Annotated in this window: 220 protein-coding genes (1 of these 220 cut by a window edge); 96 read left to right on the top strand and 124 right to left on the bottom strand. The window is 37.8% G+C overall.

What is annotated here, in order from left to right; translation table 11 throughout:
* From EHR01_RS07690 to EHR01_RS07645, 10 genes are all read right to left on the bottom strand, one after another.
* Window positions 1-88: the 5' end (the start) of an isoprenyl transferase gene (locus EHR01_RS07690; RefSeq protein ID WP_135694103.1), read on the bottom strand. Its footprint begins 626 nt before the window's first position; the window shows 88 of its 714 coding nt (coding positions 1-88); its start codon is at window positions 86-88; the stop codon falls past the left edge of the window.
* A 6-nt stretch (window positions 89-94) separates the two neighbouring features.
* Window positions 95-646: a ribosome recycling factor gene (gene frr, locus EHR01_RS07685; RefSeq protein ID WP_135694102.1), complete on the bottom strand. Its 552-nt coding sequence runs from the start codon at window positions 644-646 to the stop codon at window positions 95-97.
* Window positions 636-1,382 (bottom strand): UMP kinase, encoded by a 747-nt coding sequence (gene pyrH, locus EHR01_RS07680; RefSeq protein ID WP_004786252.1) that lies wholly within the window; start codon window positions 1,380-1,382, stop codon window positions 636-638. The genes frr and pyrH overlap by 11 nt, the downstream gene beginning before the upstream one ends.
* Window positions 1,372-1,968, bottom strand: a complete 597-nt coding sequence (tsf, locus tag EHR01_RS07675; protein WP_004787415.1) for a translation elongation factor Ts — start codon at window positions 1,966-1,968, stop codon at window positions 1,372-1,374. The genes pyrH and tsf overlap by 11 nt, the downstream gene beginning before the upstream one ends.
* A 5-nt stretch (window positions 1,969-1,973) precedes the next feature.
* Window positions 1,974-2,861 carry a 30S ribosomal protein S2 gene (gene rpsB, locus EHR01_RS07670; RefSeq protein ID WP_081581531.1) on the bottom strand — a complete coding sequence of 296 codons (888 nt, stop codon included), beginning with the start codon at window positions 2,859-2,861 and terminating at the stop codon, window positions 1,974-1,976.
* A 2-nt stretch (window positions 2,862-2,863) separates the two neighbouring features.
* On the bottom strand, window positions 2,864-3,097 hold the full coding sequence (locus EHR01_RS07665; RefSeq protein ID WP_015679594.1) for a hypothetical protein: 234 nt from the start codon (window positions 3,095-3,097) through the stop codon (window positions 2,864-2,866).
* Window positions 3,098-3,374: 277 nt separating this feature from the next.
* Entirely contained in the window at window positions 3,375-3,545 is a 171-nt protein-coding gene (locus EHR01_RS19445; protein ID WP_135694196.1) for an energy transducer TonB, read from the bottom strand.
* Complete coding sequence (locus EHR01_RS19440; RefSeq protein ID WP_425269979.1) at window positions 3,538-3,723, bottom strand: ankyrin repeat domain-containing protein; 186 nt, start codon at window positions 3,721-3,723, stop codon at window positions 3,538-3,540. Before EHR01_RS19440 ends, EHR01_RS19445 begins: the two co-directional genes overlap by 8 nt.
* A 22-nt stretch (window positions 3,724-3,745) precedes the next feature.
* The gene (locus tag EHR01_RS07650; RefSeq protein WP_135694101.1) at window positions 3,746-4,510 is read right to left on the bottom strand and encodes a TPM domain-containing protein; all 765 of its coding nucleotides are present in this window, start codon (window positions 4,508-4,510) and stop codon (window positions 3,746-3,748) included.
* A 118-nt stretch (window positions 4,511-4,628) separates the two neighbouring features.
* Entirely contained in the window at window positions 4,629-5,123 is a 495-nt protein-coding gene (locus EHR01_RS07645; RefSeq protein WP_135694100.1) for a hypothetical protein, read from the bottom strand.
* Between the two features lie 188 nt (window positions 5,124-5,311).
* Here EHR01_RS07645 and EHR01_RS07640 point away from each other — a divergent pair, with 188 nt between their 5' ends.
* The gene (locus EHR01_RS07640; RefSeq protein ID WP_135694099.1) at window positions 5,312-5,653 is read left to right on the top strand and encodes a hypothetical protein; all 342 of its coding nucleotides are present in this window, start codon (window positions 5,312-5,314) and stop codon (window positions 5,651-5,653) included.
* A gap of 122 nt (window positions 5,654-5,775) precedes the next feature.
* Window positions 5,776-6,705 carry a hypothetical protein gene (locus EHR01_RS07635; protein WP_244310021.1) on the top strand — a complete coding sequence of 310 codons (930 nt, stop codon included), beginning with the start codon at window positions 5,776-5,778 and terminating at the stop codon, window positions 6,703-6,705.
* A gap of 26 nt (window positions 6,706-6,731) precedes the next feature.
* Here EHR01_RS07635 and EHR01_RS07630 read toward each other — a convergent pair whose 3' ends face one another.
* On the bottom strand, window positions 6,732-7,595 hold the full coding sequence (locus EHR01_RS07630) for a DUF6544 family protein (RefSeq protein WP_135694098.1): 864 nt from the start codon (window positions 7,593-7,595) through the stop codon (window positions 6,732-6,734).
* Between the two features lie 220 nt (window positions 7,596-7,815).
* On the opposite strand from EHR01_RS07630, the gene EHR01_RS07625 reads away from it, so the two are divergent.
* Together EHR01_RS07625 and EHR01_RS07620 are read left to right on the top strand one after the other, a co-directional pair.
* Window positions 7,816-8,214: a VOC family protein gene (locus tag EHR01_RS07625; RefSeq protein ID WP_135694097.1), complete on the top strand. Its 399-nt coding sequence runs from the start codon at window positions 7,816-7,818 to the stop codon at window positions 8,212-8,214.
* Window positions 8,215-8,271: 57 nt separating this feature from the next.
* Window positions 8,272-9,135 carry an AraC family transcriptional regulator gene (locus tag EHR01_RS07620; RefSeq protein WP_135694096.1) on the top strand — a complete coding sequence of 288 codons (864 nt, stop codon included), beginning with the start codon at window positions 8,272-8,274 and terminating at the stop codon, window positions 9,133-9,135.
* A 33-nt stretch (window positions 9,136-9,168) separates the two neighbouring features.
* Here the strand turns inward: EHR01_RS07620 and EHR01_RS07615 are convergent, their stop codons facing one another.
* Together EHR01_RS07615 and EHR01_RS07610 are read right to left on the bottom strand one after the other, a co-directional pair.
* On the bottom strand, window positions 9,169-9,633 hold the full coding sequence (locus EHR01_RS07615) for a hypothetical protein (protein WP_135694095.1): 465 nt from the start codon (window positions 9,631-9,633) through the stop codon (window positions 9,169-9,171).
* 230 nt (window positions 9,634-9,863) lie between these two features.
* The gene (locus tag EHR01_RS07610; RefSeq protein WP_135694094.1) at window positions 9,864-10,334 is read right to left on the bottom strand and encodes a nuclear transport factor 2 family protein; all 471 of its coding nucleotides are present in this window, start codon (window positions 10,332-10,334) and stop codon (window positions 9,864-9,866) included.
* Window positions 10,335-10,452: 118 nt separating this feature from the next.
* On the opposite strand from EHR01_RS07610, the gene EHR01_RS07605 reads away from it, so the two are divergent.
* Complete coding sequence (locus tag EHR01_RS07605; RefSeq protein ID WP_244310020.1) at window positions 10,453-11,034, top strand: TetR/AcrR family transcriptional regulator; 582 nt, start codon at window positions 10,453-10,455, stop codon at window positions 11,032-11,034.
* 89 nt (window positions 11,035-11,123) lie between these two features.
* Here the strand turns inward: EHR01_RS07605 and EHR01_RS07600 are convergent, their stop codons facing one another.
* Window positions 11,124-12,089, bottom strand: coding sequence for a hypothetical protein (locus EHR01_RS07600; protein ID WP_135694092.1), 966 nt, complete (start codon window positions 12,087-12,089; stop codon window positions 11,124-11,126).
* Window positions 12,090-12,227: 138 nt separating this feature from the next.
* On the opposite strand from EHR01_RS07600, the gene EHR01_RS07595 reads away from it, so the two are divergent.
* The 3 genes from EHR01_RS07595 to EHR01_RS07585 all read left to right on the top strand — a co-directional run bounded on the left by EHR01_RS07595 (window position 12,228) and on the right by EHR01_RS07585 (window position 16,168).
* Window positions 12,228-13,067 carry an SGNH/GDSL hydrolase family protein gene (locus EHR01_RS07595; protein WP_135694091.1) on the top strand — a complete coding sequence of 280 codons (840 nt, stop codon included), beginning with the start codon at window positions 12,228-12,230 and terminating at the stop codon, window positions 13,065-13,067.
* Between the two features lie 208 nt (window positions 13,068-13,275).
* Window positions 13,276-14,856, top strand: coding sequence for a methyl-accepting chemotaxis protein (locus tag EHR01_RS07590; protein WP_135694090.1), 1,581 nt, complete (start codon window positions 13,276-13,278; stop codon window positions 14,854-14,856).
* A 115-nt stretch (window positions 14,857-14,971) separates the two neighbouring features.
* The gene (locus EHR01_RS07585; RefSeq protein WP_135694089.1) at window positions 14,972-16,168 is read left to right on the top strand and encodes a diguanylate cyclase; all 1,197 of its coding nucleotides are present in this window, start codon (window positions 14,972-14,974) and stop codon (window positions 16,166-16,168) included.
* A gap of 17 nt (window positions 16,169-16,185) precedes the next feature.
* On the opposite strand, the gene EHR01_RS07580 is transcribed toward EHR01_RS07585, so the two are convergent.
* Window positions 16,186-16,530 (bottom strand): rhodanese-like domain-containing protein, encoded by a 345-nt coding sequence (locus EHR01_RS07580; RefSeq protein WP_135694088.1) that lies wholly within the window; start codon window positions 16,528-16,530, stop codon window positions 16,186-16,188.
* Between the two features lie 146 nt (window positions 16,531-16,676).
* Here EHR01_RS07580 and EHR01_RS07575 point away from each other — a divergent pair, with 146 nt between their 5' ends.
* From EHR01_RS07575 to msrA, 4 genes are all read left to right on the top strand, one after another.
* Window positions 16,677-17,390, top strand: a complete 714-nt coding sequence (locus tag EHR01_RS07575; protein WP_135694087.1) for an MBL fold metallo-hydrolase — start codon at window positions 16,677-16,679, stop codon at window positions 17,388-17,390.
* On the top strand, window positions 17,387-17,752 hold the full coding sequence (locus tag EHR01_RS07570) for a TSUP family transporter (RefSeq protein WP_135694086.1): 366 nt from the start codon (window positions 17,387-17,389) through the stop codon (window positions 17,750-17,752). The genes EHR01_RS07575 and EHR01_RS07570 overlap by 4 nt, the downstream gene beginning before the upstream one ends.
* 219 nt (window positions 17,753-17,971) lie before the next feature.
* Entirely contained in the window at window positions 17,972-18,334 is a 363-nt protein-coding gene (locus EHR01_RS07565; protein ID WP_244310019.1) for a hypothetical protein, read from the top strand.
* A gap of 48 nt (window positions 18,335-18,382) precedes the next feature.
* Window positions 18,383-19,075, top strand: a complete 693-nt coding sequence (gene msrA, locus EHR01_RS07560; RefSeq protein WP_135694084.1) for a peptide-methionine (S)-S-oxide reductase MsrA — start codon at window positions 18,383-18,385, stop codon at window positions 19,073-19,075.
* A gap of 11 nt (window positions 19,076-19,086) precedes the next feature.
* Here the strand turns inward: msrA and EHR01_RS07555 are convergent, their stop codons facing one another.
* Window positions 19,087-20,607: an HDOD domain-containing protein gene (locus tag EHR01_RS07555; protein WP_135694083.1), complete on the bottom strand. Its 1,521-nt coding sequence runs from the start codon at window positions 20,605-20,607 to the stop codon at window positions 19,087-19,089.
* Between the two features lie 197 nt (window positions 20,608-20,804).
* Window positions 20,805-21,431 (bottom strand): trimeric intracellular cation channel family protein, encoded by a 627-nt coding sequence (locus EHR01_RS07550; RefSeq protein ID WP_135694082.1) that lies wholly within the window; start codon window positions 21,429-21,431, stop codon window positions 20,805-20,807.
* Window positions 21,432-21,517: 86 nt separating this feature from the next.
* On the opposite strand from EHR01_RS07550, the gene EHR01_RS07545 reads away from it, so the two are divergent.
* Window positions 21,518-24,619, top strand: coding sequence for a right-handed parallel beta-helix repeat-containing protein (locus EHR01_RS07545; RefSeq protein ID WP_135694193.1), 3,102 nt, complete (start codon window positions 21,518-21,520; stop codon window positions 24,617-24,619).
* A gap of 7 nt (window positions 24,620-24,626) precedes the next feature.
* On the opposite strand, the gene EHR01_RS07540 is transcribed toward EHR01_RS07545, so the two are convergent.
* The 17 genes from EHR01_RS07540 to EHR01_RS07460 all read right to left on the bottom strand — a co-directional run bounded on the left by EHR01_RS07540 (window position 24,627) and on the right by EHR01_RS07460 (window position 44,145).
* Window positions 24,627-25,667 (bottom strand): SMP-30/gluconolactonase/LRE family protein, encoded by a 1,041-nt coding sequence (locus EHR01_RS07540; protein ID WP_135694081.1) that lies wholly within the window; start codon window positions 25,665-25,667, stop codon window positions 24,627-24,629.
* Window positions 25,664-26,542: an acetyltransferase gene (locus tag EHR01_RS07535; RefSeq protein ID WP_135694080.1), complete on the bottom strand. Its 879-nt coding sequence runs from the start codon at window positions 26,540-26,542 to the stop codon at window positions 25,664-25,666. The genes EHR01_RS07540 and EHR01_RS07535 overlap by 4 nt, the downstream gene beginning before the upstream one ends.
* A 13-nt stretch (window positions 26,543-26,555) precedes the next feature.
* Window positions 26,556-27,788 (bottom strand): PP2C family protein-serine/threonine phosphatase, encoded by a 1,233-nt coding sequence (locus EHR01_RS07530; protein ID WP_135694079.1) that lies wholly within the window; start codon window positions 27,786-27,788, stop codon window positions 26,556-26,558.
* Window positions 27,789-27,801: 13 nt separating this feature from the next.
* Window positions 27,802-28,167, bottom strand: a complete 366-nt coding sequence (locus EHR01_RS07525) for a cupin domain-containing protein (RefSeq protein WP_135694078.1) — start codon at window positions 28,165-28,167, stop codon at window positions 27,802-27,804.
* Between the two features lie 3 nt (window positions 28,168-28,170).
* Window positions 28,171-29,028 (bottom strand): SDR family oxidoreductase, encoded by an 858-nt coding sequence (locus EHR01_RS07520; RefSeq protein ID WP_135694077.1) that lies wholly within the window; start codon window positions 29,026-29,028, stop codon window positions 28,171-28,173.
* Complete coding sequence (locus EHR01_RS07515) at window positions 29,025-30,806, bottom strand: sensor histidine kinase (protein WP_135694076.1); 1,782 nt, start codon at window positions 30,804-30,806, stop codon at window positions 29,025-29,027. The genes EHR01_RS07520 and EHR01_RS07515 overlap by 4 nt, the downstream gene beginning before the upstream one ends.
* A 1-nt stretch (window position 30,807) precedes the next feature.
* On the bottom strand, window positions 30,808-31,176 hold the full coding sequence (locus tag EHR01_RS07510) for a bactofilin family protein (RefSeq protein ID WP_135694075.1): 369 nt from the start codon (window positions 31,174-31,176) through the stop codon (window positions 30,808-30,810).
* A 5-nt stretch (window positions 31,177-31,181) separates the two neighbouring features.
* Window positions 31,182-31,403, bottom strand: a complete 222-nt coding sequence (locus tag EHR01_RS07505) for a tetratricopeptide repeat protein (RefSeq protein ID WP_035983357.1) — start codon at window positions 31,401-31,403, stop codon at window positions 31,182-31,184.
* A complete protein-coding gene (acpS, locus tag EHR01_RS07500; RefSeq protein WP_135694074.1) occupies window positions 31,403-31,786 on the bottom strand; it encodes a holo-ACP synthase in 384 nt (127 codons plus the stop codon). The genes EHR01_RS07505 and acpS overlap by 1 nt, the downstream gene beginning before the upstream one ends.
* An 8-nt stretch (window positions 31,787-31,794) precedes the next feature.
* Window positions 31,795-37,509 carry a protein kinase domain-containing protein gene (locus EHR01_RS07495; RefSeq protein ID WP_135694073.1) on the bottom strand — a complete coding sequence of 1,905 codons (5,715 nt, stop codon included), beginning with the start codon at window positions 37,507-37,509 and terminating at the stop codon, window positions 31,795-31,797.
* Window positions 37,510-37,518: 9 nt separating this feature from the next.
* Entirely contained in the window at window positions 37,519-38,283 is a 765-nt protein-coding gene (locus EHR01_RS07490) for an SDR family NAD(P)-dependent oxidoreductase (RefSeq protein WP_135694072.1), read from the bottom strand.
* Window positions 38,280-39,539 (bottom strand): AfsA-related hotdog domain-containing protein, encoded by a 1,260-nt coding sequence (locus EHR01_RS07485; protein ID WP_135694071.1) that lies wholly within the window; start codon window positions 39,537-39,539, stop codon window positions 38,280-38,282. Before EHR01_RS07485 ends, EHR01_RS07490 begins: the two co-directional genes overlap by 4 nt.
* 102 nt (window positions 39,540-39,641) lie before the next feature.
* A complete protein-coding gene (locus EHR01_RS07480) occupies window positions 39,642-40,073 on the bottom strand; it encodes a universal stress protein (RefSeq protein ID WP_135694070.1) in 432 nt (143 codons plus the stop codon).
* Between the two features lie 120 nt (window positions 40,074-40,193).
* Window positions 40,194-40,997 carry an ABC transporter permease gene (locus EHR01_RS07475; RefSeq protein ID WP_135694069.1) on the bottom strand — a complete coding sequence of 268 codons (804 nt, stop codon included), beginning with the start codon at window positions 40,995-40,997 and terminating at the stop codon, window positions 40,194-40,196.
* The gene (locus tag EHR01_RS07470; protein WP_135694068.1) at window positions 40,987-41,904 is read right to left on the bottom strand and encodes an ABC transporter permease; all 918 of its coding nucleotides are present in this window, start codon (window positions 41,902-41,904) and stop codon (window positions 40,987-40,989) included. Before EHR01_RS07470 ends, EHR01_RS07475 begins: the two co-directional genes overlap by 11 nt.
* A gap of 10 nt (window positions 41,905-41,914) precedes the next feature.
* The gene (locus EHR01_RS07465) at window positions 41,915-42,940 is read right to left on the bottom strand and encodes an ABC transporter ATP-binding protein (RefSeq protein WP_135694067.1); all 1,026 of its coding nucleotides are present in this window, start codon (window positions 42,938-42,940) and stop codon (window positions 41,915-41,917) included.
* Between the two features lie 35 nt (window positions 42,941-42,975).
* Complete coding sequence (locus EHR01_RS07460) at window positions 42,976-44,145, bottom strand: ABC transporter substrate-binding protein (RefSeq protein ID WP_135694066.1); 1,170 nt, start codon at window positions 44,143-44,145, stop codon at window positions 42,976-42,978.
* Window positions 44,146-44,283: 138 nt separating this feature from the next.
* Between EHR01_RS07460 and EHR01_RS07455 the strand changes: the two genes are divergently transcribed.
* From EHR01_RS07455 to EHR01_RS07445, 3 genes are read left to right on the top strand one after another with little or no spacing between them, the layout of a single operon-like run.
* Complete coding sequence (locus tag EHR01_RS07455) at window positions 44,284-45,741, top strand: NAD-dependent succinate-semialdehyde dehydrogenase (protein ID WP_135694065.1); 1,458 nt, start codon at window positions 44,284-44,286, stop codon at window positions 45,739-45,741.
* Complete coding sequence (gene gabT, locus EHR01_RS07450; RefSeq protein ID WP_135694064.1) at window positions 45,738-47,027, top strand: 4-aminobutyrate--2-oxoglutarate transaminase; 1,290 nt, start codon at window positions 45,738-45,740, stop codon at window positions 47,025-47,027. The genes EHR01_RS07455 and gabT overlap by 4 nt, the downstream gene beginning before the upstream one ends.
* A gap of 7 nt (window positions 47,028-47,034) precedes the next feature.
* Window positions 47,035-48,480, top strand: coding sequence for a gamma-aminobutyraldehyde dehydrogenase (locus tag EHR01_RS07445; protein WP_135694063.1), 1,446 nt, complete (start codon window positions 47,035-47,037; stop codon window positions 48,478-48,480).
* Between the two features lie 191 nt (window positions 48,481-48,671).
* Here the strand turns inward: EHR01_RS07445 and EHR01_RS07440 are convergent, their stop codons facing one another.
* Window positions 48,672-49,319, bottom strand: a complete 648-nt coding sequence (locus tag EHR01_RS07440) for an LIC_11490 family protein (RefSeq protein ID WP_135694062.1) — start codon at window positions 49,317-49,319, stop codon at window positions 48,672-48,674.
* 85 nt (window positions 49,320-49,404) lie between these two features.
* Between EHR01_RS07440 and EHR01_RS07435 the strand changes: the two genes are divergently transcribed.
* Together EHR01_RS07435 and EHR01_RS07430 are read left to right on the top strand one after the other, a co-directional pair.
* Window positions 49,405-50,646, top strand: coding sequence for a hypothetical protein (locus EHR01_RS07435; RefSeq protein ID WP_135694061.1), 1,242 nt, complete (start codon window positions 49,405-49,407; stop codon window positions 50,644-50,646).
* Window positions 50,647-51,111, top strand: a complete 465-nt coding sequence (locus EHR01_RS07430; protein WP_002974575.1) for a chemotaxis protein CheX — start codon at window positions 50,647-50,649, stop codon at window positions 51,109-51,111.
* Window positions 51,112-51,120: 9 nt separating this feature from the next.
* Here EHR01_RS07430 and EHR01_RS07425 read toward each other — a convergent pair whose 3' ends face one another.
* The 3 genes from EHR01_RS07425 to EHR01_RS07415 are packed head-to-tail and all read right to left on the bottom strand — an operon-like array spanning window position 51,121 to window position 54,701.
* Window positions 51,121-52,095 (bottom strand): tetratricopeptide repeat protein, encoded by a 975-nt coding sequence (locus tag EHR01_RS07425; protein WP_135694060.1) that lies wholly within the window; start codon window positions 52,093-52,095, stop codon window positions 51,121-51,123.
* An 11-nt stretch (window positions 52,096-52,106) separates the two neighbouring features.
* Window positions 52,107-52,841 carry an LIC_11485 family protein gene (locus EHR01_RS07420; RefSeq protein ID WP_135694059.1) on the bottom strand — a complete coding sequence of 245 codons (735 nt, stop codon included), beginning with the start codon at window positions 52,839-52,841 and terminating at the stop codon, window positions 52,107-52,109.
* Between the two features lie 3 nt (window positions 52,842-52,844).
* Complete coding sequence (locus EHR01_RS07415; RefSeq protein WP_135694058.1) at window positions 52,845-54,701, bottom strand: OmpA family protein; 1,857 nt, start codon at window positions 54,699-54,701, stop codon at window positions 52,845-52,847.
* A gap of 50 nt (window positions 54,702-54,751) precedes the next feature.
* Here EHR01_RS07415 and EHR01_RS07410 point away from each other — a divergent pair, with 50 nt between their 5' ends.
* Window positions 54,752-56,392, top strand: a complete 1,641-nt coding sequence (locus EHR01_RS07410; protein ID WP_135694057.1) for an ATP-binding cassette domain-containing protein — start codon at window positions 54,752-54,754, stop codon at window positions 56,390-56,392.
* Here the strand turns inward: EHR01_RS07410 and EHR01_RS07405 are convergent.
* Genes EHR01_RS07405 through ompL47 form a run of 5 tightly spaced genes read right to left on the bottom strand, consistent with a single transcriptional unit; the run spans window position 56,389 to window position 60,214 of the window.
* Window positions 56,389-57,417 (bottom strand): Lsa36 family surface (lipo)protein, encoded by a 1,029-nt coding sequence (locus EHR01_RS07405; RefSeq protein WP_135694056.1) that lies wholly within the window; start codon window positions 57,415-57,417, stop codon window positions 56,389-56,391. The two genes, EHR01_RS07410 and EHR01_RS07405, sit on opposite strands and share 4 nt — an antisense overlap.
* A gap of 40 nt (window positions 57,418-57,457) precedes the next feature.
* Window positions 57,458-58,054 carry an RdgB/HAM1 family non-canonical purine NTP pyrophosphatase gene (rdgB, locus tag EHR01_RS07400; protein WP_135694055.1) on the bottom strand — a complete coding sequence of 199 codons (597 nt, stop codon included), beginning with the start codon at window positions 58,052-58,054 and terminating at the stop codon, window positions 57,458-57,460.
* Window positions 58,051-58,401, bottom strand: coding sequence for an STAS domain-containing protein (locus EHR01_RS07395; RefSeq protein ID WP_004785977.1), 351 nt, complete (start codon window positions 58,399-58,401; stop codon window positions 58,051-58,053). The genes rdgB and EHR01_RS07395 overlap by 4 nt, the downstream gene beginning before the upstream one ends.
* Window positions 58,402-58,406: 5 nt before the next feature.
* Window positions 58,407-59,084 carry a ComF family protein gene (locus EHR01_RS07390; protein ID WP_135694054.1) on the bottom strand — a complete coding sequence of 226 codons (678 nt, stop codon included), beginning with the start codon at window positions 59,082-59,084 and terminating at the stop codon, window positions 58,407-58,409.
* A 53-nt stretch (window positions 59,085-59,137) separates the two neighbouring features.
* Window positions 59,138-60,214: a multi-beta-barrel domain surface protein OmpL47 gene (ompL47, locus tag EHR01_RS07385; protein WP_135694053.1), complete on the bottom strand. Its 1,077-nt coding sequence runs from the start codon at window positions 60,212-60,214 to the stop codon at window positions 59,138-59,140.
* A gap of 64 nt (window positions 60,215-60,278) precedes the next feature.
* On the opposite strand from ompL47, the gene EHR01_RS07380 reads away from it, so the two are divergent.
* Window positions 60,279-60,920, top strand: coding sequence for a flagellar assembly protein FlaA (locus EHR01_RS07380; protein WP_135694052.1), 642 nt, complete (start codon window positions 60,279-60,281; stop codon window positions 60,918-60,920).
* Window positions 60,921-61,002: 82 nt separating this feature from the next.
* A complete protein-coding gene (locus EHR01_RS07375) occupies window positions 61,003-61,452 on the top strand; it encodes a hypothetical protein (protein ID WP_244310016.1) in 450 nt (149 codons plus the stop codon).
* An 88-nt stretch (window positions 61,453-61,540) separates the two neighbouring features.
* Here the strand turns inward: EHR01_RS07375 and EHR01_RS07370 are convergent, their stop codons facing one another.
* From EHR01_RS07370 to EHR01_RS07350, 5 genes are all read right to left on the bottom strand, one after another.
* Window positions 61,541-63,088 (bottom strand): hypothetical protein, encoded by a 1,548-nt coding sequence (locus tag EHR01_RS07370; RefSeq protein WP_135694050.1) that lies wholly within the window; start codon window positions 63,086-63,088, stop codon window positions 61,541-61,543.
* Window positions 63,069-64,832 carry an apolipoprotein N-acyltransferase gene (locus EHR01_RS07365; RefSeq protein WP_135694049.1) on the bottom strand — a complete coding sequence of 588 codons (1,764 nt, stop codon included), beginning with the start codon at window positions 64,830-64,832 and terminating at the stop codon, window positions 63,069-63,071. Before EHR01_RS07365 ends, EHR01_RS07370 begins: the two co-directional genes overlap by 20 nt.
* 24 nt (window positions 64,833-64,856) lie before the next feature.
* Window positions 64,857-65,894 carry a PIN/TRAM domain-containing protein gene (locus tag EHR01_RS07360; protein WP_135694048.1) on the bottom strand — a complete coding sequence of 346 codons (1,038 nt, stop codon included), beginning with the start codon at window positions 65,892-65,894 and terminating at the stop codon, window positions 64,857-64,859.
* A gap of 39 nt (window positions 65,895-65,933) precedes the next feature.
* On the bottom strand, window positions 65,934-66,515 hold the full coding sequence (locus tag EHR01_RS07355; RefSeq protein ID WP_004785733.1) for a CarD family transcriptional regulator: 582 nt from the start codon (window positions 66,513-66,515) through the stop codon (window positions 65,934-65,936).
* An 83-nt stretch (window positions 66,516-66,598) separates the two neighbouring features.
* Window positions 66,599-67,213 carry a hypothetical protein gene (locus tag EHR01_RS07350; RefSeq protein WP_135694047.1) on the bottom strand — a complete coding sequence of 205 codons (615 nt, stop codon included), beginning with the start codon at window positions 67,211-67,213 and terminating at the stop codon, window positions 66,599-66,601.
* A gap of 240 nt (window positions 67,214-67,453) precedes the next feature.
* Between EHR01_RS07350 and EHR01_RS07345 the strand changes: the two genes are divergently transcribed.
* Together EHR01_RS07345 and EHR01_RS07340 are read left to right on the top strand one after the other, a co-directional pair.
* A complete protein-coding gene (locus EHR01_RS07345) occupies window positions 67,454-67,987 on the top strand; it encodes a class I SAM-dependent methyltransferase (protein ID WP_135694046.1) in 534 nt (177 codons plus the stop codon).
* Between the two features lie 118 nt (window positions 67,988-68,105).
* Window positions 68,106-68,390: a 7TM diverse intracellular signaling domain-containing protein gene (locus EHR01_RS07340; protein WP_425269978.1), complete on the top strand. Its 285-nt coding sequence runs from the start codon at window positions 68,106-68,108 to the stop codon at window positions 68,388-68,390.
* Between the two features lie 24 nt (window positions 68,391-68,414).
* Here the strand turns inward: EHR01_RS07340 and EHR01_RS07335 are convergent, their stop codons facing one another.
* The 6 genes from EHR01_RS07335 to EHR01_RS07310 form a co-directional block, all read right to left on the bottom strand.
* On the bottom strand, window positions 68,415-70,367 hold the full coding sequence (locus tag EHR01_RS07335; RefSeq protein WP_135694045.1) for a SpoIIE family protein phosphatase: 1,953 nt from the start codon (window positions 70,365-70,367) through the stop codon (window positions 68,415-68,417).
* A 68-nt stretch (window positions 70,368-70,435) separates the two neighbouring features.
* Window positions 70,436-71,032: a cytochrome C oxidase subunit IV family protein gene (locus tag EHR01_RS07330; protein ID WP_135694044.1), complete on the bottom strand. Its 597-nt coding sequence runs from the start codon at window positions 71,030-71,032 to the stop codon at window positions 70,436-70,438.
* A gap of 13 nt (window positions 71,033-71,045) precedes the next feature.
* The gene (locus EHR01_RS07325) at window positions 71,046-71,819 is read right to left on the bottom strand and encodes a cytochrome c oxidase subunit 3 family protein (RefSeq protein WP_135694043.1); all 774 of its coding nucleotides are present in this window, start codon (window positions 71,817-71,819) and stop codon (window positions 71,046-71,048) included.
* Window positions 71,806-73,419, bottom strand: a complete 1,614-nt coding sequence (locus EHR01_RS07320; protein WP_135694042.1) for a cytochrome c oxidase subunit I — start codon at window positions 73,417-73,419, stop codon at window positions 71,806-71,808. The genes EHR01_RS07325 and EHR01_RS07320 overlap by 14 nt, the downstream gene beginning before the upstream one ends.
* Window positions 73,420-73,428: 9 nt before the next feature.
* Window positions 73,429-74,391, bottom strand: coding sequence for a cytochrome c oxidase subunit II (coxB, locus tag EHR01_RS07315; protein ID WP_135694041.1), 963 nt, complete (start codon window positions 74,389-74,391; stop codon window positions 73,429-73,431).
* The gene (locus EHR01_RS07310) at window positions 74,392-75,225 is read right to left on the bottom strand and encodes an SCO family protein (RefSeq protein WP_135694040.1); all 834 of its coding nucleotides are present in this window, start codon (window positions 75,223-75,225) and stop codon (window positions 74,392-74,394) included.
* Window positions 75,226-75,520: 295 nt separating this feature from the next.
* Here EHR01_RS07310 and EHR01_RS07305 point away from each other — a divergent pair, with 295 nt between their 5' ends.
* From EHR01_RS07305 to EHR01_RS07290, 4 genes are read left to right on the top strand one after another with little or no spacing between them, the layout of a single operon-like run.
* Window positions 75,521-76,402: a COX15/CtaA family protein gene (locus tag EHR01_RS07305; protein WP_135694039.1), complete on the top strand. Its 882-nt coding sequence runs from the start codon at window positions 75,521-75,523 to the stop codon at window positions 76,400-76,402.
* Entirely contained in the window at window positions 76,402-77,256 is an 855-nt protein-coding gene (locus EHR01_RS07300; protein ID WP_135694038.1) for a heme o synthase, read from the top strand. Before EHR01_RS07305 ends, EHR01_RS07300 begins: the two co-directional genes overlap by 1 nt.
* A gap of 46 nt (window positions 77,257-77,302) precedes the next feature.
* On the top strand, window positions 77,303-77,968 hold the full coding sequence (locus EHR01_RS07295) for a TPM domain-containing protein (protein WP_244310015.1): 666 nt from the start codon (window positions 77,303-77,305) through the stop codon (window positions 77,966-77,968).
* On the top strand, window positions 77,968-78,885 hold the full coding sequence (locus tag EHR01_RS07290; RefSeq protein ID WP_135694192.1) for a TPM domain-containing protein: 918 nt from the start codon (window positions 77,968-77,970) through the stop codon (window positions 78,883-78,885). Before EHR01_RS07295 ends, EHR01_RS07290 begins: the two co-directional genes overlap by 1 nt.
* Before the next feature lie 66 nt (window positions 78,886-78,951).
* On the opposite strand, the gene EHR01_RS07285 is transcribed toward EHR01_RS07290, so the two are convergent.
* The 6 genes from EHR01_RS07285 to EHR01_RS07260 form a co-directional block, all read right to left on the bottom strand.
* Complete coding sequence (locus EHR01_RS07285; RefSeq protein ID WP_135694036.1) at window positions 78,952-80,979, bottom strand: SpoIIE family protein phosphatase; 2,028 nt, start codon at window positions 80,977-80,979, stop codon at window positions 78,952-78,954.
* 73 nt (window positions 80,980-81,052) lie between these two features.
* Complete coding sequence (locus EHR01_RS07280; RefSeq protein WP_135694035.1) at window positions 81,053-82,333, bottom strand: citrate/2-methylcitrate synthase; 1,281 nt, start codon at window positions 82,331-82,333, stop codon at window positions 81,053-81,055.
* Window positions 82,334-82,389: 56 nt separating this feature from the next.
* Window positions 82,390-82,740 (bottom strand): STAS domain-containing protein, encoded by a 351-nt coding sequence (locus tag EHR01_RS07275; protein WP_165779520.1) that lies wholly within the window; start codon window positions 82,738-82,740, stop codon window positions 82,390-82,392.
* A 42-nt stretch (window positions 82,741-82,782) separates the two neighbouring features.
* On the bottom strand, window positions 82,783-83,004 hold the full coding sequence (locus tag EHR01_RS07270; RefSeq protein WP_004786941.1) for a hypothetical protein: 222 nt from the start codon (window positions 83,002-83,004) through the stop codon (window positions 82,783-82,785).
* Between the two features lie 51 nt (window positions 83,005-83,055).
* Entirely contained in the window at window positions 83,056-83,460 is a 405-nt protein-coding gene (locus EHR01_RS07265; protein ID WP_004787200.1) for a c-type cytochrome, read from the bottom strand.
* Between the two features lie 63 nt (window positions 83,461-83,523).
* Window positions 83,524-84,438: a TIGR01777 family oxidoreductase gene (locus tag EHR01_RS07260; RefSeq protein WP_135694034.1), complete on the bottom strand. Its 915-nt coding sequence runs from the start codon at window positions 84,436-84,438 to the stop codon at window positions 83,524-83,526.
* A gap of 74 nt (window positions 84,439-84,512) precedes the next feature.
* Here EHR01_RS07260 and EHR01_RS07255 point away from each other — a divergent pair, with 74 nt between their 5' ends.
* A complete protein-coding gene (locus EHR01_RS07255) occupies window positions 84,513-85,094 on the top strand; it encodes a hypothetical protein (protein WP_135694191.1) in 582 nt (193 codons plus the stop codon).
* Window positions 85,095-85,111: 17 nt separating this feature from the next.
* Here the strand turns inward: EHR01_RS07255 and EHR01_RS07250 are convergent, their stop codons facing one another.
* A complete protein-coding gene (locus EHR01_RS07250; RefSeq protein ID WP_135694033.1) occupies window positions 85,112-85,369 on the bottom strand; it encodes a hypothetical protein in 258 nt (85 codons plus the stop codon).
* A 6-nt stretch (window positions 85,370-85,375) separates the two neighbouring features.
* Window positions 85,376-86,137 (bottom strand): lipid A Kdo2 1-phosphate O-methyltransferase, encoded by a 762-nt coding sequence (lmtA, locus tag EHR01_RS07245; RefSeq protein WP_135694032.1) that lies wholly within the window; start codon window positions 86,135-86,137, stop codon window positions 85,376-85,378.
* A 47-nt stretch (window positions 86,138-86,184) separates the two neighbouring features.
* On the opposite strand from lmtA, the gene EHR01_RS07240 reads away from it, so the two are divergent.
* The 10 genes from EHR01_RS07240 to thiE all read left to right on the top strand — a co-directional run bounded on the left by EHR01_RS07240 (window position 86,185) and on the right by thiE (window position 95,085).
* A complete protein-coding gene (locus tag EHR01_RS07240) occupies window positions 86,185-87,441 on the top strand; it encodes a lysophospholipid acyltransferase family protein (RefSeq protein WP_135694031.1) in 1,257 nt (418 codons plus the stop codon).
* Window positions 87,441-88,088, top strand: a complete 648-nt coding sequence (locus tag EHR01_RS07235) for a hypothetical protein (protein ID WP_135694030.1) — start codon at window positions 87,441-87,443, stop codon at window positions 88,086-88,088. Before EHR01_RS07240 ends, EHR01_RS07235 begins: the two co-directional genes overlap by 1 nt.
* 31 nt (window positions 88,089-88,119) lie before the next feature.
* Window positions 88,120-88,755, top strand: a complete 636-nt coding sequence (locus EHR01_RS07230) for a rubrerythrin (RefSeq protein ID WP_135694029.1) — start codon at window positions 88,120-88,122, stop codon at window positions 88,753-88,755.
* 83 nt (window positions 88,756-88,838) lie between these two features.
* On the top strand, window positions 88,839-92,069 hold the full coding sequence (locus tag EHR01_RS07225; protein ID WP_135694028.1) for a SpiroCoCo family coiled-coil protein: 3,231 nt from the start codon (window positions 88,839-88,841) through the stop codon (window positions 92,067-92,069).
* An 11-nt stretch (window positions 92,070-92,080) separates the two neighbouring features.
* Window positions 92,081-92,284, top strand: coding sequence for a hypothetical protein (locus EHR01_RS07220; RefSeq protein ID WP_100744290.1), 204 nt, complete (start codon window positions 92,081-92,083; stop codon window positions 92,282-92,284).
* A 3-nt stretch (window positions 92,285-92,287) separates the two neighbouring features.
* Complete coding sequence (gene map / locus EHR01_RS07215) at window positions 92,288-93,043, top strand: type I methionyl aminopeptidase (protein ID WP_135694027.1); 756 nt, start codon at window positions 92,288-92,290, stop codon at window positions 93,041-93,043.
* A 59-nt stretch (window positions 93,044-93,102) separates the two neighbouring features.
* A complete protein-coding gene (locus EHR01_RS19390) occupies window positions 93,103-93,234 on the top strand; it encodes a hypothetical protein (protein WP_265352285.1) in 132 nt (43 codons plus the stop codon).
* Window positions 93,235-93,239: 5 nt separating this feature from the next.
* Complete coding sequence (locus tag EHR01_RS07210) at window positions 93,240-93,635, top strand: response regulator (protein WP_002974709.1); 396 nt, start codon at window positions 93,240-93,242, stop codon at window positions 93,633-93,635.
* A gap of 21 nt (window positions 93,636-93,656) precedes the next feature.
* On the top strand, window positions 93,657-94,460 hold the full coding sequence (gene thiM, locus EHR01_RS07205) for a hydroxyethylthiazole kinase (protein ID WP_135694026.1): 804 nt from the start codon (window positions 93,657-93,659) through the stop codon (window positions 94,458-94,460).
* Window positions 94,450-95,085, top strand: coding sequence for a thiamine phosphate synthase (thiE, locus tag EHR01_RS07200; RefSeq protein ID WP_135694025.1), 636 nt, complete (start codon window positions 94,450-94,452; stop codon window positions 95,083-95,085). Before thiM ends, thiE begins: the two co-directional genes overlap by 11 nt.
* Before the next feature lie 106 nt (window positions 95,086-95,191).
* On the opposite strand, the gene queG is transcribed toward thiE, so the two are convergent.
* Window positions 95,192-96,175, bottom strand: coding sequence for a tRNA epoxyqueuosine(34) reductase QueG (gene queG, locus EHR01_RS07195; protein ID WP_135694024.1), 984 nt, complete (start codon window positions 96,173-96,175; stop codon window positions 95,192-95,194).
* Between queG and EHR01_RS07190 the strand changes: the two genes are divergently transcribed.
* Window positions 96,174-96,560, top strand: coding sequence for an LIC_11502 family protein (locus EHR01_RS07190; RefSeq protein ID WP_135694023.1), 387 nt, complete (start codon window positions 96,174-96,176; stop codon window positions 96,558-96,560). The two genes, queG and EHR01_RS07190, sit on opposite strands and share 2 nt — an antisense overlap.
* Window position 96,561: 1 nt before the next feature.
* Here the strand turns inward: EHR01_RS07190 and EHR01_RS07185 are convergent, their stop codons facing one another.
* The gene (locus EHR01_RS07185) at window positions 96,562-96,957 is read right to left on the bottom strand and encodes an acyl-CoA thioesterase (protein WP_135694022.1); all 396 of its coding nucleotides are present in this window, start codon (window positions 96,955-96,957) and stop codon (window positions 96,562-96,564) included.
* A 43-nt stretch (window positions 96,958-97,000) separates the two neighbouring features.
* Window positions 97,001-97,318, bottom strand: coding sequence for a hypothetical protein (locus tag EHR01_RS07180; protein WP_244310014.1), 318 nt, complete (start codon window positions 97,316-97,318; stop codon window positions 97,001-97,003).
* 252 nt (window positions 97,319-97,570) lie between these two features.
* On the opposite strand from EHR01_RS07180, the gene EHR01_RS07175 reads away from it, so the two are divergent.
* Entirely contained in the window at window positions 97,571-99,844 is a 2,274-nt protein-coding gene (locus EHR01_RS07175) for a hypothetical protein (protein ID WP_425269977.1), read from the top strand.
* A 71-nt stretch (window positions 99,845-99,915) separates the two neighbouring features.
* On the opposite strand, the gene EHR01_RS07170 is transcribed toward EHR01_RS07175, so the two are convergent.
* A complete protein-coding gene (locus EHR01_RS07170) occupies window positions 99,916-100,860 on the bottom strand; it encodes a patatin-like phospholipase family protein (protein WP_135694019.1) in 945 nt (314 codons plus the stop codon).
* A 178-nt stretch (window positions 100,861-101,038) separates the two neighbouring features.
* On the opposite strand from EHR01_RS07170, the gene EHR01_RS07165 reads away from it, so the two are divergent.
* Together EHR01_RS07165 and EHR01_RS07160 are read left to right on the top strand one after the other, a co-directional pair.
* Entirely contained in the window at window positions 101,039-101,599 is a 561-nt protein-coding gene (locus EHR01_RS07165) for a hypothetical protein (protein ID WP_135694018.1), read from the top strand.
* Between the two features lie 109 nt (window positions 101,600-101,708).
* Window positions 101,709-102,833, top strand: a complete 1,125-nt coding sequence (locus tag EHR01_RS07160) for a DUF1577 domain-containing protein (RefSeq protein WP_244310013.1) — start codon at window positions 101,709-101,711, stop codon at window positions 102,831-102,833.
* Between the two features lies 1 nt (window position 102,834).
* Here the strand turns inward: EHR01_RS07160 and EHR01_RS07155 are convergent, their stop codons facing one another.
* On the bottom strand, window positions 102,835-103,149 hold the full coding sequence (locus tag EHR01_RS07155) for a ribonuclease HepT family protein (RefSeq protein WP_135694016.1): 315 nt from the start codon (window positions 103,147-103,149) through the stop codon (window positions 102,835-102,837).
* An 83-nt stretch (window positions 103,150-103,232) separates the two neighbouring features.
* Between EHR01_RS07155 and EHR01_RS07150 the strand changes: the two genes are divergently transcribed.
* The 4 genes from EHR01_RS07150 (at window position 103,233) to EHR01_RS07135 (ending at window position 105,941) form a co-directional block, all read left to right on the top strand.
* Window positions 103,233-103,622, top strand: coding sequence for an FKBP-type peptidyl-prolyl cis-trans isomerase (locus EHR01_RS07150; RefSeq protein ID WP_135694015.1), 390 nt, complete (start codon window positions 103,233-103,235; stop codon window positions 103,620-103,622).
* A gap of 96 nt (window positions 103,623-103,718) precedes the next feature.
* Complete coding sequence (locus EHR01_RS07145; protein WP_135694190.1) at window positions 103,719-104,633, top strand: YHYH protein; 915 nt, start codon at window positions 103,719-103,721, stop codon at window positions 104,631-104,633.
* A 76-nt stretch (window positions 104,634-104,709) separates the two neighbouring features.
* Window positions 104,710-105,204: a toxin-antitoxin system YwqK family antitoxin gene (locus tag EHR01_RS07140; RefSeq protein WP_208721748.1), complete on the top strand. Its 495-nt coding sequence runs from the start codon at window positions 104,710-104,712 to the stop codon at window positions 105,202-105,204.
* The gene (locus tag EHR01_RS07135) at window positions 105,201-105,941 is read left to right on the top strand and encodes an SCO family protein (RefSeq protein WP_135694013.1); all 741 of its coding nucleotides are present in this window, start codon (window positions 105,201-105,203) and stop codon (window positions 105,939-105,941) included. Before EHR01_RS07140 ends, EHR01_RS07135 begins: the two co-directional genes overlap by 4 nt.
* 74 nt (window positions 105,942-106,015) lie before the next feature.
* Here EHR01_RS07135 and EHR01_RS07130 read toward each other — a convergent pair whose 3' ends face one another.
* The 3 genes from EHR01_RS07130 to EHR01_RS07120 are packed head-to-tail and all read right to left on the bottom strand — an operon-like array spanning window position 106,016 to window position 109,193.
* Window positions 106,016-106,777 (bottom strand): ABC transporter permease, encoded by a 762-nt coding sequence (locus EHR01_RS07130; protein WP_135694012.1) that lies wholly within the window; start codon window positions 106,775-106,777, stop codon window positions 106,016-106,018.
* Window positions 106,774-107,700 (bottom strand): ABC transporter ATP-binding protein, encoded by a 927-nt coding sequence (locus tag EHR01_RS07125; protein ID WP_135694011.1) that lies wholly within the window; start codon window positions 107,698-107,700, stop codon window positions 106,774-106,776. Before EHR01_RS07125 ends, EHR01_RS07130 begins: the two co-directional genes overlap by 4 nt.
* Entirely contained in the window at window positions 107,697-109,193 is a 1,497-nt protein-coding gene (locus tag EHR01_RS07120) for an ABC-F family ATP-binding cassette domain-containing protein (protein WP_135694010.1), read from the bottom strand. Before EHR01_RS07120 ends, EHR01_RS07125 begins: the two co-directional genes overlap by 4 nt.
* Window positions 109,194-109,380: 187 nt before the next feature.
* Between EHR01_RS07120 and EHR01_RS07115 the strand changes: the two genes are divergently transcribed.
* A complete protein-coding gene (locus EHR01_RS07115) occupies window positions 109,381-110,121 on the top strand; it encodes an adhesin OmpL37 family surface protein (RefSeq protein ID WP_135694009.1) in 741 nt (246 codons plus the stop codon).
* Between the two features lie 68 nt (window positions 110,122-110,189).
* Here the strand turns inward: EHR01_RS07115 and purT are convergent, their stop codons facing one another.
* The 6 genes from purT to EHR01_RS07085 form a co-directional block, all read right to left on the bottom strand.
* Window positions 110,190-111,362, bottom strand: a complete 1,173-nt coding sequence (gene purT, locus EHR01_RS07110; RefSeq protein ID WP_135694189.1) for a formate-dependent phosphoribosylglycinamide formyltransferase — start codon at window positions 111,360-111,362, stop codon at window positions 110,190-110,192.
* Window positions 111,363-111,438: 76 nt separating this feature from the next.
* The gene (locus tag EHR01_RS07105) at window positions 111,439-111,909 is read right to left on the bottom strand and encodes an ankyrin repeat domain-containing protein (RefSeq protein WP_135694008.1); all 471 of its coding nucleotides are present in this window, start codon (window positions 111,907-111,909) and stop codon (window positions 111,439-111,441) included.
* Window positions 111,906-112,733 carry a helix-turn-helix domain-containing protein gene (locus EHR01_RS07100; protein WP_135694007.1) on the bottom strand — a complete coding sequence of 276 codons (828 nt, stop codon included), beginning with the start codon at window positions 112,731-112,733 and terminating at the stop codon, window positions 111,906-111,908. Before EHR01_RS07100 ends, EHR01_RS07105 begins: the two co-directional genes overlap by 4 nt.
* 26 nt (window positions 112,734-112,759) lie before the next feature.
* Window positions 112,760-114,964, bottom strand: a complete 2,205-nt coding sequence (locus EHR01_RS07095) for a heavy metal translocating P-type ATPase (RefSeq protein WP_135694006.1) — start codon at window positions 114,962-114,964, stop codon at window positions 112,760-112,762.
* A complete protein-coding gene (locus EHR01_RS07090; RefSeq protein WP_135694005.1) occupies window positions 114,948-115,151 on the bottom strand; it encodes a heavy-metal-associated domain-containing protein in 204 nt (67 codons plus the stop codon). Before EHR01_RS07090 ends, EHR01_RS07095 begins: the two co-directional genes overlap by 17 nt.
* Window positions 115,144-115,578, bottom strand: coding sequence for a hypothetical protein (locus tag EHR01_RS07085; protein WP_135694004.1), 435 nt, complete (start codon window positions 115,576-115,578; stop codon window positions 115,144-115,146). Before EHR01_RS07085 ends, EHR01_RS07090 begins: the two co-directional genes overlap by 8 nt.
* Window positions 115,579-115,688: 110 nt before the next feature.
* On the opposite strand from EHR01_RS07085, the gene cueR reads away from it, so the two are divergent.
* Complete coding sequence (cueR, locus tag EHR01_RS07080; protein ID WP_135694003.1) at window positions 115,689-116,078, top strand: Cu(I)-responsive transcriptional regulator; 390 nt, start codon at window positions 115,689-115,691, stop codon at window positions 116,076-116,078.
* Between the two features lie 16 nt (window positions 116,079-116,094).
* Here cueR and EHR01_RS07075 read toward each other — a convergent pair whose 3' ends face one another.
* Window positions 116,095-117,201: an SGNH/GDSL hydrolase family protein gene (locus tag EHR01_RS07075; RefSeq protein ID WP_135694002.1), complete on the bottom strand. Its 1,107-nt coding sequence runs from the start codon at window positions 117,199-117,201 to the stop codon at window positions 116,095-116,097.
* Between the two features lie 47 nt (window positions 117,202-117,248).
* On the opposite strand from EHR01_RS07075, the gene EHR01_RS07070 reads away from it, so the two are divergent.
* Window positions 117,249-118,679, top strand: coding sequence for an LA_3751/LA_3752 family putative glycosyltransferase (locus EHR01_RS07070; protein ID WP_244310012.1), 1,431 nt, complete (start codon window positions 117,249-117,251; stop codon window positions 118,677-118,679).
* Entirely contained in the window at window positions 118,676-119,590 is a 915-nt protein-coding gene (locus EHR01_RS07065; protein WP_135694000.1) for an FxLYD domain-containing protein, read from the top strand. Before EHR01_RS07070 ends, EHR01_RS07065 begins: the two co-directional genes overlap by 4 nt.
* A 6-nt stretch (window positions 119,591-119,596) precedes the next feature.
* On the opposite strand, the gene EHR01_RS07060 is transcribed toward EHR01_RS07065, so the two are convergent.
* Window positions 119,597-119,902: a hypothetical protein gene (locus tag EHR01_RS07060; protein WP_135693999.1), complete on the bottom strand. Its 306-nt coding sequence runs from the start codon at window positions 119,900-119,902 to the stop codon at window positions 119,597-119,599.
* A gap of 186 nt (window positions 119,903-120,088) precedes the next feature.
* Between EHR01_RS07060 and EHR01_RS19205 the strand changes: the two genes are divergently transcribed.
* A complete protein-coding gene (locus EHR01_RS19205; protein ID WP_167482935.1) occupies window positions 120,089-120,301 on the top strand; it encodes an STAS domain-containing protein in 213 nt (70 codons plus the stop codon).
* Between the two features lie 73 nt (window positions 120,302-120,374).
* Complete coding sequence (locus EHR01_RS07050; RefSeq protein WP_135693997.1) at window positions 120,375-121,490, top strand: hypothetical protein; 1,116 nt, start codon at window positions 120,375-120,377, stop codon at window positions 121,488-121,490.
* On the opposite strand, the gene EHR01_RS07045 is transcribed toward EHR01_RS07050, so the two are convergent.
* The 5 genes from EHR01_RS07045 to EHR01_RS07025 all read right to left on the bottom strand — a co-directional run bounded on the left by EHR01_RS07045 (window position 121,480) and on the right by EHR01_RS07025 (window position 128,753).
* Window positions 121,480-122,937 carry a PAS domain-containing sensor histidine kinase gene (locus tag EHR01_RS07045; protein WP_135693996.1) on the bottom strand — a complete coding sequence of 486 codons (1,458 nt, stop codon included), beginning with the start codon at window positions 122,935-122,937 and terminating at the stop codon, window positions 121,480-121,482. The two genes, EHR01_RS07050 and EHR01_RS07045, sit on opposite strands and share 11 nt — an antisense overlap.
* Before the next feature lie 4 nt (window positions 122,938-122,941).
* A complete protein-coding gene (locus EHR01_RS07040; protein WP_135693995.1) occupies window positions 122,942-124,183 on the bottom strand; it encodes a response regulator in 1,242 nt (413 codons plus the stop codon).
* A gap of 144 nt (window positions 124,184-124,327) precedes the next feature.
* Entirely contained in the window at window positions 124,328-127,447 is a 3,120-nt protein-coding gene (locus EHR01_RS07035) for an HAD-IC family P-type ATPase (protein WP_135693994.1), read from the bottom strand.
* A gap of 67 nt (window positions 127,448-127,514) precedes the next feature.
* Window positions 127,515-127,934 (bottom strand): hypothetical protein, encoded by a 420-nt coding sequence (locus tag EHR01_RS07030; protein WP_135693993.1) that lies wholly within the window; start codon window positions 127,932-127,934, stop codon window positions 127,515-127,517.
* A 15-nt stretch (window positions 127,935-127,949) separates the two neighbouring features.
* Complete coding sequence (locus tag EHR01_RS07025; RefSeq protein ID WP_135693992.1) at window positions 127,950-128,753, bottom strand: SDR family NAD(P)-dependent oxidoreductase; 804 nt, start codon at window positions 128,751-128,753, stop codon at window positions 127,950-127,952.
* A 268-nt stretch (window positions 128,754-129,021) separates the two neighbouring features.
* Here EHR01_RS07025 and EHR01_RS07020 point away from each other — a divergent pair, with 268 nt between their 5' ends.
* The gene (locus EHR01_RS07020) at window positions 129,022-130,326 is read left to right on the top strand and encodes a lactonase family protein (RefSeq protein ID WP_135693991.1); all 1,305 of its coding nucleotides are present in this window, start codon (window positions 129,022-129,024) and stop codon (window positions 130,324-130,326) included.
* A gap of 18 nt (window positions 130,327-130,344) precedes the next feature.
* Window positions 130,345-131,787 (top strand): hypothetical protein, encoded by a 1,443-nt coding sequence (locus EHR01_RS07015; protein WP_167482938.1) that lies wholly within the window; start codon window positions 130,345-130,347, stop codon window positions 131,785-131,787.
* Here EHR01_RS07015 and EHR01_RS07010 read toward each other — a convergent pair.
* Both EHR01_RS07010 and EHR01_RS07005 read right to left on the bottom strand, forming a co-directional pair.
* Window positions 131,691-133,946 carry a hypothetical protein gene (locus EHR01_RS07010; RefSeq protein ID WP_244310011.1) on the bottom strand — a complete coding sequence of 752 codons (2,256 nt, stop codon included), beginning with the start codon at window positions 133,944-133,946 and terminating at the stop codon, window positions 131,691-131,693. The genes EHR01_RS07015 and EHR01_RS07010 overlap by 97 nt on opposite strands.
* Window positions 133,947-134,099: 153 nt before the next feature.
* Window positions 134,100-136,112: a neutral/alkaline non-lysosomal ceramidase N-terminal domain-containing protein gene (locus EHR01_RS07005; RefSeq protein ID WP_135693988.1), complete on the bottom strand. Its 2,013-nt coding sequence runs from the start codon at window positions 136,110-136,112 to the stop codon at window positions 134,100-134,102.
* A 226-nt stretch (window positions 136,113-136,338) separates the two neighbouring features.
* On the opposite strand from EHR01_RS07005, the gene EHR01_RS07000 reads away from it, so the two are divergent.
* The 6 genes from EHR01_RS07000 to EHR01_RS06975 all read left to right on the top strand — a co-directional run bounded on the left by EHR01_RS07000 (window position 136,339) and on the right by EHR01_RS06975 (window position 145,324).
* Window positions 136,339-136,656, top strand: coding sequence for a DUF3817 domain-containing protein (locus tag EHR01_RS07000; RefSeq protein ID WP_135693987.1), 318 nt, complete (start codon window positions 136,339-136,341; stop codon window positions 136,654-136,656).
* Window positions 136,657-136,769: 113 nt separating this feature from the next.
* Window positions 136,770-139,445: a beta strand repeat-containing protein gene (locus tag EHR01_RS06995; RefSeq protein WP_135693986.1), complete on the top strand. Its 2,676-nt coding sequence runs from the start codon at window positions 136,770-136,772 to the stop codon at window positions 139,443-139,445.
* 69 nt (window positions 139,446-139,514) lie between these two features.
* Window positions 139,515-141,038: a lipid A deacylase LpxR family protein gene (locus EHR01_RS06990; RefSeq protein WP_135693985.1), complete on the top strand. Its 1,524-nt coding sequence runs from the start codon at window positions 139,515-139,517 to the stop codon at window positions 141,036-141,038.
* Window positions 141,039-141,131: 93 nt separating this feature from the next.
* Complete coding sequence (locus EHR01_RS06985; protein WP_135693984.1) at window positions 141,132-142,463, top strand: MFS transporter; 1,332 nt, start codon at window positions 141,132-141,134, stop codon at window positions 142,461-142,463.
* Entirely contained in the window at window positions 142,460-144,151 is a 1,692-nt protein-coding gene (locus EHR01_RS06980; RefSeq protein ID WP_135693983.1) for a glycoside hydrolase family 2 protein, read from the top strand. Before EHR01_RS06985 ends, EHR01_RS06980 begins: the two co-directional genes overlap by 4 nt.
* A 210-nt stretch (window positions 144,152-144,361) precedes the next feature.
* Window positions 144,362-145,324, top strand: coding sequence for a YheT family hydrolase (locus EHR01_RS06975; RefSeq protein WP_269155475.1), 963 nt, complete (start codon window positions 144,362-144,364; stop codon window positions 145,322-145,324).
* A 1-nt stretch (window position 145,325) separates the two neighbouring features.
* Here EHR01_RS06975 and EHR01_RS06970 read toward each other — a convergent pair whose 3' ends face one another.
* Window positions 145,326-146,465, bottom strand: coding sequence for an AraC family transcriptional regulator (locus tag EHR01_RS06970; protein ID WP_135693982.1), 1,140 nt, complete (start codon window positions 146,463-146,465; stop codon window positions 145,326-145,328).
* Window positions 146,466-146,675: 210 nt separating this feature from the next.
* Here EHR01_RS06970 and EHR01_RS06965 point away from each other — a divergent pair, with 210 nt between their 5' ends.
* A complete protein-coding gene (locus tag EHR01_RS06965) occupies window positions 146,676-147,722 on the top strand; it encodes a DJ-1/PfpI family protein (protein WP_135694187.1) in 1,047 nt (348 codons plus the stop codon).
* A gap of 118 nt (window positions 147,723-147,840) precedes the next feature.
* Window positions 147,841-149,532 carry a methyl-accepting chemotaxis protein gene (locus EHR01_RS06960; protein WP_135693981.1) on the top strand — a complete coding sequence of 564 codons (1,692 nt, stop codon included), beginning with the start codon at window positions 147,841-147,843 and terminating at the stop codon, window positions 149,530-149,532.
* Between the two features lie 53 nt (window positions 149,533-149,585).
* On the opposite strand, the gene EHR01_RS06955 is transcribed toward EHR01_RS06960, so the two are convergent.
* The 3 genes from EHR01_RS06955 to EHR01_RS06945 all read right to left on the bottom strand — a co-directional run bounded on the left by EHR01_RS06955 (window position 149,586) and on the right by EHR01_RS06945 (window position 152,145).
* Window positions 149,586-150,131, bottom strand: a complete 546-nt coding sequence (locus tag EHR01_RS06955) for a DUF4334 domain-containing protein (RefSeq protein WP_135693980.1) — start codon at window positions 150,129-150,131, stop codon at window positions 149,586-149,588.
* 85 nt (window positions 150,132-150,216) lie between these two features.
* Complete coding sequence (locus tag EHR01_RS06950) at window positions 150,217-150,939, bottom strand: flagellin family protein (protein ID WP_135693979.1); 723 nt, start codon at window positions 150,937-150,939, stop codon at window positions 150,217-150,219.
* A 15-nt stretch (window positions 150,940-150,954) separates the two neighbouring features.
* Complete coding sequence (locus EHR01_RS06945) at window positions 150,955-152,145, bottom strand: hypothetical protein (RefSeq protein WP_244310009.1); 1,191 nt, start codon at window positions 152,143-152,145, stop codon at window positions 150,955-150,957.
* 89 nt (window positions 152,146-152,234) lie between these two features.
* Here EHR01_RS06945 and EHR01_RS06940 point away from each other — a divergent pair, with 89 nt between their 5' ends.
* Window positions 152,235-152,645 (top strand): CoA-binding protein, encoded by a 411-nt coding sequence (locus tag EHR01_RS06940; RefSeq protein WP_135693978.1) that lies wholly within the window; start codon window positions 152,235-152,237, stop codon window positions 152,643-152,645.
* Window positions 152,646-152,711: 66 nt separating this feature from the next.
* Here EHR01_RS06940 and EHR01_RS06935 read toward each other — a convergent pair whose 3' ends face one another.
* Window positions 152,712-153,143, bottom strand: a complete 432-nt coding sequence (locus EHR01_RS06935) for a DoxX family protein (protein WP_135693977.1) — start codon at window positions 153,141-153,143, stop codon at window positions 152,712-152,714.
* Between the two features lie 130 nt (window positions 153,144-153,273).
* Here EHR01_RS06935 and EHR01_RS06930 point away from each other — a divergent pair, with 130 nt between their 5' ends.
* Window positions 153,274-155,673, top strand: coding sequence for a TonB-dependent receptor (locus tag EHR01_RS06930; RefSeq protein WP_135693976.1), 2,400 nt, complete (start codon window positions 153,274-153,276; stop codon window positions 155,671-155,673).
* A 16-nt stretch (window positions 155,674-155,689) separates the two neighbouring features.
* Window positions 155,690-156,253: an LIC_11695 family lipoprotein gene (locus EHR01_RS06925; RefSeq protein WP_135693975.1), complete on the top strand. Its 564-nt coding sequence runs from the start codon at window positions 155,690-155,692 to the stop codon at window positions 156,251-156,253.
* 8 nt (window positions 156,254-156,261) lie between these two features.
* Here the strand turns inward: EHR01_RS06925 and EHR01_RS06920 are convergent, their stop codons facing one another.
* Together EHR01_RS06920 and EHR01_RS06915 are read right to left on the bottom strand one after the other, a co-directional pair.
* A complete protein-coding gene (locus EHR01_RS06920) occupies window positions 156,262-157,383 on the bottom strand; it encodes a PepSY-associated TM helix domain-containing protein (protein WP_244310008.1) in 1,122 nt (373 codons plus the stop codon).
* Between the two features lie 127 nt (window positions 157,384-157,510).
* A complete protein-coding gene (locus EHR01_RS06915) occupies window positions 157,511-161,032 on the bottom strand; it encodes a nitrate reductase (RefSeq protein ID WP_135694184.1) in 3,522 nt (1,173 codons plus the stop codon).
* A gap of 431 nt (window positions 161,033-161,463) precedes the next feature.
* Here EHR01_RS06915 and nirB point away from each other — a divergent pair, with 431 nt between their 5' ends.
* From nirB to EHR01_RS06880, 7 genes are all read left to right on the top strand, one after another.
* Complete coding sequence (nirB, locus tag EHR01_RS06910) at window positions 161,464-163,986, top strand: nitrite reductase large subunit NirB (protein ID WP_135693974.1); 2,523 nt, start codon at window positions 161,464-161,466, stop codon at window positions 163,984-163,986.
* A 10-nt stretch (window positions 163,987-163,996) separates the two neighbouring features.
* Window positions 163,997-164,365 (top strand): nitrite reductase small subunit NirD, encoded by a 369-nt coding sequence (gene nirD / locus EHR01_RS06905; protein ID WP_135693973.1) that lies wholly within the window; start codon window positions 163,997-163,999, stop codon window positions 164,363-164,365.
* An 11-nt stretch (window positions 164,366-164,376) separates the two neighbouring features.
* Window positions 164,377-165,168 (top strand): uroporphyrinogen-III C-methyltransferase, encoded by a 792-nt coding sequence (gene cobA, locus EHR01_RS06900; RefSeq protein ID WP_135693972.1) that lies wholly within the window; start codon window positions 164,377-164,379, stop codon window positions 165,166-165,168.
* Between the two features lie 9 nt (window positions 165,169-165,177).
* Window positions 165,178-166,092 carry a bifunctional molybdenum cofactor biosynthesis protein MoaC/MoaB gene (moaCB, locus tag EHR01_RS06895; RefSeq protein ID WP_135693971.1) on the top strand — a complete coding sequence of 305 codons (915 nt, stop codon included), beginning with the start codon at window positions 165,178-165,180 and terminating at the stop codon, window positions 166,090-166,092.
* Window positions 166,089-167,279: a molybdopterin molybdotransferase MoeA gene (locus EHR01_RS06890; RefSeq protein ID WP_135693970.1), complete on the top strand. Its 1,191-nt coding sequence runs from the start codon at window positions 166,089-166,091 to the stop codon at window positions 167,277-167,279. Before moaCB ends, EHR01_RS06890 begins: the two co-directional genes overlap by 4 nt.
* 207 nt (window positions 167,280-167,486) lie before the next feature.
* Window positions 167,487-168,842 carry an MFS transporter gene (locus EHR01_RS06885; RefSeq protein WP_208721746.1) on the top strand — a complete coding sequence of 452 codons (1,356 nt, stop codon included), beginning with the start codon at window positions 167,487-167,489 and terminating at the stop codon, window positions 168,840-168,842.
* A gap of 93 nt (window positions 168,843-168,935) precedes the next feature.
* On the top strand, window positions 168,936-171,092 hold the full coding sequence (locus EHR01_RS06880; RefSeq protein WP_135693969.1) for a molybdopterin-dependent oxidoreductase: 2,157 nt from the start codon (window positions 168,936-168,938) through the stop codon (window positions 171,090-171,092).
* On the opposite strand, the gene EHR01_RS06875 is transcribed toward EHR01_RS06880, so the two are convergent.
* On the bottom strand, window positions 171,093-172,163 hold the full coding sequence (locus EHR01_RS06875) for a HesA/MoeB/ThiF family protein (RefSeq protein WP_135693968.1): 1,071 nt from the start codon (window positions 172,161-172,163) through the stop codon (window positions 171,093-171,095).
* 131 nt (window positions 172,164-172,294) lie between these two features.
* On the opposite strand from EHR01_RS06875, the gene EHR01_RS06870 reads away from it, so the two are divergent.
* The 6 genes from EHR01_RS06870 (at window position 172,295) to EHR01_RS06845 (ending at window position 176,504) form a co-directional block, all read left to right on the top strand.
* Window positions 172,295-173,236, top strand: coding sequence for a radical SAM protein (locus tag EHR01_RS06870; protein ID WP_135693967.1), 942 nt, complete (start codon window positions 172,295-172,297; stop codon window positions 173,234-173,236).
* A complete protein-coding gene (locus EHR01_RS06865) occupies window positions 173,237-173,479 on the top strand; it encodes a MoaD/ThiS family protein (protein WP_135693966.1) in 243 nt (80 codons plus the stop codon). It abuts the gene before it with no gap.
* Between the two features lie 11 nt (window positions 173,480-173,490).
* Complete coding sequence (locus EHR01_RS06860) at window positions 173,491-173,922, top strand: molybdenum cofactor biosynthesis protein MoaE (RefSeq protein WP_135693965.1); 432 nt, start codon at window positions 173,491-173,493, stop codon at window positions 173,920-173,922.
* The gene (locus tag EHR01_RS06855; RefSeq protein ID WP_341866994.1) at window positions 173,870-174,523 is read left to right on the top strand and encodes a molybdenum cofactor guanylyltransferase; all 654 of its coding nucleotides are present in this window, start codon (window positions 173,870-173,872) and stop codon (window positions 174,521-174,523) included. Before EHR01_RS06860 ends, EHR01_RS06855 begins: the two co-directional genes overlap by 53 nt.
* A 41-nt stretch (window positions 174,524-174,564) precedes the next feature.
* On the top strand, window positions 174,565-175,116 hold the full coding sequence (locus EHR01_RS06850; protein ID WP_244310006.1) for an HAD family hydrolase: 552 nt from the start codon (window positions 174,565-174,567) through the stop codon (window positions 175,114-175,116).
* Window positions 175,117-175,316: 200 nt separating this feature from the next.
* Window positions 175,317-176,504, top strand: coding sequence for a hypothetical protein (locus EHR01_RS06845; RefSeq protein ID WP_135693962.1), 1,188 nt, complete (start codon window positions 175,317-175,319; stop codon window positions 176,502-176,504).
* A 15-nt stretch (window positions 176,505-176,519) separates the two neighbouring features.
* On the opposite strand, the gene EHR01_RS06840 is transcribed toward EHR01_RS06845, so the two are convergent.
* Together EHR01_RS06840 and EHR01_RS06835 are read right to left on the bottom strand one after the other, a co-directional pair.
* Window positions 176,520-177,461, bottom strand: a complete 942-nt coding sequence (locus EHR01_RS06840; protein WP_135693961.1) for a sensor histidine kinase — start codon at window positions 177,459-177,461, stop codon at window positions 176,520-176,522.
* Window position 177,462: 1 nt separating this feature from the next.
* Window positions 177,463-177,729, bottom strand: a complete 267-nt coding sequence (locus EHR01_RS06835; protein WP_135693960.1) for a hypothetical protein — start codon at window positions 177,727-177,729, stop codon at window positions 177,463-177,465.
* Between the two features lie 180 nt (window positions 177,730-177,909).
* Here EHR01_RS06835 and EHR01_RS06830 point away from each other — a divergent pair, with 180 nt between their 5' ends.
* Complete coding sequence (locus EHR01_RS06830) at window positions 177,910-178,416, top strand: YdeI/OmpD-associated family protein (RefSeq protein WP_135693959.1); 507 nt, start codon at window positions 177,910-177,912, stop codon at window positions 178,414-178,416.
* Window positions 178,417-178,435: 19 nt separating this feature from the next.
* Here EHR01_RS06830 and EHR01_RS06825 read toward each other — a convergent pair whose 3' ends face one another.
* Window positions 178,436-179,422 carry a M14 family zinc carboxypeptidase gene (locus EHR01_RS06825; protein WP_135694182.1) on the bottom strand — a complete coding sequence of 329 codons (987 nt, stop codon included), beginning with the start codon at window positions 179,420-179,422 and terminating at the stop codon, window positions 178,436-178,438.
* Between the two features lie 247 nt (window positions 179,423-179,669).
* Between EHR01_RS06825 and EHR01_RS06820 the strand changes: the two genes are divergently transcribed.
* Together EHR01_RS06820 and EHR01_RS06815 are read left to right on the top strand one after the other, a co-directional pair.
* Window positions 179,670-180,623, top strand: coding sequence for an alpha/beta hydrolase (locus tag EHR01_RS06820; protein ID WP_135693958.1), 954 nt, complete (start codon window positions 179,670-179,672; stop codon window positions 180,621-180,623).
* A 150-nt stretch (window positions 180,624-180,773) separates the two neighbouring features.
* Window positions 180,774-181,394: a DNA-3-methyladenine glycosylase I gene (locus EHR01_RS06815; protein ID WP_135694180.1), complete on the top strand. Its 621-nt coding sequence runs from the start codon at window positions 180,774-180,776 to the stop codon at window positions 181,392-181,394.
* Here the strand turns inward: EHR01_RS06815 and EHR01_RS06810 are convergent.
* The 5 genes from EHR01_RS06810 to EHR01_RS06790 form a co-directional block, all read right to left on the bottom strand.
* The gene (locus EHR01_RS06810; protein ID WP_238838707.1) at window positions 181,366-181,941 is read right to left on the bottom strand and encodes a TetR/AcrR family transcriptional regulator; all 576 of its coding nucleotides are present in this window, start codon (window positions 181,939-181,941) and stop codon (window positions 181,366-181,368) included. The genes EHR01_RS06815 and EHR01_RS06810 overlap by 29 nt on opposite strands.
* 11 nt (window positions 181,942-181,952) lie before the next feature.
* The gene (locus EHR01_RS06805) at window positions 181,953-185,015 is read right to left on the bottom strand and encodes an efflux RND transporter permease subunit (RefSeq protein ID WP_135693957.1); all 3,063 of its coding nucleotides are present in this window, start codon (window positions 185,013-185,015) and stop codon (window positions 181,953-181,955) included.
* Window positions 185,012-186,583 (bottom strand): TolC family protein, encoded by a 1,572-nt coding sequence (locus EHR01_RS06800; protein ID WP_135693956.1) that lies wholly within the window; start codon window positions 186,581-186,583, stop codon window positions 185,012-185,014. The genes EHR01_RS06805 and EHR01_RS06800 overlap by 4 nt, the downstream gene beginning before the upstream one ends.
* Window positions 186,584-186,847: 264 nt before the next feature.
* Entirely contained in the window at window positions 186,848-187,231 is a 384-nt protein-coding gene (locus tag EHR01_RS06795; protein WP_167482937.1) for a nuclear transport factor 2 family protein, read from the bottom strand.
* Between the two features lie 96 nt (window positions 187,232-187,327).
* Complete coding sequence (locus EHR01_RS06790) at window positions 187,328-187,765, bottom strand: MarR family winged helix-turn-helix transcriptional regulator (protein ID WP_135693954.1); 438 nt, start codon at window positions 187,763-187,765, stop codon at window positions 187,328-187,330.
* Between the two features lie 149 nt (window positions 187,766-187,914).
* Between EHR01_RS06790 and rnk the strand changes: the two genes are divergently transcribed.
* Window positions 187,915-188,331 (top strand): nucleoside diphosphate kinase regulator, encoded by a 417-nt coding sequence (gene rnk / locus EHR01_RS06785; RefSeq protein ID WP_135693953.1) that lies wholly within the window; start codon window positions 187,915-187,917, stop codon window positions 188,329-188,331.
* Window positions 188,332-188,486: 155 nt separating this feature from the next.
* Here rnk and EHR01_RS06780 read toward each other — a convergent pair whose 3' ends face one another.
* From EHR01_RS06780 to EHR01_RS06735, 11 genes are all read right to left on the bottom strand, one after another.
* On the bottom strand, window positions 188,487-188,846 hold the full coding sequence (locus EHR01_RS06780; protein WP_135693952.1) for a cysteine rich repeat-containing protein: 360 nt from the start codon (window positions 188,844-188,846) through the stop codon (window positions 188,487-188,489).
* Window positions 188,847-189,051: 205 nt separating this feature from the next.
* Window positions 189,052-189,672 carry a hypothetical protein gene (locus tag EHR01_RS06775; protein WP_135693951.1) on the bottom strand — a complete coding sequence of 207 codons (621 nt, stop codon included), beginning with the start codon at window positions 189,670-189,672 and terminating at the stop codon, window positions 189,052-189,054.
* Window positions 189,673-189,794: 122 nt separating this feature from the next.
* Complete coding sequence (locus EHR01_RS06770; RefSeq protein ID WP_244310005.1) at window positions 189,795-190,991, bottom strand: hypothetical protein; 1,197 nt, start codon at window positions 190,989-190,991, stop codon at window positions 189,795-189,797.
* 228 nt (window positions 190,992-191,219) lie between these two features.
* Window positions 191,220-192,395: a thiolase family protein gene (locus EHR01_RS06765; RefSeq protein ID WP_135693949.1), complete on the bottom strand. Its 1,176-nt coding sequence runs from the start codon at window positions 192,393-192,395 to the stop codon at window positions 191,220-191,222.
* 73 nt (window positions 192,396-192,468) lie between these two features.
* Entirely contained in the window at window positions 192,469-192,936 is a 468-nt protein-coding gene (locus EHR01_RS06760) for a MarR family winged helix-turn-helix transcriptional regulator (protein WP_135693948.1), read from the bottom strand.
* Window positions 192,937-193,051: 115 nt separating this feature from the next.
* Window positions 193,052-193,681, bottom strand: a complete 630-nt coding sequence (locus EHR01_RS06755; protein WP_135693947.1) for a DUF2306 domain-containing protein — start codon at window positions 193,679-193,681, stop codon at window positions 193,052-193,054.
* A 139-nt stretch (window positions 193,682-193,820) separates the two neighbouring features.
* The gene (locus EHR01_RS06750; protein ID WP_135693946.1) at window positions 193,821-194,387 is read right to left on the bottom strand and encodes a hypothetical protein; all 567 of its coding nucleotides are present in this window, start codon (window positions 194,385-194,387) and stop codon (window positions 193,821-193,823) included.
* 119 nt (window positions 194,388-194,506) lie between these two features.
* Window positions 194,507-194,701 carry a hypothetical protein gene (locus EHR01_RS06745; RefSeq protein ID WP_135693945.1) on the bottom strand — a complete coding sequence of 65 codons (195 nt, stop codon included), beginning with the start codon at window positions 194,699-194,701 and terminating at the stop codon, window positions 194,507-194,509.
* A 12-nt stretch (window positions 194,702-194,713) separates the two neighbouring features.
* The gene (locus EHR01_RS19385) at window positions 194,714-194,956 is read right to left on the bottom strand and encodes a hypothetical protein (protein WP_279638585.1); all 243 of its coding nucleotides are present in this window, start codon (window positions 194,954-194,956) and stop codon (window positions 194,714-194,716) included.
* Window positions 194,957-194,962: 6 nt separating this feature from the next.
* Window positions 194,963-196,171, bottom strand: coding sequence for an NAD(P)/FAD-dependent oxidoreductase (locus EHR01_RS06740; protein WP_279638584.1), 1,209 nt, complete (start codon window positions 196,169-196,171; stop codon window positions 194,963-194,965).
* Window positions 196,172-196,401: 230 nt separating this feature from the next.
* Window positions 196,402-196,641: a hypothetical protein gene (locus tag EHR01_RS06735; RefSeq protein WP_135693944.1), complete on the bottom strand. Its 240-nt coding sequence runs from the start codon at window positions 196,639-196,641 to the stop codon at window positions 196,402-196,404.
* 271 nt (window positions 196,642-196,912) lie between these two features.
* On the opposite strand from EHR01_RS06735, the gene EHR01_RS06730 reads away from it, so the two are divergent.
* The 5 genes from EHR01_RS06730 to EHR01_RS06710 all read left to right on the top strand — a co-directional run bounded on the left by EHR01_RS06730 (window position 196,913) and on the right by EHR01_RS06710 (window position 203,756).
* Entirely contained in the window at window positions 196,913-197,305 is a 393-nt protein-coding gene (locus EHR01_RS06730; protein ID WP_135693943.1) for an STAS/SEC14 domain-containing protein, read from the top strand.
* Between the two features lie 9 nt (window positions 197,306-197,314).
* The gene (locus tag EHR01_RS06725) at window positions 197,315-198,580 is read left to right on the top strand and encodes a methyl-accepting chemotaxis protein (RefSeq protein WP_135693942.1); all 1,266 of its coding nucleotides are present in this window, start codon (window positions 197,315-197,317) and stop codon (window positions 198,578-198,580) included.
* A gap of 257 nt (window positions 198,581-198,837) precedes the next feature.
* Window positions 198,838-201,348 carry an ATP-binding protein gene (locus EHR01_RS06720; protein WP_135693941.1) on the top strand — a complete coding sequence of 837 codons (2,511 nt, stop codon included), beginning with the start codon at window positions 198,838-198,840 and terminating at the stop codon, window positions 201,346-201,348.
* A 28-nt stretch (window positions 201,349-201,376) separates the two neighbouring features.
* Complete coding sequence (locus tag EHR01_RS06715) at window positions 201,377-202,579, top strand: EAL domain-containing response regulator (RefSeq protein WP_135693940.1); 1,203 nt, start codon at window positions 201,377-201,379, stop codon at window positions 202,577-202,579.
* A 115-nt stretch (window positions 202,580-202,694) separates the two neighbouring features.
* Window positions 202,695-203,756, top strand: a complete 1,062-nt coding sequence (locus EHR01_RS06710; protein WP_135693939.1) for a methyltransferase domain-containing protein — start codon at window positions 202,695-202,697, stop codon at window positions 203,754-203,756.
* Between the two features lie 69 nt (window positions 203,757-203,825).
* Here the strand turns inward: EHR01_RS06710 and EHR01_RS06705 are convergent, their stop codons facing one another.
* Entirely contained in the window at window positions 203,826-204,161 is a 336-nt protein-coding gene (locus tag EHR01_RS06705; protein ID WP_135694179.1) for a hypothetical protein, read from the bottom strand.
* A gap of 22 nt (window positions 204,162-204,183) precedes the next feature.
* Window positions 204,184-204,453: a hypothetical protein gene (locus tag EHR01_RS06700; protein ID WP_135693938.1), complete on the bottom strand. Its 270-nt coding sequence runs from the start codon at window positions 204,451-204,453 to the stop codon at window positions 204,184-204,186.
* Window positions 204,454-204,821: 368 nt separating this feature from the next.
* On the opposite strand from EHR01_RS06700, the gene EHR01_RS06695 reads away from it, so the two are divergent.
* Together EHR01_RS06695 and EHR01_RS06690 are read left to right on the top strand one after the other, a co-directional pair.
* A complete protein-coding gene (locus tag EHR01_RS06695) occupies window positions 204,822-205,772 on the top strand; it encodes a hypothetical protein (protein ID WP_135693937.1) in 951 nt (316 codons plus the stop codon).
* 273 nt (window positions 205,773-206,045) lie between these two features.
* Complete coding sequence (locus EHR01_RS06690) at window positions 206,046-209,981, top strand: fibronectin type III domain-containing protein (RefSeq protein ID WP_135693936.1); 3,936 nt, start codon at window positions 206,046-206,048, stop codon at window positions 209,979-209,981.
* 108 nt (window positions 209,982-210,089) lie between these two features.
* Here EHR01_RS06690 and lsa20 read toward each other — a convergent pair whose 3' ends face one another.
* The 4 genes from lsa20 to EHR01_RS06670 all read right to left on the bottom strand — a co-directional run bounded on the left by lsa20 (window position 210,090) and on the right by EHR01_RS06670 (window position 213,954).
* Entirely contained in the window at window positions 210,090-210,707 is a 618-nt protein-coding gene (lsa20, locus tag EHR01_RS06685; protein ID WP_135693935.1) for an LIC11469 family lipoprotein adhesin Lsa20, read from the bottom strand.
* 1 nt (window position 210,708) lies between these two features.
* On the bottom strand, window positions 210,709-212,178 hold the full coding sequence (locus tag EHR01_RS06680; protein ID WP_208721745.1) for an NADase-type glycan-binding domain-containing protein: 1,470 nt from the start codon (window positions 212,176-212,178) through the stop codon (window positions 210,709-210,711).
* A 62-nt stretch (window positions 212,179-212,240) separates the two neighbouring features.
* Window positions 212,241-213,131, bottom strand: a complete 891-nt coding sequence (locus EHR01_RS06675) for a thioredoxin domain-containing protein (protein ID WP_135694177.1) — start codon at window positions 213,129-213,131, stop codon at window positions 212,241-212,243.
* A gap of 154 nt (window positions 213,132-213,285) precedes the next feature.
* Complete coding sequence (locus tag EHR01_RS06670; protein WP_135693934.1) at window positions 213,286-213,954, bottom strand: DUF2461 domain-containing protein; 669 nt, start codon at window positions 213,952-213,954, stop codon at window positions 213,286-213,288.
* A gap of 255 nt (window positions 213,955-214,209) precedes the next feature.
* On the opposite strand from EHR01_RS06670, the gene EHR01_RS06665 reads away from it, so the two are divergent.
* Window positions 214,210-214,596: a hypothetical protein gene (locus EHR01_RS06665; protein WP_135693933.1), complete on the top strand. Its 387-nt coding sequence runs from the start codon at window positions 214,210-214,212 to the stop codon at window positions 214,594-214,596.
* 86 nt (window positions 214,597-214,682) lie between these two features.
* Here EHR01_RS06665 and EHR01_RS06660 read toward each other — a convergent pair whose 3' ends face one another.
* Window positions 214,683-215,981 (bottom strand): glycoside hydrolase family 1 protein, encoded by a 1,299-nt coding sequence (locus EHR01_RS06660; RefSeq protein WP_135693932.1) that lies wholly within the window; start codon window positions 215,979-215,981, stop codon window positions 214,683-214,685.
* Between the two features lie 44 nt (window positions 215,982-216,025).
* Window positions 216,026-216,838, bottom strand: a complete 813-nt coding sequence (locus tag EHR01_RS06655) for a hypothetical protein (protein WP_135693931.1) — start codon at window positions 216,836-216,838, stop codon at window positions 216,026-216,028.
* Between the two features lie 154 nt (window positions 216,839-216,992).
* Here EHR01_RS06655 and EHR01_RS06650 point away from each other — a divergent pair, with 154 nt between their 5' ends.
* The 4 genes from EHR01_RS06650 (at window position 216,993) to EHR01_RS06635 (ending at window position 222,391) form a co-directional block, all read left to right on the top strand.
* Complete coding sequence (locus tag EHR01_RS06650; RefSeq protein WP_135693930.1) at window positions 216,993-217,667, top strand: TMEM175 family protein; 675 nt, start codon at window positions 216,993-216,995, stop codon at window positions 217,665-217,667.
* A 347-nt stretch (window positions 217,668-218,014) separates the two neighbouring features.
* Window positions 218,015-218,740, top strand: a complete 726-nt coding sequence (locus EHR01_RS06645; protein ID WP_135693929.1) for a siderophore-interacting protein — start codon at window positions 218,015-218,017, stop codon at window positions 218,738-218,740.
* A gap of 182 nt (window positions 218,741-218,922) precedes the next feature.
* The gene (locus EHR01_RS06640; RefSeq protein WP_135693928.1) at window positions 218,923-219,627 is read left to right on the top strand and encodes a tetratricopeptide repeat protein; all 705 of its coding nucleotides are present in this window, start codon (window positions 218,923-218,925) and stop codon (window positions 219,625-219,627) included.
* Window positions 219,628-219,847: 220 nt separating this feature from the next.
* A complete protein-coding gene (locus tag EHR01_RS06635) occupies window positions 219,848-222,391 on the top strand; it encodes an ATP-binding protein (RefSeq protein ID WP_135693927.1) in 2,544 nt (847 codons plus the stop codon).
* A 151-nt stretch (window positions 222,392-222,542) separates the two neighbouring features.
* On the opposite strand, the gene EHR01_RS06630 is transcribed toward EHR01_RS06635, so the two are convergent.
* From EHR01_RS06630 to EHR01_RS06615, 4 genes are read right to left on the bottom strand one after another with little or no spacing between them, the layout of a single operon-like run.
* Entirely contained in the window at window positions 222,543-225,527 is a 2,985-nt protein-coding gene (locus EHR01_RS06630) for a type I restriction endonuclease subunit R (RefSeq protein ID WP_135693926.1), read from the bottom strand.
* A 57-nt stretch (window positions 225,528-225,584) separates the two neighbouring features.
* A complete protein-coding gene (locus EHR01_RS06625) occupies window positions 225,585-226,406 on the bottom strand; it encodes a DUF6602 domain-containing protein (RefSeq protein ID WP_135693925.1) in 822 nt (273 codons plus the stop codon).
* A 59-nt stretch (window positions 226,407-226,465) separates the two neighbouring features.
* Window positions 226,466-227,752, bottom strand: coding sequence for a restriction endonuclease subunit S (locus tag EHR01_RS06620; RefSeq protein WP_167482936.1), 1,287 nt, complete (start codon window positions 227,750-227,752; stop codon window positions 226,466-226,468).
* A gap of 29 nt (window positions 227,753-227,781) precedes the next feature.
* Window positions 227,782-229,593: a type I restriction-modification system subunit M gene (locus EHR01_RS06615; protein WP_244310003.1), complete on the bottom strand. Its 1,812-nt coding sequence runs from the start codon at window positions 229,591-229,593 to the stop codon at window positions 227,782-227,784.
* A 241-nt stretch (window positions 229,594-229,834) separates the two neighbouring features.
* On the opposite strand from EHR01_RS06615, the gene EHR01_RS06610 reads away from it, so the two are divergent.
* Together EHR01_RS06610 and EHR01_RS06605 are read left to right on the top strand one after the other, a co-directional pair.
* Entirely contained in the window at window positions 229,835-230,023 is a 189-nt protein-coding gene (locus tag EHR01_RS06610) for a hypothetical protein (RefSeq protein WP_100744199.1), read from the top strand.
* 4 nt (window positions 230,024-230,027) lie between these two features.
* Window positions 230,028-230,468, top strand: a complete 441-nt coding sequence (locus EHR01_RS06605) for a hypothetical protein (protein ID WP_135693923.1) — start codon at window positions 230,028-230,030, stop codon at window positions 230,466-230,468.
* The last annotated feature ends 218 nt before the right edge of the window (window positions 230,469-230,686 follow it).

Raw genomic sequence — 230,686 nt, 5'->3', positions numbered from 1 at the left:
CGGTTCTTTTTTTCCCTTGGCTTTCGGCCCACCTTCCATTTCCGTCCATGATGACAGCAATGTGGGCAGGAATTGTGTTTAACTTCATAGGAAATTAAAGAGTGGTGATCTCTTTTTCTTTTTCCTTTTCTAAATCTCCCAATTTAGCAATATAAGAATCCGTAATTTTTTGGATTTTATCTTGGTGGCCTTTGAGTTCATCTTGGGACATTTCTGCCTGGTGTTTTTTTAATTCATCATTGGCATCACGACGGATATTACGAATGGCAACTTTTTTTTCTTCGGCCTTTTGTTTGACCACTTTTGCAAGTTCTTTCCGTCTTTCCCCTGTTAGCTCAGGAATATTAATACGAATACTATTTCCATCATTGTTAGGTGTGAGTCCAAGACTTGCAGCAAAAATAGCTTTTTCAATGTCCTTCAACATTCCTTTTTCAAAAGGAGTGATGAGAATCATTCGAGGTTCCGGACAAGCAATTTTACCAAGTTGGTTGAGAGGTGTGAGAGTTCCATAATAGTCAACTCTAACATCTTCTACCATCATAGGACTTGCTTTTCCCGTACGAATGGTACCGAAGTCTTTTTTCAAAGCCTCAACCGTTTTGTCCATTTTGGACTGCATGGATTTTATAATTTCATCTACCATCTAAAATCACTTCCTCTGAATTGGAGATTAGCGTACCAATTGGTTCCCCATCGATTAATTTTCTTAAATTTCCTGCTTTAAAAATATCAAACACGATAATGGGCATATTATTGTCCATACAGAGACTGAGAGCAGTTGAATCCATTACCTTTAAGCGGTGTTTGATAGATTCCATAAAAGAAACTTCTAAGTAACGTTTTGCACTTGGATCTTTTTTTGGATCCGCAGTGTACACTCCGTCCACTTTTGTGGCCTTTAAGATGACTTCACATCCTACTTCCACTGCACGTAGTGACGCAGTTGTATCCGTCGTAAAATAAGGATTCCCTGTTCCACCGGCAAAAATAATGACACGATTTTTTTCTAAATGGCGAACTGCACGCCTACGTATATAAGGTTCTGCAACGGATTTCATTTCGATGGCGGAGAGAACTCGGGTAAACATCCCTTGTTTTTCGCATGCATCTTGTAAGGCGAGACCATTCATAATGGTGCCAAGCATTCCCATGTAGTCTGCAGTAGCTCTGTCCATTCCAGACTTTGCTAACGTTTCTCCACGGATCATATTTCCCCCACCGACAACCACGGCAACTTCGAGACCTAAGTCATGAACTTCCTTAATTTGGCCGGCAAGTGAAAACGTTTTATTGGTATCAATACCAAGTTCACCCTCACCGGCAAGAGCCTCGCCGGAGAGTTTGATTAAAATTCTTTTGAAACGCGGACTAGTTCCCACCTACTTGGAACCTCGAGAACCTACCAACAGTAATGTTCTCTCCAAACTTCGCAATGGCTTCTTGGAGAAGGTCATTGATGGTTTTGGAGTTGTCACGAATCGATTTTTGGTGGATGAGACAAATCTCTTCAAAGTATTTTTTCATTTTACCAGGAAGGATTTTTTCGATTTGGTCTGCTTTTTTCCCTTCTTTTTCAAGAAGAGCTTTTTGCACACTCATCTCATTGTCAATTTCTGACTGAGGAATGGATTCCTCGTTTACGTAAAGTGGGTTCATCGCAGTGATTTGAAGTGCGATCTCTTTGCCAAGAGCTTCAAACGCTTCATTGTTTGCAACGAAGTCAGTTTCACAGTTGAGTTCGACAAGAACTCCTGTTTTTCCTGTTCCGTGAATGTAAGCGATGACTTTTCCTTCACCAGTTTCACGACCAGCACGTTTTGCTGCCTTCGCTAAACCTTTTTCTCTTAAGTATGTAACCGCTTTTTCAATATCGCCACCCTTTTCTTCGAGGGCTTTTTTGCAGTCCATCATCCCCGCGCCAGTACGTTCGCGGAGATCTTTGATTTGTTCGGAGCTAACTGCCATTCGTATTATCCTTCTGTAGTAGGTTTTACTTCTGCTGCTGTTTCCGCTGCTTTTTTAGCAGCTTCTGCATCAACAGGGATGTCTTTTGCAACTGGAGGAAGTTCATCGTCCATAATGAATTTTCCAGACTCATCATACTCACCTTGGTATTCAAGAGCAAGTTGTTCTGCGTCCATATCTTCAGCAAAATTAGTTTGGATGACTTCTCCACCTGTTCCTTCGAGTACAGCATTTGCCATAGTATCAAGGAATAAAGAAATTGCACGGATTGCATCATCGTTACCTGGAATTGGGTAATCGATTGGTTCTGGATCACAGTTTGTATCAATCACTGCGAACACTTTCAAACCAAGTTTTTTAGCTTCTTTCACAGCAATTTCTTCTTTTTTAGGATCGATCACAAAAAGAATTTCTGGCACAACTGCCATATCTTTAATTCCACCAAGTGTTTGGCGGAGTTTTTCTAGCTCACGTTTGAGTGAAAGTGCTTCTTTTTTAGTTCTAGCTTCTTGTTCGAAAGAGTTGTTCTCTTCCATTTGCTCTAGTCTTTTCAAACGAGCAATTGACTTCTTCACTGTGTTCCAGTTAGTCAAAAGTCCACCTAACCAACGGTTAGATACATAGTACATACTGCACGCTTGTGCGGCTCTTTCAATCGCGCCACGAGCTTGTTTTTTAGTTCCTACAAATAGAACCTTCTTACCTTGACCGGTAAGTTTTTTCAAAGCGTCGTAAGCTTCTTTTGTTTTTTGAACAGTCTTTTGAAGGTCGATGATATGAATTCCGTTACGAGCCGTATAAACATAAGGACTCATTTTTGGATTCCAACGACGTGTTTGGTGACCGAAGTGTACGCCTGCTTCTAGCAGACTTTTCATGGAAATTACTGACATAGTTACCCCTTTTTTAGTGCGAGATATCCAGACGCTACAAGACCAACGATACTTGCAGGGGTTAGCTGGAACTCGACTTTAATTATGTAAAGCTCGAGAGATACTGGTGATTCGAACAAATACCGAGAGAGGTAAGTTGTACCAAGAAGTCGGTCTAAGACCACTCCAGCCACAGCTCCCGCCATCAGTCCCAAAAATAGCACGAGAAGCAGGTTCCCGATTTGGGTTTTGTTCATCCAAAAGCACCTTTGTCAAGCTTTCCTGTCAGGATTTGGAATTTGGGCAGATTGTCAAGGGGAAAGGAATTCGTAGGTTTCAAAATAGAACTTTGGGCCCTCCTTCGCAGAAAAAGATGATAAGACTTAGGCAAAATCACCATTTTTTTGGGGGCGCCTCCGATCTTTTCCAAAACAGTCAGATCCATCCAAAAAAGGACCGGGCTCCTCCGGGGTTCGCTTACGCTCCCGTCCTTCGGACCAAGCCCTTCAGATCCCTGGCGCAGGGTGGAAGTTTTTAATCGAATGAAAAATGATTTGGGATTCTGTGACTACTTTTAACTGGTATTCCATTCTTTAACGCAGGTTTGAATCGAATTTTCTTAACTATTTCTAAAGCCTTTTCTCCAAACAGCGGATTTTTTCCTAAGATGATTTGAGCTTTTTTAAAGATTCCTTTCTCATTGATTTAAAGTAGCAGAACAACCGTTTGATTCAAGGAATTTTACCAAATCCACATTCCCATTGATGACTGCGGACATCAATGGGGTGAATCCATTTTTATCTTTAGCATCGATACTTTTTTCATCCTGCGCTACAGCTTTTTTAACTAATTCAATATTATCTAAATCAACTGCATCTGTGATTAAAATTTTTCCAGAAGCACATCTATTTGATATTTAGCAATTGATACGTTTCCGGTTCCAAACTGATCAGCCTAACTAACATAGTCGCCTTTCTACTCTTTTCCAATTTTATCATATTCTTTAGATACTGATTTTCAAAAACCAAAACGTTTTTGTTTTTAACTTTTACATTAGCAAAATAATCTGTCCGATATTTCACTGCAAAAGATTCTAATGTTTTTCGTTTCGAAATGTATTCTCCCTTAATTTCGAATATCTTATTTAAATCATCTGATGTAATTTTTTCAATGTTTTTGCTTTCAGTAGTCCAAGGAACGGACTTTGCTTTTTCATGTAATCTATTGATCGCAACATTGACGGCATTTTCAAGATCGTTTCTAGGCAAATAAACAATCATCTCTTTAATAATCTGCGAGGCAAAATCGTCCGGAACAATTAATTCAATCCCTGTTCCGGTAGCAATTCGCAGTTTTTTATCCTCAGTTGCAATTAGCACAAAAATCCCGTTATTCAAGTCACCACCAATTTTATATTGTTCAAAAGCTGCCAAAGAAAAATCTTCGATGGTAAATTGCCCAGTGGAAGGAATCACTAAAACCCTTATGTCTATATTATCAGCTTGCTTTAAACTCTTTAAATATTCATTTTTTTTCCTAACAAAATCCGAATTTAGTACAGAAGCTTTATCAGAAAAATAGATCGTTCCATCTACCTCTTCTTTCTTTTGACAAAAGAGAAAAAAAATAACGAAGAAAACATATATAGTTAATTTGATTTTTAGATTCATATCAGAACGAGAATTTAAATTCAGTTGACCTTTTTCACGATCACAGAACCAATCAATGACTCAATTTTTGAATATTTGTATATCATCCGAATTGTAACTAAAGTAAGGAGAATCGAAATTATTGACTCTCTTTTTTTAAAAAAGTTTCGAGAAATTGTTTTGTTAAATCTTTATAACGAGTGATGAAAAACTCCCACTCTTCTGAACTGATGTTTCGATTCAATAGAACTAAATTTTGAATGTTTTCCGCCAAAGTTTCATCAAGTAATTCAGATAGGACATCCGGAATAATTTTTTGAACAGCATAATCGGAGGAAACAGAAGAATTTTCAAAAGATGTCTGAAAATGTTTTGTTAATTTAGATTTTTCGATCAACTGGCCTTCAGACTCCCAGGAGTTAGCTTCCGTAATTCCTTCTCCTTCTATCCAGATAGCGGTTCCAAAAGTGTAAGAAGTAAAGGAAATATACACAGGTTTATACTGGAAGAATTTAATTTTAATCATCCTTTCAACAAAACTTTCTTTTAAGTAAGACCGAATCAAGAAAGTGGTATATTCATTTTCTTCGGACTCACCATCCAAGATCATTTTTTTTGTAAAACTTATCTTCATATTTTTAAAAAACTTCCGTATAACCAATGATTCAGGTTAGATTTAAATCTACACATCCACACAATCGAATATAGCCTTTTTCGCGGGAAAAATCAATGAAAATCTGGGATCATTTTTGATTTCAGTAAAATCAATCTTATGAAAAAAGATTGATCCAACTAAGCAACAAAACTAGATTCAGATATAAAATGAAATGGATCGCCACCTTAGTTTTGTTAATTTTTCAAAACTGCATCACCTATCCCAGCTTCGATGGATTCGGAAACATAGATTCTGCAAAAAATCAAACTCGAGTTTATTTTGATGAAAAAAAGGGGAAGTTCGAGACCCTTCCGAATTTCAGAGGGAACATCATCAGAATTGGGGACATCGTCCTTGGCGAAACCAAAAACATAAATTTTAAAAATCAAAAAAAACGAATTTGTGAACGAAATGAAACCGAATTAATCAAAAGAATCGATCTTATAGATGAAAGAACCATCGTTGCCATCTACGAAACCTCAAGTTATTTATGCATCGAATACTATTAATTCCAATTGTTTGTTTCTTCTTCAGTTGTCTTGGCCAACAATCTTTTCAACAACTAGAGATTCCTAAAAAAGATTACCTAACAACAAAACGTCTCCCCTTCGTGGCAAACACTTGCGATAGAATGACTATTTTTTCAAACAACCTACTTGAAAGAACTATCTGGATTCAAATCTGGGAAAATGGAGAATACCGAATTGCGTTTTTAAATGACGAACCCTTTGATGCCATCGAAGATTTAAAAATTTACCAATCTCATGACTACCTCTGGACTTTATCATTTGTCCCTTTATTTGCTGGTTACTACTGCAACCAATACCACCTAACTGGCTATTTATTGTATTTTGATGCAGACTCAAAACAAAAATTAAAAACTAAACTGGAAGAGGAAAAAAAGAAAACAAATCCTAACCTTCCCATCATGGCCTTTCGAGAATATAGTTTGATGGATGAAAGAATTCTCTCCCAAAAAAAAGAAGAACTAAAAAAAATATACAAGGAACGAGAATACTACAAATATATAAACCCTCTCTCTAAACCAAAAATTTGGGATCCTAAGTCAAAATCAGATCTCACTTTTATTTCAAACGATCAACTCATTGATTACTGTTTAGAGTTTCCTTATGAATGTGTTACAGATTCTAATTACCTAAGTGAAATTCAATTTAGAAAGAATCCGAGAGAGAAACAAAAAACAAACGCATCCCCTTCCGATTTTTCTTCTTCTCTCTTGACCAAAATTCAAAAAACTACTGATAAAATCAATTTTGGTTGTTACTGCCGCAAAATTCCTGATCTATCCATTTACAGTTCTTGTCCTATTGATCAATTTGGATTGGATTCCGTTTGTAAAAATAAAAACGATTGTTTAGAAAAAACAAATGTAGAAAACCAAAAACTTTGTCACAATAAGTTCAAAGAAGAACTATCCATTCTTATGAAAACAAAAGAATCAAAAGATACAATCCACCATGGACAAGATAATTTTGAGAGAATGATTTTTTATACAAAGAAACTTTGGGCTCTCGAAATGTTGGAGGGACAAAAAGAATAAATTCCCTATTTGACTTTTTTTTTCGTTTACGGATAACGATTTTTTACATTGTATTCGATATTTTTTAAGAAGAACTTTCCGTATGTATAGTCACCTTCTGGATACTTCCAGATGGCTTCTCCATAAGTGGGCACCTTAATTCCATTCAATTCTTTATAATCTTTTACTGGAGTGGACCAACGTGCTTTCCTTAAAGAACCATCATCTTGAAGTGCAGACCTGTCATCTGATATAAACTCAACCAACTCACCTAACTCATTAAAAATGAGGACTGCAGATACTCGATACTTCCCATTTTTAAAAAAAACCTTCGCAGACAAAGGACCGTTTGCCTCCCAAGAGATCCTTCGGTCAATCAATGCGGCGGGGGCAAATAAACAAAGATCGTTTAACACGGTGACAGTTTCTGCCATTGTTAACTCTTCATTATCTAAATCAACGGCATTAAAAAGTGAAGCAACACGAACTAACATCGTCGCCTTTTCCTCAGAATAAGAATGAAGGACACGAAAAGGAATTCCCATCATACTTGCCTTCATATAAAAATGGCGCGCAGGATGTAAAAAAAAGTTATACTGCTCAGACGAGGAAACCATCGGCTTCGCTTCCGGATTTTTATACATCAATTCATCAAAAACAATTCGTACATTTTGAACTTTATTTTTTCCAATGACACCAGTGTATTTTAAATATTTGCGAACGGGAGATGGCATATGTTGAATTTCCGCTTCACGAAGGATTGTCACTGTTCCATATGGTTGGGTAGAAAACTCTTTATCCACTCTTAGAAAAAAGGAATTTTGAACAGGATTGCACCCAAGGAGAAAAATAAGACTCATGCTACAAGAGAACAAAATAGTTTTTGATTGTTTGAATGTAGATAGAGACATACCTTTTCACCTTTCGATTCAATCTGTAGTCTTTTATGGTAATTGATTTAAAAATGCAGTCAAGAGAGAAGCGCAAGGGATCGCAGCGAAAATCCTTTGCGAAGCAAAGATTGAAGCGTAGAGCCCTGTTGCGTAAGCAATGCGCCCAAAGAAAAATCGCAAAAACGATCCAGTATGGAATCCAAACTCCGTTAAAATAGAATTATCATAAGGAGAGAATATGGAATTCCAACAAATCCAAACTGGGATCATCACTGAAAAACTAGAGGAAACAAAAGTATTTTACGAAAAATGGTTAGGCTTAATCACAAAATTTGAATCGGATTGGTTTGTATTACTTTGTTTACCAAATCGCCCTGAGGTAGAATTGGCAATCATGAAACCAAACCAACCACAGGTGAGAAAACCCTATTTCCAAAATTCTTACCAAGGAAAGGGGATTTGGTTTATTTTTGAATCAAAAGATGTAACAAAAGAATTTGAGAAAATGAAACAAAACAAAGCACCCATCGACCTAACTCTCACTACTGAGGAATGGGGAGATGTCCACTTTACCTTAGTGGATCCAAATGGAATTGGAATTGATATTGTTCAAACAGAAATTCAAACTAAAATTTAGAAAGACAAACGGAGGAAACTTTTTTACCTTTCTTCTAGAAAGAAAAAAGGTTCTTCCGTGCCGAAACCACCTAACCTCTATCCTGTTTGGAACAAATTAGAAAAACAATTGGATGAGACCATTGGTCTGAACCAAGTTGCTTTTTTTACAGGTTATAGTGATTGGCATTTCCATAGATTATTTAAATCCATCCAAGGGGAAAACGTCAAAGAATACATTCGCAGGTTACGTTTAGAAAAAGCAGCTTACGAATTAAAAATTACAAACTTCCCCATTTTAGAAATAGCGATCGAAACAGGTTTTTTATCTCACGAAGCTTTTTCAAAAGCATTCAAACGAGTGATTGGTTCTACTCCCTCCGAGTTTCGAAAACAGTTCCAAAAGAAAAAAAATATAAAAAAGAAAACAAACCACCTAACAATCCCCGATGGTATTTCAAAATTCGGATTTCAAATCAAAATCATTTCTACTTTTCTGATTGTTTATGTCCGCCATATAGGAAGTTACGAAGAACTTCCTGGACCACTTGCGGGGACTAAGGAAGTTCTCTCCTTACAATCTTTAATCCAAAATTGGAGTTCTTCCCATTCAAATCACAAATGGATCGGCATTAGCCAAGATGACCCAGAGATTTCACCCAAAGGAAAAATACGTTTTGATTTGGGAATTACTGCGGGTTCTTCACAAAATCCAATTCCAGAAGGATTTGGAATTGGGTCCATACCGGGTGGAAAATATTTACAAATCCGGTACCAAGGTAGTTACCATAATTTACCCAAAATTTATAACTGGATTTTGAATGATTACATGAAAACAACATCCTACAAATTAAAAAACCAACCACCTTGGGAATGTTACTTGAATCCTTTTGAAAAGGAGGATGATAAACGCATAACGGATATCTATATTCCTATCCAGTGAGTTTTATTAAACTGATTCGTAATGGATCAAAAATCACATGGATAATGGTGTTTCAGGGCCGGGACCAAACAAACCACGACAAATGGGAAAGTTGGGACGAATATTTCCAGAAGCTTTCACAATAGACTCACAAGGGAAAAATAGAACTTCATTCAAACATACGGTTAAATCTTTTTTCTCTACGTAATGATAAACAGACTCGCAACTTCGAAAAGAGAATTGTGATTTTTTTGTTGTAGAAATCCCATTGCATCCAGTCCCTACATTGGTGGTATAATAAGCAGCACTAGTTAAAGTTACATCAATTGATTGCGGGCAAAGAGAACGTTTCACCACCAATGCGCCATAAAACTGACGTAAGGCTACATCTCTCGAAACCTTGTTTTCATTCAATTCATTTTGGGTATCAAAAAAGAAATCACCAATACAACCATAAAACAAGAATGATATGGAGAAAATGATTTTAAAAGATAAGGGACAAGATGATTTGAGTTTCATTATAGTTAATCATAGGAAATCATTTCTATCGTCGATCCTTTCTTAGTTGGAATATGTTTTTTCCTCTATCTAAATTTGCAACGAACAACACTTCTGTGACAATTCCCTATACCACAATCAATCTACTTTCATTTTTCGTTCACAAAAATGTTGATTACATTAAAAAAACAACCACCTAGGAAGGTTGAATCTACTAAGGTGGTTGAGATCCATGATCAATTTGAATCGATTTATTTTTTAGAAGCCACCACAAAAGTAGCACTATCTTCATAAAAGTGATAGGAAAGAATTTTTCCATCTTTGATTTGCACCTTCAATGCCCATTCACTTTCAAAAGGTTTGCCTGTTTGTTTGATGGTATGCAAAAAATTTCCACTTGCGAACACCCAATCTTTTTTACCTACAATCTGATCCACTTGGAACCTTTTTGTATCCAACTGGGAACCCATATTCTTTAAAAACTCCTCGGCACCGGCAATGCCATTGTAAGTTCCATACAATTGATTCTCACTGCGATTTTCATTACGAACGGCTGTAATGATTGTTTGCGGGTGAAAACAATTCAACACCCCTGCTGCGTTTCCTTTTCCAAATTCGTTAAAAAAGGTTTCTAAAACCTTTTCCCCGGTAGGTGATGCAGATTTTGCAAACAATCCAACACTTCCTAATAACAAAGTTGCTAGTACCAAAACTGGTTTCATTTTAATCTCCTCTAATTCCGATACCGATAGTATCGTTATACGATACCAGCGGTATCGGAATATACTTGACAGTCAAATCTTTTTTAAAAAAATTTGTTTTATGGCTGTAAAAAAGAAAATGGCTTCAAAAACTGCGGGTCGCCCCAGATCGGAAGATTTAGAACCCTTGGTCTTAAAAACAACATATGAAATGTTAGCAAAGAAAGGGTATCATGGTTTTTCCATCGATGATATTGTCCAAGAAACCGGAGTCGCCAAAACCACCATTTACAGAAGATGGCCTAACAAAGCAAATTTAGCGATGAGCACAGTCACTCATATGATTTCACCTTATTTGGAATTCCCAAAAGAAGTACCTTTTGAAAAAGCACTCTTGGAACAAATGGAAGCTCTCTCTGGCGTATTCACTGGAAAATTTGGACGAGTGATTTCCACCCTCATTGGTGCTGGGCAACAAGATAACGAACTTTCCGAATCAATTTTAGAAAATTATTTACTCCCCAGAAGAGATGCAGCCAAACAATTTTTTCGTTTTGCCATTTCATCCAAACAAATTCAAGTTTTGTCAGACGAGGAAATTGATGTCTGTATGGACATCCTTTATGGATCCTTATATTTTCGTTTGTTACTGAAACATGAAAAACCAGATTTCCAAAATCTAAAACCTTGGTTAGAAAGATTTTTACGAACTCTCAAGTAGTTTGGTTGTCGATATTTTCTGACTATAAGATTGTATTGGAGTAGATTCCAATACAATCTTAAGCATAGAACAATCAATTTTACCTTCAGTTAATTGATCTGAATACTATCTAGTATCATAAAAACATGAAAAATAATTTTGTCCCAATCCTCTTGTGAAAAGTTAGGCATAAAAATCATGTTAATCGTTACACGATAGGTTTCTTCATTTTTTTTGTCATAGTAGAATGCAATTGCTTTATTTCCAACTAATTCGCCTTGACCAAAGTATATTTCCATTGGATCCGTTTTAAATTTTAGATTATTTTCCCAAGCCTGAATTCGGTTAGGCGGAGAACCAAAGTCTTTTTTAATAGAATCTTGAACTAAAGTTTTGAAATTTTTTGTTTTTTCTGGAATTACTGAGACATCAATTAATAATGAAAAACATTCCGATTGTTGCTGGCAGTCCGCCTTAAAAAATGAGATTGGATACTTTAGCTGTGCTTGAATGGAATCATATCGATCTGTTATTTCAGGAACTGCAATAAGCATTGACTTTACGACTTGTCTCTTCTTTGGGAAAAATGAAATCCCTCTATATGTTTTTGTAATCCAAGTTTGAGTATAAGTTCTTTCTGATTTACCACTTACACAGCGGACTTGTCTGAAAGCAGTCCCTCTACTTAGATAAGCTTTACTTTCAAAAGAATATGCATAATAAATACCTTGATTGCCCTTCTCATCTGGAGTTGATGTCCAATAAATATCGAAAGTTGTGTTATCGCTGATTTCCATTTTTTTTTGGTTCAGATAATTCAGGATATCTTCATGCCAACTTTTTGTGATTCCATTTGATTCAGAATCTTGTATTTCAGTAAATGTAGGCAAACGCATTCCAATGGCGCTGCATTGACTTGCTGCTTCATACCAATTCATTAATCCGATGTACCCGGACCATTCAAGGTTTTCAATTGCTTTAGGATTCGCTTTCCTGGGTGAATTTTTATCTCCTGTGGAAGAACATGAATAAAAGAATATGAAAACTAAAATCTGAAAGAAAAAAACTATTTTCATTTGGTTACCTGCAAAAAGACAAATTATCATTTTTCACAATTCTTAGTCAAATTCTCTAAAGCATAAATAGCCGATATTTTCTGTTCGTTTTTCAAATTTTGCTTTTTCCTTTTTTGTTTTTAATTACCATCAAAAATTATGAAACACCTAGCAAAACTCTGGCTTCTCTTATTTTTAGTATTTGAGTCCTGCGTAATTTTCCAAGCAACAAAAGTTCCAACAAACAATCTCAAGGCGGTAGTTGAAACAAAATCAAACAAAAGTCCGAAGATTGTATTTCTCGGCGATAGCATCACTCACGGTCGTGTCAGTTACGATTATGTAGCTTCCATTGCAAAACACCCTTCTTTAGCAGATTACCAAATCATCAACGAAGGAATTAATAGTCGTTTGACAGATCAAATTCTTGAACAACTTGAGAATTTAAAACAACTCAATCCTGATATTGTTTTCCTTCTGATTGGAACCAACGATTTAAAAGCCACACTTTCGGAAGAAGAATACAATCGATATGCAAACCTTTGGAAACTAAAAGATCCAGTGACAGAAGAAAGTTTTGTTCGCAACCTAACCAAGATCATCCAAACAATCCAAAAAGATACCAAAACCAAACTAGTTGTTTTTTCTCCACCCGTTTTGGGAGAGGACCCAAACTCCATTCCATTCCAAAGATCAAAAAGATTTGCAGAACTTACCAAACAAGTGGTCACCAAAGAAAAAGCGATTTACAAACCACTTCATGAAACACTTTCCAAAGGATTGGATGAATCCAAACTGAATGTAAAGAAACCTTATATTCAAAGCACTTGGGGAATGTATTGGACAATTTTGAAATACTATTCTTCCACTTCCAGTTGGAATGATTTAGGTGATTCCAACGGATATTATTATTTAACTGATGCCATTCATTTGAATGAACGCGGAGGAAAAATTCTAGAAGATATGGCCTTAGAAGAAATCCTTGTCGGAAAAAGATAACCATCATTTGATTAATTGATACTTAATCTCTTTCTAAGCTGATAAAGAAGGATAGTTCTGAATATTCGTGACTGCAAGTTCATGCATCAGAATGAAAATATCGATTTTTTATCGTCAAAGATAGTATAAATCTTGTTACAGTAGAACTGGGTGTGTGGTGATTTCTATGGGAATCACCACTTCCACCATCCAAGAAGGAGATTAGGGAATGTCCGCAGAAACAAACGAAATCAGTCTATTTGAAAGGACTCTCTTTCGGAAAGGGGTTTCACTCATTGTGTACACAAAGTACGGATTGAGTGCAGTGTTTCTATTAGGAGTTGCTGCCAACTTTGCCACGAAAAGTTTTATACCAAATTTTATCGGCTCTCTCATCTTTTTACTCAATGGAATTGTTCCGGGACATTATTTACGAAAAGATAAAGAAATTTCAAAATCATGGGCATTTACCATTATCTTCATTGACCTACTCATTTTGGTTAGTTTCTTCTACTTAGACATCTATAATAATTATACAAAAGGTGATGCAAGTAATACAATCAACGCAGGAATCTTTTACATTATTTTTGTGTTTATCGCTATTTATTCCAGTTTTCTTTTCGAATCTAAACTTGTTGTTGTGGTGGGGATCATTTCCACCTTTCTTTACTTAGGTGGAATTTATTTATCAGCAAAACTTGGTGCGGCCCTTGTCGGTAAACCTAGCCCTGATATGTTAAGATCAAACCATGTCATCGTTGCAACAGAAGTTCAAAAAGTTATTTTTTTCTTTGGAGTGATTTTCAGTTTACGGTTCGTGGTAGCACTAATTCGGGAGATGCAAACTGACCTAAAAACAAAACTCAAAGAAACTTTAGAAAAACAAAACTTTATTTCAAACAAATCCATTCAATTGGAACAGTCTGCCAATACTCTTGCTACTTCCGTAGATACATTACAATCCATGTCGGATGAATTACACAACCAATCTCAAAACCAAGCAGCTTCTGTGGAGGAAATTTCTGCTTCCGTAGAAGAACTTTCTTCTTCGGCAATTAGCTCGGCAAATCTTGTGGAAGACCAAGTGACTCGTGTAAAAATTGTAGATCAAAACTTTTTATCTCTACAAAATATTAGTGAAAACGTAAAAAACAAAACCACTCAAATTGCAAAGGATGTAAGCCTCTCTGCTGATTTTAGCAAAAAAGTAAAATCCTCCTCTGAAGAACTCAATAGTATTTACTCAGAACTCAACCAAGCCTTTTCAAAAGTGGAAGAAATCAACCAAATGATGTCGGAAATTGCAGATCAAACCAACTTACTAGCGTTAAATGCATCAATTGAAGCGGCAAGAGCTGGAGAACATGGACGTGGATTTGCGGTCGTTGCTCAAGAAGTTGCAAAACTTGCTGAACGTTCTCAATCCAATGCAGGCACAATCGCAAAAATTGTGAAGGATGCCGGGATCAAAATCAATGAAGGAACCAGATACTCAAAAGAAGTCAAAACCCAAGTGGAAAGCCAGAACCAAGAATTACTTCGAATCGAAAGCGAAATTTTAAGTTTAGAAGGTCATGTCACGGACCAACAGAACTTAAATTCACAACTGAGACTTACCTTTTCCGAATTACATGTTCTATCCGAACAAATTGGTGTGATTGCGCAAGAACAGATGTCCGGTAGTAAAGAAATCAGTCATGCAGTTACCGTCATAGATGAAACCACTCAAAAACTTGCGGATTCGGTCCAACTTCTTTATGAGGAAATCAATGCCATCCATACCCAATCCAAACAGCTAACTTCGAACTAAGGGATTTCCCTCTATTCTGAACAAAGTTTTAGGAATAAAACCTGTCTTTACAACAGGTGCCTTTTCTAAAACTTTGGGAAATCGTAGGAAATAAATTGATAACCTTTAGCGTGCTATGTTAAAACCCAATGCAACAGACCGCCCTGGTCAAAGAATCGAAGATACTATCATGGCAATTTTGGAGGGAAATCCAAATCATGAGGAATATCTATTCCAAAAAATCAAAGAACTTCCTACATACCATTTAGAAGATTCACAAATTTATTCTGCGATCTTCAAAGTCCTCACTTCACTTGAAATTTCAGAAAATGAATCCGAATTCATTTGGTCAGAAATCGTCCACAACCAAACCAAACTCAATCAATGTATGGGCCGCCAAGTGGGCTTTCGCGTTGCTTTATTTGATTATTTTACCAACATCAATCCAAAAATCAAAAATCCAAAAACCATAGAGATGAAACTCTTTGCTGATACCGAAAAACTGATATTAGTTGATGAACTCACTCGATTATACAACCGTAGGCATTTCGAAACTGCACTCATTCGAGAATTCAAACAATCCACAAGATACAACCAAAACCTAACTCTTCTTATTATGGACATTGATGATTTCAAAAAAATCAATGATACCTACGGTCATACCACAGGTGATGAGATTTTAACAAAGGTTGCAAAACAAATAACATCTTGTTTACGAATGGAAGACACAGCTTGTCGCATTGGCGGTGAAGAGTTTGCAGTGATTTTTCCACAAACAAATGAAGAACAAGCGCTCATTGCATCAGAAAAACTTTTGGAAGCTTGTCGCACCATCCAACTTAGCGGTAAGTCTGTGACACTTAGCGGGGGGATTGTATCTTATCCTGAAAAAGTCAAAACTTGCGAAGAGATGTATGACTTAGCAGACCGTGCCTTGTATACAGCCAAATATTCCGGCAAAAATCAAATTGTTGCATATTCCAATGAAAAAAGAAGTAGTTTGCGTTTTGATGCCAACCTAGAGCTTCTTTTCATTCTACCAGATAAAACTCTCAAAACCATTTCTAAAAATATTTCTGTGACAGGGATTGCCTTTGATACGGAAGATGATATCACACTGAACGAATCCTTCGATGTCAAACTTCGTGAATCAGATACAAATCAAGAAATCAATGCGAAGATCAAAGTAGTCAGAAAAGAAGAATTTGGATTTCATAAATACCATATGGGTGCTGAATTTTTGGAACTCTCAGTCGAAGACCAATCCAAACTTTCCGACTTGTATACGTTACACCGATACAAATCAAAGATTCCTACCGGTGTCGTTTCATAAAAAGTAAATTGATGCCGTTATGGCATATCCGAAAGTCCACCTGCATTCAAAACAGATGCATAACCATTGGCTTGTAAAATTTGTTTGGCTCTTTCGCTCCTGGCACCAGATCGACAATAAACAATAATTTTTGCCTCTTTGTCTTTCAATCGATTGATTTGAGACGGAAGGACATCCACAGGAATATTCATCGCACCGGAATAATGACCTTCCGCAAATTCTGACTGGGTCCGCACATCAACAACAACTGCCCCATTTTGAATCCATTGTTTTACCATATCTTTTTCTCCTTTGGATTGGATGCGTTTTACAAAAACAAAGAGGAACCCAATAATGGCTCCGAAAATCAGGAAAGATTTCATACTTTCTCCTTTTTTTCCAATTTCTAGTTGTCGGAATTTTCGTCAATAGAATCTATATACTATAGGGGGTATGGTATTTACATCCATTCTAACCCTGAATTTTGGCAATCCATTGCCTTTGGACCAAAAGGAGAGATTTTTCGAATATGATTACCAATCCCAAAGAAAATTTAGAAATTCGGCCACTTTATGATTTAGAATCAGGAACCTGGACCTATCTAATCCTCGATCAAAAATCCAAACAATCCGTTCTTGTTGATCCAGTACTCGAACGTTTAGATAGAGACTTAAACTATATCCAAGAACTTGGATACAAACTATCCCTCACTATAGAAACACATATGCATGCTGACCATATCACTTCGGCAGGAAATTTGAGGGACAAAACCAATTGTGAATCTTATGCTTCCGAAAACTCTGGTGCTGTTTGTGCTTCAAAATTTTTAAAAGATGGAGATTCATTTCAGGTTGGGAATCTTAAGTTTTTAGTCATTCATACACCTGGTCATACACCTTGCTCCATCTCTCTTCTGTTAAATGGTTTATATCTTTTTTCTGGGGATGCACTTTTTGTACGAGGGTGTGGGCGGACTGACTTCCAAGGTGGAAGTGCGGACGAATTGTACAATTCTATCACAAAAAAACTATTTTCACTTCCAGATGAAACAATCGTTTTACCTGGACATGATTACAAAGGATTTCTTTCCACAACCATTGGAGAAGAAAAACAGCTGAATCCAAGAATCGCAGGAAAATCACTCCAAGAGTTTAAAGAAATTATGGAAAATTTGAACCTACCAGAACCAAAAAAAATTCATGAAGCAGTGCCAGCCAATCGTGCCTGTGGGAAAGTATCATGAGTTTAGGTATTTTATTTTTATTGTTAGGTGTAGGTGCAGGAATTCTTGGTGGGCTTGTAGGAATTGGAGGTGGAATCCTCCTTGTCCCTGCCCTTGTTTATTTTTTTGAATTTAATCAAAAACTAGCCCAAGGAACCACACTGGCAGCAATGGTTCCCCCCATTGGCATTGTTGCGGCTTATATTTATTATACGCGAGGAGAAACCAATCTCTTTGCTGCTGCTTTTATCAGTGCAGGATTTATTCTTGGAAGTATTTTTGGCGCAGGGATGGCATCCAAAATTGATACAACCTCTCTATCGCGATTTTTTGGAATCTTCACAGTGATCGTTGGCCTTAAAATGATTTTTTTTCCGAAGTAAAAATGAAATAAATTTTTCCTTGCAGGAACACTGGTTTTCAGTTTCCATTCACTCGTGTTCGGTTTTTATCTCACATTTTTTTGGATTCTGATTTCCTTTTTTTCCGCTAACTTTTCTTGGCCGTCCGGACTCATTCCCCCGCTCCAATTCCTCTTTTGGTGGAACCTTGTTTTCTCTTCTTTTTGGTTACTTCTGATCTTTATAGTTGTTTTTGGGCTTTTGGGCTTTTTACTTCGCATTCCCATTGTTGGAATTTTATTACAGGGCATTCGAAACCAAATCACAGAAATTGGTTGGTATCATTTTCTCCTCAACCGAACTACTGTTTGGCTGCTAAGCCAGACACTCATTCTTTCCGGTTCCTTTGTATTTGGATACGGTGGCCATTCCGAAACCTGGATTTATACAGTTTCCCTTTCTGTGACCATTCTAGGTTACTTCATCAAACAAAATTTTTACAAACCAATGGCAAGTTTTTCCGGTTCAAAAGGTATCTTTGTATACCGAAGTGGGGGAATCAATAGAGGGATAAGTCCCCATCACACTCCATTCCCAGAAGAAAAAGACGTCACTCCTCCATAACTTTTTTCTTTTGATTCTTAAATGATTGGCAAACCAATCTAATAAGGTATGGAATCAGTTACAAAAAAGTTTCGAACCCTACCTCTTTCGATTTTGGCCTTTGTCTTTGTTTTTGCCTTACTTCATTTCCAATGCCAACGTTTTTCTGACAAAAAAACAGAGACCCAAAAACTTTCCTTACAACCAAAGGAAGGCCAAAAACTTGCGGCCTTTGCGGAAGGATGTTTTTGGTGTTCCGAACATATTTTTGAATCCATTCCTGGAGTCACAGAAGTTGTTTCGGGTTATGCTGGCGGACATACAAAAAACCCTAATTATGAATTAGTAAACACAGAAACGACAGGCCACGCTGAAACAGTCCTAGTGTATTATGATCCATCTAAAATTGATTATGCGGACTTATGTCGGATTTTTTTTCTTTCCCATGATCCCACTACTTTTCATAGGCAAGGACCAGATGAAGGATCTTCTTACCGATCCATTTTATTCTACTCTTCCGAGTTGGAGTTAAAAATAGCAAAATCGATTCAAAAGGAAATAGAGAAAAAACAAATTTGGAAAAACCAAATTGTTACGGAATACCAAGAACTAAAAGATTTTTACCAAGCAGAATCATACCACCAAAACTTTATCAAAAATAATCCTAACCAATCTTATGTTCAGGCAGTTTCTATTCCAAGATACCAAGAGTTCCAATCCAGATACAATCTATATAGAAAATCGCTGGATGAATCAAAATGATCTTATGGTATTTAATAAGATAAAAACTGTTCTCTAATTTTTGTTCGGAAAGAATCGAATTCAGATTTAGATTGAAACTTACAAAGTTTAAGTATCTCGGCTGAAATCTCTGAAGATTTTGCTTCCTTTGCATTAATGGAAATCATCATATCACTCAAATATATCGGGAAAACAATATCCGCATAAACATCGTCTGCAAGGAGAGGACGATGGTGAAATTCCATAGCCTTTGTGTATAGAATTGGGAAATTCCATTTTTCACCGACCATTGCACCTAACTTTGAATGTGTGATACCTATGGCGGACTCTTCCATACTGATTGTAGAAGCAATTTCTCTTGAATTGGAATAAGTTTTAATTTTTGACATATGTTGTTTGTCAAAGGATAAAAGCAAAATTTCACCAATGTCGTGTAGAAGAGATGCTGCAATCAAATTACTAAGATCTGCCTTGTTCATACCCATTTTTTGACCAATGGCCTTACAATAAAAAGCAGATTCGTTCGATTTTTCCCAAATGGCAGTAAATGCAGGAAACTTGTCCTCTAACATTTGTTTCGTTCCAAGACTATAAAGTAATGTTTGTAGTTCTTTTAGTCCAATGAGTTGGATAGCTCGATCCAAACTTTCAACTCTTCCTCCGCGACGAAATGCTGCTGAATTCGAAAGTTTTAAAATATTGGCAGAGAGGGCGATGTCTTTTTTAATCATCTCCGCAATTGTTCCAATACTTGAGTTTGGTTTATCAATGGCGTCTTGAATATCTTTAATTGCTTTTGGGAAAGTGGGAAGATTATCAATTTGCGAAACAATATTGTCTATTTTTTCCAGCTGTTGGTTCTCTTTTGAAACCTTAGAAGGAATATCAATCATAAAGACTGTTTTGTTTTCGCTGGATTCAAACTTAAATGCAGAGTCACCCAATCCATCGTTACGTAACATCATAAGTGTCATGATCAAACCAAGACCTGCACCTTCTTGTTCATTTGACATATCCATAAATGCATCTGCTAAATCGTTATAAGTTTTTGCCTTATCGATTCTTTCTTTTATTCGAGCAGATTCTGCAGGAGTGAGTTGTACATTGTTCATGATGCGAATACGCATCAAACTCTTGTTATGGATAAAGGAAACAAAAACACCAAAATTATTTCTTTGAAGAGAGTCTTCTATGATTTCTCGATTTTCAAGATATGTTTTTTTGAATTCTACAATACCGGCTTCATATTCGTCTTGATCTTCGATATTACTTGCTCTGTTTTTAAAAAACACACGTTTCGCATTTGCCTTGATTGCGTTTGTCACTGTTTCTTTCATTGCAGCCAAAACAGAGTCTCTAACGATGATTAGATCAAGTTGTAACAAAAAACGATCCAATACTTGAAATAAAGTATTTTCTACTTCATCAGTAATTTGGAAAAATTTAAAATGAAATGGTGCATTTTCTAAAATGGGATGATTGATATCATCAATATTTGAATGAAGACCTAAGTCTTGTTTGTATTCTAATGTGACAGCCTTTGGACTTGCCATAATACCTCAAGTTAAGAAGGAGTATCAAAAGGGAATTCCCTAAGTTAAAGTTGATGACAATACTCCAATCCCATTGAATGGAAATATTTTGCAAGTGCAAGCGTTTAACAATAAAACAGCGAAAGGATAGAATTCTTGCGGTAAGTACGGAAACAAAGATTCATTTAATCCGTGATTTTACTACGTATGCGTACTAATTAATCAAATATTTTGATCTTTGGAAGACCCAAGTTATAACGAACAGCAACCACTCTGATTCCAACAACGACTGTTGCTGAGATTACTAAGTTCCAATTGGCATTTAGGTTCCATTCATTTAAAACAATATACAAAACAGATCCCACCAAACAAGCAGTAGCGTATATTTCTTTGCGAAAGATAAACGGGACTTCATTCATCAGTGTGTCTCGAATGACTCCTCCAAAAATTGCTGAGATCATTCCAAGAAGTGCGGAGGCAAAAAAATTAACTCCATGGTCCAAAGCAATTCTTGTTCCGAGGACTGTATAAATTCCTATCCCTAAAGTATCGAATAAAAACAATTCATCTCTTAATTTAGCAAGTATCCCTGGCAAAAGGATCACAAGTAAAAAACCTACAAAAATGGCCCAAAGGATATTCTCATCCCTTACCCATGAAACTGGATAATTCCCTAAGGTAATATCTCTTAAAGTTCCTCCACCAATGGCAGTGATGAATCCAGTAAAAAAAACACTGAATAGGTCGTGATGGTGGTCTTTATGCTCCAAAGCAGCAAGCGCCCCAGATATAGTAAATACCATGATTCCAGAAAGTCCGATGTAATAAGAAAAACTAAATTCCAGAGTTTTTATCCTACTTTTAATAGATTAGACGGAAACAAAATGACAATGTTTCCACCCTTCAATTGTTGTATAGAATAGAGAAAATGATGTCGCCTGCCAAGTTTTTTAGGATTGTGATCCTTGTTCCCATTTTTTTATTCCAGGCTTGTATTCCCAGTTTGTCCAAGGGACTTATGCAATCAGTCAGCGATTTTTTGCAATTAAGAAGTTTAGTCAATACAGGACCTTATAAAATTTCTTTTACTGTTTCTGGTCTCCTTGGTTCAGGACTAACAATCAATCTAAATTCAGGAGTCGAAACACTCGTTGTCAATGCAGATGGCAATTATGAATTTACAAAAACTCTTACAACTGGTACGAACTTCGACGTCTCCATAAAAACACAACCAAGTCTTCCCACACAAGTTTGTTCCGTAAGTGGCGGAATGGGAGTTGTTGGTTTTGGAAATGTTACATCCATTGTTATCAATTGTGATCCTTTACGTTATACAATTGGCGGAACCATTACCGGTTTGGATGGAATCACTGGCCTCGTATTGACCAATTCGGTCGATGGTTCTACTCTCAGTGTTGCATTAGCTTCTGGCACCTTTGCTTTCACCCAAACATATTTAGATGGAACTTCGTACAATGTTTCCGTAACAACGCAGCCAAACCATCCTGTACAAAACTGTGTGACGACAAACGGTACAGGAGTCATAGCAGGAACGAATGTTACCAATATTACAATTGCTTGTACTTCTATTGCCTTTCCTATTGAAGTCACTGCAGTTGGAATCGCCTCTGGCACTTTGACGATTCGTAATAATAATTCAGAATATCTAACTATATCCGCAAACGGACTTCACCGATTCCCAACCAATATAGTGACAAACAACAGCTATAGCCTTCAAATTGTTTCAACACCGGCAGGTCACCAATGCACTCTTTCTTCAACAACAGGAGTTGTCACCGGGAACATACCCATCACTGCAAATTGTTTTAGTGTATTAAGTATTGGACCTTCGAATGGAGGAGTTCTCAAACCTCTAGAAAGCATTAAGTTACAGTTTTCAGACGAAATCAATGCAGGCAGTTGCACAGGATCAACTGGAACATTGTTAAATACTAACAATAGTTTGCCAATTCAATATAGTGTTTCGACAACTAACCTAACAAATGATACTCTCACGGTTACCCCTGCTGCCACTGACTCTTGGATGAGTGGACATAGAACACTTACTCTCAATTGTAATAGTGTTGGAGGTTACCCGCTTTCCTCGATAGTAAATATACTGTATCTGATTCCATCTAATCTTAGATATGTTGCCGACAATCCGTTGGGGGTAGATGGAAATGATGGACTCACTCCGCTCACACCGAAACGGAATATTCAATTAGCAATCGATAGTTTCGGAGGATGTCCTGCTGGTGATTGTGCTGTCCTTGTTGAAGGTGGATCCTACGATCCGGCTTTTGTGGGTGGGACAATTCAACTTGTATCGGGAATTTCACTTTACGGCGGTTATGTGCCTGGATCAGGTTTTGCAACTTGGGACCCAAATTCTCATTCCTCTGTGATACTGATGGATACAACTCCTGCGGGCTGTGCTGTTGCAACAGCGACTTCTCCTTGTGCTGCTATTACCGGAGATGCTACAATCACAAGTAACGTTACCATTTCTGGATTTACAATCACGGGAGGACCCGACACAGCCCCTTATATGGCCGGTGTTTTTTTAGATTCCACTAACAATGTAAGATTGATTAATAACACCATTTCTGCTGGATATGGGATTAGCGGTGCTTATGGAGTTTTTGCAAATAATAGTAATCCTTACCTTATTTTAAACAATATTGACGGAGGTGGATGTACGACTACAAGCTGTTCTGCCATTGGTTTGTCTATGGCTTCCACATCTCCCATTTCACCAATTGTTCTAATGAATACGATTTCAGGTGGAACTTCCACCATCAGTTCAGCAAATTCAAAAGGTATCCAATTTTCAGGATCTTCTACAATCACTGTGTCAAATATCCGTGGGAATGAAATCAAAAGTAAAGATTTAGATACGAGTGTCGGTTCAACTTCAAATAGCATTGCATTTGATGTAACTTCAGGATCAAGTGCTGGTTCCAATGGAACGTTAGCTGGGAATCGACTGAACGCAGGAAAAGGAAATTATTCGTTAGGAATGCGAATCCAAGTGGCTTCTGCGATTGAAATTGGTTCCCTTACGCAAGGCAATATCATCATCTCTGGTAACGGAGTGACAAACTCACATGGAATTTTTCTTTCTGCAGGTGGGCATGTGATTCGAAGAAATTTAATTAATATCGGAAACGCAGATAATGCCACAGGAAATTCATTAGCTTCAGGGATTCATGTGAGTGGAGGTGGAACATCGACAATAGAGAACAACACGATAGAAGGTGGAAACGCAATTTCATCGTCTTCAGCTTCATTATATGGAATTAAGCTCAATAGCCCAACGGCAACTTCTCGAATTGCGGGTAATTATATTCGGCTTGGAACTTCAACTGGCACGACCACTTCAACAACAACAGCGGGAATCAATCTAGATACTCCTTCCAACGTACTGATTGCCAATAATTGGATTCAGAATGGCCCAGCTCAAAGTAGTTATTATTCATTTGGGATTGAAGTGATAGCCTCTTTTTCTGGTCTAAGGATCTACCATAATTCAATTTCCGGTGGAGCCACTTCAATTGCTGGTAAGGGAACACCCATATTTTTAAGAACACCAACAAACTCTACTGATATTCAAAATAATATTTTATTACTTACCAACAATATAAGCGGGAATGCTTGTATCATCAATTCGGGACCTGGCGCACAGACTGCCATTAAATACAATGTATTTCATAACTGCGCTGAGATGGTAATCAATAACAGTCTCAGTTATACTGAACTTTGTGCAGGAGGAATCCCACATACAACAGTAGCATGTGCTTCCCCTCTCGGAATTCTTGGAAACTTTGGGAATAATTTAAAACTAGACCCTAAATTTGTTGACGACTTTGGAACAATCGCTGTTTATACACCAACATCTGCGACATCCTGTCTGATCACAAAATCACCAAACACTTTAATAACTGATAGTTATAATGGGACGGGAACACGGCCTGGTGGGGACGGAGCCGTGAGTCTTGGGGCTGTTGAATACGAATTTGCTTGTACGCCTTAATCTTTGATTAAGGCAGAACGTAAATCCCTACACGATCATTGTAAAGACTACCAATATACAACTGTCTTTTCTTTTCTAAGACACTTGTGACTTCTTTTAGGTGTTCGCCACCTGGATCTTGTAAGGTCATGAGCACCTTTCCATTCCCATCAATTTTCATTGCATATCCATAAGGTTCTGCCTTTGGCCAAAGAAATTTAGGAAGAAAGGAAATCATTCTTTTGACTACTGGGGATGGGTGCATATTATCCATTCGATCGTTCCTTACCGTAAACAATGCCACCCAGAATTCTCCATTTTCATTTCTTGTGATATTGTCTGGAAACCCTGGTAAGTTTTCGATCACAGTTTCTTTAGTTCCTTTTTTGGGCCCCTTTAACCAAAGTTTTGTGATTTTATATCGATAGGTTTCATTTACAAGTAGAAAATCTTCTGTTTTTGACAATGCAATTCCATTGGCAAAGTACAATTCGTCCGCCAGTAAAACAGTTTCTTTGGTTTTTGGATCATAAACAAAAACTCTTCCATAAGGTCTTGCTTCTAGAAGGTCATAAAGATATTCTTTTTGTTCATAGATTGATGCATCAGAAAAATAGATTTTCCCATCTTGTGCTATATCTAAATCATCAGTGAATTTAAAAGGTTTTCCTTTGTATTCAGAAACTAAAACAGTTATTTTTCCTGATTTATCTAAAGAAAGAAGTCCTCTATAAGCATCTGCGATGATGAGGTTCCCTTGTTTATCAAACTGAATCCCAAGAGGTCTCCCTTCTGTATAGGCGATTGGTTTTATTTCTCCCTTCAGAGTGATCCGGATGATTCGACCATCTTTGTCTCCGCCATATATATTTCCATCTGCATCCACTTCCAAAGATTCCAATCCCTTAACCTTTCCAATGGCTAGCAATATAGACTTTTGTAATTCCGTATTCGGTGCAAACATACCAACCATCTCTGGTTTGATAGGAGGTTCATAAGCTACCGGAGCAAATGTTCGACAAGAAACAAAAAATAAGAGAACAAATATATTTGTGAGAAAGTATTTCATTTTGGTTGTTTCTCCTTTGAGATCAATGCATCTTTTAAAGCCCAACGTTCATCAACCCAACGTTTCATTTTTTTGGACATTGGTGCAAACTGTTCGTTCTCTTCGATTGGTACAAGAGGAGCCGGGATCACTTCCACAAACACCTTTAGTTTTCGAATTTTACCACGCATCAAATCTAAAAAACTTGGATTTTCTGTAGGATAAACAATCGTTAAATCGATAAAAGCATCAAGCGAATTTCTTAACGCAGTGGAGACAACAGAAATCCCCCCACTATGCGGACGTAGTAAATTTTGGTAGGGATTTTTCTTTAATAATTTTTGAACTCTTTCTGGAGTTCTTCGGTGCCCTTCCAGAAAATTCAAAATGGAAAAAGGCATACCTGCAAACTTCTCACAAACTTTTTTGACATTCTCCAAATCTTTGGTGGCAAGTTCTGGATTTTTTTTCAATTGTTCTCGGCTACTTCTTTTGACAAAAGGGAAATCCAAGGCAAGCCAAGCGTGCCCTAGTATGGGAACATACTTTAACGAATCTTTAATAAAAAATCGAATCAGTGGGATTTTGCGGTTCAAAACTGACTGGATGATATAAATATCAGACCAAGATTGGTGGTTACAGATAATCATATACCGTCCGTCTTGTTTTAAGTTTTGGTATCCCTCGCCGATTACTTCAAATTGTACCCCATATAACATTCTTGAAATACGATAATTGTTTTCAATCCATGCCTCTCCGACTTTCAATAGCAACCTGTCACCAAATCTTCTCCATGACCCTGTTGTCACCAACTTCCAGATATAAAGCGGATACATGGTAGGTATGATCGACATTAAATTCAAAAGAAACAAAATATAAGCAATGATTAATCCCAAAATAAACTCCTATTCAACACTTGGTCCCGATTCCTAGAATCGTTACATCATCCATCATGGAGGTAGTACCTCGAAACGAATGAAAATCATCCATTAACAAATTGATTGTATCTGTTAGATTTAAATCCAAACTCTTAGCGGATTCAAAACTGGAAAGCAATTTGGACTCTCCCAGGAGAATTCCCTCCGAGTTTTCCTGCTCCAAATACCCATCAGAAATCATAAACAAACGATCTCCCAACCCAAAAGACATAGAATGATTGGTATACTCGACATCTTTTTCCAAACCCAACATCACTCCCGATTCTGTAAGCGGAATGAATTGGTCTTTTGTAACGATATAAGGTTCATTGTGACCGGCTGAAGAATAGGTTAAACTGTTTTCTTCTAAATTCAAATCAACAATGACGGCAGTAAATTGATTGGATTTTTTACCATAACTCTCAATGAAAATTTGGTTTAAAGCATATAAAACATCTGCAGGATTTGGGGCATTACGTTTGATATGATCATATTCCGCTTTGATCGCCATAGTTATGAGTGCGGCTTGAACTCCGTGCCCAATGGCATCTGCTAAAAATAATCGTATCTTTGATTTTTCCAAACGAATGACATCAAATATATCACCACCCACTTCTGCCATTGGCTCAAATGAAGATCCAAAGTCCAAATGTGCTACATACCGAAGCCCAAGTGGTAAAATATTTCTTTGGATGGTTTTTGCCGTTTCTAAATCTTCTTGGATGATTTTTAAAGTTTGGGTTAATTTTGCCGTCCGTTCCTTAACCATCTCCTCGAGAGTTTCATTCTGCCGACGAAGTTCTTTATTCTTCTGAATCAAAACTTGATTTTCTCTTTGCTCAGCATTACGAATTCTTGCCGTAAGTAACTTCAAAAGAGTCAATGTCAATTCTGGGCTTGTTTGTAGCAAACGGTGAAAATCTTCACGGGTCAACTCATAGAGGACTAAGTTTTCTTTTGCTGAAATATTCACTGTTCGAGGCGCAGAATCAATGAGAGCGATTTCACCAAAATAATCACCCGATGAAAGATCACCAATCACAAGTATTTCTTGTTTACTCTCGTCTAAATATTTCCAAACCTCAACTCTGCCCGATTCAATAAAATAAAACGATTCACCTAACGAGAATTGTTGGATGATAAGCGAACCTTCGGGAAATTGGACCTTTTTCATTTCCTTCTTTAGGAAACTTAAATCCGCCGTTGGTTTCTCCTCTATGCCCATAATGTAACCTTACTTAAACTTCTGGTTCTCGATTCACTAAATCTAAAGAAAATGCAGGCTTACAAACCGACCAATATTCAGCATCTTCAAGAAAAGGGTTGGAATACCGTACCCGAGACCCTTTTTCTATGAACAAAGATTCTCCCGCTGATAATACAATTATCTTCCCATCCACTTCTATTTGTTTTTTGCCTCGAACCATAAGGGTCCACTCATCAAAGTTAGGTGATTGAAATGGTTCTCCCCATCCAGGTGGAGCAACCATATGGGCAATTGAAATTTCTGAATGACCAGTAGACGGGATTCCAAAATGTTCGGCGATGGTTTTGCCACCAGGAACAGGAATTTGTATTGGATTTGTTTGGTGTTGGTAACCCATAATTTAAAAACCTGGGAATTTAAAACTAAACTTATGTTTCAAAAGATCTTCAGTATAAGACCAAAGATTTCTTCTTGCTGCCACATCATAAGATGGTTCAGAACTTTTTAGAATTTCTTTTTTTACAAAGTACTTCCCGGAAACTCCGGAAACAGAAGGGTCCGTGGAAAGAAAAATAGAAGTTTCTGCACCTTTCTCTTCCGAAATAGCAAAAACATTTTGGGCAAAGGTTAATAGGAATTTTGCTAATCCATCATTGTTTTGACCAAATCGAGTTTTGACAAATCCAGGATGAAGACAGTTCACAGTAATTTTTGTTTGGTTTAAACGTTCTGCAAGTTCATAAGTAAAATATATATTCATCAGTTTGGATCTTTGGTATTGTTTCCAACCTGAATATTCTTTTTCACCTAACAAATTATTAAAATCCAATGAAACTCCCATATGTGCACGAGAAGCCACATTGACAATTCGTGGTTCGTTGGATTTTTTTAACGAAGGAAGTAGTCCCAATGATAATATAAAATAATTCAAATGATTTAAAGCAAATGTAGACTCAATACCTTCCTTTGTTAGAGTGTATTGGTCAAAATAGGCACCAGCATTGTTCAGTAAAACATCAATCTGTGGATGGTTTTTTCGGATGGTTTCAGATAACAAAAAAGTTTCTTTTGCAGATGATAAATCAGCAACATAAGAATGAACCACTGCCCCTGTCACTTGTAATGAATAAACGAGAGCCGCTAATTTATCTGCATTGCGACCCACTAAAATGAATTCTTCTTGGTTTTTTGCAAATGTATGAGCACAAACTCTTCCAATTCCATCTGTAGCACCGGTAACAACAATTGTCTTCTTCATGAAACGATCTCCTCTCTCATTTTTTTAGGAATTGTAAAAACGAATCTAGAACCAGATACTCCATCGCTATCAGCATACATGGTCCCTCCGTTGACAGAAACAAATTCATGACAGAGCAAAAGTCCGATTCCATTCCCTGTCTCCCCTTGGGTCCCTGTTGACTTAATCACTTCCCCAACTTTGAATAGTTTGTCTACGATGGCTTTCGACATACCTACTCCAGAGTCAATGACTGAAACCTGCCAGTCCTCGCCTATATCGGTTGCTTCAATGATAACTTTGCCATTTTTATGACTGAACTTCAGTGCATTTGAAATCAAATTTCGAATGACAGTGATGATCATTCGATCATCGCAAAACACCATTGCATGAGAAGGAACATTCACCTCCAAAACAATACCTTTTGTCGATGCGCTAAGAGTAAAGAGCTCCAAACACTCCCGCACTATGTTATCCAAACGATAGTAATGTGGCCTATATTCTTCCTGTCCCCGTTGTAACTTAGACCATTCCAAAAGGTTTTCCAATAAGGAAAAAACAGATTCCGTTGCGTCTACCAAAGACTGTGTCATTCCAGCGAGTGCATCTTCTTTCTTTTTCATGTCCTCATTCAATACTTTGAGTAACATTTTAATCCCAGCGAGTGGGCCACGCAAATCATGTGAAATGATCGATAAAAAACGATCTTTGGTTCCATTGGCAACCAAGAGTTCACGGTTGACATTTACCATTTGTTTTTCTAAATTTCTTTGTTCGGTGATATCGCGAAAAACAAGAACCATTCCAATTTTTTTACGGTTAGCATCTCGGATCTGTTTTGCGGTCACTTCCCAATACTTTTCATCTTTTTCCCAAATCCATTTTGTAAGTGTTTTTTTATCTGACAAATGATCGAGTTTAGAAATAATTCCAGGAGCTGATGCAAAAAAATATTTATATGAAAGTAAAGTAGAGTTTTTGGAGGAGATTCGAAACAAATGTTCTGCGGACATATTCCAATCAACAATACGATTATTAAAATCGAGGATCACTACTGCTTCGTCCAACTCGTCTACGATTTCCCCTCGGACCAATGGAACAAGGTCGAACATACGATAATATCCGATGGCGAAAAAAATCAAAATTACCTGCATCGTGCTCATCACGGCAGTAACATTGAGTCCGGGCAGAGGACGAAAACCTAACTTATGCAAAATGGCCGTTACCCAAATAAACAAGTAGGACAACAAAATCAACAAATACCTTCGTCTTTCTGTCGATTTAGATACAAAAATACCTTTGATGAGTAGATAAGCGACAAATGCAGACCAAAAGAATGAAAAGAAATAGGAAACTATGAATCCGCCAACATTTGTTTCTTGGACCCACTGAATTCGACCGTTGATATTTACTAAATATGTATCGAGTGTTAAAGTTTTAAAAATGGGATCAAGAACACATACCGCAAGTGTAACCAGCGGTTGGATTGTTAACATAACCCAAAACTTTTTTGTCAACAAATGCTTGTTTTGCGTAAATTCTAATGAAACAAGCACCATTCCTAAATTGGCTAGAGCAACACCAATATATAAAAATGCAATAAAGGATCTATGTAGGGCTGGACTTATAAATACAAAATCAATTCCATAAAATCCGGTCCACATCATAGAACCGAAAACTAAAATTAAAAGGTATTTAACAAGATCTAGGCGGAAGGATTTGAGAACGAAAAGCCCCAATACAAGATTGAAGCTGAATGCTAGAAATAGAAGTAAACTATAAGGATGAAATTGCCACAAACTAAGTTTCTTCGCTGCTTAGCATTTCACAATTCCCATCAAATACAACCCCATCAGCAATTTGAAGTTTTGCCGTACGAATGTTTCCTTGGACTTTGCCAGTAGATAACATTTCTAATCTTTGTGTTGCTGTTACGTTTCCAATAATGGTTCCGCCAACAACAACCGTACCAGCTTTGATATTTGCTTTGACTCTTGCACCTTCGCTAATCACCAGATAACCATCAGAGATGATTTCGCCCGTGAAATCACCAGAAATTTGTAAGGGTTTTTTGAACGCCAAAGTTCCGTTAAACGCCGTTTCTTTTCCTAGAATAGTGGCAATGACTCCGTGTTCGGTGATGGTTGTTTGCATTTCTTTTTTTGACATAGTTCCTATTTTGTTTTCATGTTATAAACCCCGTCCCAATCTTCTGGTGGGGGATCTGCGATATAATCATCGCAACGTTCAATGTATAGTTTCGAGGGGCCATCTCCAGGATGAATCGCGAGTCCTTTTTTAAACTCTTCTTTTGCTTCTGCGAACTTTCGCGATTTGTATAACGAAAGGGCTTGGTTGTAATGAACCAATACTGCTTTCATTTTATCACTAACGATCATTTGGGCTCCTTGTAGAAAACGACAACTGCCGTTGCGTAATGGTCAGCGTGGCTGATGGATACGGAACTGCTAGTAAATCCTTTCTCACGGAAAAACTTCTCAGTTTTCCCATGGATGACTAGCGTTTTTTTACCAAAATTGGTGCCTGCAAGTTCAATCTCGCGCATATCGGCAACTTCGCCCGGGTTTAAATTGAGGGCCTTGATCACGGCTTCCTTACAGGCAAAACGACCCGCCAAAAAGGGGACCGGGTCTTTGTGTTTGTGGCAATATTCGACTTCCTCGTCGGTAAAAACCCTCTTTAAAAAGCGATCTCCATGTTTTTCGAGAAGTTCACGAATTCTCTGGTTTTCAACGATGTCGTTTCCGACGGATAACATAAGATGATTTATTTTCGCCGAAGTTCCAAGAGTCGAGCAAATAAAATATTGTTTTCTTTGTGGTATGGGCGTCTCAGTTGCACCCGTTCGGAATAATCAAAAGCAGCCGAAAAATCTCCATTTTCAAATAGTGCCTCAGCAATATAAAAGAGTGTTAAACTATCCGAAGGATTTTTTTGCACGTATTGCACCGCAAATTCCAATGGGAACACGGACATTCTATGTTCAGTATAAAGATATATTTTTTGAACAGAAAGTGGTGCATCATGAATGGATTCAAAATGACTCGAAATCATTTTTTCAACTTCCTTCCATTTTTTCTGCTTATAAAGAGTGAGTGCACGTAAATAAACAAAATGTTTTGGATGGTTGGTTGGAACGTGGATGGGCGAACCCTCTCCTGTATATTCGACACGAATTAAAGATAAATCATCAATCAATTCCCCATGGCTTTTGATCGCATCTCGAATTGCTTCTAGATCTCCTTGGCCTTCGAAAGTTGTTTTTAAAAACAATTCATCATCTTCGTTCACTTCCATTTCAGCTTCGGAACCAATCAAAATATCGTCACGTCCATCTGAACCAATCAAAAGGACATCCCCTTTTTCTAATTGGAACGTATTGATCTGGAGTGCTTTTTTGGAAGCCAAAAGACCTAACTTCGCACAAACATAGTTATGTGGTAAAAAGAAAGTTTTATCATTACGGTAAATCACAGGCCTCGGATGTTCCGCATTTAAAAAATAAAAGAAACCAGTTTCATCATCAATCAAACAAAGAAACATAGAAATTAACATCGAACCATCAAATGTTACGAGTGTGTTATGCAATTCCGTATAGGCATTGCTCACCCATTTTTCAGGAGTGATGTCTCTGACTTCTTCGGATTGGCCATTTCTTTTGATGATTGCTTCAAACACCGAGCCAATGACAAGAGCACCACTTGCTCCTTGCATCGATTTACCCATGGCATCGCCATTTAAAACAACAATGTACTTTTTATTCTGAAGTTGGATGGATGATGATACACATAAGTCTCCACCAATTTCGGAACTCCATTGTTTATAAGAAAACTTTTTCTTTTGTTCCGTAAGGAACTGAATTTTCATATTCGAGGAACTTGCAAGGTTCTGGGTTAGCGGCTCAATAAGTAAAGATGCTAAAAAATAATCTCCGTCTTGTTGTTCTTTTAATCCTTGAACTTCCGTTAAAGCAAAATTTAATTCCTTGGTCCTCTCATCTACTTTCTGTTCCAGGTTGGTATAAAGAAGTGAATTCTCAATAGAAACAGCAATTTGTGAAGATAATATTTTTAGAATTTCGACCCTACCTGGAGTAAATGCATCCGTTGTGAGATTGTTTTCCAAATAAACAATACCAACAACTGTTCCATGGCTTAAGATCGGATAACAAAGTAAAGATTTTGGTAAGGTCGACTTAACATAAGGATCATTTTTAAAATCACCTTCTCTTGCAGCATCACCGCAAATAACAACGAGCCCCGTTCTCACCACATAACCAATAATCTGCGAAGGAATTTTGTTTTGGTTTACATAGGCAACTGGTTCAAGAAAATCGATTGCAAATGGGGTTTCTGAATAAACAGAAACAGATTCTTTTTCTACTTCTGACTCTGCTAAAACCTGCCAACCTGAATCCGATTTGAGGATAAAGTATCCTCTCTCTGCTCCTGCATTCTCAATCAGGATTTTCATCATCTTTTCTAACAAACGATTGAGTTGGATCTCTCCTGAAATGGTTTGTGAGGCTTTGATTACCGTATTGATATCTAAAGTAGAACCAACATCCCCAAAAATATCCTTTGTTGTACTAAACAATGCAAGACTATCCGTAGAGTCTGTTCTAAAGTTTCTTCCGATATATTTTTTCAGAGAAATATGGCTCATCTCTAATTGTTTTACCTTAGATAAAAACCCATATTTCCCGTAACGATAATGCGCCTCCACCAAATGCAAGTTGCTGTATTGTTCAAATCCTGTTTCTTTCCACATACGAACTAAAAATTCGTTTGCTATGGCTTCCTCTAAGATATAACTAAACTCACGGGCGGAAGAAATTGCCGCCTTACAAGCGATCACTGCTTGGGTTTTCTGATTCGCCAAATATAACAATAAAGCGGAAATGATTTCGTATTTATGACCAAAATTATCCGGAGAACTTTTCGCCCAAACTTTCATTCGTTTCGCAAAGGATACTAAACGTTTTTTGAGATTTGCTTTTGTAGTTCCAGCGGGAATGATATTATCCACGATGAGTGAAAAGGTAACGAGAGCACCAAGAAATACATGTTCAGGAACAAACATCATCCCAAACATTGCACCTTCCAAACCATCTAGTTTCAATGAATACTCATACGCTTTTACTTTATCACCAAGAAAGTATTCAATTCTTAACTTACAGAGATAATAATCAAATAATGCATTTGCATTCCCAGTGGCCAACCATTCAGAAACAGTTTCGGATTCTGAAAAATATCTACCTTCCAAACTCATTGGATCTGGAGACTCACCTCTCATATTTTCAACTAACTGGAGATTGAGTCTGTGCACTTGGTACGCATGATTTTGACGTAAACTTAATAAAGAAGCATCATACCGAAGTTGGCTCTTATAAAGATCTTCTAAGTTTTCGCGAAACAACAAACCTTGAAAATGAATATTATTGAGTGAATATGAAGAGTATTGTAAGTCGCCGGTTTCCATCCCAGCAAGGAAACTATCCCAAAATATGGAACGACCGTCTCTTGCATGATTTTTCCATGGAGAAATCATACATGCGAACATAAATAAAGTTCGGCATTGGAATGGTTTTGCATCTAAGGTTTCAAGCAAACGAACACCTAACTGACCAAATTTAAAACCATCACCATAATTTCCTAGTCCAGAACCTTGGATCACACCCATCGCACAAAACCCAAAGGCACTAATTTCACATAAACCAAACCGTAAGGTATTATTGACCAACTTCAAAACGATCACAGGAAATAAATCTGGTTCAGCAAGGAATGAAGGAGCGATACATGCATTCAGAAGTCGCATGATAGCAAGATATCTAGGATCGTTTGCAATCGGAAGATGTTCTAAACTTTCAATCGATCGATTGCCAAGTTTAAATTTAAATTTGATTAACTCTGGGAGTGGAGAAAGTGAATTTGCTTTTTTAGGCAATCGAACTCCCACAAGTTTCAAGGCCTGTTTCAAAGTTTCCAAAACCTCTTTCATCTTGTTTTGAGTGACAAGCATAGAGGATTGAAGTTCGTAGACTAAAATTTTATCTAGGTCATTGCGAACAAAGCTAAGTATATAATTAAAACTTTTTTCTGCTGCTTCAAAATTTTTAGAAAGGTACGCTGATCTTGCATAGGCCAAATGAAGTTTCAAAGAGTTTTCATAATCACTTTTCCACTCCTCATCCTTCATAAGCCCAACCATTCGATCAAAGAAAGTGAAAGCCGCATCATATGCGGAAGAATTTAATGCTTTGAACCCTGCTTTTTCATTTAAGATCCTTAGTTCGGCTAATTCTTCGCTTCCTTTCATTTGCGAAGCACCTAAATTCAATTGGTTTACAATGGTAAATAAATGGTCTTCAAGTTTGTATTTATAAAGAATTGAAAGATATGTTTTACCGATCTTATAATGTAGTTTTGCCTTTTCTTCTGGTGAAATGATTTTATAGATAGCTTCTCTGATTTTATCATGAGTAAAGTTTGCATCCTCCATACCGAGGATCAAAAACTCTTCATTGGCAAGTGTCACCAAATCCATTGATGCTTTGTGAAATGGCCTATCCGCTATCGTTGCATAAATATCATGGCGAAACCAGTTTCCAATACATGCAGTTAATTTAAGTGCATCGATTAGTTCTTCTGATTGGAGATTTATTTTATCAATGATAAGATCGATTACGTTGTCAGAAATATTGACTGAATCAATTTTGTCTTTGTCCCAAGACCAATGATCATCTGCAAAGTAAATGTAAGATCTTTCATATAAGTTCTTAAACATCTCATTGACATGAAATGGATTTCCCTTTGTTTTTTTCCAAAGGACTTCTGCGATCGGACGAATTTCTGATTCTGGAACCATTAATGTTTCCGAAACCAAAAGTGCCACATCACGCTCTCTCAATGGTTCTAACCGAATTTCGGTAATCGCAATTTGGATCTCACGAAGTTCTTCAAGGAGTCTAAAAAATGGATCCGTTGGGAGTACTTCATTATCTCGGTATGAAAGAATAATAAAAAAATATGAAATTTCAGGATCAGTTAGAACTTCTTTTAAGAGCAAGATGCTTGAAGAATCCGCCCATTGCATATCGTCCAAAAACAAGACCACAGGATGTTCTTTTGTACAAATGGTTCGGAGGAATTTTCGAAATACCAAATGAAATCGGTTTTCAGTCTCTAAACTATCCAATTCGGGCGGCGATGGTTTATCACCTAACAACTGTGACAATTCAGGAACTACATCAATGATCAATTTTGCATTAGCACCTAGTGCGTCCGATAAATTCTTTTTCCATTCTTTGACAGCAGATTCGTTTTCGGATAATAACTGCCGAACAAGTCCTTGTAAGGCCAAATTGATGGCGCGGTAAGGAATCGATTTTTTGTATAAATCAAATTTACCTGAAGTGAAATATGCCTTTTCCCTTGTGACTGGTTTTTGAATTTCGTTGATAAGGGCCGACTTCCCAATTCCTGATCGACCCGAAATTAAAAAGGTTTCGATTTTTCCTTCTTTTGCATCGAGAAATTTTTCTTCAAAAACATGAAGCTGGGTTTCTCTTCCATATAATTTTTTGGGAATTTGGAATCGAGAGGATTTATCATTCTTTGCAAGTTCCATTTGGAACTGATTTAAAGATTCTTTTCCATTTTCCAAAAGAACGGATTGGATCGCAGAGAGGTCAGACAGCAAACCCGTTGCTGTTTGGTACCGATCTTCTGGATTTTTCTCCAGAAGTTTCATAATTAAATCAGAAACAATTTTTGGTGCCCCACTTCTTTCCTTTGGAGAAAGCGGAGTTTTTGCCAAGTGTGCATGCACCATTTCCAAACTATCAGTGTATAAAAATGGCAAGTCCCCAGTAATTAACTGATATAAGGTGACACCAAAGGAATAAAAATCTGTTCTGTAATCAACTGTACGGTTCATCCGACCAGTTTGTTCGGGTGAAATATGAGCAAGTGTTCCGGTTAAATTTTGATTCATCGGAAGATAAAAACTACGATGAGTCAAAAGTGTCGCAGAACCAAAATCGATAATCTTTAAAGCTCCAGTGTCTGGATTATAAATGATATTTTGTGCTTTGATATCGTTGTGAACAATTTTTGCCTTATGGATATCAACAAGTGCCTTACAAACTTCGATAGAGATATTCAAAAAAGTTGCGATATTGCTATACTTACCACTTAATTGTAGTTTTGCGAGATCAGTAAAACCAACATTTGGGAATACAATGGCTACCGTATTTTGATATGTTTCTAAATCTAGTGGTCTTAAAGTATATGGTGAATCGACAGAACGTAGAATTTCAAATTCGTTTTTAAAACGTGTGATTTCGTGGTTATCTGGATAATCGCGATTCAATAATTTGATCACGACAGGTTCTCCAGACAAAGATTCTCCCGAATATACGGAACTTCTTTTTCCTAAGTGAAGTTCCCTTAATGCGTTATATTTTCCTACAGTAAACACAAAAAGTTCCTATCTTGCTGTTTTACCGCCGTCTACCGGTATCACTGCACCAGTGATAAAAGCAGCTCCATCTGTTGACAACCATACACAAGTTTTTGCTACTTCTTCTGGAGTTGCCATTCGACCCAATGCATAGGATTTCATTCTTTCTTTTTTTACTTCTTCGGGGTTTGGAACATTGGCATAAAATACATCATCCATTTCTGTTTGGATCCCACCTGGACAAAGTGCAACCACTCGAATTCCAGCTGAACCGTATTCCAAAGCTGCTGATTTAGTCAGTCCAATGATTCCGTGTTTTGTCATTGAATAAGGACCAGCTTTTTCTTTTCCTCTGACACCCAACGCAGAAGAGACATTGATAATGACCCCACCTTTTCCTTGAGCCAAAAGTTGTTTTAACTCAAATTGCATTGAGAGAAAAGTTCCTTTCAAATTGACATCCATTACAGAATCAAAAATATCCAATGGATAATCAGCAGTTGCTTTCAAAACACCAGAAATCCCTGCGTTGTTCACGGCAACATCAACGGAACCATACTTAGCTACAATTGATTCAACAAAATTACGAACTGCTTCCGATTGTGTGACATCACAACGGACAAACATCCCTGTGCCACCTTGTTTTTCAAGAAGGGCAAGAGTTTCTTCACCTTCTTGTTTTCTTCTTCCGCAAAATCCAACCACATAACCAGCGTTTGCAAATTCTAAAACAATTGCTCTCCCGAGACCAGAAGTGCCGCCAGTCACTAGTGCTACTTTTTTTCCACTCATTGGATTTCCCTTTCTTCGATCAAACGTCCATAACGATTGATTGCTTCCTTTACATTTGCTTGGTCCAATTCTGAAATCGATTCAAAACGAAACCCAGCAAAAAAGGTGTCTTCATTATTATCGTCTTCTTTCACCCATAATAAAATACAAGTTCCATGAACGAAACCTACAATATCAAAATGCATAAAAAATTCTAGTTGCCCGCTATTGGCCAAATCGCCCGGATGAATCCCTGAGCATCGCACCATAAACCCTGAACTAGAGATATTTTCGATGGTGGAGACAATATTTCTCCCATTTTCCCTAACCGAAATATTGTTTTTAAACTGATCCAAAATGCGAAATCTCGGGTCGATTTCATAAACTTCTTCCTGCGTGCTTTTTAGGCGTTTGTATACTTTTAAAGGCAAAATACTCGCTGCCATTTCAATCCGAGTGATTTCCTGATTTTCCTGATACGCAGTGATTTCCAATTTCGAGTAATTCCAATACCCAACCTTACTATTTTTTGTCTCCAATGCTTTTGCCCTCAATTTGATGGGCATGTTCATCTTGGCGTATTGAAAAAACTCTGAATTTAAGTATAACAATAAAAAGGTGACTCCTTCAAAAGGAACCTTTCCGTACATATGGTTACAAGCAATTCCAAACTGCCTCGCAGCTTCTACAATCTGCATTCCAGAAATATGTTTCAAATTGGGAGGCGAAAAAAACTTGTGGGCTGGCGGAATATAAAGATTCGCAAAAAATGTATCTTTTTTAGGAATCTCTTCAATTGGCTCGAAGATTGCAGATATCTTTGACTTCTCTACGTTTCCAACGTAATAATCCCTCCGTTTGATGATCTGCAAAATTTTAATTTCATCTGCTTCCGTAACTTTATCGTTTAAAACATATTGCTGCAGATTTGTATCAAAATGATAGAATGTGCTAATGAAATCTCTTTGAGTTTCATCCACTCCAGCTTCTTCTAAAATTCTTTCTGCAGATTCTTTACGAATGCGATACGGAATTGTTTTGAGTTGATAATAATTTCCGCTCGTATCTTGTCTTTTTGCATAATATTGTAGCAAAAAATCAATTTCCTCATGGGATATTTTGGGAAAGATATGTTCCTCCATGACCACAGTAGTGATCATTCGAGGAAGAGCGCGACGAATGTTAGAAACAAAACTATCGTCTTGGTAATATGTTCTTGTATATCGTTTATCGAGAGGTAAAACTGCGGGAAATTCTTCTTTTTCAAAAACCTTCATTTGTATCTACCGGAAATCTACTCTAGGATTAGTCCGTAGATTCCGATGGGATACAATTCAGCGCAACTAAATTAACAAGCTATTGACAAATTTATGCCAAATTCACCTAACAACTGTTACGGAACATGGTGCGTAATGAACAACACGATCAGATACACTACCCATGATGAATCTTCCGAGGATTCCATGGCCACGACTTCCAATCACGATCAAATCTGCTTTTTCTTTTTCAGCAAGTTTGCATATTTCTTCAGCTGGATACCCTTCTAAAATCACACGTTCCCATTTCACAGAAGTTTCATCCAAAATTGGATGGATTTTTTCGAATCTTTGTTCAGAGATCCATTTGACTCGATCTTTTCCAACAGGAGCCGCATCATAATATCCAGGAAGCGGGCCAAAATCTTCAATCACTTCGACGACGAAACATTTTGCATTACTCGCTTTTGCAATTGCCAAACCAAATTCTAATGCTCTCGCGGAACTTGGTGAACCATCAATCGGGATGATCAGTTTTTGAATCAATTTTTCCATATAAGAAGTCTACCACCTTAAACGATTTGTGAAAGTGAAATTCCTTTGATAATTGTCAAAACCAGAAAAAGATCTTCTGATTTTCCAAAGCCGAAGATAGAAGTATGATTTTTGGTGGGATTATTTTTTCCCACCTTCATCTTCTTTTGTTAAATAATATGCAATGAGAATCGGGAGAGTTGTCACAAGAATGACAAAAACCGCAACTACATTGGTGACAGGTCTCTGTCTCGGACGAATAAACTCTGTTAACATCCAAATGGGGACTGTGGATTGTTGGCCCGCAGTGAATGTGGTGACAATCACTTCATCAAATGACAAAGCAAAAGACAACATCCCACCAGCTAACAAGGCAGTTGCGATATTTGGTAAAATCACAAATCGAAAAGTTTGCCAAGGATTGGCACCCAAATCCATAGATGCTTCCACCATGGAATGAGAACTTCTGCGAAGTCTTGCGAGAACATTATTATACACTGTTACAATACAAAAAGTAGCATGGGCAATCACAATGGTCCAAGTGCTAAAAGGAATTCCAAAAAGGGACATGGCGGAACGAAGAGAAATCCCTGTCACAATTCCAGGTAAAGCAATCGGCAAAATCACAAGAAAGGAAATCACTTCTCTTCCAAAAAATTTGCTACGATACACTGCAAGACAAGCCAAGGTTCCAAGAATGATGGCCATAACCGTTGAAATGGTTGCCACTTGAGAAGACAAAATGATGGCTTCCCAAATATCATTTCGTTCCCATGCCACCCCAAACCACTTAAGAGTGAATCCTGGTAACGGGAATTGAAATGTTTTTTCATCCGTAGAAAAAGCATACATGATGATGATAAAGATAGGGATATGGATGAACAAAAACCCAAGGATAGTTGCTACCTTTAATCCGATTGTACCTAAATTCCACTTAGAGAGCATCAAAAGCTCCTAATCGTTTTGCGATCATAAGGTAAATCATCATAATGACAATTGGGATGACAGAAAAAGCTGCCGCCAAAGGAATGTTACCCGCTGTACCTTGGTGTGTGTAAACTGCCATCCCAATAAAATAACTGGAATTCCCGATAATCGTCGGAATGATATAATCACCTAACGTGAGCGAGAAGGTAAAAATCGAACCTGCGACCACTCCAGGAAACGCAAGTGGCAACACCACTTTTCGAAACGTTTGAGAAGGCCCACCACCCAAATCAGAAGACGCTTCTAGTAAGGATTTAGGAATTCGTTCTAAAGAGGCTTGGATGGGAAGGATCATATACGGTAGCCAAATATAAACAAAAACAAGAAACATTCCAATATAAGAAAAAGACAAAGAAGTTCCTCCAATCACAGGAATGGATAGGATCACATCAAGTAGATGCAAAAGTCCAAGTTCTTCTAAACACCAAGTGAGAATTCCTTCTTTTGCCATAATCAGTTTCCATGAATAAACTTTCACAAGGTAACTTGACCAAAGAGGTAACATCACTCCCAAATATAGAATGGGTTTTAATTTGGGACCTGCATACATCGCCATATAATAAGCAATCGGAAATGCAATGATGGCACTCACAATGGTAACGGTAAAAGCCATGGTTGTGGTACGAATGATGATATCCCAATTGGTACTTTGTCGGAATAGATCATAATAGGATTCTAAAGTAAATTCTCGTTTGATGACTCCAGAGAAAGAATCAATTGAGAAAAAACTTTGGATGAGGAGAGTGAAAAGCGAACCCAAATACACAACCCCAAGCCAAATAAGAAGTGGTGCGAGTAATAAAAAAATCGCAAGGCCCTTACGATAAAAAAGAAATGTAAAAAACTTATCAAGAGTGTTTGTCATTTACAAATCCTTAAAGCAAATGCATGTCAGAATCTTTCCAACCTACGAGCACTTCCGAACCAACTGCGATGTGTTCTGCCGAGATTTTTAGATTTTGAGTGGAAGCAATGATCCGAGAACCACTCGGAGTTTCAAAATGCATTTTAGAAGTAGCACCTGAGTACACTTGGCTTTTGAGAATTGCCTTAAAGGTTCTGTATCCTGTGGAGTGATTGTCTTCCTTTGCGTTGGCAAATACATGGACTCGTTCTGGGCGGATCATTCCTTTTCCCGTTTGGCCAGTGAGTCGTTTGGTTTCTTCTAAAGAAAGGATGTTGGATGTTCCCACAAAGTTGGCAACAAACTCGGTTTTGGGACGATCATACAATTCTTCTGGCGTGGCAATTTGCTCCACCTTTCCTTTGTTAAAGACTGCAATCCGATCCGACATCGATAGTGCTTCTTCTTGGTCGTGAGTGACAAAGATAAAAGTAATGCCCACTTCCTTTTGGATGGCCTTCAGTTCCAATTGCATCTCTTCTCTTAATTTTAGATCCAAAGCACCAAGTGGTTCATCGAGAAGTAAAACTCCCGGACGATTGATAAGAGCTCTTGCCAGTGCGATCCTTTGCCTTTGCCCGCCAGATAATTCAGAGGGTTTACGATTCCCCACATCAGGCAAACGAACCATCGAAAGCATCTCCGCCACTCTTTGGCCTATTTCTTTTGCGGGAGTTTTTTTGATTTTTAATCCATAACCAACGTTTTCCGCAACTGTCATATGAGGGAATAAAGCATAGTCTTGAAAGACAGTGTTCACATTTCTTTTGTAAGGTGGGATGCCAGTGACATCAACACCTTCCAAAAGAACCCTTCCTGAAGTCGTATCCTGAAACCCTGCCACCATACGGAGACAGGTTGTTTTTCCCGACCCGGAAGGGCCTAACATCGAAAAGAATTCACCTTTTCTAATCCCGAAGGAGACATCATCCACCGCTATAAATTGGTCGAATTTCCTTGTTACATTTTGAAATTCAACATCGTAAACTTGGTCCATTCCTTCTCCTTCAGAACTTTTATAATGTTAGGATCTTATTTACTTCCAATGATGGAAATATAGTCTTCAGCCCATTTTTTATAAGGCACACATTTTCTTCCACCGGAACAATCTTCTTTTGGAGTTCTCCAGAAAGAGATTTTTTCAAAGTTATTGAATCCGTTGATGGCACAACCTGTATCACCAAGAAGGGCATTCCCTTTACAAGCAGAAGGAACAGAAGGAACTGATCCAAACCAAGAAGCAAGATCACCTTGTACTTTTGCAGAAAGTGAATGTTCTAACCATTTGTAAGCACAGTTTACGTGTTTGGAATCTTTATGAAGCATGGTGCTATCTGCCCAACCAGTTGCACCTTCTTTTGGAACAATAGAAGCTACTGGTTGTTTTTCACCAACAAGTAAGTTTACTTGGAATGGCCATGTAGAAGAAGCAACTAGTCCTTCTTTTTTAAAGTCATCCACTTGGACCATTGCATCATGCCAATACTTTGGAACGAGTTGTCTTTGTTTTTTTAATAATTCGATGACAGCAGCATATTGTTTTTCATCCAATTCGTAAGGATCTTGGATTCCGAGTTCTGGTTTTGCTTGTTTTAAATACAAAGCCGCATCAGCAATGTAGATTGGACCATCAAACGCTTGTACACGACCTTTGTTTGATTTTCCATCAGCTAAAACTTGTTCTTCAAAAACAACATTCCAACTAGTTGGTGCTTTTTTGAAAACTTTTGTATTGTACATAAGAACGTTTGGACCCCATTGATAAGGAACACCGTAATGTTTCCCTTCTACAGTATGCCAAGGAGCATTTTGCAAACGGGAATCTACGTTTTTCCAACTAGGGATAAGGTCTGTATTGATTTCTTGCACTTTTCCACCAGCAACCAAACGTAACGATGCATCACCAGATGCAGTCACTAGATCAAATCCACCTTCATTCATGAGTGCTACCATCTCATCAGATGTAGCGGCAGTTTTTACATTTACTTTACAGCCAGAACTTTTTTCAAATTCAGTGACCCAGTCATATCCTTTGTCTGTTTCACCACGTTCAATGTACCCCGGCCAAGCAACGATGGAAACTTCTCCTTCGCCTTGTCCGATTTCGGAAACCTTTGTTTCTTTTTTGCCGCAGGCAACCGCAAATGCGATTGAGAGAACTGCAACAGAAGAAATCACTCGTTTGTATGAATCGAATTTCATAAACCTATGTGCTCCTGGTTTTACTTATGTCAGGAATTAGATACCAACAATTCAAAATTAAGCAACCACTTCCTAGGTTTTCAAAAAAAAGGTAGGAATTTTTCTGCGGTGGGATTTCGATGAAAGCACAGGTTTCGTATGAAATACATCAAAGACAAAGACCTTTTTCGACAAGAAAACTTCATAGGTGGGGTTTGGTGCCCTGCAGAAAACAAAAAAGAAATTTTAGTACATAACCCCGCAAACGGTGAAGTCATCGGAAACATTCCGCATTCCACAGAAAAAGATGCAGCAAGTGCCATCTTATCAGCAAAGAAAGCACTCTCTGATTGGAAATCACGACCAGCCAAAGAAAGAGCAGGAATATTACGCAAATGGTTCCAACTCATGTTGGATAACCAAGAAGATTTGGCTCTTATCATGACACAAGAACAAGGGAAGCCACTAACAGAAGCTAGGGGGGAAATTGCCTATGCTGCATCGTACATCGAATGGTTCGGTGAAGAAGCAAAACGGTCTTATGGAGATATCATTCCATCTCACAGAAAGGACACAAGAATCCTTGTTTTAAAAGAACCGATTGGTGTGGTGGGAACCATTACACCTTGGAATTTTCCAGCAGCTATGCTTGCCAGAAAAGTAGCACCGGCACTCGCCGCAGGTTGCACTGTGGTTTCAAAACCGGCCGAACTCACACCCTACTCTGCTTTGGCAATGGTAGTACTTGCAGAACGAGCTGGCCTTCCCAAAGGCGTCTGGAATGTGTTAGTTGGTGACCCAATTGCAATTGGAAAAGCCATTTTAGAAAGTAAAGAAGTTCGTAAACTGAGTTTCACTGGTTCCACAAAAACCGGGATTTATTTAATGGAAAAGTCTGCTGCCACTTTAAAAAAACTCTCACTCGAGTTAGGTGGGAATGCACCATTTATTGTTTTTGAAGATGCCGACATGGATGAGGCCGTGAAAGGTGCCATGCTTTCTAAATATAGAAATACAGGACAAACTTGTGTTTGTGTGAATCGTTTTCTTGTCCAGGCATCCGTCGCTGAAGTGTTTGCAAAAAAATTGGCAGACAAGGCCAAGGAGCTAGTGGTTGCCAATGGAATGGAACCGAACGCACAACAAGGCCCACTCATAAACGATGCGGCTCTCGAAAAAGTAAAATCTCATATTTCCGATGCTCTTTCAAAAGGTGCAAAAATTCTCACTGGCGGGAAAGAACATGTTCTGGGTGGTAATTTTTTTGAACCTACTGTGCTTTATCCCGTAAACTCTTCCATGGTTGTCACAAAAGAAGAAACCTTTGGTCCAGTCTCTTGTATCCAAACCTTCCAAACAGAAGAAGAAGCCATCCAATTAGCCAATGACACAGACTTTGGACTCGCTTCCTATTTGTATACAAAAGACATGGCTAGACTTTTTAGAGTCGCCGAACAACTAGAATACGGAATGGTGGGAATTAACGAAGGACTCATTTCTTCGGAACAAGTTCCCTTCGGTGGTGTCAAATTTTCTGGAATGGGACGCGAAGGTTCTAAATACGGACTCGATGATTATACAGTAACCAAATATCTCTGCCTCGGAGGAATCACATGACGGGCAATCAAAAACAAACTAACCAAACTCTATGGGAAAGAAGACTTGCAAACGTTCCGAGAGGTGTTACAACCGCCTATCCAGTGTTTGCTGAAAAGGCAAAAAATGCAGAAATTTGGGATATCGAAGGAAAACGGTTCATTGACTTTGGGGGTGGAATTGGTGTCCAAAACACAGGTCACTGCCATCCGAAAGTGGTTGCTGCCATCCACAAACAAGTGGACCAAGTGCTTCACACTGCTTTCCAAATTATGCCTTATGAACCTTATATCGTTCTTGCAGAAAAACTAAATGCAAAAGCACCCATTGATGGAGGAGCCAAAACCATCCTTTTTTCTTCCGGAGCCGAAGCTCTAGAAAACGCAGTGAAAATTGCAAGAGCAGCCACAGGACGACCTGGAATCATTAGTTTTCTTGGTGGATTTCATGGACGAACCATGATGGCACTTGCCCTCACAGGAAAAGTAGTTCCTTATAAAAAAGGATTTGGTCCCTTTGCGAGCGATGTTTACCACATTCCTTTTCCTATGGAATACCATGGTGTGACAGAAGACGACTCTATCAAAGCCCTAAACAATTTGTTCAAAGCAGACATTGATCCTTCTCGAGTGGCGGCAATCGCCATTGAACCTGTGCAAGGTGAAGGTGGATTCTATATTGCCTCTCCAAGTTTTCTAAAAAAACTAAGAGCCATTTGTGATGTACACGGAATCCTTCTCATTGCCGATGAAGTACAGTCAGGTTTTGCAAGAACAGGAAAACTTTTTGCGATTGAACATTCAGGAATCAAACCAGATCTTATCACGACTGCAAAATCCCTTGCAGCAGGAATGCCTCTTTCTGCTGTGATTGGAAAAACTTCCATTATGGATGCAGTAGAACCTGGGGGACTTGGCGGAACCTATGCCGGAAACCCGGTCGCTTGTGCCGCAGGAATTGCTGTGATGGATCTCATCGAAGAAGAAGGAATTTTAGAGAAGTCGGTCAAACTCGGAAAACTGTTAGTCTCTGAGCTAAACGAAATCAAAAAAACGTATCCACACATCGGCGAAATACGCGGGTTAGGTGCTATGGTTGCTTTCGAACTTGTTGAAAATGGAGACGCAAACAAACCCTCTGCCGATTTAGCAAAAAAACTAACCGCCAAAGCCTTAGAACATGGACTTGTTTTACTCTCTTGTGGTGTGTATGGAAACGTCATTAGAATTCTTGTTCCCATTACTGCAGAAGAGTCCATTGTCAAAGAGGGCTTAAGTATCATAACAAAATCACTAAAGGAAATCTAAAACTTACATGAAAGAATATAAACTTTGGATTGATGGAAAGTGGACAAACACAAGTGGCGGGAAAGTCATGGACATCGAAGATCCTGCCACTGGCAAAAAAATTGCGAAGGTAATTGATGCCAGTGTCGCCGATGTAGACAAAGCTGCTAAGGCTGCTCACAAAGCTTTTTATGATGGAAGATGGTCTGGGCTCACTCCAGGGGAACGTTCCAAAGCCATTTGGAAACTTGCCGATCTTTTAGAAGAAAAAACCAAAGAGTTTGCAAAAGCGGAATCTCTGAATGCAGGAAAACCTTATAAAAACTTAAGCCTTGCGGGCGACATTCCTTTTGCAGTCGATAATATTCGTTTTTTTGCAACAGCAGCTCGTGATGTTCACGGAAGTCGTGCCAACGAATACCAACCAGGATACACTTCTATCCTTCGCAGGGAACCCGTTGGTGTGGTGGGCCAAATTGCTCCTTGGAACTACCCTCTTCTTATGGCCGTTTGGAAATTTGGACCTGCTCTTGCTGCCGGTTGTACGATCATTCTAAAACCAGCTCCAGGAACTCCCATCACCACACTGATGTTAGCTGAGTTAACCAAAAAAGCAGGAATCCCTGATGGTGTGATCAATATTGTCACAGGTGGAAATGCCACAGGACAGGCCATTGTTGACCACCCACTAGTTCGAATGGTTTCTCTTACCGGATCCACGGGAACTGGAAAAAACATTATGAAGTCTGCTTCGGATTCCTTAAAACGAGTGCATTTGGAACTTGGAGGTAAAGCACCACTTCTTGTTTTTGACGATGTAGATGTAAATCTTTTTGCCGCCAAAGCAGCGTTTGGTGCCACTTGCAATTCTGGACAAGACTGCACTGCCGCCACAAGAATCCTTGTACCCAAAGCCTTACAGAAAAAAATCACCGATGCTGTTGTGGATGCGATGAAAGCCGTAAACGTCGGTGATCCCTTTAATGATAAAACAGAAATGGGTCCTCTCATTTCTGCCATCCACCGCGAACGAGTTTTGGGATTTATGAACCGTGCGAAAAAACAGGGAGCAAAAATTCTGACCGGTGGAGTCATCCCCAAGGGCCTAGACAAAGGATACTTTTTTGCGCCAACTGTTGTCACTGATGTCAAACAAAACTTCGACATTGTCCAAAACGAAATTTTTGGACCAGTTCTTTCCATCCAAACTTACGACAAAGAAGAAGAAGGAATCAAACTGGCAAATGATGTCAACTATGGTCTAGCGTCTTCCATTTGGACAAAAGATGTAGCACGCGCTATGCGAGTGGCAAAAAAACTAGAATTTGGAACCGTTTGGGTGAATGACCATCTTCCGCTTGCTTCAGAAACTCCGCATGGTGGCTTCAAACAATCTGGATTTGGAAAAGACTTATCTATCGAATCTGTGGGTGATTATTTGATCACCAAACACGTGATGGTGGGTGGAGTTTAAGATTCTTCAAAACAAATAGAAACAGTCGGATAAAACAACAAAACAGAATCTGATTGTTTCTATTTGATAATTGTTAACACCAAAAATCCAACGCTTTGCTTGATTGGATAAACCCTTCACCATAAGTCTGTTCAAAAAGGAACTTGAGTTTAGAGGTTCCAATCAATTTAAGAATTTAAGAAAAATTATTTTTAAACTAAAGCAGCTTGTCTTAAAAAATCTTTAAAAGTATCGATGTCTTTTGTGAAAAACACTGGCTTCGGTGCCTTTGAATCTTTCAAAAGAAACACAATCCCTTGGTTGTGGAGAACTACTTGTTCTAATTCTTCGGGAGTATAAGTATAAGTCACATTTCCAGAATGGAACAAAAACTTTCCATTTTCTTCGCGTAAAGTGCCTGAACCAATTCGTTTAAAGTTCTTTAGACCATCTTCCAAGGCATCAATATCAGAAGACTCTTCACCAAACGTTAGTTTACCGGAATAATCCAAAAACAAAGTCCCTTCAATCTGAAACCGACTTTCTTTCGTAACCTGCGGTTCTTCTTCTAAATTTCCGTCTTCTGTTGGAAGTAAAACTTCTGATTTTTGCACTACAGAAGGGGTGGCCTCTTCAGGCAAAGAATAGGAAAGATGCCTATCGTCAGAAATGGCCCGTTCCCTACGAATCCGTTCATCCAATTGTGGGGAAACGGGAGGGCTTTGTGGCATTCGGTACGAGCCGGAATTTTGGGGTTTTCGTTGTGGGTAGGCCGCAGGTTTGGATTTTTGCGGGGACAAAGCTACGTATAAAAAACATAGAACACCCACAAGGATCATAGCAAAGGCCGCAAACAACATACTACCTATATTATCTTGCCAAACGACGATTCCCTTGATTACATTTTTTCTTTACAAGGGTTTCGGAAACGGAAACCTTTCCTTTATGTTCGAAGAAGAACCCTCTACCCTCAAAGAAAAAATCTATCGCGCCATCATTGCTCTCTTTTTATTCATTTTGGTCGGAACCCTGATCATTACCTTTTTGCCTGGGGACGCCGAACAAAGTCTTGTGGGTGCCATCACAGGCCAAAATTCCACCAAAGCAGGAACCATTGCAGGGAGAAGCATTCCCGTGGATTATTTCAATGCTGCCAAACGGGATTGTTACTACCGTTACCAACAATATGGTAGAGAAACGGCCCAAAACCCAGAACTCCTCAATTCCTGTGCTTTTTCTACCGTCAAAGAAATCTACATTGCCAATGACATTGCTGCCGCTGTCGGTTTCCAAGTTTCGGAAATCAGCATCAAACGTGAGATGTCCAAACAAGCAAGGGAGGTTCACAAGGAATCAGTTTCCCAAGCAGGGTATGGGGAAGAAGACTCTCGCTCTCTAACAGAAATCTACCAACAAATCTACCGTTCCGCACCCATGAACTACCGTATCGATTCAGCTACAGGATACGCTCTGTACCCTAACTTTTTGGACCAACCGTTTTCTCCCACAGAAAATGAAGCCGAGTTAGAGGATGAAGCCAAACGGGCAAAAATTTCTTTCCGCATTGTCGCCATCTCCGAGGTCAATCTTCTGAATGCTGTAGAAGCAAAAATCAATATTTCTGACGAAGAACTAAACAAAGAATACGAAAAAGAAAAAAAAGATGGGTCTCTTGCTAAGGATGCTTCTGGAAATTTCGTCAGTTTTGAATCAAGGAAACCCCTATTACTTTCCAAAATGAAATTTGATCGCAAAAGAAAAGAAGTAGAACTGTGGAAAGGTCGCATCGCAACAAAAGTTTCCGAGCCAAATGCTTTGGAAGCGATTGCAGCGGAGACCCTCCAGCCCATAGAGACAGTGTCCAATGTCGCCTTGTCTGATCTCAAACTGGTTACTTCCAATCGTGGCAATAGCTACCGTTTGGCGAACTCAGCAAAATTTTGGGAAACTCTCGCAAACGATCCATTTAGCAAAAAAACAGTAGTGGGTCCATTCTCAGATAACGACAAACAAGTTTATGTGGAATTTGGAGCCTTAACTTACGGACAAACCACAGCCAAAAAACCGGCGGACCAAGCTGCAGATTTTCTGAAACAAAGGCAACTTCTTAGCTTTTTTCTTGAAATAAACCAGTCCTTAGCAGCAGAATACAACGTAGAGAAAAAAGGCCTTCTCTCTTTAGAATAAATGCAAATTAAAGCCGACTTCATCAACCCGTTCCTGGAAGCAGCCACCATCGTTTTCCGCGATGTTCTCCAACAGGATCTCATCCGAGGAAAAATCGGAATCAAAGATTCACCTGCGCCCAGCCATGAAATTGCAATCATCATCGGTGTGGTGGGATCTTTTAGTGGTGAAGTGGTTTATAGTATGAACCTCGATGCTGCCTACAAAGTGTCTCGCAAATTGGTTCCGGGTCTTTCTGATGAGGATGTAAAAAACGAATACAAAGACATCCTCGGTGAGATTGCCAACATGACCACAGGTAATGCGATGAATATTTTTACATCAGCAGGCCAATCGGTAGAAATCACTACACCAAACATCCAAGAGACAAACAACACTTCGGTTCGGTTTAACAAAAAACCAACCCTCTCCATCAACTTATATTCTAAGTTTGGAAGAATTGAAGTAAACGTCGCAATCGCTTAAAGTATATTTTTAAATCGAAGAACCTAAAACCCGGAGTCTCTCGCGGGTTTCTTTTTTAAAATCATATCCGGGCACGGGAGTTTTCCCCTCCACTCCATTCATATACAGTTGGTAGTATTTTAGAGAACGTTCCAAATCCCTTTCATCCCAACTACTCTCATAAATTTTTCCTAAGTAATAATGTGCCGGTAGATATTCCGCTGATTCTTTAAAATTTTTGATGATACTCGCCAACTGGTGGGCTGCTGGACGAAATTCTTTTTTACGAATGAGAAGGATGGCAACCGCATAATGTGATCTAGGTGTGAGCTCTGGGTGTTTCGGAAACTCTGTGATCAGTTTTAAATATTCTTTGTAAGCTTTTTCTTCCGAATCCGGATTTCCAATTCGATCCAAAGAACGTGCTAACTCAAATTGTGTTTTGATTTTGAGATCAGCATCTTCTTGTTTTTCAACAAGTCCTGCGGAATCTTTATCTTTCCCATCTAAACCATATAAATTCGTATTCTCAACTCGAGATAATTTTGCGGCCTCTCCTTCTTTTCCATAAGAATCGGCAAACTCTGATTCGGCGGATTTCTTTTGGCCTCTTGCCAAATACGCCTTCCCTTTTTGAAATGAAGCCCCAGACGGATCAATCACTTCCTTCTTTTTTTTCTTTTTATCCTGAGGTTTTGCATTGGTTGTAACCGCTGTTTGACTCTCTTGAGTTGCAACTTTGGATGAACCTGGCTCTGATTGACTATTTTGACCGGGAAGAGTGTTTTGGGATTTTGACTGAGTGTTGGGACCAGAGTTTACCATCGAAGCAGTGTTTTCTGGACTCTTTGTATTCTTTTCCGTTGATTCATTACTTCCTTCGTTTGTCCAAGTTTCTGGAAACGGCAAAAACAATTCTGTTGTTTGAGCGTAAAACCCAGGAGAAATGTTTAAGAACGAAAAACAAAAAACGATACAAGTTAGCAAAAGAAACTTACGAAACAAAAAGAATTCCTTCATCGTAAGTTTTTTGGAATTCGGTCTAAACTTCTAGGTTTTCCAAGACCTTCACTAGATTCGGGAGGTTTGGGTAATTTCAAAGTTTCCAAATTTTTCTCTTCGTTTTTGACCTTCACTTTTTTCTCTAAGTCAGACACTCGTTCCAACATTTTTTGCATCCGAAGTTCTGAATCAGAATCTGAATCAGATCCGGCCTTTGTATCTTCTTTGGGAGTTACAGGTTGGATATCAATAGGTGCTGGAATCAAACCATCACCTGACGGAGTGTAGATGGGAGGAACGGAAGTGTCTTCTGCTTTACGATTTCTAAAGTCATACTCTTTTCCTAAAAAATCTTGTTCTTCAGGAATTGTATCATGTGTGTATCCGTTGGATTCTCTTTCGCTAATAAAATCAAATTGCATCCGACGATTGGATTCATATTTTAAATCTTCCGGATCGGACATTCGAACATCTTTTCGTTTCCGATTGTAATCCCTTTCAATCTCCAAAAGAAACAAACTTCTGGTATCTTGAGCCAGTTGCATCCCTTGGGGTTTGGCATTTTCCCAACCATTGGTCCAACCCACATAGATTGCCATGATGAGAAAAAATACAAAAAGCGAGATGGCAATTTTTTTGAGTAAGTCTTGGACTTGGGAAGGAATTTTGTCTACGAGTCCATCGACAGCACCCATCATTTTCTGGGTGTCTACATTGACTTTGGGAATATTGATATTTTTAATGTCCACTGGTTACTCTTCCGAAATTTTAAAGACTACCCTTCGGTTTGTCCCACGACCTTCTTCGGTCTGATTGTCCGCTAACGGCACCGTGGGACCAAATCCCACCACAGCAATCCGCGTTTCTTCTATTTTATGTTTAGACTTCAAATAATTAGCAACCGAATTTGCTCTTTCCAAAGACATCTTTTGGTTGGCCGATTTGGTTCCGACATTGTCCGTATGCCCTTCGATGAGAATCTTCAAATTGGCTGATTTTCGTAAAATTCCTGCCAATCTGTCTAGTTCTGGCTCTGATTCTTTGGTGAGTTCAGCAGATCGGAAAGCAAAGAACAAATTGTTCATCACAATTTGATTTCCTTTTTTCAATTTGGGAAGGACAAGAAGGACCGTTTTTTCTTTGTCTTCTTTTTCTTTTCCCACCAAATTTAGGTTTTGTGAGACTGGAAGGTATCCTTCCTTTTCGCCATAAAATCCATAGTTTTCTTCATAAGGAAGGATGATGCTAAATTCTCCAGTCCCTGGATCGCTCACAGTAGAACCAATGGATTTTTTTCTCGTTAAAGATTCATATTGTACAAAAGCCGAAAGTGGTTTTCCTTCTTCATCCACTACTTTTCCTTTGATCACCACAACAGGTTCTGGTTGGAAATGATTGGGGATGGCTGCCATATACAAATCCCCTTCACGGGAAACAAAAGCCCAATTCCCAACCGCAGGGATACTTAAAAAATTAACACCCCTTAGGTTAGCAGATAATTCCTGTGGTTCAGACCAAGAAGTCCAAGAATCATTTTGTCTTCTTGTGATAAAAATAGAGATCCCTTCTTTTCTTCCGGAGGAAGAGAAGTATAAGGTTTTGTCATCGGGAGCAAGGAACGGAGCCATCTCCTCTTCACCTGTATTGATGGTATTTCCTAAATTAATTCCTTCTTCAAAAACACCAGAATCATTTTGTAAACTGACATATAAATCTAACTTACCAAAATTTTTCTTTTGTTGTGCCGAATAAAGCAAGGTCCGACCACTAGATGCCAAAGCAGAACCACCAAACACTTGTTGATTGGGATTGTCTGCCTTTCTGTACCAATTGTAAAAACTTGGAAAGTTTATAGGAGTGGGCATAGACCAACCCGATTCCGTTTTACGAGTTTTATACAATGGAGCTCGGTTTTGAATTTTATCCGTTCTATCCTTATATTCTGTTTCTAACTTTGTCAGAACAATATGAAATTCTTTTGGATTTTGTGCTTCTCTAGATGCAATTTGAGATTTATACATCATCTCTCGTTTTAGGTTGTCCAACATCTCTTCTTCGCCAAAATTTCCGAAAACAAAAAGTTCATTCCCTCCAGGGAGAGCCGAAATCACAGCAGATGGAAATTTATTATTGAGTGGAGTGGGAAGTTGTTCTCCTTGCATCCAAAAACCGTATTGGTCTCGTTTGGCGGCCCAAATTTTTTGAGTGGATCTTCCCCCTTCGCGAACAAGTGCCGTCCAAAACAAAATTTTTCCATCAGGAGTGCACTGCGGATTAAAAGAAAATAGGCCCTGGGTTACATAACGTGGGATTTTTTTTAAACTCCAGTCAGGGGTTTTTCCCGTTTCAAACGGTTCCATTTCATAACGAATGGGATTACAAGTTTCACCTTGCACATCGCATAACATCCGTATCTTTTTCCCGGCCAAATAAGCCAACTCTTCTTGTAAAACACCTGTTTGGACTCGGAATACTTGTTTGTCTGTGCGAAGGAGATGGCCGGTATTTAAGAGGTCCCCCTCCAAAACCTGGATTCCATTTTTTACACTTTGTGAGCTAATAAGCCCATTCCCAAAAAGAAGGAGAATGATGATGAGAATCCGTACCATACCATACGAAATGTCGGTTGAAACCTCCGATTCCCTTAGAAAATTGACCTATGATCCAAGCTAGCGGCATTACAGTCTCCTTCGGGAAAAAACCTCTTTTCGAAAACGTCTCCATTAAATTCAAACCGGAATGCCGTTACGGTCTGATCGGAGCCAATGGTTCCGGAAAATCGACTTTTATGAAGGTTTTAGCGGGTATTTTACAGCCCTCAGCTGGTTCTGTGGTGGTAGACAAGGACAAAAAGGTCGGATACCTCAAACAGGACCATTACGAATACGAAAATGAGACCGTTCTTGGAACCGTCCTACGGGGAAATCCTGAACTTTGGAATCTCATGGCGGAAAGGGATGCCATCTATTCCAAAGAGGACATGACTGACGAAGAAGGGATCCGGATCTCCGAAATCGAAGAACAGTTTGCCGATATGGGTGGGTACGAAGCCGAATCCGTAGCAGGAGAACTTTTGGAAGGCCTTGGAATCCCAACCTCAGCCCACAGCAAACCTTTGAACTTTCTCACTGGCGGCTTTAAACTTCGAGTCCTTCTTGCCCAAGTATTATTTTTAAAACCAGATGTTCTACTTTTGGATGAACCTACCAACCACTTGGATATCAAAACCATCCATTGGTTGGAAGAACTTCTGACAAACTATGAAGGTGTGGTCATTGTGATTTCCCACGACCGTCACTTCATCAACTCCGTTGCCACTCACATTGCCGATTTGGATTATAATACCATTCGAATGTTCCCAGGAAACTACGATGACTTTATGATTGCTGCCGAACAATCACGTGAACAACTCATGAGTGATAGTAAACGAGCAAAGGAAAAAATTGCCGACTTACAAGAGTTCGTTTCCAGATTCTCTGCAAATGCGAGTAAATCAAAACAAGCCACTTCACGCCAAAAAATGATCGAAAAGATCAAAGCTGAAATGGTGGATGTAAAACCATCTTCCAGAGTAGCACCTTACATTCGTTTTAAGGCAAAACGAACACTAGGAAAAGATGTTTTCGAAGCAATCAACATCTCCAAATCTTATGATGAAAAACCCGTGATCAAAGAGTTTAGCACTTCCATCACCAAAGGGGAAAAGGTCGGGATTGTTGGAACAAACGGTGTTGGTAAAACAACACTTCTTAAAATGTTACTTAAAAAAATAGAACCTGATTCCGGTCAGGTGAAATGGGGAGATTCTGTCGAAACTTCCTTTTTTCCACAAGACCACCGTGAGGCGATGGAACCAGATGCTGACACTCTCGTGGAATGGTTGTTACGAAATTCCCCACAAGGAACCGAAGTCCAAGAAATTCGTGCGATCCTCGGACGAATGCTTTTTTCTGGGGATATGGCAAACAAATCCACTACGGTTCTTTCTGGGGGAGAAAAATCACGGATGATCATTGGTAAAATGATCCTTGCCGGAGACAATGTCATTGCTCTGGACGAACCCACCAACCACTTGGATTTAGAAACCATTGAAGCACTCAACTACGCCTTATCGCTATTTGAGGGAACAGTGATTTTAGTTTCTCACGATAGGGAGTTTATTTCTTCCCTTTGTACAAGAATCATCGAAGTAACACCAGAAGGGATCAAAGACTTCAAAGGAACATACGAAGAATTTTTGGAGAGAGAAGGAAACGATTTCTACAAACGTCTCACTGGCGGTGCGGTAATCACAACTTAAAATTGTTTTTGCAGGGAAAGGTTAATCGATTGGATTTCCTTCCCTGCCATTAGCTCCGTCACCAAACTATAACTCCCCAAACTAAAGTTTAAACCCAAACTCCCATACCCAAATCCTGATCTATGGTTATGCCTTGTGGCAAGCCTGATCCCAATGGCACTTGGAACCGAACCAAAATCATCTGGATTTTCTCTTGTAGAAATGGCAGCAAACCGATTGGCTTGGATTGCCGTATAACCATGATTATACACTATGCCGATCCCCGGAATAATGGATAAAAATCCGATTGTATAATTATATTTTAAATCCAAAGAACCAGAAACAATTCTCGACTGATAAAACAAATCGTTTTGTCCAATCCACCGACGTTTGTCTCCATCAATTCTAAATTGAGTGGGTCTTCTGTCATAAGAACTCAAATAAAGATCTTGGTTCGTTTGGAAAACTCCGATTCCAAACGAAAATCCAGAATCAACAGGGAAGTATCTTAAAACAGCCCCATAATTAAAAACCCTACCCCGAACATCTGTATTTCTAATTTTTACAAAAGGAATATTGGCTTCACCAAACTCATAAGGAAAAAAATGTGTTGTTAGATTCCATTGTTTAGCAAATGCCCCATCCAACCATTCACCCAAGTTCACCGTAAAACTTAAGGAAGGTGATGCAGCAACTCCCTTCTTCGGAAGAGTTCGGAGTTCAGAATTTTCGTAATAAAAATCTCGAGCTTTTTCTTGGCCTTGAGACACAGTATACCCAAGTCCCAATCGGTATCGCTCTACCTTGGAGCCACCCGACTGGTTAGAATTTAAATTTTGTAAGACTGCATTATCCCCCATGGAACGAAGAAACCCATTGGTATAAATTCGATCAAAGACTGGTTCTGCAAAATTTCCTAATAATTGGTATTCACTTGGGATATTTGCACATTCTCCCCCTAAACAGAGAACTTGGGCATCAATAGGATTTCCTATCGCAACAAGGATCGTAAAAATAAAAGTGGATAGGGAAAATAAAAATCTCATAATACCAAGAGGATTTGTTAGATACAAACTCTAACTTTTGTTATTTTAGATCAGATAACCAATTTAAAAAAAGTTCCATTGCTTTTTTGCGATGGGAAACAGTATTTTTTTCCGATTCAGGAACCTGGGAAAAACGTTTTCCGAAAGGAGGATAGAAAAAAACCGGATCATAACCAAATCCAAATTTACCTTCTTCGTCATAATCGGAACAAATCAGACCATCCACTCGTCCTTCAAAAGAAACGGCATGAGTTCCATCTACATAACTCACTACACAACTATAAAAAGCATCACGGTTTTTATTCTCACCTAACTTTTGTAAAAGAAAAAGTGCACGTTCTTTATCGGTTAGACCTGGACCACCATATCTTGCTGAATACACACCGGGCTCACCACCGAGGGTTGGTACGGATATTCCCGAGTCATCGGCAAAAGAAGGAAGGCCTGTCAGTCGATAGAGTTCTTTTGATTTGATAAAGGAGTTTCCGGTGAATGAACTTTCCGTTTCTTCTGGAGAAAAGGAAATTCCCAAATCTTTGGGAAGGACCACTTCATACCCATAAGGCGAAAGTAACATTTGCATTTCCTTCCACTTGTGTAAACTTCCGGATGCAAATGCTAAAGTTTTTTTTGTCAGTGGGAATCTTCCTCGTCGAGTTGGAATCCTTCCATTGCAGAAGATAAATCAGGAAAAATTTCGAACACTTTGTCGAGCATTGTGATTTCAAAAAGTTGGATCAAATCTTCATCCACTACAATCACCTTAATATCACCATTCATAGGCTTTAACTTACGCTTGGTGGCGACAAATATACCAAGTGCGGTTGAACAAATATGATGAACTTTAGTTAAATCCAGAATGATTTTTTTAACAGAGCTTTGCGTAAGTTTTGAAAGTTCTTTTTCAATTTCATCGGAATCAACCTTGAGGATGGCCCCAGAAAACTTAATAATCCTTATGTCATCCTTGACTTGAACATCCATTCGATTCAATCACCCCCACTTAACAGTAAAACAACGCAAGACACCTTTCTGACGCCGGACTGTTTGTACAGCCGTGCAATTTCATTGATTGTGGCACCTGTCGTAAATATATCATCTACGATTAGAACATGAAGTCCTTCCATGATTCTATCACTTTTTGTGAATTGGAACGCCTTTTTTGCATGAAAAAAACGCTTCTCAAACCCTAACGAAGATTGTTTGTCCGCTGAAACCTTACGCAAACTAGTATCTTCCCTGATTTTCCAAAGTTTTTTCCATTTGCCGAGAAGAGCAAAAGAAGCATGGTACGGTCGTGGCCCCGACTTGGGAGAGGAAGGAACTAATGCCAGTAAATCGGGAAGGTCGCCAAAAAATTGTCGAGAAAGGGATCTATGTCCCAAACAAAAATATTCTGCGAGTTGCCTTTCGTTTTCAAATTTTAAGGACTGGAAAAGGTTTCTTTCAAAATCATTTCGAACTTGCAGATAGAAGACTTGGTCATAAAAGATAAACCGGTCCGCCGGAGGTTTGACCTGCCGTTGGTTCTCTTTCTCTTTTTGCGGGGAATAGTTTCGTTTTGTGCAAGGTTTACATACAGCGATGATCTCCGAAAAAAAATCGGAGCGGCCACAACTCACACAAAATTTAGGGAAAAAAAAGGATAAAAAGCGAACCCCTCTCATAATGAAAGGGGTTCTTTTCCGCAGACTTGCGGTTCTATTTTTTTTTGGTAAAACTACTTAGCAGGTGTTGCTGCTGGAGTTTGTGTTTCTACCTTAGGAGCTTCTGTTGATTTTTGGATCGTAGAAGTTGGAGGTGTTAGATCGACAGTGAGTTTTACTTCCACTACATCCGATTGGTTGCCTACATTGTCTACTGCCATTGCTTTGATCACATGGTCACCTTGTGTTTCGATTGCAATTGCTTCTACATAAGGTTTGTATTCTTCTTCATCAACTTTTACTAGAACTTTTTTGATACCAGATTCTTTGTCAGTTGCGTTTACATAGAATACGTTTCCTTTTCTTTGGAAGTTTTTTCCATTGATGTCAACCAATGGGAAAGAAGGAACGATTTCAACAGTTGGTTTTACATCATCAACAGTAATGATGAGAGAAGATTCTGGAGAAGAATTTCCCGACTTATCAGTTGCAGAATATTTCACGATATTTGCACCGCTATTTTCCAATTTGATTGGATCAGCGTATGATTTTGCAGCTTCTTGGTTGATGCTGAATTGGATTTTTTCAACACCTGTTTGTTGGTCTTCTGCTACCAAAGTGTAAGTGTTATTTTTAGAAGCGAAAGGAACCCCATCTAAAACGAAAAACTGCTCTTGTGGCACTAAGCTCACTCTTGGAGCTGTGTTATCAACATGAACCACGAGAATTTTTGGAGTCTCAGCATTTCCAACTTTATCTACAGATCGGTAATATATTTCGGTCAAACCTTCTTCAGCAATACGAATTGGTTGTGCGAACTTTCTGTATTCGCCGTTTTTCGGTTTCCACTCAATAAAATCGATTGTGGATGATTCGTCTTTTGCATCTAATGAAAAAGTGGTTTTACTTGTAATGAAAAGAGCAGACGCATCAGAAGTAGAAGCTCCCGATTCTTTTTTGTCACCCAATATGTCTTTTACAGTTGTCTCAGCTTTACCAACACCGTCTTTGGCTTGAGTAGAAGTGGACTCTGTTTTTTTGATTGCCTGGTCTTTTGTGGAAGTAGTGGCTTTTGGTGCAGCAACTTGTGCTGTGATTTGGCCTGCGAAAGAAATTGTCAGTATGGCCAAAAGATATTTGTGCGCCTGCATTTGTATAAGTCTCCTTTTTACAGATAAAACATATATATCCCCCTTCTAAGGAATTATTGTCAACATGATTGCATTGATAAACTTAAGGAAACTTACACTTTTTCTTTTCTTCTTTGGAATCGTTCCGATTCAGGCTGAGGCAGGGATTTGGCGGGAAATCCTTCTCGAAAATTTTGAATTATCCAATTACAATCAGGAAAACCTGCGGACTAAGTTGGAAAAGGGAACCAAACTTCCAGAAATCACCCTTTCCAGCAATTTCACCGCTCCCATCCCAGGTTCCAAACAAGCACTCGTACTACGAATTCCCAAAGATGCCAATTTTCCTTTTTCATTGTACTTTCCAAAACCAATTGAAGTGAATGCTTTTATCAAAGAAATCACCATCCCCATTTATTCATCACAATCCAATGGGAACCTAACACTGATCATAGAATCACAAGATGCAGAAGTAAGACAATTGAATTTGACCTCACTCAATTATCGAGGTTGGAAATTCATTACAGTTTCGATTTCAAAAAATTTTGATCAAAACGATAGAGTTTTTCTACAAAAGAGTTCGATACGAATTCTTGGATTCTTTTATTTACCGTATGAAAATAATGATCCCAACCAAGAGGTCCTCATTGCCATTGATGACATAACTGCGATTGTGCGAGATAAATATAGACCCCTTCGTAACAAAGAAATCCTACTCGAAGATTGAAATTTCGCACCCACGGATCACTTCTTTCTGTAAAAAACTCTTTTCTTCATAACCTCATGACCGAACCTGATCCTAAATGGAAATGGAACTGTCCCTAGAACAATACGAAACCCTGCTCAAGTTAGTGTATATGGGAGATTGGGTCATTTCCACCTTGCAAGCCAAGGATCGTTCGGAAGATGAACCTGATACGGACTCTCGTTTTGCCGATGTGGTCCGCCATGTTTTTGCCCAAGCGGAACATGCAGGTCTTGGAAACATTGTCCAAATTGACCAGAATAATGGAGAGCCTTATCTAACCCGAGAATTTGAGGAAGAAAGTGGGCTCGTTGACATTTTGGAAGATTATGAAGATGAAGTGTTTTGGCAAGCCCTCATCGAAAGACTCGCACACAGAGATTTCCTCCGTCACTACGGAGAGACTGCCATCTCCCAAATGGCAATCGAAGAACGAATCGAAAAAGAAACACCCTTCCACGACAAATGGGCACAAGAGTTTCACGAAAACGGACTCGAAAATCTAAAAATATAAATCACTCAAACTTGCTTTTTCCCCGTAAGTTAAATCAAAACAATATAACGCCTAACATCTATCAGGCTGCGGATATTTATATTTCACTTTAGTTCTCAGCTTTTTTTTGTTTTTGATTGATCTTAGGCCAGAGCAATTTATCTTCCCTTTCCTTTTTTCGACTCATCGCTTCACTGAGTCTTGTGCGGAGAATAAAATCAATTTGGTCTTTTGTCTGGAGAGGCAAACGATCTGCATCAGAAACGTTTCCAAGGTCTCTTAATAAAAGTTGGATCGTTTCAAATGCTTTTTCATTTAAAAAATCACCATTTGCGGGTACAGATGTGATTCGGTTCCAAGTTTTGATTGCTTCTGATTGGAGTTTCGAATCTTTGCGACTGTTCCCTGCCTCCCAAAGAACCCTTCCCTTTTCAAAATACCCATCCTTCAGTCTATATCCCTTCGGAGTTTTTGCAATCAACGTATCCAAAATATCAACTCTCTTTTTTGAATAAGCTTCTTCCACATCTTTTGGGTTGAAGAGTTTCTTTTCCGTTAAGAGTTTTTTATATTTTTCTGACATCCTTCGTAAGGTTTCATAACGTAGAGTTTGTTTTTGTTCAGGAGTTGCTAGTTTTAAGTATTCTTTTGCTTGGAAGTATTGTTCGAGAGCCCGGCTTTGAATTTCATAAATGTTTTCAATGGTAAAAAGAATTTCTGTACCAGTATTGGTTCCTAAATTCTCTGAAAGTGCAGCCATCATTTGTCTAAGAAAATCTTCTTTATTCAGATTTTCTTGAAAATAATCAATGGCAAAATAACTGGGATCTCCGCTAAAAGGATAGGCTAACCTTTGTAAGTTTTCATAATACAAATCTCGAACAAAAAAACTAAGGTCTCCTTTGTCTGGATCATATCCCATAAACCGAGAGATAAACTCATCCAATTGTTTTTCTTTCTTTTGTTTGAGTGTTTTGTCTAAGTAACGAGCCCGGTCATCCTTCGTCATTGAAAGTGGAGATTTTGGTTCTGCTTCACCTTCCTTAGAAATCCTCATAGTGATAGGTGGAGAGGATTCATCTCCTTTTCGAAACTCTTCGATGATGCGGTTTCGTTCTTTGTGAACAAATAAATTATCTTCGGCGTTTTCTATATCAACACGGAAAGGATCACGAATTCCTTTTACCGTCGGTAGAACATCTTTAACAATGATATCCTCATAATCACGGTTTCTTTTGATATAAGAATCCGCAACTCCAGAGTTTTCATTGATCTGGTCATAGTCATTTTTGAATTGTTTGCGTAACGAAGATGTGCCTTCCAAGTCTTTGACTAATTCTTCCCATTGGCTCCCCTTATATTTACCTTTGGAAAAACCATTCCCATCACCATCTTCTCCTTCCTCTCCCTCACCTGGTTCATCTGCAGTTTCTGCATTACCAGTTTCTCCACCGATTTTTCCAAAATTCATCTGAAACGAGAGTTCTTTTTCTTCTTCCTGCGCATAAATCCAAGGTGGGCCACAAAGAATTTTTTGATAAGGGGAATCTGAGTTATTAAAAGAATATATAATTAATGTTATGTGAGAGACGACTGAAATATAGAGGGCGATATAAAATCTAAAGTCAAAAAGAACTTTAAGGATTCCTTTTCGCATAAAAGAAAAACACTAATCCTACAATTCCCATATACAAATAAGAAAGTAAGTTCCCATATAATCTGTAAAAAGTCATTTCTCCAGGAATCACCTGAACTTTTTTGCGAATCACAGCGGTTGTTTCAATCGGAGTGAAATCATTATCAATATTTCGCCCGAGATGGTCCGTAAACACAGAGGTTCCAGAATTTGTGGACCGAACAATCCATTTGCGGAATTCTATGGCTCGCAGTCTACCTAAGGTATGGTGTTGGTAAGACTCAACAGAATTTCCATACCATTTGTCGTTTGTGACATTGACAATAAAATCAGGATCTCCCTCAAACTTTCTGACAAACTCGGAGATAATGACTTCATAACAAATCAAAGGTAAAAAACTACCAATTTGTTTTTCTTCTACCTTCTCTTTAGAATAGTATTCTCGAACTGCAATTGGGCCCATCGTCATTGTATCTTCAAAGTGTAGATCTTTTGTTTGCGTAGGAGCAGTCTTTCTTGGTTCATAATAAGGAATTAAATTCAAATTGGTTCCCGGTGCAAACTGTCCGGTTTGTCCAGACAATGCATACATCCATTCAAAGGGCATGTATTCACCAAAGATTAGTAAAAAAACTTTTTGATAACTATTTCTTCTTTCTCCATTTGGATTCATCACCACCGAAGAATTATACATCCGAACATCTCGTCTGGAAATACGACCAGGAAGTGCTTCTGTACTAAGGTCTGCATCTAACTCATTGTAAAATACATTTGTTCCATGTCGTAGACTTAAGATCGCCATCAAAGATTCAAATTGATGCCAATAAATACGGCTGTATCTTGTTACTTCTGTATCATGAGTTGTGAAAAACGGAACCCCCGACTCAGGCAAAACCACAAGATCCACTGGGTTCCCTTTCAGTTCCCGTTCTGCCATTGAATCAATACGAGTCATTAGATTTCGAATTTCTTCTGCAGGATTACGTCCATCCCGAAATTCCAAAGGGGCATTCGGTTGAATGATCAAAACATCTCTTTCCGCGATGGGTTTCACTTTTGACCATTTTTGAAATAAATAATATCCATTTCCAAAAAATAGAACTAAAACCAAAACAAGGCTTAAACCACCAAATAAAAACTGTTTTTGGAAGGTTTTGTGTTTCGAGAGAAAGTTTGTCAGTAGGCGAAAAAAAGTTTTTGGTTTTCTAAAAGAAAACAAATAGTAAGAAACAAAAAACAAAAATGCGGACAATCCGTACGAACTCGCATACTCTGCGTTTTGTGCCAAAATTTGATTTTCAGCCACAACATTCCCAAAATACCAAGGGAAAACTTGTGGTGTAAAAAATTCCGCAAATAAAATCGAAACAGAAGCTATGACTGGGAAAAATTTTCCCAGTCGTTTCGCCAAAAAGGAAAACAACAAAAGATAAACAGGAAATTTAAAATTTAGTAAAATTGCAGAACCAATAAAAATGGGAACTGCCAAATACCAATCAAACCCACCAAAAACAGTGGTCATATGGTAAATCCAATGGAAGGAAACAAAATAAAACAAAATGGAAAAACCAAACCCGTGATAGATGAGTTTTTTCCATTCTCCCCTATTTCTTTTTTCTACAAGGAAAAGCCCAAAGGGAGCAAGCCAAACAAAAAATGGAAGGTTTAAAGGAGCAAAAGAAAGGAAGGAAAATACAGCGGTAATCGTATAACAAAAAACGGATATGAACCCTTCGCGCGAAATTAAAAAACGTACTAGTTTCATACCCGTTAGACTACTTAAATTAAATTACGATTTGTTGTAGTTATTGTTACCGTTTTGCACTTTTGTAAAAATCATTTTACCAGCAGCTGTTTGGATGATACTTGTGACTACCACTCGTACATCTTTTCCAACTAAATGGCCGCCGTTTTCAATCACAACCATCGTACCATCTTCTAAGTAACCAATTCCTTGGTTTTCGTCTTTTCCTTCTTTGATGACAGAAATTTGGAATTCTTCACCAGGAAGTACAACAGGTTTTAATGCGTTGGCAAGATTGTTTAAGTTAAGAACACGAACCCCTTGTAACTCAGCTACCTTGTTTAGGTTGAAGTCGTTAGTTACAACAGCCCCACCAGTATCACGTGCTAGTTTCACAAGTTTTGCATCCACTTCGCGAGTATCAGAATAATCCGTATAAGTGATCTTAACTTCGATAGAACCTTTTCTTTGCAGTTTGTTTAACATCTCAAGACCACGGCGACCGCGAGCTCTTTTGATGGGATCAGAAGAATCAGAGATAAGTTGGATCTCACGTAACACAAAGTTTGGAAGAATGAGCGGGCCATCTAGAAAATGTGTATCAGCAATATCTAAAATACGACCATCAATCACAACAGAGGTATCTAAAATTTTATCTTTGATCTGAGTGTTGCTAGTTTCGAGTCCAGGGATTTGAAAACTAGAACCACCGGTTGCATTGCCACCACCAAAAATCCCAAGGCCTGGTTTTTTAGCAAAAGCCACTCCGGTTTTGATTCCTGTGAGGAAAAGAAGAACTGCCACAAAAATGGCAATGGATTTGTATCCGTAATCGTTGAGAAGGCTAACTGGGAATGCTGCGATGGACAATCCAAGAAGCGCACCCACGCTAGCACAAAGTACAACATCTGCTTTGATTTCAGGGAATAATTTTCTTTCGCCTAACACGAGGAATAGGGAATAAAGAAGAATGACTCCCGCAAGTGTCCCCGCCAAAACGAGGTTTTGCGATTCCGAATATAAGAAGAAAAACGATACCGAAGAGACAAAAATTGTCCCAAGGGTTGAAAGTAAGTGTTTCATAACTCAATCCTTATAAAAGAGTTGAGCAAAAACGGAAGTTTATTCTAAATCTAGATCATCATCCAATTCTTTTGGAGGTGGTGGTGGAGCCATACCTTGCACTGAAGCTGCCAGCACATCGGAAACAATGTTTCCTGCTTCTTCTTGGGGTACACCCTTACTCAATGCAATTTCCATCTTTACTAAATTATAGGCGCTCTCATAGAGCTTTCTTTCCATAATGGAAAGTTCTTTGCCATAGGCACGTCTGTAAAGATTACGGCAAACATCAGCCACTTCGAAAATGGAACCAGATTTGATCTTGTTCATATTGTTCTGGTAACGGACCTTCCAGTCCTCTTCCGTGTCGACCTCATCCTTTTTTAGGAGAGTGAGAACTTTTTTGATCTCTTTTTTATCAATGATCGACCGGATACCCACATCCATTGCCCGATCCACAGGGATAGAGACCTTCATTTTGGAACCTTGAATTTCCAAACTGTAACAGTCTTTTTTCTTTCCCAGAATCAGCTTTTTCGCAACTTCTGTGACTTCACCTACTCCATGGATAGGGTATACAACGTAGTCCCCCACCTTGAATTTAGGCTCTTTAGTTTTTTCGTTTAGTTTTTTTGTAGCCAAGTAAGTATAATAACTTCCGTAAATACTCTTGCCATGAGTATACCTGAAAATTGACGAATGTCAAGGAAGTTGGTAAAAATAGTTCAGAATCGAATGGTTTTTACTTGTGCGTCGGTCAAGCTGGGGAGTTTCGATTTCACAGCTTCCAAAGTTTCTTTTGCGTCATCCAAACGATAAAAATAACCTGCAAAGAGTTTTCCCGTAGAGGTACGAAAGATCCTGCCCCGAAGGCTAGGATTGGTATCAATCAGTTGCTTTCCCACGGCTATTGCTTCTTCTGGTGTGAAATCCCCAATTTGTACCATATAATTGATTTGGTCATTTTTAGGCGGAAACTTTAAAGTTTGAGGGAATGGTGATCCAGAGTTCGGTCCCGGTTCATTGGACCTATTCTCTTCTTGGTCGCTTGCAACTTCTTCTGGGTTTCTAAGTTTTGGTGCCGGCAATCTTTGTGCGCCACCAACATTCGAAAAAGAAGTCTCTGAATTTTCTTTAAATTTAGTTTCTTTTTGGCCTAGTTGGATGCCCACCACCATACCAGAGGTAAATAATAAAATGCCACCAATGAGAAGAATGAATGCAGATTTAGGCTTTTGGGTCGCACCGAGATAAGAATGAGTTTGTGGAGAATAGGACGGAACCTCGCCTTCTAAGGGTCGGCCGGATCTAAGCTTTCTCGAATAATCTATATTTTGCATGGGCGTTCCGGTATCTCTATTACTTTAATTGTCGGACACCGATTCGAAAAAATAGAATTGTTTTTTACTGAAAAGGAAATGATTCCAAAGCCTATTAGATCGTAGTTGAAACCACTAGTCCATTTTCAAAAATGAGATTTAGAAATCGTGAATTGCCCTCTTTGTGAATCGGAATCGAATCCTTTTTTTACTAACAAATTTCGCTCTTATCGAAGATGCCGTCATTGTCTTTCCATTTTTATGGATTCAAAGTTTTGGCCAAACCCAGAGGAAGAAAAAACTCGGTATCTAGAACACAATAACGATGTAACTGACATACGTTACCAAAATTTTTTAAAACCAGTGGTGGAGAAAGTTTTGTGCAACCAAAATTCCACAGACCAAGGTTTGGATTATGGAGCTGGTCCTGGCCCTGTGGTTCAATTTTTGTTGGAACAAAATGGATACAAAATCAAATTATATGATCCTTTTTTTCATAATGATCCAGAAAACTTAAAACAAACTTATGATTACATCATCCTCACAGAAGTGGTGGAACATTTCCATTCCCCCAAAAAAGAATTTCAAAACTTATACAACTTATTAAATACAAACGGATGTTTGTATCTCCTAACCCATCCTTACGATGACAGTATTAATTTTGAAAAATGGTATTATAAAAATGACCAGACCCATACCTTCTTTTATACCAAAGAAGCTTTTGAATGGATTTGCATGCATTACGAATTCAAAAATTTTGAAATTGAAAATCGAATCATTGTATTAAAAAAGTAAAATATACAGGTCAACATATCAATGATCGACAGAATTCATACACTCATACGGTTTATATTTAGATTCATTAATAATACAAATTATGCCAATCTAATTATTGAGACATTAAGGAAGACTCATCAATCTTATCTATTTAATATCGGTTCCGATCATCCTTTTGACTGGGCTTCGAATCTATTGGATGGGAGATAAAAAAATCAAATTCTTTCTCTTCTGTTGGGGAAGTTATCTTTGTTCCGGATACGTTTCCATTTTCTATTACTTAGGTATCATTCCCTACTCATTGCCGGTTTTATATGGATCGATCTTTATATTTCCTATCGATCTATTTTTTTTATTATTCAATCTTCTGCAAAAGTACAAAGATTTGGATTGGGAACGAAACGAATTTATAACAATCTAAAAAATTTATTGATAGCCAAAGTATTCAAATCACAGATATAATTTCTTTTAACCTTGGGTGTTCCGGAGACATTTTTTTTATCATACCCACCAAATAAGTTGCACGATCCTTATCCCCATTCAACCGACAAACATCCGCTAAGTGAATTAAGTTACGAATATTCGAAGGTTGGCGAAGTCGAACACGTTCGCTGAGCTCTTGTGACTCCCATAGAAAAGACTGAGATTTATACAAAGAATACATTCTTTTATAAAGAACAGAAGTATGAAACATCCAAATTGTATCTGAGGGATAATTTTCCAATGCAAGACTTGCATATTCCATCGCCTTTACTAAATCACCCTTTCTCTCATACAACTTCGCAATATATTTGAGTTCAGCGATGGATGTGTCAAGAGCCGAATCATAAGACAACAACAACTCAAGTGCTTTATCATATTGTTTTTCTCTTATTTTTTCCTTAGCTTCTAGGAAAAATTTTCCAGGTTTTGGATATGGATCTAGATTGTATTGTAACGATATCAAACTCAAATCATCAGAATACTTTCCCTTTTTTCGTAAACATTCAAGGAGAGGTTGCATTTCCCCTTCTGCTTCTTCAATATTTCCTAATATTAAATTATGATCTTCATTGATATCCCGATACCGTCCTTGTTCAGAAAGTATCAAATCATCTTTCCCATCAGAACCACAAAAGATTTTATCCGATTTTTTCATCTGAAACACAGAAATGATTCTTTCGGAAAGTCCTTCAATCACACCTAACTTATAATAATGAACTTCATCTTCAATAAAAGAGGCCTTCCCATCTCGATACAAAATCACCGAAGGGTGTTCTAAATTGACAAAATACAAAGTTCCTGTTGACTCCTCAAGTAAACCCACAACGGCAGAGACCAACATCGCACCATCAAAAGTTTCAAATACTTTTTGTAAGTCCAAATAACAATCATGTAACCAACGTTCAGGTGACCTGTTCGATGATGCAGGATCCATTTTGGATCGAATGATGATCGAGTTATATACTGCTCCGAGTACAATGGCCCCACCAGCACCTTGGATCGATTTCCCCATGGCATCCCCGTTGATAAAGGCTTTGTAACGTTTCCCCTGCAAAATCAGGTTGAATACCGATATATAATCACCACCTAACTGGTATTCCTTATTCCTGAATTGGAATTTTTTATATTGATTCACTACTGTTTCAATTCCGATTGCATTCCCATCGGTTTCATGACCAAGCAGAGGTTCCAAGAGTAATGATGTTAAAAAATAATCTCCATCTTGTTGTGATTTTAAGTTCTGAATTTCATCTACCGTCTTGGTAATTTCTTCATTTTTTTTAATGATTCGTTTGTGGTTAAGAAAAGAATGGAAGCGGTATCTTTCCATAATCAGACCGCTAAAAATTCCCAGAACATAACTGATTGTCAGGTTCTGCATTGAATAATTTGCAGCAGCGGTTGTTAGGTTGGGTTTATAAATAAACACAGAAATAAAAAATATCAGAATGGATATAGGATAGTAGATGAGTAATGTTTTTCTTGGCAGTGGCAAAAAAGGGAGAATCATCACGAGCATCTGGTATCCAGATACATAAGCGGCATCATCTGCGATCCGACCTGTATAATAGGCAGCGGTAAACAGTAGATAAGCATATGTTAAATATGCCCAAGTCAACCCTTCCCAAGTGGAAAATTTATTTTTAAAATGGTTATAAATGATAAAAACAATATAGGAAAAACAAAAGAGACTATAGCCAATTCGGTAATAAAACAGTTCTGGAAATTCGGGATGGAGTTTGGCATCGGTATCAAATGCAAATCCTAACATACCAAAGACACCAATAATACTTCCAGGGATTTGAATGATTCGAGTGTGCCGGTCTAATTCCTTAATGTAATCTTCGTTATAGATTTTCCTCTCGGGAATTAGGTCCAAAAATTGAGAGAGAATCGCTTTTAGGTAGTGATACACGATTCTTCATTAGACGAAAAAGCCCGCGCATGGGCGGGCTTCTTTCAAAATGTTTTGTCTATTTTTTTCTAGAAGAAAGGTTTTGCAGGGAACTCTGTCGAAGGAGCAATTCGAGAAATAATATCCCCGAAAGAGAACGCAAACAATAAAGCCAAGAAGGCAAATGCAGAGAGAAAGATAACACGGTTCAGCATATTATCATACTTTAAATGCATGAAGTAAGCCAAAACGAAGAAAGCCTTACAAGTTGCCACAGCCATTGCGACAATCATATTCCACTTTCCTAAGTCGTATTGTGCTACCCAAACAGTAATGAATGTTCCAAAGAACAAAGCTAAAAGAACAAAAACATATGTTTTAATTGGGATCACATGGTGATCGTGTTCTTCTTCCTCTTCTCCATCTTCTACCCACATGGAAGCAGAAGCATGGTCTTCTTTGTGATCTTCATCACCTAATACAAATTTTAGCAATTTACTATCTTTGTTTTCTTCTGTAAATTTTGCAAAACGATCAGTTTGGAAAAACTGACCGAACCAGTTTACGATAAATCCTAAAATGGTAGCTGTTGCAATCCCTGGAGCAAAGATTCCAAATCCAAGAATTGGAGTGAAAACCGCAACAAGAGCAATGAAGTAAAGTCCGTAATTGATTACGTATTCCATTCTATAATACCTTTTATCCTACCAAATAAAGAAGTGGGAAGAGGTAAATCCATACCAAGTCCACAACGTGCCAGAAAAGACCCACACCTTCTACTGGAGTGTAGTATTCAGGACCAACCTTTCTTCTTAAAGTTTTGATGAAAACCCAGAAGATTAGGAAAGCACCAGCTACCACGTGAACCCCGTGAAGACCAGTCATAACAAAGTAAAAGCCATAGAACATTTCCCATTTTGGTTGAGAGATCACTGCTTTTAAGCGAGCAACTTCTTCTGCACTCACATGGTTTTTTTCTAGTTCTGCTGGATTTTTGAGGAGAGCAGAAATTTTAGATTCGCACTCTGCTCTTTTTCCACCTGCAGCACAAGAAGGATCCACAAGGGAAAACTTACCAGGAACTGTTCCCACATGAAACTTGTGGCTGTATTCAAAGTATTTGATGACCATGAAGGCACCAGCACAAGCGATTGTAAGTGCGAGCATGATGGCAGCAATTTTATGCAAACCACGTTGCACGTAGTTAATCGCAGCAGCCATCGTAAAGGAACTAACCAAAAGGACTACTGTGTTCACAGCTCCCATTTTCCAATCCAATGTCTCCGATCCGTTTTTGAAAACTGTCGGGTAAAGGGAATGGTAGATGAGGTAACCCACGAATAGGCCACCGAACATCAGGATTTCAGTGCAAAGGAATAACCAAATTCCTTGTTTGGAAGAGGCATACTGGTGTTCTGCACTCTTAAAATGGTGTTGGTGGTGAAATTCACTTGAAGAACTAACGGAAGTCATATGGCCCTGCAGTTACTGTTGGAGTAGTTGTAAAGTTTTCGTGTGGAGGAGGAGAAGACGTTTGCCATTCGAGTGTTTTTGCACCCCAAGGATTGTCTGTTGCCTTTTCTCCTTTCAAAATTCCATGAATGATTGTGATAAGACCTACCAAAAATCCAAGACCAATCAGCCAAGAACCCACAGTTGAGATTTGGTTGAGGTTTGTGTATTCAGGAAGGTAATCAAAGTAACGTCTAGGCATTCCCATCGCACCGAGTACGAATTGTGGGAAGAAAGTTACGTTGAATCCAGTGAAAATAAGAACCCAAGAGATTCTTCCACCAAGATCAGAAGTCATTTTTCCAAACATCTTAGGGAACCAGTAGAAAATTCCACCCATCAGTGCCATAAGAGTTCCTCCCACCATTACATAGTGGAAGTGAGCCACCACAAAGTAAGTGTCATGGAAGTGAACGTCCATACCAGTTGATGCAAGGAATACTCCTGTCAAACCACCGATCGTAAAGAGGAACATAAAACCAAGAGCGAAGAGCATTGGCGCTTCGAAAGTCACTGTTCCGCGATACATTGTGGAAATCCAGTTGAAGAGTTTGATCGCAGTTGGAACCCCAACAAACATAGTGATGATGGAGAAAACAATCCCTGCAATGGTTGATTGGCCAGACACAAACATATGGTGTCCCCAAACAAGGAAGGAAACTGCCGCAATCGCAACGGAAGAATAAGCAATCGCTCGGTATCCAAAAATTGTTTTTTTGGAGAACGCAGTGATAAGCTCAGAAATCACTCCCATCGCAGGAAGGATCATGATATAAACCGCAGGGTGAGAGTAGAACCAGAAGAAGTGTTGGAAAAGAACTGGGTCTCCACCGAGGTCTGGATCAAAGATTCCCACTCCAAGAGTTTTCTCTGCTCCGATGAGGAGAAGAGTGATCGCAAGGATTGGTGTTGCAAGGATCTGAATGATGGAAGTGGAATACAAAGCCCAAATCATGAGTGGGATTCGGTCCATTGTCATTCCAGGAGCTCTCAGTTTATGAGTGGTAACGATGAAGTTTAGTCCCGTAAGGATGGAAGAAAAACCCATTGTAAAAGCACCCAAAACAAGCAAAATCACTCCATTGGAAGTTTTTGCCGTGGAGTAAGGAGTATAGAATGTCCAACCTGTGTCTACTTGGTTAAAAATCATAGAGGATGCAGCAATCAGCGCTCCAGCAATGAAGATGTAGTAAGAAGCAAGGTTCAGTCTTGGGAAAGCAACGTCTTTGGCACCCAATTGGATGGGGAGGACAAAGTTACCAAGGAAAGCTGGAATTCCAGGAATGATCACCATAAATACCATAATGGCACCATGGAAGGTCATAAACTTATTGTAAGTATCTGGATCCAAAAGTGGGGTTGTGCCAAACTTTGCTAAATGCAGACGGATTCCCAAAGCAAAGAAACCACCAATTAAGAAAAGGGTAGCTACTGTTGCAAAGTACATAAGACCAATGCGTTTGTGGTCCAGAGTGGTCATCCAAGACCAGATTCCGGATCCGTGGTTCAGATAATTATGGTCTGTGTGACCATGTTCGGTTTTTGTATGTGCTGAACTCATCTCTCTTCCTTATTTAATGGATTTGATATATTCAATTAGGTTGGCAACATCTTCGTCAGACAATTGGCCTTGGAATACCGGCATTGCTGGCGGGTATCCTTCTACGATTTTTGCAGAGGATACAAGGATGGATTCACGAAGATAGTTTTCATCTGCTTTGGATTGGCTACCATCAGCAAACTTTCGGCTAGAACCAAAAAGTCCTTTCATCGTAGGTCCAACAATTCTAGATCCGTCGATGGAATGGCAAGAAGCACAAGCTTTTTGAGCAAAGAGAGTCTTTCCAAGATCCGCAGGACTATCAGCACCTTTTTTCTCAGCATGATACCAAGCCGCATATTCCTCAGAAGGAATCGCCTTGATTTTGATCATCATACCAGAGTGTTTGGTTCCGCAGTATTCTGTACAGAATACGATGTATTCTCCAGGTTGTTTTGGTTCAAACCAAAGTTGTGTCAGTTTTCCAGGAACCGCATCTTGTTTGGTTCGGAAAGCGGGAACATAGAAACTATGAATGACATCTTTTGAAGTGAGGATGAGTTTTGTTGCTTTTCCAGCAGGAACAATCATTGGATCGTTTCCGGAACTATAAAACTCTTTTCCGTTCGCATAACGATAAGTCCACGCCCACTGCTCTGCAGTGACATGAATTTCAGCAGCAATGTCTTCTGGTGGGGTTCTAAGTTTTTCGAAAATGACCATACCCCAGTAGAAAATCCCCATCATGATGATGAGAGGGATAAACGACCAAAGAAATTCTGCAAAATTATTGTGAGTAATGTATGCGGATTTCTGGTCTAAACTTGTACGTTTGAACTTGATGAGGAACCATGTCATTCCACCAATCAAGATGACAAACGAAACAAGGCTTGCTATGATCAGAAACGCATAGAGAAGATCGACTTCTTTTGCGATTTCAGTCGCCTGGATAGGCATGAACGAGGTCGCTGGAATGAGACTGCTCCAAGACATCTATGTGACTCCTTGACGGTTGTTATTTGTTATTTTTCGCCAGTTTATGTATAAAAACGCACCGAGAAGGAGTAAGGTGACCGCCCCCCCGAATTGCATCATCCTGTATGCGTATATCGTATATTTATTTTTTCTCGGATCAAATTGAAAGCAAAATAAAGCAAACTTGTCTACAAAACTCCCAATCTTCCCAGAAGATGCCTCTAAGAAGGCAAATTTCAAATCCCTTGGTTCCAATTGGATCCCTTGGAAAATGCGGGAGACCTTCCCTTCCGGTGTCAAAACATAAACCCCACTGGCGTGGATGTATTGTTTTGCTTCTGAATCCCAAGCGTACCGAAAGTCCAGTTGTTTTGTCAAAGCATCAATGGATTCTTGGGTACCGGTGAGGAGATGAAGGCCGGATTCAGCACCTTCTCTACCATATTCCTTCAAATAAGCTCCCTTTTTAGGAAAAGCTACTGATTCGTTTTCTTTCGGGTCAATGGATACAGCAATGTATTGGTATTCTTTGCCGAGAGTCCAATCGAGGGCTTTTAATCCTTGGAACACACCATTTAAGTGGAAGTTACAAAGAGTGGGACATTTGAAGTAAACGGGAGAAAGAAGGACTGGTTTTCCTTTCGAAAGAAAATCGGAGAACTTAACGGTTTTCCCAGATTCATCTCGGAACGGAATGTCAAGTTGGAGTGACTTCCCCGTGACATCAGAAAATCCAATATTTTCCAGTTCTTTCGGGAGTTTATTGTCCCGAGCCAAATTGGAATGTGGGTCATACGCAAAGACCTGAGTTCCAACCAACAAACAAAGAAAAAAGAAGAATCGAATGTTCACGAAGGTTTGGTAGTTACCCTATTTGGACTGAACGCTTTTGGATTCCATTCCTGGGTTGTCCGGTGTTCCCGGGTGAACGAAGGAAATATAAGCGAAGAAAAGAATGTTAAGAACGAGTGTGACAAGGAAAGTCCAATAGCCACCCTTATTGTAAAGGTCTGTGTTTTGCATAATTTTACCTGATATAGTCTATACGAAAAACTGCTCTTTTTATCCAACAATTTTTAAAAGATGCAAGATTAATTTTATTTTCCCCAAACTCAGATCACAAAACCTGGAGGAAACAGATAGACGTATGACACTCAAACGTTTTTACACCATCCTTTCCGCTATGATCCTTATCAATCTCCTCTACGGACCACTCGTAAGAGCAACAGATTCAGGACTCGCATGCCCTGACTGGCCTTTGTGCCATGGGAAATTTGTGCCAGAATTTACATTTCAGATTTTTATGGAAGTGGGCCATAGATACTATTCTGGAATTTTAGGGATCCTTGTGGGGATTGGTTTCGTTTGGGTGATACAGAACCAAGAAACACGCAAACAAATGGGAATCCCAGCTACACTTTCACTTATCTTTCTTATTTCACAAGTGATCCTTGGTGGACTCACTGTTACTAAACTTCTCCACCCAACAACCGTTAACCTACATTTACTCAACGCAGTTTTGCTTCTCTCTTCTTGTTTAACTGTTCGATTGCTGATCTCTGAAGATTCTGTATCCAAGTTCCAATGGAATCGGCCAGGAAAGTATTTTTTTCTTTTTGTACTCGTCGTTGTTTTATACCAACTTTTCCTTGGAGGAAAGGTGAGTTCGCATTATGCAGGTCTTGTTTGTTCGGACTTTCCTACTTGTAACGGAGAATGGTTTCCTCAAATGGTTGGGCCGATCCGAATTCAAATGGAACATCGATTGTTTGGTTATTTAGTGGCTTTGTCAGTACTTTCTTTGTCCGCTTATGGGATCCTCTACCTAAAAGACAACCTAGTTAAAAAATCTTTAAAAATTGCTGCTTATTTGATTTCTTTTCAAATTTTTCTTGGTGCTATGAACGTTTTGTACCAACTCCCAAAACTGATTACCGGATTACACACGTTAAATGGAGTCCTTGTATTTATGTTTTGTTTTATAGCGGCTTTTTATCATTTTAGGTCTCCAGGAAAAGAGGTTCTATAATGTTCCGATTATGGAACCAACTGACAAAACCGAGAGTAACTGTACTTGTACTTGCGACAGTTCTTCCGGGAATGTATCTAGGTACAACTGGTTACCCTTCTCTTTTCGAAATCTCTATTACTCTATTTGGAACCTATTTAATGAGTTCTGCTTCTTTTATTCTCAATCAGTACATTGAACGAGATAGAGATGCAGTGATGTATAGAACCAAACTAAGACCAATCCCTGCTGGCGAAATCTCTCCAGGATTTGCCCTCTTTCTTGGAGTCGCAGTGGCGATCATTGCCTTTATCATTTTAACTAAATTCATCAATCTTCTAACAGCAATTTGTGCTCTTTCTGCATTGCTATTATACGTGTTTTTGTATACAATCTGGTTAAAACCAAGAACGGAACAAAATATCGTCATTGGTGGGATCTCTGGATGTATTGGACCGCTGATCGGATATGCTGCTATGGCCAATGCACTTCCAGTCCAAGCATGGATTTTATTTTTAATGATCTTTCTCTGGACACCTGCACATTTTTGGGCACTTGCGATCTTCTTAAAAGACGATTATGAATTTGCAGGAATTCCAATGATGCCTGTTGTTTCAGGCATTCAAAAGACAGTGAACCAAATTTTCCTTTATGCAATTGCTTATTCTTTGTCTGTCATTGGGTTTTTCTTTGTAGATGAAAGGATGGGAATTTTATTTTTAATTTCTGCAATTTTATTAACGATTTTGATTTTAGTCTTTGCTTATCGTTTAAAACTTTCGAAGGACAAAATTCTCGCAAAACGATTTTTCTTTTTTAGTATTTTTCATTTATTTTTAGTAAGTTTAGCAATCGTGATCGATTCCAAAATCTAGGTTTTTTTGATTGATTTGGGCAGGAAATCCTGTTTTTCTTCTGCCCATGGGTATCCTCAAACGTTATTTCAATCAATCTGATTTGGAAGAAATCAAAAGAGCTGTCGGCGATGCTGAGTCAAAAACCTCTGCAGAAATTGTTCCTTATTTTGCAGAATCCTCTCACCACTACAAAGAATGGGCCTGGCTTGGTGCCTTCCTTATGGGTGGAATCACTGGTATTAGTTTTTATACGGCTCAAAAGTTTTATGGTCTTGTTTGGAATGGGGAATCTCTTTATGCTGTTCTCTCTGTTTGGATAGGAGCTATTTTTGGATTATCCATTACTGCTCTTTTTCCAAAACTAAGAATCAACTTAGTGTCAAGAGCAGCCAAACAATACTTTGTCGACCTGAGAGCAAAAGAAGCTTTTTTGGACGAAGAAGTTTTTAGAACCAAAGACCGAACCGGAATTTTAATTTATATCTCTCTATATGAACACTTTGTTCGCATTTTGCCTGACAAAGAAATTGCAAGAGTTGTCCCAAAATCAGAATGGAATGAAGCAGTGAAACTGATCATTGAAGGGATGAAGTCGAATCAAAAAAAGGAAGGGATTGTATCTAGCATTCTCTTTTGTGGAGAATTACTCAAAAAATACAACATCCAAAGAGAAAAGGATGATAAAAATGAAATCTCAAATGAAATTCGAGATGGTGGGAAATTGATGTGATGTGTCTCAGAAAGCTGAATCATTCAAAACTAAATTCATTTATTGATTTTGGGAAAATATCTCTTTTTATTTTTCTTTTATCCCCAATCTATACTGCGATTCATTCCTACCCTGTTCCAAAATTAGAAAGAAGGGTGATGGACCATGCAGGAATTTTATCACAAGCAACAATCACCCAAATTGAAACAAATTTGAAGCAGTTTGAAGCAGAAACCTCAAATCAGATTGCAGTGTATACGACCCCGAGTCTGCAAGATGAACCGATTGAAGAGGTAGCCATTCAAATTTTTGATGAATGGAAGTTAGGACAGAAATCCAAAAACAATGGAGTCCTCTTCATCATAGCACCTAACGAAAGAAAGATGCGAATAGAAGTAGGTCGTGGACTCGAAGGTGCACTAACGGACATCCAAGCCAAACAAATCATTCGTGATGAATTAAAACCACGTTTTAAAGCAAAAGATATGGATGGTGGGGTGACAGCCGGTGTGAATGCGATTATGGCAACGATTCGAGGAGAATACACACCTTCAGCGGATGATGTCGCCACAACTGGCAATAGTTCCGACGATGAAGTTTTTTCCTCTGGAATTGTGGGAGGGATCTTTACCTTGATTTCTTTAATTGTCCCTTCGATTGGAGGAATCATTTTTACAATCATTGGGCTTTTCGTTTTATTTCCACTTTTAACCTTTCTATTCGGAAGTACGTTTGGCCTTATCGTCGCAGTTTTGTTATTTATTCTTGTTATGTTTATCAAACATAAATTAGGAATCGGTAATGGTGGCGGCTCCGACGGTGGATATTTTGGCGGCGGAGGTTGGTCCAGTGGCGGTGACTCGTGGTCTTCAGGTTCGGACAGTTGGTCTGGTGGAGGTGGTGACTCTGCTGGTGGTGGAGCTTCCGGCGACTGGTAATTTGGAATTAGTGAAATAATAAGAAAACGAATTCAAAATCATTTTGAGATCACTTATGAATTTTTGTTAGGTGATCTCAATCAAGATGAGAGTTGCATCATCCTTCCATTGAGATTTGTTCATCCTTTGGAACAACATGGTTTGAATAGAAGGTACCACTTCAGAAAAAGGTAAAGAACTTGTACTTTGAATTACTTCCAATAAATCATTTAAGGCTTGTAATCCATCAGATTCATTTAACTCTTCAAACAATCCATCTGTAAATAAAAAGATACGGTCTCCCGACTCCACCTTTGATTCGAATATTCCATACCGATAATGTTCTAAAATTCCAATGATAGGCCCCGTGTTTTCCAACATAGTCACGTTACCATTTTTTTTCATATGAATTTGGTTTTGAACACCTCCTCCCGCATAACGAAGGATCCCCTGATGGAAATCAAAGTCCATCGACATAGCTGGGAAATAAATTTGTAAGTCAGCATTTTTATCATAGAAGTGTTGGTTCATATAGAACAACAAATCATTGGGGCGCATTGCCACAGCGGATACCCGTTCAAATTCAGATTGGATCATCATCGAATAAAGAGCGGCTTGCAAACCATGACCCGTGGCATCACCCAAAAAGAACCTGTAGTAAAAGTCTTGAATTCGTTTTACAAAGAAAATATCTCCTCCGACTTCAGCGATCGGTTTATACAAAATATCTACTTTTAGATAAGGGGAGACATCAGGAAGTTTGGTTACACTTTGAATGATGGACTTAGCAAGCCTCATATCTTTTCCAATCTGATCTAACTTCCCTTGGAGTTCCTCGGTTTTATCTTTAACTCGAGTCTCTAATCTTTCATTCAGCTCAGTGAGTTGGTTTTGAACCCGTTGCAAGGTTTGGTTTTTATCAGAAAGTTCTACCGCTAGATTTTCAGCTTCAACAAATCCTTTTGAAAAATTTCTAGCAATATAAACTGACTGCACAAAGAACATTGTAAAAATTCCAAAATGGATGGTTAGCGGTCCATATATGATTAGATTATTTACCAATATATCGTTAACAAAACTTCCAATAAAAATTGCAAAACTCAGAAAAAAGATCTTCGAACCAGGTAAGGAATCACGAATTGTCCTGGCGATGACAACAAAGGTATAACCAGCACCTAACAATGTAAATACTTGAAACGGGACCATCAAATATGTATAAAAAGAAGATCTAGTTACTAAAACGATAAAACAAAAAGCAAAACCCAAATACTTTAGAAATTCATACACTCTTCTAGAAAAATATGGTTTAAAGAGCAAATAAACATATCGTACAAAAATAGGTGTGATTAAAAAGAAACTCAGGTAACTAAGCTTCAAATGGACTTCCCAAGATAAGTCAGGATATAACTGAATGATATACTTGTTTCCTGTAATAAACACCCGTAAGGCGACTAAGATACAAGTGAGAGCAAACCAATAAGTAAACGGATCTTTTTTCCTGTTCCAATATAAAAATAAATGATAGATCCCCATAAACAAAATACTTCCAACAAGGAGCATATCTCGTAAAATCGCAAATTCGTATTTGTTATGGATATCGGATGTCCTACCTAATATGATCGCTTGGGCTGGGCCACCTTTCCTGTGATGATAATTCGAAATTTGTAAAACTATAGAAGTTTGATTTTCTTTTGGGAAAAAATCAACAATTCGTGGACGATACTCCGGTTTCCCTGTTTGGTATGAAGTAGCCACAACCCCATTCGAAGACATCTTTACACCATCAACAAACAGGTTATAGGCGGTCTCCATCTCGGGAACTTTTAATGAAAGAGGGACTCCTTGAAGACCATGTTTAACCTTGAGGCTAAACGTGGCATACCCATCCCCAGCAAGAAATCCGCGGTTCAAAAAAGAATCAGACCAAATCCCTGGAACGTAAAAAAAATGTGGCTCTCTACTTGTATTTAAGGTTTCGAAATCATTGGGGGAGATAAGTAAGCCTGGATAATATTCCCAATCCCCTTTGAGTTCTAAGGTTGTTTTCTGCCCACTCAGATACGACTCCGCCAATAGAACACCTCTATCGGCAGTGGGAGGCACTTCTGTCGCCATACACGAAAAAAGCACCAAACACCAAATCATTCCGATCCATCGGAAATTCATGGACAAAGGAAGTTTAACAGACCTATAGGCGGTTCTGAACAGGGATGTATTTTCTTTGGTTTTCGCCCACATATATCTGTTTTGGACGAACTTTTGAGAAGTCTCCCTTCACTCTTTGTTCTCTCCAATGTGCAAGCCAACCAGGAAGTCGACCTATGACTTGCATCACAGAGAACATATTCTTAGGGATTCCCAATGTGTGAAATACGAGTCCAGAGTAGTATTCTAAATTTGGGTAAAGAAGATTTTCCATAAAATAGGAATCGTTCCATACCACTTCGTCTATTTGTAGGGCAATGTCTTCCACAGCAGACAATTTTCTGCCTTTATAGAATTCGTGAATGATTTCCCGAGCCACTTTGGCACGTGGACTTACCACATCGTATGCCTTTTGTCCAAATCCATTGGTTTGGATGTTTAGGCCACCACGTTTGAATCTTTCAAAATAATCTTTAACAGGTGTTTTGGTTTTAACAATGTCTTCAATCAGACCAATGGCTGCCGTTGGACGTCCACCTTCTCTTGCTCCCCATTGTGCCATAATCCCTGCAGAAATAGAGGCAAATAAATTTGCTTGTGTGGATCCAACAACTTGGACTGCGGTGTTGGATACATTTTGTTCATGGTCCGCATGTAAAATCCACATCTGGTTTAAAATGCGATCAAACTCTTCTGGAACTGTATAATTGTCCGCTGGCATTTTATGCATCATGTAAAGAAAGTTTGTGCAATATGGATTTTTATCCAAAGGATATACAAAAGGATGGCCCACTGCATGTTTATAAGTAAAAGCAGCAATGGTGCGGATTTTTGCCAGTAACCTTGCAATTAAATCCACTCCCATATCTAACTTTTCTTCATATTCTTCTAAATAATAACTAGAAAGTGAAGTAACCATAACAGACAAGACCGCCAATGGATTGGCAACACCAGGGAATCCATCGAAAAGATTTAACATATCTTCATGGATCATTGAGTGTTTTGAAAGCCGACCAGAAAAATCGCCTAACTCTTGTTTGGTGGGAAGGTTTCCGTAAATTAATAAAAACGAAGTTTCCACAAATGTGGATTGATAAGCAAGTTCTTTTAAATCATAACCTCTGTAGGTTAGTTCCCCTTTTTCGGGATCACGTCTTGATACTTTAGACAAACCAAGAGCAGTGTTGAATAAACCAGGATCTACAGTGACCAGGCCCGTTTTTCTATAAAAATCGGTTAGGTCGATTCCCTCTTTTCCATCGGTACCAACAATGACCGGTAATTTATATGTTTTGCCTTTGACGTGGAACTCCACTTCACTCATGAAAAGACCTCTCTCCCTCCTATCTTACGGAAGGGAAGTTTGGAATCTAGAATAATTTAGACTTGGGTGAGTGCAGAATTAAGAGAATCGTGGATGAGGACAAAATCAGTGAGACCAACAATATCCATCACTTTTCGAAAGTGTGTATTGAGACCGGCAAACTCGATTTTTCCCTGGTTTTCAGAAGATTTGGTGATCAGACTGATGAGGGTTGCGATCCCCGCTGAATTGATGTAAGAAGTCTCCGAAAAGTTCAAAATGACGCGACTGCGTTTGTCTCCCGGAATGGATTCGTAGGATTCAACAATCTCTTCTTCGGCTTCGGATGTGATTTCACCAGATATATGAATTACGGGTAAATTACCCCCGTTTTCAAATCCCAACCGAATTTTAAACTCTTCCATCATTAGCTTCCAGGGAAATTCACCAAGAACGAGGGTCAACAATAATTAGGATTTCGATTTTCTTTCTTCTTTCGACAATCGGCCAAACGGCTGTTTGCATTTTCGACAAACAAAGTACACATCTGTCGGTGTAGCTGATATCCCGACAAGGCCCATGGCGATCATTCCCCAAGTGGAATACTTTACAACTTTGCGTGCGTTTTCACTCTCACGAGTGGTCCCACAATCACAAGTGGGGCGATCTGCTTTTTTAATGATTTGGTTCATAAAGACAAGTGTTCGGTTCCGACCCGTAGGCGGAACCGAAAAAGGCAATGATTAATTTTTAGAAAGGTGTTCTACGTATTTTGCAAGGATGCGGATGTTATCGTCGCCTAAATGTCCGTAAGCAACCATTGGAGATCCTTTGATTCCTTCTTTCAAAGTTTTAGTCACACCAGCTGCAGTATTTCCGTTTTTCCATTCAGAAGCTGGGGATTTGTAGTTTCTTGGTTTTGGGTTTAGAGCTGCAGCAGCTGCACCATCACCAGCACCTTTCTCGCCATGGCAAGAAGAGCAGTTTTGAAGGTAAAGTTCTTCCCCTTTTGCAAGATCAGGATCTGCACTTGCGCTAGATTCAACAGCTGCAGGTGTTTCTTCTTTTGGTTTGGAATCGCCACAAGCCACCATCACGAAAGCGAAGGAGAGTGCGAAGAGAGAGACTAAGACTTTTTTTGAGTTCATTTCTTACTCCAAGATAAGGTTGGCTCCAGTCTCTCACCCTTCTTGTCTTTTGAAAAGAAGAAATCACTGTTTTTCTAAAAGATTTGAGAGTGCCTTTTCTAAATTTTGAAACTGAAACTCATAACCGCTCGAAAGGAGACGCGCAGGTTCCACATACTGTCCCTTGGTCACCACAACGGAACCTTCTCCATAAAGCGCCTGTATGGCGAAGGCTGGAACTTTAAAAAAGTTTGGGCGATGTAAGGTATTGGCCAAAGTGATCGAAAATTCATCGTTACTTACGGGACAAGGTGAAACTAAATTATAAGCACCGGAAGCCGAATCCAACTGCATTAAGTGCAACATGGCAGAAATAAAATCCAATATATGAATCCAACTCATCCCTTGTTTCCCTGAAGCAATGGAACCACCCACACCCAGTAAAAATGGAGGGATCATTTTCTCCAAAGCTCCTCCTTTAGGAGATAGAACGATTCCAGTTCGCAAAACCAAGGAACGAATTCCTCTTGTGGAAAGGGGATGGATTTGGTTTTCCCACTCCACACAAAGTTTTGCTAAAAAATCCTCACCGGGAGGAGAATTCTCTGTATAAGGAGGATGGTTGTCTTCTGACATTCCATAATAACCAATCGCACTTGAGTTCACAAAAACTTTGGGTGGAGATTTTAGATCCATAATCCGAGCCACAAGTCCACGAGTAAAATCAACACGAGAAGTACGAATCAGTCGTTTCCGTTCTTCCGTCCATCTAACGCCCGCTATTGGCTCACCGACCAAATTGATGATGGCATCGAGTCCTTCCAAGTCAGCAGTTTGTGGAAGGATACATGAAACAAATTCCAATTCTTGATAAGAAGAAAGTTCAGGTGGTAAAGATGGTTTTCTAGAAAACACACGAAACCTGTGTCCCAAACCTACAGCTGTTTCAATGAATGAGGTACCAATGAGACCAGTACCACCTAAAATTCCGATTTTCATAGGATCTCCCAAACGTTGGAATGATAAAAAAAGAAGTAGCCCATTTTCTCAGGTTGGAGAAGTTTTTCTTTCATATGAGACCTGCCATTGTTCTTCCGATTTTTTTCGCCATTACACTTGTCCTCTTCGGGAACTACTATCTATTTTCTGGAACCAAAAAAAACATAAGTTTATACAACGAAAACCCACCCTTCCGCATTGAAGACACAACAGGATCTGGTGGCATTCACCTTCTATTAGACAAAGATAGAAAAACCGTTTGGAGAAAGAAACAAAACGGGAAGGAAGATTTTGATTTTTTCTTAGAGATGAAACTTTCCCATTTTTGGGATGGAACTGAGTTTTCACCCAGACAATTTAAAAATTTAAATGTCATTGCTTGTCCTGGTGAAACTTTACCTACATTTCAAATGCGTTTTTTATTACGGGAAAGTATTAATGTAGATAAAGAACTTAGGATGCCAAAAGACCAACTGACATTTGTTTATCGATTTGAAGAAAAAAATAAATCGGAAGTTTCGATTTCCTTATCTAAACTTCCCAAGTTTCAAAAAGAGAAAAATTATCCAGAAAATATTTATATTTTAACCCCGGAATTCAAACTTCTTTCTCAGGAAGGATGTATTTCAGAAGTAGAATTGGAAGAAATACAGTAATTGAACTTTTGATTGGATCAAACGCCTTTTGTTTGTTTCTCTATTTCTTTTTTTAGTTCGATGATGCTCATATAGAGGTTTGCAAACGTGGTGAGTTGGTTCATCGCATCTTGCAATCCAGCTTTGAATAAAAGTCCGTTGTCCATATGTTCCCGAAAGATGGTGAGCGGATTTTCCGCCTCCATACTTCCGACAGTTTTTTGGTAAGATTCCATCAGTTCTATTTTATCATCTAGAGACTCAGGGATTTTCCAACCATTGGACAACCGACTCATTAAAAACTATCTACCTTCGACTTCTAGAAGTTTGGTGGTCTTTACAATCAGACGTGTGAGAACATAAAATACTAATCCAAACCCAAAAAACCAAGTATGAAATGGTTTCCAAATTCCAGTGATGTCAACAGCTCGCAGTGCCGGTTCCTGGAAATAAACTTGGATCAAATCAAAAACTGTGAACACAACAATGATTCCAAATAAACTTGGGTATTCACGTTTCCAAATATTGCGGAAAGAAAAACTTAAATTTGGTTTTTTATAACCAGACAAACGAGGGATGAAGGCTGGAGTTTTGTCCGCCCATTCCAAATATCCTTTTGCAAATTTTCCACGTAAGAAGTATTCTTCTGCGAAGATGATTCGTTCGTAATACAAATAGAAAAACATGATGTATACGAGCGCAAAGGCAAAATCCCGAAGGATAAAAACCGGGCCAAGATACATCAGAAAATTCCCTACATATAACGGGTGTCTGACTAGTGAGTAAATCCCTGATTGGTTTACAACATCAGCCACTTGTTGTTTTGTATTTCTACCAGAAGTATTTTTGGGAGTGTATCCGATCGTAAAACATCTAACAAAAAGTCCCGCAAAACTGACTAAAAATGCACCAGATAACCAATACAAATTGGACTCGTAATTTCCTTGGAAATAAGGGACATACGGTAGATACAGTAAGGAAAGAAACAAAATGACTCCTGGAATGTAGGAGCGCCATCGGAAGAGAAAATTGCCTTGTTGGTTGAGTTCTTCTATAAGTGCCATGTGAATTCGTACTTGCTTCCTTTGATTAAGCTGTCAGCATTCGTCCTATGTCAATCAAATCCTTTATCCCTGCAAAGTTCAATCTTCCTGCTCTATGGTTTACGGATCTGACTCTTCCGGTTCTGAACAAAATGCTCCATAATCTTGAATCCATCGAGATATCAGAAACCGACCAGAAGACATTAAAAACCTTTCAAAAAGAACGACTCCTTTATATTTCCAATCATCCCACAACCAAAGAACCTGGAATTGCCTATCATGCTGCAAACATTATGGGCTCAAGATTTCATTATATGGCAGCAAGAGAGGTATTTGAATGGGGGTTTGGGTTTGTGGGAGACTTCATCCAATCCATTGGAGCCTACTCTGTGTTAGCTGGCGCACCTGATCGTGAATCTTTAAAAGCATCAAGGGGAATTCTTGCCTCTCCTAGTGGCAAACTTGCTCTATTCCCAGAAGGAGAACCCACTAGTGGTATGAACGATACCCTTCTTCCCTTCCAACCTGGTGTGGCCCAACTCGGATTTTGGGGACTGGAAGATGCACTGAAAAAAGACCCAAATGCTAAAATTTGGATTTTACCTACCTTCGTTAAGTACAGAATGACCGCCTCCATTAGTTCCATGCAAAAAGACATTGATTTGGCAATCACCAAAATGGAAGAAAAGTTTGGGATTACAAAAACAGGAAAAGATATCCTTCACAGATTTTTATCTGTAGGGAAACGAATGATCGAAAGAGAAGAAAAAGAATATGGAGTTCCTGTCGAAGAAAGTAGAGCCGATGATTTTGATTACCGACTGGGGAGGATGCGCCATGCTATGCTCGACAATATTGCAAGGAAGGCCAAAATTCCCAAATGGGACAATGATGCCAATGCCATCGAAAAACTGAGAAGGATTTTGAGTGTTTTAGAAATGGTTTCTGTCGGAATGGCCGATCCCAATGGAGAACTTCCTAGTCTAGAAATGGCAACTTGGGCAAGAAATGCTGCCACCAAAGCCTATGACTTCATCACCATCCAAACTGCCTATATCAAAGAACTACCGAGTGCGGAACGCCTTTATGAGTTTTTGTACCGTTACGAAAACGAACTTTTCGGCGAATTTAAACCTCGCCCCCACAAAGCGGTTGTTAGATTTGGAACTCCATTTACGATCAATGAGTATTTAAGTTCTTATAAAGAAGACAAAAAGAAAACGCTAGATATCATTACGGAACGTCTAAGAAAAGAGTTACAGACGATGCTTGTGGAAGAAAAATCCAAATCCAACCCACTCTTTCCAAGCCAATATATTTTTTAATGGAAGTCTTAAGCCTAGAACAAACAAACCAATTGGTGAACCAAGGAACACCCATTGAAATGACTGCCTATGGTGCCTCCAAAACACTCGATGAAAACTTGGTCAAGGTTTTGGATGCGCTCACTGAAAAATACAAAATCCCCGATTTATCTGCCATTTTATTTACTATCGTAAAAGACCTAATCCTCAACGGTTTTAAAGCCAACTTTAAACGAATATTTTTTCAAGAGAACCAATTAGACATCCACTCCCCCACCGACTATGAGTTAGGTGTCAGAATGTATAAAAGCCTTATTCTTTCTGGAAGGGGGAATACATTTGAACCTCTTGCACGAGAAAAAAACTTATATGTTCATCTAAAAATCGAACATAACGAAACCCAAATAAAGTTTGATGTCAGAAACAATACCACTCTCGTGAGGGGAGAGATGCAAAAAATTCGCAACTCCCTTTTACATGCGCAAAACTATAACGATATCATGGAATACTATATCGAACGTGGAGACAATTCGGAAGGAGAAGGGATTGGGATTGCACTTTGTGTCATCCTTCTCAAAGGGGAAGGTCTCCCTACGGACCAATTTCGAATTTACCATGAGGATGGAGAAACCATCGCCCAACTGAACATCCCTCTAAAGAAAGGCTAGCCCAAAGAAACACATCTCACAATTTGGATTTATGGGTTCTGTTACTGTCCTCTCGAATGATTCCATTCCTAAAGTTCTTTCTGATATCGTTGCCAATGAAACCAACCATGCACTTTGGCTAAACACTCTTTCTCTCTTAGAACATCTTGGTTCGAGAAAAATCCTCCTCACCCAATCCAGTGAAGAAACTTCTGAGATGATTTTAAAGCATGCCACAGAAGAAGCAAGGCATGCCCTCTTTTTCAAAAAAGCAGCCCGCACCATAAGACCCAGTTTCCAATTGGGATACCAAAACTCCGCCCTCGTTCGGGGAACTGCGGCAAGAATTTATTTCGCAAAATTAGATACTTTGGTGCGCAGAAGCCTACGAAAGGTTTTCCCCGACCAAAAACAATTTACCTACCTTGCCTATTTGTACACCACCACGGTCATTGAAAAACGGGCAATGGTCGTCTATGCAGCGTATGACGAGATTTTGGACCGCACCCACTCCCCCATCCGCCTAACCAACCTGATTCTGGAAGAAGAAGGCCACCTTTCAGATATGAGTGCCGAAATGTTCCGCCTGGATCCAAATGCGAAGGAACGTTTGGCAGCTCTCGAGGCCGAAGAATCGAAAATTTTTGCCCGATTTTGGCTCCAAATCCGTGAATTCTCTTTGAATTAAAAAAGGCTTGCGGAAAAAATCTCGGCCTGGTTTTCTTCAACCATCTTCATGCGACATAATACTATTATTGGATCTTTAAGAAAATGGGATTAGAAGTCTTTTTATTGCCTTTTTTGGCCAGTGTTGCGGTGACCATTGGGTTACGTCGTTTGGACAAATCGAACACCAAACTCTCCCAACTCAAACGTTATGCGTCCAAATTGACCGATGAAATTGATGGTGTCGCCCTCCAAAAAATCCAATTGGTCAAAGATGCAGGTATTGACCTCGACATCCTTGTCAAACAATCACGCAAAGTCGCAGAAGACATCCAACATTTAAGTTCCGAATCCCGAGATCTATTCGAAAAAATCCGCGCAAGCAAAGATTACCTATCTTCCTTGTCTGGCGAGATGGAACAAATCCAAGATTTGAGTTCCCAAGTCCGTCGCGAAAAACAAAACATGGAAGAGGGACTCTCTCAGATCAATTCCCACAAACGAGAGTTACGTGAAGTATCCGAAGATATGGAAGCACTTCATAATGAATCCATCTCCATGTTGGATACCTTTCAAAACAAACTCAATCACCGAAGTGATGAAATTTTACAATCTGTTGCACAAAAGATGGTGGAGTTAGAAAGCCTACTCGAAACCAAATCCGATTTTTTAGACAATTCGCTTTCTAAAATTGCCGAAACTGCTCGTGAAAAACTTTTATCCCATGCCGATGTGATGGTGGGGGAAACTGCGGGAAGACTCGACCACGCACGAAAAGAAATGGATCTACTCCTCGAGTCCATGAAATACGCACAAGGTGACTTAGATGTTCGCCTAACAAAATTCGAAGATACCTCTTCCCTACTCTCTGACAAAGTTGATAAGTTTGATGAAAGGTTAGAAGAAAAATACCAACGTGCTTCTGGCAAGTTGGATGAAAAGGTAAACTTACTCGAGAAAAAAATCCAAGAACGTTTTGATTCCATCTTTGACCAAGTCACTCATACAAAAGATTCTTTTATGAAGGGTCTAAGTCAAGAGACAGATGCCATCAAACGAGAAATCGAAGACTTGTCTCTGGAAACACTTTCCAAACGTGATGACATCATCAATGAAACAAGAAGGCAAGCAGATGGGATCAATCAAACCATCATCCAATTCCAAGAAAAATATTTGGAAGCAGAGAACAAACTCCTTCGCCAAGCAGACATTCGTAAACAAGAACTCATTCGTGAAATTGAAGCTTTCTCAGAAGAATTCCATCGTATCTCTGAAGAATTAAAAGAGGAAGCCACTTCCCTCAAAAAAAGTGCCCTCCAAGAACTCAAAGATTTTGATCGTGAGTTGGATTCAGTTCGTTCCAACCAAGAAACAGTCATTAAATCTTCTCTTTTTGAATTAAGAAAAGAACTAGAAGAAAGAATGAATTCCGATTTCAAACTCCAAAAGAGTGAAATGGAATCAGATCTTGAGATAGTCCAATCACAAATCAAAAACTTAAACGAATCCATTACAGCACAAACAAAAGATGTGGATGAGTATGTGGAAGAGCTAAAATCGGCTCTTCGTGAATCGGCTCATGAAATCCTAGAAACTGCGGAAGAAAAAGCCAAAGAATCCGAAGAAATTGTGACAGAAAAGATTCGAATCGCCAATGCCAACTTAGAACAATTTGTAAGCAAATGGGAAGACGAACTAGGGAAAATTCGAGAAGACCAAAATGATAGCATCGAAAGACTCCAAGACCGCCTAAAAGAAATTCATATAGAAGGTGCTGATCTACTCGGTGAATTCCAAAACCAATTCCAAAAAGCAAAAACCAATTTGGATATGGCAGCAGAGTCCAAAACCAAAGAAAGTATTTCTCGTTTGGAAGAAGAGTCAAAACTTGCTCGTAGCGAAGTCGAAAGAATCCTTAAACATTTAGAAGAATCAGGAGAATCCTTTTTCAATTTACAAGAAGAGAAAATGGGCAGACTCAATGAAACCATCGATTCCAAAATTTCTCACCAATTGACAAAACTCCTTGATAAAGGAAATGTACAACTAGGACAACTCGAAGAAAAAATTTCGAACCATCTAAATACCGTCAAACGCAATTTAGATGAAAGTATCAAACGTTCCAAAGACGAATCCAAAAAACAAATTGAAACATACCAAAAAGATTACGAAAAATCTTTCAAAGAAATTGCAAAAGAAAGCCAAGACTTCTTAAAAGAAAGTTTGGATCGTTTCCAAGACTTAAAATACGAAATCAAAAATGGATTGGATGACCTAAACGATACCAAAGAAGAAACTCTTTCTAGTTTCCAATCTGAAATGGAAACATTAAAAGAAGATATCTTAACTCTTTCGAGTGAGTTAGAAACGGTCAAAGAACATTCCGATTTATTTGCTTCCGCCAAACAGATCGCAGATGAATCCAATCGTGCTGTAGAAGAAATCTCCGAAGCACTACGGTCCCTTGAAAAAAATCGACCAGACATTGACTTATACCAATCGGCAATTTCAGAATTTTCCGAACTTAGAAAAGAAATCGCAAACGAATTAGAAACCTTAAAAGAAGCTCAGTTCCAAACCGAAGACATCGACAAACAAGTGCAAATCCTTGCATCCAATCTTGTCCATGTTTCGGAAACAATGGAAGGATTTGAACAAAGTTTGACCGAAGTAAGTTCCATTGAAACTCGGGTGGCCAAACTCACGGCAGAACAATCCAAAATTGAATCTTTCCTTTCTTCCTTACAAGAATCCCAAGATTCAGTTTTCCACTTGGTCGAAAACTTAGAAGGTCAAAAACACAATGCACGGGAACTCCAAGCCCGCCTCGACATCCTCGACCGCGAAATCGAAGTGGTAGAAGCTCGCGAAAAGGAACTGACAGAAACCATTCGCCAAGCAGAAAACCGTACTTCCTTCCTTGTAGAACGAGAAGCTCAAATTGATTCGGTAGAACGTAAATTTGACAAAATCGAAGAGCTGCTAGGCGACCTTTCGGATCGTCACCGCCAAATCCTCACCCTACAAAAACGATTGGAAGATCTCAAAGAATCTTCAAGGGAAACCAAAGACGATTTGGAATCCCTCCTTGGGGAAGCAGACGAGACCTTCGAAAAACTCTCCGAGTTCCTGGACATTGTCCAAGGGGCGATGCAAAATCCAGTCCCAGCGGCAAAATCAGACCGAAAAGTTTCGGGAAATCCCCTTGTCGAGAGAAAAAGAGCCACCATCCAAAGCCTCCACGACAACTACCAGTGGTCTTCTGAGGCAATTAGCGAAAAATTAAATATTGAAAAATCCCTCGTAGATAGCATCCTCGGAGTTAGAAAGAAATAACCGAGGTATCCATGTCCGAAGAACAAACAGAATCAACGTCGAAGGAATCCCTAATTGTCACTTCTAAAGTGAAAGCTTATATCAAAAGTAAGGGATTTATGACTTCTGGAGACGCGATCGAGGGAATCAACGAAGAAATTTACCGTCTCATCGACAAAGCGCTGGAAAGAACCTCTGCAAACAAAAGAACAACGGTTCGGTCCACAGATTTCTAATCCGTGATTTACATTAAAAACAAATCTGAAATTGAAACGATGAGGAAAGCGGGAAAATTTGCCGCTGAACTCCTCGTGTATCTAGAACCCTTTGTCAAAGCAGGGGTTACCACCCTCGAGCTAAACGATCTGGCCGAAGCCTATACCAAAAAACATGGCCACCGCTCTGCACCTCTTGGATACAAAGGATTTCCGAAATCCATTTGTTCTTCCATCAACCATGTTGTTTGCCATGGAATTCCCAAAAAAGAGGACGTCCTTGCCAACGGAGACATCATCAATCTAGATGTATCACCTATTGTGGATGGATACATTGGAGACACTTCCAAAACCTTTATTGTGGGTGGAAAATCCAGTCCCGAGGCAGAAAAACTCGTGGCAGATACGGAAAAAGCCATGTGGGTTGGGATTGAACAAGTGAAACCGGGAAACCGGATTGATGATATCGGCAACGCCATTGATGACTTTCTCACCCCACTTGGGTATGGAATTGTACGGGATCTAATGGGTCATGGAGTAGGACGTAATTTCCATGAAGAACCACAAGTACCTCATTTTCGTTCTCCGAGAAAACTGGCAAAAATTGAAGCGGGAATGATTTTCACAGTAGAACCGATGGTCAATTTAGGAACCTGGGAAGTGAATTTTGATAAGTCAGACAAATGGACCGTCCGCACAAAAGACGGAAAACTCTCTGCACAATTTGAGCATACCGTACTTGTCACAGACAAAGGTTATGAAATTCTAACAAAAGTTTGAAGAAATCGTTCTTGCTTTCGCATCCAATCTGTCGTCTAATTTCAAAAGAGGATTTTTTTATGAAACTAACCATCACTCTATTTAGCCTTTTTGTCATCACATCTGCATCTTTTGCAATTTGCCCAGGAAAAGAAAAACGTTCCTGCCCTGGCCATGACAAACTCATCGAGTGCCCTCACGACGGGAAATAGGCCCAATGAACAAAGCCATTCTCTTCGTTGATGACGAACAAATCATTCTGATGAGCCTGAAGTCTCAGCTCAAAAAACATTTTGGGAACGAGTATCGTTATGAAACTGCCCAAAATACAGAAGAGGCATGGTCGATCATCGAAGAATTGGCAGAAGAAGGTATCGACATCCTCATCATCATTTCGGATTGGCTTATGCCCAACCAAAGAGGAGATGAGTTTCTTAGGGATGTCCACAAAACTTATCCAGGGATTAAGAAAATAATTATTTCCGGTCATATTGATGAGCTTTCACTCAATAAATTGCGAGGGGAAGTTGACTTACATAGTTTTTTAAACAAACCTTGGTCGGAATCTGATTTAATCAAAAAAGTAGAAGACGCCATTGCGAAGATTGCCTAGGTTTTCCTAGGAAACCTCCGCATGTCTCAATCAATCATTCAAAACACTATCGAAGACTTAGAAAGTTTACGTTCCAAGTCCCCTCTCGTTCATAATATTACAAACTACGTAGTCATGAATAACACTGCCAATGCACTGCTTGCCATTGGTGCCTCTCCTATTATGGCTCATGCCATTGAGGAAGTGGAAGAAATGGTTACAATCTGTTCGGCAACTGTCATCAACATTGGAACTTTATCAGAACCTTGGATCCAAAGTATGGAAAAGGCTGCGGCAAAAGCAGTGTCTCTAAACAAACCTCTTGTACTGGATCCAGTGGGAGCAGGAGCGAGTAACTTGCGTAATATGGCAATTCGTCGCATCCTTGGTGCTGGGAGCCCTAGTATTGTGCGAGGAAATGCATCCGAAATTCTCTCGACTCTCAATTCTTCTGGAAAAACGAAAGGAGTGGATGCCACTGATTCATCTGAGTCTGCAGTGGATTCAGGGAAGTCTCTTTCTAAAGTCACTGGTGGTGTTGTGGTCATTTCAGGTGCCACTGATTATATCTTAAGTGGAACTGAAAAAGCCCAAGTGAGAAATGGAGATGTACTGATGACTAAGGTCACTGGTCTTGGTTGTACAGCTTCTGCCATTTGTGGGGCCTTTGCTGCCATCCAACCCAACCAGTTCCGGGCCGCAACTTCCGCAATGGCTGTGATGGGAATTGCTGGGGAAATGGCAAAATCCAAAACAAGTTCTCCAGGTAGTTTTCAAGTCGCTTTTTTAGATGCCCTTTATGAAATCGGAGCTGATACCATTAAACAAAAGTTAAATGGAGAATAAAATCAAAGGGGTTTATCTAGTCACAGATAGACCCTTATGTATTCACCATAATTTAGCAGAAGTTGTAAGACTTGCGGCCCTTGGTGGTGTTTCTCTTGTCCAACTGAGGGAAAAAGAAGCCGATAGCCGAACATTTTTAGAACTCGCCAAACATTTAAAAGAAATCCTAAGACCATTTTCAGTTCCCCTTCTCATCAATGATCGATTGGATATTTGTTTGGCTGCAGGAGCCGACGGAGTCCATCTGGGACAATCCGATTTGCCTTGGTGGGAAGCGCGTAGAATTTTAGGAGAAAAGGCAATCATTGGACTTTCTTTAGAAACGAAAGAAGATTATTTTTCTCTCATCCAAAATGACCCAAAACCTCCACTCCATTATCTCGCCGTTTCTCCTGTATTTGATACAGATACGAAAACGAATACAAAATCAGCATGGGGCTTAACTGGCGTTCGCTGGTTAAAAAACGAGACCCAGCTTCCGATTGTTGCCATTGGGGGAATCAAAGAATCGAATGCGGCCGATGTGATCCAAGCAGGTGCCGATTCCCTTGCTGTTGTGAGTGCGATTTGTTCGGCAAAAGATCCGAAACTAACCACAGAGAATTTATCGAAAAAATTCCATTAAAGAAAAGAGTAAAATAGAATAGGTTCAAATTCTATGAAGCGGGAACTCAAATCATTCATCTTTTGATAAGATCGCATCCATTCAGTTGTTTAAAAATTTATCAGTATCAGTTTGATTCTTTTTCATTCAAATGTTGTAAATTTCGGTTCCAAATTTCAAAACCTATCCTTTCGATCGGCGAATCTTTAAAATATTCATCAAATTCTTGTTTGGTGAGTGTTTTTTTATTGGTGAATTCCGGATTGGTCCAGAAAGCTCTGGGTAAAAATTCTCGTTCCGATGTTTCGACTTCGTTTCGTTTGGCGATATTGGCATTCCAAGGACAAACCTCTTGGCAAAGATCACAACCATACACCCAACCCTTCCGGTCCCAACTTAAAAAAGTTTCCGTGGCTTCCGTTTCTCTCCTATCTTCAATGGTTAGGTACGAAATACATTTTTTGGCATCGATTTTATATGCATCCAAAGCACCTGTCGGACAAACATCCAAACATTTGCGACAACTCCCGCAATGATCGGTGATGATTTCTTCAGGATCTGGGCCACCTAATTCCAAATCGGTGAGAATGGTAGAAAGAAAAAAATAAGACCCCAGTTTGGGGTGAATGAGGTTGGTATTTTTTCCCTGCCAGGCAATTCCAGATTCTCTCGTCAGAATTTTTTCTGCAACGGGCAAACTATCCACAGATTGTCGGAATTTATGATTTGGGAACTTTGTCCTTAAAGTTTTTAAAATCCGATTTCCTTTTTCTTTGAGAATGATATGGTAATCAGAACCTAACGCATAACGAGAAACTTTGGATTCCATTTGAGAAAGAATCTCTTCGGAAGCATTCGAACGGTATATAAATCCAAGACAAATCGCAGAACGAGGTGTAAGACCTAAATTTTCAAAACGATTCCGAATTCCCAGAGCATGGTCTTTGGCAAACCAATCCATATTCCCAAATCTTCCTTCTGAAATCCACTCCTCCAAATGTGCCAAGTCTGCTTCAGGAATTTTTGCCTCCGTAAATCCTACCAAAGAAAAACCTTCTTTTTCACAAATGGTTTTAATTTGAGAACGGATCTGGTAAATTGGATTTGTCATGAGTGATGGAGAGAACGAAGTATATCTTACTGAAATGCAAGGCCAGTTGCCAAGCCATTTGTATGTCCATGTTCCAAAACTAGTTTCTCTCTTTCCGCAAATAGAAGCACTGGTGGCAGTTCCCAAGGGACTTCCCGATCTTTTGCGAAAGGGTATTTATTTTGCCCTACTCCAATCTGTGGTAAGACTACTCGAACGAAACACAGATCCTCTTTTGCCAGAAATCCTTCCCGAATACCGCGAGCTCATTCGGTCCGTTTCAGAAACTTATTCTGTTCTGAGTCCTGAGCTTGAATCCAATTGGCTCTCGGAATGTATCCAATACGGGGATAAATCTGCCTACCATTGGGAATGGAAACATTTTGATTCACATGAGTTGTTCTAAATCACAAACTTTCTTTTTCTAATGATTTTAAAAAATCAGGAGGAATTGGTTTTTTGGATTTTGCTCTGTAATCAAAATAAACCTGAACTGTTTTTGCAGAAACATAAAGTTCATTGGTTTTTTTATCTCGGATGGAATAAGAAAATTCCCAAGAAGTTGTGCCAATAGAGGAAACCCAAGTTTCAACAAAAATAGAAGCCCCAGGCAAAACAGAAGCCTTTAAATCCATTTCCACACGTGCCAGAACAAAAGGGATGTCTTCCAATTCCGAAACGGAAAGATAACGATTACAAAAATCTAATCTTGCTAATTCTAAATAAGTCGAATAACTAGAGTTATTGACTCTCCTCATGGGATCCATGTCATTAAATCGAATTTGGATATCAGTTTGAATCATTGTCGTTTATTCAAATGAATCAATAGGATTTTATATGTCATCTCTATGTTTCTAAATTGTATTGAATCTTAACAGAACGGAGTGACCTTCGTTCATCAGGGCTTCTGCCGAAACTGGGTTCCAAATACATTTTCTGAATTTTATCCTTGGAAATTCCTATGGATAAAAAATACCTTTCCACCACTCTGATTCGTTCTTTCACCAAACGTCGATTGGTGACCAAATGCCCGGATGCATCGGCAGAACCAATTAAAGTGATATATCCTATTTGGGATAAAATGGAAGGATCTAAAAACTCCCGCAATCGATCCATTGAATGTTCTTCCAATTGAGAAAGTCCTGCCCCAAATAGAACAGACATTTCCTTCCGCTGGGATTCCATAACATTTGCAATTTTATCTGAAGTGAAGGTTTTTTCTTTGCGTAAAGGTAGTACAGAGCTGTTAGTTTTTGGACTTTTTTCCCAAAACCATACAAGAACCAACCCTGTTCCGACTAACATCAGAAAAACCCAAACCATCAAGACTTTAGACTCACCTCAGTTCGGCAGAAATTTATTTCAAACGACTGGACAAATAATATTACTTTAGTAGAATAACGAGTCATGATGGGCATGCGAAAACAGATAATATTTTTTTCATTGGCAATGGGTTTAGCCTTTGGCTGCAAACCTGCTGAACTCTCGAACACTTGTGATGCAAAAACAAAAGAATACTTCCAAGCAACGATCATAAGATTTGTCACAGGTGATAGATCGCCTTCTTGTCTCCCCTCTTTTGATTTCCAAGACTTATGGGGAGTGTTCATGCCAACACCACCGTCAATTGCTACGAGTGTCAATGCGATCACTAGTTATAACGACCAAATCATCATCGGAGGAAGTTTCCAATTAGTAGGACCGTCTACCGGGAATGTTGTTTATTTAGAAACATCCAATGGGAAGGTACTACCCAATCGTTATTGCCCTTATTTAAAAGTAGTGGGGACTACTGGTATCGCCATCTCTGATGGAAATGGTGGATTTTATATTGGCGGTGAATTTTATGCAGTCCAAGGCGTAGAAAAGTTTAGTATAGCCCATATCCTTCCTGGTTGCCAGTTGGATCATAACTTTACGGTTCCCAATGATAATAATAAAAGTGTTTATACATTGTTACTAGCGGGAGATTTTCTCTATGCAGGCGGATATTATACTGACGATTTGAGTGGGTATCTGGTTCGTGTGAATCGATATACCGGCGCCTTGGACACTTCGTTCGCTCCAAATCCTAATACACTAGTGTCCGATTTAGAAACCGATGGAGACTCTTTTTATGTTTGTGGAGATTTTACGAATATCGCTGGTTATGCGAAAACTGGCTTAGCAAAGTTTTCGCTCTCCACTGGTCTCATCATACCTTCTTTCACTACAACGATAAACGGAGCTAGTTGCTTAGATTTGCACTACGGAACCAATGCCAGTGGGAGTCCCGTTATCTATGCTGTGGGTGATTTGACAACCACAACCTTTAGTAGAGCTGTATCTTTCTTTCCCGACGGAACTTTAACCAATTGGAATCCAAATCCCAATGCTAAGGTCAATTCCATCCAACAGTACAACAATACAATTTATTTAGGTGGTGATTTTACCACCATCAATGGGGGAACGACTGCTACCAATTTGGTCTCTGTCAATAATAGTACGGGTACCGCCATCAGTACAAATTTTGGTATTAGTCAACCTGTCTCAACTCTGCAAATCATTGAAAATACACTATACTTAACCGGAGATTTTACCTCTGTGAAATCTGTCCCGAGAAACTACGCTGCGGCCCTTTCTTTGCCCGGTGAATCGGTCACTGCCTTTAATCCAGCCTATGACAGCAGCATTGCCAATCCAGGTTCGGGGATTGTATCTGCAGGAAACGGGGTCGTACTTTTCACCTCCAGTCGCTCCACAGTGAATGTAACCGCCCGAAGTAATTTTGCCGTTTTGGATGAAGTGACAGGGGCACCAATTGAAGGAACACCTTACTTTGATTTTCCGATCAAAGCCCTGCATAGAGTAAACAATCGACTGTTTGTTGGAGGGAGTTTTACCTCTATCGCAGGGCAATCAAGGAATCGATTTGCCATTTTGGATTTACCAAATTACCAACTAAGCCCTATTAACACAGTCCTTTCAGGCAATCCCGATATCCGCACGATCACTAGCGATGAATCACAGCTTTACGTTGGGGGCGATAGCGTAACAAACGTAAATGGGAATACGAGAAACGGTGCCTTTGCACTGAGTTTAGCTGATTTCTCGGTTAGTGGATGGAATCCGAATCTCAGCGGCAGTGGGGAAAGTTTTCTCGTCGTAAATGATCTTGTTTTTATCGGTGGGGGGTTTTCTCAAATCAATGGAGTGACCAACTATGATAACTTCCAAGCCGTAGACAAAATCAATGGCACTAGGCGGGATATCCCTTTACCTGCCAATGATCCCGCGGGTATCGTTTACAGTCTAACTTTAGCAGGTACAAAAATCTATATCGGTGGTTTCTTTACGAGCATCAGTGGTATCGGAACTTTTAGTAACACAGCGGTTTATGACTTACCTTCCCAGTCCTACGTACAACCCAATCCTGTGAGCGCAGAAAATATGGTGAACCATATCGCAGCCTACCCAGATGGAAACGTCCTCATTGGAGGGTCCTTTACTGCACTGAATGGTATCCCTGATCACTATTCCTTAGGGGTCTTTAATAGTAACACCAATTCACTTTCTCCTTGGAAGTCGTCCGTCAACGATGTGGTTTATACATCCATGTATAAAAATGGAAAATACTATATCGGTGGTGCATTTACGATTGCACACAAAAAAAGTAATGGTGGACTCGTTAGGTCTAACCTAAACGAGTAAAATCAAAAGAAATAAAAATTATGTAAAAAATTTAAAAAAACTGGGATGCGGTTCCTCATCAACAAGAGGTCTTATTTCTGCTTTTTAAGTTTTCTCTTTAAAATTTTTTGTAAGGCTTCTTCACCCTTCCTAGCACCAAGTAAAACTGTTTTATAAAGTTTAGTGCGAATTGTTGTCGTAAGTTTCACTGGTAGTGGCCTATCAGGAGCAACCGTAATGATCTTTACACCTTTTGGAGGTTTGACGGCCAGTTCTCTTGCTGCATTAAAATGGAAGTGATGGAGTTTACGCATGAGCCTACGGATGGTTCGCCTTGTTGGAAAAGCAAGTAAACTGGTAAATCTCGTAAGCGGACCAGATATATGTCGAATGGGAGAATTCATAATCACCACAATTTCTTTATATCCGGCTTCGATGATATCTTGAATAGGGAGCGGATTTAAAATAGCAGCATCAGAATACAATGTTCCATTTAACCAATGTTTACCGCGAGTGGCTATTGGTAATGATGTGGCCGCTTTTAATAAATCAAAAACATTGGAAGAAGTGGCTTTGACATATTCAATGGAATGAGTATGTAAATTACTCACCGCCACCACAAAATGAGGGACATTTTTTCGATCCAAAGTTTCCGATTCCAATCGAACTTTTTTACGAAAAATAAAATCAATAAGGTATTCTTGGTTGAGGAGAGTTTTGCCCTGAAACGGATGTAAAAAAGAAATCAGTTTACTTCCCGACAAATCCTTATACCAAACAGCCAGTGCCTTTTCACTTTTAACAGGTTCTTCTTTGGGCATTGATACATAATAGGCTGCCGCACAAGCACCGGAGGAAACTCCAACCACCAAATCAAAGTAATTCGGTCGTAAGAACCTGTTCCAAGCATACAAAACTCCTCCAGAAAATGCACCTTTCATCCCGCCTCCTTCCACAAGTAAGGCACGTTTTGTCCCTTTCGCCTTGGGAAGTTTGGGTTTATTAGGAGATTCACTAGAAAATTCTTTCGACACCATAATGTCAGAGTCTTTCAACCCAGTTTCGGTTGCAAAAAACTATTCTAAAAAAGAATGAGAAATCCACTTTTAGGGGAATCGCCAAACATAGAGATCCAAATGTGGGTAAATTTCAATAATGGTAAAAATTTTCCCTTCCATACAATAAATTTCACTACGTACGCAATTGAATAATAGTATGCTCGGCATTAAAACTTTGGAGACAAATATAAACGGAACCGTTGTCAAAGGTTCTCTCCAATTGAATGCGAAAGGAGCTTACCAACTTGATTTGATCTGTCCTTATGTGGGACCGATGTTCACCTTTTCTTTTCCCAAGGTTTACCATGCACTTTGGGACGGACATGTTTCCGAAATCGATGGGTATGCAATCAGCCATCTACGCACACTCTTTCACAAATGTGAAAATATAAAAAAAGAAGTTCCTAAGTTCGAACGAGAACTCAAAGAGTTTTGGTTGGAGATAGAAACGATTTCAGTACTTTCCCCATTAGAGTGGAATGAAAAATGTACATTCCTAAAAAAGGCCTTACAAGATGGTTATATGGACGCAGACATATACGAAAAAACTCTTAATGATCTAACTATCATGATGGAAAAAAAATATTTTGAACGAGAGAAACGTTGTGAAACATTTTTACATCAGTACCTTCCCGAGTATTCACACCTACAAAATTATTTTTCATGGATTCGCTTCTGTTATGAATTAACAGAAAAAAAACACCTGCTCTTACTTTAAATTTTCCTTTTTCTTGCCAAAGATACGAGTCTCGTCTTTACTTTCCATTAGAACGGAAATTTATTTCCGAAAATCCCAATAATAAACTCGGAATTTAGCTATGCGACCAATGGATCAAATCACAGGGAAAGAGCAAAAACACCATGTAATCTTACACTATCTCATGAATCAGGAAATGAACTCAAATTGGAATGGGCAAACCCAAACCATGACCGTCACACAGGAATTACCTGGTGGAGAAGAGATTGTTGTTGATTGGTCTGAAGTTTGGCCGCTCACCCAAGGTTCAACCTTTATCCTTTCTAAACTTTTAGCACGATATTTAGAACTTCATTGCACTTTTATAAAACAACTTTCACCTCATAAAATTCAAATCCATGTAGATAAAGTCCTCATTGCAAAAAAGGAAAGATTAAATCCACGTTTTACGATTACTGAAGAAGGACTTGTGAACGTAACGAACATCGTCAGCTCCAAAACCATTATTGAAGCAAATATGTTTAATATTCCAACCCTCGTTCGAGTGAACTTTGAAGATTATCGCAAACGGATGGTAGCCAGGTCCGGTGAACAAGGAACTATGGATATTTTTAAATCAGGCTTAGAAAGAAAGTTTGATGTTGTTAAATCAAGTCATAAAATTCTTTTTATCAAAGATGCAACGAACTCAGAAAGTTACCGTTCGGATGCAGAAGGTTTTATCAACTACGAAGATGAAATTGATGAACAAGTTGAAAAACTTGCAATGGTTGCTCGCGATAAAAAAATAAAATCAGAACTCATTGTCCCAATTCTCTATAAAAACGAATTAGAAGAAATCATTCCTATTGGATATTACTGGTTACAAACAAAGGAAAAATTCATTACTGATGATGATTTGGCTTTTTACCAAACACAAATTGCTGAAATGATCGAAAGGATCAAAGATGCCAATCTAATGACCACAGTTGAAAAATTTCCTGTTTTGGATTTATCTGCCACTGGATTAAAACTTAGAATTGCAAATAGTAGTTTGGTGGAAACACTTCCCAAACAAAAAGGAATTTTGTTAGAACTAGTTTTTAAACTTCAAACTCCATTTCGTTTTTTTGGCAAAATCGCATGGGCTAAAAAAGAAGATTCCGGAGACTTACTTGTGGGTGTGGAATTTTCAGGAAAACGAACTTATGCTGAAAAAGTTCGTTTCGAAGAAAATATCGAAATCATTAAAAATAATGGAAAATCCGCAGCCTAAACTAGCGGGTTTCTAATTTGATTGTTTTTGTAATTTTGGGAATTTCGTAAGCACAAATATAATACAACATTTTTAAATCGATGTAATCATAAGCCCTTGCTAAATCTTTTTGCCAAAGAGAATCAATCTTATCCCAAGGCAAACTTGGGTATTTTTGTTTTTCTGACTGAGGGATTTTTAAGGATTCTGTTTGAATGTAACGAAGCATTTCTTCGGCAAAAAAACTATCATGCTCCCCTTCTTTGAATTCTTGGATTTGGTTTCTGAAAAGAAAGGACTCCAGTTCCCGGCAATAGAAAATAAACTCGTGAAACATTTGGTTATTCTAAAATACGATTCCTTTAAGAACAGTTTTTTTCATTGGCAAAGAAATCCAAATCTTGGAAGCTTTCACTACGTATGAAGACCAACATCCGCACCTTCTTATTTTTCCTTTTGGTTTTGGTTCTCCCCATCCAATCAGCAGAAAAAGACTTCCAAATCATTGACCTTGTTGTGGGAAAAGGAGAGGAAGCCTTTTCTGGATCCTATGTGACTGTTCATTATGTGGGCAGATTGACCAACGGAACTAAGTTTGATAGTTCTCGTGACAGAAACCGACCTTTCGAATTTAACTTAGGTGCGGGAGAAGTTGTGAAAGGTTGGGACAAAGGAGTGAAAGGGATGCGAGTCGGTGGCAAACGCAAACTCATCATCCCACCTGAACTTGGATATGGAAGTAAAAAAGTAGGAAACATCCCACCTGATTCCACTCTTATCTTTGAAGTGGAACTTTTAAAGATCTATTAAGCTTTATTCATCGGACTTGTACGCATAAAAAGAACGATAACAACTTGGTCATGAATTTCTTGACAACGTTAAGAATCATTCTAATTTGTTTTGACTATGCCAGTTCTGAACTTTCGAACTTTTTCCCTCCTCCTGCTCATCGGTTTTTCTTTGTCGTTATGCAAACCTAAATCAGATTCCGACGAAGAAACCTTATTGTTGTTAGCAGCTGCTGCGACAAAAATTTGTGCCAACGCAGCATATACCGGAACCACAGTAGTCAACTCAACCGCAACTCTCAATGCGAGTACAGATTGTATCACTGGAATGACTTCTTCTATGTCAGCTGATTTACCTGCTTGGATTCGAAATAACTTTAAATGTTCAGTCGGTTCTGTTTCTGGTTCTAATTATGTATTCCGATCACAAAACATTCCCAATAACAAAAGTTTTTATTTTGGAACAACTTCTCCGATGTATGAAGCATTGGCTGGTGGACAAAAATCAGCAGGGAACAACCAAATTGCATCTCAGTGTTTGGTATACACTATCCCAAGCTCTCCTGCTGCAAAGTCTGGAGCGCTCGTGGGAACCCAAAGTGGTTATGCCTCTGTAGGGATTACTGTGAATGGCCTTGCCATCTTCAACAATGCAGCTGCACCGGGAGACACACTCGCAACTGAAGCGCAAACCTTTGATAAGTTCAATGGACACCCACAAAGTTCAGGTGTTTACCACCACCACTCCCAACCGCTCAACGTAACAAATAACAATGCAAACTTAATTGGGGTACTCATCGATGGATTTCCTGTTTATGGTTTGCATTGTGATAATAACACTGTCACCACTGCAGATGATAATGTTCCAGGAACAGTCGGTTCGGCATTAGATGCAAATCACGGTCATACTGCTGCAACACTGCTATTCCCAGGCGGAATCTACCATTACCACTTTGCTAGTGATGCCATTGCCGGAATAAACACTCTCATAGGTTCTAATTTTTATGGAACTCCGGGGACAGTTTCCAATTAACACTCGTTTTATAGGGAGATGGATTCTCCTCTCCCTAATTTTCCACTTCACTTTCCTCTTTTGTTCCGAGGTTCGCGTGAATGCGGAGGACAAGGAACTTTCGGAAGATTCCAACCATTTCCTACTTTACCAAGGAAAACCCCTAACGGGAATCCTCGTTCAAAAAAGTCCGATTCTATTAGAAATCTATGAAACTGAATTTTACAAAGGTGTTCCTCACGGCCGTTATACGGCAAAAAAAGAGAATGGAACTCTAATGGAAGAAAGAAATGTTCGGTATGGACAAAAACACGGAAAACAAATCAGTTATTTTGAAAATGGGAACTTACGTCAAAAATCCGAATTTGATAATGGTAAACCCATAGGTGAGTTTATTGACTATTTTGACAATGGGCAAATGGCCACCTATCAAACATTCTACGATTCCGGAAAACCCAAAGTTACTAAAAAATGGAACAAACGTGGACAAATTTATTTGAACCATGTGTTTTTGGAAACAGGGGAAAGTTTTGGAAGGCCTGGAAGCAAACTTTGTGATCCCATTCCCGAGGAGGAAAAAAATCTTCCATGAATTCATTGTTTTTGACTTCGAAGATTCCCATACCATCCGAACAAAAAAAAATCCAACGTAACCCTAATGTTTTTTTCCCATCTTGGATCCTAATGTTAATTCTCTTTACCACCTGTTTGGTAAATTTAAAGTGCAAACCATCAGAACAAAGTCCCAATCCAAATCTTCTTCCTTATTTTTCAGGAAAAGATTTTGATCCGGTTTGGAGAGACAATCCAGAATTGGATCCAAACTTAAAACGGGTTCCAAATTCATTGGAACTAATCGAACATACAGGAAAAACAATTTCCCCCAAGGACTGGGCACCAAGCGAACATTTGGTGGTGTTCTTTTATGCCACTTGTCGTGGGATTTGTCCGCTCATCACAAGAAACTTAATCCAAATTGAACCAAATTTTTCTGAATTCCCAGAACTCAAAATTTTTTCCATTTCGATCAATCCCAAAGAAGATACAGTCCCCGTTTTAGAAAAGTATCGAAAGAACTACCAAATTAAAAATACAAATTGGAGTTTTTTTACAGGTAAAGAAACGATGATCGAAGAATTTGCCAAAGGGACTTGCGGTGCAGAAATGGAAGGATTTTCTGTCGAACGAGGCAAGTATGAATTTGTTCATACAGAAAATATCTTTTTATTTGATAAAGATAGATTTCTGCGAGGGATCTACCGCGCAAAAGGGACTGGCGATATACAGAGGTTAGTGGAAGATTTACGAAAACTAAGAAAAAACTATTAATCTAAGGATTTTTTTGAATCCTTAGATTGTTCAAGTAATTAGAATTGGAGATTTGATTACTTATTGTTTGAAGTCTAGTTTTTGATTTTGTAACCGGTTCTAAAGATAATCCAAGTCACAGTCAAACAAAGAGTCAAAAACACAAGAATCATCGAAATACTAACAGAAAGTGCTACATCTGCCCTTTCAAAAAAACTATACCGAAACCCACTCACCAAATACAAAACCGGGTTAAACATACTTAATTTTTGCCAAAAAGGTGGTAACATTTGGATGGAATAAAAACTTCCTCCGAGAAATACAAGTGGTGTGATGACAAGCATAGGAATCATCTGGAGTTTTTCAAAACTATCCGCCCAAATTCCTATCACAAACCCAAACAAACTAAAACTAACACACGTTAGCACAAGAAAAAACACCATTAAGATAGGATGATCGATACGAATGGGCACAAAAAAGGACGCAGTGATCAGCATTAACACACCAAGCATGAGTGATTTAGTGGCCGCAGCTCCGACATACCCAATCACAACTTCCCACATCGTCACCGGAGCCGAGAGAATTTCATAAATGGTCCCATTGAACTTTGGAAAATATATTCCGAAGGAAGCGTTCGAAATACTTTCAGTAAGTAGTGACAACATCACAAGGCCAGGCACTATAAAACTTCCGTAATGGATTCCATCAATCTCTTGGATTCTGGATCCAATGGCCGATCCAAAAACAATAAAATACAAAGAAGTGGAAAGGACAGGAGAAGCGATACTTTGTAAAAGTGTACGAAAGGTTCTTGCCATTTCGAATTTATAAATAGATTGGATTGCGTAGAAATTCATACAGCCTCCTGTAATAATTGAACAAAAATTTCTTCTAGTGAACTTTGTTTTGTACTCAAATCACTAAATTGGATTTTTAGTTTTTTCAAATCATCCAAAAGTTTAGTAATGAGACTACTATCATCAGAGCGATCATATGTAAATACAAGAGCCGAGTGGTTATCAACAAGTTCCAATTCATACTTTGAAAGAGACTTTGGAATTTGTTTTAGGCTTTTTTTAAGTTCAATCCGGAGTTGTTTGGTACCGAGTTGTTTCATAAGCCTATCTTTATTTTCGGTCAGAAAAATCTCACCTTTTCGGATCACAGAAATTCGGTCGGCGATGGATTCCGCTTCTTCGATGTAGTGAGTGGTTAGGATGATGGTCACTCCATTTTTCCTAAGAGATTCTACAATCTTCCACATATCCTTTCGTAATTCAACATCCACACCTGCACTCGGTTCATCCAAAAAAAGAATTTTTGGTTCGTGTGATAGTGCTTTGGCGATTAAAACTCGACGTTTCATTCCACCGGACAATGTCATAATCCTTTGGTCTTTTTTGTCCCAAAGGGAAAGTGATTTTAAAACTTCTTCAATGTACTTTGGGTTGGCTGGTTTTCCATAGAGCCCTCTCGTAAAAGACACACTGGCCCAAACCGTCTCAAAGGCATGGACACTAAGTTCCTGGGGAACAAGTCCAATGAGAGATCTTGTTTTTTTAAAGTCTCCAATGATGTTAAATCCGGACACAGTCACCTCACCACCGCTTGGTGAAACAATTCCACAAATCAAATTGATTAGAGTGGTTTTTCCTGCTCCATTGGGACCAAGAAGAGCGTGGATTTCGCCCTCTTTTACTTCCCAATTTACATCCTTTAGTGCTTGGAATCCATTGTCATAAGACTTGGAAACTTGTTTTAGAGTGAGGATTGATTTCAAACAGTTTCGTCCTTCCAGCCAATGTCATTCAGGAAGTCATCATAACCCCCGTCATAGACAAAAACTCGGTCATCATCGAATACAATTAGTTTTGTAGCTACAGCGCGCAAGTGCATTTCGTTGTGTGTTACCATGATCACGGAACCATCAAAGTTATCAATGGCCTCAATGAGTGAGTCACAAGATTGCATGTCCAAGTGATTGGTTGGTTCATCCAAATACAATAGATGACAAGGAGTGACCAAAATTTTTCCAAGAAGTACCCGGCTTTTTTCTCCCCCAGAGAGAACCTTAATCTTTTTTAAAGCAAGGTCTTCCGAAAACATAAGCCCACCGGCAATGTTTCTTGCCTTTCCTTCGGAACAATTGGAATCCGCACTCATGATCTCTTGGACAACGGTGTTACTTTCGTTCATGTTCAATTTGTTGGTTTGTCCAAAATACCCTTCTTTCAAAATTGGATGTTTTTTGACGGCACCGGAAACGGGTGTAAGCTCTCCGGCAATTAACTTCAGCAAGGTAGACTTTCCTTTTCCGTTTTTCCCTATGATACAAATTCGATCTTCTGGCCCAACACTAATGGAAAAGTTTTCAAATAAAAAAGGAGCATTATTGTTATAAGAAAAAGAAACTTCTTCAACACTTAACATCTGATTTGCGGAAAATGGAGCGCTATTAAAATAAAGTTCCATATCTTCAATGGTGTCGAGTGCTTTCATTTCACCTTGTTTTTCTAACTTTTTCACACGAGATTGGGTACGACTTGCAAAACTTGCTTTTGCTTTAAACTTTGCGATAAAGATCTCTTCTTGTTTGCGTTTTTTCGCTTCGTTTTGTCTGGTTTTCTCATAGATCTCCTCTGCTTGGTTGATCTGTGTGTATAACTTTTCTGTATCCCCTTGGACCTTAATGGCTTTGGTTCTGTGAATGGCTACAGTGTGAGTCACAACGCTATCCATAAAACTTCTATCATGTGTGATGAGAATGATTTCTCCTTCCCATTCACGGAGAAATTCCTCTAACCAACGTATAGTGACAATATCTAAATAGTTGTTTGGTTCATCTAAGATGAGCATATCGGGAGCTGAAACCAGAAGTTTTGCGAGGTTCATTCGGATTTGGTATCCACCAGAAAATTCATCTGGACTTCTCTCCATGTCTTTTTCCGAAAATCCAAGACCAAATAAAATACGTTCTACTTTCCAGGTTTCGTATTCATCCCCTTCTGGAAGGCCAAGGGCACATTCTTCCAAAACAGTGGGTTTGGTAAAAACCAAATGCTGCTCTAGATGCCCAATGCGGTATCCTTTCGGAATGGTGATGTTCCCTGAGTCTGGCTCAGACTTTCCTAAAATGATTTGGACAAGCGTGGATTTACCATGCCCATTACGACCGACAAGGCCGACACGTTCGCCACGATTGACGCTAAATTGTAAGTCATCAAATAAGACGTTACCATTGAATTGTTTGTTTAAACCAGAGATTTTGATCATATCATTTCCGAAGGTTACCCTTCTAGTTAGAACCAGGATCGAAAAAGAACCGGAAACGACGAGTAGAAACGAAAAGAAATAGGGAACATTAGGCCAAGAAATCCAAATTCCAAAGACATAATCACAGGGAAAAACACCTGTCAAATTATGGACTTTTTTTGAGGTCCCAAAATTCCGAAACTATACTGTGCGAACTTTTCTTTTTTTTATCCTTAGTTTCCTTTGCCTCTCCGCAGGTGAAAGAACCTATGCCAATGGCAACTTACAAGTGGCCTTTGGTGCTGAAGAAAATTATTTACTAGTTCGTTCACTTGACTCCAGCGTCATCCATTTGGGAAGCCCAGAAGAAAAACAAGAATACCAGGAAATCATTGATGAGTATTTGCGATTCAAAAGTCTACACATCCAAGGGAAATATGGAGATGCCTATTTAGCCGTTCGTTCCACACAATCAAAACTCATTAGACTTTATGACAAAATTCTAACTAAAAATATCACGTTGGTTCGTTCTGAACTTGTATTACTTGGTGGTAAGTCTCGAGATAAAGAAAAAACTCAAACAAGGGCATTTTTACGCCTAGCACTTAGGGATGTAAGTGAAGCCGAACAAAAGTTAGTGATGGCAAGGAACACTCGCCCTCTCCTTTATCTTTTGAAACTACGTGAAATGTTATTTTCTTTAAAAATTTTAAAACATGCAGGGAAGTTTGTAGTGTTTCTCAACTTATTACATGATGGTAAGTTTATGGATTCCATCGAGTTTTCTGATTTTGATTCCATCGAATCAGAACTCATTCGCGGTTTTGGGAAAGGAAACAACCGACTGATCGCACTTCATTATGATAATTCTTTTTTACCTTTTGGAGAAGAAAGTATCTACGAAACAATGATGACAAACTACAAAGCTCCGGAAATCAAAAAAGATTAATCCAAAGAATCAAATATCATTCGGTATCGAATGCTATTCTGATTGATTTTTTATTTTTATTTCATCAACTATTTTAATTGAATGTAGTCTCGGCCACGGTTTGCTTTTTCTTTGGCTTCTTCGATTGTTTTTCCCAATGCTAAACTAACACCCATTCGTCGTTTCCCATCAATTTCTGGTTTCCCGAAAATTCGGATGTCTACTCCCTTTAGTTTTAAAGTTTCCTCAATGCCTGTATAAACGGGCGAAGTCGTTTTCCCTTCTAAAAGAAGGGCGGAACTGGCGGCTGGAGTTTGAAAGATGAGCTCCGGAATGGGAAGACCAAGTAATGCTCTTGCATGAAGTGAAAATTCAGAAAAATTTTGCGAGATAAGAGTCACAAGCCCTGTGTCATGTGGTCTTGGAGATACTTCACTAAAGTACACTTCGTCCCCTTTGACAAAAAGTTCGACTCCAAATATTCCCATCCCACCAAGTCCAGTGGTAACTGCTTCTGCAATTTTTTCAGCGGCATTTAAAGCAAGTTCCGACATGGGTTGAGGCATCCAAGATTCCACATAATCCCCGTTCACCTGTCTATGTCCAATGGGAGGCAAAAAAGTAGTTCCTCCGATATGCCGAATGGTGAGGAGAGTGATTTCAAAATCAAATGGGATAAATTCTTCAATGATCATCTTACCTTTTCCTGTCCTACCTCCCGTTTGCCCATAGTTCCAAGCCTTTTGTATCTCTGATTCGTTTCGTACCAAACTCTGTCCTTTCCCAGAAGAACTCATAATTGGTTTGACCACACATGGAAAACCTATCTCTTGCACCGCTTTCGTAAAACCTTCTTCCGTATCGGCAAAAAGATATTTAGAGGTTTTTAAACCAAGTTCTTGAGAAGCAAAATTACGAATCCCTTCTCGGTTCATGGTAAGATTCACAGCTTTGGCACTTGGGATGATACGAAAACCTTCGGCTTCCAATCGTACCAAAGTTTCTGTATGTATGGCTTCAATTTCGGGAACTACAAAATCTGGTTTTAACTCGCGTATGGTGGCTTCCAACTCTTTAGGATCAAGCATATTGATGACACGAGATTCTTGTGCCACAAGCATAGCGGGTGCATTCGGATAACGATCAACTGCGATGACATGAACACCTAGACGGTTTGCCTCAATGGCAACCTCTTTGCCAAGTTCTCCGGATCCAAGAAGTAAAAGTTTAGTAGCGTTGGGAGTAAAAGGAGTTCCGATCATAATCACATAGATCGGGAAGTGGCTCATTCAGACAAGGAAGATTATGGCCACTCATTCGTTGGAAATTGATTTTAAATTACATCAAGTAACGTTTGCCGAGTTTATCCCTTTGGTAGACATTTGCACCCATTCGAATCAATAGATCGGAAATTTCACCGAGACCATCAAAACTATTGGCGATATGAAGGGCAGTCACTCCACTGGGATCCGCAGCATTGGGGTTGGCGGCAGAATTCAATAATACTTCAACAGCTTCGATATTTCCTGTTTCAGTTGCTTTGTGAATTGGATACAAACCCATGTTATCTGGTCTATTCGGATCCAAACCAATTGTGAGTAATTTTTTCAAATAATAGATATCAGAAACTTCCGTGACAGCAATCCCAAGCAACAATGCAGACTCAGATACCAAAACTTCTTTTAATTCAGGATCGGATAATAACAGATCAAAAGAATCTTTATCTTCTCGTGTGATGGCAGAACACAAGGTGCGTAACCGGAGATTGGATTTAGTTTTACCAACAAAATCGATAATGTTTTGTATCATGTTTCTATCCTATCAGTATGAGACGAATCTCCATTGTAAAAATGGGACATTTTTTCATATTCTGCGAACCATTCATTGGGAATACTTCCCGAAATTCGTTTGAAATCGTGATTGAAATGGGACTGGTCAGAATACTCAAATTCATGTGCCAAATCCGTAAAACGGAGTTCTGGATTGTTTTTTCGGTAGTGGTCAGGATTTCGCACCATCTCAAGTAACCTGTGCACCGTTCTGTATTCAGAAGGATTCATTCCCACAATTTCTTTGAATTTACGATCCAATTGTTTTCTGGAAATTCCCAATTTTTGGCAAAGGCCTTCGATGGGAGTGGCTGGATTTGTGAGCTCCAAAAGTGCAAACCGAACATATGTTGGAATTTCGGAAGGTTGTCCCGAATATTCTTTAAGAAACCGAGTGAGAAATTCAGAAATTCGATTTTCAGCAGGGAAACCAAAATCCGAAAGTTCACCTAACATTGACTCATCACCTATTGAAATAAATTGGTTTTGTAATTCATCTCCACGTTTGGAAAAAAGAGAAAACATTCCTCCTACAAAAAACCGAATGGCAATCAAATTTAAATCTGATTCTGATAAAATCCTCCACCTTCTTGTTTGCGGGCCAACGATGTGTAACTTTGGTAACTTAATGATTTGTCGATTTTCTGTTTCTACAAGCGGAGGTTCACCCAAATGAAAAACCACCTCACATTCGTAAGATGGCAGTATCCAAGGGAGTTCCCGGACATTCACTCCCTCCCAAATCCAAAATTCCTTAACAGATGATTCAAAATGGGAAGGTGGTTTAATAAATCGAATGTCCAATCGTTACACCATTTTTATTTATACTGTTATTTCCAACGACTCATTCGAAGTGCATTAAAAACAACAGATAAAGAACTGAACGCCATGGCAGCGCCACTCACCCAAGGAAGAAGAAGCCCGGAAGCAGCAATGGGAATTCCTAATAAATTGTAACCAAGAGCCCAACCAAAATTTTGCCGAATATTCGTGACTGTGTCTTTTCCAATTGTGATGAGATCCACAATCCTTTGGATGTCTCCATTCACAAGCACTACATCAGCTGTTTGGATAGCAACATCAGATCCAGTACCCATTGCAATCCCCACATCAGCGGAAGCAAGCGCTGGGGCATCATTGATTCCATCTCCAACCATAGCTGAATGGATTTTTTTTGTTTTGAAGGTTGTGATGATTTTTGCTTTTTCCTCAGGAAGTAGTCCGGCATACACCGCTGAGATCCCCACTAACTTCGCAACTTTGTTTGCAGAATTAGGATGGTCCCCCGTCAAAAGGACTGGTTCAACTCCCATAGATTTTAATGTGGCAATCGCCCCCATCGCATCTTTACGCAAACCATCTTCAATCCGAAAGACAACCATACCATTTGCATTTCCTCGGATGCCAACAAATACCAAACTCGATCCATCTTCCGACCATACTTTGATCGACTCATTCATTGTATCAGACACAAAAAACCCGTTCTCTTCTACAAATGTTCGTTTGCCGGCAATGAAGGTATTCCCATTTTGTTCCGACTGGATTCCGCCACCAGGGAAAGTTTTGGTCGACACAATTGGATTTGAACTTTGATACAAATTTTTTTCCTTCCCATATCCAACAATGGCCTTGGCCAATGGATGGTCAGAAGTTTGTTCCATCTGTATGATGTTTAGTAAGATTTGGTTTAGGTCTGAATGACTCAATCCATAATGGATCATTTCGGTGACTTTTGGTTTTCCTTCTGTCAGAGTTCCAGTTTTATCAAAACCAATCCAATTGATTTTGGAAACTGACTCCAAAGCTTCTGCACTACGAAACAACACTCCATGTTTGGCGGCTCTTCCCGTTCCCACAAGTAAAGAGATTGGAGTGGCAAGTCCCAAGGCACATGGGCAGGCAATCACAAGAATGGCAATACTTGTTTCAATAGCCGATGTAATATCGCCAGGTGTTAATACAAAATACCAAACAAAAAAATCAACCACACTAATTGAAATCACAATCGGAACAAAATATGCAGAAATCTGATCTGCAATCCTTTGGATGGGTGCTTTGGTACCGAGTGATTCTTCCACAGAACGAATGATATGTGAAAGTGTTGTATCATTCCCTACTTTAGTTGCTTTCACCACCAGCGAACCATTTCCATTGACTGTTCCACTCAGAATCGAATCACCGATTTTTTTTTCTACTGGCATACTTTCACCAGTTAACATTGATTCATCGGCAAAACTGATTCCTTCCGAAACAATTCCATCCATTGGGAATCGTTCCCCCGCCTTTACCAATACAAGATCCCCAGTTTTCAAATATTCATTAGGAACTTCCGTCCAAATCCCATTGGATTGTACAGTGGCAGTCTCTGGTCGAAGTTTGAGTAATGCATTGATCCCATCGCTACTTTTGCCCTTGGCATAATGTTCAATCCATTTACCACCAAGAATAAAAGTGATAAGAACCGCGGAGGTTTCAAAGTATAAATCTTTACCGAATATACTATAACCGTAAGCAGCACTTGTCCCAATGACAACAAGGACATCCATATTGGCAGATCCATTTCTTAGTGCACGATAGGCAGATTTGTAAAACGGAAAACCAATGAGGAACTGAACTGGGAAAACAATTGCCATCTGGACAAACCGGTCCATTAAAAAATGTGGCATAGGCATAAAACTTAAAAAACTGAAGTGGGTAACCATTCCATAAAACAATGGTAAGGAAAGGACCAAAGACAAAAGGAAACGAATTTTTAAATTTCGAGTTTGATCCTTTTGTTTTTTCTCAGTTTCAGATTGTTGATTTGCATCATGAACCAGTGCGGAGTATCCAAGAGATTCTACTTTTTTTAATAAAGAATCTACGGTGACGGAATCAGTGGTTCGCAAAAAAACAGATTCGCGAGCAAAGTTGACTCGAACATCAGAAACTCCATCCATTTTGGTTAGGCCCTTCTCAATGCGAAGGGCACAATTTGCACAGGTCATACCAAATAAATCTAATGTTCGTTCGGTGGTATTATTTAGCGTTTCCAAGAGAATATCCATCCTCACCCAAACGTTCACGAAGTAAATTCAACTCCGCATCCGTTAAAGATTCTTTCACAGAGACAGTTTTTAAATCTAAATTTGCAGTTGCTTCTTTTCCATTCTCTGCAAACACTTTCTCTACAGTATTTTTACAATGCCCGCAAGTCATTCCTTCTATTTCATAATTAACCATGATGATGCTCCTTCTTTTCTTCCTTAACCTCAGATAACGGGAGTTTGTATCTTACTTCCGCTCCTTTTTGAAAATTCCATTCAGGAGAAAGAATCAATTCTCCCTCCAAAATGGAACTTCCCTTGGGAATTTCACAATAAAAATGATCAGGATGACCCGTACATTTTAAAGGGAATTCTTTTCCATTTGATACAACCTTACCTTGTAACTTCGAATTTTTGGAAGTAGGATTTTCAAAATTAATATCAAGTAGATACACTTTAAATCCCAAATTTTGGTAAGGAAGCACTTCCGTGTGGAAAGCCCCTGGCATCCGAATCGCACCTCCATGCGGGCCGGATTTGTGTTCTCCGTGCGCTGCCATCTGATTGGTACTAACCAGAAAAACCAAAACCGCAAGTTTGACGAATTTTTTGATTGGCTTCATGATAACTCCTTTGTTAACATAAATCCAGTCTAAACCTTCCAACTATTGGAAGGTCAATAGCCGATTTCATTTTTTTACTATTTTTCTAAATTTTTTTTTGGGAGAACCTTATGAATATTGGAGAACTTTCTAAAGAATCTGGAGTCAGCTCAAAACTCATTCGTCATTATGAAGGTATCGGACTCATTCCAGAAGCAGGAAGGACTGAAAATGGCTATAGATCCTATACAACCGATGACATCCACTACTTACGTTTTATCAAAAGATCAAGAGAACTTGGTTTCCCATTGGAAGATATAAAAAGTTTACTTGGGTTATGGAAAAACAAGTCACGAAGTAGCAAACAAGTAAAGTTACTTGCAGAAAGACATTTAAATGAATTAGATTTAAAACTAAAACAACTAAAGGATATGTCTGATACTTTAAAAAATCTCGTCAAACATTGCCATGGCGACAATAGGCCTGACTGTCCCATTCTAAAAAACTTAGAACAAACCTAATTAGAAAAAGAATAATTTATAAATCTTTTTTGAGAACATCGGCAATCATTCGGGTGGCCACTTCATTGATATGAATATCTCCATTTTGTAACAAATCCGTTCTGTATCTCATAAAATTTCGTAAATCGATAAATGGAATATGATTTTCTTTGGTTAATTGGATTAAATCCAAAACCAACTCGGAATCAGATTCTAACCAACTAGGGTTCATTTGAAATCCAATGTTTTTATAAATTTCATAACGTGTTCTATCATATTCAACTTCCAATGGAAGATAAACTACCTTTAAATGTTTGCCGTCTTTTTCTATTTGTTCTTTCAGTTGAAAAAAAATCCGACGCCATCTTTCAAAATTTATTTTTGCAAACGATTTTGTATCAAGAGCACTCGAAAGGTAAGTCGGACTAATTTGGAATAAAGTTTTTAGGGGGAAAAAATCAACTACCTCATTTTTTTTGGCCTTATGAGTGGATGGAGAATAAGGAAGTTTTGATACTCTTTCCAACTCGTCTTCCATTCGTTTTTGAATGGATACAAAGTATTTTTGTTTCAAATACAAACGAGTAGCTTTTGGAAAAAAAAATGATGAAAGCTGAAGATACATTTTTTGGTGGTTAACAAAATGTAAATAGTCTGGAGTGTCTCCTGTTTCATATATATCATTACCATAAACGATTAAATATACAGTTTTTTCTTTTAAGAAGGGACTTACCTTTTGATACATCGAAAATTCGTTTTCTAAAGTAAACCCAGGAATCCCAACGTTGGTCCACTGGCAGTTTGTCTCTCGATTTAAAATTTCAGAAAAAGTATCCTTCCAAAAAATTCCAGAACCAAATGTTTGCGAATCACCTAATAACAAATAACCGCAACTAAAGTTACTTTTTGTACTTCCAATTCGAACCCCAAATTCATTGATTTGCCCAAATTCTCTTTCCCCTTGTCGAAAATAAGGAATTTTTCTACTTACAGGGAAATGGTAATGGCCATAGGAAGATTCTAAAAACCCAAAGGAATCAATGGTTCTCGTCACAAACAATGACCCACAAAAGAAAACAATGGCATAAAAAGTCAATTTTATGGGTTTAGAAAGAAAAGTGGCTTTGCGAATATCTTTTTTCATTGCGGATCTTTGGAATGGAAGAAGAGTATACCTGTTTTCGATTTCACATGGATCAATCAAAAAAAGCAATAGGTTTCTTTGTTAGTTTGGGAATTTTGGTTTTAGGTTTTTTGTTCTTCAATACAAAACAAATCGATCCATTTTCTGATTTTGCACTTTTGGAATGGCAAATCAAGTTAGCACTCCAAGGTAAATTTTATTTACCTTATGATTCCTTTTTGTTAGATCCGAACTTCCAATTTTTCCCTTTACCAGATCTTTTTTTCCATGTATATAATGGATTTGTATACTCCACTTTCCCAAATTTTTATCCAATTTTTTCGGCGCCGTTTTATGTTATCAATGGACAATTTGGGATTAGATTCGTACAATTCGTTTTATTTTTTGTTTCTATTTATATTTTTTATCAAATCAAAAAAGACGGAATTGCCACAATACTTTTGTTATTTGGATCATCAATACCGATCTATATTTTTTTGATTCATGATACAATCTTATTTTTCTTTTTAGAAATTTCCATTTTATACCTTGTTCATCGCAAATGGAATGTATTACCTGGAATCTTATCAATCTGCTTAGTTTGGATGCGACCGGAAATGGCAGTTTCCATTTTCCTCATTCTCTTATTTTTCTCTCAAGAGAAGAATTGGAGAAATATCACCATTACTTTTATGCTGACAGGGTTTGTTTTTTCCATTGTTAACAAAATAACATTAGGAACTTTTTTTCCCCTCCGTTTTGTGAAAAGCCCAGAATTCCACTTTAGCACAAACACAAGTTTGTTTTTATTTAAAATTTTATTAGAACAAATTCCCATTTTTATTTTATTCATTATTTATTTGATAAAGGCAATTAGTCAAAAAAAGAATTTATACCAATACCTCACTATCATTTTCGTTACTTTTCTATTGGTTCTCATTTCTCCTAATACAGGAGGGCATAATACACCTAGGTATTTTTACGGACTCTTTCCTCTGTATATTCTTTTACTCAGAAACAATGATAATGAACGAACAATTACTAAATTCACAAAAACATGGGGAGTAATTTGTTTCATTCTATCGTTGTATCAAATTAATTTACTTTTTCAAAAATCAAAAGAACTGACAAAAATTTCTAAATATCAAACGAATACAATGTCTGAAATTTCAAAATTAGAAAACAATGTTTTGGTTTTTAATAATTCCGATTTTTCTTTTGTAAGTTTGCCTGTTTTAGAAAATATATCTTCTCATCAGACCAAAAAAGATATACTGTTACTCAGACCAAATTTTAGTAAAAAAACATTCATCCAAATTTTATCTGCAAAAAATGCCGACTCATTTGTTTTTTTAGAACTCCCTCCTTCACCAATTCCACTTGGTCCAATTGTAACGGATCCAGAGAATAGAAAGTTGGGAGAATACAAAATGGAAAAACATTATCAATTGCCAGATGCCTTACTCCCCATTCAAATAACGGAATACAAACGCCAATGAATACCAAACAATGCCCAAGCTGTGGGAGTACCAATATTTACCAAGAGTCTGCGACAGTGTACCGCTGTGGGGATTGTTTTGATCGCCTTCCAACAGGAAGTATGGTTGATCTCCCTCCTCCAAAAGTATATGGAACACAACAAAAATCAGATACAAATCCACTTGGGAATTGGAAAAATCTAATCACAGGGATCGTTGTGGTTTGGGTTGTGTTAGGATCTTCTGTGTTTACATACTTTAAAAATCTTCAATGGGGCCAAGGTCCATCAGAAGAAGAAACTACAACCATCAAGATAGATCCCAATTTGGAATCCATAGAAATCAATCCAGAAGGAGAATTTCAATTTACAACTCCAATTCCAGACGGGATTGGAAACATATACATCGTTGGGAAATTCACTAACAAAAGTGGACAACCATTACTAATGCCCAAGTTTACCGTTGATTTATTAAACGAAGAAGGGACAATCGTTGGATCAAACGAAGGTTATGCAGAAAAGAATGTTGTTGCAGATGGAGAATCTGTCGTTTTCCAAGTGTTAGCCGAAAAAGCACCGAATTTTTCAAATTTCGAAACTAAAGTCACAGCCACAACCATACCAGATGATCACAAAAGACCAGAACTAGTATTAAAAGAAATTGATTTCAAACGGAATGCATACAAAGAAATCAAACTTGTTGGAAAAATCAAAAACAAAGGAATAACAACTGCAAACTTTACGCGCATCACTTGTTTGCTCATCGACAAACAAAATAAAACGATTGATTACGGAAGTATTAGTTTAGACAAAGAAGATTTTTTACCAAAAGAATCACTAAACTTTGAAATTATTTTTGCAAGGGCAAAACAAATTCCAGATTCTTACTATTGCGAAACAGATTCTATTTTAAAAGAAAATTCAAATCTATAAAAAGGATTAATCCCAATGCCTATGTAGGACTCTGTAAAAATTGTCGATTGATTTATCTAAATTATGAGATCGCCAATAGGGATTGGATTCTAACGCATCCTGGACAGATTTTACGACATTCCGCGTGAAGCTAGTGCGTTCTATTTTTGAACCAGTTTCTAATTTTTCAAAATTGGTATTACGAATGGAAAGTTCTTTTTTAATGGCTGTAGAGATGACCAAAACTGCTTCTTCTGATGTTAGGCGGTGTTCCATAACCAGTAACTCGGCCGCTTCCTTAATCAATTTTAGTTGCCTCTGACTCACTGACATACAAAACCAAATACAATCCCATCATAAAAAGATTTGAAAAACAATTCAGAAACAAAAAATCAAACTGGAAAAATCCTTTCAAAATTTACGAACTTATAAAAATAGTTTTAAACCTTGGCAATTGTAATCGAAATCAAGAACAATGATCTTTCTTTTGATGGACTCAGTGGATTCCGGGAAAGAATTATGTCTACCATTCACAATACGAAGGAAGACGTGGTCTTGGACTTTACAGAAATCTCCATGTCTTTGGATAGTGCGACCATTGGTGAATTGATGAAGTTTCATTCTGCACTGGAATCCCAGCACCTACAATTACAAATCCGAGGGGTCAATAAACTCATTCGCACTGTCTTTCGATTGAACAAACTCGACACCATCCTTCACCTAATCGACTAGAATATACGTAAGAGTACGAATCAGTCTAATCTGATTTTTACAAGTCTTTCTTTTCCATTTCGTCTGATTGTAGATGAAACCATTCTGGCTCATCCTCATTCTTTTCTTTTTCACAACTTGTTCTCATAGAAAAACGGATTCTCTGCTTTGGCTTTTTCCTTTGCTCGGGAACACAAACGTAACCCAGAGTCTACCCGATGAACCCACAAACCCAGTGGCTGCGACAGCTCCCACCTCCGTCCAACTGACAGTTCTTAGTCCAGAATCAATCGATACATTTTGTCCGCTTTATGGTGGTCTTATGATTCAATACATAGAAGGTGAAGAGAGAACTTGTTCTCCTTCTGAACTGGATCCAAGTTGTATCACAATCAAAGTGGATGAAAAAGGAATTCCCATTCTTTTGGATCCTCGCTCTTATGTAGATATTGATTTTCCAACTAATATCGAGATAGGTGACCACTTATTTCCAAAAGACAAAAAATCAAATCTATTTTGTTTTTTAAGACCAATCCCAATCGACAGTAATCATATCGAAATGTACAGTTTCCAAAACCAATCCAACAATCCTTCCTTAAACAATTGTTACTATAGTTTAACGGAAACTCATTGTATCGATAGATTCCCACTTCTTGGAACTGCAACTTTTAACATTCCCAAAGAATTTCCAATTGATATTTCCGATGGAAATGGCCATGCAGGATCACATACTTTAGAACTTAAATTTGTTACGGAAGATAATCTTTTTACGACATGTACTTATATCGGGAACGAACACAAAACTGTCCAAGGATTTACCGCCAATGCCTATATTGCAGGGAATTCAGACTCAAAAGGGAAAACAGGATTTTGTGTCCAATGTGAATCTAACTATTGTAATTCGGTAGATCCAATGACCGGATTAATTATACCTTCCATTGAAGTAAACCGTTTTACAATCCCTGTTGGTGAGACGGTCACTGCAAAAACTGAAATTTCCTTGTCAGTTATCAAAGGGCAAGGACCTTTCAAACATTCCACTCGTTGGACAATTGAAAACTTTCAACAAGTTGTGAGTTTTGCAGAGTTATCCGTGTTACCAGCAAGTAATATATTTCTTCTTTGGTTCATTGTCCCTACCTTCGTCATGATTTTTTATTTTTATCATAAAAAGTGGAAACATTGGTTAAAGAAAAAAACTAACGAATAGGGAAAGATAAATCAAACTGAACACTTTGTCCTGGTTTAACAATTACTTTTCCTTTTAATTGTTGAACCAACAAATTCATAAGTTTGATTCCAAACCCAGATTCCGAATTTTCTAATGAATAATTATCAGGTAATGCTTCACCATCGTCACTATAAAGAAAATGAATTTTAAAATCTATTTTCTGAATCTGGATAACAATTTTTCCAACATCTTCCATCCGAAAGGAATGTTTAACTGAATTACAAATTAATTCGTTTAAGATGATACCTAAATTGTTGGCAATGTCCGGTTTTACAATGATAGGTTCGTCTGAAATAAAATCAAAACGAATCATCTTCGGATATGTTGATAAAATTTGGCCCACTAAATTTGGTATGTATTCTTTTAAATCAATTTCATTTGGATTCTGTGATCGATACAACCTATCATATAATGCCATCATACTTCGCAATCGACCGGCTGCTTCGTCAAACTGTTCTTTTAGATGAGAATCTTGAGAAAAATTAGACTGCATTTTTAAAAGACTAAAAACAGAAAATAGATTGTTTTTGATTCGATGGTGAACTTCTTGTAAAAGTAACTCTTTCTCCTGCAACAATTGAGTCACCCTTTCTTCAGATTCAATTGTTCTTGTAATTAAAGTATGTAATGCAACAAATCGATTGATACTACCATCAATGGAACGTAAAGGAACAATGGTTGTACTGACCCAATATATAGAACCTGTTTTGGTTCGATTTCGAATTTCTCCCTTCCAAACATATCCATTTTGAATCATATGATACATTCGTTCAAAAAATTCGGACGAATGGAATCCTGAATTCAACAAACGGTGGTTATTTCCTAATAACTCTTCTCTTGAATACATTGAAATTTCACAAAATCGATCATTTGCATAGGTGATATTTCCGTTTCGATCAGTAATTGTGATTACAGCATGTTCATCGAAAGCAAATTTTAATTGAGAAAACTCAAACTGAGACATTTTCAATTCAAAAAAACTTTGGTAATGTAAATCAATTGGTTTGGAAGGTAAATCCGTTAGGGTTTGGTTTTGGTTGGTAGATTTGGTGTGTAGTTTAAACTCAACTCCAAGTTCTTCTGTAATGTCTCTTGCCACAACTAAGATTCGTTTGTTCCCATCAGAATCTTGTTGCAGTTTTCCTCTACACTCAAAGGTTAAAAAATGTCCGTTTTTATGCGCAATTCTCCAAATCCCCTTGGTTTCCGATCCAGGGGTTTGCAGATAAGACATTTTGGTGAGCAATTCATTCCGATCTTCTGGATGAAAAAAATCCTCTACAGAACGACCCAATATCTCATGTGCTTCATAACCTAACCTATGTTTATGAAACGAATTGGCATATCGAATTTTTTCGGATGAATCTAATTCGCAAATTAAATCTGGTATGTTCGAAAGTAAATCATCGTAATTTGTTTGAAACATAAACTTAGTTTTTTAACACGGGCAATGAAAACTGAAATGCCACTTTTGTAACAGGACTATCACTCCATTCAGAATGGTCTATGATATTATGGACAGACAATTTTCCTTCATGTTTCTTAAAACATGAATCCACATAACTAAGTCCTAATCCAAAATCCAAAGTACCATATACATCAAAAACATTTTTGGATAAACGATAGAATGGTTCAAAAATTAAATTTTCAAATTGTAGCGGAACACCATACGTTCCATCAGCATTAGGTATAGGTTGGTTATAAATTACACATTTAAACCAATTGTATTCAACATTCGTTACAATTGTTATGTTGGTATCTGCTCGCGAAAATTTACAGGCATTCGTAATAATTTCTTTAAAAGAATTTTGTAGAGAAAATTTGTTATAAGAAATTTTATATTTTGTGAGGTTCGGCTTGAGATCTCCCATCAAAATCTGCTGGTTTTTTAAAGCCAATATTGGTTTTAATTCTTCAACCCATAAAAGTAATTGTTTATAAAGTTCAGCACAAGTAATCTCTTCAAACTGCATAGGACTAGATACCATTAAATCGATATCAGAAAACATCTTTAGCGCCTTCTCTGCCATACCCGTATTAATTTGAATTAACTCCATTAAGTCTGATTCTATTTTATAATGATCGCCTTCTTTCACCGTTGTGTCGGATACTAATTTTAGAAGCGTAACCAAAGCGCCAAATCCTGCACCTTGACAAAAACTGTTTTTCAAACTTTCGAATAAATTTTGATTGAGCCGATTGAATTCACCTCCAGCCATTTTTTCTTTCCACTGGATCCATTCTAAATGGCCTTCCAAACGAAGTTGACGTTCTCTCTTTGAAATTGTTTCCGTTCGTTTCATTTCATAAAATTCAAATGCTCTCTTTAACTTTATGGAAAGCTCGTGTTCTTCCAGAGGTTTCACAAGATAATCAAAAATTCCCAATTTCATTACGTTGACAATCAACTTAGGATTACTATGAGAAGTGAACATAAATATAACAGGTTCAATTTCTTCTGATTTTAATTCCTGAATTAACTCAGCACCATTCAATCCAGGCATTTCATAATCAGTGATCACGACAGGAAAGGGATTTTCTAAATAGAATCCTAAGGCTTGTTTTCCGTCAGTGGCAAGAGTTACCTTGTAACCCAATGCAGACAAACTGTCCTTTAAATAGGTTGCCGACACCAATTCATCTTCAGCCAATAGAATTCTTTTTTCGTACACCTAAATATCCCAAACTTTTGTAGTAACCATCTTACAAATCATGTTTATTTTAGTGATTCCATGGTCAACAGATACGAATCGAAGGGACTATCCGGCACAATTTAAAATTCAACAAGTTTCTTTCGGCCATTCTCTAGAATAATTCTAATTCAATCTAAGTTTTTTTCTGCGAAAATATTTAACTGTTTCGTTATAAACAATCATAACTGCAGTTCCATGAAATGCAAAAAGATATACGTGCAAAGGAATTGGTGCAAAATAATAAACAGAACTTAGATCTGTATAAAAGAATATCCCACATAAAAAGAAGGAAAATAAAATTCCAACCCAAATGATTCGATTAGAAAAGAGGTCTATTTGAAATATGGATTCCGTTCTGGATCGTTTACAAAGAACATTGGCAATTTGAACTGTGATCGTTGGAAAAAAGAATGCAGTTAAAGATTGAAGGTATAATGGACTTGCATTCGCCATATTCAAACCTTTAGGCGAAAGAGGCAAAATGCCATTACACTCTGTATAAACAAAATAGAAATACGTCGCAAAACATGATAAAAACAAAATCATTCCTTCTACGAGATAAGACCTAAGAATAAATCGAATCGAAATCAACTTTTCATTTCGATTCCTAGGCGGCCGGTACATAATCCCTTTTTCTGGTGGTTCTGCTCCAAGCCCCATTGCTGGAATCAAATCGGTTCCCACGTCAACAGCAAGAACACCCATCACAGTCATAAGGAGTGGAAATCCAGGAATCAATGCCCAGAGTAAAAATGGAATGAGCTCTTGAGGATTTGAGTTCAAAACGTACGATGAAAACTTTCTGATGTTATCAAACACACCTCTTCCTTCTTCGATGGCATCGGCTATCGTTGCAAAATCATCATCAACAATAATCATTCTTGCTGCCTCTTTTGCTACCTCGGTTCCTCTTTTTCCCATCGCAATTCCAATGTCAGCTTTTTTCAGGGCGGGGCCATCGTTGACACCGTCTCCAGTGACAGCCACAATTTCACCTAACTCTTGCAACATTGTCACAATCCTTAGTTTCTGTGATGGCGAAACTCGAGCAAATATAGGCTCTCCTTTGCGGATCCACTCTTTTAATGCAACGTCATTCATTTTATCTAATTGCGCACCAGTGATCACAACGGGTGACTCCCCTCCAATCCCGATGGATTTACCTACCGATTCAGCAGTTAATGGATGGTCACCAGTGATCATCAGAATTCGAATTCCTGCAGTATGACATTTAGAAATCGCATCAGGCACTTTGGGACGAATTGGATCTGCAAGACAACAATGTCCCAAATACACCATAGAGGATTCAACTGAATCTAAAATAGAAGGAGAAAGATTATCATCTAACAATTTATAAGCGAATGAAAGTACTCTATAACCTTGGCCTGCAGAAAAATCAGAAGCATTCTTTAATTTTAACCTTTTGTCCTCATCCAAAGGAACCACTGAACCATTTTCATAAACGTGAGTGCAAACAGATAATATTTCAACCGGGCCTCCTTTTGCATACGCAGTCGTAAAGTTGTCTCCTTGAATTACTACGCTCATTCTTTTTCTCACTGACTCGAAGGCATTTGTATGAATTCTTTTTCCATTTACATTTGTGATTCGACCTTGAGATAAATATAACAATGCAAGCTCTGTTGGATCACCCATAGGCTTAGGATCTAAAACTGCATTATTGCAATGATAACCACAACTTAGAAATATTTGATTCCCTTCTTTTGTCTCTAATTCTTGCGGTGTGTATGATTTTGAATCAAAATAAACTTCGATCACTCGCATTTGGTTTTGAGTTAAGGTACCTGTTTTATCGGAACAAATCACAGTTGTACAACCCAAGGTTTCTACACTAGATAAGTCTTTGAGAATGGCATTTTTTTTGGCCATCCTAGAAACACCTAACGCAAGAGAAAGTGTGACTGTCGGAAGTAAACCTTCAGGAACATTGGCCACAAAAATTCCTATAAAAAAAATAAATGCCTGAACAAAACTAAGTCCAGCGACCATATACCCTAAAAAGAGAAATAAAATTCCTATGACAAAGGCAAACAGCGAAATAGAGATTACTGTTTGTTTTAGTTGTTTTTGTAAAGGGCTCTCTTCTCTTTTGATTTTTGAAGTGATGCCTTCAATCTGTCCGATCTCAGTCGATTGTCCTGTACCAAAAACAATTGCCTTTGATTTCCCTTTAATCAAGGAACTACCAGCAAAAAGTATATTTGGCATTTCCAACCAAAGAAACTTTCCTTCCAAAACAATTTCGCTATCTGATTTATAACGCCTTGCAGAAGTAGATTCACCTGTTAAAGATGAATTATCAACTTCAACATCTTCTGATTCGATGATACGACAATCTGCAGGAACAATGTCTCCTTCAGATAGAACAATCAAATCACCAGGAACAATTTCATCGGCTGGGACTGTAGTGGTTTCTCCATCTCTTACCACAGGACATTCTTGGGCCAATAACTTACGTAAGGCTTCTACTGCATGATCCGATTTAGATTCTTGAAAAAATGAAAAAATTCCATTAATGACAACAACTATAAAAATAGCGACACCCAATTCAGGCATGTCCACACCAGGCACAAAACAAAGAGCTGTCGCAACCCAAAGTAGAATCGCAAATAAACTAAAAAAACTTTTAAAAAATTTCCAAATGATCGGTGCTGATTTTTCGTTTTCTATTGCATTTTTTCCGAATGTTTTTAATCGATTTTTTGCTTCTGAATGGCTAAGACCATTTTGCAAATTTGTCTGTAGCTCAAATTCAATTTGCGATTGGTTTAGGTTTTTGTAACTAGGCTTCATCTCGGATTCGCCACGTTGAACAACCGATAACACCTTTGACTCTGTATCACAATTTAATAGTTCATCAAAAATCTGTGGCAAAAGTGAAGAAAGGCCATGTAACAATCTTAGGTGAAGCGAAGGTTGCGTTTCCGGAATCATTTGAAATAGAACCAAATGGACTAAACGCTCGCCTAAATGAATTCCTTTCGGGATTAAAAACAAAAAAACTTCAGGCGTTTTAATATGAATGGAGCGGAAATGAGGGATTAGAATATGTGGGCCGAGGCTACCGAACAAACTGTCCGGCATAGTCCCCAACCGATTTTGTAAATCTTCCTTTATTGGATCGTTTTCGACTTTCCTTAATAACTCTTGGCTTATATCGTCCCAAGTATTTGCCTTTGGAAGAATGTGAATCGAATTTACATTTAGATATTCGAGAAGCATACTCCAATCAAATAAACCCTAAATGGAGATTCTATCAAAATATAAAATCCTCTAATAAATTATCAACTTATTGAAAAATTTCCTTGTTTGCCTTTGGATAACGAGACTGAATCCCATCCCACCAAACATCCGTACTAAATGCGCCTGATTCAGAAATTTGCCACTTCCCATTGACTCTTTTGAATAATGCTTCTACATGACAACAATCGTAAGGTATATCTTCCGATAAGGAAATTTCTTTACCATCCTTCCTTTTGGCCGTCCCACGGAACCAAGCATAATCACCAGAAATTTTAAAATGTTCTACAACAAAAACAAACTCTTGTTTGAATTCATTGGACAGATTTGCTCGTAATAAATCTAATAAATAGGTTCGTTCTTTTTCATTTGATTTTGTTTTAGTTTTATAATCGAGCATGGGAGTGTCAGCAAATACCCCCAATGTTAGAAATAGAATCATTCCTATTGAATAAAATATTCGTTTCAAATGTATTTACTCCTATTACCTTACTTTTGCATTTTGAATCATTTTAAAAAATAATGAAGGATATACTGTTTGTAAAAACAATCCAAATTTTTCTTTAATACCTGCTATGACAACTTCACGCTGTTTATTTGCAACTGCATGTAAAATCCTATGGGCACATAACTGAACAGGCAAACCAGCTGCAATTACGGAGTCCATTGTGCCTGTCGAAGATCCGTCACCTTTGAGTGCATTCTTTGAAATATTTGTTTGAATAAAACCAGGGTATACCATTGTCACAAAAATTCCAGACTTCTCTTCCTCCGAACGTAAAGAATGAAAAAAACCAACTAACGCGAATTTGGAGGCAGAATAAGCAGATCGAAGTGGACTACCAATTTTCCCAGCAACACTTGAAATGACGGCAAAATGAACATCTTTTTTCCCCAATATTTCCGGGATCATTGCGCGTGTCATTTCCGCGGCCCCATAAAAATTGGTCTTCATAATCTTTTCTAAAGTAATTAAATTTGTTTCTTTCGTCAAAGACCTTTGACTGATCCCACCATTATGAATTACTACTTTTGGTATCCCATACTTTTGCAAACAACGTTTGGCAAAACCTGCGGTAGATTTATAATCTTCTAAATCTAATTTTTCGACAGCATAACGACCTTTTTCTAAATGAAGTTCTTTTGCCAAAGCTTCTAGGTCCTTCGTTTTACGAGAAGCAAGGAGAACCTTTGCTTTTTGTTGGTAGGCTTGGGAAACTAATTCTTTTCCAATTCCAGAAGAAGCTCCCGTAATCCAAACCCATTCATCTCGGTAAAATTCGCTCATATGCTCCCTCTTGTATCCCTGTTCTTTTTTCCTAAAATTTCCATCGGATACGGATTTCCCACAACTTGTTTTTCGAAGCCATTGGGATTTCGAACGGAAGAAATATTTCTAAACATATGTCTATTTTCTTGTCCGTACAACCAGAACGGACTCTTACAAATTGAATTGACAGGGGGAAAATGATATGTACCAGTAAAAGAGTCAGTCAATAAATTGCATTCATGCCAGGTGTCCATTTTCTAAAACCTGTCCCTGATAGAAGGATCTTATGACAGTTCGTTCTCAGTTCATTTCACGTGCCTTTTTCATAACGATATTATTTGCATTTGCCTTCCAATGCAAGATGCCTGAATTGAATAATCCAGGTGATCCGCTTTCTGAAGAGTTTGCGAAACAGTCAGTTTTTGCTGAATTTGTTAGATATTTCCTACAGGAGAAAGCTTTACCAGATGCATTAGCAGTCATCCTGGTAAAGAGTTCGGTCCCTTATGAAACTGGTCTTAGAGTCTATCGGGTGGATAATGAAAGAGGGGTAATTGATGATTATGTTAGTGATGTGCGAACTGCTACAACTGCAGCCTTCCCTGGGTGTACTCCCTATAGAATAGGAGTGCCTCCTCATTCGCGTGATATCATTACGTTCACTGGATCTTTAAGCGAACGAGTTGTGGTTCATCGCTACGGAACAGACCGAACTCTTAACTTACTCCAAGACCAACCTGGAATTGGGAATCCGCGTGTGATGGGATTCAGCGAAGATGGAATGACAATGTATCACACAAATACAGCCGCAAACCCCGGAACAATCACTAGGTGGAATCGAGACCCCGTATCAGGATTTTTAGCACCTAATAATGTAGGAAGTTATCCATATGCAGTCGGTTGTAGCCCAGTCGCTGTCAAATTAAGCGATAGTGATGGAATCATTTTTTCTGCAACATCCACACTTCCTCCTATTGGTATAAACATACTCAAAAAAACTGGACCCGATAGTTTAACTTTGGTAGGAGGAGCACCGTTTACAACGCCTGACAATCCATCCGGTCATGAAAACTTATGTATCATTGAATCAAAACGGTTGTTATATTCAACATCTGCCAATGCTACTAGTCCTATTTATGGATACAGATATGATAGTTCTGGATTTTTATCAATTTTGCCAAATTCTCCTTTTTCACCGGACTCTTCTTATTCAAACCACGTACCTGTTGCAAATTCTACTACTAGTTTTGCGATTGATCCTACCGGGAACTATGCTGCATTTCTTTATGCAACTGGAGCAACATATAACATACGATTATTGATAGTGGACAACACAACAGGAAGTTTGTTACAAACAAATCAAAAATTTACAGTGGGGAATGGACCAAAGTCATTACAGTGGGACAAAAGTGGAAAATTTATCTACTTCGTATCCGACACAGGTGGCACAACAAATAATTACCAAATAGAATACTTCAAGTTTTCTGACGGAATGTTAAGTAAGGGTGAAAATTCACCAATTACTATTAGTGCCATTACAAATGGATATGCACCTCAAGTCATTAGCCCAATTCAAAAATATTACCATTAAATATTATTTGTTTTTACAGTGACACCTTTGCGTTATGCAATTCTTTTAGGAATCACATTATACGGAATCCTTCTATTTGCATTTGCAGGTGTTCCCGATGCTGATATATTTTATCATTTTGCAGTCGCCAAACTCTATTTAAAGGAAGGATTTGTTTCCAGACTACCTTGGCCAGAAATTGGCATCCAATCCAAAGAATTTACAGATTATCATTTCCTATTCCACCTAACACAAATTCCGTTTCTCCTTTTACCAATCGAAGAAACGGTTGCAATCAAACTCTTTATTTTAATTTCAATTGGGAACTTATTATACCAAGTAACAAAATACCTTAAATCAGAATCGCCGAACCTTCCCCCCTACCTTATTGTTATTTTTTTTATTCTAGGTTCGGTTTTGTTCACGGGCCGAATGTTGTTCGGGAGAGGAAATTTACTATTTTTTACTCTTTATTTTTTAATATTAAGAATTTGGAATATTAAACATCTAAAATGGATTTTTTTTCTATCATTTTTATCCGTTTGGTCTTATAGCGGATTTCCTTTTTTGTTTTTTACTGGCTTGTGTATGCTTATCTTAGAAAACAGCAGAGAACAAAGAAAAATATTTTTGACCTCTGTTTTGGGAATGGTTTTTGGTTTAGTCATCCACCCTTCTTTTCCCTTTCAATTCAAAGGATATTTCATTGAACTTGTGATCCAATCTTTTCCACCACCTGGTGTGGAAGCAATTGCGGAATGGTTACCTCCAACGAGAGATATCCTTATTTTAGGTTTTTTACCTATATTACCTTTATTGTTACTGGTTTTTAGGGAAAAAATAAATAACACATTCCAACCAAAAAGTTTAGTATTTTTATTTATCGGAATCCTTAGTTTGATTTTTGCGGGATCTTCCATGAGGGTTTTTGAAATGAGTTGGCTCATGTTCTTTATATTCATTTTTTTGAATATAAAAATTCCGAATAAATTCCAAATCCTCATAGGGATAACAATTTTTGTAATCCAATTCCCAATCGCTTATGGCAAGATGGGCCAGCAGTTTCGATCTTCCGAAACCAAATATGGTTATATTGTAACTGAATGGATTCGGTTCAATATCCCAAAAGGAGAAAAAATTTTCCTATCTTGGGCAGACTTTCCGTATTTTACTTTCAGAATACCCGAATACAGATTTTTATTCGGGCTCAACCCTTTGTATGCCTGGTCTTACAACCAAGACCAATACTTTACACAAAAAGCTTTTTTTGAAGGGAATGTCCAAGGTTTCCAACATATACCTAAGGTTATGAACTATAACACCGTTGTGATCAATAAACATTATTATAGTTTCTCTAGTTCCGAATTCAAAAAGTTATCAAAAGATTATCGTTTAGTTTTTGAAAATGAAAAATATGATATCTTCGTTAAGATAATTCCAACAACCACGAGTAAAAATGACAGTAGCATACCGACTAGATAAATAACTCCTCCCGTAGAAGGCAAAATGGGAGTCTCGGTATTTTTCAAATCATCTTTTAAGATAAATTCTCTTCCAGTATCATCTAACAAAAGCTCAACGTTATTTGCTACTCTTCCTTTAAAAAAGGAATGTGTTTCGAATTGCTTACTATTAGTCTCAAAACTATTTGGAATCTGATTCAAAAAAAGATTCAGCGCTTTAATTGTCTGGCCATCTTTGGGAGGCAATAGTTCTGATTCTTGTATCAGAATCGATGGAATCTTGTTACGTAAACTTTCCATAAAAGAATCTTCGCCAAACCCTTTTTCTTTACTCATCACAACCATAGCAGAAAGGAAAGGGGTCACTAATTCTATATGCTCCAGTTGTTTTCGATTGATCCTAATGATTTTTGTTCTGTAACCTGCATTGTTTAGATGCATTTGTAAAAAGTTGCTGGTTTTCAGAAAGTCTCTGTATCCGTAATCAAAGTTTGAATTAAACAAATCAGAATGAATGAGTCCGATAGGTTTCATTTGTTTTTGAATTTTGTCGGGTAGGATTTTTACAATCGTAAATGGTGATTCCACGGCAACAGTTTGTATACGATCCTTATGCAGATCCAAATAATTATGGTATTCTGGTGTAAACCCTACTAGATGAGTCACTCCAGAACGAAGTAAAAAATCTAAATAATATCCAGAGTCTTTCCCTTTATGTTGGAGAGATTTGAGAGAATCTCTCCAATCCACATCAGTTCCCCAACGAAAACAATGTCCAAAACCAAATTCCTGCCAATGAAACACTAGAGTGGAATAATATGAAGACTCAACTGTCAAACCAAGATTGTTCCGAATACCAGCATTGTATAAAAGTGGTAACCAAAAATGAGGAGTCCCAAACATTAACTTCGATTTAACTATTTCCGGTTGGACTAATGCCTCTTTGGGTAGGGACTTCAATCTTTCTGTTAATCTACTATATAACTGCAGTTCTTCTGTAGTCCTTGCCTCGCTCCAAAGTGGAGAAGAGTATTTTTGATATTTTGTCGGATCAAAGTTCAAGAACAAAACAAACTGAACGATGACTACGAAATAAACCAAAGGAAATAATGGAAGTTTTCCTGTTTTTTTACCAGAAATAGAACGAATGCCCAAAGGAAACAGGATCGAAAAAGCAATAAAGAAACAATCAAAGGCTCGGTAATTGTGGATTTTAAAATTTGGAAGGATGTAACCTAAAGAATAATCCAATGACAACCAAAAGAAAACGAGTGTTATCGTAGTGATCAACTTACTTCGAGGAGAATTATGAAATTTTCTAAAATTAAATAAAAAAAGAAACAATGCAACAATAGACAACCATCTACCTGAATTGATAAATGCCACAAGATATGCCAATGTTAAATTTTCACCATTTGTTGAAGCTAACAATGCTACATCATAAACATCCTTACCTAAAATAGAAAGTAATGGAGGATAAGCAAAACCATAAAAGACACCGCTCGTGTATTCTGAGAATCTAAGATAATTATAAATTACAGGTAGGGTTAAAGAAAAAACAATCAATCCAACTATACAAAACTGTTTTACATTCTTTATGACAAAATGCCGATATTCAAAAAAATATAAGGCCAAAATCAAAGAGTAAAAAATGGAACTGAGTAAATGCGAATAAAAAATAATAGACGTTAATCCAGAGAAAAGAACCAAATCTATAGACTTTAAACTTTTTCGATAGTTATCCAATGACACTAGGCTAAAAAAAATCAATGAATGAGAAAAACTAGAAATCACTGTCCCTTCAACAATACCGACCAAACTTGTCCCCTGTAACCCTTCTCCCGCATAACTAAAGTAAAACAAAACGCCAGAAAATCCCAATAGAACACGGATGTATCTCGGATAAAGAGACCATAAAAAATGTTTTCCAAACAAATAAATGGAATAGAATAAACTTATAATTGTTAGAAATATCGATATTGAAAAAGCAGATTCGATACTGATCGAAAAGATAAAATGAATTTGATAAACTAAAAAATAATAGAATGGAGGATAAAAATAAAAGATAGGAAATCCACCGAACCAAACATCAGACCAACCAGTGGCAGTACCAGACTGAATTTGTTTCGCAAATTCTTTAGCTAAAACAATATGGCCTGGAGTATCCCAGCCACTCAAAGTTTCTCCAGTAAACAAATACCAAAATTTTATCGGAAGTGAAAGTAATATGAAAAGGCCGAGTCCATATGCCAAATATTTGGCCCATACAACTCGGCGAAAGGAAAGTCGATCCATTACAAAAAAATAATGGATCTGATTTGTTTGGCAATCTTATATTCCTCTTTCTCCAATTCGAAAGTTTGGACACTCTATACGGTAATGATTTCTTTTTCCATCAGCACTGAGATACATTCCTTCGTGAACTAAGCGGTATTCACCGGATTTGGTTTCAGCACTTGTTTCCCAAAGTAATTCTAAACTTTCTTCATTTTTACCCCAAAGACCCTTTTTTTGATAAATAAATTTTGTATCAAAATCTGCGTCGGAACGAATCCGCTTCCAAGTTGCACCATCAAGAGTCTCAACCCAAAGATAGGAAAAAACTTTTGGATACCCAACATTGGGATGTGCAGAGGCCACTCGACAAGAGATCACACCACCTTTTTGATACGTCTCTGCGTTAGGTTGGATGATATTTTGAGGTTTATTTGAAACCACATCAGCAGAAGGAATTTTTAAAGGATGAACTCGATCAGATAAATCCAATGGCATAAGTGTCGTAGCAGGTGCTGGAATACCACTTTTCAATTCCAATGACATTTTATGAAACTCTTGTCTTAGAGCATTTAAACTTTGAGGTCCATGTAAGGTATGACCACCTTCATAGTTTTGTGTAGAATATTCTTCCGGTGTTGTGATGTATCCTGAAAAATCGTTTGTCAATCCAGACAATACAATTTCTGAAGCACCTTCTTTTAATACAGACTGAACTTCTTTTTTTAATCTTCGACTCGACATTGTTGTGACTTCATGTGGCAAAACCAAAATCGTTAAATTTCCAACTGTTGCAAGTCCATAAGGCAAAATTTGCGGAAGACTTGGAATGGGTTTTGTCTCTCCCATAGGAAATAGAACAGCTTTCGGATTTTGACATTCCCTCAATTCTTGAGAAGGAGACTGCAACATAAACCTTGCAATCCAATCAATATAAAATCTACGATTTTGGTTTGTCATACCTTCGTGGAACAACCAATGCCCTCCTCCTTCTTCAGTAGAACCAGCAGCAAATGAATATCCATAGGCAGAAGGACATGTGATTTCTGCTTTACCAGTCCCAGAAAATTCGCTACTGACAGGGTGTTTACTCATATCAATAAACCGTTGCGTGAATGAAATGCCACCTGACAATCGTTTGCCTTCTGATTTCAAAATCTCTTGGCTTGCTAAAAATTGTCTTTTGCCTATGATAAAACTACTGTCATACATGTCCTTTCCTGGACCGGTGTTATCTAAATTAAGATTGGGTGAAACATCACCTTCGTTTGCTTGAGCAAAAATCGCAACAAAATCGTTTAAACCTTGTTTTTTGGCTTCTGACTCTGCCAGTAAGGATGCAATCCCTTTGTTATCTGAAGAAATAAGACGATTGTCAAAAGTAATATTGGTTGGATGTACACCATACCAATTTACAAATCCAATTGGAACTCCAGATATAGATACTGTTAGTTGGAGCATTTCCCGATCAATATTATCCGAGAAAGTTTTTCTTTCCAATTCCGGGTTGGCTAGATAGGCAGAAAGGCTCCGGTTAACACCCGCTTCCTTCACCATAGCTTTGCCGACGATCAATTCTGCAGGTTTTAATTTTTGATAAGCTTCTTTAATTGATTCAAAAATTCCATCTCTAAGAACCGCATAAGATTCTGAATAAAATTCTTTTGAATAAAAAGAAACTTCAGAATAGTGAAAATGTCCCGCTGGACCACTGTGTGTATGTGATGCATTGATTAACACATTACCATAGTTAAACGAAGGATCTAATTCCAACTGAAGCCTTTTGACAACATCTCTTTGGATTTCAAAAGGAATTCCTCCTACCTCAGCAGTCACATAAGCTAACAGTTTTTTGGAACTTTGGTCTCGAATGACTAGGGAACGAGCATACTGCCTCGTGTGAATCCCAAGCCCAGTTTGGTCTTCTCTCGCATAACCCCAAAACATAACACCAACAGACGGTCCTGTGATGTCTTTTTTTGCCATCGCGGCTGAATAGACTGGTTTCTCTTCGGAATGGAGAGAAAGTGTGAAACAAAAGAGAACAATAAGTGAAATTCGAAAGTGCATCTTTCAGATTGTAATTGTTTCACCTGAAATGTCAATCCCGAACAATTGTCGACTAATTCTAAATTCAGATCATACGGGAAGGTCTCATTTCTCAAAAAACCTGGCATTTTGATTCAAAAAAAGGCAAAAGGAAACCAAAAGGGAAAGGTAAGTCACTGAAGAAAGTAAGGACGTATCCAAAGAAATTCGAGAACCTGGAAAATACCGAACTTTAAAGGATTTACCTTTGTATACTTTACTCCAAACAAAATTAGGAAGATTTCGCATTTTGGCTTTTTTGGAAGGCCTTTCATTTCTCACAATTCTCTTTGTGACCATGCCTCTCAAGTATCTGTATCAAAATCCAGAACCGAATAAGATCGTTGGTCTTGTCCACGGATTATTATTCCTTTTGTATTTGGTGGAACTGTTCCAAGTCAAAGTGGAATTAGGTTGGAAACTGAAAAAAACTTTTTTAGCTGCCCTGGCCTCCGTTCTTCCATTTGGAACCTTTGTCGCTGAACGTTATTTATATTTGAAAGATGATTCGAAAGAGGATACGTAATTTTTGTCACGACCAAATTGTAAAAAAGAATGAGTACAAGCCTATTGATTTCCTATTGACAAGTTAATAAATTTCTTTGGTATGTGGTTATCGACTAACAAGAGAAAAACCATATGAAAAAGATCCACCTAACTCCACTATTTATGTCCATTCTAATTCTAGCCCAATGTATCTTACTGCCAGGCGAAGACAAAAAATCAGGTATGGAATCTGTTTTGTTAGGTTTAGGTGGAGGTTCTTCAGGGAATTCAGCAAACTTAAAACCCGGTGCAGCGATTGATTTGAATCAAAACGGAGTCTCCGATGGAATTCTCACTGATTCGAATGGAGATGGAGTATCAGACGGGATTACTTTGAATGGAAATGATTTCCCTTCGATGATCTTGCTTGATACAAATGGTGACGGGGTACCTGATGCCATTGACCAAAATGGTGATGGCATTGCCGACTATTATATTTCTGTCAACGACTTAGGGATCATTACAGTCACAACAGGTCCAAACGGCTCTGGCACTACAGTGGTATTAGTTGATGCGAATAAAGATGGGGTACCGGATGGATTTGATACAGATGGAGATGGAACAGCAAATGATACAACGATTGGTCAAGTATTAACAGATAATGTTTCGCCAACATTAAATTTGTCTCCGAGTTCCGCCACCTCCTCCTCCAATATTAACATCAATATCCAGTGCCAAGATTCTATCGCTCCAGGTTCTATTCTTTATACGATCGATGGAAGTACTCCTTCTTTTTCACCTAAGGTTGGTACAACGGTAAATCCTCCAAGTAAATCGATTACTTTTTCCGGTGATGGAAATTATACATTAAAAGCATTATGTAGAGACCTTGCAGGGAACGTATCAACAGTCACTACAGGAACTTATACAATTGATTCAGCAGCTCCTTCAATTTCTGTATCGCTTTCAGCAAATTATATTAGTAATTCAGCAGGAGCCATCGCCAACTCAACTGCTACTTGGACTTCTAATAAAACCGGAACTTACAGTATTAGAGAAGGCTCATCCTCTTGTAACAATGGAACGGAAGTTGACAATGGATCTGCAACCGCTAGTGTAAATAAAACTTTCACAAGAAACGCAGGGTCTCATTTCACTTCAGAAGGAAATAAAGAATATAGAATTTGTGTCACTGCTTTAGGACTCACTGGGTCTCAAACATTTCAGATCACTCGAGATGATACAGCACCGGTCGTCACACCTACTCCTGGTCAGGGAGATTTTTCCACGACGACATCTGTTACTTTCGCTTGTTCTGATACTGGCGGATCTGGTTGTACAAAAATGGCGTATGCATTGCAATCAGGTTCTGCACCTACAAATCCAGTGATCAACGGATCCACAGGAAATATCACATCCGGAACAGAATACACAGCAGCCGTTTCACTTTCCGACGCAAATTCAAATTACCTAAAGTACATTGCAAGGGATTCTGCAGGAAATGTAAGTGCCGTTACCACCGGACTGTATAGAGTCGATACAACTGTTGCCAACATTACAATCAACGCCCATCCTACTTACATAGATGGAACGGAAACGGTTTCAATATCTTGGCAAAGTTCCAAAGCAGGAACTTACCAATTGCGTTTAGGTGGCTCAAGTTGTTCTACAGGAACGGCATTGTCGAACGGATCTGGAAATCTCAATATAACTGGAAGTGTTTCTGCAGGCGGTCCAGACACCACATCCACCATTACAAATGGTCTCTTTTCTGTCGGATCAAATACAATTCGAATCTGCGTTGCAAACCTAGTTTCTAATTATGGATCCAATTCTCTTTCACTTACCAAGGATACAACAGCACCAAACGTTAGTATCACTTCTCCTACAACTAGTGGACCACATACCAGTGGAACCACCGTTACCTTAAGTTGCAGTGATACTGGCGGAACAGGCTGCAAAAAAACTGCATACTCAACTTCAGGAACCGACCCATCTTTTAGTGGTGGATCGACCTGCACAATTTCTAGTGGCACAGAATATTCAACAGCTGCTACTTTACCAAACGGAAGTTATACGATAAAAGCAAGAAGTTGTGACCAAGCTGGAAATATATCAACTGTTTCCAGCTTGGCTGTGTCAGTAGGACCACCATCCGCACCAACCATCTCGTCTGCCACCGTAGGCAACACTCAAATCTCCATTGCATTTTCGACAATTGCGGGAGCCACTAGTTACAAAGTCTATTATGGAACTTCGTCTGGGGTTACGACAAGTAATGCCTCGGTTTCCGGCACATCCTCTCCTATTGTTGTGACTGGACTTACCAACGATACAGTATATTACTTTCGTTTGGCGGCAATCCATGCCGGCGGAGAAAGTTCTCTCAGTACCGAAGTAAATAAAACACCAACGAATTTACCAATTGTACATTATTGTGTCTTACAATGGCCAAATGGTCTCATCGCAAATGCTGGTGGAACCACTGACATCGTTTATGGTAGAGTTTACCACACAGGAATCTCTGACGTAGCGGGAGCTGATAACAGGGTTGCGGCAAGTGCGGGTTATGGCCCAAATAATACAAACCCGATCACCCACCCTCATTTATGGGTGTTTACACCCGCAGCTTTTAACCTTCAGATTGGTAACGACGATGAGTATTTCACTACCCTGACTGCACCGTCAACACCAGGTACATATCGATTTGTTTTTCGGTTTTCCATCGCTGGCATCACTTCAACCACCTACTGTGATTTAGATGGAAACGGTTCCAATTCCGGTCTTTCCTTTTCAGATGCCCAAATGGGAACTTTGACAGTCAATTAAACTTCTAGACATTTACCAAAACCCTGGAGAGTTCCTTGCGGATTCCTCTGGGGATTTTTCTATAGGACCATGAAAGCCTTCCGTCTCCTTTTTCTTTTGGTTATTTTTAACATTAGTTTGAATGCCCAAACAACAAAGGTGGCAAAAAAACAATACCCTAGCAAAAAGGAAGTCCTTCCCGAAATTGAAAAATCTGTTATAGAGCCAAAAGACCAATACCAGATTCGACTCATCATGGAAAATGATGCCTTCGGTGCCTTTTCTGACCGTTATTATACCAATGGTTCTCGATTAGAATTTCATATGACTGCCGGGGAATCCAATCCTACCAGAAGAATATTAGGATACTGGAATGATCTATTTGTTACCCCATCTCAAACTACAAAACATCTACAAGGATTTGCATTAGGACAGGAGTTTTATACACCAACTAATATTACGAAGGCGGATGTTTCCTATGGAGACAGGCCATATTCAAGCCGTGCCTACTTTAGTAATTCTTTAACAACCGCAACAGAAGACACAAGTATCACAACAGAACTTGAAGTGGGAATGATTGGACCATCTGTAGGTGGCAAGTCAGCCCAAATGAATTTTCATAACTTAATTGGTTCGCCAACACCGCAAGGTTGGGATACACAAATTCCAAACTCATATTCAGGTGCATTGCGAACTGATGTAAGAAAATTTCATCATCGTTTTTTTGGCACACAATACAATTTGAATCTTGGGAATATCCAAACAGATGCCTCATTTGGACTGATCTTTCGATTTGGAAATGTTGATAAAACACCTGGCCCTGGAAGTTCGGCCTTACAACCCGGTCCTCCCATTCTCCATGAAGATGGGAAAGGATATTGGTATTTTTATATTAATCCCGGAGGAACATTTCAATTTTATAATGCGACCATCCAAGGTCAAATGGGAACAGACAAAACTTACAAAGCACAAAATAGACAATCAGCGTTTAGCAATTGGGATAACTATTTAAATAATCCAACTCCAGAAACTGGTGAAAGAGAAATTCTGTATAGAGCCCTTGCAGAAGATAATGGTAGAAACTCATTACAAAGATATATTTTGTTTAACGAATTTTTAGTAAAAGGGACAACAAATCCCTATGATATTGGACTCAATTATCTAATTTTTAATAATATTTTCAATGGTGCAGAAGATATAGAAAGAGGGATGAGATTATTTTTGCTAAAAAATCTTTCAGACCAATGGGACCAAATACCAGATAACGCTCGTGCTCTGGCTATTTATTCCATCTTTAGACCGGACGGAGGAAAATTACCACCTATCATTAGGCTGTATTCCTATGAAATTTTATCACAATTCATTTTGGATCCAAAACAAAGGGAAGTCTTATTGCAACTGTTACGTGAAGAAATTGAATATAGAGATGATAAAACCTATGTAGCTGATTTAAAACGGGCTGTTGGTTTTGTCCGTGCTGGATTTGTTTCCGTATCCAATGCTGGTTTTTTATTTGGAATTCATTACAACTACCAAACGATCGATTTCCAATCTGGAAAAGGATTGCCCCAACAGCACCAATGGCTGGGATTTCAATTAGGAAAAGTATTTTAATTTTTTGTAATTAGAATCACTATCAAAGAAATTTGAACCAGTGTCAAAATTTTGGTCGCCAATACAGGTGTCTTTCGCTGACACTATGCGATCATGAACAATCACAATTTAGGTGGACGACTCTGGTTTGTACTCATTCTATTCGGTCTCGTTGGACAGATCGCTTGGTCCGTTGAGAATATGTACTTTAATCTTTTTATTTATAATACCATCGCAAAAAATACGGCTTCCGTCACTTTGATGGTCCAACTAAGTGGAATTGTTGCTACCTTCACAACCTTAATCGCCGGAATCTTAACCGATAAAGCAGGGAATCGAAAGTATTTTATCTCTTTTGGTTATCTTCTTTGGGGTTTACTCACACTTTCCTTTGCATTCATCTCAAAAGAAAATACTGCCGAATGGTTTCATCTATCAGACACAAACCAAATAATTAGTCTTACCATTGCAATTGTGATTACTTTAGATTGTATCATGACTGCATTTGGTTCTACTGCCAACGACGCAGCCTTCAATGCCTACGTTACCGATAATACGGAAAATGCAAGGAGTCTTGCAGAAGGGGTTCTATCAGCAATGCCACTGCTTGCAATGTTGATTGTTGCTGGTGGTTTTGGAATCATCGTGAATGCACTTGGTTATCCCGGACTCTTTGTTGCAGTCGGAACCATGATGTCGGTTTCCGGACTGATTGGAATTTGGATAATCAAAGACAACCCAGATCTTAAAAAACAAAACACAAATTTTTTATCTGACCTTGCGTACGGATTTAAATTAGATGTAATCAAACAGAATCAAAGTTTGTATTTATATTTTTTAGCGATGGGAATCTACGGAATTGCAAGTCAAGTTTATATGCCTTACCTTATTATCTATATGCAAGAGTATTTAAAATTTGATGCCATCCAATATTCTATCGTTCTTGCTGGAGTGATTCTTGGAGCAAGTATCATCACAGTTTTACTTGGAAAACAATTCGATGGAAAAAATAAAAACAAATTACTGATATACTTTTCGATTATTTATATTTTGGGAATGCTTTCTTTATATACAATGTCAAAAACCATTGATCTGAACTTAAAAACAGAAGTTATGTGGTTAACTGGAATAACAAGTCTCATTTTAATCACAGGATTTGTTCAGGTTTTGGCTCTTTTGGGAGCACAAATTCGAGATTACACACCCCAGGAAAATACAGGGAAATTGCAAGGGATTCGAATGATATTCTTTGTCTTAATTCCAATGTATATTGGTCCAATGATTGGACAAACAATCAACGAGAGAACTAATCTTACCTACATTGATCCTTTCAATGGTGCCACAGCACATGTACCTGCTCCAGAAATCTTTTTAGTTGGTGCTATTTTTTGTTTGTTAATCTTCATTCCGCTCTCTTTACTTTTTAAAGGTAACCTTTCAAAATGAAAAAAATTTCTCATACAGAATACCCCCGCCCACAACTTGAACGAGATAGTTATATTAATTTAAACGGTGAATGGGATCTAACGCATATTAAATCAGACCATAAATCTAAAATCGATTATAAAATCAATGTCCCCTTTTCTCCTGAGTCTATCGCAAGTGGTATCGGGAGTTTTATTCTGCAACCTGATGAAGAGCTAGTATATAAAAAACAGTTTGAGATTCCTTCTGATTTTATCCACGATATCACATTACTTCACTTTGGTGCTGTCGATTATTCATGTATATGTTTTATTAATGGGAAAGAAGTAGGATCGCACAAAGGTGGATTTTTACCATTCCAATTTGATATTAGCAACTGGATTCAAGTTGGTAAAAATCAAATCCAACTCATGGTCAAAGATCCAACAGACTTTGGACCACAAGCACGTGGAAAACAAAAACTTAAACGTGGTGGAATCTGGTATACACCTCAATCAGGGATTTGGCAAACCGTTTGGCTAGAAAGTGTCTCCAAAGACTATATAAAAGACATTAAGATCACACCAAACATTGATACAAAGACTGTCGAAATCATTGTAACAACAGATAGCAATGATGTGACCATTCAAATTATTGATGGAAATAAGATCATTGGGGAATCGTCATTAAAAACTGCCAATATCGAAATTCCCAATATGGAACTTTGGGCACCAGAAAATCCAAAACTTTATGACGTTTTAATTAAATCATCTAGTGATACAGTAAAATCATATTTTGGAATGAGAAAATTTTCAATCGGCTTTGATGGTAAGTTCAAAAGATTATTTTTAAACAATAAACCATATTTCCATAATGGACTTTTAGACCAGGGGTATTGGTCGGAAGGACTATTGACGCCACCTAACGATGAAGCGATGGAAAAAGAAATCAAACTGATGAAAGAAATGGGTTTTAATATGTTAAGAAAACATATTAAAATTGAGCCATTACGTTGGTATTACCATTGTGATCGATTGGGAGTTCTTGTTTGGCAGGATTTTGTTTGTGGTGGTGGTGCGTATGAAACTTGGAAAGTAGCATACTTGCCTTTTATTGGTTGGAAAACTAAAGACACAAAATACAAATTTCTAAATAGAACCGATGAAGCAGGAAGAACAGAATTCATATCCGAAATCGACAAAACTGTAAATTTATTAAAAAATACAGTCAGTTTATCTGTTTGGGTTTTGTTCAATGAAGGTTGGGGACAATTTGATAGCATACAACTCACTGAGAAATTAAAAAAACTAGACGATACAAGAACTATCGACAGTGTCAGTGGTTGGTATGATCAAGGCCAAGAAAGTAGTGAACTAAAAAGTTTACACTTATACTACCAAAAGTTAAAAGTCCCGAAAAAAGAAAAAAGAGTCATAGTGCTTAGTGAATTTGGTGGATACTCATTAAAAACGGAAGGCCATGTATTCGATGAAAATAAACTTTTCGGATATAAAATCTTACCTGATAAACAAAGTTTGGAAACAGAATATAAAAACTTAATTGAATCCGAACTAATCCCTTTGATCGACCAAGGGTTAAGTGCTTCAATTTATACCCAAGTAAGCGATGTCGAAGAAGAAATAAACGGAATCGTCACATACGATAGAAAAGTGGTTAAATTTGATATTGATTTCATGAAAAACTTAAATGCAAAACTCATCTACAAATAGGACATTTCAGTGAATATTTTGTTTGGTCATCCTCTTTTAACTTTTTTCTTTATTAGTTTGATAGTATTTCTAATCTACTATTTTTGGGAAGTGGTAGAAACACCAGTTCTCAGATTCAGTGAATCCGATTTTTCGTTAGGTGTTATTGACCAATCACCTCACCTAACAAAAAAGTATTACCCGACAATCTGGTGTTTTAACCAACACTTAATGTTACTTCTTCTAATGTTTCGAGAATATCGAACAAAAAAATTTGATTACGATCGATTGGAACAATTAAAAATGAAAGACGGGGGGATCACCGGTCTTGCTTGGTCAGGTTTAACTAATAATACGAAAAATGATACAAATCCGATCATCGTAGTTTTTCATACGATTAGCGGCGATGAACAAGACGTAAAATCCACTGTAAAATACTTACGGGAACGTTATAATTGGATTGTAGTAGTCTGCATTCGCAGAGGCCATGGGAACCTACCTCTCAAAACACCAAAAATTAACACAATGGGCTCCACCTCCGACCTAAAAGAACAACTAGCTCATATCCAAAAAAAATATCCAAACAAACAAATGTTCGGTGTTGGAATTTCCGCTGGATCTGGTTTACTCGCTCGTTATTTAGGTGAAGCTGGTGCAAAAAGCCAATTCAAAGCTGCTGTAGCGGTCTCTCCTGCCTATGATATAGAAAAAGCTTTTCATCGAGTTCATCCTGTTTATAGCAAAATAATGGGTCAAAGATTGATTAACTATTTTTTGAAAACACATTATGAAAGTTTATCAAAACTAAAAGGAATTGATGAATTATTAAAAATCAAAACCATCGGCGAGTTTCAAGACAAGTTGCATACCGTTTCAGGATTCAAAAATAAGGAAAAATACTATTACCACTCCAACCCGGTGTTAGTTGCAAAAAATATAAAAACTCCTTTACTTGTCCTAAACTCGGCAGACGATCCCATTTGTGTGAATCAAAACGTTTTGGAAAACTTACATTGGTTAGAAACTCTTCCCAATACAATTCATTTACATACCAAACGTGGGAGTCATATTGCATATTTCCAAGGACTCAAAGCAAATTCTTGGTCGGATATGGTCATTGGTGAATACTTTGCAGCAGTTCTGAAGGCTGACACCCCAAAACAAAAAACAACAAAGAAAAAGAAACGAACTTAAGTTAGTCAAGTTTTGATCGATATTTTTGTGGCGAGAGACCAAATTGATTTTGGAAAAGTTTATGAAAGGAAGACTTTGAATTAAACCCCGAAGCATAGATCACACTCAAGATTGTCATCTGTGGTTGCTCTAATAGAAGTCTTGCTGATTCCTGCAAACGATATCCATTGATCAAATTACGAAAATTACAACCAAGTTTCGAGTTTAAAATTTCGGAAAGTTGGTGGGTATTAATCCCCAGCCGTTTTGCTAAAATTGCCAAACTAAGGTCTTCATTTAAATATAATTTTTCAGAACTCATCAGCTCTTCCAGTTGTTGCAGAACCAAAGCGGTATCGACTCCTTTGATCCGGCTTTCTTGATAACGAGCCAATCGAGTTTCTTTCTTAAAATTAGGAATGAACTCTTTATGGTTTATTTTTAACAATAAAACATAGGCCAAAAGAAAAGTAAGTCCAGCACATGCAACAAAAAATATCTCCATAAAAAAAAGCTGTGCAGTAACAAACAAAGTAACAACTAACAAAGAATAGCTCATAAAATAGAGAAAAGGCAAAAAAGAAGAATCGATTGTACCATTCAAGTCAAACTTCCAACGAAATATCCGAATCAATATGGTAAGTGTATATCCAAAGATAGATAGAACTCCTAAGCCCAGAAACAAAACAATGGAAGTATGATCGAAGTAAGTAGGATCATGGACCAGCGAATCCACATGTGACCACGAAAAGAGTTTTAACCCAACTACAAATAGATAAATGAAACTAATAAAACTGGGTAAAAAATGGTACGATCGGATTTTTTTAAACCCACCACCACTCATATCTTCAAAAAAAATATAACTAAGAGGTCCAATGAGTAGAAGGCAAGGAATATGAATCCCATAAAGAACTGGGAACAATGGAATCTGATTTGTGAACTCCGCATAAATATGAAATTGTAAGATGGTAAGCGAAAAAAAAAGAAACGAAGGTGCATACCGATAAAGAAAACGATTCTCAGATTGAATTAACGTTGGGTGATGATGGTCTTGCAAAAACTGATTTTCTTTTGTATTCAAATTTTTTTCTTTTGATTCAATCCAGTATGAGATTGCGAGCAAGCAGGAGATGATGGCTCCTGCAAATGGAATCAGATTCATTTCTCAATGAAGAATGCGATTTTTCTTTCTGTCTATTTTTTTAAAGAATGTTTCTTCCTTTTTTAGTCCGTCTGTATCCGGATGGACGACTGAAAGACCAAATGATGTAATACTTAAGGAATGAAAACAAAAAACAATCCCTCAACAAATCACCTTCTAATCAAAATTCTATTCCTCTGTATCTTCATTTTGATGAGTTTACCATTTGGAATGGGATCCTCCCATTTATTTGGGCAAACCCCAACAAAAAAAAACCTAGAGAAGATTCAGGTAAAAAAAACTCATCAAAAACCAGTCATTGCCATCATTGGCGAAAATCAATATACAGAACTAACTGATTTTATCATTCCCTATGGAGTATTCAAGCGGGCAGAAATAGCAGATGTATTTGCCATTGCACCTAACAAGGGTCGAATGGATATGTTCCCAACACTTTCTATTGAAATTACTACTTCTATAGCAGATTTTGATACTTTGTATCCCGAAGGTGCTGACCTTGTAATTGTTCCAGCCATACACAATTCTCACAATAAAACAATAATCCATTGGATTCAAAATCAGAATAAACAAGGTGCAACCATCGTTGGAATTTGTGACGGGGTTTGGACATTGGCCCATGCTGGTTTATTAAATGATAAACAAGCAACAGGACATTGGTATTCTTTACCTGACCTATCCAAATCATTCAAAGATACGATATGGACAAAAAATAAAAGATATCTACAAGACAAAAATATCATTACCACAGCAGGTGTGACCGCCTCCCTTCCCATTTCGTTAGCGATTGTTGAATCAATTGTTGGTTTCAAAAAAGCAAAAGACATTGCGACTGAATTAGGAGTTTCCCATTGGGACTCTTTCCACAACAGCGATGTTTTTCATTTTGGATGGGATGAGTATTCAACTGCCGCAAAAAACCTAACATTCATTTGGAGTCACGAAACCATCGGGATTCCTATCTACCAAGGGATCGATGAAATTTCGGTTGCTCTTGTTGCCGATGCGTATTCTCGCACTTACAAGTCCAAAGCCTTGGCTGTGACAAGTACCAATCAATCGATCTTAACAAAATCAGGAATCCAGTTCGTTTCTGAAACTAACGAAGAAGATCAAAAGCAAATGCAACTTAGTAAAAAAATTACAAACGAAATCAAACCGATCGACCACTTAAAAAATACATTGTTAGAGATTGAATATAGATATGGGAGTAAAACATTGCGGTTTGTCACAACACAATTGGAATATCCCACGCAGTAGTTTACCATTATGTCCCGTACGAGAAGTGAAACAAAGAAAACTAAAATCAAAATTTCCTTCAATAGAGTTTTAGGCTAGCATCTCCTTTGCGAAGTTGAAAATTGGAATTAGAAAAATTATGCATTCAAAACTTAAAACCTATTTCCTTCTTTCTTTTTTGGCTTTCGGATTGCTTTTGCTTTTCAGTTTCGCCATAGTTTTGCAGATTCAAAATGCATTACCTCAAAACCTAACAACGACAATTGGGACTTTATTGACGGTTCTACTAATCCTTAGTATAATCTTTGGATTCTTTTTAAGCTCTTGGTTTGAAAAGATTTTTGGAAAATTAGAAATGGCTTTTAAAGAGGTAGGGCTCGGAAACTTACAAACCCGACTTATCTTTAAGAAGAATGATTTACTTGCAGAATTCTATTTGAACTTTCATAGGATGTTACAAGCACAAGAAGAACTCATTCAACATATAAAAACTTCTGCTGATACATTATCTTCAGACTCTCAAGAAATGAAACTTGTCACTTTAGACTTTGCATCCAACTTACAATCCCAATCAGCAGCGACAGAAGAGGTATCAGCTTCTATAGAAGAAATTTCTGGAGTTGCTGTTTCCATCTCAAATATTGCAGAAAATAATTCACAAAGTATGAACAATCTGACTTCAGAGGTAGATCGACTTTCGATAGCCATTGATCAAACAGGGGAACATGTAGAAGGCACTCTTGATTCCATCAAAAATATTATTGATCGTGCTGAAGCAGGAAAAAATACACTTCGAACAATGAACGAAGCTATGGACAATTTGTCCCAAAGTTCACTTGAAATTTCAAAAACAGTCGATGTCATTTCGAAAATCAGCGAACAAGTCAATATGCTTGCACTCAATGCATCAATTGAAGCTGCGCGTGCTGGCGATGCAGGTAGAGGATTTGCTGTTGTTGCCGAAGAAGTTTCAAAACTTGCAGAAAGAACTGCAAGTGCTGTGAAAGGTATCGACTCTCTGATGAAGAAGAATCAAAATGATGTTTCTTTAGGAAGAGAAAGAATTGAAAAAACAACAATGGAAATCCAAGAAATTATTGGAAACATTGATTCTATCTCAGAAAAAATTACAGAGGTTCACTCTGCAGTAAATACACAGAAAGAATTAAAAAACAAACTTTTACAAGAAGCTACTTTCGTAAAAGAAAGATCGGAAGAAATTAAAGAAGCAGTTATTGAACACAAAACAGCCACTAATGAAGTGATGGCTTCGGTCTCGTCCATTAGTCAGTCTTCCTTTAGTAATTCGGAAAGTAGCGACTTACTTGCAGAAAAAATTACCGCCATTGCCAATACAGCTGATAAACTAATCTCTATGGTGGATCTTTTTAAAACCAATGTAGTTTCCGATGAATCATCGATTTCAGAAAGAGATGAATCCACACACAAACTTCAATTCCGTTCTGAAATCGGAAGTATTTATTATGTAAAAGAAAAAGATCTGTTAGAAGTTGTTTGGACACCAAATTTTAGCGAAGATAAATACATAGAGATTTTAAACGAAGCTTTGAATATTATACATAAATATAACATTCGCAAATGGCTAGCAGACACAAGAAGGATGGGCCTTGTCACTCGGACTGCGCAGGAATGGGTGAATGTCAATTGGTTCCCTAAAGCAAGTAATTCCAGCCTAAGAAAAATGGCTGTTGTTGTTCCCAACTCGGCATTGGCCGCCATTTCCATCGATGACCAAACTCTTAAAACAGGAAACGTTGAATTAAAATCTGTTCCTAGTTTGGAATCAGGAATTGCTTGGCTAAATAACTAAACATCGCAGAAAACATACCCCCTTGTTTTTATCATGGAACAAGGGGAATATTTTTATTTATCTCTTTCTAATACAAAAAAGAAAGGTTGTTTCATTCCTTTATAATCCATACAACCAAACAAAGTATCCTGATTTACCTTTTTAAATACATCATGAATTGGTAAATTATCATAGATCATTGCAGCTGTAAGTTGTCCGCGAAACTCAATTTGCCTGACGCGTGCCTTTGATTTTGAGGTTTGAAATAAAAAACGAACCATTAAAAACAAATATTTCAAAGGCCATAAGCGAGTTGATGGAACTAGCGTTGCTAGTCTCACGGGCATAAGCGATGGGTTCACTTTGAATAAGGTTTTTCCAAAGGATTGAAATACAAGTGGATGAACATTATCAGCATCAACAAATTCTTTTCCGTACCAATTAAAAGTCTCCAAAGCTCCATCCATTGTATGAGCAGTATGAAAACCGGACCCATGCCACCGACCAATTGTATCTTCTATAGAAACTGGTTGTAATGCATCAAATAACGCAAACGAATCACTAGTCGAATTGTTCTTTTTACTGCGCATTTCATTGAATTTTTTTTCAAGAGTATTCATAACTATTTTTTTACCTAAGACAATCTTTTAAACATGAGACTCCTAGGAAATAGATATACTGATACAAATTTCTATTTTTCAGTTTTCAATTAAGAACAGATTGCATTCGGTTTCGTTCTTCGGTGATTTTACTGATGGCTTCATCCATTTTTTTTTGAAACAAAACAGGACTCGACAACGTCATTGGATTTCCATTAGAAGAAGTCAATCCAAGAGACCTAGCAGTCATTGTGGCAAGATAAACCCGAAAGAGTTCACCATTTTTTTCGTTGATGAACCACAAAGATGCCACTCTCGAATTCTTTGCAAAGTCGCCTTCAAACAAACGGAAATTATTGTATTCAGCTAATGAAGCAATTCGGTCGACCTCATCAATCAATGTGGTTACTTCTAAATGCAAATCTTTACGTTCGCCAATATCCTTTGATTTCGCAATGGAGGACAACCTTTGTGCAATCAAATGCATAGTATCCAAATACACGATTGCCTTCCGAATCATAAATGTTTGTTTCTGAAAGGTAGTTCGTGTTGGCTGGAGTTCATACAATTTTTCTAATCTTTCCGAGCTTAAAGAAATGAACTTTAACTTAGAATCGATGGCACTTACTTCTGTTCGTTTCAAAACAAAATGTTCAAAAAAAATCGCACTCGTATTGGTTCGAAGTATAATTTCTTTTTTGTTTTGATTTAAAGATGAATCGCGAGAAACCCAATCTGTTATTTCTTTTCGAAGGGTATGAATTTGTTTTTGAATGATCGTTTCTCTTTCTGAATCAGAAGATTGATAAGGGTTCTTTGGCAATTTCATAAATTCATCAATGCCTCATGGGAAGTGTAATCGTCGTTCTTTTTGTAATTGTAACAATGCATCTTCTATAACAGGAAGGGAATCTCGTGCACTAGCTGCCGTTGAGACAGAAATGATTCCGCCATATTGATGAACCAAACGCAACTTCTTTGTTATTTCTTTATTTCCATCTACACTTTCCGAAATTTGATCCATCACGTGAATGAGTGAAGAAACCACCATTTGTTGGTTTTGCCGATCCATCTCATGATACACTCCACTTTGCATATGAAAGGCTCTTTCTTGGATTGTACGAATGGCAGACTCCAAAGAAACATCACGAACGGAAAACAAACTCTTTGAGTTTCCATTTTGACTCTCTGGATTTTTTTTGTTTTGTTTCCTTTCAAATTCTTTTTCGACAAAATCTAGATAATAGAATCTAACGGCATACTGATGCCATCTGGCTTGGTTCGCATTCACACGGTAACCTAACAAAGTCAATATTCGTAACACTTCAGAGACAATGTTTTGGTTAAATTCAAATGGATCTTTGAATGCTGCTGCCTCCTTCCAAACACTATGCATTTCTAGGGACAAAGGAAAAAACTGTATGGTCTCTGTTTTTATAGTTCCAAACCAGGGAAGAGAAGTATTTACCTTCGATGCTACCCAGTCCAAATCTTCTTTTGTTTTTAGAAAAAAATGTGAGGTATCACCTATCTTAAATTGATTTCCAAGTGAAATGATCCAATCTTGAATTTTTGCGGAGTCGGATTCAAATTCATTCTTGCCATAACCTTCGAGTCCAAACTGGAGACAAAGATTTTGCCAAAGTTTTACAATCACACCTACAAAGCAGAATACGATTTCACATCTTATGGACGCAAAATACAAATCTTTGTAGGTTAGGGTTTTTGCTTTTTCATCATATGGATAGAGACTATTTAATTCCGATGAAAACAAAACTAAAAAGGAATCAAACTCCATGCTAGGTTGGTAGATTTTGTTCGTAATGGACAAAAGAACCTCATCGGCAGCAGACATGGGATACAAAGGAATTTCCAAAAGACCTTTGCTTCCATTAGAATCTTTCTTTGCTTCATTTCCTTCTGTCTTGTTGACCGTAGCCACCAAGATTGCCGTCAAAGAGATTCTTTTAAGAAATTCAATTCGTAACATCATCGGTAAGGATACAAATCTTAATCCAATTAAGAACCACTGCAAGTATTATTGCAACCGTCTCCATTGATTAAATTAAAATCTTATCTCTCCCCACACTTGCAATTTTAATTTCTTATGTTAAACTATCCTCTATGAACGTAGCTGATTCTGAAATAAAATCCCTCCTCACATCGTATCCGAAGATTGCTGTTTACGGACTCAGTAACGATCCTTCTAAACCAAGCCATTATGTCCCGGTTTACATCAGAGACAAAGGTTGGGGAGTAGTTGGTACCTATCCCAAGGAACATAGTGTAGGTGGATTTATTATCTATAAAAGTTTAAAAGATGTACCAAAAGAAGATCGTAAGTTTATCGATGTGTTTCGTAGCTCCGATAAAATTCCAGAAGTGATTGATGAAATCTTAAATTTAGGTGGAACCGAAGTGATTTGGCTTCAATTGGGAATATCACACCCAGAGGCTGAAAAGAAAGCAGAAGAAGCAGGCATCCGCGTTGTCTCCAATCGATGCCTTATCATAGAACACAGAAATTATTTTTAATCAAGGTACAGATTAAAAAAACTCTACTGAGTATTTTCAAAATCCATATCCTTAGAAAAGAAAAACTTAGTTTTTTCTTTTCGTTTGGAAGTCGACCCAAGATCCACAACTCCAAATAGCCCATAAAACCAATACCGGCTGGAAAAACAAACGAATCAAACGAGCCCTGTCGGTATCCAAACCAAAAGCGCTAATTCCATTCACATACTGTGAAATATTTCCCGGAAAGATTAAAACAAAAAACAAAGCGACAACCCAACCAACTTGCGCTTGTTTGCTGCGAAGAAAAATAAGGGACAATCCCAAAACAATTTCCACAACACCTGATAAAAGAACAACCAAATCAGCATTGATTGGTAACCAAGTAGGCACCTGCGCCAGAAATTCTGTTCTATGCCAAGTTAGGTGGCCTGCTCCAGCAAAAACCAAAAATGCACCTAAGAGGATTCTTAAGACTGTCTGAAAAATATTTCTTTTGATTGGATTTGTTTCACTCATAGAGCCTTAGACTCCCGAAACAATCCAATTGTCCGATCGAAAGATTCTAGGGAAATCCCAAATATATGAGATTGAGTCTTTATCTCAATTATTAATCGACATGGGACGGTCTATCTGAGGCAATGGCCGTATGACTTTCCTTTTTGAGAATCGATCTCATATAAAAAATTCCATTAGAAAGCCAATTCTTTCTCTTTTTCGCACCATCCTTTTCCAAAGAGCCCTAGTCCCTGCTTCCTTTTTGATCTTCTCTGTCTTATGGACTGCCCCCCTTGCTGCGCAAAACCAAGAGAAAAATTCTAAAACCCAAACCGGAACGGGAACCGGAGGAACAGATTCTGCACCTAACCCAACTTCCAAACCGATGGAGGGAGGAATCCGTGTCACCGGCAAAAAAGACCAAAGAGATCGCGAAATCCTTCGAACACCCAATAGCATTAGTCGTTTAAACGAACAAGACATCCAAGATGCAGGAATCAACCGAACCAATGATATCGACAAACAGGTTCCCAATTTTTCCATCATCGATTCTGGATCACGTAACTTTACTTATTTTAATATTCGGGGTATGAGGAGTATCGCCTTTAGTGAGCCAGCAGTAGGACTGATCTTAGATGGGATTCCTTTGAATGATAACGTAGCACTTAACACGGAGTTATATGGTCTTGAAAATATAGAAGTATACCGTGGCAGCCAAGCAACTCTATTTGGAAAGAATTTTCAAGGCGGTGTTGTTGAGATCAGGACAAAAAAACCAACGAACGTTCCTGAAGGTAAAATTACTTATGATGCTGGAAATTATAAAAAACAAGAAACATCCATCTACTATAATGCTCCAATCATTCATGATAAACTTTTTTTCGGAATAGCAGGAAAAAGTACAGAACGTGAGGGATACCTTTCCAACATAACTGGATTTTATTATCCTAACAATCGTCCCTATGAACTCCCTGTTGAAATCTACAAAACACATCCCGATGGACGGAAGGGAAAAGCAGGACGTTTTCGTTTGTATTTTACTCCAAACGATATTTTTGAAGCCGATTTACAAATCAGTGCGGAAAGTTTTGATGATGGATCTTTAAACCTAGTTAACTATTTAGGAGCAAAATCAGAAAGAGAAAAAGCCTTATTACAAGGTTGTGTAGCCATGCCATCCAACTGTTCAAAGTTATATGGAACTTATATCAATAGAGTGAATGGAGACAGAAAAGTATATTGGGATTATGAAGGAAAAAGTAACGTTACTGGGAACACTTATTCATTAGCAACAACCACCAAACTCCCACATACAAATTTAAAAACTGCATCAGCAATTCGAAAGATGGATATTGATCCAATCACTGCGGATTCAGATTTCACAACAACAGACCAAAACAGATCCATCTATGTAGAAAAAGCCACAACCTTTCTTAATGACATCTACTTTGAATCAAAAGATAAACACGACCCTTTACAATTCAAAGCCGGGATTTATGCTTCAAACAAAATTACAAACATAGACCAAGCAAGAGAACATAGATCTCAAGTTTATGTAATTAATGATTTTCCTGGGCTTAGTGCACCAACAAGAGAGAAAAATTTATCAAGACTTCATGATAAAAACGTAAGTTTTTATACTCATAATAGTTATACTTTTGCTGAAAAATTCACCATCACACTAGGAGCCAGGTTAGAAAGACAAGAGAGCCGCCTTTCCCATACAGAACAAGCAGTTGGAATTTCCCGAGCCAACAATCCATTGGGAGAAACTCTTGTGTTATCAGATCCATATACGATTAACAATCGATACAATTACAATGTCTCTCGGTTGATTTTTGATTACAAACCCATTGACAATCTTATGTTTTTTATCGGCTTTAGTCGTGGATATAAAAACGCCGGTTATAGCACTGTAGTAAATGTTCCAAACAGAGCTGCTTTCAAACCCGAGATTAACGATACAATCGAAGCTGGAATCAAATCAGAATTCTTTAAGGGAAAGTTTGGATTAAAGTATACTCAGTTCTATACGGAAACTCAAGACTTCCATGTAGTCCGTGCCATCAACTTATCTCAATATATCAACCTTAATGCAGAGTTAGTTACGATCAGAGGTTATGAATTAGAATCATTTATTAAACCTCAAAAAGATACCAAAATAGGCCTTTCAGCAGGTTATACAGAAGGAATTTTCAACAAGTTTCATGATTCCGTTCTCAACCGAGACTTCAATGGCAAATGGGTCCACTTCATTCCAAAATATGACATTGTCAGTTATCTCCAATATAGAAACGAATATGGAATTTTCTTTCGTGGTGAATTCCAAGCAGTCGGTCAGATGTATTTTGCAGCAGATAACACTGTGTATAGTGACCCATACTATGTAATCAATTCAAGAATTGGATACGAAACAGATACAATTTCCGCTTATCTTTATATGAACAATATCAATGACCGCTATTACTTCACATCTTATATTGATGGGACTTTTCAAGCTGTACCAGGTGCACCAAAAACTTACGGATTTATGTTAACTTATAAAATTTAAATTTCTGGAGAAACCAATGAAAACAAAAATAAAAACCCTTCTCACCCTCATCACAGCTGGACTCTTTGTATTCCAATGCGATTTGTTTGATCCCCAAGACAAAGTTACCAGTGACGATCTGGTTTCCATGTTAGCGATTCAACAAATCAATGCAAATAGTATGAGTGAAGCCCAAAGACTAGGACTAAATGTTGCTTATAGCCATAGGTTCAGCATCAAGGATGGTCCACATTTATTTTGTAGAGAGTATTCCACCGCTTATCTTGAGAAAAAAGCTGAATGGGAACTAAACATGGAACAAACGTATGCAACCATTGGAAATGCCATTGGAATTCAGATTGTTGTAGAACGACTCAATGGACCGTGTGCAATTACCAATAAAATAGCTGCTTGTCATTATGACGGTGTGGACGGAATCAATGACCTAATCCCTTATGCTTATACAACAGAAGGGGAACATAAATACCTAATTCCAGCAAATGCTTACTATGGAGTCACTGATTTAAAAAGTGCAAAAGAAGCTTGTGAAAGATTCAAAGGCACTTATGTATGTTACGATCCAAGTAAATGTTGGCAATAATATAAATATTAAACAGAAGAACTCAAAAGTTTTTTTTGAGTTCTTCTTCTATTCTTTCTTTTAATGTAGAAAATACTAATTCCACTAATCGCAAGTATCGCCGGTGTCAGTCCACCTACTACCCATATCATTTTACTTAAATGGTTGGCAAATGTTCCAAAATGTAAGGGACGAAAAGAATCCAATACTTTGTTTCCCAAACTCTCTTTCGACATATCCACTTGATCAAATATTTGTTTGGAATTCACATCATAACGAACATATGAACCATAGCGACTTTCTAATCCAGACGAATCAAAACGATTTCCATAAAATCCAATTGGTTCCTCTTTTGAATGATGAGGGAAAGATATATATCCTAATCGAAAACCTGGTATTTGTTTTTTTGTCTCTTCCAATAACTGATGAATAGAATTTTCCGATGACCAAAGATGATGAACTACTTTTTCCTCTGGATGACTGATGATCAAAGTGTCCCTTAGGCTCCACCATCCGCCGGTAATCGCCAAAATCAAATGGAACCACACTGCATTTATTCCAACAAACTTGTGTAAATCGGAGAATAGAATCTGCATACTTTCTCTTAAACGAAGTTGCAAAAGACTTAACCAAAACCGTTTATAAAGTTTGATTCCACTAATAGCCAAAAACAAATAAACAAGTGCAATACAACCAGTAAAAAAATACCCTACTCCTCCAAGAAAAAGGCTATAATGCAAAACAAGAAGGAATCCATATAAACTATCACTTCGATTTTCTTTTAATTCTCCGGTAATATTGCCATCATATGGATTGATCAAATAAACTGATTCTTTACTAGGAATTTCTAAATTATGAAACCAAACCTGGTCCGCTTGGTCTTTGGTATCGGAGACTAACCAACCAGCAACACTTCCATCAGGTACCTGCTCTAACAATCGTTTGTATAGAAGATCAAATGGCAATCGTTCTATTTTTACCTCAATGGACAGTAAACCTGTGAACGCTTGGAGTTCTTTTCCATAAACCAAAAGCGAACCCGTCACTCCCAAAACCAGAAGGAAACTAGCCCCAAAAATTCCAAGGACCATATGCAATTGATACCAAGTTTTTGCTTTCAAAAGAAAACTCCGAGTCGCAGATACACCCATAAAATGAGAATAGGTCTCATTTTCAAGTAATTCTTCACGAAATCCTGAAGCAATCTCCCGTTGCTTTTTGTTTACGTCCGACTGGTTGGCAAAAAAAAACGAACCTAAAAACCGTCTGTGATTTGGATCAAACGGTAGTTTTGGTATGCTCTAACATTTGTTTGATGATTTGGTTGACTTCAGGACGACAGCTCCCGCAGCCAGTCCCTGCTCCCGTATTTGTCATGATGGCTTCTAAATTGTTGGCTCCATTTTTAATTTCATCTTCAATATTGCCCCGCCCCACACTGTTACATGAACAAACCAATGCACCTTTCGGCGGTTTGGTGACTGTCCCAGCAGAAAGAAGTTTTCCTCGTTTTTCACCAAGTTCAACGCCACTGGAAATTAAGGTTTTATATTCAACAAACTCTGCTTTGTCACCGATAAGAATGGCACCAACTAATTTGTCACCTTTCACAATACATTTTTTATAACGTCTTCGTTTTCGATCTAAAAAAACTATTTCTTCATATTCATCGGAAAGATTTTCAAAAGAAACACCTGGAAGTTTTAAAGACACTAATTCAAGCCCAGGAATTTTTAATAAATTGGAATGTAAGGAACCAGAATAAGTTTTATATTTATAACCAAATATATGTAAGGCGGCAATCTTTGCCTGTTCTTCGGCCGCAAGAACTGTCCCATACACACCGCTTGTATGTTCGGCAACTTCCCCAATGGCATAAATATCAGGATCACTTGTCTGTAAAAATTCGTTTACTTTTATCCCTTCTCCCAACTCAAATCCTAATCCTTTTGCTAAATGTAAATTTGGACTGGTTCCCATCGCATAAACAATTCCATCTGGATAAAGTTTACGACCATCTTTCAATTCAACATTGGTGACTCGTCCAAATCCATTCACTTTGGAAATTTCAGAATTAAACAATACTTCAATTTCTCGTTTTTGAATTTCTTCTTTTAGGATATCACAAGCAATAGAATCTAATTGTTTGGACATCAACCGATCTGTTCTAACAAGAACTGTTACTTTTACATTCAATGATTTTAATGCAGCTGCCAGTTCCAAACCAAGAAGACCACCACCAACAATCAACGCATGGGAATCGGGAACAAAAAAACCTTTGATTCGATCTGCATCATTTTTAGCTCTTAAACTAAATACTCCGACCATATCTTGCGCAATGTATTTCGGAATCTGAGGAGAACTTCCAGTCGCCAAAATCAGTTTGTTATACGAAAAAGAATTTCCGAACGAGTCTTTCACAATCTTTGCTTCTGGCAAAATTTCTGTGACCGATGTTGAAGTGTGCAAATTGATATTCCAAGAGATTACTTCCTCTGAATTGGCACTAGAGAGTTCTTGGAATTCTTTTTCACCGCTGATAAAATCAGGAAGGAGGATTCGATTATAAAGCGGATTTTCTTCCTTACAAATAACGGTGATTTCATCATCTGGAACTAATTCTTTATAATTTTTTATAAAGGCATAAGTACTGTTCCCACCACCAATGATCAGAATTTTTTCTTTTTCTTTTGTATAAGGTTTTACTTGGACCGCAGAAATTTTAAACCCAGGTTGTTTGGAAAATGGATCATAGTCTTTATTTGTTAGGTTGTTTGCCCTTGATTCGTCGTTTTTATTTTTTTTACCCCAATGCATTGGTAAAAAAACAGTTCCTTGTTTGATCGTATCTGTGATTTTAGTTCGAACTCGGACAAGACCTCTTTCATTTGAAACTTCTGCAATGGCGCCATCTTCGAGTGTGATTCGTTTTGCATCTTCTGGATGGATCTCCAGATAAGGTTCCGGTTTGTGTTCCATCAGTTTTTGAACTTTTCCAGTCCTTGTCATGGTATGCCACTGGTCACGAATTCTTCCTGTTGTTAAAATAAACGGAAACAATTCGGAAGTTTTTTCGGAAGTATCTTCTGGCGAAACATTGAAGATCTTTGCTTTTCCATTCGCTCGATAAAAAATATGATCAGAAAATAAACGTGGAGTTCCACCGTGATCTTTATGAGGATATGGCCACTGCACAGAACGTTTTTCTTTTAAAATCGTATAGTCCAGTCCACTGATATCAATTTTTGTATTTTTAGTTAAAGCACAATGCTCTAAAAAAACATCTTCTTCTGTTTGGTAACTAAAATAAGATCCAAACCCCATTTTTTCAGCAAATTTTTTAATGATAAAAGTATCAGCTAACGCTTCACCTGGTGGTTCTAAGATTTTTGAAAGATAAGTAACCCGACGATCCGAATTTGTCATGGTTCCTTGTTTTTCTGACCATCCAGCAGCTGGAAGAACATAATCTGCAAAAGGAATTGCAGCAGAATTCATAGATATATCTTGAACAACAACAAGTTCAGCAGCACGTAACCCTTGTTCAACTATTCGCGCATCAGGCAAACTCGTTGTTGGGTTTGTACAAATGATCCAAACTGCCTTCATCTTTCCTGTTCTAAGATTTTCAAACATTTCCACAGCAGTAAACCCAGGTTTACTTTGAATGACTTCGGTTTCTACTCCCCAAAACTTTGCCACTTCTTCCCTGTGATCTGCGTTACTTAAATCTCGGTGCGCAGGTAATAGATTGCATAGTCCACCAACTTCCCGACCCCCCATAGCATTTGGTTGTCCCGTCAAAGAAAACGGACCACTTCCAGGTTTCCCAATTTTTCCTGTGAGAAGAGACAAATTGATAAGAGCTAAGTTTTTATTGACACCTACAACACTTTGGTTTAATCCCATCGCCCAAAGTGACAAAAAACCTTTCGCCTTACCAATATAAGATGCTGCCAAATGAATGTCACTGACAGGAATTCCACAGGTTTCTGCTGCTGATTCTACATCAAATTCAGATAATAGAATCTTTAAATCATCCATCCCTTCTGTATGCGATTGAATAAACTCAGAATCAATCCAATTGTTATCGATAAGAATTTTTGCGATGGCATGAAAGAGAAAAATATCGGTTCCTGGATGAATTTGTAAATGTAAATCAGCATCTTCACAAGTATCAGTTCTTCTTGGATCAACGACTATGATCTTTATTTCTGGATGATTTTTTTTATGTGCTTCAATCCTACGAAATAAAATGGGATGACACCAAGCTGGATTAGCACCAGCAATTAGAAAACAATCTGCTAACTCAATATCTTCATAAGTAATGGGGACACTATCTTCCCCCAATGCCATTTTATAGCCGACTACGGCAGAACTCATACAGAGTCTAGAGTTCGTATCAATATTGTTACTACCAATAAACCCTTTAATGAGTTTGTTAATAATATAATATTCTTCAGTCAGGAGTTGGCCAGACACATAAAACCCAACAGAATCCGGTCCATAAGTTTGAATGAATTTTTTAAACTGGTCTGCAATTCCTGATAAAGCGAAATCCCAGCTAACTTTTGATAATTGATTATTTCTATCTTTTCTATGAAATGGATAAAGAACCCGATCCGTTTTATCCATCACTGTATAATGTAAGTTCATTCCTTTTGAACACAAAAGTCCTTTATTCGCAGGATGTTCCGTATCCCCTTCGATTAAAATCTCAGTGGGACTCGTTTTATGTACGGTAACTCCGCAGCCTACTCCGCAGTAGGAGCAAGTCGATGGATAGGATTCTCTTGTCATCACAAGAACAATCAGCAATAACTATGCCAATTGCTGAATAATTCATAAAAATGCTTATTCCAATAGGAATTTGAACTCATTCATCTCAGATTGAAATCGGGAATTCTAGTGAATCAAAATTTTGAATCAACATTCTGCATATAAAACGTACATTTTCATTAGATTCTAATGAAAAAGAAGAGAGCCATTCGAAAAGGAAACTCACTTACCTTGGGAACACGGTTTCAAAATGGCGTCGATTTCCTTAGAATCGGAAAGTATTTTCCTATTTTCCTGCTTTACCCCTCTGAATTCCCTAAGTTCGACCTCTGATCAGTCGGATTTTTAAACTAGCTGCCTCTCTTAGGTACACTTCGTGCATATTGTAGGAAGATTGGAAGGGTTCTAGGTCACCAATCGAAATACTTTTTTTGTCCAGGTAGGGTAACAAAATGATTAAGCGAAAGTTAATTGTCATTGGAAATGGAATGGTTGGTCACAGATTTTGCGAAAAATTGGTTGAGTTTGGTGGCACAGACAAATTCGAAATCACAGTACTTGGAGAAGAACCAAGACGTGCTTATGATCGGGTCCATCTTTCCGAATACTTTGCTGATAAATCTGCCGATTCCTTGTACCTTTGTCCCCCCGACTGGTATAGAACCAATGGAATTAAACTGTTATTATCCGAACCTGCCATATCGATTGATACCATTAAACGCAAGTTAGTTACAAATTTAGGTACAGAATTAGAATTTGATGAATTGATTTTTGCAACTGGATCCTCTCCCTTTGTTCCACCTCTCGAAGGATTAGACAAAGAAGGAGTTTTTGTTTATAGAACCATTGAAGACCTAGAACAAACAATGGAATACAGCAAAAAAATAAAAAAAGCAGCTGTGTTAGGTGGCGGTCTACTTGGTCTTGAAGCAGCAAAAGCTTTAGTTGATTTAGGAAAAGAAACACATGTTGTCGAATTTGCTCCGAGACTTATGCCAAGGCAATTGGATGATGGTGGAGCTTCCATTTTAAAATCAAAAATTGAAGAAATTGGCGTTGAAATTCATTTAAACAAACAAACTGAAAAAGTCCTTGGGAATGAAAAAATTGAAGGTTTCGAGTTCAAAGATGGAGGAAACCTTCAATTTGATATGTTGATTGTATCAGCTGGAATTCGCCCAAGAGATGAGTTGGCAAAGGAAGCCGGGATTGCCGTTGGGGAACGTGGCGGTATCATCGTTGATGATGGTATGGGGACAAATGTATACGGCATCTATGCAATTGGAGAAGTAGCTTTACATAGAAATTTTATCTATGGACTAGTGGCTCCCGGATATGAAATGGCCGAAACTCTTGCTTTTAATTTATGTAGCCCAGGTAGTAAACCAAAAGTTTATACTGGATCGGACTTATCCACCAAACTAAAATTAATTGGTGTTGAAGTGGCTTCTTTCGGTGATGCTCTTGGACAAGCCGAACATATACCAATTGTTTTCAAAAACCCAAGAAGTGGTGTTTATAAAAAATTAGTCATCTCACCTGACGGGAAATACTTACTCGGAGGGATCCTTGTTGGAGATGCAAAAGCGTATGGAAACCTTTTGTCTTTTTATTTGAACAAAATGGAACTTCCGGAGGAACCCGAAACTTTGATCGTTGGATCTGTGTCGGCAGAAAATTTATTTGGTGCAGATACATTACCAGATGAAGCAAAAATTTGTTCCTGCAACAATGTATCCAAAGGTGATATCCTAAAAGCCATTCGTGAAAAAGAATGTTATGACATTACCATTTTAAAAAATTGTTCCAAGGCAGGAAGTGGCTGCGGTGGTTGTTTACCACAAGTAAATTCAATCTTAAAAGCAGAACTAAAAGTTCAAGGAAAAGTAGTCACTGAACATCTCTGCGAACATTTCAAATATTCTCGAAAAGAACTCTTCCAAGTCATCAAAGTAAAATCATTAAAAACTTTTCCTGATGTAATCAAAGAACTTGGCCGTGGAAATGGATGCGAAGTTTGTAAACCTGCTGTCGCATCAATCATAGCAAGCATCTGGAACGAACCAATTCTGAAACATAGAGAAATCCAAGATACAAACGATAAATATCTGGCGAATATCCAAAGAGGAGGCACTTACTCTGTTGTTCCTCGAATCCCCGGTGGAGAAATCACCCCTGACAAACTCATTGCCATTGGGGACGTAGCCAAAAAGTACAATCTTTACTGTAAAATTACTGGTGGGCAACGTATCGACTTGTTAGGTGCAAGAATTGATCAACTTCCAGCCATTTGGAAAGACCTGATTGAATTCGGATTTGAAAGTGGTCATGCTTACGGAAAATCAATGCGAACGGTTAAAAGTTGTGTAGGTTCCACCTGGTGCCGGTTTGGTGTTCAGGATAGCACATCCTTTGCCATCAAATTAGAAGAACGATACAAAGGAATTCGAGCACCTCATAAATTAAAGTGCGGGGTGTCCGGTTGTATACGCGAATGTGCGGAAGCTCGCGGAAAAGACTTTGGGATTATCGCAACGGAAAGAGGTTGGAATCTTTATATTGGTGGAAACGGGGGAGTAAATCCGAAACATGCAATCCTTTTTGCTGAGGATTTAGATGAAGACACTTGTATCAAGTATATCGACCGTTATATGATGTTTTATATACGAACAGCAGATAAACTAATGAGGACTTCTACTTGGTTGGAACAATTGGAAGGTGGGATTGAATATCTAAAAGATGTGGTTATAAATGATCGATTGGGTATCAATTCACAACTTGATGAAGAAATGAATTCACTTGTGAATACTTACCTCTGCGAATGGAAAGACGTTGTGGAAGATCCAGAAAAACAGAACAAATTTAGACATTTTGTTAATAGCCCCGAGATAGATCCAAACATTAAGTTCATTGAAGAACGTGGACAAATTCGCCCAGTAGATTGGGTGGAAAAAGATTTAGTAAATTCAAAATAGGAGAAACAAAATGGGAACAAGTATCAAAAACAAAGAACGAGTTTTAATAGGTCCAGTTTCTGATTTTGAAAAAGAAGGTGGAGTCTCTGCAAAAGTGGGAGAAAAACAAATTGCCATATTCTATTTTGAATCTCGAAATGAATGGTATGCTTGCGATAACGCCTGTCCACATACAGGTGATATGGTATTGTCTCGCGGATTTTTGGGAGACAACAATGGAGAGCCAAAAGTAGTTTGCCCACTTCATAAAAGAAATTTTTCACTCACTAGTGGAGATTGCCTGAGTGGAGAAAACTACAAAGTCAATGTTTATCCAGTGATAGTTGAAAATGGTTCTGTTTATCTAGAAATTGATTCATCTTCAGATAACAATGTTTAATTGGTAACTATATGGATTCCTTCAACAACATAACAGCCAAAGGTAAAGTGTATTTAGTGGGAGCAGGACCAGGAGATCCAGATCTTTTGACTGTCAAAGCATTCAAAACATTACGCAAGGCGGATATTGTTTTTTATGATGATTTGGTTTCTCCTAGAATTTTAGGTGTTTGTCGAAAAAAAATCCAAATGGTTTATGTTGGAAAAAGATTAGGCATCCATAGTTGTTTACAAGACGAAATCAATTCTAAACTCATCCAAGCCGCCAATGAATATAAAACTGTAGTTAGATTAAAAGGCGGTGATCCATCAATATTCGGAAGAGTTGGTGAAGAATACGCATCCCTACTTTCCGAAGGAATTTCTTGTGAGATTATTGCCGGAATCACAACGGCTTCTGGTGTGGCTTCTTCCTTGGGCTTCCCGCTGACCCATAGAGATTATGCGAGAGAAATTTTGTTTTTATCAGGACACAAAAAAGACGGTGTTAACTCAGATGCTTTTAAAAACATAAACTGTGTTGGTAAAACGATCATTGTCTATATGGGGCTTAATTCAATCGATCTCATTGTATCAGAACTTTTGGATGCAGGGAATTCCAGGGAAACTCAAATCGCGGTCATCCAAAATGCAACCTTAGATACGGAACGTGTTTTTACAGGGAATTTAGATTCAATCCAGTCTATCATTCTAGAAAACCAAGTTAAATCCCCTGCCATTCTTGTGATCGGAGAGATTGTCAGATTTTATAGAGAGATGGAAATTTTGAAAAATGACTATTCTTCCATTCTCACATCCCTATAAGGGATAGGAATGAATGATATCACTGGAAAAAGAACCACACTTCGGTATGCGGAAGCCGAGGGATACGTCTATTGTCATCCCAACACTATCGAAAGGGTTAAGGCAAACAATCTACCCAAAGGAGATCTCTTTGGTGTAGCCAAAGCTGCTGCCCTGCTTGGATCTAAAAAAACAGCTGAGTTAATTCCTCATTGTCATCCAGTTCCGATTGATTCTTTTTCCATTTCATTCGAAATTTTAGAATCAAAAAATGCCATCCGAATCCAAACACAAGCAAAGTCTATTGGCAAAACAGGAATTGAAATGGAAGCCCTTACAGGTGTTACTGTGGCGGCCCTTGTGATTTATGATCTATTAAAACCAATCGATAAAGAAATTGAAATCTCTTCAGTCAAACTTTTAGAAAAAAAAGGGGGGAAAACAGATTCACAAATTTCAAAATTTGCAAGTGGATCCAATGCAAAGATTTTGGTTTGTTCCGATTCCTGTTTTGCCGGTAAAAAAGAAGACGGATCGGGAAAGGTAATCGCAGAACTTCTCAAAGCTGAAGGTGTAGAAGTTTTAGAAATACAAATTGTACCTGACGAACCAACAGAAATTCAAAAAGTAATCTCCACTTGGAGTGCAGAAAAAATTGACTTAATAGTTACAACGGGAGGGACAGGCCTTGGTCCCAGAGACAATACCACCGACACCATAAAACAAATGTTAGAACAGGAGATACCAGGTATTGCGGAAGTAATGCGCTCCTTTGGGCAAGATAGAACTCCTTTCGCAATGTTATCACGTTCTCTTGCGGGAAGGATTGGAAAATCACTCATCGTAGCAGTTCCAGGAAGCAGCAATGGGGCAAAAGAGAGTATGACTGCGATTTTGCCTGCCATCTTTCATGCAAAAAAAATGATGAGAGGTGAAGGACATTGATCTCTTATAAGGAAGCTCTTAGTAAAATTCTTTTAGAAACAAAGATTTTTCCTACAGAACTCATTCCATTAGAGCAGTCTTTTGGTCGAGTCCTTGCGGAACCAGTCGTGGCGGACAGAGATTATCCACCTTTTCACCGTTCGGCGATGGATGGATTTACAATTTTTTCAGGAAATTTTTCTCCAAACAAAACCTATGTTTATGAAAAAGAACTACCTGCAGGAACAAATATCCAATTAGAACCAGGTGATGAAGCCGTTCGGATTATGACAGGTGCTCCTGTACCAGATGGCTTTGATGTTGTGATTAAAATAGAAGACTGTATTCTAAACGAATCAAACAACAAAAAACAAGTTTCTTTTACGATTCAAGAAGTCAAACCCTGGAATAATATCGCCAAACAAGGTGAAGATGTAAAAACAGACCAATTGGTTTTGCCAAAAGGTATCCAAATTGGAACATCAGAAATCTCTCTACTCGCGAGCATAGGAAAAGAAAAAGTTCCAGTTGTCCAATCACCCAAAGTCCACATCATTTCTACAGGAAACGAAGTGGTCCCTGTTCACCAAACACCGCTTCCTTACCAAATCAGAGACTCTAATTCTTTCACCATTAGTACTTTTTTATCCAAATTCAAAATCCAACCAAAATCCATCACCCATGTCCCAGATATAGAATCAAAAATGACAGATTCCATAAAACAAGGATTAGAAGGTGATATCTTAATTCTTTCTGGTGGAGTGTCGATGGGTAATATGGATTTAGTTCCTTCCATATTACAGAAGCTAGGTGTCGAACTCATTTTTCATAAAACGGCGATCAAACCTGGAAAACCAATTTGGTTTGGAAAACGAAATGGTACCATTGTTTTTGGAATGCCAGGGAACCCATTCAGTGTACAAACCTGTTCTCGTATTTTTTTAGAACCTTATTTACGGCAATCATTCGGATTACCCATCCATCCCGTTTACAAACTTCCCCTCTCTACCACCAAACAAAAGAAAGGTTCTCTTACGGAATTTTTTCCCGTTAAACTGGAAACCACCGACAAAACCTATCTTACACCCGTTGCTTTTAATGGAAGCGGAGACATCCGTGCTGGGATTTTCTCTGATGGACTTGCTATTTTTCCAAACGATCTCTCAGAAATCCAAAAAGAAAATTTCATCGAATTTTTACCTTGGTAATCACCATAATCCCCTCCTTCATTTGTACATTCTGTACACAGATCTTTGGGTTTTTAGTCAAAATATTGCCTGATTGTAGTACATATTCTACATCAGGGAAAACCATAAGCGTAAAGTTCATTTTTAGAGCGTTTTAGCCCATTTTAAGTCATTTCGTGCTGTGGTACGCTTTTTGCACTGTTTTGTAGCAAAAGGAGTAACCTTCCCGTGACAATTACACCTCATGCGAAAGCAACTAAAATCGATTTATTCAGCCTGGCGACACCGCAAATGCGGACATTCCACCTAACTTGGATTGCATTCTTCCTATGTTTTTTTGGATGGTTTGGAATTGCCCCACTTATGGTTTATGTTAGAGAAGAACTATCATTAACAAAGGCCCAGGTTGGTAATATCATCATCGCTTCTGTAGCCATAACAATCTTTATGCGATTGTTCATTGGTTGGTTGTGTGACAAAATTGGACCACGGATTGCATATACTATTCTTTTAACTTTGGGATCTATTCCCGTCATGTGTATTGGCCTTGCCGATAGTTATCTTTCTTTTTTGTTGTTACGATTGGCAATTGGAGCCATTGGAGCATCTTTTGTCATTACCCAATACCATACATCTGTTATGTTTGCACCGAATATCATTGGGACGGCGAATGCTACAACGGCAGGTTGGGGAAACTTAGGTGGTGGTGTGACTCAAATGGTGATGCCAATCCTTTTTGGATTTTTTGTCGCTTTTGGTTTTACTACTGGGGTTTCCTGGAGACTTGCGATGGTGGTTCCTGGTGCTGCCCTATTTTTTATGGGTATCATTTATTATTTTGGAACACAAGACACTCCCGGTGGAAACTTTAAAGATATCAAAGAAACTTATCCCACTTTTCAAGGTGGAAAGAAAAATTCACTTAGCAACTTTTTATTAGTCATCAAAGATCCTAGAGTTTGGTTGTTGTTTCTTGCTTATGGAGCTTGTTTTGGTATTGAACTTACTATCAACAATATCGCAGCTTTGTACTATGTAGATCAGTTTCAGTTGTCTCCAACAACTGCAGGACTTATTGCTGGCCTTTTTGGTTTAATGAATTTGTTTGCAAGAACACTTGGTGGTGCCTTTGGTGATAAATTTGGAATTAAGTGGGGTCTTCGTGGAAGAGTTGTTTGGTTATCAGCTGTTTTAGCTGGAGAAGGACTCTGTTTGATTTTATTTTCGCAAATGAGTTCACTGATTCCTGCCATTTCATCTATGATCGTCTTTAGTTTGTTTGTGCAGATGTCAGAAGGAGCCACGTTCTCTGTAGTCCCTTTTGTGAATAAAAAAGCAATCGGTGCTGTATCGGGAATTGTTGGTGCTGGTGGAAATGCTGGTGCTGTCTCTGCCGGATTTTTATTTAGAGGAGATCTTAGTTACCAAAGTGCTTTACTCATCATTGGAGTCACTGTCACTGTAGCTGCTTTTTTTACTTTGCTGGTTCGATTTTCCACTGAAGAAGAAAAAGAAGTAGGCGATGAACTGAGTAAAATATTACCTTCGGGTGAAAAAGAAACCTCTTTGGCCACTGCTACCTAATACAAAAATGGATCGATTTTATCGAAACACGATCCATTTTAAACTTGTATCTTCAAAAACTCTCTCTTAAAATCTCCGTCTTAGGAGAGAGTTATGCATCAAATTCATTACCGGTCTTGCAGTTTATGTGAGGCAATGTGTGGACTTCAGATCGAATTGAAAGATGGTTCTATCCAAGGTTTTAAGGGAGATCCAGATGACAAATTCAGTCGTGGCCATATTTGTCCCAAAGGTCCCGAACTAAAAAGTTTATACGAAGATCCTGATCGGATCAAACTCCCACTCAAACGAACTAAGTCAGGTTGGGAATCTGTGTCTTGGGTAGATGCCCTTTCTGATATTGCCAATCAAATTGTAAAAATTCAATCTGAGTTTGGGGACGACTCAGTTGCTATCTATAATGGAAATCCTACGGTTCATAATTATGGATCTATGTTACTCGGACAAAGATTTGCTAGTCGGCTCAAAACAAAAAATAACTTCTCTGCTACTTCAGTAGACCAATTACCCCACCAATTACTTTCTTATTTAATGTTTGGACACCAACTTTTGGTGCCGATCCCAGACATAGACCATACCGATTTTTTCTTAATTTTAGGTGGAAACCCATTTGCATCTAACGGAAGTTTAATGAGTGTTCCTGATGTCAAAAAAAGGCTTAAAGCCATCCAGGATCGAGGTGGGAAGTATGTCGTCGTTGATCCAAGAAAATCAGAAACAGCGGCCCATGCAAACGAACATCTGTTTATCAAACCAGGAACAGATGCATACTTTTTACTTGCTGTCCTTCATTTCCTTTTTGAAAAACAACTCATCAAACCAAACCAATTGATTCGAAATGAAGATCTCAAAGCTTTGGAAAACATCACAAAAGATTATAGTCCAGAAAGAGTTTCCAAAATTACAGGAGTTGCGAAAGAAACCATCGAAAGAATTACATTCGAATTTGCGAATGCTCCCTCCGCAGTTTGTTATGGAAGGGTTGGAGTTTCGACACAAGAGTTTGGTGCCATTTGCCAATGGCTTATCAACGTCATTAATCTTGTCACTGGCAATTTAGACAAAAGAGGTGGGGCAATGTTCACTCTTCCTGCGGTTGATTTAGTGGGAGAAGGATCTGTGATGCGCTCTTCACCCGGAAGTTTTAATTCATACCAATCCAGAGTGCGGAAACTTCCTGAGTTTAGCGAAGAACTTCCTGTCGCAGCCCTTGCAGAAGAAATCTTAACAGAAGGCGAGGGAAAAATCCGTGCCCTATTTACCTCGGCAGGAAATCCAGTATTATCAACACCTAACGGAACAAAGCTGGACAAAGCCCTGGCAAGTTTAGATTTTATGGTAAGCATTGATTTTTATTTGAATGAAACAACAAAACATGCAAATTATATCTTACCACCAACTTCCGCTTTAGAACATGATCACTATGATTTAATTTTTAATGTATTTGCTGTCAGAAATACCGTTAGATACAACCAACCTCTATTTTCGCCAGAGCCTGGTATGTTGCATGATTGGGAAATTTTTTCGGATCTAACAAAACGATTGGAATTAACAAGAGCGGGGAAAGAACTACCTAAAGATATCATCAAAACAAAACTAACACCCGCTAGCATCATTGATCATGCGCTCAAATCGGGTCCTTATGGTAACAAAGGTAAACCTGGAGGCGAAATGAGTTTGGATTTAGTCAAAAACAATCCACATGGAATCGACTTAGGTCCGCTGAAACCCAGTTTCCCTGATCGATTGTATACAAAAGATAAAAAAATCCAACTTTTCCCAAACATCTTAAAAGAAGATCTACCTAGGCTTCGTCGTAAGTTTACTGAGTGGGAAGAGTTGACTTCAGACAATTCTCATTTTTTATTAATAGGACGCAGGCATTTGCGCAGTAATAATTCTTGGATGCACAACTTACCAAAACTAATGACCGGAAAACCGCGTTGTACAATTATGATCCATCCAGATGACGCAAGTACATTAGGAATTTTGAATGAAGAAGAAGTGATCGTAGAATCCTCAGTTGGTAAAATTCAAATCCCTGTAGAGATTACGGAAGAATTAATGAAAGGTGTTGTCAGTATTCCTCATGGATTTGGACACAATCGAGTTGGTACGAACCAAAAGGTAGCCAAAGAATTTTCTGGAGTGAGTATAAATGATTTAACTGATGACCAAACCATTGATGAGTTTTCTGGTAATGCGGCATTTAGCGGGATCAAAGTTTCGATTAAAAAACAAACCGCTTAATCAAGGATTTGTTTTTAAGAATTGGATGTAAGCTCTCCTCCCTCCCTTCAGAGAGTATTTTTCCAAATTGTTTGGAAAATAAGCTAGAGCTTTCTTTGAACGGATTCCTGTTTCGCAAATACAAACAAGAGTTATATCTTTTTCTAACTCTTGTGTTAGCCCATTTTCCAATTCTGAAAGTGGTAAAAGAAAACTACCTGCGATTGGATGAGATTCCGCTTCCTCTTTTTCTCTTACATCAACAAGAAAGACATTTCCTCTTTTTTGATAAGATAAAAAATCTTCAATGTCAATCTCTGTTCGATTCGATTCAAAATGGATTTCTTTTTTCCCTGATCCGCAAGAGGGACATTCAACACTAGGTTCGATCTTTGATTGGAAAAGAATGGGAGGATTCCATTCCATAAAATAAACGGAAGATACATCCGTATTTTCAGGGTCTAGAAGGTATTGTAAAGCCAAGGAAGTTTGGTAGGTTCCCGCCAATGCTGTTTGCACACCGAGTACACCACCAATGTTACAACTTAAAGTATCTCCTTCCTTTAAATTAGGAAACAAACAACGATAACACGGTTTTCCTTCTCCTGAAAAAATTGCAAATTGGGCACTTGTGCGAAACACTGAAGCCGTCACAAATGGAACTGATTTTTTAATACAAAGATCGTTAATCGCATACTTAGAATTGATTGTATCCGTACAATCCAAGACAATATCCCAAGAATCAAATAACTCAGGCTTTGTAGATTCAGAAATGAGTTCTGAAAAACATTCCACTTGGAGCCAAGGACAATGTTCCAACAAATTTCTTGCTACTACTTCCGTTTTGGGTTTTCCTATGTCTTGAATTGTAAACAATGTTTGGCGATGAAGGTTAGATACTTCTACTACATCGAAATCAACTAAACCTATACGACCAATTCCGGCAAGACCAAGGTGCAATGCGGCAGGACAACCAAGCCCCCCAAGGCCAATGACGAGTACAGATGCATCCTTCCATTTTTTTTGACCAACAAAACCAATTTCTGGAACTTGAATTTGGCGCTGAAAGAATTGATCCTCGAGGGAACCCATAAATAAGAGGAGAATTTACGATTGAAGGCAAGCAAGGAGAAATTAAAATACAGGTAAAATAGTTTAATAACTAAATTCATTCCCCTATTTTTGTTTCCACTGGAGAAAACTAGATAAAACTCGACCTTAAGGTGAAAGAAGATACCAGAAAATTTGAAGTTCTTCGAGTGAGTATTTTATCTCATTGTAGTTTTGCCTGCGTTTATTGTGCGCCAAAAAACAAACCCAACCCAAACATCTTATACCCAAAGATTCATTACCTAACACCGGAACTTTTAGAATCAAAAATAGAAATCCTAAAAGAACATATCGAAATAAAAGAAGTTCACCTAACGGGAGGAGAACCAACCCTTCACAAAGACTTAATCCAATTAATAAAAACTCTGGGTAAAATGCAGATCAAAGAAATTGCCATTACATCCAATGGTTTTTTTGAAGATGGCCTGATCGAAAAAATGAGACTAGCAGGTCTCACTCGAATGAATTTTTCACTGGATAGTTTTTCACAATCAGGCTTTGAGAAACTTAGTGATCGGAAACTTCCCGTTGACCTTCTTTTCAAACGAATTTTGGAAGCAGAACAAACAGGATTGGAAGTAAAAGTCAACTGCACTGTCTTAAAAGGTTACAACGATGGAGAAATTTTGGATTTATTAAGTTGGGCTGGCGAAAATAAAATCCCCATTCGTTATTTAGAATTTATGAAGATGGGACCTTTAGAAGAGGAACATGCGGATTGTTTTTATTCTGCAGAAGAAATTCGAAACACGATCCAAAAAAAATACAATTTCAAACCATATCATACACCTATCGATTCTACAGCCACCTATCATATCACAGACGAAGGTTTTGTTTTTGGAATCATAGCCAATCATACTGAACCATTTTGTGAAGGATGTAATCGTTTGCGAATGGATTCCCTTGGAAGAATCTACGGATGTTTGAGCGATCAAACTTCTTTTGATTTACCTTCGGAATCATCGGAAGTGCCTGTTATACTAGAAAAAGCAATGAATACAAAAAAAACACAGTTTACTGGTTCCGAACTGTCTATGAAATTTATTGGAGGATAAATGAAAATACAACTTTTATCATTTGCGGCACTAAAAGATTTTTTTCCACCAAAACAAGAGCTGATCCTCGATGGAATACACACAGTTTTTGATTTAAAAAACTATCTTCAAAACATAAATCCAGATGCAGGTAACTTAATCAAAGTCAGCAGAATTTCAATCAACCAAATCATTGTCAAAGATTCAGATACCATAACCGAAGGATCCATTGTAGCGATTCTTCCTCCATCAAGTGGAGGTTAGGTGAATACAAAATGACATTTAAACATATCACAGAAGAAAAACTATCACTACCAACTGAGTTCCCTGCTTTACCGAGTATGGGAGGATATGTTTTATTTGCAGGAATTGTGCGAGACATCAATGATGGAAAACAAGTAACACATTTAGAGTATGAAGCCTATTCAGAAATGGCAAACCAAATGATCGCAAACATCATTGCAGATGCGTTCCAAAAATGGGAATTACAATATGCAGAGTGTATCCATCGGTTAGGAAAATTAAATTTAGGTGAAGTGGCAGTCATAGTCAGCACAGGTTCCATCCATAGAGACGAAGCATACAAGGCAAATCGATACATCATTGACCGAGTAAAACACGAAGTCCCAATTTGGAAAAAAGAGTTTTATATCAATGGAAGTTCTGAATGGTCCAAAGGCTGCGTGGATGAATCACACGAACACTAATACCACTTTTGTTTTGTTAGCTGGAGGAAAAAGTGTAAGAATGGGAGAAGACAAAGGTATGATACCGATTCACCAAAACTCCAATTTCTTAAGTAGATCATTTAAAAAACTCAATGTTTTTAGTAAGTCTATCTTTATTTCCCTTCGTGAAGAACAAACTGATCTATATGCAAATCACATCCCGAAAACATCTTTTATCCTAGACAAAGACCTTCCAATCGAAGGTCCCTTAAAAGGGATCCTTTCCTCCTATCTTTATTTAAAAGAAAACAATTTATCCAATCGTTTTATTTATTTTTTACCGATTGATATCCCTTTCATCAAATTACGAACCATCAAAAGATTGTTAGATGTTTATCGCACTCAAACCACACCAATACAGGGAATTTTTTACAAATCAAACTCTGGTTTAGAACCTTTATGTGGAATTTATTCCTCTGCACTTTTATCTGTATGGACCAAAACAATTTTTCAGGATAAAAACCCTGAATTCTCTTTACAAAAACGAATCAGAAATATGAAACCTGAGCCAATCATTCTAAATTTACCTTCAAATGAAGAACATAACTTCAGGAACATAAACTCTAAAAAGGATTTATAAAATTGGACTTCCATCAGCGAAAAACAAATTGGATCTTCGATATGGATGGCACTTTGACAATTGCAATTCATGATTTTTCGGATATCAAACGACAGTTAGGCCTTCCTCAAGATACCGATATTCTTACTTCTCTTTCTCGATTGCCTCCAGAGGAATCTTTGGAAAAACGAAAACAGTTGGATACTATCGAATTAGAAATTGCAAAAATGGCAAACCCATCACCTGGATGTTTTACACTGCTTCAAAAAATCAATGTAAGTTCGAATCATTTAGGTATACTCACAAGAAATAATTTTCATAACTCAGTCGAAACATTGAAAGCAACTGGTCTTTTAGATTATTTTCATAAAGATTATATTTTTTGTCGCGAACGTGCCTTACCAAAACCAAGTCCGGAAGGTATTTTACGTTTGATGGAACTTTGGAATGCAAAGGCAGATGAGACAGTGATGATCGGTGATTATGTTTATGATCTTGAGGCTGGTTTTGCTGCTGGTGTCGAAACTGTCTACATTGATCCAGAAGGAAAGTTTCCGTTTAGGGAATCTGCAACCCACTGTATCAGACAATTGGATGAATTGCTCTACCTCTAACTCAGTTTAGGAAATTCCCTCACCAATGAAAAGCATTTTTGTAGTGTATCTTGCGAAATAATACAAGGGAATCGAGGAATCCATGACAACTCTAATTTTCATATATTATAATGTATGACTATACCAACTTTCTCTCAGAATTATGGTAAATTTTAACAAAAAATTGACTTTAAACTCTTTAACGATTGTTATAAAAATAAATGAGAGTTCTTTCTTTTATCATAATCATTTTTTCCGCTTCTTTCCTATTTTCTTGTAACCAAAGTTCAACTGGAGCAGATCTCTCAGCTATCGCACTATTAGGTTTCAATGGACAGTCTGCCGCCACTTCGTTAGAAGAAAAATTTCAATCCGCAGAATCAAAAACTTTTTATCGAAAAGATGGAAACATCCAATTCCAAGATATTCTCATTGAATACAAATTAAAAGAATCCAAAGGAGAGTCCGAGACTGTAGAGGCATTTTTAGGGAACCCTAATGAAATTTCTTTTAATACTCAAACCAAACAAGTTACAGGACATTTTAATCAAAAAGAAGATCTATACCAAACAAATTCGATTCCTTTTTCTTATTCGGACTACACAAGAAGATTCAAAGTCATCTTAACCTATAAAAAGGAAGGAAAGATTGTTTCTTACTTAGAAGTGACAACCACCCCCCCAAATCCTCCAACAATTCCTCCGAATTCTATCACCTTACCAACGATTACTTATGAAACAAAACGTTCGGTTATTGGCGGAACTGAGTACCAAGTCATTCGAGTTAAGTTCCAAGCGGGAGCTGACTTAAGCCCATTTACGAAACTAGATGCATACATAGGTAGACCCAGTATCATCGCGCTCGCCGCTGATAATTATAACGTAATCAATTATATCAAAGCCACCTATTACGATACTTCCTTAGGAAATTTTTTATTTCTTACCCCAGAACTAAACGCATCATACAAGATTATTGTTGTTGGTGCCACAGCTGATGCAAAAGGAAACCGTAGTATCGATACAACTCCTCCAGCGCCACCACCTTCCCCATGTGCTGGTAGTGTCAACGCACCTGCTACAATCGGAAACTGTAGTACACATTGTTTGGTTGTCGATTTGGTTGGTAACCAAATGAGTTATATTGCGAAAACAAATCTTGAATCTGAAGTAGAAGATTACCTATCTTTAGATGCCAACAGCACCACACCTAGTGGCGGTACTGGACCTGCCAATCTAGCATGGATTGAACATTTCTCTCCCATAGGTGCAGGAGAATATCAAACCGAAAACAGAACTTTCGATGTCACGACCTATGCACATTCTTGTATTGTTCTTTCATCTTATCTTGTAAAAGATGGTCCCAATGGGTTTGGGGATAATTATATCACGGGAAAAGTCAACGTTCCGTAATTCCAACAATCAAAACTATATATGAATTGGGTTTTGATTTACAATTGGAAATCTTATCTCAATGATGGCGCCACTTCGTTTTTCAAATACGATGGTTCCTCGCAATTGTTTTACCAGATTTTTTACTAAGGTCAAACCCATCCCTCTTCCATCTAACACTGAATTATCGATTCCGGGACCATCATCTTTTACAATCAGTAAAAATTGGTCTTCCACTTTTCCGAGATGTACTTCGATCTTTCCAGAATTACGACTCATAAATGCATGTCGAAAGGAATTAGATACCAACTCATTTAAAATTAATCCCATAGGAATGGCCCTATCTAAATCCATTTCCAATCCTTTTTCAATGGAATCATTTAGTTCAAATTTGTTTTCATTGTTTATATAAGTATTTTTTAAATTACCTAAAATAGAATCAAAAATACGATTCAAATCAACGTATAACAAATTAGGGGAACCATAAATAATCTTATGAACAGAAGCAATCGCCATAATACGATTCTGAATCAATCCTAAGGAGGTAGTTAATTTTATATCGTTCTCAGACTCTACTTGCATTGCCAAAAGTCCTGATATGATCTGCAAATTATTATTCACCCTATGATGAATCTCCGTTAATAACTTTGTTTTTAGTTTAAAATCGGATTTTATCTGTCTTTCATGTTCAATACGTTGAGCCTGCTCTTTTTTGACAGAATGAACATATAAATAAATCAAAAAAAACATTGCATACAGATCTTTAAAAAAACCTTCATAGTCATCAAAATAATCAATTGAGAATCCATGTTCAAAAACATTAGAAATGCTCACATAACAAGGAATTATCGCCAAAATTAATATAAATGCTCCCTCCCCCCGATAACTTGGCTTGCGAATCAAGCTTTTTATGATCATGACAATTGCTATAACATAAACCAACAAACTTAACAGGTTGAGTATTGCTATAAAACCCATATCAGCGTGCCGCAACCAAAATCTCTTTTTTCAAGCTGACCAAAAAAAGTAATGAAGAAATAAAATAAAATGAATGCTCCAATACATTAAAAAAATCAGGGAAGATGTAACCTTCCACAACTGTGAAAATATTGCTAAGCCAAACACAAACAAATCCTAAAATCAAAAAATAGAATTTCGGGATAAGTCCTGACCAAAGCAGGCGTAAGGTGATAAGTAGCCCAATAGTGTCAAAAATAAGATTCAATACTTCACTAATTTGATACATATCTTTTTAAAAACCGGACAAATTCTACTTTTCCCAGAGGATATACTATAACAGGGTTTTGTTTACGGTAAAGTGATAATTTCCCAAAAAAAGGAACATAAGACTTCCGAAATTAATTGAATCAAATCATTGTAAAAAAATTGATTGTCCGGCTAGAAATATGTTTCATACAAAAACTGAATGTCCGATCACCATTTTTTACCATTTACTGCCAAAATAGAAATCATAGGGATCAATCCGTTTGTTTTTCTACCAAAATCCATTTTACTGACCCTAATGGAACAAGCACAAACAGATAGAGGTAAAATTAGAGTGATTCTCAAAATAGAAGGAATCGAATTTACACAAACACTCGTTAAATACCAAGGAGAATGGCGACTTTATCTCAATACTCCCATGAGAAAAGCAGCCAAAAAAGAAGTAGGAGATAAGGCACGGTTTGAAATAAAATTCAATCCAGAATCAGCAGAACACCCAGTTGCACAAGAACTACAAGAGGCCCTCACCAAAAACAAAGAAGCGAAAAAAATATTTCATAGTCTAAGCCCCTCTCTTCAACATGAAATCATGCGTTATATTTTTAAAGTAAAATCGGAAAAAAGTAAAAAGGATAACGTAGATCGAGTCATCCTTTATCTGTTAGGAAAAGGAAAGTTTTTAGGAAGAGAAATGACTAAAAAACTTTGAATCGTAATCCTGAAATCTGTTACAACAATTCTTCTGGATTCATTTTAGCCAACCGCAATACATCCGTTAGAAATTTCCTGTGACTTATGATAGATTCTTTTTTGGACTCTCTTGCTGGATTAAAAATCCCACGTTTTCTAAAGACTTTCCAAGGATCTAATTGGATGTCTGACCAAGTTCCAATCTCAAGTGTTAATGGAAGAAACCTTGAATCTTTTGTAGGGGAAAGTTCTTTTGATTTTTGAAATTCGTTATACAAACGATCCCAAAGATCTCCATGTGTTGTGTAAGTCTCACTCTGAGGTCCAAATCGATATAATATATGATTTAACTTAGTCGTAAGATGATTTGCTATTTTTTGAAACAACGATTCATCCACACATTGATCATGTGTACCTGCATAAGGCCACCAAACATGATCCACTGCACCAAATCCTGAGTGGATGTCTATCACTGGAATCATTGTATTTTTTGCAGGCAAAAAGTATTCACTATAAAAACGATCCAAAACTCTCGACTCAGCTTGCAGAATATTTCCTCGATAATAAGGAAAGACATTTGAAATTTTATGCCCGCCAAAAAAGAAAGGAGCTTTCTCAGCTTCCACTCCGGAATTCCGCATCAAATCGACACCTTTTGGATTTGATCTACGTTTCATTGCAACCCCGCCAGGATTTAAGATAGGAATACAAACAATCCCTAATTCACCATCTTTAATTTCACGATACAATTCAGAAGATTTGCGAGCAAAGAGATCATCCAAAAAATCCAACAGAACGCGGATACCGATTGTTTCGAGTCCATGTACACCTGCGACAAGACCGGCTACGTTCCGTTTGATGGCACTTTCTTTTCCAATCTCCAAAACATAAATTGGAAAACGAAACCCAACTTCCGTTTTTGTTGAAAAACCAAACTGTTTGAATCGGACTAGTTTACCACCTAACTTAACAATCTTTAATATCCTGTTTTCATATCGATTTAGACGTTTCATTCCTCTAAGCATCAATTTTTACCCACTATCCCTGGCCTACTTTGTCCCAACTACCTTCTATCATTTGAAGAGGCATTCCTCACTGTCGCAAAAAGAATCATTTTAGAGAAATTCTATTTAAGAAAAATATATTACAATTTGGTTACGAAAAATATAAGAAAACAAAAAGAGAGACAAACTAATTCTATTGAAATCATAAACTCAAAACCATTTTATGATTTCAATAGCAAAGAATCCTCTTTCATTGCGAATCAATTTTATGAATCAACCAACTCCCAAATCCAAACAAAAGAAATACAGAGAAGAATGGATTAATTCAAATGGAACCAAAATCCACACAGGGATTTGGCCAGGCAAAAAACAAACAATCGTTTGTCTCCATGGTTTATCAGGCAACCTATATTCTATGAAATCTCTTGCCGAGCGACTCAACCGCTTAGGCCATCGGGTAATCTCTTATGATCTGAGAGGACGAGGAAAATCGGACAAACCTGAGTCCAATTATGGATTCCGTAACCATCTCGATGATCTAAAGTCAATCTTAACACATTACAAAGTTAAAAATCCAATATTATTTGGACATTCCTTTGGATGTATGATCGCTCTTCGTTATGCCATTCTTTATCCGAATGAAATAAAAGCTATGATACTCATGGATGGTGGCGGACTCCTTTCTCTTAGAAAAAGAATTCAAATATTAAAAGTGTTACAACAATCTTTTGAAAGATTGGACGTTGTGTACTCATCGATAGAAGAATATTTAAACCTAGTAAAAAACTCACCTCTCATATCGCAATGGTCAAAAGAAATTGAAGAATACTTTCGACTTGAACTGGAAAAAATTCCCGGGGGATATATCTGTCATATGCCTAAATATGTAATGGAGGAGGAACTAAAGGAAATGGGTGGATCTATGAATTTGTTTTATGTTTTTAAGTATCTGATCAAGAGTCCGAAACATGTGATTTCCAAAATGTTGGAAAACAAAAAATTGGAATTTGAAAAAATTCCTACACCGACTCTCATCCTTCGAGCAACTGAAATGAATTTATTTCCAAACGATGATTTATTGCCCAAAGATTCATTTGAGTCCATGTTAAAAAGGATCCCCTCTTCCACAGGAAAAGAAATAAAAACAAATCATTATGGAATTCTTTTCGGAAAATTGAAGGAACGAGATAAGGCAATTGAAAACTTTTTAAAAACATTGTAACTAAAACTTTGGTAGAAGCTTTCTCAGTTTAATTTATATGTACTTCGATAATTAGACAAATTAATGATCACAATCCATTTCCCATTCCTATTGACTAATTTTAGTCTATCATGAAGATTATGTTTTGTGAACAAACCAATGGATGACTCAATGGATCAGAATGGAAACAATCTCCCACTAAAATTGGAACGATGTTCCTGGTGTCTCAAATTTGACCAATATATCCAATACCATGATAAGGAATGGGGAGTTCCCGTTCACGATGACAATACTCATTTTGAATTTTTAATTTTAGAAGGTGCACAAGCAGGCCTTAGTTGGTCGACGATCTTAAAGAAACGAGAGGGTTACAGAAAAAATTTTGCAAACTTTGATCCAAAAAAGGTCGCAAAATTTACTGATGAAAAACTGGAAACCATCCTTCTCGATCCATCCATTGTAAGAAACCGGTTGAAGGTATTTGCAGCGGTCAACAATGCAAAACGATTTTTAGAAGTTCAAAAAGAGTTTGGATCTTTTGATGAGTACATCTGGAGTTTTGTAAACCACAAACCAATCATCAATCGACGAAAAAGTTTAAAAGAAGTCCCTGCAACCACAAAAGAATCCGATGCATTGAGTAAAGATCTAATCAAACGTGGATTCAAGTTTGTAGGAAGTACGGTCATCTATGCACATATGCAAGCCTGTGGGTTAGTCAATGACCATATAGAAAGTTGTTTTCGTTATAAAGAATTAACTTCTATCTCTTCAGAACCCCGTAAAAAATAACATTCACAACTTCCAGTTGAAATTCATGAATGTTCAATGGAATTGTGATAGAATTTTTGTTACTAAGAATCATTTCAATCGAAGAAAGAAAGAGATGAACGGCAACCTCGGGCATAAATCCATCCCGAAGTTCTCCTTTCATTTTTGCCATATTAAATATTTTGCCAATAGACTCAGGAATTTCTTTTTCCCTTCGTTTTTTAAATCGTTCCATATGTTGCGGAAACATTTCTGAAATTTCTCGGATAAACAAATCATTCATCACATACGGTGATTCCTCCACAAGCGATCTGTGCATTTTAGAAAACTTTTGCACCGCTGTTAGAGTTTCATCGTTTGCAATCTCTTGGATGATTTTTTGAATCTCTGTTTGTTTATAATCCATATAAAATTCCATAAGGTCTTGTTTATTGGAATAATATTTATACAATGTTTTACGACTAATCTTCAGAGAACTTGCAATTTCTTCCATTTTCGTTTTGGAATATCCATACTTCAGGAAAAGTTCTTCCGCTTTTTCTAATATTCTAATTTGAACTGGATCCAAATGCAAAACCCTCACTTTTTCCTTTTCTTCATGGAATCAATCAATCGCGTAATATACTGATAAACCGCTGGGATCACGTAAAGAGTCAAAATCGTGGAAGAAATCAATCCTCCAATGACAGTCACTCCCATACTGGTTCTCTGTTTCGAGGCTTCATTGAGTCCAATGGCCACAGGTAACATACCTGCAATCAGTGCAATCGATGTCATAAGAATAGGTCTTAACCTTGCCCTACCCGCTTCGATAAGCGCCGTCCTCGTATCCACTCCAGTTTTTTGTAAGTCTTTTGCAAAATCAATGAGAAGAATCGAGTTTTTAGTAGCCAATCCAAAAAGTAAAATCATTCCAATGTTAGCAAATATATCCATTGATTTCCCGGTAAGAAAAAGTCCGAAAAATGCACCTGTCATCGCCAAAGGAATCACCACCAAAATGGAGATCGGGATGATAAAACTTTCATACAAAGATGCAAGAACCAAATAAATAAACACAACTCCAAGCCCAAGGGCAATGGCCATATTTTTTCCCGTAGATTCCAAGTTCTCGGTTTGTCCACTATAGGAAACTTTGATTCCTTCTGGAAGAGGTAGGTCTTCTTTTAATATCCTTTGTAGTTCGGACATTGTGTATCCAGACCCACGCCCATTCGGATCTGTATCTGCTGAAATTTCAACCGAACGACTTCGGTTTTGTCTTTGGATGGTGGCCGGACCCGTGGTCGAAACACCAGAGGTTACAAAAGAAAGCGGAACCAAGTAACCGTTGATATTCGGAACCATCACCTGATTAAAATTCTTCTCAATGTTTCTTTGATTTTCTAACATACGAACACGGATGTCGTATTCTAAGTTATTTTCACGAAACACAGCGGATGTATCACCCTCCACGATGGTTCTTAGTTCTCTACCAAGAGACTGTGGGTTCACACCTAACCTTACAATTTGTTCTCCTTTCGGAACAATTTTAAATTCAGGAGCACCTTCTCGCAAACTAATGTCAGGGTCTGTTAGGTCAGGAATTTTTTTGATTTTTTCAAAGAGAAGTTTGCTATAAGATTCCATTTTTTCCGCATCATTTCCCGTAATGACAAAAGAAAAAGATCTTTGCCCACCACCGATTGCATCATAGTTTTTAACTATTGGTTTTGCATCAGAGTATAGAATCAGTTCCTTTCTAATGTATTCTTTAAATTGAGGAGTATTTAGTTTTCTCTTTTTGGAAGATACAAGCTCCACATAAATATCAATTTTGTTTTGTTTTACATATCCAGCAGTTAGATATACTTCCTTCTTGGATCGTAAAAGTGCATTCACTTCCTCGTTTAGTTTTTTTGTCGCTTCCACACTAGAACCCGGTGGCAATTCAAAGGTTACTGTAAATTGACCTAAATCTTGCGTAGGGATGAATTCAGATTTTAATGTTTTAGAAACAAAGATACTACTTACAAATATAAAAAGAGCAATGGCCAATACCAACAACGGATGTTTGGTCGATACCTCTAATGTTTTTACATATCCATTCGTTAATTTTTCTTGGAACCTGTCAAAGGCATGTAAAGGAATCGAAAGAAATTTTTCTATTTTGTTTGGCTCTTTGGTTTTGAGCTCTCCCCCAAAGTAGGCTGACATCATTGGTGCAATGGTTAAGGCATCATATAACGAAATGAGTAAGGCAAAACAAACAGTAAGTCCAAAAGGACGTAAAATTTGTCCAATCACACCATCAATAAAAGCAATGGGCCCAAACACAGCAAGGATGGCAAAGGTAGTAGCAAGAACCGCAAGAGTCACTTCTTTTGTTCCATCTAGGGCGGCCTGTTTGCTATCCTTACCCATTTCTTTATGTCTATGAATATTTTCTCTGACCACAATCGCATCATCAATCAGAAGCCCTACCGCAAGTGACATGGCAAGTAATGTCATTTGATTGATGGTAAATCCAGCAAGACCCATAAGGATAAAAGATCCAAGGAGTGAGGTAGGTAGAGCAAGGCCTGTAATTAAAGTCGAACGCACACTCCCCAAAAAGAATAGAACTACAATGATAGTCAGTGCAATTCCAATATAGATGGATTCTTCTACGTCCCAAACATTGTCTTTTACTACTTTAGAAGAATCATTATAATAATCGAATGTTACTTCTGGAAATTCTTTCTGAAGGTCGTTTACCTTCTTCTTAACACCATCTGCCACCTGCACTGAGTTAGCTCCTGATTGTTTATAAACCAGTAAAAAAAGGGCGGGTTTTCCATTCCAATATGCAAGAGAGGTAATATCCTCCGAACCAACAAGGACACGTCCCACATCTGACAACTGAATGGGAATTTCGTTATTCAAAAAACTAATAGGAACATTTCGAATTTCATCAAAACTTCTGTATTCATTAATGGTTCGAAAGGATAAGTCTGACTCTACCCCACGAACTTTTCCTGCAGGGATATTGGCACCACCGGCAGCAATTCTCTGCGAAACCTGTGAAGCAGACAAGTTCCTTGCTTTCAACTGATTTCGATCTAACTCCACCCAAATTTCTTTTTTTCGCCCTCCTACAATATCCACTGAACCTACATTCGAAACAGAAATTAACCTTTGTTTGATTGTTTCAGAGGCAAAATCGTAAAACTCATTATCACTTAATTTGGATTGAAGGGAAATACTTAAGATCGGTTGGTCAGCTGGATCCAATCGTTTGATGACTGGTTCTTCCAATTCCGCGGGTAATTTTTTTTTGGCAAAGGCTACCTTATCCCTGATTTGTTGTTCCGCATAACTAATTACAGTTTCTGAGGAAAATTCAGCCACAATCACAGCCGAACCTTCATTACAAATAGATCGGAGTTTTTTTAATCCTGAAATGGTAGAAAGATCATCTTCAATTGGTTTGGCGACCAAGGTTTCGATTTCATTTGGAGCAGCACCTGGATAAGTGACATTGACGGAAATGGTGGGAATACTCATATCAGGGAAGTTTTCAACCCCGAGTTTACCAAAACTCACAATCCCAACCACAACGATGAGAATCACCGTACAGGCAATGAATACTGGCCTTTGTATCGATAATTTTGCTAAATTCATTGGGTTTCCTCTGTATTAAGTAATGTTAGTTGTTCTGGATCTAAAGAATATTTTTCAAAGAATGTTCCTTTGGAAATTTCATATTGTACGATGGCAATATTGTAAGTGATGAGAGATTGAGAATGATTGGACTGAGACCTAACATAGGCATCCATAGCATTTTTTAAAACAACGGAAGTCCCTCTCCCGTTACGAAAAGCAGATAGAGCTTTATCATAAAAAAGTTTACTTTCCTCTTTGTTTTTTTTGGCCTCTAAAAAGAGTTCATAACTAACATTTAAGTTTTCTCGTTTCGATAATAAATCTGCCCTTACTTTGTTTTGAGCTTCTGTCCATTCCAACTGAGCTTGTCTTTTTTCAGATTCGGCTTTTTTGTATTCGGCTTCCGCAATCTCATTTCCTAATGGATATTCCAATTTAAATTCGGCAGTGTTTTGATTAAACCTTCCACCAAGGATTCCATAGAAATCTTGGGGAAACTGTTGGTCATAATTTTTAAAATTGTATGTCCCACCTACTGAAAACTTTGGCAACAAACCGTTGTCTGCTGACTTAAAATTATCTTCAGAGTTTTTTAGTTGTAATAGTGCTGCTCGCACATCATATCTTTTTTCAAGGGCAGCGATCACCTCTTCTTCGTAATTCGAAGTGACTGCAATTTTTTCCTCAATCAAAACTGGTAAAAAAGAAAAGTTCTCTTCCGGTTCCTTCCCTAGTGAGGCAAGTAAATCACGTCGGTTTTTGTTTCTTTCCAATTCGGAATTTTTAACAGCACTGGTAGCAGTCAGAACAATGGAATTCCATTGGTGGATGTCACCTGTTGGATCCAGTCCAAAGTTTGCTTTTTTGGAATAAATATCTCGAATCGTTTTTGCATTTCCAAGAAGTGATGAATTTGTCTGAAAAATCTCTTCTGACAAACTTAAATTCCAAAACTCAATGAGTGAGTTCACTAAACTTTTTGATAAAGAATCTAACGTATTCAACCTTTGGATGGAGGATGATCGTCTAGCAGTCGCTAATTTCAATCTGTCCTGATATCCAAAAAAGTTTTTTAAAAGATCCTGACTGATATTAATACCAACAGTAGCAAAATGATAAGAGGGTTGGGCAAAACTCGAGAACCCACTCGAACTTTGTGTTTTACCGGCATTCGTTTCAAAACGATTGTCGATGACTGCAATTCCAAGAGACGTTCCTGTGCTAAACTTTTTATTAATTCCCGCCTGTAGACTGTTATCTGTGATTCTTGTTCCTTGGATGGCATATTGAGGAAGGTTGAAGTTTGTGGTGTTCTTTGCGGTCCCCTTCGCCTCTGCAGTCCATGCGTAAGCCCCGTTTGCTTTTTCCCAATCGTAGTTTGTTGTCTTTAACTGCAGCTTCAGTGTTTGTAGGCCAACTTGGTTTTCCCAGGCCATCTTCAGGATATCATCCATCCGCAAGGAAATAGTTCTCGCTGGTTCTTTGGCCGAAAGTGGGCCCATTCCAGCAAAAAGGGCGAAAATCACTGCCATAAGCCCCATGGTGGTAGAAAATTTCTTGGTTTCGATCATTTGCTTTGGAAACATATTTTGTATCCTTTGTTTCTTTAGGAAACAAATATAGTTTCTTTTGTTTCCATGCAAGTAAAAAAATGAGAATCCTTAGAAAACGAGAAATAGGCCGGATTTGTACGAGGAAAAATGAAAAAATGTAAGAGGAATTACGACTTTTGGAACAAGAGTTCCCTTTGATCCAATGCAGTCGCCGCAAAAGCAAAGAATCCAGAAAGGTTTATCGGTCAGGCCAGATCAACGAAAAACGGAAACCTTCTGGATCTAAATTCTCCAAATTTATTTCTTTTCGGCCACCACCACAGCTTTGATCATCTTCCATCCATCTTGGTTGTTGTAGAACGTATACAAAGATTGAAACTTCATCACTGGACTTTCCAAATCAGCTTTTACAAATCCAAATTGATCCAAAAATTCAATCGAATGGATGTGCACAGCCCTGTCCACTCCACCAATTTTCCCTTCTTTTAGAGAATCAATATACTTTGTTTTATCAGAACTAAACACAGAAGCACTTCCTTTGATCGACACACTATCTGCATAGTCCGGATGAAACCCAGACTCCACTTCTGCAATTTTCCTTTCATCAATATTCTTCATAAGAGAGAGAAATTCCCTCTTCAAAATATCCTGATTTGTTTCTACTATTGTTTGGTTTGTCATTGTCATTATCCTTCTTTTGCGATTACTAAAATACAATTACACCTATCATCCGATAACTTATATTTGTTGCTATAGCAACAATATGTATAAAAAAAATCAATCCAATGATTCCTCATAAATTTGATCGATGATTCTTTTGAAATTTTTAAAATCTTGGGCCGAAAGTTTTTTGAACATTCGTTTTCTCTCTTCTGTCACCACAGTAGCCATCAACTGATAAATCTCTGATCCCTTTTTTGTAGGGAATACTTGATTTTTTCTACCATCCTCCGGATCAGCTTGAATTTTGATCCAACCTTTCTCTTCCATATTCCGAAGAGCACGAGCCATAGAAGGCCGATCATCAAAATCTCTTCCTAAATCAGACTGGCTACAACCAGGTTGTTTCACCAAACGAACGAGAACAAACCACTGCTCTGGAAATAACTCCAACCCATTTGCCGAAGCAAGTCTCATAAACTGGCGTCGTAAGACACGGACCGTCCGATAGATCAAATAAGCATAGGAATTTTCAAAATCAAACGCATCAGACATATTGTTGCTATAGCAACAATAAAAAGAACTGAAGGATTGTCAAGGAAATATACGGTTCCAGAGAAAAGTTCTGCCAATCAATCATTCTTGACAGATACTTCCTATACATTATAGTATAAAGTTTTGCACAAATGAAAAGGAGTATTTTAATGAATACACAAAACAAAATATGTCTAACACATTTTGATTATGACCGACTCAAACTTATGATTTCGGATCATACCAAAAAAAACAAAGTAGATAACAATATCAAAGACCTACTCGGTGAAATTGAAAGAGCACAAAAAGTAGACTCACGTGTTATTTCAGCTAACTTTGTCACAATGAACTCAATTATCGAGTTAAAAAACCTCGAAGAATTAGAGTTTCAAGAATTTCAATTGGTATTCCCCGAAGAAGCAAATTCAGAAGAAAACAAAATTTCTGTTTTAGCTCCTATCGGAACGGCCGTCTTAGGTTACAAAACCGGAGATGTCATCCAATGGAAATTTCCTGGAGGTGAAAATCTCTTCCAAATCACCAATGTCAAATACCAACCAGAAGCAAACGGTGACTTTCATCTCTAAAAAATAAAAACCATTGAATTTAACATAGGTCTGGCGCTCCCAATCCCATGTCATTTGATGGTCTTATAGTTTAATGGGCCGGGCTCCTCCGGGGTCCGCTTACGCTCCCGTCTGCCATTCGGCAGACCAAGGCCCTACGGATCCACTAGCGCTTGTCAGGTTTCATTTAATACGGCTTTACATGGAGCAGAAATCGAAGTTTCATTTTGAAACAAACATTTCAGAATACGACCTCCCCCCGGAATGATCCAACGACAGTATTCACTCACATCTTCCTTACAAAATCCTTGGGACTTCTCCTTCATCGAATCTGAAAGGGCGTTTTGTCCGGCTTCGCAGGCTTCTGATAAATTTTTCCCACGTTCTTTCAAACATTGTAAAATACGAGCTTTGGTAGGTTTGACTCCCTGACAAAAACTGGTTATTTCAGGTTTACAGATTTCATAAATTGTTTTTGTCTCTGCAAACAAACTGATATGAAAACAGACTAAAAGAAAAAGTATAAATCGATTCATAAATCTATTGTTCCTCGTTTTATCTAGATTGGAAGTCAGGTTGAATTTACCTGATCTTTTTGTTATCTGCAAATCAAAAAATAGTCCATTTGATTGTAAGATTTGGATCTTTCATTGAACAAAATCATTCAATTTAAAACTTCCCAAAAACGGATTTCCTCTTTTTTTAAAAAACCAATGCTTGTCAAAAATCTTTGGATATCATTTATTTTTGGTAAAACGAAAAAAGAACTGAGGAAGGTAAATGAAGCCAATGTCCCAATTTTAAAAATAGATTGAGTAAGGACTGTTTGATGATTCCGTTCTTTTGGAATCTGTGTGCAGAAGTAATGGCGGTATAAGGTAGTAAAACTGGCCAAATGAATTTTCTAAACTTTAAACTCAATTCTGTGTCTTCAAAGATAAAATCCAAACTCAAATCAGATTTCCAAAGTTTACGGTCAAAAAAAACACAATGGTCCAAATAAACGATACCTTTATACTTTACTCGAATCCAATTTGAATACCAAGAAATCAAACGTAATAAAAAATGATCCTCATCAAATCGATGCAAAAAACCGCCCCAAATTTCTTTATTTTCTTTATTGCAACTTATCTGGATTAGGTGATCAATTGCCTCTTTAGGAAGTTTAGTTCTTGGATGATGGAATAATACAATTTCTCCCTTCGATTTGTGAAACCCAATGTTTAATCTCTCCGCCCTGGTAACAGCTTCCGATGTATTGATTTGAATGATTTCTATTTCTGGATGATTGGCAAACCCAAGTAAGGAACTTTGAAATAAATAGTTTTCGCCGTTGTCCGTTGGAATAATGATACTTAGCATTGGATTTTTCTATTTTGGTTCTATTCAGTTTAAGAACCAAAAAAAGAAAAGCGAAAAGTAAAACAGGAAAACCTCTATGAAAACCTCATTCCGAAGGTTTCAAAGAAATTTGTAACTTTGTTTTATTCTTTACTAATGGAAAATGTAGGAAGGAAAAAACCAATATCTCTGCCATTTGAAGGATCTGGTTGGTTTGGTCCAGGAGTTGGAAGAACCCATTGTTCCAGATACCTTCCATTGGTAGCAATAAAGTTTGTATTTAAATAATAATCATAAAATTCATTTGGTTTATAATCAAATTTAATGAAATCGATGGGAGAAAACTTTGCAGATGACAATCCTTGTTCTGTTTGGTAGACAAAATTATTCAAAGCAGACATATTCAAAACCAAAGTCTCTCGATTTCCTTCCGGCAAATTCAAAACAATAATTCCGTCCTCTGTATATCGATCCATTGAGTATTCATTGTCTAAATACTCAAAGTCGAGGCGATCCGTATATGGGGCACCTAAATAATCCCAAAAACTGTTCCCTATTGGATCTGCTAGTTCGGCAGCTTCCGTGCCGGCATTTCTATGAATACGCGGGTGATAATTTCTAAGAACATCTAAACCTAAATAACCTGTTGTGGCAGAGATAATAAAACCAACACTATTTACCTTTTTAATGCCATCATCAAAAGGATAAGCCAGAACTATTTTTCTTTTCCCATATTGAGGGTCAGATTTCCCCAATTCCGATTCATTCCACATACTATAAACCAAATGTTTGTTATGTTGGTTTTCCAATTTCGAATCGTCTAATTGACATTTTATGGAACCAATACGAAGTCCAATCCGATCATATTTTCCATCTTTCCAAGCAAAAGCATTGGCATTGGCAAGACCACCAATTCCAAAGATAGTTTCTCCAGAATCAAGCGGATAAGAAACTTTCATGCGACCACCACTTAGGTTATCAATCCACTCTCCATCAAAAACAACTGTTGCAGCATTTGCGATACGTTCTTGACCTGGAGAAACAATTCCCTTTTCCCATAAAAAGATTGAATGAACCTGAATCCTTGCCTTCATACAACCAACTGAATGATTTAATTTACCATCGTTTAAAAATCGATTTGGCAATGATTGATTTCCCAGTCCAGATTTTGAGTTTTGAAATATAAACTGTGGGTTCTGGGGATCCACAATTCGAAAGGAAATATTCTTTTGAGAAAGAAACAATGAACCCAAAATAAAAACATCGGTAAGATCATTTTTTTTGGAAGGACTACAAAAGAATGTACTCAGAAGTAAAAAGAATATCAAAAGACCTTTCATAAGGATTTCCCCAATTTTTAGCATAGTGTTGATTTAACAGTTGCAATGTGTACTACCAAAAGCTAAAAACAATGATTTACTGAACCGGCCATTCAATTTATTTCAAAAATACCGCTAAAAACGTTTTAAAATAGCTCCAAAAACAGAATGAACGTTCTAAGAAAAAATGGCCAAGAATTTCCATTCAAACAAAGGAAAAAACTTGGCCCTGTAGGATATCATCCAATTTCAAAAATCAGAATTCTCTAATACGATTGCAATCCCTTGCCCTCCACCGATACAAAGAGAAGCCACTCCAAAACGCAAATTTTTTCTTCGCAACTCATTGGCAAGAGTGAGTATGACACGTGTTCCGCTGGCACCAAGCGGATGTCCAATGGCAATGGCTCCTCCATTCACATTCGTTTTTTCTGGGTTTAATTTTAACTCTCGTATAACAGCCAAAGTTTGGGCGGCATAAGCTTCATTGATTTCAAACAAATCTACTTCATCCATCTGAACTCCAGCATTTGCCAATGCTTTTGGGATAGCAAAAACAGGGCCAAGGCCCATCATTTTAGGATCACAACCTACATTCGCATATCCTAATATTTTTGCTAATGGTTTTAGATTTTTCTTTTGAGTCCATTTCTCCGAAGCAATGAGAAGAGATGCGGCTCCATCATTGATCCCTGATGAATTCCCTGCAGTGACACTCCCTTCTTTTAAAAAAGCAGTCGGTAGTTTCTTAAGTTGTTCAACACAGGACACTCCTCGGATCTGTTCATCCTTTTGGATGACAATTGCATTTTTTCCTTTGCTTATAATAGGAACCATCTCCTCAGATAAAATCCCTGACTCTGTTGCCTTTTCTGCGCGGACTTGAGAAATACCCGCCCAATCATCCTGATCCGATCTAGAAATTTGAAACTGTTTTGCAATGTTCTCAGCAGTCTCTCCCATTGTTAAATCTACAAAACAATCAGTTAAACTTTGTGCTAAACGGTCTTCGAGTATTGTGTCTCCATACTTATTTCCCCACCTAACATTTTTTACAACAAAAGGAGCATTACTCATGGATTCGGTTCCACCAACAAGTAATAGATCGTTTTCAAAAGAAAGAATTTTACGAGCACCAATGATAACACTTTCCATTCCAGATCCACAAAGGCGATTGACCGTAAGTGCACTTGAGTTTTCTTTTAGTCCTGACCTTAGTCCAATATGCCTTGCCAAATAGGCAGAATCCTTATCATCTTGGATTACGTTCCCATAAATGGATTCTTCAATTTCTTCAGGATCCAATCCTGTTTTACGAATCGTTTCTTTTGCCGAAATGACCCCTAACTCTGAAGAACTATAATCTTTTAATCCACCACCAAATTTTCCAAACGGAGTTCTGACTCCATCTAATATAACTACCATTGTTTTCTCCTTTTATAGTGTATATACACTATACGCTAATCGATTTTTTCTAAATTCAAACATTCCTACTTATTTACTCCGTTTCAAATCCAACCTGCAAAACAGGAAGACCTCTTAATTCGGTTAAACTATTTAAGGTATGTTTGAACGCAGATTTCCCCAACTCATCAATCATTGTTTTTTGTGCCAACCTCCAAAGTTCTATCGCTTGAGCCAATTTGGTCTCCCCCTTTTTTGTTAGAGTGAGACTCCTTACATTACCAATTTCTTTTTTTTCTATATTGATTAGACCGTCTCGATTCAAAATTTCTAAACTTCTTTGCAAAGTAGTTCGATCGATGTCAGTAATACGAGAAAGATCTGTAATACTGAGATCTTTTCCATATTCGATCCCGGCAAGTACGGTGAATTGTGTGATCCGAAGTCCAGATGGTTTTAACATTGAATCATAATAACTCGTGACGAGCCGACTTGTCCTTCGGAGGCTTAGATTCAAACAGGACAATCCAATTTGTTTTAAATCTTCATGAGAGTATTTCATTTCAAACCACCTAAGTAGCAAGAAAAGTGCATATACACCATTCTGTCAACCAAATGACAACACACACTTTTTACACCCGCTCCTGCAAAAAGAGTCAAAAGTTCCTTTCTGGGCTTTAGAATTTCTTTTTTCGAATCACCCATTCAGCAAAAATAAAATTAATGAACCAACCGGCACCCATCATTAAATCTCTTGGAATTCCTGAAGGTTCTCCACTCATAAAGACAAACCATGGCAAGTGAGTGAACACTTGGGTTCCGGCTCCCATACCAATCGCATAACCACGAATCATCCAATGACTATGTTTTAATATATTTCTTTTTAAAATAAAAAGGAATCCAACGGATATACAAGCGGTCATCCAAATGCCTACGACCAGACGAATTCCATACAACCAATCACCATCCGTCGGAACACGAGGATATGTTAGTGTTAACCATAAACCGGACAATGCAGAAATAAGTCCCATGAACACCAAAAATCTTCCCGAAATTCGATGCCACTTGATATGTTGTTTCCGAAACCCAGGTGAAAACTGGAAGGCACCAAGAACACCAAAAAAAATCACACCAACTATATGAACGAAAACAGGGATTGGGTCATTGAAGAACCTTTGGTTATCGGCTGTTATATTTCCACCGGTGGTTAATTGTAGTAACCGAAAGATCCCAGCGAGTGTAGGAACCAAACTCAAAAATAAAAGAGAACTGATGATGAAATAATCTTTCTTAGAATAAGATGCCATAGGGAACTCTTGCCCATTGCTTACCATAATTCAATAAAGAGCAAGCAGAAAAGAATGTTAAATCAACTTTCGACGCAATATCACCTAATCAAAAACTGATACTGCGCGAAACAAAATCTCTACAAAAAAATTTTTATAATCATTCTTTATTACATTTCAAGCGAAAAGACAGTTTTATTTGATGTGAACCTTTACCGAAATTATCAGCTATCAAACAATTCGCAACTCCTAACTCATAAACAGATTCTGTTGTTGTGTAAACTTTTGCGTTACAATCGTTGATAAGTCCATAATTTTTTCCAATTCCCAATGAAAGATCTAGATGCGAACCTGTTGTAGGAGGATTTGAAGCTTGTAAATAAACTCCTGCTGTTTTTGCCATATCTATTGAATGAATATCCAAACTCGGCATTTCGCCATCAGCTTTATGATATGTAATACCGGAAAGACCTGTTTTACAGGCCAATAGCTTCTTTAATTGATAGGTAATAGTCGAAGTATTATTTTCATTTATCTGCATTAAAGCAGTATTGATTTCTGGTTCCGGCAAAGAATATCCTTCATCTTGAAAGGTATTCTCTACAAGTTTATATACCATAAGTTCGCGGGCTCCGAATCCATTACCGTTTTCCTTTGTTTCACAAGAGATGCCAAAACTTGCAATCATCAACCCAATAAATAACGTATTTTTTTTTAACTGATCCATCTTAACTCCTATAAATCAAGATGAATCATCGCTTATTTTAAATAATATTGAAAGACTGCAATTGTCATATTTTATCAAAATAAAGTATGACGAATGTCACACTTATTGTTTTTTTATATTCAATGATGAGATTTAAAAATCATCACCATCATACGCAGATTAATCCAAAAAAAACGAAACATCTGCCAGGGTAAAAACGTTCGAAAGAATTTTGTTTTTCCATTGGGAACGGCAGTGAAATCACCTTGTTCATAAGATGAGTGTAATTCTTGTTTTTCTAATAAAACCAATTCTACCATTTCATTTGTTTTCATATATAACTCCAATCATTCAGGGATTAACCACCAACCCGGTTTACATTTTGCCTTGTACATAAACATATAATGCAAAATCATTTTGATCCAGTGTCCCGCAAGACCAATCTCACCTGTTGTGTATGTAAGAGACCTACCCCACTTAGGATATTCTTTATAATCAGGTACGATAGGATACACTGTCATTGAAACTGCTGTCCCTGAAAAAATACCATTTCCTGCAGAAGCAATACAAGCAGCACCCATCTGTGCCATGGAAGCTCAGTGTTTTAATTCTTTTGTTTTGGTTTTAATTTGATGGCTGATGTTTTGTGCCACCACTTTACCCATAATGGCCGAAGGCATTCCCGTTCTTGGGGGAGTTGGCGAAATTTGAATCCCTTCTTCATTTTTCATGACTTTTGAAATAGGATGCGGCGGTGCAAAAGCAATTCCCACACCGAAAAGATTCGAATAAAATGGAGACTGGTAAGTACTTGGCCAATCTTTTGCATCCCATTTCTCATATGGTTTTGGATCGTAGTTTGCATCTACCTTCATCATTCCATTAGCAGCAAACAATTTTGAAGTTAGGTCTTCTCCCGAATTTCCATAAGCCTTTAATCCAACCCCACTAAAAGGTGGAATCAACATCGAAAAATCAAAATGAACAAAACCATTTTCTCCATCTAAAGTGGTATAATATATTTTATTAGATTCTATTTTGGTTACATGAGCTCTTGTTTTCCATTGGATTCCTCTTTCGGTAAACAATGATTCTGCGAATATTTTACTACTTGTCACGTATCCGCCCTGTTCTAAGTGCATACCTCCCATCCCAAAATCACCTAACTCATATTCATTGGAAATCCACAAGATCTTAGCATTTTCCCGTACCCCTGCCTTCCTGAGTTCATGATCTACGTTAAAAAGATACTCAAACGCAGCACCTTGGCAGGTACACATTCCATGCCCTGTCCCAAATACAAAATTAAACTTTTCTCCTTTCTTCATTCTTTGGATAAGAGTTTGAAGTTTCTGATTTGCTTCTTCTGCATGTGAATAAGTACAAACTGAAACAGTATTTCCTTCCTCTGGTCCAAGACCTGGTGTGGCAGAAAAATTAAGTTTCGGACCAGTGGCATTGATACAATAATCATAAGATATTCGCCCTTTTTGCCCCTTTGTTTCCGGTGCCGTTGATTCGTATTCAATAAATGATTCTTTAGAATCAGAAGAACCCTCTGGAAAAAGATGGAGTGCTTTGGCTTGGATGAACTGAATCTTCATCTTATCATAAATTGGTTTTAATCCAAATGTTACTTCCTTGGGAATCATGGCACCCACACCTACCCAAATATTGGAAGGAATCCAGTTCCAATTGGCGTTAGGCGAAATCACCACAACCTCATGTTTTTTACCCAAACTCTTCTTGAGTAAAGTTGCCGCTGTATGACCAGAAATCCCTGCACCTAAAATCACTATTCTCATATTTATATACCAATACCCCTATATGTATATAGGAGATTTCAAAAAAGCAACCTTATCTTTGTTTTTTTGTTCGGTTTGACTTTTTTTTGCTGAACGCAGTTTAGAAAATTGAGTGAGGAAATAAAAGATAAAGAAGAAAGGATTTAGAAAAAAAATAGAATGATTCTATTTAGCAAAAGAAATTAAAAAATGGATCCAACGTTTTTTTAAATGTAATATCATCACAAGATTTATTGTTTCTCTAACCTTAACTTTACTTCATGCAAAATTTCTTGATACACAGTTGTTCCCAATTGGTATTCAATCTCTGATTTTCCTTTTCCAGTGACGAACTCTTTAAAACTCCAATCGCAACGATTGGGATCTTTTCCTGAATCAAACCAATCCTTAAAGATGACTTCTCCATTCTCTAGTATAACTTCTACTAGGTGATAAGGTTCAGTGTTTTGCCAATAACGTTTTTCATTCATAAATTTTTGATTCCCTAAACTTTGGATGAGATAAACGACAAATGTTTTATAGTGGATTCTCTAGTACGGTAGAACAATCAAATCGAATTTAATTTAATATAGTTCAATATAGATTGCACTGCAAAAAGGAAAAAATTTCTGAATAATGAATGATCTATTTGATCTCATAATTCGGTCACAAAATCAAAAAAAGCAGCCATATAGAATAGAATTACCTTGCAATTTTCGTCTCTAAAAATATCAATCACTTCAACAAGTAGGACAAAACCGGATGATTATATTTCAATGCCCCACAGCAGTTACAGAATACCTAGAAGATAAAAAGATCGTTGTTCTTACACAAACTGGGAAAAATACTGGGGCCAATTTAAAAGATAGTTTAGACAAAGGTGTTGAGGCTCTCATCCAAAACAAGGCCGTCAAATGGCTATCAGACAATCGCAACATGGGAACACATACGGCAGAAGATGTGGAATGGATAAACAACGATTGGACTCCACGTGCAATCAAAGCTGGTTGGAAAAAGTGGGCGCTTGTGCAACCACAATCAGCTTTATCTGCAATGTCTGAAAAAAACATAGTTGATTTTTTTGCTTCTAATGGAATTGAAGTTAAGATCTTTGAAACTCCAGAAGAAGGATTCAAATGGTTGGAGTCAGTTTAGATTCCAAGAATGAAATTTAATAAAACAACTCAATACACACTATTATCAATTGTTTTGGTAACAATCCAGCTTTTGTCCGTTTTGTATGCCCTATTTGGCCAAACAGATTTTAGCTGGACATTGGTGATCCTGCAATCGGTTGGATTTGTTTTTTCAGTCATTATGTTATCTTTTGTACTGAGGCAATTAAATCAGTATAAACAACAATTTTCCGCTATCAAACGCATTTTGATCAATGCAATTAAGGGCAGTTTATTCATTGATCCTACTGTTAAATCAAAATTAAAAAAGACAAACGAAGTTGATTCAATTTTACTTTCTTTATATGAATTATTACATATTTTCCAGGATATTATCACCCTCCTAAAAGATGCAACCGGAGGACTTTCGGAATCTGTAGACAATGCAAAGTTGGCAGATGATTCATTCCATTCCAGTTTGATTCGGCAAAAAGATTATTCGCAGAACTTAGATTTGACGGTCCGTAAAATGACGGACAACATGACAAACATCGAAAATGCTTCCACTAACAATTATGAAACTTTAATCAGAGTTTCTGAAAGCATAAGAGTACTTTCCGAACATATCAATGAGTCAGAAAAAAATAGTAACCTTTCAAAAAATTTAACTTTCGGTATCTCTGAAAAAATCAAACAGGGAAACAAAGCAATGGAAGAAATGGCGAAAGTCATTGAGAACATTGCCGTCAGTTCTGGAAAAATTGAAGGAATGGTCATTGTCATCAAAGAAATTTCCGAACGAGTGAACCTATTGGCATTAAACGCATCGATTGAAGCTGCAAGAGCTGGTGAATACGGCAGTGGTTTCGCAGTTGTCGCTCAGGAAGTATCAAAACTAGCAACACAAACTTCCAATAGTATCAAAGAAATTGACAATAATGTCAAACGAAACAAAGAAGAAGTTACACTCAATCGTCAAAAGATTAACGAAACAAACCAACTATACAAAGAGATCATTGGTGAAGTAAAACAAATATTTGAAAAAATTGATTTCATCTCTGAATCAGCCAACAATCAAATGCAGATCAAAGAAAAATTGATTTTTGAATCCGAACAACTTTCAAGGATGTTAGCAGAGATAAAAGAAAACATTGCTGACCAAAACAATTCACAGAAACTCATTTCCGATGTTGCCCAAGCAATGGATTCAAGTGTCAAAGCTACCTTTTCGGAAGGTGAAAATCTTTCCAAACTTTTAGAAAAAATCAGATCCACGACAGATGATATTGGTGGTGTGATTCTTCTGTTTAAGTAAGTATATTTCATCTCCGAACTCTGTTCGTAAAACTACCTTTTTATTTATTGCATTGTATTTCAAAAATTAGCGTATTTTGATAAATTTTTTATTCTCATTCTAAAACTTATGTTACCAAAAGTTCTATTGTAATAGAAATTATCATAAATTTTAGTACAATTACCACTTCACAGAGGTTACATTTTCTAGTTGCCTATATTCTAATTTTGTGTTGGCCTTCTTTTTTACATTTTTTGTCGCCATAATGGGGAAGAGAGATGGATACAGAAGAGCAAATACCCAATACTCCTTCTAACAATCAGACAAATCAAGGACTTGATTTTCACTGCATTTTCCAATCTCTTCCTGAACTGTACATGCTTTTAGATCTTGATTTCCGTATCATCGATATCAGTGATGCCTACGCAAAAGCAACCCTCATCAAACGAGAAAATGTAATCGGACATAATATTTTTCAGATTTTCCCGGACAACCCGAATGATGAGTATGCGGATGGTGTCAAACAGCTCAAGTTTTCTTTAATGCAAGTCCTTAAGTATAAAGTCTCAAGCACAATGACATTACAAAAGTATGATATTCGAAAACCGAATGGGAATGGCTTCGAAGTTAGATACTGGAGTCCAAGAAATTTTCCAGTTTTAGACAAAGATGGAAATTTAATTTGTATTGTTCATAGAGCAGAAGATGTAACTGAATTTGTCCACCTAAAAGAACAAAAGTTAGAAAATTCACAAATCACTGAAGATATACAAGACCAAATGATTAAAATGGAAGCGGAAATTTTAGTACGCGCCAAAGAAGTAATCGAAAAAAATGAAGCTCTCTTAAATAGCGAACAGAATCTATCGATCACCTTAAGTTCGATAGGTGATGCAGTCATTACAACGGATGAATATGGAATAGTAAATCGTCTGAATCCAGTCGCAGAAGAACTAACCGGTTGGAAAGAAAAAGATGCCATGGGTCATCCCGTATCAGAAATTTTAAAAATGATCCATGCACAATCTAATTTAGAAAAGGAAATTCCTATCTTAGAAGTTTTAACAACAGGAAAACCAAAAGGAGATAACCAAGATTCCATTTTAATCCATCGCAATGGTAAAAAGATTAATATTTCTAACAACTGTGCGCCAATACGAAATAAATCAAATAAAGTCATTGGTTCCATTTTGGTTTTCCGAGATATTTCCGAGGAATTTGCTGCGAAAGCATTTTTAGAGAAAGCAAAGGAAAAAGCAGAACTAGCAAACAAAGCAAAAGACTCTTTTCTTGCAACCATGAGCCATGAAATTAGAACACCCCTCAGTGCACTCATTGGAATGTTGGAACTCCTTTCTCATACCTCTTTGAATACAGACCAGAAACATATGGTTAAAAATACACTCGACTCTGGGACCAGTTTGCTTCGCATTTTAAGTGATATTCTAGATTGGTCAAAAATTGAAGATGGAAAATTAGAATTATCTCTCCAACCAACATCGATTAAGCGACTTCTTTCAGAAGTCGTAAGAACTTATTCACATATTGCCAGCTCAAAAGGGTTAAAATTGTATTATACGATTGATGAGAATATCTCCAATGCTCACTTAGTTGATCCTTTAAGATTGTCACAAATAATAAATAATTTTGTTAGCAATGGAATAAAATTCACCCCCAAAGGAAACATTCACGTCTCTGCAGTCTTATTGAAAAAACTTTCCCATGCTGAACAAATTAGGTTTTCTGTGACAGATACAGGAATTGGTCTCAGCAAAAAAGACCAATCCAGATTATTCCAAACTTACACACAAGCAACAGCCGATACAGCTAGATTGTATGGAGGAACAGGCCTTGGACTTGCAATATGCCGACGTTTGGCAGACCTACTAGATGGAGAAATCACAATTGAAAGTACACCAAATGTAGGCACTACATTTAGTTTCATCTTATCTCTTCCCTCGCTCAAATTAGACTTGGATGAAATAGAATCTTTTAATGCAGAAGAAAATAGTTCATTGCCAATTTTAGGAAGTGATTCCCATATCCCAAGAATTCTTGCTGTCGATGATCATTCTGTAAATTTAGAACTATTGATTCGCCAATTAGAATCATTCGGGCTCCAAGCTGATGGAGCAGAAGACGGAGAAAAGGCGATCAAACTTTGGCTAAAGAATAAATATGATTTGATTATTACCGATTGTCACATGCCGATAAAAGACGGCTATACCTTAACAAAGGAAATTAGAAATCTTGAAAGTTCGAACTATCAAAAGAAAATTCCGATCATCGCTTACACTGCCAATGTATTGAGTGAAGAAAATGAACATTGCCTCTCCGTTGGCATGGACGATGTATTGATTAAACCAGCTCGATTAAATAATCTAAAACAAACTCTTCTGAAATGGATTCCGTCAATTACAAGCCCGATCAAAATGAACTCATCGGATACACTCATTGGTGCAGAAACTCCAATTGACCTCAATGAACTCTCAAACATTGTTTCAGACAAACATGCACAAATTGCTGTTCTTAAAAAATTCAGAAATCATCACCGAAAAGATTTTACAAAACTGATTGATCAATTACAAAATACAAACTTTAAAGAAGCAATTCATTTGGCCCACCGGCTAAAAGGTTCAAGTCAAGTTGCAGGTGCGATGGAACTGGCAAAAGGTTATATAAGAATTGAGTCTTTAATTAAAGAAAACGAAATAGATAAGGCTTTAAAAGAGATTGAAATAATGAAAGAAGATGTTTTAAGCATCGAATCTTTCATCGACATGCTATGAATTCATATAACTTAAAAAAGGTGATATCATGACTACAAATGATTTAAATTTCTTAGTAATTGAAGATGATGATTTCCAAAGGGAAGTTATAGTAGATATCTTAGCACGTTTGGGCGCAATGCATGTTACAGAAGCTCGAACCGGGAACGAAGCACTTAAAATTTTAAACGAAACAGATTCTAGTCCAATCGATATCATCCTTTGTGATTTAAATATGCCGGAAATGGATGGAATGGAATTTCTTCGCCACATTGGGACATCTCATTCTTCCATAGCAACAATCATCATGAGCGCGCTCGACGGGGCCTTGATTGAATCAGTTCGGAAAATGGCAAGTGCATATGGTACAAATTTACTTGGAGCAATTGAAAAACCTATCACTCCGGAACATTTAGAAACCCTATTTTCATTATACAATGCTCGCGACTTCAAACAAGGTAAGGCATCAAATCAAGGATCACGTTTTACATTAGGGGAAATTTTAGAAGGTTTAACAAATGGAGATTTTGAACCTTTTTTCCAACCAAAGATACAACTAGCAACAGGTAAGTTAATTGGCGCGGAAGCATTAGCAAGATGGGTACATCCCATACATGGTGTTATTGCTCCTTATGCATTCATTGATTTATTAGAAAAAACGGGCAATATAGATATACTTACATTCGTTATGTTAGAAAAATCAGCCAAAGCTTGTCAGTTACTTCACTCCCAAGGATTTGAGATTTCTATTTCCATCAATTTATCACTCACCTCTTTGACTGATACAAAACTTGCAGATAAAATCACTCGCATTGTCTTAGAATCAGGAATAGATCCTAAATATATAATTCTTGAAATCACAGAAACAGCGGCAATGACAGAGATGGCGCCTGCCCTTGAAAATTTAGCGCGCCTTCGAATGAAAGGATTTGGACTGTCTATTGATGATTATGGTACGGGTTATTCCAGTATGCAACAAATCGCAAGAATTGCATTTACGGAACTAAAGATTGACCAGTCGTTTGTCCGTGAAATGGCAACAAGCAATGTCTCCAAAGTACTCATCAACTCAAGTATTGACATGGCAACAAAATTACAAATGAAATCAACGGCAGAAGGTATTGAAACGAAAACTGATTGGGAACAACTGCAAAGTATGAAATGTGATTTAGGACAAGGTTATTACATAGCGAAACCAATGAATTTCAATGATTTCCTAAATTTTTGTAATCAAAGTGTCGGAGTGAGATAAGATTTTGTTATTTTGTACAATCTATTCATTCGTTTGGAGATGAATCTATTTACAAGGTTTTGACCTAATAAAAGATAAGTTTATATACAGTTGTCTTTTTGATTGGAGTCAAATCATGCCTACAAACATTGAATTAGAAACATTGGAATCCGTAAAAAATTATTATGGGAAAATTCTCCAAACAAATAAAGATTTAAAAACTTCGGCTTGCTGTAGTATTGAATCTGTTCCATCCAACTACTTACCTCTCATTGCAAAAATACATCCGGTAGTGAAAGAAAAATTTTATGGATGTGGATCTCCTTTTCCACAAGCACTAACAGGAAGAAAGATATTGGATTTAGGATGCGGAACAGGCAGGGATGTTTATTTATTATCACAACTAGTAGGTGAGACTGGCTCTGTCATTGGAATTGATATGACAAAAGAACAACTGGATGTTGCCAATTCCTACTTGGATTACCATAGAGACCAATTTGGTTACAATAAATCCAATGTATCTTTTGTTTCAGGTTATATCGAAAACCTAAAATCATGTGGCATCGAAGACAACTCGATTGATTTAATCGTTTCAAACTGCGTAACTAATTTATCGCCTAACAAAAAAATGGTTTTTTCTGAAATATTCCGAGTTTTAAAACCGGGAGGCGAATTGTATTTTTCCGATGTATTTTCTAACCAGAGAATCCCGGAGAATCTAAAACATGATCCAATATTACTTGGCGAATGTTTGGCGGGAGCACTTTATACCGAAGATTTCAGAAGACTACTTTCCTCACTGGGGATTCATGATTTCCGTATCGTCTCACAATCCAAAATTAATTTAATCAATCCTGATATTGAGAAAAAAATAGGGAATATAAACTTCTATTCAATCACATTTAGGGCATTTAAAATTCCTCTGGAGGATCGTTGTGAAGATTATGGACAAGTGGCATATTACCAAGGTACGATCGATGGAAATCCACATAATTTTTTGTTAGATGATCATCATAATTTTATTACGGGAAAACCAATGTTAGTTTGCGGAAATACGGCAGATATGATTTCGACAACCCATTATAAGGATCACTTTCGCATCATTGGAGATAAATCACAACATTATGGTCTATTTGATTGTGGCCCTAGTGCAGTCATTGCTTCTCAAGGTGAAATTGGGATAGGAGCCTGTTGTTAACTGATAGGGAGATGTTACTACTTTTACGATAAATTGCATAGAGCGTAAACCCTATGCAAAAAAGTGAATTTACTTTTTCTTTCCAGCTGCTTTTTCAACAACAGGAGTTCCTTCCACGTAAACACAGTTTAAAACTAACCAAACTCCGTGTTTCCCTTTGATGGTTACGTCTTTTAATCCCGTAGCACCAGGAGCTTTGCTAAGTGCATCACGAGTAGCTTCAGCAATGCTTTGGTTATACCATGCATTATAAAAACCAGAAAAACCGCATTCACGGCCTTCCACTGTCCCAGTACCAACAACTTCTAAATTTGTAGGAGCTTCTAAAGAAACTTCTTTAAAATTACCAACTTTAGTGGAGCAACTAACAGCAAATGCGATTGCGAAAAATGCCAACCATTTCATATTCATATCTTTTCCTTACCTATTATTTCAGCTTTCTCATTTGAGCACAAGCGGAAGCAAACTTTGCGTCCCATAGTAAACCAACGTTTTGGTTTTTAACATTTCCTCTTGCTTTTGCATCCGCAAAAACATCATCATAAATCCCGATGATGATCGTACCACACTTTTCACCTAAAACAGTTTCCGATAATTCTGCTGAATCATTTTCTGCCGGAACTAAGTATCCTACTTTTCCCGCAGTGACACAATTTGACAGAAAAACGATAATTCCAAAAAGGAATATTTTTTTCATTTTTGTTCTCCTTAATTCGGTTATATGGGGTAAAGATCAAGATTGTGTAAAGAAAATAAAAAAGTGTTTTTGTTTTAAATTTCAGAAAACTTTGACCGCAAAACAATAGGATTGGCGAGAAAAAGTAAACAAATGTTAAGTTGCCCACCTTCTATTGCAATACCTGCAAATCAATAAATTTTTTCCATTAATTTCACTAAAGATCGACTATTGACTGTGAGACGAGGTGTCATTTCCCCAAAAACTTGGGATGCTTAGGAATACTACAATTCGTACATTTTTTGTGGATTATAAAACATTTACTATATTAAGAAATCACAATTTTCGTATTTACTATTTTTTGAATACAGTATAACGTCGTATATGCTATGAAACACATTATCCTTTTTACTATTATTCTTTCGTTGTTCTATTGTAAAAAAAAGGAATCCTCCGATACAGAGACATTGCTTCTTGGCCTTGCCCTTCTTTCGCCCAATGACCTTATCTTAGAACGCGGTTATCCTGGATCACAAAATCAAATCCAGAGTTCAGAACTGGTTGGGAAAACATCAGGGATTACGATCAAGGTGGGAGGTGTGGCGGCCACCAGTGTATCGGCAACGTCTTCTGACACAGTTCAGTTCACTATGCCCACCATTCCCGGAATTTTTGAAAATACAGCAGTGGATTTTGTCGTTGAAAAAGATGGTGCGTCCGTTTATAGCACAAAGGTTAGGTATCGACCGCTTGTCAGCTGGAATATCAACGAACCACATGCAGTCTATCGACCAATCGATGGAAGGGATAACAAAAGTTTTTTCCAAATCACTGCCACAACGGCAACTCATGTGTTCAATTCCTATGGCCATGGATTGGCAGATTTAGATATTTCTTATTTTACAAGTTTGAATGGAACTCCCATTCCATTTGCAACTAAAAGAAGAACAGGTGCAGAGTTTAATCGAGTGGCACTCAATGCTGGCACTGTTTATGTGATGGTACAACATATCAGTGGATTAGGTGGAACCTATAACTTACAAATTGCCAATAGCGGGATTGTGGCTAGTTCCTCTGCTACTCTTTATACTCCACCTTCACTTTGTTATGATACGATGGGAACAGGTCCTGCCATTGCAAACAATTGTGCCGTTCTTATGGACCCCGTCATACAAGCAGGATTTACTCGTACTGGTCGCTGCACTTATCCTTCGGATAATGGTTTAACGACACGAAACTATTACCAAAATGGATTTGGAACTGCTTATGCAGAATCAACATGCCTATTTCCTGGTGGTGGATCACAAAACGAAGCAGAGGCGATCTTTATTGCAAACTGATATTTGATCAGAATGGGGGCAAAACACATTTCGGTTCGTTCATTCTATGTCGAATTCGCAGTTAACCTGTACCTAGTTAAATCATAATTGAGTTTGACAATTATTTTTTCTGATTTTTTCTGCATCAAAATTGTAAGTTATTGGCAAAGAATACTTTTTTCTGTTAATTAAATTTGCATTTGGGAAAATAAGGTTCCCATTTATCAGCTAACAATAAATAGTAGGCAAATTGCGTAAAATTACCGCCTAACTAAATTAGCGAAGGAACCTATCATGCGGAACTTACTATCTCTCCTCATTCTCTCTGTTTTTTGGAATTGTTCCAATGGCTTTTTTCAAGATGTTTTTCATAAAAACAAAACTACATTTCCTCTTCCTATTTTAGTCAGTGGAATACCAAAAGTCACACTTCCCGATGGGATGCCATCAGATTCGCTACAAATCAAAGAGGATTCTAATGTTCCAAGGTTGCTTGGAAAATCACAGGTACCCGTGGGGAAAATATATGATATTTCATTTGATTTTAAAAAGAAAGGTGGAAACGAACAACTTTCTTATAAAAGTCTTTTCTTTGCAAAGCCCGTACAATTGGAATTTCCAGTTGATTTGGATGCATTAGAATCAAAAGGATTCACAGAAGAATTCTACGTTTGGTATAAGGACTTTTCAACAAACGAGTGGAAAGTTCTACAAAAAGGAATTTTAGACAAAAATACATCCTCCGTAAAAGTGCAAACCAATCATTTTACTCCCTTTATTTTAAGTGCACTTCCTTATCTTCCTGGAACAGAAATAGCAGCAGCTTCTTCTTGTTTTGCGACAGAAGCTTCCTCATGGAATTTACAAGGAATCTTAGATGATTCGTCAGTAAGTCAGGCCAAATTCGGAACCATCGGCGAAGGGTACAGATACTACCAAGACCGTCCTTACTTTGTAAAAGAAGAAGAAGGAGCATTCCGTGAACTTGGTTTGGAATTTGCTCTTTTGATTCCTACTTGCCAAGGTGGGACAGGAACCTGCGGAAATTCCCTTCTCCATTCGGAATCTACATCTTCAGAATACTTAGCCTTTGATGCACCGAAAAATATTGATGTCTATGTCATGTATGATACAAGAGGAGGACTTGCTCCTGCCGATACTTCGCAAGATGCAGACTGGTTAGCCGGATTTTCCTTGTTAACTGGCAAATACGTTTATACAACCGAACCAGGGTTAGATCCTGCTCAAACAGTCGGTGCTTCAGGATACAAGATTTTCAAAAGGACATATCCTCAAGGATCGCGAGTTAGTTTGGGAGGAAATAAAAAAGGAACATTAGCCCCAGGAATTACTTCCAACTATTGGGTAGTTGTCAAACCTGCTGGTATCGAAGGTGGAATCCAACCAGCTTCCATCTTATGCGCCGCCGGCCCCGACCCAAGGGAACCAGACGTAGTCACAGGAAGAACTTATCCTGGTTCCGATCGTATCCTTTTTTGGCTTGGTTATTCACCAACAAATGCACCAAAAAAAATCATCATCAGAAGGAGTGAAATTTCTCCTCCTATGAGCCCAGCTTCCGGCGAAGAACCTAACGGCACACAGATCACTCCGCATTCCTACTTGGACACTGGACTGATAGAAGGTCATACTTATTATTATTCAGTCTTTGCCGTTAACGATGATGGTATGTATAGCGGAATCACAATTGGTATGGAAACTACTGGTCCCGATACGGATGGAGATGGGCTTACCGACAATGTAGAAACTAACATCGGATTTAGATTTACGCCAAGTATTTCAACTTATCTTCCATTATTAGGTAGATCGACGACTCCTGACTGCGATAGTGATGGAATAAACGATGGGATGGAAGTTGCATATGGTACCGATCCGTGTTCAAATCATGATTCCACTCCACCAGTAGTTACCATTACAGATTACACGCAAAATGCTAGCTCCGGTATCTTAGATTTGAAAGTCAAAGTTACTGATGAAGCGAATGATCATCTGACTAACTTCTGTTATGTTCGACAATTCACACCGGGAATGACAGAAGAAGAATTCTTAAGAAAACCATTTACTGTGGATCTATATTATCCAGCCTTACTAGGAAGAGAATACTTAAATCGTTGGATCTATAACTGTGAATATGAGCAAATATTGAGCTACAGTTTAGGAAAACGAGGAGGAGGGACTCCTGACAGATTTGCCATCTGGGGAAGAGACTGTTATGGAAATATTTCTGAGCCAGTCATCCGAGAATATAAACTGAGAGAGGCAAAAGCAGAAAATACTTTGATGATAAATTCAATGTATGAACCAAACACTTCATATACTGGTGATTTAACAATATTTACATTCGATTTAATAAAAAAATGGGATTATAACGATCAGAATGTTGGAATTTCCTGGGAGGTACCATACGATACTTCACACAATAGAATCAATAAAATGGGGCATATAATCCCGATAAAATACATGCCCAGCTATTATCCTGTTGGCTTATATGGAATTCCTGGTTTTATCGCTTTATCAACGAACGTTGCTAGTTACTATGAACCAAGGACAACACCTGGACAAGGTCAAAATTTTGTAAAAAAGAACGAAGTTCCTATCGACTACCAGTATTCAAAATCACGTCCACAAGCAGTACATTTTCCAATGCAATCAGGAACCGAATCGGGATTTGTTGCCCTGTATCCCGGTTCCACAAACTTACAACAAAGTGTATTTAAAATTGAAGGAGGGTATCTTTCTGCAATTTCAAATTCTGTTCCAGGAATTCCTAATGGTTTCTACCCTAGTTGGATTTTGCCTTATGATTTTGGACAAGGATTTGGATTACTGAATGGCAACCAATTCCAAGATTATACCTTCGATTCTTGGACATCCGCATTGTATCAAACTTTTGGAATCGGAACCACAGATACCAATTTTTCTAACGCCATTTCGATAGACAAATTAAACCTCTACAATCCCCAAAGTGATCCAGAAATCTATGCCGTATTAAAATCTACCACAACCACAGCAGAGTTAAATCTTTTATATAGAAAATCTGGTGACTTAGGATTTACATCAATTCCTGTGACGGGAATACCTAACGGATTTAAGGGCTTACAAACGGTGTTTGTATCTTACAAAGATTTTTCAGGAAACCCTATATATCACTTATACTTGCATGGTCAGAAAAATAGTACAACATTAATGCGATATAAGATTTCTATCTCTAGCGGAATACCAAATTTCATTTTCGATCGAGAATATAATTTCCCAAATTTATATCAAAGTGAAAAGATTTTTTTCGATAAATCGGGGAGATATCTAATCACAACTTCAACTTACAATGATAGATTCTCAGTTTACCTGATGACAGAACAAGAACCTCATTTAATTTACACTACGCGACTGGCTTCTACAATTACTCCGATGCAGTTAGCCTTTGTTCCTAAAGAACCGATCAATATCGACAATATCGGAGGATATTCGAAGATCCGATTGATCCAAACTGCCGGATATACGGATTACCAAAGGTATGGATTTCTTCCAGCAGGTTCCGAATTGGTCTTCAGAAACCATGTGTATGATTTCAAAGGAAACGAATGTGAATCACCAACAACACCAGGTGTTGAGAACGTAATTGCTACTTCCACCGGTAATTTCGGAGTTCCTCCGATTCCTATTGCGGTGGTAAACGATAATGCAAACATTCAAAATGCAAAAAAAATACAAGCACCTGCCTCAGCGGCAACCCTCGTTTTGGAATCAACATACACACAATCTTCTAATTCTTGCAGGACAGGATTGGTTTCAAATGATACAGCATCCATACCTGTTAGGACCAAGGTAGTCCAAAACACCTCAAGTGTTTATAAAGACTATAGCATGAACCCAGCCAATGTTCCTGCAACATACAACTCAACTCCGTCACCAGCCGGTTATGATACTGCTGAATTCAAAAAATGGGAACCTCTTTCGAAATCAAGCCCACAAAGACTTGGTGTTTACGTTCGCAAGGTAATTTATGTTTGGTGGCCGTACATTGCCGTGATTGACGAAGGAAATCCTTGTATTTTGGCAGATGTTACCGTTGCAGAAGGACAGGCGATTTGTAATTTCTATTTCGGTGGTTATCCTCTTTATGCTGAGGACTTCCTGAATCCTTACGATAAGTATACGTTTACAGGACAATATGTATATTCTGGGGATAAATTAATACAAGCACCTTAGTGAAATTTTAGAAACTTTGAAAGTTTGTAACTAATGGTTTTATTGTTTTGAAGTTTCAAAGTAAAATGAATTTAAATCATAGTCTATCCTGCAGAACACAAGGATAGACTAATCCATTTCGCTTGGGAGAGAACTACCTGCACTCTTTTCGAATTGGAGCATTCTCTCTCGGCTAATTCCTATTAAATTGTGTTTTAAGGCCAACTGGTCTCCTAAATAATCTGGTGCTAAACGAATTTCGACTACACGAAACCAGGTTTCTTTGGGTGGCACCATAAAAGCATGGTTAACACAGAGACATTTGAATTTGAATCCAAAACTATGTTCAACAGGAAGAGCAGAATGAGGTGCAGCAAAAAAGTATACAGGCGAATCAGTTGGGTTTTTCATCACAAGTAGGAATTGTTTTTTACTTCCTGGCTTTAGCACTATGGTGCTTTCTGGAATCATATCCCCAAAGGGAGTTTGTTTTCCTTCCTTTACCGTTCCTGTAGTCCATAATGCAAGAGTTTGCGCACCACTTGGCTCTCGAATCTCCATCTGCAAAGGAAGCGTTGTATTTTCCCATTGGATTTGAATCGAAACCTTACTTGATTTTTTAGGAGAAGAAACTGATTCCCCTGCTAACGTATGCGTATGTTCATTTTTTTCACCTTCCCCTCCACAAGAGAGGGAAAGAAAAATAAACATCATCCAGCTAACAATAACTTTGCGACAAAAATACATTTTATTCTAAGCTTAATTCCAAAGTGGAAAAGTCTAAGTTTTCAGTTTTCTTAGCGTTAGTTAAATAAAATTGTTTTCCTCGCATTTGTAGAGTCACAAATTCTTGAAAGATTTTTTCAGTATTATTGGGATCTGGATTTTTGACAAGGTTACAATCCCGTCCACAACCATTACAATCTCCTCCACCGTAATCTAAGAAGTTTGTAAAAGTTTGTTTGCGGAGAAATCCAAAAATCCGCATATAAACTTTCCCAGGTGTAATTTCCTTAATTTCATAATTTCCCATTCCATAAAAACGATGAGAACTTTCTTCACCTGCATCGTAATTAGTGCGAGCCGTAGATCCCTCTAAAAAGAAAGTCCCATCCGAACGAAGTCGAATTGTCCAGTCAGAAGAAGTGGGTGGATCTAAATTTTCTTCTACGGCAACTTCGTTCTCTGCACCTGCCGGTACATCAGTGATTTCCTCAGAATCAACAGCTGTGACTTCCCTTCCCGTCAAACCACGATTTAACACCTTACGTAAGGAAGCTTTTGCAAAGGCATCAAAGTTTTTTGCTGCAGTATCTTTTGACTTAGGAAGAGTGTCCATTGCAAACCAATCTCCATCATCACCAAAACGTAACTCCGATAATACGATTCCTTTTTCCGTTAGCCCTGGATAAATCTCATCCACTTTCATCGTTAATTTTTTACCTTTGAAAGGAGTAGGCAATTGGATTTCTTGGCTACCCATTGAATCCTCTACATTGATTTTTGCAGAGTATCCATCTTCTCCTGTTAAAAGGAAAGATTTGACACGGCCATTTTTTATGCAATGGACATCAGAACGTTGGTATCCATTCCAAATTTTCAGAACTGATATTTTTTTCTTTTCTGCGAATTCAAAATTGAACGTAACTCCTACTCCACCTTTAACCGATGAATATCCATTTTCGTATTTAGAATCAAAAAGATTCATAACGGAATAAGTTGGTTCGGGAGAAGCAGTTTCAGAGGCAATTACAGTTCCGGAAATAATTTCAGGGGCGTATGTTCTGTACGATTTTCCCTTTTCATCATAAAACTTAACGGACTTAAGGCAGATGTTTTGGTTTCTTTGAAAATTTAATGTAACGGATCTTGCTTGTACTACCGGATCAAATAAAACTTCTGAATTTGATTTTTGAACATCCGTACTTGCGTATACTTCATCAAAGTTGACATAGGCAGCAATACGGTCCTTAAACTGACCAGAACAAGATTCAATGGAAACTTTACTTAAAGCGAACGCATTGTCCGCATAAAAATGCAATTTGACAAATTCGGCGCCACCTTCCGCCTTCCACTCCTTTCCATCTAACACGAGAAAGGGGAGCCCGTTTTCCATTGAGGTGGAAGTGACCATTGAAAAGTGGAGTTTTTTACCACAATTCAAAGTTAAAAGAGCGAAGGATACCAAAATGGGGAAAATGTAAGCTCTAAGATTCATTGCCTGTCCTTATCAAACGTGGATTAAGGAAAACGTATTATTTAAAGAAGGCAAGATATTTTTTAACGACTTGCGGTGTCTTCCAAAACCCTTTCCCAGGATTGAGAATCCAATGCACCTACCACCCAACGTCCATTGACCCAAAATGTAGGGACAGAGCCTACGCCAAATTTCATCGCCTCTTTCATATCGCTTTTCACTTGGGAAAAATACTTCAGAGAGAGGGATTTGGGTTGGCAATCCTGCAAAAAATCCCATTCCTTGACTTGTAGATTATCACCCCGCATTATTTTTTTGGAATTAGAATATAGTAACTGCATATGACCCAGGAAATTTTTTGGATCATTCTCCCATAAACAACGACCAAGGGCCAAAGGAAGTAAACTCTCATCCGAATCTCCATCTAACGGGAAATCTTTATGTATATACATTATTTGTGTTTTGTATTTCGATAAAAGATTCTTCGTGTGAGGGAAACTCTCGCGACAGAAATTGCATAAATAATCACTCCACTCTACAATAATCCATTTGGCATCCGAAGAACCAAACTGTGGTGACGATTCAAAATTTAATTGTTTAAATAAATTGAAATTTGCGACCTGATTCTGTTTTTGTTTTAGAGTAATTCCTGTTTTATGGAAGATTCGACTCCAAACAATTCGGATCCGAATTGAATCTCTTTGTCTATCAATGAGATCTGTATCAAGAATGCTTTTCGGCGTTGATTTTTTTTCTTTTTGCCAATACAGATTAATATCTTTTTCAGATACTAAAGTTTTTTCCTCTTCTTTCCATGTTGCCAATGATTTTTCCAACAATTTTGCTTTTGCATTCAATTTCGCCAAACTAGAATCAGATGATAGTGTTTCTTTAATCGTCTCATCGGAAGGAAGATTTTCTGGTAGATATAAATCCTCTGAAGTATTTCCGTTACAGGAAACAAAAAATATCAAAAAAAAGAAAACTGCAAGAAAAGAACAATATAAGATTGGAAATCGATAGCGACTAATATTCATTTTTTCCTCTTCACTTCTATCAAGAAACCAATTCTAATCATTCCGAAAAACCAACCTATATATCATTTCTATCCATCTCGATTCAGATAACCTATTTTCGGTCCATCGCCTTTTCTAGAAATTGGTTTAATGGATAAATGTTACGATAGGATTTTAAAGTTTCGCTTAAAAATTGATCCGAAGTTAATTCAGAATTTTTTATTTTTTTAGCAACAGCAAAGCCTTTGTATTTTAAGAGCTCAATCAGTGGATGATCTTTTGCAAATCCTTTGGGAGCTGTCTTTAATTTTTCTGCATAAAACTCCGTTCCAAAATCTTGAACGAATTTGCGATCATCTAAAATTAATTTTAACGTTTTTGTATCACTAATCATTCGTTCTCTTATTTTATGTAACGATTTTGGATCAGGTCCATAACAGCCACCACCGACTAACGAATGATCTGGTTCTATATGAAGATAATAACCAGTGCCATCAATTTTCTGATTCCCACCTCTCAAAAATATCCCAATATGAGTTTTATAAGGACTTTTGTCTTTTGAAAAACGAACATCTTTGTAAATACGAAAGATACATGATTTTGGATCCACTCCTTGGACACTTTTGTCAAACTTTTCGATTCCAGCCAAAAGATATCCCGTCATTAATATCAATTCATTCTGAATGGCAACATAACGATCTTTGTTTTCAAGAAACCAGTTTCTATTGTTATTCAATTTTAACTCAGACAAAAAACTCAAAATACTTTTACTAATCTTCACGCCAGATCAATTTCCTTATGATTGTTATCACATTGATTCTTTCCATTGCTCTAAAATTTCAAATAAAAGAACAATCAGATAAAAACAATAGTTTATCCCTATGAATTCAGAACCACCCGCTTCATCGAAAAAAGAATGGATGGCAGGTACATTCGCATTTGTAAGTTGAAAAATGACAACCTATTTCGCTAAAATCAAATAAAACTCTGGATTTTCTATCAAACTCTGTTCCCTTATATCTCCGAGGTTATCTAAATGAATTTTATTTTTTCCAATATCAAATGGATTATGATTGGTTCCGGTATCATTACCTGTTCCATGATTCTTTCCGCATTACACCCTACACTCGGGCTCACGTTGACATTTGGTGATACATTGAATGGAGATTTAGCAAATATCATTGTGCGCAACTGGGGTGCTCTCATTGCACTAACCGGTGGTATGTTGGTTTATGGTGCCTACAACGAACCAAACCGAAACTTGATTCTTGTAGTTTCCTCAATTAGCAAAAGTACATTTGTTTTGCTCAACTTGATCTACGGGCAATCCTACCTATTAAAATCAGGAATCGCACTTGTTTTTGATTCCATCCTTGTGATTATTTTTGTATCTTACCTTGTGAAAAAAAATTCTAAAAAATAAATACAGAATGTATTTCTGACTTAAATTGGTTACTCAAATCGTTTAACAATGCCAACGTAAGTCAGAAATATTTAGATCGAAAATTTTTATGGATTCAAAGATACTTTTTTAGTTTTACAGATCTCCGCATAACGAAGACCACTTTTACGAATTTTCCGATTCATATTGTTATAATCCACTTCGACAAGTCCAAACTTTGGTCCATACCCATCGTTCCATTCAAGATTGTCTAAAAAAGACCAGTAATAATACCGTTCGACTGAAACACCTTCATCCAAAAGCCGACGAATCTCTGCTAAATGATCGAAAATACACTTTTCTCTTTTTTCATCTTTCTCGTCGGGAATCCCATTTTCTGTAATATAAATGGGAAGTTTGTACTCGTCCCAAATCCGATGGCAAACTTTAGAAAGTCCTTCTGGATAAATCTCCCAACCCAAATCATTTTTACGAGAATCAGGACACTGAGGATCCACCATTGGTACTGCAAATAAATTTCCTGGGTTGTAACTTGCTTTAAAAAGATGGCGAGAGTAATAATTGATCCCAATAAAATCGCAAAACAAACCCTTTCCTTCTGGATAACCAAATCCAATAGGAAAGGATAACTTTCCTTCTACAAAACCCTTTGTTTGGATTTCGTGAAAAAGATAATCGCTAAGGAAACAACCAAGACGTGCCAAAGGATGAGAAGTTAGAGGTGAAAAAATGGCGAGATGATGCGCAAAACCAACCTTAGTTGGATTAGCAAAATTAGATTCCTTTCGAATTTTATGAATGAGTTTGTAAGACTTGAGGTGAGAAATGATAAGCCGACGAGTTACTTTTAAATATGCGGGGATATCTCCGTAACTTCCGGGAGGATATTTTCCATCCACATAACTATCATTAGCAAATACATTTGGTTCGTTGATGGTACACCATTCCGAAACAAGATCACCAAATTGCTTTACAGAAAATTCAACAAAGTTTAGGAATTCCTTCACCGCATCTTTTCCCAACCATCCTCCCTTTTTCTGAAACCATTCCGGGCAAGAAAAATGATGAAGAGTGACAAGAGGTTTGATTCCCGCTTCCAAAAGAAGTCGAAACTCATCACGATAATGGGCCACAGCTTCCATTGACCACTCCCCTTCGGAGGGTTCGATCCGACTCCATTCAATACTCATTCGATAACATTCTTGATTGAGTTTTGATAAAAGTTTTACATCCTCCACATAACGGGCGTAATGATCTGCACCAGTAAAACTTGACTCTCCCTTCCCTACTTTGCCAGCCAATGACCAATGATACCAATTGTTATGAATATCCCCACCTTCAATCTGTGTCGCTGCTGTTGCCGAACCCAATAAAAAATCTTTTGGAAGTTCAAAACTTTTAGACATTCCCTTTCCCTTCCCAACGTTTCATTTTAAATCCATCATTCATACTATATGTTTTTTACCATAGTCTCTTCCATTTTTGCCTGAAACAAAAGGAAACCTAAAGTAGCAATGACTCCTCCAAAAAATATAAACAACTCTGGCCCAAATCCTTTTGTTTCCCAATTGGTTCCGGCAATTAACAAATAGATGACGGGAGCAATGTATTGGTTGATAAACAAACCGGCAAAGGTCAATTGGTTGGCAAGTCCCCCTTTTAAAAATTTCCAAAGAAACAAGTTGGGATTCGATAAAATTGTAGAAAGGGTGAGAGTTGCCATAAACACCATCTCGAGTGGGGAGATGCCGACACGCGCGTCCATTGACATACTCAGGTAAGTTGGATTTTGGAAAATGTGCCCAATCAAACTAATTCCACCAGGAACAAGCGCTAGGTGAATTAAAATATCGTCCATAATCCAAATACTTTTTGGAGTTTTTCGCAAATACAAAAGGATTTCATAAATACTAAAGAACACAAGACCAATGGATGTAAAAATAGAAGTCATCACCAAACTTGACTTAGGATTGATATGGACCGCTGGGGCAGAGAGCAACATCAAAATTGAAGAAATATTCCCACCACCCACAATCATTAAAAAAGCAAGATTGGCTGTGAAAGGCCAAAGATGGAAATGTCTTGTGGAAAGTCGTAATCCGACAATCACAAGTAGAGAAATGGCTGTAAAAATTGATAATACAGGTCCATCTGTTCGGTAAAACAAAGGAAAACCTAAAATCCAAGCACCTAACACAACCAATGTCCCTACCAAAATCGTTATATCAAGAATCTCGGCCCAGGCTGCAAAACGTTTTTCCATACAGTTCTCCTACTCTTCTAAACAGCATAGATTGGCCTTGGTTTTTCTAGTTTTGCAATTCAAATTTTTGTTAAAGAATCTTTTGCACAAAAGAAGGGAAAGATTTGTATTTCTTTCCTCACAATTCTATCGTTGAAAAACGTTTAGGTGGTCTATGACAGTAAAGAAAAAGGTTCCGAAAACTCCTTCAAAAAATACAATCCCTGCACCCGTTCTCACCGAATCCGGAAGGATGGTAGCTTATAGCGATGCTATTTTTTCTATCGCCCTCACTCTCATGGCTTTAGAAATCAAAATTCCGCATCCTGAAGAAATTGGTGGGAGCAGTTTACTCTTTGCTCTTTTGGAAAGATGGCCAAGTTTTTTAAGTTTTTTTATTAGCTTTATGATCATCACTGTGGTCTGGACAAACCATCATACCATCTTTCGTCATGTAAAATATGTTGATCATAACTTAATGATCTTAAATAACCTGCTTTTGTTAAATGTAATTTTCATACCGTTTTGTTCTGAAATGCTCGGCGAATACATGTTACAAGATGATACAAACGCAAAATTTGCTGTCTTTCTTTATGGAGCCTGGATTGCCATCGGAGGGATCCCGTTCAACCTCGTATGGAGGTATGGAGTCAAAAAGAAAGAACTCCTTAGTCCCGAATCCGATCCAATCGAAATCCAAAAAATCACTTCACATTTTATCAAGGGCCCTTACATATACGCATTCGTCACCATATTATCTTTTTTGAATATATGGCTTAGTATCATTGGATTCGGAATCCTCATTTTATTTTTTCTGGTTCCGACAGCTTGGTTACTTCGAAAGAAATAGAAAAGTTTATATGTGGGCGTTCCCCATGGATTGGTGTTTCGGAATTCTAATTAAGAAGGGTCGGACTCTTCCGGGGTGCGCATTCGCTCCCGTCCCCCGCCATCTAACGATAGCAGGGGACCAAGCCCTTCAGATTCCTAACGCGGGGATTTTTTTTAACCATGAAAACAACAAGAGGACAGTAACTTCAAAGTCCAAATCAATCTATGAAATGAAAAATAAAACCACATGAGAGCAAGCTCTAGTTCCTAAAATTGGTATTGTGCTAGTATCTACTAATACAACATTCTGATTATAACGGATCATCTTGCACCGATGCGTAATCAGTTTCGAACGGGGAATTACATATGTCGGAATCAAATTCATTTTTCAAACGTAGTATCAAATCAGTTTTTAGTATTTTTCTCACACAGACCAAAGTTTCAAGATTAGAACGGATCGCAGAAGGTTTTGTTCTCATCGAAATGACGGGAACAAAGTTAAAAGAAGCAAAGTGTATCCCGGGAAGTAAGGTGCAAATCGATGTGGGAAATCTTACCTACCGCACTTACACTCCCATCAGTGTGGACAAAAAAGAAGGCAAACTCTCTTTCCTCGCTTACAAGCGAAATGATGGCCCTGCCTCCACTTGGATCCATTCCTTAAAAGTCGGAGACACTTGCGAAGTTTTCGGCCCTCGTGAGTCTTTGGATTTTTCTAACATTGAAGAAGACGCGATCCTTTTCGGTGATGAAACATCTTTTGGTATCGCGAAGGTTTTGCAAAACAACGTAAAAAAGAAATCTTATCCATTCCTCGAATTGAATTCGCTTGTTGCAGGGAAAGAAGCTCTAGTTCATCTGGGAGTTACAGGGCAGCGATTGGTGGAACGATCCCTTGATGGATCGCATCTCCAAACAATCGCAAAGGAAATGGCTGATCTCATTGCAGAGATTCCCGATGCCAAGATTTTTCTTACCGGACGAGCCAGTTCGATCCAACAAGTCAGAGCCTATTTGAAGAATTCGGGAATTCCCACTAACAGACTAAAGGTTCGTGCCTACTGGGCGGATGGGAAAAAGGGTTTGGACTGAGGAGAGTAGGTTTATTTACCGCTGTTACTATTACCGATACACGTTTGTCCTTATCAATGTTCTAACCTTAAACATAAGGGTCACACCTTCTATGCCTTGTCCCACTCGTTTTTTACGATAAAAATTTCTCTTGCGAACCAAAGAGATTCGATCTAAATCGTTCCTTGTAGATACGAAAGAAAATGACTCCCATTAGAACCTATTTACTCACAATTTTTCTTTTGATTGGATTTGGAATTCCGCTAAATGCAGAACCATTATCGGTGACGAACCAAAAAGCCATTGATGCCTTTTACCAGAAAAACTGGTCTCAGGCCGAAATGTGGTTCAAAGAAAGTTTAAAGAAAAATCCGAATGACCCATACGCAAACTATAACTTGGCCTGCGTTTACACCATACTACTCAGTCAATGCGAGAATTTGACAGAAGAACAAGACGTTTTTCAGTTATTACATCAGGCAGTCACATATAAAAAGTCTTACAAAAGTTTGATGCTAAAAGATAAAGATCTTTCCTTACTTCGTAATACATACCGATTTAATGAAATTGCAGGTTTAAGTCCCAAAGAACTCTTTACAAATATGATTTGGTTTGGTCCAAGTCCAGGAGCTTATGGGTCAATCTCGGAAATCAAGTTTGATGCCAATGGTTCCTTTGAACTGTCTTTAGTTGAATTTCGGGAAAGTGACGGTACAATGGAAAAACCAAAGTATAGAGGAAAGTATCAATGGATTTCCGAAAAAGTCATTCAATTAGAATTTCAAAAACTCCCTTCCTCACTTCCCAACCAAACAAAAAAAAGACAAGCCCGTTGGAACAAAGATAAACTCGAAATCGACGGCTTTGACTATCAATTTCAAGATTCACCCGACCGCTGCTCCGCATAGAAGAAGCAATTCCATCAATAACATTACCCAATAGATTGGCTTCGCTTTTGAAACAAACAAAGTTAATTTCAATTTGCGGCTGGCGTTTGTCAGTTTCGTAAGCTTTTTAGAGTATAAAATAATAGATTGCTCTCGGAATCAGATATACGAAGCTTAAATTCAAGCGAATTTTTTCAGTTGAGTCAAATGCTCTATTTCTTTCTCGCCTATGGGTAGTTTTATGGTAATTTCGCTTTCATTTTTTAAAAAAAAATTTTTTCTACCTCTACTCGTAGTTTTTATGTCTTTTTCTTATTGTAAAGTCGCAACCTCTCCCCTCCCCGATATAAAATCCGGATCAATGGATCTTTCCGCATGGGAACCTAAACAAACTGTGATCAATTTGAAAGGAGATTGGGAATTTTGTTGGGATGAATTGATTCCTCCCGAATCGGATGAGTCCGTATGGAAAAAAAAATGCCATGGTTATTTTCCGGTTCCCTCTTTTTGGAAATTCTACAAAATAAACGGAAAAAACCTTCCGATTTTCGGAAAGGGAACCTACAGACTCAAACTCAAACTTCCAAAACGGGAAATAAACTACGGATTGTTTTGGACTGAAATCATGTCCGCTTTTGAAATATTCGTTAACTCCCGTTCTGTGGTAAAAGTGGGACAAACGGGAGAAAGTTTTGAAACAATGAAGCCTGACATGAAACCAGGCACGTCCTATCTGGGTTATCTTTCCGATGAAGTGACAATCGTCGTTTGGGTATCCAACTTCAATCATGAAAATCATGGATTTTGGGAACCTCTTTATTTCGGAGAATGGAAATCCATAGAAAAACAGCACCTCAATCTTGTTATACGGGACATTGCGAGTTCTTCTGCAATCATCATCATCGGCTTATACCATCTGATTATTTTTCTGTCTAGATTCCGTTCCAAAGAATATCTGATGTTCGGTTTTTTCTGTATGATTATGGGAATTCGCCAATTGAATTTTGAAACGCATACGTTTTATTATCTATTCCCCAATCTGGATTTTGATTCATATATCCGGCTGCTCTTCGGAGTGATTTATATGATCGGGGTTTCCATGGTAACACTCTACGATCTTTTATTTCCAAAGGACATCCCCAAAATAATCACAAAAGTTCTCAGGTTGGTTTTCTTTAGTTTTTTACTAACTTTGTTTTTGCCAGTTTCCATTTTCACACATTACGCATTGTATCTCTTCGGTTTTGCAATGATTGCAATAATACTGTATGTACCTTTGTTCATCAGAGCTTATTTTAGAAAAAGGGAAGGTGCGGGACTTATGCTCATTGCCTACGCCATTACTGCGGTTACCCTACTTAACGATATATTATTCAATTTCGGATTGATTCATACAGGTTATCTCTCCCATTTAGGGGTTTTGTTATTTATCTTCATCCAAGCGATTCTATTATCAAAAAAAATAACTAAAGCATTGCAAGAGGAAGAAAAATTAGTTCAAAAGCTCGGTGAAACTTTGGAAGAAAAAAACAGAACTCATACGGAACTCTTGAATCTGAAAGAATCCCAAAAATACGAATTGGAATTGCAGGTAAAGCTCCGTACGGAAGAATACGAGACCGCCAAACAACTAGCAGAAACTGCGAACAAGGCAAAGTCTCAATTTTTAGCAACAATGAGTCACGAAATCAGAACTCCCATGAATGGAATTTTGGGAATCACGGAACTTCTGAAAATGACAATTGTTTCGGCGGATCAAGCACAATATCTGAAAATGATTCAGGACAGCGGACAATCTCTTTTGACTATATTGAACGACATTTTGGATTATTCCAAACTGGAAGCGGGGAAAATAGAATTATTAGAATCCGATTTTTCCTGGAAAATTCTGCTCGAACTTGCGGAAGGGATTTTTAAGCACCAAGCGGAACAGAAACAAGTTCGATTTGAAGTCAACTTTGATCCAGATTTTATATTTTTAGCTCATGGCGACGAAAATAGAATCAAACAAGTGTTATTTAATCTAATCTCCAATGCGGTCAAATTTACGGAATCTGGAGAAATCAAAATCCTTCTCTCTTCCAAAAAGGAAGAAGTAGGAAACAGGATTCAATACAAAGTATCGATAACGGATACAGGAATAGGAATCCCGGAAGAGAAAATGGGTTCCTTGTTTCAAAGATTCACACAGTTGGATTCAAGCATTTCCCGTAAGTATGGAGGAACGGGACTCGGTCTCGCCATCTCTAAAAAACTAATGGATGTGATGGGAGGAGAATTGAAAGTTAAAAGGAATTTTCCTGTCGGTTCCTGTTTTGAAATTGAACTCAGACTTCTTCCCAACCAAATGTCCAGAGTCATAAGATCCGAAGATTCGGTGGATCTCTCTAGATTACCGTCTAACACAAATATATTGATTGCGGAAGATGATCCTACAAATCTATTTCTACTTTCCAGTTTTTTGAAAAAATTAAAAGTCCGCCATGATGTTGCGAAAGACGGCAGGGAAGCGGTAACAAAGGCACAAACAAACGAATTCCATCTGATTTTTATGGACATCAATATGCCCAATTTGGATGGTATCGGGGCATCAGAAGAGATTTTGAAAGACGAACGGATTTTTCCCAAACCAATCATCATTGCAGTTACAGCGGATGCCTTCCAGGATGATCAAGACAAGTGCATTCGCGCAGGAATGTCTTCGTTTTTGCCGAAACCGTTCCAAAAAAGAGAAATAGAACAAGCATTATATGAATGGCTGATTGAGAGAAAAACCGGCCTTTAAAAGTTACAGTTTTGGACGTTCCCGATGGAATCGGTGGTTTAGAATTAATAAGTGTAAGGGTCGGGCTACTCCGGGGTGCGCTGTCGCTTCCGTCCCCAGCCATCTAACGATGGCAGGTGACCAAGCCCTTCGTATCCCTAACGCAGGGGATTTATTGTTTATTAAACCTATTGAAAATTCTCAACAACATCCAATCTTCCACTTCTTTCTTAAATTCAGGACTGCTCATAATTTTATCAAAGATTTCTTGGTTATTTTCCATACGATCAATTAATTTATTCAAAAAAACTTCATCAAAGGCATAACGAAAATTTTCGACCGGGTTATTTTGAGCCCGAATTTTTAGTTGTTCATCTTGGTATAACTCTTCTTCCATCTGATTGAAGAACAATTTGTCCGTTTCGTTAAAGTCAGTCCCAAATTTATCATTCAATATTTGTATGATATCGGACAACTTTGCTTTTTCTTCCTTTTCCTTACCTGTTACTGATTCTTTCTTACCATCAAGACTTGCTTCACCTTGAATTTGAAGAACCAAGTCTCCTTCTTCAATCTTTTTTAAACGATAAAATTGTAAGGCAACTTCATCATCTAACTGAAGTTTTTCAATATAGTTTGCCCTTGGAATTTTTTGTACGAGGTATCTTCCAAAACTATATATTTTTTCTAAATCAATATCTTGGAATGGGATGATTTGAGATAGAAAACTATATAAGCGCAAATAGGATATCAGCTGTTTCTTAAAAGAATCCTGTTCGTCTTCCGTTTTTCCTTTATAACGATCAATGCTCGGATCGATATAACTATACAATTTAGCTTGTGATTTTGTATCCTGATTGCCTTCGCGATAAAAAACTTTTGCAAATGCATCTACTTCTGATTGAAAGTAAATTTGTGAAGCATCTAAAAGAATCTTAAAATCATAAAGTTGATTCGGGTTTGTAGGTTCATTTAAAACTGTTGTTTCATAATAAGGCTGAAAAGAATCTAAGATAGTTTGTCTTTCATTAGCAAAATCAATTACAAATGTGTCCTCTTTTCCTGGGCAGATTCTGTTCAGACGAGATAATGTTTGCACAGCTTTGACACCATTAATTTTTTTATCCACATACATCGTATGAAGCAGTGGTTGGTCGAATCCAGTTTGGTATTTATCGGCAACAAGTAGTACTCTAAAGTTCTCACCTTCTCCAAATTTATTAGGCAATTCCTTTTCTCCGAACTGGTTTAATTTTGCCTCAGTAATACCCTCTGCATATAAATCATGATAAACAACTCCAGAAAAAGCAACAATTGGATCAATTCCAGAATATCCCTTTTCCTTAATATAGTTCTTAAAAGCTAAGTAGTATTCCAATGCATGTTTTCTCGAGGAAGTAACGACCATTGCCTTGGCCTTCCCGCCAATTCGCTTCATTACAACGTTTCGAAAATGCTCCACAATCACTTCAATTTTCTGACTGATATTATGCGGGTGTAGAGAAGCAAATCTTCCAATTGCCTTCAAAGCTTTCTTTTTATTCAGTTCTGGATCATCTTCTATCGTTTTTGACAATCGATAGTATTCTTTGTACGTAGTATAATTCTTCAATACATCCAAAATATAATTTTCTTCGATGGCCTGCCGCATGGAATACAAATGAAAAGGCATAGGTTTACCTTCTGCATTTTTATCTCCAAAAACTTCGAGGGTTTTTGCTTTGGGTGTTGCTGTGAAAGCAAAAATAGAGATGTTTGGCTGAGGGCCTCGTTTGCGAATTGCCTCTCGGATTACATCTTCATCGTCATCTTCTTCATCTAATTTCAATTCCAACGCTTCGGATTCATCCAGTGTCAGAACTTTTCCACCGAGAACCTCTGCCATATTTTTTGAGGATTCTCCTCCTTGGCTACTATGTGCTTCATCGATGATGACTGCATATTTCCTATGAGGGAGTTCCGATAGATGTTTTAAAGCAAATGGGAACTTCTGCAAAGTAGTAATGATGATATTGGCTCCCGACTGGATTGCACTTGCCAATTGTTTGGAATCGTCATCGATTCTTTGGACAACCCCTTGTTTATGTTCAAATTGATAAATAGTATCCTGCAATTGGCGATCGAGTACATTTCGGTCTGTAATTACAATTACGGAATCAAAAATCTTTTCATCCTTCTCATTAAAAAGACTACTCAATCTATATGTCAGCCAAGCAATGGAATTACTTTTTCCGCTTCCTGCGGAGTGTTGGATTAGATAATTTTTGCCAGAACCATTTTTCTTCGCATCTAGAGAGACTTTTCGCACAACATCTATTTGGTGGAATCTTGGAAACAAGATAGATTCTTTGGTATATTTTTTACCTTCGCTATAATAATCTTCTTTTTTTGTATGTAAAAATCGAGACAAAAGCTCGAGCCAACTATCAGGACTTAAAATTTCTTCCCAAAAGTAAGAAGTTTTGTAACCGTTAGGATTTGTTGGATTGCCAGCTCCCAATCCATTTCCTTTGTTGAATGGAATGAATTTTGTATTTTTACCATCTAATTTAGTAGTTAGATACACTTCATCGGGATCAACGGCAAAATGGACTAAGGCGCGTTTTTTGAATAGAAATAGTAGCTCCTTGGGATCACGATCTAATTTGTATTGTTGGATTGCATTTTGGACATTTTGTCCTGTAAAATGATTTTTGAGTTCTATCGTCGCAAGAGGAAGGCCATTCAATGACAAGAGAATATCGACACTATTGTTGTTTTTTAAAGAATAGTGAACTTGCCTTGTGACTATGAGTTCGTTCTTTTGATAGTCGTCGTAAGTATCAGGATTTAACTTACTCTCCGGCTTAAAATAAGCCAACTTAAATTTAACACCGCTGTCAGTAATACCGTGTCGTAAGACATCCAAAGTCCCCCTTAGTTCCAGTTCCTTATACAACCTTTGGAAGAATTTATTTTCCGTATCTTCTTTGTAATAGGCTTTTAGTTTTTCCCATTCTTTCGATTGAGAACGCAAAATAAAAGACAAGATATGTGATTTAAAAAGACAAACATTTTTATCAAATTGAGATGGATCACCCGAGGCCCAACCAGACGAGGTTAGATGGTTTGTGATGGCGGTTTCAAATGCGTTTTCTGTATGGATAGATGGGCTCATAAATGGTCTCCAAATAAAATAATAACAAAACGAAAATAGTAGTTAAATTTCTGAAACTTATAGAAACAATGCTCCGGGAAAAGGTCGATGCATTGGATATTCTTGTTTTATCTCTTCTTTTATTTGAATACTATCAGTTACATAATCTTCAAAATAACTATAATTTTCAATATTCATGACTCGCTCAGAAAGCAAGGACAGCAGTTTTCCAGTAAAAAAGAGAAGTCCATCCTTTGAAAATTCGCACTGGCAAAGAAACGGCTTTTGAATGTATCGATCTTCCTCTTGAGGAACAAATTCAAAATCTTTATAAACAACCTTACCAGCTGCTAAAAAGATCATCAAATCAGGCCATTGGTCATCTACTTTTTCCAATTCCTTTTTTGTTAGGTGTGCAATGGAAAAGTTTTCTCCTCCTTGAAAAGAGAAAGCTACACTTGCAGATCTATGCGGAGAAATCAGAATCCCATTTTGTTCCGTTCCTGTCCGAATCTCATGAAGACCTTGCTTTAGGCTCAGAATCTCTTCTTTCAAAGTAGGATGAAAATGTTTTCCTAAATTTGCGATTCTAAGTAGATCTGTTTTCTTTTTAATATCAGCAAATTCTCTTGTATTGAATACAGATTTTACTTCTATACATGCCCTTACAGACTCCCCAAAGAATAAACGGTTCCCTTGCATTTTTAACGAAGGATAATTGTAAGAGTCCCAAATAACAATATCGGATTGAGCAGAATTACCAATCTTTCCCTGCACAATCCCAGAAGAAACAGCAAACCTTCCAGGAAGAATATCCTGCAAATAGTGATGGAGAATCAACTCCCTATGGCTCCCCCGCAATCCAGAATGAGAGACCACTGCCTGCTCGGATAGTGCCATGAGTTCCTTATGTTTACCCCGAAAGTATTCGAGTATTGCATTCGGATTCGTTGTATGAGTCACCCCACCCTCACCTTTCCCGTCACCACCTCTGAAATCAAAGCTGTGCGGTATTCTTGGAGGAGTTCGATTTCCTTTTCAATTTTGGAAATCATTGTAGAATATTTTGTGTTTAATTCTCTGACTAAACCAACGATTGATATTTGCTCTTGTATAGAAGGTAATGCTAGTTTCAGCAAATTTAGTTTACTTGCTTTTATACCCAATGCAGTAGAGCCAGTTGCCAATGAAGTTAAATAAGACTGAAAAGTATATGTAGCAATCCATTCTTTTAAAAAGTAATTATCCAAATGTGCTTTTAATGCTCTAAATTTAATTACCCTTTGTGCGATAGCGACATCTACTTTATCAACGTTCGCAACCTCACCCAACGGAGCTTCAGTCGTCATTAAGACATCTCCGATCTCAAGTGAACCTCGCCTCATAATTTCATCATATAGGCTAGTATCAACATACTCTTGCGATATGGAGTAGTTTATTTTTCCCTCTTTTATATTTCTAGCTGTAACCAAAAAAGTACCGCTTTCAATCTTTTGAGGTGTTTTTCCTCTATAATCAATAATTGATTCTAAATATTTCGTCATGGGAATTACTTCCCAATGCTCGGGAACCTCCCCCAACCACTCCACACCGGAATCTTTCATTTTCACATTCGGATCAATTCCCTTCGTCACCGCCTGATTAATTACTGCTGCTTTTTCTTCTTTCAATAATTCAATCAATCGTTTCTTTTTTTCTACCAAACTGTCGATTTGTGAAGTTTTGCGGTCGAGAAATTCGGCAATGGATGTTTGTTCGGCGAGAGGAGGGAGTGGGATTGGAAAATCCTCAACAAAACTAGTAGGAAGTCTTTTCTGTCCTGCAGAGCCAGACATAAAACCCTCACCAACTTTCATAAATACATTCGATTTAGTTTGATAATAAGCAAATGCTGGATTGAGAAACTTCAAGGACTTAATAGTATGAAATTCCGTTGAGCCAAATCCTACATTAGTATTTAAATCTTTTAAATGTGCGCCCTTTCCATTTTCAAAACATGGTGTAATTTTCGCTATTAAGATGTCCCCTCTTTCAAAGTAAGTAAAACCACGGCTAACTTCATCGATATTTTTTAAAATACTCTGGTCAACACTTCCATCTTCACCAACTTTTTCCATTGGTAGAAATACTACCTCTGATTTAACAGATTCATCAGAAAGATTTGCTGGTTTAGAAGCATTTATCTTTGCCAAATATTTCAATCTCTTTACTTCCCAATTTGCCGGAATCTCACCAATCCATTCCACACCAGAGTCTTTGTATGCCTCATACCGTTTCATGATTCGATGATATCTCCAATCATGCCTTGGGTTTCTTCTTCTAAGGCGAGGATATCCCGCCGAATCTCCGCTAGACTGCGAAGTGGTTTGTATTTGTAAAAGTATTTGGTGAAATTGATTTCATAACCCACTTTTGTTTTTTCATGGTCAATCCATGCATCCGATACATGTGGGAGCACTTCCTTTTGGAAGTAGGATTCTATATTTTCTTTTAAAGGGATGTTTTCAAAGTCCCTAAGGTCAGAATCTGCCAACGGTTTTCCTTTTTTATCATACAAGGGTTTGCCCGCTTCATCTAACTTAGGTCTTTCCACTGTAATGCGGTGGTAACCAAAATCATCATTATCAAAAATCTTACAATATTCGCTCTCACGAAAATCTCCGTAGAGTTTGGTGATCTTGGAAATTGCATCTTCGTGAATTTCTTTTCGTTTGTTTCCGAGAGAACGAAGCATCTTAGCATAAAACGGATTGTCTTTGTCTTCTAAGTCACCACCTGTGGCATTGATGAGTTGCACTTTGCCTTTTCGATTTTTTGGTTTGTGATCGGTTACAATCCAAATGTAAGTGGAAATTCCCGTATTGTAAAACAATTGGTCGGGAAGTGCCACAATGGCTTCCAACATATCATTTTCAATGATCCATTTACGAATGTCACTTGGCCCACTACCTGCAGCCCCGCTAAACAAAGGAGAGCCATTAAATACAATGGCCAATCGGCTCCCCCCATCTTTTCGTTTCATCTTAGAAACCATATGTTGTAAAAAGAGTAGTGAACCATCGCTAATGGCAGGAAGTCCCGCACCAAACCTTCCATCCCATCCTTTTTTAGCGGCTTCTTCTTTGATGAGTTTTTCCGATTTTTTCCAATCCACACCAAATGGCGGATTACTCAGCATATAATCAAATTTTTCTTCCGTGAGACCATCTTGGGTAAACGTATTTCCAAATTTAATATTACTTGGGTTTTGTCCCTTAATCAGCATATCCGACTTACAAATCGCAAAGGACTCAGGGTTCATTTCTTGCCCAAAGACTTCTAGTTTAGCATCCGGATTTAAATCATGCAAAAACTCTTCTGCAACAGACAACATTCCGCCAGTTCCACAGGCTGGGTCATATAACGTGCGTACGATGCCTTTATTGGTTAAAATTTCCTTATCATTGATAAAAAGTAAATTTACCATGAGCCTAATCACTTCTCTGGGTGTAAAATGTTCCCCAGCGGTTTCATTGCTAAGCTCTGCAAACTTCCGAATGAGTTCCTCAAAGATATATCCCATCTCCAAGGAAGACACACCCCGAAACATATCCCCTGCTTCCGCAAATTTTTTAACAACAAGATATAAAAGATCATACTCCTCTAGTTTTTTAATTTGATCTTCCAAACTAAAATAATCAATGATCTCAATCGCACTTAAAGAATACCCTTTGATATAATTTCTAAAATTGGCAGCCAAATGGTCTGCATCTTTAGCAAGTTCAGAAAAGTCATACTTACTTCGGTTATGAAATTTTACCTTGGCAGCATTGTTTAAAATAGGCTCTAAAATTTCTGGCTTCTTTGTTTTGTGTTGTTCGTATGCCTCAATTACATTTTTTTTGGTAGGTTCCAAAACAATGTCCAATCGTCGTAGAACAGTCAGAGGTAATATAACTTTCCCATAATCTGATTGTCTATAATGTCCTCTCAGTAAATCAGCGATTGCCCAGATAAAATTTGCTTTTTCTTTGAATTGATTCATCTTCAAAACTAACTTTCTCTCTAGTATTTCATCTGACAAGTGTTGATTGTGATCTACATTCATATACTATTGCAGAATACATTCCCCTTGGGACAAATATACGCACTCACACTAAGTTTTTCTGTCGAAAGGGGAAAAAAGGTGAACTGGCTTGTCAAAAAAGGGAAAAATCAGAACTTACACAAAAAATGTTGTGACATAAGGAAAGAAAGGATTATATTATGTCACATTAGGACTTTTAATTTAAAAAAATCAATCGTAAATTAACAATCCTAAACATAACAATACAAGTAGGGGAAACCAAATGAAACTTGTAGGCCAAGGAACCATTCTTTCGGAAAGAATGAAACGAATTATAGCAACAGGAAAATTTGAAAATCATGGCGGAGCCGTGAATGACCCAAAACTGCTCACCGAAGCTGCAAAGGAATTATTCAATTCCGAAAAGGAAACTATCTCTAATTTTCTAGACCAAATGAAATCTGAGAAGTAATCGATTGATTACTATCAGTATTGATGTCTTATTCGAAAATATAATCCCGGAAATAGAAAGAAAATATGCCCGCTCCGTAATTGTTGATCAGGCAATTTTGGGTGAAGTCATTGAAAAAATAAATGGATATTTGGCTGACTTTAAAGATCCTTCAGAATATAAAATCTCTGGTAGTATTACTTTCTGGATTAGAAAGCTAAAACCATTTACGTTTGAACTTTCTGAAAAAGAATCAAACCCTTGTTTATTTTTAAATGAGGTTGTGGCAGTATTATATGGCTACACTTATATCCGGGCTTCAAAAAAACTAAAAAAAGAAAAACTTTTGAACTTTAGCGCTTCCTATTTATCCGACTTTTCCACACAACTTCGCTATTCATCCTTCTCCCCATCAAGTATTGCCTTGTTATATGAAGCAATTTATTTGCGCTCTGAACAGATATAGTCACAATCTAGCTTTTACCACCTCCGTCAGAAATGCATTCTGACTTGGGTAACCTAGCGAATTTTTCCAATTCAAACCTCCGGACACAAAAAAAGCCCCGAATCTTCCGACTCAGAGCTTTTCCCAACAGATGTATACGACAAGTAAGTTAACAAACAACGCATTAATGACATACACGATCTTAATCGTGTATATTGTAATATGGTCAAGCCGATCGA

It is taken from the genome of Leptospira mtsangambouensis (assembly GCF_004770475.1).
In the GTDB taxonomy this organism is placed as follows: Bacteria; Spirochaetota; Leptospiria; order Leptospirales; family Leptospiraceae; genus Leptospira_A; species Leptospira_A mtsangambouensis.
Note: the sequence above shows the minus strand (reverse complement) of the source record. Positions and strands in the feature narration are given on the sequence as shown.

Coding starts and splice junctions, on each gene's coding strand:
- frr (WP_135694102.1), bottom strand. CDS start 646: ATGGTAGATGAAATTATAAAATCCATGCAGTCCAAAATGGACAAAACG.
- tsf (WP_004787415.1), bottom strand. CDS start 1,968: ATGGCAGTTAGCTCCGAACAAATCAAAGATCTCCGCGAACGTACTGGC.
- rpsB (WP_081581531.1), bottom strand. CDS start 2,861: ATGTCAGTAATTTCCATGAAAAGTCTGCTAGAAGCAGGCGTACACTTC.
- EHR01_RS07665 (WP_015679594.1), bottom strand. CDS start 3,097: ATGAACAAAACCCAAATCGGGAACCTGCTTCTCGTGCTATTTTTGGGA.
- EHR01_RS07650 (WP_135694101.1), bottom strand. CDS start 4,510: ATGAATCTAAAAATCAAATTAACTATATATGTTTTCTTCGTTATTTTT.
- EHR01_RS07645 (WP_135694100.1), bottom strand. CDS start 5,123: ATGAAGATAAGTTTTACAAAAAAAATGATCTTGGATGGTGAGTCCGAA.
- EHR01_RS07640 (WP_135694099.1), top strand. CDS start 5,312: ATGAAATGGATCGCCACCTTAGTTTTGTTAATTTTTCAAAACTGCATC.
- EHR01_RS07635 (WP_244310021.1), top strand. CDS start 5,776: ATGACTATTTTTTCAAACAACCTACTTGAAAGAACTATCTGGATTCAA.
- EHR01_RS07630 (WP_135694098.1), bottom strand. CDS start 7,595: ATGTCTCTATCTACATTCAAACAATCAAAAACTATTTTGTTCTCTTGT.
- EHR01_RS07625 (WP_135694097.1), top strand. CDS start 7,816: ATGGAATTCCAACAAATCCAAACTGGGATCATCACTGAAAAACTAGAG.
- EHR01_RS07615 (WP_135694095.1), bottom strand. CDS start 9,633: ATGAAACTCAAATCATCTTGTCCCTTATCTTTTAAAATCATTTTCTCC.
- EHR01_RS07610 (WP_135694094.1), bottom strand. CDS start 10,334: ATGAAACCAGTTTTGGTACTAGCAACTTTGTTATTAGGAAGTGTTGGA.
- EHR01_RS07605 (WP_244310020.1), top strand. CDS start 10,453: ATGGCTTCAAAAACTGCGGGTCGCCCCAGATCGGAAGATTTAGAACCC.
- EHR01_RS07600 (WP_135694092.1), bottom strand. CDS start 12,089: ATGAAAATAGTTTTTTTCTTTCAGATTTTAGTTTTCATATTCTTTTAT.
- EHR01_RS07595 (WP_135694091.1), top strand. CDS start 12,228: ATGAAACACCTAGCAAAACTCTGGCTTCTCTTATTTTTAGTATTTGAG.
- EHR01_RS07590 (WP_135694090.1), top strand. CDS start 13,276: ATGTCCGCAGAAACAAACGAAATCAGTCTATTTGAAAGGACTCTCTTT.
- EHR01_RS07585 (WP_135694089.1), top strand. CDS start 14,972: ATGTTAAAACCCAATGCAACAGACCGCCCTGGTCAAAGAATCGAAGAT.
- EHR01_RS07580 (WP_135694088.1), bottom strand. CDS start 16,530: ATGAAATCTTTCCTGATTTTCGGAGCCATTATTGGGTTCCTCTTTGTT.
- EHR01_RS07575 (WP_135694087.1), top strand. CDS start 16,677: ATGATTACCAATCCCAAAGAAAATTTAGAAATTCGGCCACTTTATGAT.
- EHR01_RS07570 (WP_135694086.1), top strand. CDS start 17,387: ATGAGTTTAGGTATTTTATTTTTATTGTTAGGTGTAGGTGCAGGAATT.
- msrA (WP_135694084.1), top strand. CDS start 18,383: ATGGAATCAGTTACAAAAAAGTTTCGAACCCTACCTCTTTCGATTTTG.
- EHR01_RS07555 (WP_135694083.1), bottom strand. CDS start 20,607: ATGGCAAGTCCAAAGGCTGTCACATTAGAATACAAACAAGACTTAGGT.
- EHR01_RS07545 (WP_135694193.1), top strand. CDS start 21,518: ATGTCGCCTGCCAAGTTTTTTAGGATTGTGATCCTTGTTCCCATTTTT.
- EHR01_RS07540 (WP_135694081.1), bottom strand. CDS start 25,667: ATGAAATACTTTCTCACAAATATATTTGTTCTCTTATTTTTTGTTTCT.
- EHR01_RS07530 (WP_135694079.1), bottom strand. CDS start 27,788: ATGGGCATAGAGGAGAAACCAACGGCGGATTTAAGTTTCCTAAAGAAG.
- EHR01_RS07525 (WP_135694078.1), bottom strand. CDS start 28,167: ATGGGTTACCAACACCAAACAAATCCAATACAAATTCCTGTTCCTGGT.
- EHR01_RS07520 (WP_135694077.1), bottom strand. CDS start 29,028: ATGAAGAAGACAATTGTTGTTACCGGTGCTACAGATGGAATTGGAAGA.
- EHR01_RS07510 (WP_135694075.1), bottom strand. CDS start 31,176: ATGTCAAAAAAAGAAATGCAAACAACCATCACCGAACACGGAGTCATT.
- acpS (WP_135694074.1), bottom strand. CDS start 31,786: ATGTTATCCGTCGGAAACGACATCGTTGAAAACCAGAGAATTCGTGAA.
- EHR01_RS07490 (WP_135694072.1), bottom strand. CDS start 38,283: ATGAGTGGAAAAAAAGTAGCACTAGTGACTGGCGGCACTTCTGGTCTC.
- EHR01_RS07485 (WP_135694071.1), bottom strand. CDS start 39,539: ATGAAGGTTTTTGAAAAAGAAGAATTTCCCGCAGTTTTACCTCTCGAT.
- EHR01_RS07480 (WP_135694070.1), bottom strand. CDS start 40,073: ATGGAAAAATTGATTCAAAAACTGATCATCCCGATTGATGGTTCACCA.
- EHR01_RS07475 (WP_135694069.1), bottom strand. CDS start 40,997: ATGCTCTCTAAGTGGAATTTAGGTACAATCGGATTAAAGGTAGCAACT.
- EHR01_RS07470 (WP_135694068.1), bottom strand. CDS start 41,904: ATGACAAACACTCTTGATAAGTTTTTTACATTTCTTTTTTATCGTAAG.
- EHR01_RS07465 (WP_135694067.1), bottom strand. CDS start 42,940: ATGGACCAAGTTTACGATGTTGAATTTCAAAATGTAACAAGGAAATTC.
- EHR01_RS07460 (WP_135694066.1), bottom strand. CDS start 44,145: ATGAAATTCGATTCATACAAACGAGTGATTTCTTCTGTTGCAGTTCTC.
- EHR01_RS07455 (WP_135694065.1), top strand. CDS start 44,284: ATGAAATACATCAAAGACAAAGACCTTTTTCGACAAGAAAACTTCATA.
- gabT (WP_135694064.1), top strand. CDS start 45,738: ATGACGGGCAATCAAAAACAAACTAACCAAACTCTATGGGAAAGAAGA.
- EHR01_RS07445 (WP_135694063.1), top strand. CDS start 47,035: ATGAAAGAATATAAACTTTGGATTGATGGAAAGTGGACAAACACAAGT.
- EHR01_RS07440 (WP_135694062.1), bottom strand. CDS start 49,319: ATGTTGTTTGCGGCCTTTGCTATGATCCTTGTGGGTGTTCTATGTTTT.
- EHR01_RS07435 (WP_135694061.1), top strand. CDS start 49,405: ATGTTCGAAGAAGAACCCTCTACCCTCAAAGAAAAAATCTATCGCGCC.
- EHR01_RS07430 (WP_002974575.1), top strand. CDS start 50,647: ATGCAAATTAAAGCCGACTTCATCAACCCGTTCCTGGAAGCAGCCACC.
- EHR01_RS07415 (WP_135694058.1), bottom strand. CDS start 54,701: ATGGTACGGATTCTCATCATCATTCTCCTTCTTTTTGGGAATGGGCTT.
- EHR01_RS07410 (WP_135694057.1), top strand. CDS start 54,752: ATGATCCAAGCTAGCGGCATTACAGTCTCCTTCGGGAAAAAACCTCTT.
- EHR01_RS07405 (WP_135694056.1), bottom strand. CDS start 57,417: ATGAGATTTTTATTTTCCCTATCCACTTTTATTTTTACGATCCTTGTT.
- EHR01_RS07395 (WP_004785977.1), bottom strand. CDS start 58,401: ATGGATGTTCAAGTCAAGGATGACATAAGGATTATTAAGTTTTCTGGG.
- EHR01_RS07390 (WP_135694054.1), bottom strand. CDS start 59,084: ATGAGAGGGGTTCGCTTTTTATCCTTTTTTTTCCCTAAATTTTGTGTG.
- ompL47 (WP_135694053.1), bottom strand. CDS start 60,214: ATGCAGGCGCACAAATATCTTTTGGCCATACTGACAATTTCTTTCGCA.
- EHR01_RS07380 (WP_135694052.1), top strand. CDS start 60,279: ATGATTGCATTGATAAACTTAAGGAAACTTACACTTTTTCTTTTCTTC.
- EHR01_RS07375 (WP_244310016.1), top strand. CDS start 61,003: ATGGAACTGTCCCTAGAACAATACGAAACCCTGCTCAAGTTAGTGTAT.
- EHR01_RS07370 (WP_135694050.1), bottom strand. CDS start 63,088: ATGCGAAAAGGAATCCTTAAAGTTCTTTTTGACTTTAGATTTTATATC.
- EHR01_RS07365 (WP_135694049.1), bottom strand. CDS start 64,832: ATGAAACTAGTACGTTTTTTAATTTCGCGCGAAGGGTTCATATCCGTT.
- EHR01_RS07360 (WP_135694048.1), bottom strand. CDS start 65,894: ATGAAACACTTACTTTCAACCCTTGGGACAATTTTTGTCTCTTCGGTA.
- EHR01_RS07350 (WP_135694047.1), bottom strand. CDS start 67,213: ATGCAAAATATAGATTATTCGAGAAAGCTTAGATCCGGCCGACCCTTA.
- EHR01_RS07345 (WP_135694046.1), top strand. CDS start 67,454: ATGGATTCAAAGTTTTGGCCAAACCCAGAGGAAGAAAAAACTCGGTAT.
- EHR01_RS07330 (WP_135694044.1), bottom strand. CDS start 71,032: ATGGAATACGTAATCAATTACGGACTTTACTTCATTGCTCTTGTTGCG.
- EHR01_RS07325 (WP_135694043.1), bottom strand. CDS start 71,819: ATGACTTCCGTTAGTTCTTCAAGTGAATTTCACCACCAACACCATTTT.
- EHR01_RS07320 (WP_135694042.1), bottom strand. CDS start 73,419: ATGAGTTCAGCACATACAAAAACCGAACATGGTCACACAGACCATAAT.
- coxB (WP_135694041.1), bottom strand. CDS start 74,391: ATGTCTTGGAGCAGTCTCATTCCAGCGACCTCGTTCATGCCTATCCAG.
- EHR01_RS07305 (WP_135694039.1), top strand. CDS start 75,521: ATGACACTCAAACGTTTTTACACCATCCTTTCCGCTATGATCCTTATC.
- EHR01_RS07300 (WP_135694038.1), top strand. CDS start 76,402: ATGTTCCGATTATGGAACCAACTGACAAAACCGAGAGTAACTGTACTT.
- EHR01_RS07295 (WP_244310015.1), top strand. CDS start 77,303: ATGGGTATCCTCAAACGTTATTTCAATCAATCTGATTTGGAAGAAATC.
- EHR01_RS07290 (WP_135694192.1), top strand. CDS start 77,968: ATGTGTCTCAGAAAGCTGAATCATTCAAAACTAAATTCATTTATTGAT.
- EHR01_RS07285 (WP_135694036.1), bottom strand. CDS start 80,979: ATGGCGACAGAAGTGCCTCCCACTGCCGATAGAGGTGTTCTATTGGCG.
- EHR01_RS07280 (WP_135694035.1), bottom strand. CDS start 82,333: ATGAGTGAAGTGGAGTTCCACGTCAAAGGCAAAACATATAAATTACCG.
- EHR01_RS07275 (WP_165779520.1), bottom strand. CDS start 82,740: ATGATGGAAGAGTTTAAAATTCGGTTGGGATTTGAAAACGGGGGTAAT.
- EHR01_RS07270 (WP_004786941.1), bottom strand. CDS start 83,004: ATGAACCAAATCATTAAAAAAGCAGATCGCCCCACTTGTGATTGTGGG.
- EHR01_RS07265 (WP_004787200.1), bottom strand. CDS start 83,460: ATGAACTCAAAAAAAGTCTTAGTCTCTCTCTTCGCACTCTCCTTCGCT.
- EHR01_RS07260 (WP_135694034.1), bottom strand. CDS start 84,438: ATGAAAATCGGAATTTTAGGTGGTACTGGTCTCATTGGTACCTCATTC.
- EHR01_RS07255 (WP_135694191.1), top strand. CDS start 84,513: ATGAGACCTGCCATTGTTCTTCCGATTTTTTTCGCCATTACACTTGTC.
- EHR01_RS07250 (WP_135694033.1), bottom strand. CDS start 85,369: ATGAGTCGGTTGTCCAATGGTTGGAAAATCCCTGAGTCTCTAGATGAT.
- lmtA (WP_135694032.1), bottom strand. CDS start 86,137: ATGGCACTTATAGAAGAACTCAACCAACAAGGCAATTTTCTCTTCCGA.
- EHR01_RS07240 (WP_135694031.1), top strand. CDS start 86,185: ATGTCAATCAAATCCTTTATCCCTGCAAAGTTCAATCTTCCTGCTCTA.
- EHR01_RS07235 (WP_135694030.1), top strand. CDS start 87,441: ATGGAAGTCTTAAGCCTAGAACAAACAAACCAATTGGTGAACCAAGGA.
- EHR01_RS07230 (WP_135694029.1), top strand. CDS start 88,120: ATGGGTTCTGTTACTGTCCTCTCGAATGATTCCATTCCTAAAGTTCTT.
- EHR01_RS07225 (WP_135694028.1), top strand. CDS start 88,839: ATGGGATTAGAAGTCTTTTTATTGCCTTTTTTGGCCAGTGTTGCGGTG.
- EHR01_RS07220 (WP_100744290.1), top strand. CDS start 92,081: ATGTCCGAAGAACAAACAGAATCAACGTCGAAGGAATCCCTAATTGTC.
- EHR01_RS19390 (WP_265352285.1), top strand. CDS start 93,103: ATGAAACTAACCATCACTCTATTTAGCCTTTTTGTCATCACATCTGCA.
- EHR01_RS07210 (WP_002974709.1), top strand. CDS start 93,240: ATGAACAAAGCCATTCTCTTCGTTGATGACGAACAAATCATTCTGATG.
- thiM (WP_135694026.1), top strand. CDS start 93,657: ATGTCTCAATCAATCATTCAAAACACTATCGAAGACTTAGAAAGTTTA.
- thiE (WP_135694025.1), top strand. CDS start 94,450: ATGGAGAATAAAATCAAAGGGGTTTATCTAGTCACAGATAGACCCTTA.
- EHR01_RS07190 (WP_135694023.1), top strand. CDS start 96,174: ATGAGTGATGGAGAGAACGAAGTATATCTTACTGAAATGCAAGGCCAG.
- queG (WP_135694024.1), bottom strand. CDS start 96,175: ATGACAAATCCAATTTACCAGATCCGTTCTCAAATTAAAACCATTTGT.
- EHR01_RS07185 (WP_135694022.1), bottom strand. CDS start 96,957: ATGATTCAAACTGATATCCAAATTCGATTTAATGACATGGATCCCATG.
- EHR01_RS07180 (WP_244310014.1), bottom strand. CDS start 97,318: ATGTCTGTTCTATTTGGGGCAGGACTTTCTCAATTGGAAGAACATTCA.
- EHR01_RS07175 (WP_425269977.1), top strand. CDS start 97,571: ATGCGAAAACAGATAATATTTTTTTCATTGGCAATGGGTTTAGCCTTT.
- EHR01_RS07170 (WP_135694019.1), bottom strand. CDS start 100,860: ATGGTGTCGAAAGAATTTTCTAGTGAATCTCCTAATAAACCCAAACTT.
- EHR01_RS07165 (WP_135694018.1), top strand. CDS start 101,039: ATGCTCGGCATTAAAACTTTGGAGACAAATATAAACGGAACCGTTGTC.
- EHR01_RS07160 (WP_244310013.1), top strand. CDS start 101,709: ATGGATCAAATCACAGGGAAAGAGCAAAAACACCATGTAATCTTACAC.
- EHR01_RS07155 (WP_135694016.1), bottom strand. CDS start 103,149: ATGTTTCACGAGTTTATTTTCTATTGCCGGGAACTGGAGTCCTTTCTT.
- EHR01_RS07150 (WP_135694015.1), top strand. CDS start 103,233: ATGAAGACCAACATCCGCACCTTCTTATTTTTCCTTTTGGTTTTGGTT.
- EHR01_RS07145 (WP_135694190.1), top strand. CDS start 103,719: ATGCCAGTTCTGAACTTTCGAACTTTTTCCCTCCTCCTGCTCATCGGT.
- EHR01_RS07135 (WP_135694013.1), top strand. CDS start 105,201: ATGAATTCATTGTTTTTGACTTCGAAGATTCCCATACCATCCGAACAA.
- EHR01_RS07130 (WP_135694012.1), bottom strand. CDS start 106,777: ATGAATTTCTACGCAATCCAATCTATTTATAAATTCGAAATGGCAAGA.
- EHR01_RS07120 (WP_135694010.1), bottom strand. CDS start 109,193: ATGATCAAAATCTCTGGTTTAAACAAACAATTCAATGGTAACGTCTTA.
- purT (WP_135694189.1), bottom strand. CDS start 111,362: ATGATCGGAACTCCTTTTACTCCCAACGCTACTAAACTTTTACTTCTT.
- EHR01_RS07105 (WP_135694008.1), bottom strand. CDS start 111,909: ATGATACAAAACATTATCGATTTTGTTGGTAAAACTAAATCCAATCTC.
- EHR01_RS07090 (WP_135694005.1), bottom strand. CDS start 115,151: ATGGTTAATTATGAAATAGAAGGAATGACTTGCGGGCATTGTAAAAAT.
- EHR01_RS07085 (WP_135694004.1), bottom strand. CDS start 115,578: ATGAAGCCAATCAAAAAATTCGTCAAACTTGCGGTTTTGGTTTTTCTG.
- cueR (WP_135694003.1), top strand. CDS start 115,689: ATGAATATTGGAGAACTTTCTAAAGAATCTGGAGTCAGCTCAAAACTC.
- EHR01_RS07075 (WP_135694002.1), bottom strand. CDS start 117,201: ATGAAAAAAGATATTCGCAAAGCCACTTTTCTTTCTAAACCCATAAAA.
- EHR01_RS07070 (WP_244310012.1), top strand. CDS start 117,249: ATGGATCAATCAAAAAAAGCAATAGGTTTCTTTGTTAGTTTGGGAATT.
- EHR01_RS07065 (WP_135694000.1), top strand. CDS start 118,676: ATGAATACCAAACAATGCCCAAGCTGTGGGAGTACCAATATTTACCAA.
- EHR01_RS07060 (WP_135693999.1), bottom strand. CDS start 119,902: ATGTCAGTGAGTCAGAGGCAACTAAAATTGATTAAGGAAGCGGCCGAG.
- EHR01_RS19205 (WP_167482935.1), top strand. CDS start 120,089: ATGTCTACCATTCACAATACGAAGGAAGACGTGGTCTTGGACTTTACA.
- EHR01_RS07050 (WP_135693997.1), top strand. CDS start 120,375: ATGAAACCATTCTGGCTCATCCTCATTCTTTTCTTTTTCACAACTTGT.
- EHR01_RS07045 (WP_135693996.1), bottom strand. CDS start 122,937: ATGTTTCAAACAAATTACGATGATTTACTTTCGAACATACCAGATTTA.
- EHR01_RS07035 (WP_135693994.1), bottom strand. CDS start 127,447: ATGCTTCTCGAATATCTAAATGTAAATTCGATTCACATTCTTCCAAAG.
- EHR01_RS07025 (WP_135693992.1), bottom strand. CDS start 128,753: ATGAGCGAATTTTACCGAGATGAATGGGTTTGGATTACGGGAGCTTCT.
- EHR01_RS07020 (WP_135693991.1), top strand. CDS start 129,022: ATGACAGTTCGTTCTCAGTTCATTTCACGTGCCTTTTTCATAACGATA.
- EHR01_RS07005 (WP_135693988.1), bottom strand. CDS start 136,112: ATGCACTTTCGAATTTCACTTATTGTTCTCTTTTGTTTCACACTTTCT.
- EHR01_RS06995 (WP_135693986.1), top strand. CDS start 136,770: ATGAAAAAGATCCACCTAACTCCACTATTTATGTCCATTCTAATTCTA.
- EHR01_RS06990 (WP_135693985.1), top strand. CDS start 139,515: ATGAAAGCCTTCCGTCTCCTTTTTCTTTTGGTTATTTTTAACATTAGT.
- EHR01_RS06985 (WP_135693984.1), top strand. CDS start 141,132: ATGAACAATCACAATTTAGGTGGACGACTCTGGTTTGTACTCATTCTA.
- EHR01_RS06980 (WP_135693983.1), top strand. CDS start 142,460: ATGAAAAAAATTTCTCATACAGAATACCCCCGCCCACAACTTGAACGA.
- EHR01_RS06975 (WP_269155475.1), top strand. CDS start 144,362: ATGTTACTTCTTCTAATGTTTCGAGAATATCGAACAAAAAAATTTGAT.
- EHR01_RS06970 (WP_135693982.1), bottom strand. CDS start 146,465: ATGAATCTGATTCCATTTGCAGGAGCCATCATCTCCTGCTTGCTCGCA.
- EHR01_RS06965 (WP_135694187.1), top strand. CDS start 146,676: ATGGGATCCTCCCATTTATTTGGGCAAACCCCAACAAAAAAAAACCTA.
- EHR01_RS06960 (WP_135693981.1), top strand. CDS start 147,841: ATGCATTCAAAACTTAAAACCTATTTCCTTCTTTCTTTTTTGGCTTTC.
- EHR01_RS06955 (WP_135693980.1), bottom strand. CDS start 150,131: ATGAATACTCTTGAAAAAAAATTCAATGAAATGCGCAGTAAAAAGAAC.
- EHR01_RS06950 (WP_135693979.1), bottom strand. CDS start 150,939: ATGAAATTGCCAAAGAACCCTTATCAATCTTCTGATTCAGAAAGAGAA.
- EHR01_RS06940 (WP_135693978.1), top strand. CDS start 152,235: ATGAACGTAGCTGATTCTGAAATAAAATCCCTCCTCACATCGTATCCG.
- EHR01_RS06935 (WP_135693977.1), bottom strand. CDS start 153,143: ATGAGTGAAACAAATCCAATCAAAAGAAATATTTTTCAGACAGTCTTA.
- EHR01_RS06930 (WP_135693976.1), top strand. CDS start 153,274: ATGACTTTCCTTTTTGAGAATCGATCTCATATAAAAAATTCCATTAGA.
- EHR01_RS06925 (WP_135693975.1), top strand. CDS start 155,690: ATGAAAACAAAAATAAAAACCCTTCTCACCCTCATCACAGCTGGACTC.
- EHR01_RS06920 (WP_244310008.1), bottom strand. CDS start 157,383: ATGGGTGTATCTGCGACTCGGAGTTTTCTTTTGAAAGCAAAAACTTGG.
- EHR01_RS06915 (WP_135694184.1), bottom strand. CDS start 161,032: ATGACAAGAGAATCCTATCCATCGACTTGCTCCTACTGCGGAGTAGGC.
- nirB (WP_135693974.1), top strand. CDS start 161,464: ATGATTAAGCGAAAGTTAATTGTCATTGGAAATGGAATGGTTGGTCAC.
- nirD (WP_135693973.1), top strand. CDS start 163,997: ATGGGAACAAGTATCAAAAACAAAGAACGAGTTTTAATAGGTCCAGTT.
- cobA (WP_135693972.1), top strand. CDS start 164,377: ATGGATTCCTTCAACAACATAACAGCCAAAGGTAAAGTGTATTTAGTG.
- moaCB (WP_135693971.1), top strand. CDS start 165,178: ATGAATGATATCACTGGAAAAAGAACCACACTTCGGTATGCGGAAGCC.
- EHR01_RS06880 (WP_135693969.1), top strand. CDS start 168,936: ATGCATCAAATTCATTACCGGTCTTGCAGTTTATGTGAGGCAATGTGT.
- EHR01_RS06875 (WP_135693968.1), bottom strand. CDS start 172,163: ATGGGTTCCCTCGAGGATCAATTCTTTCAGCGCCAAATTCAAGTTCCA.
- EHR01_RS06865 (WP_135693966.1), top strand. CDS start 173,237: ATGAAAATACAACTTTTATCATTTGCGGCACTAAAAGATTTTTTTCCA.
- EHR01_RS06860 (WP_135693965.1), top strand. CDS start 173,491: ATGACATTTAAACATATCACAGAAGAAAAACTATCACTACCAACTGAG.
- EHR01_RS06855 (WP_341866994.1), top strand. CDS start 173,870: ATGGAAGTTCTGAATGGTCCAAAGGCTGCGTGGATGAATCACACGAAC.
- EHR01_RS06850 (WP_244310006.1), top strand. CDS start 174,565: ATGGATGGCACTTTGACAATTGCAATTCATGATTTTTCGGATATCAAA.
- EHR01_RS06845 (WP_135693962.1), top strand. CDS start 175,317: ATGAGAGTTCTTTCTTTTATCATAATCATTTTTTCCGCTTCTTTCCTA.
- EHR01_RS06840 (WP_135693961.1), bottom strand. CDS start 177,461: ATGGGTTTTATAGCAATACTCAACCTGTTAAGTTTGTTGGTTTATGTT.
- EHR01_RS06835 (WP_135693960.1), bottom strand. CDS start 177,729: ATGTATCAAATTAGTGAAGTATTGAATCTTATTTTTGACACTATTGGG.
- EHR01_RS06830 (WP_135693959.1), top strand. CDS start 177,910: ATGTCCGATCACCATTTTTTACCATTTACTGCCAAAATAGAAATCATA.
- EHR01_RS06825 (WP_135694182.1), bottom strand. CDS start 179,422: ATGCTTAGAGGAATGAAACGTCTAAATCGATATGAAAACAGGATATTA.
- EHR01_RS06820 (WP_135693958.1), top strand. CDS start 179,670: ATGAATCAACCAACTCCCAAATCCAAACAAAAGAAATACAGAGAAGAA.
- EHR01_RS06815 (WP_135694180.1), top strand. CDS start 180,774: ATGGATCAGAATGGAAACAATCTCCCACTAAAATTGGAACGATGTTCC.
- EHR01_RS06805 (WP_135693957.1), bottom strand. CDS start 185,015: ATGAATTTAGCAAAATTATCGATACAAAGGCCAGTATTCATTGCCTGT.
- EHR01_RS06800 (WP_135693956.1), bottom strand. CDS start 186,583: ATGTTTCCAAAGCAAATGATCGAAACCAAGAAATTTTCTACCACCATG.
- EHR01_RS06795 (WP_167482937.1), bottom strand. CDS start 187,231: ATGACAAACCAAACAATAGTAGAAACAAATCAGGATATTTTGAAGAGG.
- EHR01_RS06790 (WP_135693954.1), bottom strand. CDS start 187,765: ATGTCTGATGCGTTTGATTTTGAAAATTCCTATGCTTATTTGATCTAT.
- rnk (WP_135693953.1), top strand. CDS start 187,915: ATGAATACACAAAACAAAATATGTCTAACACATTTTGATTATGACCGA.
- EHR01_RS06780 (WP_135693952.1), bottom strand. CDS start 188,846: ATGAATCGATTTATACTTTTTCTTTTAGTCTGTTTTCATATCAGTTTG.
- EHR01_RS06775 (WP_135693951.1), bottom strand. CDS start 189,672: ATGCTAAGTATCATTATTCCAACGGACAACGGCGAAAACTATTTATTT.
- EHR01_RS06770 (WP_244310005.1), bottom strand. CDS start 190,991: ATGAAAGGTCTTTTGATATTCTTTTTACTTCTGAGTACATTCTTTTGT.
- EHR01_RS06765 (WP_135693949.1), bottom strand. CDS start 192,395: ATGGTAGTTATATTAGATGGAGTCAGAACTCCGTTTGGAAAATTTGGT.
- EHR01_RS06760 (WP_135693948.1), bottom strand. CDS start 192,936: ATGAAATACTCTCATGAAGATTTAAAACAAATTGGATTGTCCTGTTTG.
- EHR01_RS06755 (WP_135693947.1), bottom strand. CDS start 193,681: ATGGCATCTTATTCTAAGAAAGATTATTTCATCATCAGTTCTCTTTTA.
- EHR01_RS06750 (WP_135693946.1), bottom strand. CDS start 194,387: ATGGATCAGTTAAAAAAAAATACGTTATTTATTGGGTTGATGATTGCA.
- EHR01_RS06745 (WP_135693945.1), bottom strand. CDS start 194,701: ATGAAAACAAATGAAATGGTAGAATTGGTTTTATTAGAAAAACAAGAA.
- EHR01_RS19385 (WP_279638585.1), bottom strand. CDS start 194,956: ATGGCACAGATGGGTGCTGCTTGTATTGCTTCTGCAGGAAATGGTATT.
- EHR01_RS06740 (WP_279638584.1), bottom strand. CDS start 196,171: ATGAGAATAGTGATTTTAGGTGCAGGGATTTCTGGTCATACAGCGGCA.
- EHR01_RS06735 (WP_135693944.1), bottom strand. CDS start 196,641: ATGAATGAAAAACGTTATTGGCAAAACACTGAACCTTATCACCTAGTA.
- EHR01_RS06730 (WP_135693943.1), top strand. CDS start 196,913: ATGATTATATTTCAATGCCCCACAGCAGTTACAGAATACCTAGAAGAT.
- EHR01_RS06725 (WP_135693942.1), top strand. CDS start 197,315: ATGAAATTTAATAAAACAACTCAATACACACTATTATCAATTGTTTTG.
- EHR01_RS06720 (WP_135693941.1), top strand. CDS start 198,838: ATGGATACAGAAGAGCAAATACCCAATACTCCTTCTAACAATCAGACA.
- EHR01_RS06715 (WP_135693940.1), top strand. CDS start 201,377: ATGACTACAAATGATTTAAATTTCTTAGTAATTGAAGATGATGATTTC.
- EHR01_RS06710 (WP_135693939.1), top strand. CDS start 202,695: ATGCCTACAAACATTGAATTAGAAACATTGGAATCCGTAAAAAATTAT.
- EHR01_RS06705 (WP_135694179.1), bottom strand. CDS start 204,161: ATGAAATGGTTGGCATTTTTCGCAATCGCATTTGCTGTTAGTTGCTCC.
- EHR01_RS06700 (WP_135693938.1), bottom strand. CDS start 204,453: ATGAAAAAAATATTCCTTTTTGGAATTATCGTTTTTCTGTCAAATTGT.
- EHR01_RS06695 (WP_135693937.1), top strand. CDS start 204,822: ATGAAACACATTATCCTTTTTACTATTATTCTTTCGTTGTTCTATTGT.
- EHR01_RS06690 (WP_135693936.1), top strand. CDS start 206,046: ATGCGGAACTTACTATCTCTCCTCATTCTCTCTGTTTTTTGGAATTGT.
- lsa20 (WP_135693935.1), bottom strand. CDS start 210,707: ATGTATTTTTGTCGCAAAGTTATTGTTAGCTGGATGATGTTTATTTTT.
- EHR01_RS06680 (WP_208721745.1), bottom strand. CDS start 212,178: ATGAATCTTAGAGCTTACATTTTCCCCATTTTGGTATCCTTCGCTCTT.
- EHR01_RS06665 (WP_135693933.1), top strand. CDS start 214,210: ATGAATTTTATTTTTTCCAATATCAAATGGATTATGATTGGTTCCGGT.
- EHR01_RS06660 (WP_135693932.1), bottom strand. CDS start 215,981: ATGTCTAAAAGTTTTGAACTTCCAAAAGATTTTTTATTGGGTTCGGCA.
- EHR01_RS06655 (WP_135693931.1), bottom strand. CDS start 216,838: ATGGAAAAACGTTTTGCAGCCTGGGCCGAGATTCTTGATATAACGATT.
- EHR01_RS06650 (WP_135693930.1), top strand. CDS start 216,993: ATGACAGTAAAGAAAAAGGTTCCGAAAACTCCTTCAAAAAATACAATC.
- EHR01_RS06645 (WP_135693929.1), top strand. CDS start 218,015: ATGTCGGAATCAAATTCATTTTTCAAACGTAGTATCAAATCAGTTTTT.
- EHR01_RS06640 (WP_135693928.1), top strand. CDS start 218,923: ATGACTCCCATTAGAACCTATTTACTCACAATTTTTCTTTTGATTGGA.
- EHR01_RS06635 (WP_135693927.1), top strand. CDS start 219,848: ATGGTAATTTCGCTTTCATTTTTTAAAAAAAAATTTTTTCTACCTCTA.
- EHR01_RS06630 (WP_135693926.1), bottom strand. CDS start 225,527: ATGAGCCCATCTATCCATACAGAAAACGCATTTGAAACCGCCATCACA.
- EHR01_RS06625 (WP_135693925.1), bottom strand. CDS start 226,406: ATGGCACTATCCGAGCAGGCAGTGGTCTCTCATTCTGGATTGCGGGGG.
- EHR01_RS06615 (WP_244310003.1), bottom strand. CDS start 229,593: ATGAATGTAGATCACAATCAACACTTGTCAGATGAAATACTAGAGAGA.
- EHR01_RS06610 (WP_100744199.1), top strand. CDS start 229,835: ATGAAACTTGTAGGCCAAGGAACCATTCTTTCGGAAAGAATGAAACGA.